The sequence below is a fragment of the Pseudomonas sp. PH1b genome, from assembly GCF_000633395.1.
Taxonomy (GTDB): Bacteria; Pseudomonadota; Gammaproteobacteria; order Pseudomonadales; family Pseudomonadaceae; genus Aquipseudomonas.
In genome coordinates, this window is sequence record NZ_AYMU01000007.1 from 168,576 (window position 1) to 377,144 (window position 208,569).

At 61.8% G+C, this 208,569-nt stretch carries 197 protein-coding genes, 1 tRNA gene, 1 other RNA gene and 1 pseudogene (1 of these 200 cut by a window edge); 114 read left to right on the forward strand and 86 right to left on the reverse strand.

Features of this window, described 5'->3' with window-relative positions; all coding sequences use genetic code 11:
* A protein-coding gene (locus U873_RS0113380; RefSeq protein ID WP_025128737.1) for a 3-hydroxyacyl-CoA dehydrogenase NAD-binding domain-containing protein crosses the window boundary here: on the forward strand, window positions 1-1,998 show its 3' portion. 147 nt of this gene lie to the left of the window's left edge; the window shows 1,998 of its 2,145 coding nt (coding positions 148-2,145); the start codon falls outside the window, past its left edge; the stop codon is at window positions 1,996-1,998.
* 104 nt (window positions 1,999-2,102) lie between these two features.
* Window positions 2,103-2,825 (forward strand): amidotransferase, encoded by a 723-nt coding sequence (locus U873_RS0113385; protein ID WP_025128738.1) that lies wholly within the window; start codon window positions 2,103-2,105, stop codon window positions 2,823-2,825.
* Between the two features lie 44 nt (window positions 2,826-2,869).
* Here the strand turns inward: U873_RS0113385 and U873_RS0113390 are convergent, their stop codons facing one another.
* The 3 genes from U873_RS0113390 to U873_RS0113400 all read right to left on the reverse strand — a co-directional run bounded on the left by U873_RS0113390 (window position 2,870) and on the right by U873_RS0113400 (window position 5,624).
* Complete coding sequence (locus U873_RS0113390; protein ID WP_025128739.1) at window positions 2,870-3,841, reverse strand: magnesium and cobalt transport protein CorA; 972 nt, start codon at window positions 3,839-3,841, stop codon at window positions 2,870-2,872.
* 156 nt (window positions 3,842-3,997) lie between these two features.
* Window positions 3,998-4,720, reverse strand: coding sequence for a 1-acyl-sn-glycerol-3-phosphate acyltransferase (locus U873_RS0113395; RefSeq protein WP_025128740.1), 723 nt, complete (start codon window positions 4,718-4,720; stop codon window positions 3,998-4,000).
* Window positions 4,721-4,934: 214 nt separating this feature from the next.
* On the reverse strand, window positions 4,935-5,624 hold the full coding sequence (locus U873_RS0113400) for a crotonase/enoyl-CoA hydratase family protein (RefSeq protein WP_025128741.1): 690 nt from the start codon (window positions 5,622-5,624) through the stop codon (window positions 4,935-4,937).
* Between the two features lie 319 nt (window positions 5,625-5,943).
* Here U873_RS0113400 and U873_RS0113405 point away from each other — a divergent pair.
* Window positions 5,944-6,033, forward strand: a tRNA-Ser gene (locus tag U873_RS0113405).
* A 386-nt stretch (window positions 6,034-6,419) separates the two neighbouring features.
* On the opposite strand, the gene U873_RS0113410 is transcribed toward U873_RS0113405, so the two are convergent.
* Complete coding sequence (locus U873_RS0113410) at window positions 6,420-6,878, reverse strand: hypothetical protein (protein ID WP_025128742.1); 459 nt, start codon at window positions 6,876-6,878, stop codon at window positions 6,420-6,422.
* 387 nt (window positions 6,879-7,265) lie between these two features.
* On the opposite strand from U873_RS0113410, the gene U873_RS0113415 reads away from it, so the two are divergent.
* The 5 genes from U873_RS0113415 (at window position 7,266) to U873_RS0113435 (ending at window position 10,237) form a co-directional block, all read left to right on the forward strand.
* Entirely contained in the window at window positions 7,266-7,457 is a 192-nt protein-coding gene (locus U873_RS0113415; protein WP_025128743.1) for a hypothetical protein, read from the forward strand.
* A 461-nt stretch (window positions 7,458-7,918) separates the two neighbouring features.
* Complete coding sequence (locus U873_RS0113420) at window positions 7,919-8,359, forward strand: hypothetical protein (protein ID WP_025128744.1); 441 nt, start codon at window positions 7,919-7,921, stop codon at window positions 8,357-8,359.
* A gap of 396 nt (window positions 8,360-8,755) precedes the next feature.
* Entirely contained in the window at window positions 8,756-9,121 is a 366-nt protein-coding gene (locus U873_RS37240) for a glycine zipper domain-containing protein (protein WP_073698924.1), read from the forward strand.
* Window positions 9,122-9,228: 107 nt separating this feature from the next.
* The gene (locus U873_RS36940; RefSeq protein ID WP_177330268.1) at window positions 9,229-9,390 is read left to right on the forward strand and encodes a hypothetical protein; all 162 of its coding nucleotides are present in this window, start codon (window positions 9,229-9,231) and stop codon (window positions 9,388-9,390) included.
* Between the two features lie 151 nt (window positions 9,391-9,541).
* Window positions 9,542-10,237, forward strand: coding sequence for an HAD-IA family hydrolase (locus U873_RS0113435; RefSeq protein ID WP_025128746.1), 696 nt, complete (start codon window positions 9,542-9,544; stop codon window positions 10,235-10,237).
* 111 nt (window positions 10,238-10,348) lie between these two features.
* Here the strand turns inward: U873_RS0113435 and U873_RS0113440 are convergent, their stop codons facing one another.
* Window positions 10,349-11,095, reverse strand: coding sequence for a 3-oxoacyl-ACP reductase family protein (locus U873_RS0113440; RefSeq protein WP_025128747.1), 747 nt, complete (start codon window positions 11,093-11,095; stop codon window positions 10,349-10,351).
* Window positions 11,096-11,221: 126 nt separating this feature from the next.
* Here U873_RS0113440 and U873_RS0113445 point away from each other — a divergent pair, with 126 nt between their 5' ends.
* Window positions 11,222-12,145 (forward strand): LysR family transcriptional regulator, encoded by a 924-nt coding sequence (locus tag U873_RS0113445; protein ID WP_025128748.1) that lies wholly within the window; start codon window positions 11,222-11,224, stop codon window positions 12,143-12,145.
* A 43-nt stretch (window positions 12,146-12,188) separates the two neighbouring features.
* On the opposite strand, the gene U873_RS0113450 is transcribed toward U873_RS0113445, so the two are convergent.
* The 3 genes from U873_RS0113450 to U873_RS0113460 all read right to left on the reverse strand — a co-directional run bounded on the left by U873_RS0113450 (window position 12,189) and on the right by U873_RS0113460 (window position 15,742).
* The gene (locus tag U873_RS0113450) at window positions 12,189-12,917 is read right to left on the reverse strand and encodes an aspartate/glutamate racemase family protein (RefSeq protein ID WP_025128749.1); all 729 of its coding nucleotides are present in this window, start codon (window positions 12,915-12,917) and stop codon (window positions 12,189-12,191) included.
* 54 nt (window positions 12,918-12,971) lie between these two features.
* Complete coding sequence (locus tag U873_RS0113455) at window positions 12,972-14,519, reverse strand: NCS1 family nucleobase:cation symporter-1 (protein WP_025128750.1); 1,548 nt, start codon at window positions 14,517-14,519, stop codon at window positions 12,972-12,974.
* A gap of 488 nt (window positions 14,520-15,007) precedes the next feature.
* Window positions 15,008-15,742 (reverse strand): phosphoadenylyl-sulfate reductase, encoded by a 735-nt coding sequence (locus U873_RS0113460; protein ID WP_025128751.1) that lies wholly within the window; start codon window positions 15,740-15,742, stop codon window positions 15,008-15,010.
* Window positions 15,743-15,917: 175 nt separating this feature from the next.
* Between U873_RS0113460 and thrH the strand changes: the two genes are divergently transcribed.
* Entirely contained in the window at window positions 15,918-16,535 is a 618-nt protein-coding gene (thrH, locus tag U873_RS0113465; RefSeq protein ID WP_025128752.1) for a bifunctional phosphoserine phosphatase/homoserine phosphotransferase ThrH, read from the forward strand.
* Between the two features lie 126 nt (window positions 16,536-16,661).
* Here the strand turns inward: thrH and pabB are convergent, their stop codons facing one another.
* From pabB to U873_RS0113490, 4 genes are all read right to left on the reverse strand, one after another.
* Window positions 16,662-18,005 carry an aminodeoxychorismate synthase component I gene (pabB, locus tag U873_RS0113475; RefSeq protein WP_025128753.1) on the reverse strand — a complete coding sequence of 448 codons (1,344 nt, stop codon included), beginning with the start codon at window positions 18,003-18,005 and terminating at the stop codon, window positions 16,662-16,664.
* Between the two features lie 157 nt (window positions 18,006-18,162).
* Window positions 18,163-19,149: an alpha-L-glutamate ligase-like protein gene (locus U873_RS0113480; RefSeq protein WP_025128754.1), complete on the reverse strand. Its 987-nt coding sequence runs from the start codon at window positions 19,147-19,149 to the stop codon at window positions 18,163-18,165.
* Entirely contained in the window at window positions 19,149-20,681 is a 1,533-nt protein-coding gene (locus U873_RS0113485) for an inactive transglutaminase family protein (RefSeq protein ID WP_025128755.1), read from the reverse strand. Before U873_RS0113485 ends, U873_RS0113480 begins: the two co-directional genes overlap by 1 nt.
* Before the next feature lie 5 nt (window positions 20,682-20,686).
* A complete protein-coding gene (locus U873_RS0113490) occupies window positions 20,687-21,223 on the reverse strand; it encodes an ATP-dependent zinc protease (protein WP_025128756.1) in 537 nt (178 codons plus the stop codon).
* Window positions 21,224-21,493: 270 nt separating this feature from the next.
* On the opposite strand from U873_RS0113490, the gene U873_RS0113495 reads away from it, so the two are divergent.
* The 6 genes from U873_RS0113495 (at window position 21,494) to prpD (ending at window position 30,130) form a co-directional block, all read left to right on the forward strand.
* Window positions 21,494-22,216 (forward strand): GntR family transcriptional regulator, encoded by a 723-nt coding sequence (locus tag U873_RS0113495; RefSeq protein WP_025128757.1) that lies wholly within the window; start codon window positions 21,494-21,496, stop codon window positions 22,214-22,216.
* On the forward strand, window positions 22,213-23,106 hold the full coding sequence (gene prpB / locus U873_RS0113500) for a methylisocitrate lyase (protein WP_025128758.1): 894 nt from the start codon (window positions 22,213-22,215) through the stop codon (window positions 23,104-23,106). Before U873_RS0113495 ends, prpB begins: the two co-directional genes overlap by 4 nt.
* A gap of 69 nt (window positions 23,107-23,175) precedes the next feature.
* Window positions 23,176-24,303, forward strand: coding sequence for a 2-methylcitrate synthase (gene prpC, locus U873_RS0113505; RefSeq protein ID WP_025128759.1), 1,128 nt, complete (start codon window positions 23,176-23,178; stop codon window positions 24,301-24,303).
* Between the two features lie 201 nt (window positions 24,304-24,504).
* Window positions 24,505-27,099 carry a Fe/S-dependent 2-methylisocitrate dehydratase AcnD gene (gene acnD, locus U873_RS0113510; RefSeq protein ID WP_025128760.1) on the forward strand — a complete coding sequence of 865 codons (2,595 nt, stop codon included), beginning with the start codon at window positions 24,505-24,507 and terminating at the stop codon, window positions 27,097-27,099.
* A 61-nt stretch (window positions 27,100-27,160) separates the two neighbouring features.
* Window positions 27,161-28,351, forward strand: a complete 1,191-nt coding sequence (prpF, locus tag U873_RS0113515; RefSeq protein WP_025128761.1) for a 2-methylaconitate cis-trans isomerase PrpF — start codon at window positions 27,161-27,163, stop codon at window positions 28,349-28,351.
* A 294-nt stretch (window positions 28,352-28,645) separates the two neighbouring features.
* On the forward strand, window positions 28,646-30,130 hold the full coding sequence (gene prpD, locus U873_RS0113520) for a 2-methylcitrate dehydratase (RefSeq protein WP_025128762.1): 1,485 nt from the start codon (window positions 28,646-28,648) through the stop codon (window positions 30,128-30,130).
* A 110-nt stretch (window positions 30,131-30,240) separates the two neighbouring features.
* Here prpD and U873_RS0113525 read toward each other — a convergent pair whose 3' ends face one another.
* Window positions 30,241-31,221, reverse strand: coding sequence for a DMT family transporter (locus U873_RS0113525; RefSeq protein WP_025128763.1), 981 nt, complete (start codon window positions 31,219-31,221; stop codon window positions 30,241-30,243).
* Window positions 31,222-31,314: 93 nt separating this feature from the next.
* Here U873_RS0113525 and U873_RS0113530 point away from each other — a divergent pair, with 93 nt between their 5' ends.
* Window positions 31,315-32,739, forward strand: a complete 1,425-nt coding sequence (locus U873_RS0113530; RefSeq protein WP_025128764.1) for a PLP-dependent aminotransferase family protein — start codon at window positions 31,315-31,317, stop codon at window positions 32,737-32,739.
* Between the two features lie 160 nt (window positions 32,740-32,899).
* Here U873_RS0113530 and U873_RS0113535 read toward each other — a convergent pair whose 3' ends face one another.
* On the reverse strand, window positions 32,900-33,718 hold the full coding sequence (locus U873_RS0113535; RefSeq protein ID WP_025128765.1) for a pyruvate, water dikinase regulatory protein: 819 nt from the start codon (window positions 33,716-33,718) through the stop codon (window positions 32,900-32,902).
* A gap of 174 nt (window positions 33,719-33,892) precedes the next feature.
* Here U873_RS0113535 and ppsA point away from each other — a divergent pair, with 174 nt between their 5' ends.
* The 8 genes from ppsA to U873_RS0113580 all read left to right on the forward strand — a co-directional run bounded on the left by ppsA (window position 33,893) and on the right by U873_RS0113580 (window position 42,029).
* Window positions 33,893-36,268, forward strand: coding sequence for a phosphoenolpyruvate synthase (ppsA, locus tag U873_RS0113545; RefSeq protein ID WP_025128766.1), 2,376 nt, complete (start codon window positions 33,893-33,895; stop codon window positions 36,266-36,268).
* A gap of 102 nt (window positions 36,269-36,370) precedes the next feature.
* On the forward strand, window positions 36,371-37,360 hold the full coding sequence (locus U873_RS0113550) for an alpha/beta fold hydrolase (RefSeq protein WP_025128767.1): 990 nt from the start codon (window positions 36,371-36,373) through the stop codon (window positions 37,358-37,360).
* A 256-nt stretch (window positions 37,361-37,616) separates the two neighbouring features.
* The gene (gene rraA, locus U873_RS0113555; protein WP_025128768.1) at window positions 37,617-38,108 is read left to right on the forward strand and encodes a ribonuclease E activity regulator RraA; all 492 of its coding nucleotides are present in this window, start codon (window positions 37,617-37,619) and stop codon (window positions 38,106-38,108) included.
* 25 nt (window positions 38,109-38,133) lie between these two features.
* Window positions 38,134-39,129, forward strand: coding sequence for a zinc transporter ZntB (locus tag U873_RS0113560; protein WP_025128769.1), 996 nt, complete (start codon window positions 38,134-38,136; stop codon window positions 39,127-39,129).
* Between the two features lie 63 nt (window positions 39,130-39,192).
* Entirely contained in the window at window positions 39,193-39,438 is a 246-nt protein-coding gene (locus U873_RS0113565) for a hypothetical protein (protein WP_025128770.1), read from the forward strand.
* A gap of 2 nt (window positions 39,439-39,440) precedes the next feature.
* Window positions 39,441-40,265: a mechanosensitive ion channel domain-containing protein gene (locus U873_RS0113570; protein ID WP_008048604.1), complete on the forward strand. Its 825-nt coding sequence runs from the start codon at window positions 39,441-39,443 to the stop codon at window positions 40,263-40,265.
* An 88-nt stretch (window positions 40,266-40,353) separates the two neighbouring features.
* On the forward strand, window positions 40,354-40,944 hold the full coding sequence (sigX, locus tag U873_RS0113575; protein ID WP_025128771.1) for an RNA polymerase sigma factor SigX: 591 nt from the start codon (window positions 40,354-40,356) through the stop codon (window positions 40,942-40,944).
* A gap of 107 nt (window positions 40,945-41,051) precedes the next feature.
* Window positions 41,052-42,029 (forward strand): OmpA family protein, encoded by a 978-nt coding sequence (locus tag U873_RS0113580; RefSeq protein ID WP_025128772.1) that lies wholly within the window; start codon window positions 41,052-41,054, stop codon window positions 42,027-42,029.
* Window positions 42,030-42,106: 77 nt separating this feature from the next.
* Here U873_RS0113580 and cobA read toward each other — a convergent pair whose 3' ends face one another.
* The 8 genes from cobA to U873_RS0113620 all read right to left on the reverse strand — a co-directional run bounded on the left by cobA (window position 42,107) and on the right by U873_RS0113620 (window position 53,822).
* Window positions 42,107-42,859, reverse strand: a complete 753-nt coding sequence (cobA, locus tag U873_RS0113585; RefSeq protein WP_025128773.1) for a uroporphyrinogen-III C-methyltransferase — start codon at window positions 42,857-42,859, stop codon at window positions 42,107-42,109.
* A 9-nt stretch (window positions 42,860-42,868) separates the two neighbouring features.
* The gene (locus U873_RS0113590) at window positions 42,869-45,586 is read right to left on the reverse strand and encodes a nitrate reductase (protein WP_025128774.1); all 2,718 of its coding nucleotides are present in this window, start codon (window positions 45,584-45,586) and stop codon (window positions 42,869-42,871) included.
* Window positions 45,586-45,903, reverse strand: a complete 318-nt coding sequence (gene nirD, locus U873_RS0113595) for a nitrite reductase small subunit NirD (protein WP_025128775.1) — start codon at window positions 45,901-45,903, stop codon at window positions 45,586-45,588. Before nirD ends, U873_RS0113590 begins: the two co-directional genes overlap by 1 nt.
* Window positions 45,900-48,353: a nitrite reductase large subunit NirB gene (nirB, locus tag U873_RS0113600; RefSeq protein WP_025128776.1), complete on the reverse strand. Its 2,454-nt coding sequence runs from the start codon at window positions 48,351-48,353 to the stop codon at window positions 45,900-45,902. Before nirB ends, nirD begins: the two co-directional genes overlap by 4 nt.
* Before the next feature lie 390 nt (window positions 48,354-48,743).
* Window positions 48,744-50,414 (reverse strand): bifunctional protein-serine/threonine kinase/phosphatase, encoded by a 1,671-nt coding sequence (locus U873_RS0113605; RefSeq protein ID WP_025128777.1) that lies wholly within the window; start codon window positions 50,412-50,414, stop codon window positions 48,744-48,746.
* Between the two features lie 7 nt (window positions 50,415-50,421).
* Complete coding sequence (locus tag U873_RS0113610) at window positions 50,422-51,633, reverse strand: NarK/NasA family nitrate transporter (protein ID WP_025128778.1); 1,212 nt, start codon at window positions 51,631-51,633, stop codon at window positions 50,422-50,424.
* A 386-nt stretch (window positions 51,634-52,019) separates the two neighbouring features.
* On the reverse strand, window positions 52,020-52,595 hold the full coding sequence (locus tag U873_RS0113615) for an ANTAR domain-containing response regulator (protein ID WP_025128779.1): 576 nt from the start codon (window positions 52,593-52,595) through the stop codon (window positions 52,020-52,022).
* Window positions 52,596-52,610: 15 nt separating this feature from the next.
* The gene (locus tag U873_RS0113620; protein ID WP_025128780.1) at window positions 52,611-53,822 is read right to left on the reverse strand and encodes a CmpA/NrtA family ABC transporter substrate-binding protein; all 1,212 of its coding nucleotides are present in this window, start codon (window positions 53,820-53,822) and stop codon (window positions 52,611-52,613) included.
* A 230-nt stretch (window positions 53,823-54,052) separates the two neighbouring features.
* On the opposite strand from U873_RS0113620, the gene U873_RS0113625 reads away from it, so the two are divergent.
* Window positions 54,053-55,072, forward strand: a complete 1,020-nt coding sequence (locus U873_RS0113625; RefSeq protein WP_025128781.1) for a quinone-dependent dihydroorotate dehydrogenase — start codon at window positions 54,053-54,055, stop codon at window positions 55,070-55,072.
* A gap of 145 nt (window positions 55,073-55,217) precedes the next feature.
* Here U873_RS0113625 and rmf read toward each other — a convergent pair whose 3' ends face one another.
* The gene (rmf, locus tag U873_RS35225) at window positions 55,218-55,433 is read right to left on the reverse strand and encodes a ribosome modulation factor (protein WP_015634760.1); all 216 of its coding nucleotides are present in this window, start codon (window positions 55,431-55,433) and stop codon (window positions 55,218-55,220) included.
* 544 nt (window positions 55,434-55,977) lie between these two features.
* On the opposite strand from rmf, the gene rlmKL reads away from it, so the two are divergent.
* Both rlmKL and U873_RS0113635 read left to right on the forward strand, forming a co-directional pair.
* Window positions 55,978-58,257 (forward strand): bifunctional 23S rRNA (guanine(2069)-N(7))-methyltransferase RlmK/23S rRNA (guanine(2445)-N(2))-methyltransferase RlmL, encoded by a 2,280-nt coding sequence (gene rlmKL / locus U873_RS0113630; protein ID WP_025128782.1) that lies wholly within the window; start codon window positions 55,978-55,980, stop codon window positions 58,255-58,257.
* Between the two features lie 141 nt (window positions 58,258-58,398).
* Window positions 58,399-60,798 (forward strand): diguanylate cyclase, encoded by a 2,400-nt coding sequence (locus U873_RS0113635; protein WP_025128783.1) that lies wholly within the window; start codon window positions 58,399-58,401, stop codon window positions 60,796-60,798.
* Window positions 60,799-60,846: 48 nt separating this feature from the next.
* Here U873_RS0113635 and dacB read toward each other — a convergent pair whose 3' ends face one another.
* Window positions 60,847-62,307, reverse strand: a complete 1,461-nt coding sequence (dacB, locus tag U873_RS0113640; RefSeq protein WP_025128784.1) for a D-alanyl-D-alanine carboxypeptidase/D-alanyl-D-alanine-endopeptidase — start codon at window positions 62,305-62,307, stop codon at window positions 60,847-60,849.
* Window positions 62,308-62,541: 234 nt separating this feature from the next.
* Between dacB and U873_RS0113645 the strand changes: the two genes are divergently transcribed.
* The gene (locus U873_RS0113645; RefSeq protein ID WP_025128785.1) at window positions 62,542-62,886 is read left to right on the forward strand and encodes a YggL family protein; all 345 of its coding nucleotides are present in this window, start codon (window positions 62,542-62,544) and stop codon (window positions 62,884-62,886) included.
* A 183-nt stretch (window positions 62,887-63,069) separates the two neighbouring features.
* On the opposite strand, the gene U873_RS0113650 is transcribed toward U873_RS0113645, so the two are convergent.
* Window positions 63,070-64,260 carry a benzoate/H(+) symporter BenE family transporter gene (locus U873_RS0113650; RefSeq protein WP_025128786.1) on the reverse strand — a complete coding sequence of 397 codons (1,191 nt, stop codon included), beginning with the start codon at window positions 64,258-64,260 and terminating at the stop codon, window positions 63,070-63,072.
* Between the two features lie 319 nt (window positions 64,261-64,579).
* Between U873_RS0113650 and U873_RS0113655 the strand changes: the two genes are divergently transcribed.
* From U873_RS0113655 to U873_RS0113665, 3 genes are all read left to right on the forward strand, one after another.
* Complete coding sequence (locus U873_RS0113655; protein ID WP_025128787.1) at window positions 64,580-65,344, forward strand: GntR family transcriptional regulator; 765 nt, start codon at window positions 64,580-64,582, stop codon at window positions 65,342-65,344.
* A gap of 216 nt (window positions 65,345-65,560) precedes the next feature.
* Window positions 65,561-66,511, forward strand: coding sequence for a LysR family transcriptional regulator (locus U873_RS0113660; RefSeq protein ID WP_025128788.1), 951 nt, complete (start codon window positions 65,561-65,563; stop codon window positions 66,509-66,511).
* A gap of 148 nt (window positions 66,512-66,659) precedes the next feature.
* Entirely contained in the window at window positions 66,660-67,493 is an 834-nt protein-coding gene (locus tag U873_RS0113665) for a hypothetical protein (protein WP_025128789.1), read from the forward strand.
* A gap of 75 nt (window positions 67,494-67,568) precedes the next feature.
* On the opposite strand, the gene guaD is transcribed toward U873_RS0113665, so the two are convergent.
* From guaD to xdhA, 4 genes are all read right to left on the reverse strand, one after another.
* On the reverse strand, window positions 67,569-68,873 hold the full coding sequence (gene guaD, locus U873_RS0113670; protein ID WP_025128790.1) for a guanine deaminase: 1,305 nt from the start codon (window positions 68,871-68,873) through the stop codon (window positions 67,569-67,571).
* A 24-nt stretch (window positions 68,874-68,897) separates the two neighbouring features.
* On the reverse strand, window positions 68,898-69,740 hold the full coding sequence (gene xdhC / locus U873_RS0113675) for a xanthine dehydrogenase accessory protein XdhC (protein WP_025128791.1): 843 nt from the start codon (window positions 69,738-69,740) through the stop codon (window positions 68,898-68,900).
* 85 nt (window positions 69,741-69,825) lie between these two features.
* Window positions 69,826-72,225, reverse strand: coding sequence for a xanthine dehydrogenase molybdopterin binding subunit (xdhB, locus tag U873_RS0113680; RefSeq protein WP_025128792.1), 2,400 nt, complete (start codon window positions 72,223-72,225; stop codon window positions 69,826-69,828).
* A complete protein-coding gene (gene xdhA / locus U873_RS0113685) occupies window positions 72,218-73,672 on the reverse strand; it encodes a xanthine dehydrogenase small subunit (RefSeq protein ID WP_025128793.1) in 1,455 nt (484 codons plus the stop codon). The genes xdhB and xdhA overlap by 8 nt, the downstream gene beginning before the upstream one ends.
* A 380-nt stretch (window positions 73,673-74,052) precedes the next feature.
* Here xdhA and U873_RS0113690 point away from each other — a divergent pair, with 380 nt between their 5' ends.
* The 7 genes from U873_RS0113690 to U873_RS0113715 all read left to right on the forward strand — a co-directional run bounded on the left by U873_RS0113690 (window position 74,053) and on the right by U873_RS0113715 (window position 84,247).
* Complete coding sequence (locus tag U873_RS0113690) at window positions 74,053-74,712, forward strand: GntR family transcriptional regulator (RefSeq protein WP_025128794.1); 660 nt, start codon at window positions 74,053-74,055, stop codon at window positions 74,710-74,712.
* Window positions 74,713-74,714: 2 nt separating this feature from the next.
* Window positions 74,715-78,203 carry a chromosome segregation protein SMC gene (gene smc, locus U873_RS0113695; protein ID WP_025128795.1) on the forward strand — a complete coding sequence of 1,163 codons (3,489 nt, stop codon included), beginning with the start codon at window positions 74,715-74,717 and terminating at the stop codon, window positions 78,201-78,203.
* A gap of 257 nt (window positions 78,204-78,460) precedes the next feature.
* Complete coding sequence (gene zipA / locus U873_RS0113700; RefSeq protein ID WP_025128796.1) at window positions 78,461-79,315, forward strand: cell division protein ZipA; 855 nt, start codon at window positions 78,461-78,463, stop codon at window positions 79,313-79,315.
* Between the two features lie 108 nt (window positions 79,316-79,423).
* On the forward strand, window positions 79,424-81,796 hold the full coding sequence (gene ligA, locus U873_RS0113705) for an NAD-dependent DNA ligase LigA (RefSeq protein WP_025128797.1): 2,373 nt from the start codon (window positions 79,424-79,426) through the stop codon (window positions 81,794-81,796).
* 115 nt (window positions 81,797-81,911) lie between these two features.
* Window positions 81,912-83,078 (forward strand): putative zinc-binding metallopeptidase, encoded by a 1,167-nt coding sequence (locus U873_RS0113710; RefSeq protein ID WP_025128798.1) that lies wholly within the window; start codon window positions 81,912-81,914, stop codon window positions 83,076-83,078.
* 311 nt (window positions 83,079-83,389) lie between these two features.
* An RNA gene (gene ffs, locus U873_RS34865) (signal recognition particle sRNA small type) lies at window positions 83,390-83,486 on the forward strand.
* Between the two features lie 257 nt (window positions 83,487-83,743).
* Window positions 83,744-84,247 (forward strand): GrpB family protein, encoded by a 504-nt coding sequence (locus U873_RS0113715; RefSeq protein WP_025128799.1) that lies wholly within the window; start codon window positions 83,744-83,746, stop codon window positions 84,245-84,247.
* Window positions 84,248-84,438: 191 nt separating this feature from the next.
* On the opposite strand, the gene U873_RS0113720 is transcribed toward U873_RS0113715, so the two are convergent.
* Window positions 84,439-85,305: a LysR family transcriptional regulator gene (locus tag U873_RS0113720; RefSeq protein WP_025128800.1), complete on the reverse strand. Its 867-nt coding sequence runs from the start codon at window positions 85,303-85,305 to the stop codon at window positions 84,439-84,441.
* A 101-nt stretch (window positions 85,306-85,406) separates the two neighbouring features.
* Here U873_RS0113720 and U873_RS0113725 point away from each other — a divergent pair, with 101 nt between their 5' ends.
* On the forward strand, window positions 85,407-86,342 hold the full coding sequence (locus U873_RS0113725; protein ID WP_025128801.1) for a DMT family transporter: 936 nt from the start codon (window positions 85,407-85,409) through the stop codon (window positions 86,340-86,342).
* 52 nt (window positions 86,343-86,394) lie between these two features.
* Here U873_RS0113725 and U873_RS0113730 read toward each other — a convergent pair whose 3' ends face one another.
* The 3 genes from U873_RS0113730 to U873_RS0113740 all read right to left on the reverse strand — a co-directional run bounded on the left by U873_RS0113730 (window position 86,395) and on the right by U873_RS0113740 (window position 88,271).
* Window positions 86,395-87,288: a DUF2167 domain-containing protein gene (locus tag U873_RS0113730; RefSeq protein WP_025128802.1), complete on the reverse strand. Its 894-nt coding sequence runs from the start codon at window positions 87,286-87,288 to the stop codon at window positions 86,395-86,397.
* A gap of 152 nt (window positions 87,289-87,440) precedes the next feature.
* The gene (locus U873_RS0113735) at window positions 87,441-87,812 is read right to left on the reverse strand and encodes a VOC family protein (protein WP_025128803.1); all 372 of its coding nucleotides are present in this window, start codon (window positions 87,810-87,812) and stop codon (window positions 87,441-87,443) included.
* Between the two features lie 144 nt (window positions 87,813-87,956).
* Window positions 87,957-88,271 carry a helix-turn-helix domain-containing protein gene (locus U873_RS0113740; protein WP_025128804.1) on the reverse strand — a complete coding sequence of 105 codons (315 nt, stop codon included), beginning with the start codon at window positions 88,269-88,271 and terminating at the stop codon, window positions 87,957-87,959.
* 298 nt (window positions 88,272-88,569) lie between these two features.
* Here U873_RS0113740 and U873_RS37570 point away from each other — a divergent pair.
* The 3 genes and pseudogenes from U873_RS37570 to U873_RS0113750 form a co-directional block, all read left to right on the forward strand.
* Window positions 88,570-88,998, forward strand: a pseudogene (locus U873_RS37570) (PAS domain-containing protein); the annotation flags it as partial.
* A 186-nt stretch (window positions 88,999-89,184) separates the two neighbouring features.
* A complete protein-coding gene (locus U873_RS0113745) occupies window positions 89,185-90,282 on the forward strand; it encodes a methyl-accepting chemotaxis protein (protein WP_371261310.1) in 1,098 nt (365 codons plus the stop codon).
* A gap of 18 nt (window positions 90,283-90,300) precedes the next feature.
* On the forward strand, window positions 90,301-92,019 hold the full coding sequence (locus U873_RS0113750) for a bifunctional diguanylate cyclase/phosphodiesterase (protein ID WP_025128806.1): 1,719 nt from the start codon (window positions 90,301-90,303) through the stop codon (window positions 92,017-92,019).
* On the opposite strand, the gene U873_RS0113755 is transcribed toward U873_RS0113750, so the two are convergent.
* Entirely contained in the window at window positions 91,992-92,756 is a 765-nt protein-coding gene (locus U873_RS0113755) for an ABC transporter substrate-binding protein (RefSeq protein WP_025128807.1), read from the reverse strand. The genes U873_RS0113750 and U873_RS0113755 overlap by 28 nt on opposite strands.
* 138 nt (window positions 92,757-92,894) lie before the next feature.
* On the opposite strand from U873_RS0113755, the gene dnaX reads away from it, so the two are divergent.
* The 6 genes from dnaX to U873_RS0113785 all read left to right on the forward strand — a co-directional run bounded on the left by dnaX (window position 92,895) and on the right by U873_RS0113785 (window position 98,813).
* Complete coding sequence (gene dnaX / locus U873_RS0113760) at window positions 92,895-95,006, forward strand: DNA polymerase III subunit gamma/tau (RefSeq protein WP_029978391.1); 2,112 nt, start codon at window positions 92,895-92,897, stop codon at window positions 95,004-95,006.
* Between the two features lie 66 nt (window positions 95,007-95,072).
* Window positions 95,073-95,411, forward strand: coding sequence for a YbaB/EbfC family nucleoid-associated protein (locus U873_RS0113765; protein ID WP_015634779.1), 339 nt, complete (start codon window positions 95,073-95,075; stop codon window positions 95,409-95,411).
* 183 nt (window positions 95,412-95,594) lie between these two features.
* Complete coding sequence (locus U873_RS0113770; RefSeq protein WP_025128808.1) at window positions 95,595-96,638, forward strand: NADP-dependent oxidoreductase; 1,044 nt, start codon at window positions 95,595-95,597, stop codon at window positions 96,636-96,638.
* A gap of 57 nt (window positions 96,639-96,695) precedes the next feature.
* Complete coding sequence (gene recR / locus U873_RS0113775) at window positions 96,696-97,298, forward strand: recombination mediator RecR (protein WP_025128809.1); 603 nt, start codon at window positions 96,696-96,698, stop codon at window positions 97,296-97,298.
* 103 nt (window positions 97,299-97,401) lie between these two features.
* Window positions 97,402-98,550, forward strand: coding sequence for an acyl-CoA dehydrogenase family protein (locus tag U873_RS0113780; protein ID WP_025128810.1), 1,149 nt, complete (start codon window positions 97,402-97,404; stop codon window positions 98,548-98,550).
* Between the two features lie 56 nt (window positions 98,551-98,606).
* The gene (locus U873_RS0113785) at window positions 98,607-98,813 is read left to right on the forward strand and encodes a hypothetical protein (RefSeq protein ID WP_025128811.1); all 207 of its coding nucleotides are present in this window, start codon (window positions 98,607-98,609) and stop codon (window positions 98,811-98,813) included.
* A 185-nt stretch (window positions 98,814-98,998) separates the two neighbouring features.
* Here the strand turns inward: U873_RS0113785 and U873_RS0113790 are convergent, their stop codons facing one another.
* Both U873_RS0113790 and fnrA read right to left on the reverse strand, forming a co-directional pair.
* On the reverse strand, window positions 98,999-99,547 hold the full coding sequence (locus tag U873_RS0113790; RefSeq protein WP_025128812.1) for an adenine phosphoribosyltransferase: 549 nt from the start codon (window positions 99,545-99,547) through the stop codon (window positions 98,999-99,001).
* Window positions 99,548-99,629: 82 nt separating this feature from the next.
* Window positions 99,630-100,364 carry a Crp/Fnr family transcriptional regulator FnrA gene (gene fnrA / locus U873_RS0113795; protein WP_025128813.1) on the reverse strand — a complete coding sequence of 245 codons (735 nt, stop codon included), beginning with the start codon at window positions 100,362-100,364 and terminating at the stop codon, window positions 99,630-99,632.
* 153 nt (window positions 100,365-100,517) lie between these two features.
* Between fnrA and U873_RS0113800 the strand changes: the two genes are divergently transcribed.
* Window positions 100,518-100,997, forward strand: a complete 480-nt coding sequence (locus U873_RS0113800) for a hypothetical protein (protein ID WP_025128814.1) — start codon at window positions 100,518-100,520, stop codon at window positions 100,995-100,997.
* Here the strand turns inward: U873_RS0113800 and hemN are convergent.
* The 16 genes from hemN to ccoN (U873_RS0113880) form a co-directional block, all read right to left on the reverse strand.
* Window positions 100,994-102,376 (reverse strand): oxygen-independent coproporphyrinogen III oxidase, encoded by a 1,383-nt coding sequence (gene hemN / locus U873_RS0113805; protein WP_025128815.1) that lies wholly within the window; start codon window positions 102,374-102,376, stop codon window positions 100,994-100,996. The two genes, U873_RS0113800 and hemN, sit on opposite strands and share 4 nt — an antisense overlap.
* 148 nt (window positions 102,377-102,524) lie before the next feature.
* Complete coding sequence (locus tag U873_RS0113810; protein WP_025128816.1) at window positions 102,525-103,208, reverse strand: sulfite exporter TauE/SafE family protein; 684 nt, start codon at window positions 103,206-103,208, stop codon at window positions 102,525-102,527.
* Window positions 103,201-103,431: a cbb3-type cytochrome oxidase assembly protein CcoS gene (ccoS, locus tag U873_RS0113815; RefSeq protein WP_025128817.1), complete on the reverse strand. Its 231-nt coding sequence runs from the start codon at window positions 103,429-103,431 to the stop codon at window positions 103,201-103,203. The genes U873_RS0113810 and ccoS overlap by 8 nt, the downstream gene beginning before the upstream one ends.
* A 21-nt stretch (window positions 103,432-103,452) precedes the next feature.
* Window positions 103,453-105,903 (reverse strand): heavy metal translocating P-type ATPase, encoded by a 2,451-nt coding sequence (locus tag U873_RS0113820; protein ID WP_025128818.1) that lies wholly within the window; start codon window positions 105,901-105,903, stop codon window positions 103,453-103,455.
* 100 nt (window positions 105,904-106,003) lie between these two features.
* Complete coding sequence (locus U873_RS0113825; protein WP_025128819.1) at window positions 106,004-106,540, reverse strand: FixH family protein; 537 nt, start codon at window positions 106,538-106,540, stop codon at window positions 106,004-106,006.
* 12 nt (window positions 106,541-106,552) lie between these two features.
* A complete protein-coding gene (ccoG, locus tag U873_RS0113830) occupies window positions 106,553-107,968 on the reverse strand; it encodes a cytochrome c oxidase accessory protein CcoG (protein ID WP_025128820.1) in 1,416 nt (471 codons plus the stop codon).
* A gap of 204 nt (window positions 107,969-108,172) precedes the next feature.
* Window positions 108,173-108,583 carry a type II toxin-antitoxin system VapC family toxin gene (locus U873_RS0113835; RefSeq protein WP_025128821.1) on the reverse strand — a complete coding sequence of 137 codons (411 nt, stop codon included), beginning with the start codon at window positions 108,581-108,583 and terminating at the stop codon, window positions 108,173-108,175.
* Entirely contained in the window at window positions 108,583-108,837 is a 255-nt protein-coding gene (locus U873_RS0113840) for a type II toxin-antitoxin system Phd/YefM family antitoxin (protein WP_025128822.1), read from the reverse strand. Before U873_RS0113840 ends, U873_RS0113835 begins: the two co-directional genes overlap by 1 nt.
* Before the next feature lie 166 nt (window positions 108,838-109,003).
* Window positions 109,004-109,981 (reverse strand): cytochrome-c oxidase, cbb3-type subunit III, encoded by a 978-nt coding sequence (ccoP, locus tag U873_RS0113845; protein WP_025128823.1) that lies wholly within the window; start codon window positions 109,979-109,981, stop codon window positions 109,004-109,006.
* Window positions 109,978-110,163, reverse strand: a complete 186-nt coding sequence (locus tag U873_RS0113850; RefSeq protein WP_025128824.1) for a CcoQ/FixQ family Cbb3-type cytochrome c oxidase assembly chaperone — start codon at window positions 110,161-110,163, stop codon at window positions 109,978-109,980. Before U873_RS0113850 ends, ccoP (U873_RS0113845) begins: the two co-directional genes overlap by 4 nt.
* A gap of 5 nt (window positions 110,164-110,168) precedes the next feature.
* Window positions 110,169-110,777 carry a cytochrome-c oxidase, cbb3-type subunit II gene (gene ccoO, locus U873_RS0113855; RefSeq protein ID WP_025128825.1) on the reverse strand — a complete coding sequence of 203 codons (609 nt, stop codon included), beginning with the start codon at window positions 110,775-110,777 and terminating at the stop codon, window positions 110,169-110,171.
* The gene (gene ccoN, locus U873_RS0113860) at window positions 110,777-112,219 is read right to left on the reverse strand and encodes a cytochrome-c oxidase, cbb3-type subunit I (protein ID WP_025128826.1); all 1,443 of its coding nucleotides are present in this window, start codon (window positions 112,217-112,219) and stop codon (window positions 110,777-110,779) included. Before ccoN (U873_RS0113860) ends, ccoO (U873_RS0113855) begins: the two co-directional genes overlap by 1 nt.
* A 497-nt stretch (window positions 112,220-112,716) precedes the next feature.
* A complete protein-coding gene (ccoP, locus tag U873_RS0113865; protein WP_025128827.1) occupies window positions 112,717-113,664 on the reverse strand; it encodes a cytochrome-c oxidase, cbb3-type subunit III in 948 nt (315 codons plus the stop codon).
* A complete protein-coding gene (locus tag U873_RS0113870; protein ID WP_025128828.1) occupies window positions 113,661-113,891 on the reverse strand; it encodes a cbb3-type cytochrome c oxidase subunit 3 in 231 nt (76 codons plus the stop codon). The genes ccoP (U873_RS0113865) and U873_RS0113870 overlap by 4 nt, the downstream gene beginning before the upstream one ends.
* Window positions 113,892-113,894: 3 nt before the next feature.
* On the reverse strand, window positions 113,895-114,503 hold the full coding sequence (ccoO, locus tag U873_RS0113875) for a cytochrome-c oxidase, cbb3-type subunit II (protein ID WP_025128829.1): 609 nt from the start codon (window positions 114,501-114,503) through the stop codon (window positions 113,895-113,897).
* Between the two features lie 10 nt (window positions 114,504-114,513).
* Window positions 114,514-115,938, reverse strand: coding sequence for a cytochrome-c oxidase, cbb3-type subunit I (ccoN, locus tag U873_RS0113880; protein WP_025128830.1), 1,425 nt, complete (start codon window positions 115,936-115,938; stop codon window positions 114,514-114,516).
* 99 nt (window positions 115,939-116,037) lie between these two features.
* On the opposite strand from ccoN (U873_RS0113880), the gene U873_RS0113885 reads away from it, so the two are divergent.
* On the forward strand, window positions 116,038-116,733 hold the full coding sequence (locus U873_RS0113885; RefSeq protein ID WP_025128831.1) for an alpha/beta family hydrolase: 696 nt from the start codon (window positions 116,038-116,040) through the stop codon (window positions 116,731-116,733).
* Between the two features lie 168 nt (window positions 116,734-116,901).
* Here U873_RS0113885 and U873_RS0113890 read toward each other — a convergent pair whose 3' ends face one another.
* From U873_RS0113890 to acnA, 4 genes are all read right to left on the reverse strand, one after another.
* Window positions 116,902-118,467: a PAS domain-containing methyl-accepting chemotaxis protein gene (locus U873_RS0113890; RefSeq protein ID WP_025128832.1), complete on the reverse strand. Its 1,566-nt coding sequence runs from the start codon at window positions 118,465-118,467 to the stop codon at window positions 116,902-116,904.
* Between the two features lie 6 nt (window positions 118,468-118,473).
* On the reverse strand, window positions 118,474-118,623 hold the full coding sequence (locus tag U873_RS37070) for a hypothetical protein (RefSeq protein WP_157838084.1): 150 nt from the start codon (window positions 118,621-118,623) through the stop codon (window positions 118,474-118,476).
* A gap of 69 nt (window positions 118,624-118,692) precedes the next feature.
* The gene (locus U873_RS34360; RefSeq protein ID WP_256244347.1) at window positions 118,693-119,433 is read right to left on the reverse strand and encodes a CPBP family intramembrane glutamic endopeptidase; all 741 of its coding nucleotides are present in this window, start codon (window positions 119,431-119,433) and stop codon (window positions 118,693-118,695) included.
* A 231-nt stretch (window positions 119,434-119,664) separates the two neighbouring features.
* A complete protein-coding gene (acnA, locus tag U873_RS0113900; RefSeq protein WP_025128833.1) occupies window positions 119,665-122,412 on the reverse strand; it encodes an aconitate hydratase AcnA in 2,748 nt (915 codons plus the stop codon).
* A 211-nt stretch (window positions 122,413-122,623) separates the two neighbouring features.
* On the opposite strand from acnA, the gene rlmM reads away from it, so the two are divergent.
* Both rlmM and tusA read left to right on the forward strand, forming a co-directional pair.
* Window positions 122,624-123,697, forward strand: a complete 1,074-nt coding sequence (rlmM, locus tag U873_RS0113905; RefSeq protein ID WP_025128834.1) for a 23S rRNA (cytidine(2498)-2'-O)-methyltransferase RlmM — start codon at window positions 122,624-122,626, stop codon at window positions 123,695-123,697.
* Between the two features lie 58 nt (window positions 123,698-123,755).
* A complete protein-coding gene (gene tusA / locus U873_RS0113910) occupies window positions 123,756-124,007 on the forward strand; it encodes a sulfurtransferase TusA (RefSeq protein ID WP_025128835.1) in 252 nt (83 codons plus the stop codon).
* Here tusA and U873_RS0113915 read toward each other — a convergent pair.
* Entirely contained in the window at window positions 124,004-125,413 is a 1,410-nt protein-coding gene (locus U873_RS0113915; RefSeq protein ID WP_025128836.1) for an MATE family efflux transporter, read from the reverse strand. The two genes, tusA and U873_RS0113915, sit on opposite strands and share 4 nt — an antisense overlap.
* Before the next feature lie 201 nt (window positions 125,414-125,614).
* Between U873_RS0113915 and pdxB the strand changes: the two genes are divergently transcribed.
* Window positions 125,615-126,757: a 4-phosphoerythronate dehydrogenase PdxB gene (gene pdxB / locus U873_RS0113920; RefSeq protein WP_025128837.1), complete on the forward strand. Its 1,143-nt coding sequence runs from the start codon at window positions 125,615-125,617 to the stop codon at window positions 126,755-126,757.
* Window positions 126,758-126,832: 75 nt separating this feature from the next.
* Here pdxB and U873_RS0113925 read toward each other — a convergent pair whose 3' ends face one another.
* Window positions 126,833-127,012 (reverse strand): PA1571 family protein, encoded by a 180-nt coding sequence (locus U873_RS0113925; RefSeq protein ID WP_011060254.1) that lies wholly within the window; start codon window positions 127,010-127,012, stop codon window positions 126,833-126,835.
* A 259-nt stretch (window positions 127,013-127,271) separates the two neighbouring features.
* Here U873_RS0113925 and U873_RS0113930 point away from each other — a divergent pair, with 259 nt between their 5' ends.
* Window positions 127,272-129,047: an ABC transporter transmembrane domain-containing protein gene (locus U873_RS0113930; protein WP_177330274.1), complete on the forward strand. Its 1,776-nt coding sequence runs from the start codon at window positions 127,272-127,274 to the stop codon at window positions 129,045-129,047.
* 227 nt (window positions 129,048-129,274) lie between these two features.
* On the opposite strand, the gene U873_RS0113940 is transcribed toward U873_RS0113930, so the two are convergent.
* Window positions 129,275-131,203, reverse strand: coding sequence for a transglycosylase SLT domain-containing protein (locus U873_RS0113940; protein WP_025128839.1), 1,929 nt, complete (start codon window positions 131,201-131,203; stop codon window positions 129,275-129,277).
* A gap of 213 nt (window positions 131,204-131,416) precedes the next feature.
* Here U873_RS0113940 and U873_RS0113950 point away from each other — a divergent pair, with 213 nt between their 5' ends.
* Entirely contained in the window at window positions 131,417-133,336 is a 1,920-nt protein-coding gene (locus U873_RS0113950; RefSeq protein ID WP_025128840.1) for an ATP-binding cassette domain-containing protein, read from the forward strand.
* 87 nt (window positions 133,337-133,423) lie between these two features.
* Here the strand turns inward: U873_RS0113950 and U873_RS0113955 are convergent, their stop codons facing one another.
* Window positions 133,424-133,861, reverse strand: coding sequence for a universal stress protein (locus tag U873_RS0113955; RefSeq protein ID WP_025128841.1), 438 nt, complete (start codon window positions 133,859-133,861; stop codon window positions 133,424-133,426).
* A gap of 101 nt (window positions 133,862-133,962) precedes the next feature.
* Here U873_RS0113955 and U873_RS0113960 point away from each other — a divergent pair, with 101 nt between their 5' ends.
* The 9 genes from U873_RS0113960 to U873_RS0114000 all read left to right on the forward strand — a co-directional run bounded on the left by U873_RS0113960 (window position 133,963) and on the right by U873_RS0114000 (window position 143,520).
* A complete protein-coding gene (locus U873_RS0113960) occupies window positions 133,963-134,400 on the forward strand; it encodes a hypothetical protein (protein ID WP_025128842.1) in 438 nt (145 codons plus the stop codon).
* Between the two features lie 4 nt (window positions 134,401-134,404).
* The gene (locus U873_RS0113965) at window positions 134,405-134,608 is read left to right on the forward strand and encodes a hypothetical protein (RefSeq protein ID WP_025128843.1); all 204 of its coding nucleotides are present in this window, start codon (window positions 134,405-134,407) and stop codon (window positions 134,606-134,608) included.
* 362 nt (window positions 134,609-134,970) lie between these two features.
* Complete coding sequence (gene fadB, locus U873_RS0113970; RefSeq protein WP_025128844.1) at window positions 134,971-137,118, forward strand: fatty acid oxidation complex subunit alpha FadB; 2,148 nt, start codon at window positions 134,971-134,973, stop codon at window positions 137,116-137,118.
* Between the two features lie 30 nt (window positions 137,119-137,148).
* On the forward strand, window positions 137,149-138,324 hold the full coding sequence (fadA, locus tag U873_RS0113975) for an acetyl-CoA C-acyltransferase FadA (RefSeq protein WP_025128845.1): 1,176 nt from the start codon (window positions 137,149-137,151) through the stop codon (window positions 138,322-138,324).
* Between the two features lie 99 nt (window positions 138,325-138,423).
* Window positions 138,424-138,660 (forward strand): DUF1653 domain-containing protein, encoded by a 237-nt coding sequence (locus U873_RS0113980; RefSeq protein WP_019093731.1) that lies wholly within the window; start codon window positions 138,424-138,426, stop codon window positions 138,658-138,660.
* 114 nt (window positions 138,661-138,774) lie between these two features.
* Entirely contained in the window at window positions 138,775-141,393 is a 2,619-nt protein-coding gene (gene topA / locus U873_RS0113985; RefSeq protein WP_025128846.1) for a type I DNA topoisomerase, read from the forward strand.
* 160 nt (window positions 141,394-141,553) lie between these two features.
* A complete protein-coding gene (locus tag U873_RS0113990) occupies window positions 141,554-142,078 on the forward strand; it encodes a DUF6586 family protein (protein WP_025128847.1) in 525 nt (174 codons plus the stop codon).
* A 49-nt stretch (window positions 142,079-142,127) separates the two neighbouring features.
* Entirely contained in the window at window positions 142,128-143,147 is a 1,020-nt protein-coding gene (locus U873_RS0113995) for a hypothetical protein (protein WP_025128848.1), read from the forward strand.
* Between the two features lie 139 nt (window positions 143,148-143,286).
* On the forward strand, window positions 143,287-143,520 hold the full coding sequence (locus U873_RS0114000) for a hypothetical protein (protein ID WP_011060267.1): 234 nt from the start codon (window positions 143,287-143,289) through the stop codon (window positions 143,518-143,520).
* A gap of 104 nt (window positions 143,521-143,624) precedes the next feature.
* Here the strand turns inward: U873_RS0114000 and sulA are convergent, their stop codons facing one another.
* Together sulA and lexA are read right to left on the reverse strand one after the other, a co-directional pair.
* Window positions 143,625-144,098 carry an SOS-induced cell division inhibitor SulA gene (sulA, locus tag U873_RS0114005; RefSeq protein WP_025128849.1) on the reverse strand — a complete coding sequence of 158 codons (474 nt, stop codon included), beginning with the start codon at window positions 144,096-144,098 and terminating at the stop codon, window positions 143,625-143,627.
* Between the two features lie 10 nt (window positions 144,099-144,108).
* Window positions 144,109-144,714, reverse strand: coding sequence for a transcriptional repressor LexA (lexA, locus tag U873_RS0114010; RefSeq protein ID WP_025128850.1), 606 nt, complete (start codon window positions 144,712-144,714; stop codon window positions 144,109-144,111).
* Window positions 144,715-144,965: 251 nt separating this feature from the next.
* Between lexA and U873_RS0114015 the strand changes: the two genes are divergently transcribed.
* Window positions 144,966-145,673, forward strand: coding sequence for a TetR/AcrR family transcriptional regulator (locus U873_RS0114015; protein WP_025128851.1), 708 nt, complete (start codon window positions 144,966-144,968; stop codon window positions 145,671-145,673).
* A gap of 201 nt (window positions 145,674-145,874) precedes the next feature.
* Complete coding sequence (gene nagZ / locus U873_RS0114020; RefSeq protein WP_177330275.1) at window positions 145,875-146,873, forward strand: beta-N-acetylhexosaminidase; 999 nt, start codon at window positions 145,875-145,877, stop codon at window positions 146,871-146,873.
* Window positions 146,874-146,939: 66 nt separating this feature from the next.
* On the opposite strand, the gene U873_RS0114025 is transcribed toward nagZ, so the two are convergent.
* From U873_RS0114025 to mfd, 3 genes are read right to left on the reverse strand one after another with little or no spacing between them, the layout of a single operon-like run.
* Window positions 146,940-149,630 (reverse strand): DEAD/DEAH box helicase, encoded by a 2,691-nt coding sequence (locus tag U873_RS0114025; RefSeq protein WP_025128853.1) that lies wholly within the window; start codon window positions 149,628-149,630, stop codon window positions 146,940-146,942.
* A gap of 11 nt (window positions 149,631-149,641) precedes the next feature.
* Window positions 149,642-150,208, reverse strand: coding sequence for a CsiV family protein (locus tag U873_RS0114030; protein ID WP_025128854.1), 567 nt, complete (start codon window positions 150,206-150,208; stop codon window positions 149,642-149,644).
* Between the two features lie 10 nt (window positions 150,209-150,218).
* Entirely contained in the window at window positions 150,219-153,668 is a 3,450-nt protein-coding gene (gene mfd / locus U873_RS0114035; protein ID WP_025128855.1) for a transcription-repair coupling factor, read from the reverse strand.
* A 351-nt stretch (window positions 153,669-154,019) separates the two neighbouring features.
* Between mfd and U873_RS0114040 the strand changes: the two genes are divergently transcribed.
* Complete coding sequence (locus U873_RS0114040; protein WP_025128856.1) at window positions 154,020-155,483, forward strand: glyceraldehyde-3-phosphate dehydrogenase; 1,464 nt, start codon at window positions 154,020-154,022, stop codon at window positions 155,481-155,483.
* 116 nt (window positions 155,484-155,599) lie between these two features.
* Here the strand turns inward: U873_RS0114040 and U873_RS0114045 are convergent, their stop codons facing one another.
* Window positions 155,600-156,898 carry an MFS transporter gene (locus U873_RS0114045; protein ID WP_025128857.1) on the reverse strand — a complete coding sequence of 433 codons (1,299 nt, stop codon included), beginning with the start codon at window positions 156,896-156,898 and terminating at the stop codon, window positions 155,600-155,602.
* A gap of 298 nt (window positions 156,899-157,196) precedes the next feature.
* Between U873_RS0114045 and U873_RS0114050 the strand changes: the two genes are divergently transcribed.
* Window positions 157,197-158,201 carry an FAD:protein FMN transferase gene (locus U873_RS0114050; protein WP_029978393.1) on the forward strand — a complete coding sequence of 335 codons (1,005 nt, stop codon included), beginning with the start codon at window positions 157,197-157,199 and terminating at the stop codon, window positions 158,199-158,201.
* Window positions 158,202-158,402: 201 nt separating this feature from the next.
* Window positions 158,403-159,797, forward strand: coding sequence for a Si-specific NAD(P)(+) transhydrogenase (gene sthA / locus U873_RS0114055; RefSeq protein WP_025128859.1), 1,395 nt, complete (start codon window positions 158,403-158,405; stop codon window positions 159,795-159,797).
* A gap of 42 nt (window positions 159,798-159,839) precedes the next feature.
* Here sthA and U873_RS0114060 read toward each other — a convergent pair whose 3' ends face one another.
* Window positions 159,840-160,562 carry a glycerophosphodiester phosphodiesterase family protein gene (locus tag U873_RS0114060; protein ID WP_016967735.1) on the reverse strand — a complete coding sequence of 241 codons (723 nt, stop codon included), beginning with the start codon at window positions 160,560-160,562 and terminating at the stop codon, window positions 159,840-159,842.
* 50 nt (window positions 160,563-160,612) lie between these two features.
* Window positions 160,613-161,200 carry a PilZ domain-containing protein gene (locus U873_RS0114065; RefSeq protein WP_025128860.1) on the reverse strand — a complete coding sequence of 196 codons (588 nt, stop codon included), beginning with the start codon at window positions 161,198-161,200 and terminating at the stop codon, window positions 160,613-160,615.
* 94 nt (window positions 161,201-161,294) lie between these two features.
* Here U873_RS0114065 and U873_RS0114070 point away from each other — a divergent pair, with 94 nt between their 5' ends.
* From U873_RS0114070 to U873_RS0114080, 3 genes are all read left to right on the forward strand, one after another.
* A complete protein-coding gene (locus U873_RS0114070) occupies window positions 161,295-162,545 on the forward strand; it encodes a lipoprotein-releasing ABC transporter permease subunit (RefSeq protein ID WP_025128861.1) in 1,251 nt (416 codons plus the stop codon).
* Between the two features lie 7 nt (window positions 162,546-162,552).
* Window positions 162,553-163,236: a lipoprotein-releasing ABC transporter ATP-binding protein LolD gene (gene lolD, locus U873_RS0114075; RefSeq protein ID WP_177330269.1), complete on the forward strand. Its 684-nt coding sequence runs from the start codon at window positions 162,553-162,555 to the stop codon at window positions 163,234-163,236.
* A 71-nt stretch (window positions 163,237-163,307) separates the two neighbouring features.
* The gene (locus tag U873_RS0114080) at window positions 163,308-164,552 is read left to right on the forward strand and encodes a lipoprotein-releasing ABC transporter permease subunit (RefSeq protein ID WP_025128863.1); all 1,245 of its coding nucleotides are present in this window, start codon (window positions 163,308-163,310) and stop codon (window positions 164,550-164,552) included.
* 42 nt (window positions 164,553-164,594) lie between these two features.
* Here the strand turns inward: U873_RS0114080 and U873_RS0114085 are convergent, their stop codons facing one another.
* Both U873_RS0114085 and U873_RS0114090 read right to left on the reverse strand, forming a co-directional pair.
* Entirely contained in the window at window positions 164,595-165,956 is a 1,362-nt protein-coding gene (locus U873_RS0114085; RefSeq protein WP_025128864.1) for a heavy metal sensor histidine kinase, read from the reverse strand.
* The gene (locus U873_RS0114090) at window positions 165,956-166,636 is read right to left on the reverse strand and encodes a heavy metal response regulator transcription factor (RefSeq protein ID WP_025128865.1); all 681 of its coding nucleotides are present in this window, start codon (window positions 166,634-166,636) and stop codon (window positions 165,956-165,958) included. The genes U873_RS0114085 and U873_RS0114090 overlap by 1 nt, the downstream gene beginning before the upstream one ends.
* Window positions 166,637-166,792: 156 nt before the next feature.
* Here U873_RS0114090 and U873_RS0114095 point away from each other — a divergent pair, with 156 nt between their 5' ends.
* Both U873_RS0114095 and queF read left to right on the forward strand, forming a co-directional pair.
* The gene (locus U873_RS0114095) at window positions 166,793-167,365 is read left to right on the forward strand and encodes a plastocyanin/azurin family copper-binding protein (RefSeq protein ID WP_043274544.1); all 573 of its coding nucleotides are present in this window, start codon (window positions 166,793-166,795) and stop codon (window positions 167,363-167,365) included.
* Between the two features lie 68 nt (window positions 167,366-167,433).
* Window positions 167,434-168,264 carry an NADPH-dependent 7-cyano-7-deazaguanine reductase QueF gene (gene queF / locus U873_RS0114100; RefSeq protein WP_025128867.1) on the forward strand — a complete coding sequence of 277 codons (831 nt, stop codon included), beginning with the start codon at window positions 167,434-167,436 and terminating at the stop codon, window positions 168,262-168,264.
* Between the two features lie 57 nt (window positions 168,265-168,321).
* On the opposite strand, the gene U873_RS0114105 is transcribed toward queF, so the two are convergent.
* The gene (locus tag U873_RS0114105; protein WP_025128868.1) at window positions 168,322-168,585 is read right to left on the reverse strand and encodes a DUF4404 family protein; all 264 of its coding nucleotides are present in this window, start codon (window positions 168,583-168,585) and stop codon (window positions 168,322-168,324) included.
* Between the two features lie 122 nt (window positions 168,586-168,707).
* Window positions 168,708-169,328 (reverse strand): phosphatase, encoded by a 621-nt coding sequence (locus U873_RS0114110; protein ID WP_025128869.1) that lies wholly within the window; start codon window positions 169,326-169,328, stop codon window positions 168,708-168,710.
* 236 nt (window positions 169,329-169,564) lie between these two features.
* Here U873_RS0114110 and U873_RS0114115 point away from each other — a divergent pair, with 236 nt between their 5' ends.
* A complete protein-coding gene (locus tag U873_RS0114115) occupies window positions 169,565-170,218 on the forward strand; it encodes a VacJ family lipoprotein (RefSeq protein ID WP_371261304.1) in 654 nt (217 codons plus the stop codon).
* 68 nt (window positions 170,219-170,286) lie between these two features.
* Here U873_RS0114115 and U873_RS0114120 read toward each other — a convergent pair whose 3' ends face one another.
* Window positions 170,287-170,586 (reverse strand): PilZ domain-containing protein, encoded by a 300-nt coding sequence (locus tag U873_RS0114120; RefSeq protein WP_025128871.1) that lies wholly within the window; start codon window positions 170,584-170,586, stop codon window positions 170,287-170,289.
* A gap of 275 nt (window positions 170,587-170,861) precedes the next feature.
* Here U873_RS0114120 and rssB point away from each other — a divergent pair, with 275 nt between their 5' ends.
* Both rssB and rssC read left to right on the forward strand, forming a co-directional pair.
* Window positions 170,862-172,046: a two-component system response regulator RssB gene (gene rssB, locus U873_RS0114125; protein WP_025128872.1), complete on the forward strand. Its 1,185-nt coding sequence runs from the start codon at window positions 170,862-170,864 to the stop codon at window positions 172,044-172,046.
* On the forward strand, window positions 172,043-172,525 hold the full coding sequence (gene rssC, locus U873_RS0114130; RefSeq protein WP_025128873.1) for an anti-sigma factor antagonist RssC: 483 nt from the start codon (window positions 172,043-172,045) through the stop codon (window positions 172,523-172,525). The genes rssB and rssC overlap by 4 nt, the downstream gene beginning before the upstream one ends.
* 72 nt (window positions 172,526-172,597) lie before the next feature.
* Here the strand turns inward: rssC and tal are convergent, their stop codons facing one another.
* Window positions 172,598-173,524: a transaldolase gene (gene tal, locus U873_RS0114135; protein WP_025128874.1), complete on the reverse strand. Its 927-nt coding sequence runs from the start codon at window positions 173,522-173,524 to the stop codon at window positions 172,598-172,600.
* 178 nt (window positions 173,525-173,702) lie between these two features.
* Window positions 173,703-174,713, reverse strand: coding sequence for a tRNA dihydrouridine(20/20a) synthase DusA (gene dusA, locus U873_RS0114140; RefSeq protein WP_025128875.1), 1,011 nt, complete (start codon window positions 174,711-174,713; stop codon window positions 173,703-173,705).
* Between the two features lie 100 nt (window positions 174,714-174,813).
* Here dusA and U873_RS0114145 point away from each other — a divergent pair, with 100 nt between their 5' ends.
* Complete coding sequence (locus tag U873_RS0114145) at window positions 174,814-175,956, forward strand: tyrosine-type recombinase/integrase (protein ID WP_025128876.1); 1,143 nt, start codon at window positions 174,814-174,816, stop codon at window positions 175,954-175,956.
* Here the strand turns inward: U873_RS0114145 and U873_RS0114150 are convergent.
* The 11 genes from U873_RS0114150 to U873_RS0114200 all read right to left on the reverse strand — a co-directional run bounded on the left by U873_RS0114150 (window position 175,925) and on the right by U873_RS0114200 (window position 182,134).
* Window positions 175,925-176,206, reverse strand: a complete 282-nt coding sequence (locus U873_RS0114150) for a pyocin activator PrtN family protein (protein ID WP_025128877.1) — start codon at window positions 176,204-176,206, stop codon at window positions 175,925-175,927. The two genes, U873_RS0114145 and U873_RS0114150, sit on opposite strands and share 32 nt — an antisense overlap.
* Window positions 176,203-176,616: a hypothetical protein gene (locus tag U873_RS0114155; protein ID WP_025128878.1), complete on the reverse strand. Its 414-nt coding sequence runs from the start codon at window positions 176,614-176,616 to the stop codon at window positions 176,203-176,205. Before U873_RS0114155 ends, U873_RS0114150 begins: the two co-directional genes overlap by 4 nt.
* Window positions 176,613-178,346 carry a DNA cytosine methyltransferase gene (locus U873_RS0114160; RefSeq protein WP_025128879.1) on the reverse strand — a complete coding sequence of 578 codons (1,734 nt, stop codon included), beginning with the start codon at window positions 178,344-178,346 and terminating at the stop codon, window positions 176,613-176,615. The genes U873_RS0114155 and U873_RS0114160 overlap by 4 nt, the downstream gene beginning before the upstream one ends.
* Window positions 178,336-178,674, reverse strand: a complete 339-nt coding sequence (locus U873_RS0114165; protein ID WP_256244339.1) for a hypothetical protein — start codon at window positions 178,672-178,674, stop codon at window positions 178,336-178,338. Before U873_RS0114165 ends, U873_RS0114160 begins: the two co-directional genes overlap by 11 nt.
* Window positions 178,674-178,895, reverse strand: a complete 222-nt coding sequence (locus tag U873_RS0114170; protein ID WP_025128881.1) for a hypothetical protein — start codon at window positions 178,893-178,895, stop codon at window positions 178,674-178,676. The genes U873_RS0114165 and U873_RS0114170 overlap by 1 nt, the downstream gene beginning before the upstream one ends.
* Window positions 178,892-179,311 carry a hypothetical protein gene (locus U873_RS0114175; RefSeq protein ID WP_025128882.1) on the reverse strand — a complete coding sequence of 140 codons (420 nt, stop codon included), beginning with the start codon at window positions 179,309-179,311 and terminating at the stop codon, window positions 178,892-178,894. The genes U873_RS0114170 and U873_RS0114175 overlap by 4 nt, the downstream gene beginning before the upstream one ends.
* Before the next feature lie 90 nt (window positions 179,312-179,401).
* On the reverse strand, window positions 179,402-179,722 hold the full coding sequence (locus tag U873_RS0114180) for a pyocin activator PrtN family protein (RefSeq protein WP_025128883.1): 321 nt from the start codon (window positions 179,720-179,722) through the stop codon (window positions 179,402-179,404).
* Window positions 179,719-180,186, reverse strand: coding sequence for a hypothetical protein (locus U873_RS0114185; RefSeq protein WP_025128884.1), 468 nt, complete (start codon window positions 180,184-180,186; stop codon window positions 179,719-179,721). The genes U873_RS0114180 and U873_RS0114185 overlap by 4 nt, the downstream gene beginning before the upstream one ends.
* 162 nt (window positions 180,187-180,348) lie before the next feature.
* Window positions 180,349-180,639 carry a phage antirepressor KilAC domain-containing protein gene (locus tag U873_RS0114190; RefSeq protein WP_025128885.1) on the reverse strand — a complete coding sequence of 97 codons (291 nt, stop codon included), beginning with the start codon at window positions 180,637-180,639 and terminating at the stop codon, window positions 180,349-180,351.
* A 9-nt stretch (window positions 180,640-180,648) separates the two neighbouring features.
* Complete coding sequence (locus tag U873_RS0114195; protein ID WP_025128886.1) at window positions 180,649-181,212, reverse strand: hypothetical protein; 564 nt, start codon at window positions 181,210-181,212, stop codon at window positions 180,649-180,651.
* A 265-nt stretch (window positions 181,213-181,477) separates the two neighbouring features.
* The gene (locus tag U873_RS0114200) at window positions 181,478-182,134 is read right to left on the reverse strand and encodes a LexA family transcriptional regulator (RefSeq protein ID WP_025128887.1); all 657 of its coding nucleotides are present in this window, start codon (window positions 182,132-182,134) and stop codon (window positions 181,478-181,480) included.
* A gap of 97 nt (window positions 182,135-182,231) precedes the next feature.
* Here U873_RS0114200 and U873_RS0114205 point away from each other — a divergent pair, with 97 nt between their 5' ends.
* The 35 genes from U873_RS0114205 (at window position 182,232) to U873_RS0114375 (ending at window position 208,374) form a co-directional block, all read left to right on the forward strand.
* Complete coding sequence (locus tag U873_RS0114205) at window positions 182,232-182,456, forward strand: Cro/CI family transcriptional regulator (protein ID WP_025128888.1); 225 nt, start codon at window positions 182,232-182,234, stop codon at window positions 182,454-182,456.
* Between the two features lie 334 nt (window positions 182,457-182,790).
* Window positions 182,791-183,300, forward strand: coding sequence for a phage regulatory CII family protein (locus U873_RS0114210; RefSeq protein ID WP_025128889.1), 510 nt, complete (start codon window positions 182,791-182,793; stop codon window positions 183,298-183,300).
* Window positions 183,301-183,343: 43 nt separating this feature from the next.
* A complete protein-coding gene (locus tag U873_RS37575; RefSeq protein ID WP_371261311.1) occupies window positions 183,344-183,514 on the forward strand; it encodes a TraR/DksA C4-type zinc finger protein in 171 nt (56 codons plus the stop codon).
* Window positions 183,515-183,525: 11 nt separating this feature from the next.
* Entirely contained in the window at window positions 183,526-185,733 is a 2,208-nt protein-coding gene (locus tag U873_RS0114220; RefSeq protein WP_025128891.1) for a VapE domain-containing protein, read from the forward strand.
* On the forward strand, window positions 185,730-186,089 hold the full coding sequence (locus U873_RS0114225) for a hypothetical protein (protein WP_025128892.1): 360 nt from the start codon (window positions 185,730-185,732) through the stop codon (window positions 186,087-186,089). The genes U873_RS0114220 and U873_RS0114225 overlap by 4 nt, the downstream gene beginning before the upstream one ends.
* A 480-nt stretch (window positions 186,090-186,569) precedes the next feature.
* Window positions 186,570-186,914: a phage holin family protein gene (locus U873_RS0114230; RefSeq protein WP_025128893.1), complete on the forward strand. Its 345-nt coding sequence runs from the start codon at window positions 186,570-186,572 to the stop codon at window positions 186,912-186,914.
* Between the two features lie 64 nt (window positions 186,915-186,978).
* Window positions 186,979-187,263 (forward strand): HNH endonuclease, encoded by a 285-nt coding sequence (locus tag U873_RS0114235; protein WP_115658604.1) that lies wholly within the window; start codon window positions 186,979-186,981, stop codon window positions 187,261-187,263.
* Window positions 187,264-187,555: 292 nt separating this feature from the next.
* Window positions 187,556-187,948: a phage terminase small subunit P27 family gene (locus tag U873_RS0114240; protein WP_177330270.1), complete on the forward strand. Its 393-nt coding sequence runs from the start codon at window positions 187,556-187,558 to the stop codon at window positions 187,946-187,948.
* Window positions 187,911-189,740 (forward strand): terminase large subunit, encoded by a 1,830-nt coding sequence (locus tag U873_RS0114245; RefSeq protein WP_025128896.1) that lies wholly within the window; start codon window positions 187,911-187,913, stop codon window positions 189,738-189,740. Before U873_RS0114240 ends, U873_RS0114245 begins: the two co-directional genes overlap by 38 nt.
* Complete coding sequence (locus U873_RS36945) at window positions 189,737-189,910, forward strand: hypothetical protein (RefSeq protein WP_177330271.1); 174 nt, start codon at window positions 189,737-189,739, stop codon at window positions 189,908-189,910. Before U873_RS0114245 ends, U873_RS36945 begins: the two co-directional genes overlap by 4 nt.
* A gap of 2 nt (window positions 189,911-189,912) precedes the next feature.
* Window positions 189,913-191,184: a phage portal protein gene (locus U873_RS0114255; protein WP_025128897.1), complete on the forward strand. Its 1,272-nt coding sequence runs from the start codon at window positions 189,913-189,915 to the stop codon at window positions 191,182-191,184.
* On the forward strand, window positions 191,181-192,008 hold the full coding sequence (locus U873_RS34365; protein WP_256244340.1) for a S49 family peptidase: 828 nt from the start codon (window positions 191,181-191,183) through the stop codon (window positions 192,006-192,008). The genes U873_RS0114255 and U873_RS34365 overlap by 4 nt, the downstream gene beginning before the upstream one ends.
* Before the next feature lie 178 nt (window positions 192,009-192,186).
* Complete coding sequence (locus tag U873_RS0114265; RefSeq protein WP_025128898.1) at window positions 192,187-193,509, forward strand: phage major capsid protein; 1,323 nt, start codon at window positions 192,187-192,189, stop codon at window positions 193,507-193,509.
* A 48-nt stretch (window positions 193,510-193,557) separates the two neighbouring features.
* Window positions 193,558-193,839, forward strand: a complete 282-nt coding sequence (locus U873_RS0114270; RefSeq protein WP_025128899.1) for a hypothetical protein — start codon at window positions 193,558-193,560, stop codon at window positions 193,837-193,839.
* A gap of 3 nt (window positions 193,840-193,842) precedes the next feature.
* The gene (locus U873_RS0114275; protein WP_025128900.1) at window positions 193,843-194,394 is read left to right on the forward strand and encodes a hypothetical protein; all 552 of its coding nucleotides are present in this window, start codon (window positions 193,843-193,845) and stop codon (window positions 194,392-194,394) included.
* A gap of 2 nt (window positions 194,395-194,396) precedes the next feature.
* Window positions 194,397-194,759 carry a head-tail adaptor protein gene (locus U873_RS0114280; RefSeq protein WP_025128901.1) on the forward strand — a complete coding sequence of 121 codons (363 nt, stop codon included), beginning with the start codon at window positions 194,397-194,399 and terminating at the stop codon, window positions 194,757-194,759.
* Window positions 194,752-195,273, forward strand: a complete 522-nt coding sequence (locus tag U873_RS0114285) for a hypothetical protein (RefSeq protein ID WP_025128902.1) — start codon at window positions 194,752-194,754, stop codon at window positions 195,271-195,273. Before U873_RS0114280 ends, U873_RS0114285 begins: the two co-directional genes overlap by 8 nt.
* 61 nt (window positions 195,274-195,334) lie before the next feature.
* A complete protein-coding gene (locus U873_RS0114290; RefSeq protein ID WP_025128903.1) occupies window positions 195,335-195,829 on the forward strand; it encodes an SHOCT domain-containing protein in 495 nt (164 codons plus the stop codon).
* 66 nt (window positions 195,830-195,895) lie between these two features.
* Window positions 195,896-196,486 carry a hypothetical protein gene (locus U873_RS0114295; RefSeq protein ID WP_025128904.1) on the forward strand — a complete coding sequence of 197 codons (591 nt, stop codon included), beginning with the start codon at window positions 195,896-195,898 and terminating at the stop codon, window positions 196,484-196,486.
* The gene (locus U873_RS0114300) at window positions 196,483-196,683 is read left to right on the forward strand and encodes a DUF2635 domain-containing protein (protein WP_025128905.1); all 201 of its coding nucleotides are present in this window, start codon (window positions 196,483-196,485) and stop codon (window positions 196,681-196,683) included. Before U873_RS0114295 ends, U873_RS0114300 begins: the two co-directional genes overlap by 4 nt.
* Entirely contained in the window at window positions 196,683-198,179 is a 1,497-nt protein-coding gene (locus U873_RS0114305; RefSeq protein WP_025128906.1) for a phage tail sheath subtilisin-like domain-containing protein, read from the forward strand. The genes U873_RS0114300 and U873_RS0114305 overlap by 1 nt, the downstream gene beginning before the upstream one ends.
* Window positions 198,180-198,236: 57 nt before the next feature.
* Entirely contained in the window at window positions 198,237-198,584 is a 348-nt protein-coding gene (locus tag U873_RS0114310; RefSeq protein ID WP_025128907.1) for a phage tail tube protein, read from the forward strand.
* Window positions 198,581-198,877 (forward strand): phage tail assembly protein, encoded by a 297-nt coding sequence (locus U873_RS0114315; RefSeq protein ID WP_025128908.1) that lies wholly within the window; start codon window positions 198,581-198,583, stop codon window positions 198,875-198,877. Before U873_RS0114310 ends, U873_RS0114315 begins: the two co-directional genes overlap by 4 nt.
* The gene (locus U873_RS37245; protein ID WP_256244341.1) at window positions 198,874-199,008 is read left to right on the forward strand and encodes a hypothetical protein; all 135 of its coding nucleotides are present in this window, start codon (window positions 198,874-198,876) and stop codon (window positions 199,006-199,008) included. The genes U873_RS0114315 and U873_RS37245 overlap by 4 nt, the downstream gene beginning before the upstream one ends.
* A complete protein-coding gene (locus tag U873_RS0114325; protein WP_025128909.1) occupies window positions 199,008-201,062 on the forward strand; it encodes a phage tail tape measure protein in 2,055 nt (684 codons plus the stop codon). Before U873_RS37245 ends, U873_RS0114325 begins: the two co-directional genes overlap by 1 nt.
* 4 nt (window positions 201,063-201,066) lie before the next feature.
* Window positions 201,067-202,317, forward strand: coding sequence for a DNA circularization protein (locus tag U873_RS0114330; protein WP_025128910.1), 1,251 nt, complete (start codon window positions 201,067-201,069; stop codon window positions 202,315-202,317).
* A gap of 3 nt (window positions 202,318-202,320) precedes the next feature.
* On the forward strand, window positions 202,321-203,436 hold the full coding sequence (locus tag U873_RS0114335; RefSeq protein WP_025128911.1) for a phage baseplate assembly protein: 1,116 nt from the start codon (window positions 202,321-202,323) through the stop codon (window positions 203,434-203,436).
* On the forward strand, window positions 203,433-203,939 hold the full coding sequence (locus U873_RS0114340) for a phage baseplate assembly protein V (protein WP_025128912.1): 507 nt from the start codon (window positions 203,433-203,435) through the stop codon (window positions 203,937-203,939). The genes U873_RS0114335 and U873_RS0114340 overlap by 4 nt, the downstream gene beginning before the upstream one ends.
* Window positions 203,940-203,941: 2 nt before the next feature.
* The gene (locus U873_RS0114345; protein WP_025128913.1) at window positions 203,942-204,340 is read left to right on the forward strand and encodes a phage GP46 family protein; all 399 of its coding nucleotides are present in this window, start codon (window positions 203,942-203,944) and stop codon (window positions 204,338-204,340) included.
* Complete coding sequence (locus tag U873_RS0114350; protein ID WP_025128914.1) at window positions 204,330-205,370, forward strand: baseplate J/gp47 family protein; 1,041 nt, start codon at window positions 204,330-204,332, stop codon at window positions 205,368-205,370. The genes U873_RS0114345 and U873_RS0114350 overlap by 11 nt, the downstream gene beginning before the upstream one ends.
* A complete protein-coding gene (locus U873_RS0114355) occupies window positions 205,358-205,966 on the forward strand; it encodes a YmfQ family protein (RefSeq protein ID WP_025128915.1) in 609 nt (202 codons plus the stop codon). Before U873_RS0114350 ends, U873_RS0114355 begins: the two co-directional genes overlap by 13 nt.
* Window positions 205,967-206,869: a hypothetical protein gene (locus U873_RS37250; protein ID WP_025128916.1), complete on the forward strand. Its 903-nt coding sequence runs from the start codon at window positions 205,967-205,969 to the stop codon at window positions 206,867-206,869. It begins immediately after the preceding gene.
* 3 nt (window positions 206,870-206,872) lie between these two features.
* On the forward strand, window positions 206,873-207,259 hold the full coding sequence (locus U873_RS0114365; protein ID WP_025128917.1) for a phage tail assembly chaperone: 387 nt from the start codon (window positions 206,873-206,875) through the stop codon (window positions 207,257-207,259).
* Window positions 207,260-207,310: 51 nt separating this feature from the next.
* Complete coding sequence (locus U873_RS0114370; RefSeq protein ID WP_025128918.1) at window positions 207,311-207,862, forward strand: glycoside hydrolase family 19 protein; 552 nt, start codon at window positions 207,311-207,313, stop codon at window positions 207,860-207,862.
* The gene (locus tag U873_RS0114375) at window positions 207,859-208,374 is read left to right on the forward strand and encodes a lysis system i-spanin subunit Rz (protein ID WP_025128919.1); all 516 of its coding nucleotides are present in this window, start codon (window positions 207,859-207,861) and stop codon (window positions 208,372-208,374) included. The genes U873_RS0114370 and U873_RS0114375 overlap by 4 nt, the downstream gene beginning before the upstream one ends.
* Window positions 208,375-208,569: the final 195 nt, after the last annotated feature.

Consider the following 208,569-nt stretch of genomic DNA (forward strand, 5'->3'; position numbering starts at 1 on the left):
GCCATCGCCGGAGTGATCATTACCTCGGCGAAGAAAACCTTCTTTGCCGGCGGCGACCTCAATGAGCTGATCAAGGTCGGCAAGCCCGAGGCCAAGGCCTTCTACGACATGGTGTTGACCCTCAAGGGCCAGTTGCGGGCCCTGGAGACCCTGGGCAAACCGGTGGTGGCCGCGATCAATGGCGCGGCCCTGGGCGGCGGCTGGGAAATCTGCCTGGCCTGCCATCACCGGATAGCACTGGAGGGTAAGTCGGTCCAGGTCGGCTTGCCGGAAGTCACCCTGGGCCTGCTGCCTGGTGGCGGCGGGGTGGTGCGCATGGTGCGCATGCTGGGCCTGGAAAAAGCCTTGCCGTACCTGCTGGAAGGCAAGAAAGTACGTCCGCAGCAGGCGTTGCAGGCTGGCCTGGTCGATGAGCTGGCGACCGATCCTGATGAGCTGCTGGCCAAGGCCCGAGCCTGGATCCTCGCCAATCCGGCGGCCAAGCAGCCCTGGGATGTCCGCGGCTACCAGATTCCCGGCGGCACACCGTCGAACCCGAAAGTCGCGCAGATGCTGGCTATCGCGCCTTCGATCCTGCGCACCAAGACCCAGGGCTGCTTCCCGGCCCCGGAAAAGATCCTCTGTGCTGCCGTCGAAGGCGCCCAGGTGGATTTCGACACTGCGCAATTGATCGAGACCCGCTACTTCACCGAGCTGACCACCGGCCAGGTGGCGAAGAACATGATCGGCACCTTCTGGTTCCAGCTCAACGAGATCAATGCCGGTGGCTCGCGTCCTCAAGGCATTGCGACTCAAGTGACGAAAAAACTCGGGGTGCTCGGCGCCGGCATGATGGGGGCGGGGATCGCCTACGTCAGCGCGGTGGCGGGTATCGAGGTGGTCCTCAAGGACATCAGCCCCGAGGCGGCCGAGAAGGGCAAGGCCCACTCGGCGGCGCTGCTGGAGAAGAAGGTCGCTCGCGGGCAGTTGAGCAGCGAGCAGCGGGACGCGACCCTGGCGCGGATCGTCACCACTGCCGAGGATGCCGACCTGGCCGGTTGCGACCTGATCATCGAGGCAGTCTTCGAGGACCGGGCGCTCAAGGCCCAGGTGTCCAAGGCCGCGCAACAGGTGGTTGGTGCGGACGCGGTGATCGCCTCCAATACCTCTACCCTGCCGATCACCGGGCTGGCCACGGCGGTGCCCAATCCGGACAAGTTCATCGGCCTGCATTTCTTCAGCCCGGTGGAAAAGATGCCCCTGGTGGAGATCATCAAAGGGGCTAAGACCAGTGATGAAACCCTGGCCCGAGGCTTTGATTTCGTCCTGCAGATCAAGAAGACGCCGATTGTGGTCAACGACAGCCGGGGCTTCTTCACCTCGCGGGTATTTGGCACCTTCACCAATGAAGGCATTGCCATGCTCGGCGAGGGCATCGGCGCACCGATGATCGAAGCCGAGGCGCGCAAGGCGGGGATGCCGGTGGGGCCGCTGGCGATCTCCGACGAGGTGTCCCTGAGCCTGATGAGCCACATTCGCCAGCAGACCGTCAAAGACCTGCAAGCCGAGGGCAAGCCGGCCATCGAGCATCCGGCGTTTGCCGTGATCGACCTGCTGCTCAACGAGTACAAGCGGGCGGGCAAGGCGAGCGGTGGCGGTTTCTACGACTACCCGGCCGCAGGCCAGAAACACCTGTGGCCGGAGTTGCGCACGCGCTTCTACAAGGCCGACGGGCAGATCTCGCCGCAGGATGTGCGCGATCGCCTGCTCTTTATCCAGGCGATTGAAACCGTGCGCTGCGTGGAGGAGGGGGTGTTGCTGTCCACTGCGGACGCCAACATCGGTTCGATCTTCGGCATAGGCTTCGCTGCCTGGAGCGGGGGTGCGTTGCAGTTCATCAACCAGTACGGGGTGCAGGATTTCGTTGCCCGTGCGCAGTACCTGGCGCAGCAGTACGGCGAGCGTTTCACGCCGCCGGCCCTGCTGGTGGAAAAGGCTCGCCAGGGCCAATTGTTCTGAGGTTGGCGGGCAGCAAATGACGCATTCCGGGGCTTGCCTTGCCGTGGTATTTCAAGGCAGGCTCTGGGTGTTCATTATTGCCATCGCCTTGTCAGGAATTTTTTATGTCGCTACGCATCTGCATTCTTGAAACCGATATCCTGCGTCCCGAACTGGTCGATCAATATCAGGGTTACGGGCAGATGTTCCAGCGCCTGTTTTCCCAGCAGCCCATCGCTGCCGAGTTCAGTGTGTACAACGTGGTCCAGGGGCAATACCCCGACGCGCAGCTGGAGTTCGATGCTTATCTGGTGACGGGCAGCAAGGCCGATTCCTTCGGCACCGATCCCTGGATCCAGACCCTCAAGACCTACCTGCTGGGCCGCTATGAGCGTGGTGACAAGCTGCTGGGCATCTGTTTCGGCCATCAGTTGCTGGCCTTGCTGCTGGGCGGCAAGAGCGAGCGGGCGAGCCAGGGCTGGGGGGTGGGCACCCACAGCTACCAGTTGGCCGCCAAGGCGCCATGGATGAGCCCGGTGGTGGAGGAGTTGACCCTGCTGATCAGCCACCAGGATCAGGTCACCGCCTTGCCGGAAAACGCCACGGTGATCGCCTCCAGCGATTTCTGTCCTTACGCGGCGTACCACATCAACGATCAGGTCCTGTGTTTCCAGGGCCATCCCGAGTTCATCCACGATTATTCCCGCGCCCTGCTGGACCTGCGCCAGGAATTCCTCGGTGAGCAGATCTACCGCAAGGGCGTGGCGAGCCTGGAGCACGACCATCACGGTGCCACCGTTGCCGAGTGGATGATGCGTTTTGTCGCCCACAAGCCCAAGGCGGCATGACGGCCGTTGCGGCCCTGTGCATCCGGCACGGGGCCAAGGTGCTGCTAGAGCCAGCCTGAGCGCTTGAAGCTGGCCCAGAGGCCAACACAGCCCACGCTGATGAACCCCAGGACCCCGAAGTAGCCGTAGTGCCAGCTCAGTTCGGGCATGTTCTGGAAGTTCATCCCGTAGATTCCCGCCACCGCCGTCGGAAATGCCAGGATCGCCGCCCAGGCCGCGAACTTGCGCTGCACGATGCTTTGTCGCGACGCCTCCAGCAGCACGCCGATCTCGATGGTCTGGCTGGCGATGTCGCGCAGGGTCGAGAGGTCCTCCATCTGCCGGGTGACATGAATCTGCACGTCACGAAAGTACGGCCGCATGTTCTTGTCGATGAACGGAAAACTGAGCTTCTGCAGCTCCTCGCTGATCTCCACCATGGGCGCTACATGGCGGCGCAGGCGCAATACGTCGCGGCGCAGGCCGTGGAGGTTCTGGATATCCCGCTCGTTCAGCGAGTTGCACAGCACGTTGCGCTCCAACTCGTCGATCTCGGCGTGGATCGCCTCGCTGACGGGCTGGTAGTTCTCGGTGACGAAATCCAGCAGCGCATAGAGCACGAAGTCTTCGCCGTGCTCCAGTAGCAACGGGCGCGCTTCGCAGCGTTGGCGCACGTAGCCATAGGAGGCCGAGTGGCCGTTGCGGGCGGTGATGATGTAGCCATTGCCGGCAAAGATGTGGGTTTCGATGAACTCCAGCTTGCCGTCGGTGCGTACCGGCGAATAGGTGACGATGAACAAGGCATCGCCGAAGGTTTCCAGTTTGGGCCGGCTGTGCTTTTCCAGGGCGTCTTCGATGGCCAGTTCATGCAGGTTGAACTGGCGCTGCAGGTTGGCCAGCTCGTGGGCGTTGGGTTCTTCCAGACCGATCCAGACGAAGTGGCCGGGTTTCGCGGCCCAGGCAGCCCCTTCGTCGAGGCTGATATCAGTGACTTTCTTTCCACCGCTGTAAACGGCGGCAGCAACAACTCTACCCATGGTTCCGGTTCACTTCTTCTTATCAATGGGGCGATGACAGACCAGCAGCTTAGCCTGCAATGCTGCATCAGAGTCACTGCCGATGCATGAGTTCGCCGACAAATAAAAGCCCGCACGAGGCGGGCTTCGGGGCGTCAGGGAATTGCCGGCAGGCATTCAGGCCGTTTGCAGCTGGCGATCCATGCTGGCGATGCATTCGCGCATCTGCTCGCGGCATTGGGCGATCAGCAGCGGCATGTCGTCCAGGGTCAGCCCGGCGGTGGGGATGGCTGGCAACGAGCGGATCAGGATCTTGCCGCTGTTCCAGCGATTCAGGCGCATGTGCTTGATGTAGCTGCTGACGCATACCGGCACGATCGGTACGCCGGCGGCGATGGCCATCTGAAATGCACCTTTCTTGAACGGCAGCAGCTCCTCGCCGAGGTTGCGTGTGCCCTCCGGGAAGACCCAGATCGAGGTGTCCTTGTGCTGCAGGGTGTGGGTGGTGGTGAGCATCGAGCGCCGCGCCTTCTGCGCATTGCCGCGGTCGATCAGCACATTGCCCGCCAGCCAGAACAGCTGGCCGAACAGCGGCACCCACTTCAGGCTCTTCTTGCCGATGCACACCGTGCGTCGAGGTACCACGTTGCCGAACACGAACAGGTCGTAGTTGGACTGGTGGTTGGCGATGATCACACAGCCATCGGGCTTGTCCATCAGCGGACCGACCTCCGCCTTGACCCGCAACCGCAGGATGCACATGGCCGGCCAGGCATAGAGGCGGGCGCACAGGCGGCTGTTGTCCGGGTTGAACGGGCGGCACAGCCCGAGTAGCAGGCCCAGGCTGCCGGCGACGATAAAGTGCAGGCCCATCAACAACATGCGAAACAGATACAGCATCTAAACGGCCCACCGGGGACAAAAGGTGGCGCAGTGTACGGATGTGCACTATTTTCGGCAATTGCCGTTCTTAGCCCGGAGATGGGCGATGTTTAAGTACATGTTTCCAATTGCGCTTGGCCGTGGCGGTCTAGAGCGCTTGCTATCAGCTGTTTGGCCACGCAATAAAAAGCCCGACATCTGGGTCGGGCTGATTCAGGGAGCGCCGGGAAGGTTAACCCAGGTGTTCCTGATCCTGGATGATGGCGTTGTCCAGGGTGTCCAGCAGAGCCTTGCGCACCTTCAGCTTGGTGTTCTTGTGGGCCTGCATGTTGATCTTCTTCAACTGGCGTGCAGCGGCCAAGGCGGTACTTTGCAGCTCTTCGGCGTTCACTACCTTGTCGAGGAAGCCAGCATCCACGGCGCTCTGCGGGTCGAACATCTCGCCGTTGATCACCGAGCGGTGGAACGCCGAGCGTCGCAGGCGATCACGGGCCAGTTCGATTCCGGCGTGGTGCATGGTCATGCCGATCTGCACTTCGTTCAGGCCGATGCTGAACGGGCCGTTGACGCCGATCCGGTAGTCCGCCGAGAGCAGCAGGAAGGCCCCCTTGGCCACCGCGTGGCCAGGGCACGCGACGATCACCGGGAAGGGGTGGGACAACAGGCGGCGGGCCAGGGTCGAGCCCTGGGTCACCAGGGCCACGGCTTCCTTGGGACCTGCGGTCATGACCTTGAGGTCGTAGCCGCCGGAGAGAATTCCTGGCTGGCCGGTGATGATCACGACTGCACGATCAGCCGTGGCCTGATCCAGCGCGGCGTTGAAGGCGGCAATCACGTCCGGGGAGATGGCATTGACCTTGCCATTGCTCAAGGTCAGGGTCGCGATACCGTCTTCGAGATGGTAGGTAATCAACTCACTCATGACGCAATTCCTTGTATTGAAGTGCAGCAGACGTTACCCATCGCAGCAGATCAGGTAAAGCGCCGTGACTGACTGGTGAGTCAGGCATTGGGCCGGGTATGGGCTTGCATGGCGCAGCAGGTCACGCAGAGTTTCTTCTATATAGCTGTGGGCGAGGCTGGAGAATGGCTGGTTTGCCTTGTCCACGACCCTGGCCGAATCCCCTTCAACGACAGAACGTCCTTAAGCGCATGAAAATTCTGAAAAAAACCTTTGCCATCTGAAAAGCTTTCGACTACATTAGCGCGCCTCGACAGACTGAATCGGTTTGACGAGATACGGTGAAGTGTCCGAGTGGCTTAAGGAGCACGCCTGGAAAGTGTGTATACAGGAAACTGTATCGAGAGTTCGAATCTCTCCTTCACCGCCACATTAAGTAAACACAAACCCCTGATTTTCCTAGAGAAAGTCGGGGGTTTGTGGTTTTTGGCGTCTGAAAAATGGCGATATGGGAACGCCGACTGCTGAAGCTCCGGCATTCGAACCGCGTTTTATGGGGCATGGGCCCTATCTCCTGCGCCGATATCGCTGGGCGCGCAGCGTCTTCAGGGGTGATACACATCCGGCGCCTGGGGCTTTTTATGCCGGGGCCTTCAGGAGGCGGGCCCGGTATCGGGCAGTCGCGGAGCAGCGCTTTCTCGGCAGGCTGTGCAAGGCAGTTCCCGCAGCTACCTAAGTCCGCTGGGGCCCATTGCTGTTGCCCGGTTCAGGCTGCCTATCCTGGCTGGCGCGAAGTCCAATGGGGTCTACAAGGCTTCAAACTGTGATCACTTGTGCCTTCGTGAGGATGAACAGGGCGATACCCAGAATCACGACAATGGCGTGGGGCAAGGCGACGTGGGGCCATCGCATGACTTGTGGAGTCCCCCGGCCCCGTAGCTCTGCCCATCGCTTGTACCAGGCTGGGCCGATCTGGAAGGGATGCTCCACTCTCTGCTCGCCTCGGAAGTGCTCCGCGATCAACTCCGCCCGCGGGTAGTAGGACATCTGAAAGAGCTTCCACTGTGTCTCCAGTAGCCAGAAAACCGCGGCACTGATGGCCGAAATTAGAAAAACCGCAGATGAATGACTGGCAAAGGCCCCGGCGATGGCGGCGAGGCTGAAGGTCATGCTCCAGGCCTTGATGGTCAGTGCGCGGGAGTCGAAGTCCTCGATGGTCTTCTGGATATGCAGGTACTCGGCTTGCAGTGCTGCATTCAGTTGATCGTCATTCATGGGGAGGCTCTCTGATCGATGGTGTCGCGGTTGTCTGTTGCCTTGTGCTGATGGACCAGGCTGGTGTCAGCCTATGTCAGAACTGCGGATTCAGCCTTTCCGCCTATCGTTAATGAACCGGATGCGCCCACCTCTGGCAGCGTGCCGGCGTCACCCCCCGTTTATCTTCATATCGCACGTGTCGTCGCGGCAGGAAAGAGGTTGAGGAGTGGCAAGAAATTGTCTTGGATCAATGGGGGATGAAGCCTCTCACCGCTCGTCGGAGGTTGGTGCTTTTGAACGGCAGGTCGATAAATGACTGTCTAGTCTGAAACGCCGTGACGAACAGTATTATTCAGGCAATCAGGAGCTTGCCGGTACTGTTCGATTGTTGGAGGGAGCGGAGCTATGAGAGGTCTTGCCTTTATTGAAGACAATGGGGATGAGTTCCCGATCAACAACTTGGTGCGTTGTGGCCAGGCCGCATTTGAAGTGCAAGAGTCGCCTCAAGCCAATGGCGTGAGCAGGAAAAAAGCGCCGGCTCGGCCGGTGGCCAGTAATACGATGTTTTTCCCCCGGGCCTTGCCCAAGAGAAAGTAAGTTTCAATTCGAACAGCCCCGCTTGATGCGGGGCTTTTTATTGCCTGCAAATTGCCGATGTCATTCTTTATGAAGGGTTGATAAGTAAAGTCTGATAGCGAAAGAAGAACAGGCCGATACGGCTCGTCCGGTTCGCTCTAGCCTGGAAGGCACAGGTAATGGCGCGCGTCGAAGAACCAGGCTGTTGATCAAGTGGTCTGCGGTGATTTCACGGGCCGACTGTTCAACCAAGGCGCATGGTTTTTTAATTATTGTTTGCGTATTAATTTTTTAGCTGTTTTCGAGTAGTCGTATTAGTTGATTTTTGCCAGGGAGCAGGGCGGAACAGGAGAGTTCTTCTGCTGTTTAAGATTGTTCTTATCTCAATCATTAATAACTGGAGATATGTTCGTTCTCCCGATTTATGCGGGGCTGCGCATCCAGCGATGATGCCTTTATATGAAACGCGATAAGGAAATAACGTGAAAGCCATTTTTAAACTCCTCGCTCTCTCTACTCTCGTAGCTGCAGCCACTGGTTGCACCAGCTACAACATCAGCCAGCCATCCGCCCCTATCGACAGTCAGGTTAAAACTGACTTGAAGGCCGATGTGGCTGTGGGCGAGGCAATCTCGGGTCAGTCGTCGGTGAACATTCTGTTCGGTTTCCTGAAGTTTGGCGGTGACAGCCAGTTTGCCGATGGCGTGGCCTATGGCGGTGATGGCGGTGGCGCTCTGGGCGGCCTGGGCTTTGACCCGGTCAGCGCAGCCAAGTCCGCTGCTGCGTTCAAGGCCGTCAAGGCGTCGGGCGCAGACCTGATCGTGGCACCGCGCTATGAAGTGAACGAAGAAAACTACTTCGTCTTCAAGAAGGTTTCGGTCACTGTCAAAGGCAACAAGGGCAGCATTCGCAGCATCCGCTGAGACCCTGTTGCCAGAGCGTCCAGGCCGCTGTCGAATCGGTTGCATGAGTGGTCAACCCAGGGCTGCTTGTGTGGATCGGGTTCGAGCATTTTCAGCAAGGTGATCTGAACATATCGTCTGGATAGGAGGTTGTGCGATCCGCGGCTGTTGCTCCCGGCCGTGGATGCTTTTCACGAAATCTTCACATCTGCCTGAGTACGCTCAAACCATCCGTTAAAAAGCAATATCCCTAGCCCGTTCCCCAGCGGGCTTTTTTTTGCGCGACGATAAAACTCTTTTAAAATCAGCTGTCCAAGCCACCTGAGAACACCCGGGTGTGGCTGTAGCCGCCGGTTTTTGGGGGCGTGGCGCTGGGCTTTTGTGTCAGTTCGACAGTCTTTTTTCGAGGTTCAATTCATGCGTTTAACTCTACCTGCCCTGGTTGTGGGACTTCTGCTGGCTCAAGGCGCAATGGCCGGTGATGGCACTGCTGCCATCGGTGGCGGCCTGGGTGGTGCGCTGGGTAATGTGGTCGGGCAGCAGCTTGGCGGCAGCACCGGTGCAGCCATTGGTGCGGGTGTGGCCGGGGCGGCAGGCAGCGCGGCAGGCGCACGTAAAGGCAGCCGGGCCAAAGCCGCGATTGGCGGTGGCCTGGGGTCGGCCGGGGGCTCGCTGATCGGTAATCGCCTGGGCGGCAGCACCGGTTCCACGGTGGGTGCCGGTATTGGCGGCGCTGCAGGTGGAGCCCTGGGGAGCAGCATGGGTCACAAGAAGCGTCATTGATCTTCGCGCCTGTTTGAAAAACCCGGCCTCGTGCCGGGTTTTTCATGCGTGCTGGTCGGGGCTTGCCATACTGGCAGCAAGCATTTCCATTGCCCCAGGAGAGGATCATGCCTAGTGCCATTCCAGGCCCAGCAGTGCCAGACCCCGCAGAGCCGTCGGTGATCAACGATCCGGGGAACGAAGACCCCGGCTCCTTGCTGGACGACGCGCGGGTGCCATTGCAAGAGGCTCCTGACGAGGACGCAAACGAACCCGATCCTCACGAGTGAATGCCCTGGCATGGCCTTCATCTGGCCACGGTTGCTCGCGACCCGGCCCCGCCGCTATGCTGCTGAATCCTTTAATTGAAGCGTTGCCGAGCACAACCGGCCGTACCTGAGCCGTTCCCTGGAATGTAACTTTGCTAACGGATCAGATGGGATGAATGCACAGTTGAATGATTTGGCGCCGATCAAGGCGGTTATTTTCGACATGGACGGCTTGCTCCTCGACACTGAGGGTATCTACACCGAGATCACTCGCTCGATCGTCGAGCGCTATGGCCGTACCTACGATTGGACCATCAAGCAGAACATCATTGGGCGCGGCGCCGCGGACCTGGCGCAGTACGTGGTGCAGGCCCTGGACCTGCCCATCAGCGCCGAGGAATTCCTGACCTTGCGTGAGCCGCTGATGCGCGAGCGTTTTCCTCACGCTGAAGCGATGCCGGGTGCCCAGCAGCTGGTGCGGCATTTGAAGGCGCACCGGATCCCCATCGCGGTGGGCACCAGTTCCTCGCAGATGTCCTTCGGAGAAAAGATCACTCGCCATGGCGACTGGTTCGCGCTGTTCGACACCATAGTCACCGCCGACGATCCTGAGGTGACGGCAGCCAAGCCGGCGCCGGACATCTTCCTGACCGCGGCCCGGCGCCTGGGCGTGGCGCCCGAGGAGTGCCTGGTGTTCGAAGACTCGCCGTTCGGCGTGACGGCGGCCAAGGCTGCCGGCATGAGCGTGATCGCTGTACCGGATCCGGCGATGGCAGACGCCAGGTTTGCCCATGCCGACGGGATTATTCGTTCGCTCAAGGGCTTTCAGCCCGCTGCCTGCGGCCTGCCGCACCTGCTCTGGTCCTGAGACAGCAATCACCTCGATAGAAGGGCGCAACGCGTCGGCGCTACTCTTTGCGCCAGCACCCTGAAAAACGGGCCAACCTGATACCGGTGGCCCGTTTTTTGTGCCGTGGCGTCAGGCGCTGAAACCGCCGTCGATGCTCAGGTTGGCACCGGTGATGTAGGCCGCTTCGGGGCCGGCCAGGTAGGCGACAAAGCTGGCAATCTCTTCCACCTTGCCGTAGCGGCCCACCGCCATCATGCCCATCAGGCTGGCGGCGAACTCGCTGTCTGCCGGGTTCATGTCGGTGTCCACCGGCCCGGGTTGGACGTTATTGATCGTGATGCCACGGGGGCCCAGGTCGCGGGACAGGCCTTTGGTCAGCCCCACCAGCGCGGCCTTGCTCATGGCGTAGGGGCCGCCACCGGCGAAGGGCATGCGATCGGCGTTGGTGCTGCCGATGTTGATGATGCGTCCACCTTCGCCCATGTGCCGTGCGGCCTCCTGGGTCGCGATGAACACACTGCGCACGTTGATTGCCAGGGTCTGGTCGAAGTCTTCCAGCTTGAACTCGTCCAGTGGCGCGACGGCCAGTACACCGGCGTTGTTCACCAGGATATCGAGGCGGCCAAAGGCCTGGACGGTGCTGCTCACGGCGTTGCGGATAGCCACCGCATCCGCGCTGTCGGCGTGAATCGCCAGGGCCTTGCCGCCTTTGGCGATGATGCTGTCACGCAGGGCGTGGGCCTTGCTCGTCGAGCTGACGTAGGTGAAGGCGACGCTGGCACCTTCGGCCGCCAGGCGCTCGACGATGGCTGCGCCAATGCCACGGGAACCGCCTTGGATCAAGGCCACTTTGCCGCTGAGGGTGTGCTTGCTCATGGGTGTCTCCAGAGATTCAAGGCCGGGTTGCCTTGTGCTTGAGGGCGAGTATCAACCGTTGATTAGGCTCTGTGTAGTCGGTAATCCCTATACTCTGTGTAAACCAAAAGTTGAGAATCGCTGTCTATGGAAGCCTTCAGCAGTATCGAGTGTTTTGTTCGCAGCGCCGAAGTCGGCAGTTTTGCCGAAGCGGCCCGTCGCCTCGGCCTGACCCCGGCGGCGGTCGGCAAAAGCGTCGCCAAGCTGGAGGCCCGGGTTGGCGTCAGGCTTTTTCAGCGCAGCACCCGGCGCCTGACCCTGACCGAGGCCGGGCAGGTGTTTCTGGCAGAGGTCAGTGACAGCCTGCAGACCATCCAGAACGCGGTAAGCACCCTGGCCAATGTCCAGGGGCGTCCGGCCGGGACGCTCAAGGTCAGCGTGGGAACGGTATTCGGTTGCCTGTACATAGTGCCGATGCTGGGGGCGTTCCTGCAGCGCTATCCGGACATTCACCCGGACTGGCATTTCGACAATCGCCAGGTGGACCTGATCGGCCAGGGATTCGATGCGGCCATCGGCGGTGGTTTCGAGTTGCCGCAAGGATTGGTGGCTCGCCGGCTGTCACCCGCCCATCGGGTGCTGGTGGCCAGTGCCGCCTATCTCCGGGATCGCACCGCGATCAGCGCGCCCGAGGACCTGCGGCATTGCCGGGGAATCCTGATCCGCTCGCCACAGACCGGACGCATCCGCACCTGGCAACTGACTGGGCGTGAAGGCGGCATGCAGCCTCTGGAGCTCAAGGCCGGCATGACCATGAGTGACTCCGAGGCCGCCTGCATCGCCGCGGCCCAAGGCTTGGGGGTGGCCCTGGTGAGCATGCCGTTTGCCGTCAATTACCTGCGCTCCGGCACCCTGCAGCGGGTGCTGCCGGATTGGTATGTGGATGACGGTTTCACCTCGATCTACTACGCCGAGCACAAGATGCTGCCGGGCAAGACCCGAGCCTTCGTCGACTTCGTCATCGAGCAGTTCGCCGAGCAGGGCCTGGCCGGCGCGTTCAGCGCCATCTGAAAGCGGTGGCCGGTGCTGCGCTCGGCGAACTGGAGCAGCAGCTTCAGCGGCCCTGGCGCATCGGCCAGCCAACCACACGCTTGGGCCGAGGCGTCGCGTAGGTCCGCACCTTGGACGTGGACAGCCCCAGGCGCACCAGGGATTCGGCGATGGTCACCGCCGCCGTCACGCCGTCCACCACCGGCACCCCGGTGCGCTGGCGGATCTGTTCATCGAGCCCGGCCATGCCGCCGCAGCCCAGGCAGATGACTTCGGCCTTGTCTTCGGTCACCGCCAGTTCGGCCTGGCGGACGATGGATTCCACCGCCCGCAGCGGGTCTTCCTCCAGCTCCAGTACTGCCAGGCCGCTGGCCCGGACCGAAGCGCAGCGTTCATACAGGCCGGAGAGTCTCAGGCGGTCCTCGATCAGCGGCACGGTGCGATCCAGGGTGGTCACCACCGAGTAGGCGTGGCCGAGGAACATCGCGGTGCTGGCGGCGGCATCAGTGATGTCCACCACCGGCACATTCAGCAGCTCCTGCAGGCCTTCGCGGCCATGTTCGCCGTAGCCGGCCTGGATCACCGCGTCATAGGGCTGGTCGTAGGCCAGCACCCGGTCCATTACGGCAATCGCCGCCAGGTAGCTTTCAAAGTTGCCTTCCACCGATTCGGCGCCGAAGTAGGGGGTCAGGCCGATGATCTCGGTTCCTGGCGCCGCCACGCTTTGCGCCTGGCGGGCGATGGCTTGGGTGATGCTGTCGGTGGTGTTGACGTTGACCACGAGAATTCGCATGGGGGTTCCTTGTCGAGGGGCAATTCAGGGCCCGGCGGACCGGGCCGTTCACATTCAATGGCTGACGTTGTCCACGGCGATCGACTCGCCGCTGACGTCCGCATACCCGGGCTGACGCCGGGCGATGATCAGGTAGAGCAGGCCGGCGATACCGGCACCGATCAGCCAGGAAAAGGGCGAGACGCTGGCAAAGCCCGGCACCAGGGCCAGGACAATGGCGATCAGGGCGGCGGGAATAAATGCCGCCACCGCCCGCAGGTTGACCCCGCGGCTGTAGAAGTACGTGCCTTGGGGGTCTTCGCTGTACAGCTGGGGCACGTTGACCTGGGCTTTGCGCAGGATCCAGTAGTCCACCATGATCACCCCGTACAGCGGGCCCAGCAGCGCGCCGAGGCCGGAGAGGAAGTACACGATCACCAGCGGGCTGTTGTACAGGTTCCACGGCAGGATCAATACCGCGAGCGCGGCGCTGATCAGCCCGGCACGACGGAAGGTCAGGTACCTGGGGGCAAGGTTGCTGAGGACGAAGGCCGGGGCGACGAAGTTGGCCATGATGTTCACCGCCACGGTAACGATCAGGAATGCCAGGCAGCCCAGGACCAGGAACAGGGTGTTGGGGATCGAGGCGATGATCTCGGTGGGGCTTTCGATGACCCGGCCATTGATCTGGAACTGCGCGCCGCACAGCAGCACGGTGATGGTGGCGAACACCAGGATGTTCACCGGCAGGCCCCAGAAGTTGCCGATCTTGATGGTCTTGCGGCAGGGCGAGGAACGGGCGAAGTCGCAGAAGTTGAGGATCAGGGTGCCGTAGATTGCCAGCCACAGGGCGCCGCCGGCGAAGATCTGCCGCCACATTTCGCCGCCGGTCAGCGGCTCGCGGATCGACCAGGCGATCTGCCCGTCGGCCTGGGTGTACATCCAGGCGGCCAGGCAGGCCACGGTCAGCAGGATGATCGGCCCGGCGAAGGCTTCGTAGCGCCGGATCATCTCCATGCCGTAGGCGAGGATCGCCAGTTGCACCAGCCAGATCACCAGGAAGCAGGCCCAGCCCAGGGTCGACAGGCCGAGGATCGAGTTGTGGTCGTAATCGGCAAAGCCCGGATGGATGGCCGTGAGCAGCACCCGGAACACCACCGAAGCCAGGTAGGTCTGGATGCCGAACCAGGCGATGGCGATCACCGCGCGGATCAGCGCCGGAATCTGCGCGCCATGGATGCCGAAGCTGATGCGACTGATCACCGGGAACGGCACCCCGGTCTTCTGCCCCATGTAGCCGGACAGGTTCATGAAGAAATACACCAGCGCCGCGCCTATCCCCAGGGACAGCAGGATCTGCCAGCCGCCCAGGCCCAGGGCATAGAGGCCGATGGCGAAGGAGTAGTTGGCGATGTTGTGCACATCGTTGGTCCACAAGGCAAAGATGCTGTAGCCACCCCAGCGCCGGCCTTCGACCTTGGTCGGTGCCAGGTCGCGGTTGTGCAGGCGTGGGCTGAGCGTAATGGGGGTCGGATGGGCATCGGCGACCGGTTGTTGGACGTTGTGCGAATGCAGCGAGGAGGGCAGATCCAGTGCGATGTTGTTGGAAGGGCTGGTACGCATTCCGGCATGCTCCTGACTCCGGCCCTGGATGACTGTGCTTGAGCGACGGGGCTCGACAATCTTCGTCACAGGGGAGGAATCACTGGGTTCGGGGCATCTGCAGCTTGAGTCGTGGGTCAGGCTTGCGGACGGTTAGTGTATGTATGTTTTGGTTTTTTTGTATACAAAACATAGATCGACTAAAGCCACTTCTGTGCCAATTTCGCGACTATGAAATTGGCTGCTGATTTCGTTTTGTTATGGGTTATTCCTAACCTTCTGAAAATACGAGATTAAAAATTGACCGTTTGAACAGGTATTTATTTTTCGCCGGGCGCGGCTTGGCGTCCCATGGATATCGGCGGAGGAAAGGCTTGTAACCTTTTGGGGCGGGGGAGGTTTTAAGTGCACACAAAAATGGCACCGACGGTGACATTCTTGTGTACAGGCTTTGCTGCAGGTTGGCTGTTCAGTGCGGGCGTCCTTCAGGCGCGCCCGCAGGGAGGGGGTCAGGCTTTGCTGATGATGTTGCCGGCGTGCAAGCCGCATTCCTTCTGGGTGGCTTCCTCCCACCACCAGCGGCCTTCGCGCTCGTGCTGGTTGGGCAGTACCGGGCGGGTGCAGGGCTCGCAACCGATGCTGATGAAGCCGCGCTCGTGCAGGCTGTTGTAGGGCAGTTCGAGCATGCGGATATAGCCCCAGATCTCTTCGCTGCTCATCTGCGCCAGCGGGTTGAACTTGTACAACGGGCGTTCCGGCGTGGAAAAGGCGCTGTCGATTTCCAGCACCGCCACCTGGCTGCGGGTGCCGGGGCTCTGGTCGCGGCGCTGGCCGGTGGCCCAGGCGCTGACCGTGGACAGCTTGCGGCGCAACGGCTCGATCTTGCGAATGCCGCAGCACTCGCCATGGCCATCCTTGTAGAAGCTGAACAGGCCCTTTTCCTTGACGAAGGGTTCAAGCTTGCTGTGGTCCGGCGAGATCAGCTCGATGTCGATCTTGTAGTGCTCGCGCACCTGATCGATGAAGCGATAGGTTTCCGGGTGCAGGCGACCGGTGTCGAGGCTGAATACCTTGACCTGCTTGTTCAGCTTCCAGGCCATGTCCACCAGCACCACATCCTCGGCACCGCTGAAGGAGATCCACAGGTCATCACCGAACTGGGCGAAGGCCAGCTTGAGGATGTCCTGGGCGGACTTGTTGGCATAGGTCGCGGCAAGTTCAGCGACGTCGAACGATGGGCTCATCAGGGCGGTTTCCTACAGGTCGGTGGCGCTGCGCGCTCTATAGGGGGGCGATCTTAACAAAATCCGCAGCCTGCTGGCGCGCTCCTCTGCGTTGCGCCTTGCGGGGCGAATCGCTAGAGTTCGGCAGCCCTTTTGCTCGCTCAATTTAAATAATCAGAACCAATGGGAGTGTCTTGTGGAAATTGCCTGTCTCGATCTGGAAGGTGTACTGGTCCCGGAAATCTGGATCGCCTTTGCCGAAAAAACCGGGATTGAATCCCTCAAGGCAACCACCCGGGATATTCCCGACTACGACGTGCTGATGAAGCAGCGCCTGCGGATTCTCGACGAACACGGCCTGAAGCTCTCGGACATCCAGGAAGTGATCGCCACCCTCAAGCCCCTGGAGGGCGCGGTGGAGTTCGTCAACTGGCTGCGCGAACGCTTCCAGGTGGTGATCCTTTCCGACACCTTCTACGAGTTCTCCCAGCCGCTGATGCGCCAGCTGGGCTTCCCGACCTTGCTCTGCCACCGCCTGATCACCGATGACAGCGGTCGGGTGAGCGGCTATCAACTGCGCCAGAAAGACCCCAAGCGCCAGTCGGTGCTGGCCTTCAAGAGCCTGTACTACCGGGTGATTGCGGCGGGGGATTCGTACAACGACACGACGATGCTGGGTGAGGCGGATGCCGGCATCCTGTTCCATGCCCCGGACAACGTGATCCGCGAATTCCCGCAGTTCCCGGCGGTGCACAGCTTTGCCGAACTGAAGCAGGAATTCATCAAGGCTTCCAACCGCCCCCTGAGCCTGTAAAGCCGTTCTCGTAGGAGGCGGCTTGCCGGCGAAGGGGCCCTTGGATTTTGCGCAAATCCTGGCGACGCCTTCGCTGGCAAGCCAGCTCCTACGGGGGGAGAGCGAGGTGCTCTTGCCGGCGAGGCCCTAAAGCCCCTGCAGCGTCTCCAGCAGCACCCGTACCTTGGTGATGGATTCCTGGTACTCCTCCTGCCAGTCCGAATCCGCCACTATCCCGCCGCCGCCCCAGCAACTGATCTGTCCGTCCTTGGCCAGCAGGCTGCGGATGGCGATCGAGCTGTCCATTTCCCCGCGCACGTCCAGGTACAGCAGCGAGCCGCAGTACAGCGCCCGCCGGGTGGGCTCCAGCTCGTCGATGATCTGCATCGAGCGGATCTTCGGCGCGCCAGTGATCGAGCCGCCGGGGAAGCTGCCGGCAATCAGGTCCAGGGCGTCCTTGCCGTCCGCCAGCTCGCCAGTGACGCTGCTCACCAGGTGGTGGACGTTGGGGTAGCTCTCCAGGCTGAACAGTTCCGGCACCCGCACCGAACCGATGCGACAGGTGCGCCCCAGATCGTTGCGCAGCAGGTCGACGATCATCAGGTTTTCCGCCCGGTCCTTGGGGCTGCCCAGCAGTTCGGCGGCATTGGCTGCGTCTTCGGCGGCGTCTTGCCCGCGGGGGCGGGTGCCCTTGATCGGCCGGGTTTCCACTCGGCCCTGGCTGAGGTGGACGAAACGCTCCGGCGACAGGCTGAGCACCGCGCCACCGTCCGGCAGGCGCTGGAAGCCGGAGAACGGGGTTGGGCAGGCGGCGCGCAGGGCGCAATAGGCCGTCCAGGGATCGCCCTGGTACCGGCCGCGAAAACGCTGGGCGAAGTTCACCTGGTAGCAGTCGCCGGCCTGGATGTAGTGCTGGATGCGCTGGAACGCCTGGCGGTAATCGTCGGGCGCCAGGTCTGGAAGCATGGCGCTGGTCAGCTTGAACGCTGGCGTCGAGGTTGCCAGGGGATGGCTGAACAGCTGGATCAGGCGTTGGCGCTCGCCGTCCTCCAGGCTCGGGTGGAACACCAGCTGGCTGGTGCCTGCCTGATGGTCGCTGATCAGGGCCCAGGCATACAGGCCCAGGCATGCATCAGGCAGTTGCAGGTCGTCCCGGGCCTGGCTCGGCAGGCGCTCCAGGTGCCGTCCGAAGTCATAGCCGAGGTAGCCGATCAGGCCGCCGGCGAAGGGCAGTTCATAAGGCGCGGGCAGTTCGGCCTGACTCAACTGCGCCAGATTGTCCCGCAGGCGTTGCAGAAAACCGCTGCCGCTTTCGTCGGCCGCCACCGCCAGTTCCGCCACAGGCCAGGCGCTGAGCAGGTCGTAGCGACCGCGCTCGGCGCTCGGCCGGCCGCTGTCGAGCAGCACGGCCCCGGGGGCGTGTTCGATGGCCGCGAAATACTCGGCGGGGTTGGCGTGATAGGGGAGCGGGTGTACGGAACAGGTCAACATGCGGGGCAAATCAGCCATCGGAGCGCGGTTGGCGATTGTAGTCCTCTGCAGGAGTTGCTCCTAGAGGGATGTCGGCGATTGCCCCATTCGCGGCGTATTTGCCGACCTGTAGCCACCGCCTGCTGCGACTTGTGGCGCAGCAGGCGGCGGGCAGGGCTCAGCCCTCGCGCGCAGGAATATGGCCGAACAGCTCCTGGGCGAAACGCACCCGCTCCTCGACGGTTTCGACGATGCCCCGGGTCTTCAGTTCTTCCAGGTGGGCCTCGACGGCGTGGGTGCGCTGGGTCAGGCCGCAGTCGTTGGCGATCTGAATGTTCAACCCGGGCCGTGCATTGAGCTCAAGGATCAGCGGGCCCTTGTCCTGGTCCAGCACCATGTCCACGCCGATGTAGCCCAGGCCGCAGAGTTCATAGCAACCGGCCGCCAGCTTCATGAAACCGTCCCAGTAGGGCAGTTGCACGCCGTCCACGGCGTTGGTGGTGTCCGGGTGCTTGGTGATGATGTTGTTCAGCCAGGTGCCGCGCAGGGTCAGGCCGGTGGCCAGGTCGACGCCGACGCCGATGGCGCCCTGGTGCAGGTTGGCCTTGCCCCCGGACTGGCGGGTCGGCAGGCGCAGCATGGCCATCACCGGGTAGCCCATGAGCACGATGATGCGAATGTCCGGCACGCCTTCGTAGCTGATGCTCTTGAAGATCTGGTCCGGGGTTACCCGGTACTCGATCAGCGCCCGGTCGCGGTGGCCGCCCAGGGAGTACAGGCCGGTGAGGATGCTGGAAATATGGTGCTCGATTTCCTCGTGGCTGATGATCTTGCCGGACACCGTGCGATAGCGGCCCTCGAAGCGGTCGGCAATCACGATGATGCCGTCACCGCCGGCGCCCTGGGCTGGCTTGATCACGAAGTCGTTGCGCCCGTCGATGATCTCGCCGAGCTTGTCGATTTCCTTCTCGGTGGAGATCACCCCATACAGTTCCGGCACATGGATGCCGGCCTTGATCGCCCGTTCCTTGGTGATGATCTTGTCATCGACGATGGGGTACAGGCTGCGCTTGTTGTACTTGAGCACGTAGTCGGCGTTACGCCGGTTGATGCCCATGATTCCCCGCGCTTCCAGGGCTTTCCAGGTCTTCCACAGGCCGAACATCAGGAGTCGGCCTTGACGAAGGCTTTGAAACGCACCAGCTCCGTCAGGCGGTAGCCGCGGTAGCGACCCATCGCCAGCATGAAGCCCACCAGGATCAGCAGCATCGCCGGGAAGGTGAAGACGAAGTAGGTAAGCTCCGGCACGCTCATGATCAGGTGCGCCAGGGAGGCGGCGAACAGGGTGCCGATGGCGACTTTCATCGCATGGCCGCCGCCGCGCTCTTCCCAGGTGATGGACAGGCGTTCGATGGTCATGGTCAGGATCACCATCGGGAACAATGCCACCGACAGGCCGCGTTCCAGGCCCAGCTTGTGGCTGAACAGGCTGATGGCGGCGATCAGCACCACGACGAAGGTCAGCACCACCGAGAGCCTCGGCAGCATCTGCAGCTTGAGGTGTTCCAGGTAGGAGCGCAGTGACAGGCCCAGGGCGGTGATCACCGTGAACAGCACGATGCCGAAGCCCAGCTGGGTCTCGCGAAAGGCCAGGGCGATCAGCACCGGGGTAAAGGTGCCCAGGGTCTGCAGGCCGATCAGGTTGCGCAGCACCAGGATCACCAGCACGCCGATCGGGATCATCACCATGATCATGAAGGTTTGCTGGGTCTGCAGTGGCAGGCCGTACAGCGAGTATTCGAGGAAGTTGGCGTCGGTGTTCTCGTCGGTCAGCTTGGCCAGGCGGATGGCGTTCATCTCGCTGTTGTTGAGGCTGAAGGTGACGTTGGCCTTCTTGCCGCCATCGACGGTGATCAGGTTGTCGTCGCCGGTCCACCACAGCAGGCGGTCGCTGGGCATGCCCTGCTCACCGGTTTCCGGGTTGAAGTACAGCCAGTCGGTGCCGTTGAAGCTGCGCAGCCACAGCTCCGGGCTTTGCGGCTGGTCGGCCACCAGGCGAATGGTATGGACCTTCTCCATTGGCACGTGGGCGATGGACAGCAGCAGCTCGACGATCTTCGCCTTGTTGGCGCTCGACGAGTCGCCGGCCAGCAGCAGCTTGGCGTTGTCGTCGTTGGCGTTGTTGACCCGCTTGATGGCTTCGCTGATGAAGGTCTCGACGTCGGCCGAATGCTGGCGGATCGGTGCCAGCAGGGCATCGGCGGCAATCTTCTCCGGGCCTTCAACGGCCATGCTGTCGCGGAAAGTCGGCCCTTTGACCTTGGATTTCTCGGCGCTGTAGCGCTTGGTCAGCACCAGGCGGTAGTACAGGGTCTGGTTGCCCTTGGCCCGGCGTGCCGACCAGGTGACCTTGCGATTGCCGTCGACGCGGTTGACCGCCACCCCGTAGTTGTTGGAAATGAAGCTCTCGTTGAGGCTCACGTAGTCGCGGCTCAGGGGCGGCACGAACATCTGGATCTTGATCGGGTCCTTGCCGTTGGCGACGAACTCGACCTTGGCATCGATGTTCCACAGATCGTCGGTGGCGTCTTCGGTCACCGGAATGCCGAGCACGAAGATCTGATAGGCCGTGATCGAAATGCCCAGCACCACCAGGATGGCGATCAGGACTTTCAGATGAAGGGTAAGAGAGCGCATTGGAATTACTCTGCGGTATGAGCGTCGGTGGCGCAGGCAGGTTTGCCAGCAGCGTATTTAAGACTGGGGTCGACCAGCGCATCGAAGCGTTTCAGGGCTTCGGAGCCGATCAGGAGCGGGAATTGGAAGGCGCTGCGGTCGGTCAAGTTCACTTCGATGCTGCGCAAGGCGCTGCCCATGCAGACATCCAGGGCGATCACCGGCCGGGCGGTGTAGTTCTTGTCCTCATCGGGGTCATAGTCGCCGGCGCGGCGCTTGATCTTGCTGACCCGGGCCAGGGGCCGTTCGATGGGGTGGGAGTGAGCGGCATCTATGGCCAGGTAGAAACGTACCCAGGATTCGCCATTGCGCTTGAAGCGCTTGATGTCGCGGGCACTCAGGGAGGCGGTCTTGGCACCGGTGTCGAGCTTGGCGGCGACTTCCAGGTCGATGCCCGACAGCCGGGCGTATTCATTCAAGCCGTAGACGGTCTTGCCGGCGGCAGCGCTGATGCCGGGCAGGGCAAGCAGGCAGAGCAGTAGGGGAAGGGCCTTGAGTCTCATAGATCCTGATGCATGACATGGGTTCTTCAGTTCAAGGCGATCGGCATTGCTGCGCAAGCTCCCTCGTATGCGTGCCATAACACTATGGCAGGCCAATGCGGGCGGCATTCTAGCATGCTGGTTTTATGGCGCCAGCGCCGGGGGCGGCCCTTTTGTCTCGTTTTGGTGCAGGAGGTTATTAGACGATTGTCGACAATCTCTATTTTTCCTTTGACTGTTAAGGGGGTGTTGGCTAATTTTTGCGGCATTGATTTTAAAGGTGTCGACAATATGCTGGATCAACTCGAACACCCGATCACCGCTCAGGATGATTCCGAAACCCTGTCTGAAAACGTCTTCCGGCGGATCCAGGCGGCCATCGTCAAGGGCGAGATCGCTCCGGGCAGCAAGATCTCCGAGCCGGAACTGGCCCGCACCTACGGCATCAGTCGCGGCCCGCTGCGCGAGGCCATCCACCGCCTGGAAGGCCAGCGGCTGCTGGTGCGGGTGCCCCATGTCGGGGCTCGGGTGGTCTCCCTCAGTCACGCCGAGCTGATCGAGCTCTACGAAATTCGCGAGTCCCTGGAGGGCATGGCCTGTCGCTTGGCGGCCGAGCGCATGACCACCGAGGAAATCGATGAGCTGCGCCGGGTGCTCGACACCCATGAGCGCGATGCGGCGTTCCAGGCCGGGGTCGGCTACTACCAGCAGGAAGGGGATTTCGACTTCCACTATCGGATCATCCAGGGCGCGGGCAACCGCACCCTTACGCAAATGCTCTGCGGCGAGCTGTATCAACTGGTGCGCATGTACCGCATCCAGTTTTCCGCGACCCCCAATCGCCCGCACCAGGCCTTTGCCGAACACCACCGGATTCTCGATGCCATTGCCGATCGCGACGGCGAACTGGCCGAGTTGTTGATGCGCCGCCATATCGGCGCCTCGAAACGCAACATCGCGCGTCACTACCAGGACAGCGCCCATCAGACAGCCACTCCACGAGGTGAGTCATGAGTTCCAACAACAGCACTCCAGGCCAGCGTTTCCGCGATGCGGTCGCCAGCGAACAGCCGTTGCAAGTGGTCGGCGCGATCAACGCCAACCATGCCCTGCTGGCCAAGCGCGCCGGTTTCAAGGCGATCTACCTGTCCGGCGGCGGGGTCGCCGCCGGCTCCCTCGGCGTGCCTGACCTAGGCATCACCGGCCTCGACGACGTCCTCACCGACGTGCGCCGGATCACCGACGTCTGCGACCTGCCGCTGCTGGTGGACGTGGACACCGGTTTCGGTTCCTCGGCGTTCAACGTGGCGCGCACCGTCAAGTCGATGATCAAGTTCGGCGCTGCGGCGATCCACATCGAAGACCAGGTCGGCGCCAAGCGCTGCGGTCACCGCCCTAACAAGGAAATCGTTTCCCAGCAGGAAATGGTCGACCGCATCAAGGCCGCGGTGGATGCCCGCACCGACGACAGCTTCGTGATCATGGCGCGCACCGACGCCCTGGCGGTGGAAGGCCTGGAATCGGCCCTGGAACGCGCCGCGGCGTGCATCGAGGCCGGCGCCGACATGGTGTTCCCGGAAGCCATCACCGAGCTTGAGATGTACAAGATCTTCGCCGACCGGGTGAAGGCACCGATCCTGGCCAACATCACCGAGTTCGGTGCCACCCCGTTGTACACCACCGAACAGTTGAAATCTGTGGATGTTTCCCTGGTGCTGTACCCGCTGTCGGCGTTCCGTGCCATGAACAAGGCAGCGGAAAACGTCTACACCGCGATCCGTCGCGACGGTACCCAGCAGAACGTGATCGACACCATGCAGACCCGCATGGAACTGTATGAACGCATCGACTACCACAGCTTCGAGCAGAAGCTCGATGCCCTGTTCGCGCAGAAGAAAGGCTGAGTCGCGAACCGCAAGCTGACCGTTGATGAAGTTGCCACATCCCTAACAAATTCAAGATTGGAGAGAGCAATGGCCGAAGCAAAAGTGTTGAGTGGAGCCGGTCTGCGTGGCCAGGTGGCCGGGCAAACCGCGTTGTCCACCGTGGGCCAGGCCGGTGCCGGGTTGACCTATCGCGGCTATGACGTACGCGAACTGGCGGCTGATGCACAGTTCGAGGAAGTCGCCTACCTGCTGCTGTACGGCGAGCTGCCGAACAAGGAGCAACTGGCGGCCTACACCAGCAAACTGAGCAAGCTGCGCGACCTGCCCCAGGCATTGAAGGAAGTGCTGGAGCGCATTCCGGCCCAGGCCCACCCGATGGACGTGATGCGCACCGGTTGCTCGTTCCTCGGCAATATCGAGCCGGAGAAGGATTTTTCCCAGCAGCACGATGTCACCGACCGCCTGCTGGCGGCGTTCCCGGCGATCATGTGCTACTGGTACCGCTTCAGCCATGAAGGCGCGCGCATCAATTGCGTCAGCGACGAAGCCTCCATCGGCGGCCACTTCCTGCACCTGCTGCACGGCAAGAAGCCCAGCGAACTGCACGTCAAGGTGATGAACGTGTCGCTGATCCTCTATGCCGAGCACGAATTCAACGCCTCGACCTTCACTGCCCGGGTCTGCGCCTCGACCCTGTCCGATCTGTACTCCTGCGTCACCGCGGCCATCGGCTCGCTGCGTGGCCCGTTGCACGGCGGCGCCAACGAAGCGGCGATGGAGATGATCGAGCGCTTTGGCTCGGCCGAAGAGGCGATCAAGGGCACCCTCGGCATGCTCGAGCGCAAGGACAAGATCATGGGCTTCGGCCACGCGATCTACAAAGACAGCGACCCGCGCAACGAGGTGATCAAGGGCTGGTCGAAAAAGCTCGCCGATGAAGTGGGCGACAAGGTCCTGTTCCCGGTTTCCGAAGCCATCGACAAGACCATGTGGGAGCAGAAGAAGCTCTTCCCCAACGCCGACTTCTACCACGCTTCGGCTTACCACTTCATGGGCATCCCGACCAAGCTGTTCACGCCGATCTTCGTCTGCTCGCGCCTGACCGGCTGGGCCGCCCACGTGTTCGAGCAGCGTGCCAACAACCGCATCATCCGTCCAAGCGCCGAGTACGTCGGCGTTGAACAGCGCAAGTTCGTGCCAATCGAGCGTCGCTGACCGGGAGGGCGCCGACACTGTTGCTGGATGCACCACACACCTTGTAGGAGCGAGCTTGCTCGCGATCGCGATGGATCAGCCGACAGCGATGTCGGATTTGCTTCCGTCATCGCGAGCAAGCTCGCTCCTACAAGGGACAGATGCCCATTCAGCCCGGTGCCAGGCGCTCCCTTTGAAACTACCGTGACCGAGCCCCAGACCATGAACACTGAATTTCGCAAACCCTTGCCCGGCAGCCAGCTGGACTACTTTGACGCCCGCGCGGCCGTCGACGGGATCCAGCCCGGTGCCTATGACAGCCTGCCGTACACCTCGCGGGTGCTGGCGGAAAACCTGGTGCGTCGCTGCGATCCGGCGACGCTCAAGGCGTCCCTGGGCCAGTTGATCGAGCGCAAGCGCGACCTCGACTTCCCGTGGTTCCCGGCCCGAGTGGTGTGCCACGACATCCTCGGCCAGACCGCCCTGGTGGACCTGGCCGGCCTGCGTGATGCGATTGCCGACCAGGGGGGCGACCCGGCCCTGGTCAACCCGGTGGTGCCGACCCAGTTGATCGTCGACCACTCCCTGGCCGTGGAATGCGGCGGCTTCGACCCGGATGCCTTCACCAAGAACCGGGCCATCGAGGATCGGCGCAACGAAGACCGTTTCCACTTCATCAACTGGACCAAGAAGGCGTTCAAGAACGTCGACGTGATCCCGCCGGGCAACGGCATCATGCACCAGATCAACCTGGAGAAGATGTCCCCGGTGATCCAGGCGCGCGATGGCGTGGCGTTCCCCGATACCTGTGTCGGCACCGACAGCCACACCCCCCACGTGGATGCCCTGGGGGTGATTGCCATTGGCGTTGGCGGCCTGGAGGCCGAGAGCGTGATGCTCGGGCGTGCCTCCTGGATGCGCCTGCCGGAAATTGTCGGCGTCGAGCTGACGGGCAAACTGCAGCCGGGCATCACCGCCACCGACATGGTGCTGGCGCTGACCGAGTTCCTGCGCCAGCAGAAAGTGGTCGGGGCGTACCTGGAGTTCTTCGGCGCAGGTGCCGCAGCGCTGACCCTGGGCGACCGCGCGACCATCTCCAACATGGCCCCGGAATACGGCGCCACCGCGGCGATGTTCTATATCGACCAGCAGACCATCGACTACCTCAAACTTACTGGTCGTGAAGACCAGCAGGTGCAACTGGTCGAGACCTATGCCAGGCAGACCGGCCTGTGGGCCGACAGCCTGCAGCACGCCGAATACGAGCGCGGGCTGCAGTTCGACCTGTCTTCGGTGGTGCGCAACATGGCCGGCCCGAGCAACCCTCACGCCCGGGTCGCCACCCGCGATCTGGCGGCCAAGGGCATCGCCGGACAATGGTCCGAAGTGCCGGGGCAGATGCCTGACGGCGCGGTGATCATCGCCGCCATTACCAGCTGCACCAACACCAGCAACCCGCGCAACGTGATTGCCGCCGGGCTGCTGGCGCGCAACGCCAACAAGCTGGGGCTGACCCGCAAGCCGTGGGTCAAATCGTCCCTGGCGCCAGGCTCCAAGACCGTGGCCATGTACCTGGACGAAGCCGGCCTGACCTCCGAGCTGGAGCAGCTTGGGTTCGGTGTGGTGGCCTTTGCCTGCACCACTTGCAACGGCATGTCCGGGGCGCTGGACCCGGTGATCCAGAAAGAGATCATCGACCGCGACCTGTACGCCACCGCCGTGCTCTCGGGCAACCGCAACTTCGACGGGCGCATCCACCCGTACGCCAAGCAGGCGTTTCTCGCGTCGCCGCCCCTGGTGGTGGCGTATGCGATTGCCGGGACCATCCGTTTCGACATCGAGAAAGACGTGCTGGGCCTGGGCGCCAATGGCGAGGAAATCCGCCTGAAGGACATCTGGCCGAGCGACGAGGAGATCGACGCAGTGGTCAAGGCCTCGGTGAAGCCGGAGCAGTTCCGCAAGGTCTATATCCCGATGTTCGCCATCCACGAAGACACCGGCCCGAAAGTCGAGCCGCTGTACGACTGGCGCGAGATGAGCACCTACATCCGCCGTCCGCCGTACTGGGAAGGTGCCCTGGCCGGTGCCCGCAGCCTTACGGGCATGCGCCCGCTGGCGGTGCTGCCGGACAACATCACCACTGACCACCTGTCGCCGTCCAACGCCATCATGCTCGACAGCGCCGCCGGCGAGTACCTGGCGAAAATGGGCCTGCCGGAGGAGGACTTCAACTCCTATGCCACCCACCGTGGCGACCATTTGACCGCCCAGCGCGCGACCTTCGCCAACCCGAAGCTGTTCAACGAAATGGTCGAGGAAAACGGCAAGGTCAAGCAGGGCTCCCTGGCGCGGGTCGAGCCGGAAGGCCAGGTTACGCGGATGTGGGAAGCCATCGATACCTACATGGAGCGCAAGCAGCCACTGATCATCATCGCGGGCCAGGACTATGGCCAGGGCTCGTCCCGGGACTGGGCAGCCAAGGGCGTGCGCCTGGCGGGTGTCGAGGCGATCGCTGCCGAAGGCTTCGAGCGTATCCACCGCACCAACCTGGTGGGCATGGGCGTGCTGCCCCTGGAGTTCCTGGCGGGCACCACCCGCAAGACCCTGGGCATCGACGGAACCGAGACCTATGACGTGATCGGCAAGCGCACGCCACGGGCGCAGTTGACCCTGGTGATCAACCGCCGCAACGGCGAGCGGCTCGAGGTGCCGGTGACCTGCCGCCTCGACACCGCTGAAGAGGTGTCGATCTACGAGGCGGGCGGCGTGCTGCAACGCTTCGCCCAGGACTTCCTGGAATCGGCAGTGGCCAGTTAAGTGACGTACCGGGGGCGGGCCGCAAGGCGCCGCCCCCGGTCTTTATCAGGACCTGAAATCCATGGCATTTGTAGCGCAAATCAAGATCCCCGCCACCTACATGCGTGGCGGCACCAGCAAGGGTGTGTTCTTCAACCTGCAGGACCTGCCGGAGGCGGCGCAACTGCCGGGTGCGGCCCGTGACGCTTTGCTGCTGCGGGTGATCGGCAGCCCCGATCCCTACGACAAGCAGATCGACGGCATGGGCGGCGCCACCTCCAGCACCAGCAAGATGGTGATCCTGTCCAAGAGCATCAAGGCCGACCACGATGTCGACTACCTGTTTGGCCAGGTCGCCATCGACAAGGCCTTTGTCGACTGGAGCGGCAACTGCGGCAACCTGTCGGCGGCGGTGGGTTCCTTCGCCATCAGCAGCGGCCTGGTGGATGCCGAGCGCATTCCGCACAACGGTGTGGCCGTGGTGCGCATCTGGCAGGCCAATATCGGCAAGAGCATCATCGCCCACGTGCCGATCACCGAGGGTGCAGTCCAGGAGACGGGTGACTTCGAACTGGACGGCGTGACCTTTCCGGCGGCGGAGGTGCAACTGGAGTTTCTTGATCCGGCGGCTGATGAAGAGGGGGCCGGGGGATCGATGTTCCCCACCGGCAACCTGGTGGACGACCTGGAGGTTCCGGGCGTCGGCACCTTCAAGGCGACCCTGATCAATGCCGGGATTCCCACCATCTTCATCAATGCGGCGGACCTCGGCTATCGGGGTACCGAGCTGCAGGGCGAGCTCAATGGCGACCCCAAGGCCCTGGCGATGTTCGAGACCATCCGTGCCCACGGCGCGCTGCGCATGGGGCTGATCGAGCACCTGGACCAGGCTGCCCAGCGCCAGCACACGCCGAAAGTGGCGTTCGTTGCCGCCCCGGCGGATTACCAGGCCTCCAGTGGCAAGGCGGTCAAGGCCGAAGATGTCGACCTGCTGGTGCGCGCCCTGTCCATGGGTAAGCTGCACCACGCGATGATGGGTACCGCAGCGGTGGCCATCGGCACCGCAGCGGCGATTCCCGGAACTCTGGTCAACCTGGCGGCCGGTGGCGGTGAGCGCAGCGCGGTGCGCTTCGGTCATCCATCGGGCACCTTGCGCGTGGGCGCCGAGGCGATCCAGGCCAACGGCGAGTGGCGGGTGGTCAAGGCGATCATGAGCCGCAGTGCGCGAGTGTTGATGGAAGGCTGGGTGCGAGTGCCCGGTGACAGTTTCTAAGGAAGAAAGGCGCTTGCCGTGGCAACCCGGCAAGCGCTGCCGAGGGTGCTTACTGCCGCTCGGCCGGCCGGCGTTCCAGCGCGTAGCGGTCGCCAACCTGCTGCACTCTTGCCGAAGAGCAGCGGGAGTTTCCCTGGGGCGGCTTGGCCACCCAGCGGGAGCGGGCGCCCTCGGCATGCGTGACATTGCTATTGAGTTGCTGAGCAGGCGCAGACCTGCGATGCCGTCATTGACCTGAACCTGTACCTGAGGAATCGACCCCACTTTCAACCCTGTGACTGGAGTGAATCACTCATGAGCGCCAACGTTGACCTGAACAACCGTCCCGATTACGACCAGGTCCTGCAGGACATCGCCGACTATGTCCTGAACTATTGCATCGACTCCCAAGAGGCCCTCGACACCGCCCGCAACTGCCTGATGGATACCCTGGGCTGCGGCCTGCTGGCCTTGCGCTTTCCCGAATGCACCAAGCACCTGGGACCCCTGGTGGAAGGCACCGTGGTGCCCTTCGGCGCCCGGGTGCCCGGCACCAGCTATCGCCTGGACCCGGTCAAGGCGGCCTGGGACATTGGCTGTATCGTGCGTTGGCTGGACTACAACGACACCTGGCTGGCGGCGGAGTGGGGGCATCCTTCGGACAACCTCGGCGGCATCCTGGCCGTGGCCGATCACCTGTCGCAAAAGCGTGTGGCCAATGGCGAGGCGCCCCTGACCATGAGTGATGTGCTCAAGGCCATGATCATGGCCCATGAGATCCAGGGGGTGATCGCCCTGGAAAACTCCTTCAATCGGGTCGGCCTCGATCATGTGCTGCTGGTGAAGGTCGCCTCCACCGCGGTGTGCGCCAAGTTGATGGGGGCCAGTCGCGAGCAACTGCTGGCGGCACTGTCCCAGGCCTTTGTCGACGGGCAGGCACTGCGTACTTATCGCCACGCGCCCAATGCCGGGTCGCGCAAGTCCTGGGCGGCGGGGGATGCGTCCAGTCGTGGAGTGCGCCTGGCGGACATCGCCCTGCGTGGCGAGATGGGCATTCCCGGGGTGCTGAGTGCGCCGCAGTGGGGCTTCTACGATGTTCTGTTCAGCCACACCAACAAAGACCTGGCGCTCAAGCCAGAGGATCAGCGCCAGTTCAGCCTGTCCCAGCCCTATGCCAGCTACGTGATGGAAAACGTGCTGTTCAAGATCAGCTTCCCGGCCGAGTTCCATGCGCAGACCGCCTGCGAGGCGGCGGTGACCCTGCATCCGCTGGTGCGCAACCGCCTGCATGAGATCGAGCGGATCGTCATCACCACCCACGAGTCGGCGATCCGCATCATTTCCAAGGTCGGCCAACTGGCCAACGCCGCCGATCGCGATCACTGCCTGCAATACATGACGGCCGTGCCCCTGGCGTTCGGCACCCTGGTGGCCGAGCACTACGAAGATGATTTCCATGGGGCGCACCCGATCATCGATCAGTTGCGCAGCAAGATGGAGATCGTCGAGGACCCGCGCTACACCCGTGAATACCTGGAGGCCGACAAGCGCTCCATTGCCAACGCGGTACAGGTGTTCTTCAAGGACGGCTCCAGTACCTCGCAGGTGGCGGTGGAATACCCCATCGGCCACCGACGCCGGCGCGCCGAAGGCATCCCGTTGCTGGAGGACAAGTTCAAGGCCAACCTGGCCACGCGCTTCACCGCCCAGCGCTCGGCGCAGATTTTCCAGCTGTGCAAGGATCAGGCGCGGCTTGAGGCAACGCCGGTGCACCGGTTCGTCGACCTGCTGGTGATCTGAGGCTGTCCCCTCCCTTGTAGGAGCGAGCTTGCTCGCGAAGAACGTCAATGATGACGCGGATTCGCTGGATGAACCCGGTGCCCTCAGAAGCATCGCGAGCAAGCTCACTCCTACAGAATCTCTTTGGCGCCGCTCGGGCTTTGCGGGCGGTGTTTTCCGGACAGCCATTTGGCCAAGGGCAACTTGCTGATGGCGAAGCCGCCGAGCAGGGTCGAGGAATACAGCAGCAGGTCCCGGGACAGGCTCTGGCCTTCGTACCAGGCGCCGATGATCACCGCGAACACCGGGAAAATGATGAACACGAAGGACAGGATCACCGGGTTCAGGCGCTTGAGCAGGAAGAAATAAACAATGAACCCTCCCACCGAAGCCGCCAGCCCCAGGTACAGCAGGGCAGCCCAGGAACGCGAACTGATGGCGGACAAGTGCGGATTTTCAATCCCGAGCCCGGCCAAGCACAGCAACAACCCGGCGATGCCGATGGGCAGGGCGTTGTAGGTGATGACGCTGATGGCGCTGCCGTGTTTCTTGGTGACCACGTAGCACAGGGCATGCAGCAGCGCCGCGCCGAGAATCGCCAGCACCCCGGAGAGTTCGTTGTGGTCGCTCAGCAAGCCCTGGCCGCGAATGATCTGGAACAGGCTGGCAAAGCCGATGGCGATGCCGAGCACTTGCGTCAGGTGAATCTTCTCCCGCAGCAGCAGGGCGGAAAAAATCAGGATGAACACCGGCATGCAGCTGAACAGCAGCGCAGTCAGCCCGGAGGAGACGTGCACTTCGCCGTAGTTGAGCAGGGTGTAGGGCAAGCTGAAGTAGCACAGGGTGACGAACACCAGGAACCCCCGGCTGCCCTTGGGAAACATCAGGGGCTCGCGGCGCAGCCAGGCAAAGCAGGCGAACAGCGGGAAGGCGATCAGAAAGCGCAGCCCGGCAGCCGTCAGCGGTGGCACGCTTTCCACGGCAATCTTGATGCCCAGCCAGGTGGTGCCCCAGCTCACGCAGACAATCAGGAACAGCACAGCGGTCACCAGGGACGCGAGCCAGGGTCGGGGGGGCGCTGCAACAAGGGGGGCGACGGTGTGGGTGCTCACGCTGGCATTCCTTTCGTGATCGGCAATTGACCCCTATATTGGGCGAGTCATTTGCAGTGATTGAACCTGTTGACCAAGCTATTGGGGGAATTGATGGCTGTCAAAGTAAGTATTGACATGGTGTCAATGTTGCGCTCGGCCTTGTTGCAAGGCGCTGGCGCCAAGTACCGGCGACTGGCCGAAGCCCTGGGGCAGGCCATCGATCGAGGCACGATTGCGGCGGGTTGCAAGCTGCCACCCCATCGTCTGCTGGCGGATCAGTTGGGGGTGACCATCGGCACCATCAGTCGCTCCTATGCCGAACTGGAACGCCTGGGGCAGGTGGTGGCACGGGTCGGTGACGGTACCTATGTGCGCCAGGACGGTCTGCAGCGTCAGCGTGACAGTGGCTTTCGCAATGTCGGCGACGAGGCGCCGGCGCTGTTCGACATGAGCCGCAACACCCATATCCCCGGGCAGGAGGTGCATTTCATCGCCCAGGCGCTGCACGCACTGGCGCAGGACCCCCGTGGCCTGCAGGCAATCAGTGGCTACAGCGCCGAGGCCGGACAGGAGCGACACCGTGTCGCGGGTGCCCGATGGCTGACCCAGGAGGGGCTGGAGGCCGATCCGGGGCAGGTGATCTGTGTCAATGGAGCCCAGCATGGGTTGCATATCGCCTTGCTGGCGCTGCTCAAGGCCGGGGACACCCTGGCCACTGAGCACCTGACGTATCCGGGCCTGATCAGTACCGCGCGAATGCTCGGGATCAAGCTGCTGGGCTTGCCCATGGATGAGCAGGGGCTGCTGCCCGAAGCGCTGGATCAAGCCTGTCGGCAGCATCCGGTAGCGGCGCTGTACTGCACGCCGACTTTGCAGAACCCCACCACGGCGGTGCAATCGCCTGCCCGGCGGGCAGCGGTCGCCGAGGTCTGTCGTCGGCACAACCTGTTGATCCTTGAGGATGAGACTCACGCCGTGCTGATGGATCGGCGCCCGGCCCCTCTGGCCCATTTCGCCGCGGAACGCACCCTGTTGATCAGCGGCCTGAGCAAGGCCGTGGCCTCGGGCTTGCGGGTTGGCTTCGTGCATGCGCCAGCGCCTTTGGTGGGGCGTTTGGCCGCAGCATTGCGGGCCACCTGCTGGATGGCCACGCCATTGCCCCTGGAACTGACGGCGATGTGGATCGAAAACGGCATTGCCGAGCGCTTGCGTCAGCAGCAGATCGCCGAGATCGGACGGCGCAAGGCGCTGGTCGCAGGCGTGCTGGAGGCGCTGGAATGGCGCAGTCCACAGGGCAGTCCACATTTCTGGATCAAGGTCCCCGAGCCTTGGCGGGCTTCGGAGATCGAGGAGCAGTTGAAGCGCCAGCACTATCTGGTGGCCACTGCCGAAGCCTTTGCCGTTGGGCAGGCGGCGGTACCGCAGTTCATTCGGGCCAGTGTCTGCAACACCACGGCCGATGATCGGAGACTGCTCGAGGGGTTTGCCGCGCTGGCGGCGGCCTTGGGTCAGGAGCGTGGAGTGCCGCGCTGGTAGGTTTTACGGGGAGGCTATGGGCGCGCTCGGAGCAGGCAGGCCGCTGCGGCCCTTGACGCTGTCATCTGTCTGGAAAGCCCGGTTGGCAAGGGCTGCCGCTGCAACCGCAACCGCCCCAGCCAGCGGCCTCGCCACAGGATGCCGTGGCGAGGGGTGGCGGTTATTTGAAACGTCGCTCCACGCCTTTTTCCACAAGGATCTTCGCCGAGATCTCTTCCACCGAGAAATGCGTGGAGTTGATGTGGGGGATGTTCTCGCGGCGGAACAGGTTTTCCACTTCGCGCACTTCGAATTCGCACTGGGCATAGCTCGAATAGCGGCTGTTGGGCTTGCGTTCGTTGCGGATCGCGGTGAGGCGGTCGGGGTCGATGGTCAGGCCGAACAGCTTGTGCTTGTGGGAGCGCAGGGCGCTGGGCAACTGCAGGCGCTCCATGTCTTCTTCGGTCAGCGGGTAGTTGGCCGCGCGGATGCCGAACTGCATGGCCATGTACAGGCAGGTCGGGGTCTTGCCGCAGCGCGAGACCCCCACCAGGATCAGGTCGGCCTTGTCGTAGTAGTGGGTGCGGGCGCCGTCGTCATTGTCCAGGGCGAAGTTCACCGCCTCGATCCGCTCCATGTAGTTGGAGTTGTGGCCAATGGAATGGGACTTGCCGACGGAGTACGAGGAGTGTTCGCTCAGCTCCTGTTCCAGGGGCGCGAGGAAAGTCGAGAAGATATCGATCATGAAACCATTGGAGGTCGCGAGGATCTCACGAATGTCCTGGTTGACGATGGTGTCGAAGATAATCGGGCGATGGCCGTCTTTTTCGGCGGCTATATTGATTTGTTGTACCATGGCCCGCGCTTTTTCCATGCTGTCGATATACGGCCGCGTGAATTTGCTGAAGGTAATGTTCTCGAACTGCGCCAACAGGCTCTGGCCGAGGGTTTCCGCTGTGATGCCGGTACCGTCGGAGATAAAGAAAGCAGATCGTTTCATTTGCGGCTTGGGCCTTAAGCTAGTGACGATTCTTGGATATGATAGGCGCGATTTGTCGGCCGGGAATGGCCTGCATTCTCACTTATTTTCCAGGTCCAGGCCATATAGCGGGCAAACGCTCCAACGAGCAGCCGGCTTCTGAGCTTTTCCAACACAGTTAGTGGAGAGATCACCTTGGTAGAGTACGTAGTTTCCCTCGATAAGCTCGGCAAACACGATGTTGAGCATGTGGGGGGCAAGAACGCATCCCTGGGCGAGATGATCAGCAACCTCGCAGGTGCGGGCGTATCGGTCCCTGGTGGCTTCGCCACGACAGCTCAGGCTTATCGTGATTTTCTTGAGTTGAGTGGTCTGAACGACCAGATCCATGCAGCGCTCGATGCGCTGGATGTCGATGACGTGAACGCCCTGGCCAAGACCGGTGCGCAGATCCGTCAGTGGATCATGGAGGCCGAGTTCCCCGAGCGCCTCAACACCGAGATCCGTACGGCCTTCGCCGCGCTGTCGGCGGGCAATCCCGATATCGCTGTGGCTGTGCGTTCTTCGGCCACCGCCGAAGATTTGCCGGACGCCTCCTTTGCCGGCCAGCAGGAAACCTTCCTCAATATCCGTGGCGTGGACAACGTGATTCGCGCGGCCAAGGAAGTGTTCGCCTCGCTGTTCAACGATCGCGCCATTTCCTACCGCGTGCACCAGGGCTTCGATCACAAGCTGGTGGCCCTGTCCGCCGGTGTGCAGCGCATGGTGCGTTCGGAAACCGGCACCGCCGGCGTGATGTTCACCCTTGATACCGAATCGGGCTTCCGTGACGTGGTCTTCATCACCGGCGCCTACGGCCTGGGTGAAACCGTGGTCCAGGGCGCGGTCAACCCGGACGAGTTCTACGTCCACAAGAACACCCTTGAAGCCGGCCGTCCTGCGATCCTGCGTCGCAACCTGGGCAGCAAGGCGATCAAGATGATCTACGGCGACGAAGCCAAGGCCGGTCGTTCGGTGAAAACCGTCGATGTGGACAAGGCCGATCGCGCGCGCTTCTGCCTGAGCGACGCTGAAGTCAGCGAGCTGGCCAAGCAGGCGATGATCATCGAGAAGCACTACCAGTGCCCGATGGACATCGAATGGGCCAAGGACGGTGACGACGGCAAGCTGTACATCGTCCAGGCTCGTCCGGAAACCGTGAAGAGCCGCACCCAGGCCAATGTCATGGAGCGCTACCTGCTCAAGGAAACTGGCACCGTGCTGGTTGAAGGCCGCGCCATCGGCCAGCGCATCGGCGCCGGCAAGGTACGGATCATCAAGGACGTGTCCGAGATGGACAAGGTCCAGGCCGGCGACGTGCTGGTCTCCGACATGACCGACCCGGACTGGGAACCGGTGATGAAGCGCGCCAGTGCCATCGTCACCAACCGTGGCGGTCGTACCTGCCACGCGGCGATCATTGCTCGTGAGCTGGGGATTCCAGCCGTGGTTGGTTGCGGCAACGCGACCCAGCTGTTGAAAGACGGCCAGGGCGTGACCGTTTCCTGCGCTGAGGGCGACACCGGTTTCATCTTCGAGGGTGAGCTGGGCTTCGACGTCAAGCAGAACTCCGTGGATGCCATGCCGGAGTTGCCGTTCAAGATCATGATGAACGTCGGCAACCCTGATCGTGCCTTCGATTTCGCCCAACTGCCGAGTGCTGGTGTGGGCCTGGCCCGCCTGGAATTCATCATCAACCGCATGATCGGCGTGCACCCCAAGGCGCTGCTGAACTACGCCGGGCTGCCACAAGAGATCAAGGACAGCGTCGACAAGCGTATCGCTGGCTACCACGATCCTGTGGATTTCTATGTCGACAAGCTGGTTGAAGGCATTAGCACCCTGGCTGCGGCGTTCACCCCGAAGAAAGTCATCGTGCGCCTGTCGGACTTCAAGTCCAACGAGTACGCCAACCTGATCGGCGGCAAGCTCTACGAGCCGGAAGAAGAAAACCCGATGCTGGGCTTCCGCGGTGCTTCGCGCTACATCAGCGAGTCGTTCCGTGACTGCTTCGAACTCGAGTGCCGCGCCCTGAAACGCGTGCGCAACGAGATGGGCCTGACTAACGTCGAGATCATGGTGCCGTTCGTGCGTACCCTTGGCGAAGCCAGCCAAGTGGTTGATCTGCTGGCTGAAAACGGCCTGAAGCGGGGCGAGAACGGCCTGCGTGTGATCATGATGTGCGAACTGCCATCCAACGCCATCCTGGCGGAGGAGTTCCTCGAGTACTTCGATGGTTTCTCCATCGGCTCCAACGACCTGACCCAGCTGACCCTGGGCCTGGACCGTGACTCGGGGATCATCGCCCATCTGTTCGACGAGCGTAATCCTGCGGTCAAGAAGCTGCTGGCCAATGCCATCGCCGCCTGCAACAAGGCCGGCAAGTACATCGGCATCTGCGGTCAGGGTCCTTCGGACCACCCGGACCTGGCCAAGTGGCTGATGGAGCAGGGCATTGAAAGCGTTTCGCTGAACCCGGACTCGGTGCTGGAGACCTGGTTCTTCCTGGCTGAAGGTCAGGGCGCGGCGTAAGCGCTGAGCGTAGAGTCGGCCGGCCGTGAGGCGGGCCGGCTCTTGAAGATTGAAGTAGGGCGTGCTTCTTCTGGATGCCGCCCTTTTTTGTGCAAGAAGAATATGCAAAGCAGCAGCAACTTATTTCCCGTCGCCTTGATCAGCGCCGAGCGTCGAGGCGACCTCAGCGAAGATGTCTATCGCTTGAAACCCGGTAACAGTCCCGATCCTTCGGTGGAGCTGGCCGTGACCCGTCTGGGACTGGCCGATGAGCCTGAAGCCCGGGGTGTCCCGGTGATTCTGCTGCATGGCAGCTTTTCCAACCGGCGTTTCTGGTATTCACCCAAGGGCATTGGCCTGGGGGCCTATCTGGCCCGTGCCGGTTTCGATGTATGGATCCCGGAAATGCGTGGGCACGGTTTGTCGCGACGCAATGCCGATTACCGCAAGAATCGGGTGGCCGACTACGCTCGCTACGATTTGCCGGCAATTGCCGCCTTTGTTCGCGAGCAAAGCGCTCAGATTCCTCACTGGATCGGTCATTCACTGGGCGGCACCACCTTGGCCGCGGCCTTGGGTGGAGAGTACCTGGGCGAGCCGGGGGTCGCCTCGGCGGCATTCTTCGGTACCCAGATCAGCCGCACCTATTGGCCCCTGAAGATTCCCCTGGTGGAGTGGGGCGGGCGCGTGCTGATCAAGCGTTTTGCCCAGCTGTCGGGTTCACGGCTCAAGCGAGGGCCGGAAGATGAGCCTGTTGGCCTGGCACTGGAAAGCATGCGTTGGCATGGTCTGTTCGGTCGCTTTGGCGATGCCGACAAGGATTGGTGGGCGGGCCTGGCGCAGGTGTCAGTGCCGGCGTTGGCGGTCAGCGCCGCAGGGGATCACCAGGATCCGAGCTGGGCTTGTCGCAAATTGTTCGATCAATTGGGCAGCGAGCAGAAGCAGTTTGTCTGCCTGGGGCGTGACCAGGGATTCAGTGGCAATTTCGGGCATGTCGAGATGCTGGTGAGCAAACAGGCGCAGACTGAAGTCTGGCCGTTGGTGGCGCGCTGGCTCCAGGATCAGCACACGCCGCTGCTGATTTCCGCCAGTGAGCAGGTCGCCACGGTTTGAGGCAAAGGCTCTGACAAGGGCATTTCGCTCAGAGGTGCTTGCGGCTAAGATATGACGCCTTGCGATGTTTTGGTCACATTCAGTTATTGAGCCGACTTTCAGTTCCGGTGCAATGGCTGCGAAAATACCGCCTGGATGAACCCGCCGCTCAGACAGCGCAGGTTAAACATCCAGGGCCCGAGCTCGTATTTTTTAAGCATGTCCCTGGAATTGCCGTCACCTTCGATCGTGTTCTTTCTGTTACAGGAGTTTCTCGATGAACCATTACCTCACTCCCGACCTGTGCGACGCCTACCCGGACCTGGTACAGGTGGTCGAGCCGATGTTCAGCAATTTCGGCGGCCGTGATTCCTTCGGCGGCGAGATCGTCACCATCAAGTGCTTCGAGGACAACTCGCTGGTCAAGGAGCAGGTCGATCTCAAGGGCCACGGCAAGGTGCTGGTGGTGGATGGCGGTGGTTCGCTGCGTCGGGCGCTACTGGGCGACATGCTGGCGGAAAAAGCGGCGAAGAACGGCTGGGAAGGCCTGGTGATCTACGGTTGCATCCGCGATGTGGACGTCATCGCGCAGACCGACCTTGGGGTCCAGGCCCTGGCCAGCCACCCGATGAAGACCGACAAGCGCGGCATCGGCGACCTCAATGTCGCGGTGACCTTTGCCGGGGTGACTTTCCGCCCGGGCGAGTACATCTATGCCGATAACAATGGCGTAATCATCTCGCCAAGCCCACTGAAGATGCCTGAATAAGCAATCGGCCTGACAAGGGATGAGGATGTTCGAGGAAGAAAACGCGCAATGGGGGCTGGTGCATGCCCTGGTGCTGGATGGTGAAGGCGGTGCGCGTTCGATTGCCCGGACCGAGCTTGACGATCTGCAGTTGCAGGCCCATGAAAGCCTGTGGCTGCATTGGGATCGCAGTCATCCGCAGACCCAGACCTGGCTGCGCCGCTCCAGCGGCCTGAGCGAGTTCAGCTGTGACCTGCTGCTGGAGGAGAACACTCGGCCGCGTCTGTTGGCTCTGCCCGAGGCGGAGCTGCTGCTGTTTCTGCGGGGCATCAACCTCAACCCGGGAGCCGAGCCAGAAGACATGGTCTCGGTGCGCATCTTCGCCTCCGCCCAGCGGGTGATTTCCCTGCGCCTGCGGCCGCTGCGCGCCACTGATGAGTTGCTGCTGCAATTGACCGAGGGCAAGGGGCCGAAAAACGCCGCCGAACTCCTCCTTTATATGGCCGAGTACCTGACTCATAAAGTGCAGGATCTGGTCAGCGATCTCTCGGAAGTGGTCGATGGCGAAGAAGAAAAACTGGATGCCGACGAACGGTATACCCCCGAGCACGGCAGCATTTTGCAGATCCGTCGTCGGGCTGCCGGACTGAAGCGTTTCCTGGCTCCTCAGCGGGATATTTTCGCGCAGTTGAGTCGGATAAAACTGCCCTGGTTTGCCGTCGATGATGGCGACTACTGGAACGAATTGCACAACAGCCTGACCCGTTACCTGGAAGAGCTGGAATTGACTCGAGAGCGCGTGGGGCTTGCCCTGGAGGCCGAAGACCGGCGCTTGAGCGTGCGCATGAATCGCACCATGTACCGTTTCGGGATCATCACCGGGATCTTCCTGCCCATGAGTTTTCTTACCGGGCTGCTGGGCATCAACGTCGGTGGTATTCCGTTCTCCGCAAGCCCTTATGGATTCATCATCGCTTGCCTGTTGTTGATATCGGTGGCGCTGGGGCAATGGTGGTTGTTTCGTCGTTTGCGGTGGGTGTGACGATGCCTCATGTGACCCGAGTAAATCTGATCGCGTCTTTTTCAGATATCACCAGAGGTGCGTATGCACGATCCGTTTGAACAGTCTTTGCGTGACATGCTCAAAGCCTCGCCATCGAGCCGCGATGACGATGCTTGCCTGGGCCGCGTACTGAAAACCGCCAACCGTCAGGTCGGGGCAGGGGATCTGTTCAGCCTGCTGGGCCGCTGGCTGCCGGCGCTGATGATCGCCTTGAATAACGGATCGGCCCATATTGCGCCGGTTTCACGTCGTAAACCTACTGCTCGCACTGCTGATAAGGCTGATTGAATATGGAATTGGATCTCTGGACTCAGAGCCTCGTCACGGCGATGACTGCCTTGTGGACCAAGGTGGCGAACTTCATTCCGAACCTGTTCGGCGCACTGGTGGTGCTGTTGCTGGGCTTCGTGGTAGCCAAGCTGCTCGATACCCTGCTGTCCAAATTGCTGGCCAAGCTGGGCCTGGACCGCTTGATGGGCGGTACCGGCTTGACCAAATTGTTGTCCCGGGCGGGCCTGCAAGTACCGATCTCGACCTTGATCGGCAAGATCGTCTATTGGTTCGTTCTGCTGATTTTTCTGGTTTCTGCTGCTGAATCCCTTGGACTTGAGCGAGTTTCGGCTACGCTCGACATGCTTGCGCTGTATTTGCCGAAGGTTTTCGGTGCTGCGCTGGTGCTGTTGGTGGGGGTTTTGTTGGCGCAGTTGGCCAATGGGCTGGTGCGCGGAGCGGCGGAGGGCGTAGGGCTGGATTACGCCAGTGGCCTGGGGCGGATTGCCCAGGGGCTGGTGATCATCATCAGTATTTCCGTGGCGATCAGCCAGTTGGAGGTCAAAACTGACCTGCTCAACCATGTGATCGTGATTGTGTTGATTACCGTTGGTCTGGCAGTTGCGCTGGCCATGGGATTGGGAAGCCGGGAAATTGCCGGACAGATTCTTGCGGGAATCTATGTGCGTGAGTTGTATCAGGTTGGGCAACAAGTACGAGTTGGAGAGGTCGAAGGCCAGATTGAAGAAATTGGCACGGTCAAGACTACATTGCTGACCGATGAGGGTGAGCTAGTCTCTCTCTCCAATCGGATCCTGCTGGAACAGCATGTAAGTAGCCGCTAACCCGGCAAACCCTGCTAATGTATGCCGCCGCAAAATGCCCCTCACCGGGCAGCGGCGGACATTGACCTGACTGTCGGCACGACTCGTTTTGAATAAAACCCAATCGCTACCCACGCGCTATGACCCCCGTGAGCTCTCTGATGAGGAGTTGGTCGCGCGCTCGCATACGGAGCTGTTCCACGTAACACGCGCCTATGAAGAGTTGATGCGGCGCTATCAGAGGACGTTATTTAATGTTTGCGCGCGTTATCTGGGGAACGATCGGGATGCGGATGATGTCTGTCAGGAAGTGATGTTGAAGGTGCTGTATGGCCTTAAGAACTTTGAGGGTAAATCGAAGTTCAAGACATGGCTATATAGCATCACGTACAACGAATGCATCACGCAGTATCGCAAGGAGCGGCGCAAGCGTCGGTTGATGGACGCTTTAAGTCTTGACCCCCTCGAGGAGGCTTCTGAAGAGAAGACGCCGAAACCTGAGGAGAAGGGCGGACTTGACCGCTGGTTGGTGCATGTGAACCCGATTGACCGGGAAATTCTGGTGCTACGATTTGTCGCAGAGCTGGAATTTCAGGAGATCGCAGACATCATGCATATGGGGTTGAGTGCTACAAAAATGCGTTACAAACGTGCTCTTGATAAATTGCGTGAGAAATTTGCAGGCATTGCTGAAACTTAGTTCGGCGCAAATATCTCTTACGTTTAGGTGAGTTCTGATAGACTTACCGCCGAGTTGTCCCCCGGTATGTGGGACTGCTTTACAATCACCAGATGGGGATTTAACGGATGAAACTGAAAAACACCTTGGGCATTGCCATTGGTTCTATTGTTGCCGTGACTTCGTTCGGCGTTCTGGCGCAAGGCCAAGGCGCGGTCGAGGGTGAACTGTTTTACAAAAAACAGTACAACGACAGCGTTAATCACGTTGAAGATGGTTTCAACCCTGGCGCATCGATCGGTTACTTCCTGACCGACGACCTGTCGTTGAACGCCACCTACGACAAGACCAACCACACCCGTTCTAACGACGGTACTGGTAACCAGAAAATCAAAGGCGACAACTTCGGCCTGAACGCTCAGTACCACTTTGGTACCGTGGGTGACGCTCTGCGTCCATACGTTTCCGGCGGTGTTGCTCACAAGAGCATGACCAACGTGATCGCTGACGGTCACAGCGGCCGCGACCAGTCGACTTTCCTGACTGCAGGTGCTGGTGTTAAGTACTACTTCACCGACAACCTGTTCGCCCGTGCCGGCGTTGAAGCTGACTACAAGCTGGACAACGGTAAGTGGGACTACGCTCCTACCATCGGTCTGGGTGTGAACTTCGGCGGCAGCGGTGGCAAAGTTGCTCCAGCTCCAGTAGCTCCAGCTCCAGCTCCTGAGCCAGCTCCAGAAGCTCCAGTTGCTGAAGTTGTTCGTGTTGAGCTGGACGTGAAGTTCGACTTCGACAAGTCGGTCGTCAAGCCTAACAGCTACGCTGACATCAAGAACCTGGCTGATTTCATGAATCAGTACCCACAGACCACCACCGTTGTTGAAGGTCACACTGACTCCGTCGGTCCTGACGCTTACAACCAGAAGCTGTCTGAGCGTCGTGCAAACGCCGTTAAGCAAGTTCTGGTCAACCAGTACGGCGTTGGCGCTAACCGCGTTCAATCCGTTGGTTACGGTGAGTCCCGCCCAGTTGCCGACAACGCAACTGAAGCTGGTCGCGCAGTTAACCGTCGCGTAGAAGCCTCGGTTGAAGCTCAAGCTAAGTAATTAGCCTTGTAGCTTGGAAAAACCCGGCCTAGGCCGGGTTTTTCTTTGCCTGCGATTGCGTGACCCTGCGCCCGTGCTCAGGCCAATTGCATGCTGGTCATGGCGGTGACCGCCGTGCTGGTGGCTGTTCCAGCTACCGCCCCGATCACCAGGATGGCTGGGCTCTTGAGCATGAAGCGCTGGGCATCCTGCTCCATGTTCAACAGGTCGCTGCGACATTCCCGCTGCTCAGGCAGCGAAGCGTTTTCGATCATCGCAACCGGCGTATCGGCTGCCATGCCGCCTTCGCGCAACTGCGCGCCGATTTCCGCGAGTTTCGCAACACCCATGTAGATCACCAGGGTCGTGCCGCCCTGGGCCAGGGCCTGCCAGTTCAGGCGGCTGTCATCTTGAGTATGGGCGGTCACCAGGGTCACCCCTCGAGCGACACCACGTAGGGTCAGGGGGATATCGCAACGCGTGGCACCGGCCAGGCCGGCAGTGATGCCGTTGACCAGTTCTACCTCGATTCCCCGTTCCTTGAGCCACTGGGCCTCTTCGCCACCGCGTCCGAAAATGTACGGGTCGCCCCCCTTGAGACGCACCACACAGCGGCCCTGACGGGCATAGCGCAGCATCAGGCGATGGATGAAGGCCTGGGGCGTGGAGCGGCAACCACCGCGTTTGCCCACCGGGATGACCCGCGCCTTGGGGCAGTGCTCCAGTACTGCGCTGTTCACCAAGTCATCCATCAGCACCACCTCGGCCTCGCCGAGGGCGCGTACCGCCTTGAGGGTCAAGAGCTCCGGGTCTCCGGGGCCTGCGCCTACCAGCCAGACTTTTGCACTCATTCGCTTTCCTCACACAGGGACGGCGACAGGTTGAACCGGAGCCGCCAGCAGGTGTTTGATCTCCGGCACGCAAGAGCCACATTGGCTACCGCAACCCAGTTGTTGTTTCAGTTGTGCCAGGTCCAGGCCCTGGGCTATTGCGGCGCACACCGCGCGATAACTGACGTTCCTGCAAGTGCACAGCGTGCGCTCTGGCAAACTGCCCAGGCGATTGCTTCCCGGAGGAGTGCTCAATGGAGCCAGCAGCCAGCGTCGCAGCTGTTCATCTGCGCGTCCGTCTAGCCAGAGTGCCTGCAGCCAGTGCCTGGCCAGGGTTTCCCCGGCCAGGCGGATGCTGGTGATCCGGCCTTGTTCGATGCGCACACGCTTGCCGATGGCTCGGCGCGGATCGTCATAGGCCAGCACTGGCCCGGTATCAAGTGACAACTGCTGATCGATAGCCTTGAGCACATGCACCGGCGGTGCCTCCGAGTGGGCGGCGCGAATCACCAGCGCCGGGCGTTCGCGACCGGCGAGGCTGAGGCTGACGTAGGAAAAGGCTTCGCACAGGGGGCGCAGGATCCGTATATGAGCCTGCACATCGCCCTCGATCAGCGCGTACAGGTGCCAGGGCAGTTGCACCGGCTCCAGGCGCACACCGCTGTGCTTGAGTTCCGGTTGCTTGGACAGAGGGTCGAATGCTGGCTGGGTGACGGCATTGACTCCACCCTTGAGGAAGCGATCCCCCCAGTGCATCGGCAGGAAGGCCTGGCCGGGGCGTACGCTGTCATCTCCGCTCACCGCGACGATTACGCTGCCGCGCCGGCTTTTCAGGTTTACCAGGTCTCCGTCCTGCAGGCGTTGGCGCCGCATATCTTCAGGATGCAGGCTCAACAGCGCTTCGCTGACATGGCCAAACAGCTGCGCCGCAGTGCCAGTGCGGCTCATGCCATGCCATTGATCCCGCAGCCGGCCGGTGATCAGGGTCAGGGGGAAGCGGGCGTCGCGCTGTTCCTTGGCGGCCACGTAGGGGGTGCTGACCAGGCGGGCGCGGCCAGTGGCGGTGGCAAAGCGGCCATCGCCATACAGGCGGGGAGTGCCTTGTGTTGCACCGCTGGGAAAGGGCCATTGCTGCGGGCCGAGGCGATCGATCAAGCCATGGCTGAGGCCGGACAGGTCCAGGTCGCGGCCCCGGGTCAGCCCCTTGTACTCATCGAACAGCTGGGCGGCGCTGTCGAAGGCAAACAGGCTGGGCTGGCCGGGACGCAGTTGGCGTTCCAGGCGCCGGGCGAAGTCCACGGTAATCGCCCAATCCGGCCGTGCCTCGCCGGGGGCGACAATGGCCTGGCGTACATGGGATACCCGTCGTTCCGAATTGGTCACCGTGCCTTCCTTCTCGCCCCAACTGGCGGCGGGCAGCAGCAGGTCGGCGAAGGTTGCGGTTTCAGTCGTGCCGAAGGCTTCCTGCAGGACCACGAAGGGGCAGCTCTGCAGGGCGGCGCGCACGCGGTTCTGGTCCGGCAGCGATTGTGCCGGGTTGGTGCAAGCGATCCACAGCGCCTTGATTCGGCCCTCGTGCAACTGCTCAAACAGTTCGATGGCCGTCAATCCGGGGGACGCCGGCAACCGTTCCACTCCCCAGTAAGCGGCGACTTCGGCGCGGTGTTCGGGGTCGGCTGCTTCCCGGTGTCCGGGGAGCAGATTGCTCAGGCTGCCGGTTTCACGGCCGCCCATGGCGTTAGGCTGGCCGGTGAGCGAGAAGGGCCCCGCGCCAGGCCTGCCGATTTGCCCGGTGACCAGGTGCAGGTTGATCAGCGCGCTGTTCTTCGCGCTGCCGGCGCTGGACTGATTCAGGCCCATGCACCACAGGGACAGGAAACTCGGTGCCGTCCCCACCCATTGTGCGCATTGTTGCAATTGTTCGACGCTGATGCCGCACAGTTGCGCCACCATCGGCGGGGTGTAATCGCGGACCAGCGCCTTGAGCTGCACCAGGCCCTCGGTGTGTTGCTGGATGAAATCCCGGTCGATCCAGTCCTCCCACAGCAGCAGGTGGAGGATGCCGTGAAACAGCGCCACATCGGTGCCGGGCAAGATCGCCAGGTGCAGATCAGCCAGGTCGCAAGTGTCGGTACGACGCGGGTCGATCACTATGACTTTCATCTGCGGGCGTTGGCTTTTGGCCTGTTCCAGGCGGCGAAACAATACCGGATGGGCGTAGGCCATGTTGCTACCGACGATCATCACGCAGTCGCTCTGCTCCAGGTCCTCATAGCTGCACGGCGGCGCATCGGCCCCCAGGCTGCGCTTGTAGCCCACCACCGCCGAAGACATGCACAGCCGGGAATTGCTGTCGATGTTGTTGGTGCCCACCAGGGCCCGGGCCAGCTTGTTGAAGGCGTAGTAGTCCTCGGTCAGCAGTTGCCCGGAAATATAGAACGCCACGCTGTCCGGGCCATGCTCGGCGATGGCCTGGGCGAACACCCCAGCGGCATGTTCCAGGGCGCTGTCCCAGTCACAGCGGCTGCGGGCCAGGGCCTTGCCCAGGCGCAGTTCCGGGTACAGCGCGCGGGCCGCGTGGTCGCCGGTCAAGTGCAGGCTGGCGCCCTTGCTGCACAGCTTGCCGAAGTTGGCCGGGTGCGTCGGGTCGCCACTGACGCCGAAAATCTCCCGGCCGTCATGCTCGATCAGCACGCCGCAGCCGACCCCGCAGTAGCAACAGGTCGAGGCGGTGCTTTGGCGCGGCATCACCCAGCATCCCGCAGAGCCAACTGCACCCGGCCACTGGCCACGCGTGCCGGGTGGTGGTGGGCACAGCCAATGTCCGGGGCCTGGGCCGCGCCGGACTCCAGGTCGATCTGCCAGTTGTGCAGGGGGCAGGCCACGCGCTTTCCATAGATCAGCCCCTGGGACAGCGGCCCACCCTTGTGCGGGCAGCGGTCGTCGAGGGCGAAGACTTCGTCGTCGCTGGTGCGAAAGATCGCGATATCGCCCCTGGGACCTTTGACGATGCGCGAGCCCAGGGTGTTGATGTCTTCCAGGGCGCAGATATCCAGCCAGTTCATGCCGGCACCTCCAGTTGTTTGACTGCGATGGGCTCGTATTCCTTCTTCAATTGCGGCTCGGCCAGGCGCGCTTGCCAGGGGTCCTGTTCGAGGGACAGGGCGAACTGCAGGCGCTCATTCAAGGCCTTGCGTCGCTCCGGGTCTTCCAGGACGGCCTTTTTCACGTGTTCCATGCCGACCCGTTGCAGGTAGTGCACGGTGCGTTCGAGGTAGAAGGCCTCTTCGCGATACAGCTGGAGAAAGGCGCCGTTGTATTCGCGCACTTGCTCGGCGGTCTTGAGCTTGACGAAGAACTCGGCCACTTCGGTCTTGATCCCGCCGTTACCGCCGATGTACATCTCCCAGCCGGAGTCGACGCCAATGATGCCCACGTCCTTGATCCCGGCTTCCGAGCAATTGCGCGGGCAGCCGGAGACTGCCAGCTTGACCTTGTGCGGCGACCACATGTTGAACAAGTCGTGTTCCAGCTCGATGCCCAGTTGGGTGGAGTTCTGGGTGCCGAAGCGGCAGAACTCGCTGCCGACGCAGGTCTTCACTGTGCGGATGGACTTGCCGTAGGCGTGGCCGGAGGGCATGTCCAGGTCTTTCCAGACCCCCGGCAGGTCTTCCTTGCGAATCCCCAGCAGGTCGATGCGCTGGCCACCGGTGACCTTGACCATGGGCACCTGGTACTTGTCGGCGACGTCGGCGATGCGCCGCAGCTCGGACGGGTTGGTCACGCCGCCCCACATCCGCGGCACCACCGAATAGGTGCCGTCCTTCTGGATATTGGCGTGGGCCCGCTCGTTGATCAGCCGTGATTGCGGATCGTCCCGGGCCTCGCCGGGCCAGGTGGAAATCAGGTAGTAGTTCAGCGCCGGGCGGCAGGTGGCGCAGCCGTTGGGGGTGCGCCAGTTGAGGTGGCCCATGGTGCCGGCAATGGTCAGCAGGTGCTGCTCGCGAATGGCCTGGCGGATCTGCCCGTGGGTCAGGTCGCTGCAGCCACAGATGGCTTTCTCGCTTTTCGGCTTGACGTCCGCCGCGCCACCCACGGTGTTGATCAGGATCTGCTCCACCAACCCGGCGCAGGAGCCGCAGGAACTGGCGGCCTTGGTGTGTTTCTTGACCTCGTCGACGCTGAACAGCCCCTGTTCCTGGATGGCCTTGACGATGCTGCCCTTGCACACGCCGTTGCAGCCGCAGACTTCGGCAGTGTCGGCCATGCTCATGGCCTTGTCCTGGCCCTGGTGGCCGACATCTCCCAGGGCATTTTCACCAAACATCAGGTGATCACGGATCTCGCCGATGGCCTGGTTTTCCCGGATTTGCCGGAAGTACCAGCCGCCGTCAGCGGTGTCGCCATACAGGCAGGCGCCCACCAGGATGTCGTCCTTGATCACCAGCTTCTTGTAGACCCCGCCGATCGGGTCGGACAGGGTGATGGTCTCGGTGCCTTCGCCGCCCATGAAGTCGCCGGCGGAAAACAGGTCGATACCGGTGACCTTCAATTTGGTGGAGGTCACCGAACCCTGGTAGCGGGCGAAGCCCAGTTGGGCCAAGTGGTTGGCGCAGACCTTGGCCTGCTCGAACAATGGCGCTACCAGGCCGTAGGCGATGCCGCGGTGGCTGGCGCATTCGCCGATGGCATAGATGCGCGGGTCAAAGGTCTGCAGGGTATCGTTGACCAGGATTCCCCGATTGCAGGGCAGGCCGGCGCGCTCAGCCAGCTCGCTGTTGGGGCGGATGCCGGCGGCCATCACCACCAGGTCGGCGGGAATGCTCTGGCCGTCCTTGAACTGCACCGAGCCGACCCGACCGTTGCCGGCATCGATCAGGGCCTGGGTCTGTGCGCCCAGGCGAAATTTCAGCCCCCGGCTTTCCAGGGCACTTTGCAGCAACTGGCCGCTGGTCTGGTCCAACTGCCGCTCCAGCAGCCATTCACCGATGTGCACCACGGTCACGTCCATGCCCCGCAGCTTGAGGCCGTTGGCGGCTTCCAGGCCCAGCAGGCCGCCGCCGATCACTACGGCATGGCGATGGGTCTTCGCGGTGTCGATCATGACCTGGGTGTCGGCGATGTCACGGTAGCCAATGACGCCCAGCAGGTCCTTGCCGGGGATCGGCAGAATAAAGGGCGTGGAGCCGGTGGCGATCAGCAGACGGTCGTACTCGGCTTCGCTGCCGTCTTCGGCGATCACCCGGCGCTTGCTGCGGTCGATGTGCACCACCTTGCGATTGAGCAGCAGCTTGATGTTGTGGTCCTGGTACCAGTCCAGGTCGTTGAGGACGATCTCCTCGAAGGTCTGCTCGCCAGCCAGGACCGGCGACAGCAGGATGCGGTTGTAGTTGGTGTGGGGTTCGGCGCCGAAGACCGTGATGTCATACAGCTCGTCGCTCAGTTTGAGCAGTTCCTCCAGGGTGCGTACCCCGGCCATGCCGTTGCCGATCATCACCAGCTTGAGTCTTTTCATGGGCTTCTCCGGGAGCACAGGCCGGTCGGTGTGAGGCCTGGCTCGACAAAATGCGCGCAAACAAAAAAGGCGTCCCGTCAGTAGCCTGACGAGGACGCCTTTGTCCGGTCCCGTTCTCTCGGGAAGCCTGCCTTCGTCGTTGAAGGGCGGGCTTTATGTCTGTTGCATAAGCTGATGCAGCGCCTGTGCCAACTTGTTGAAGTCGTGAGTCTGCAAGGCGCCGGCGCCGGTTCTGGGGCTTGCCGGTGCCATGTGTTGCACCGAATCAAGGCAGGTCGCCCTTTTTCGGCGCGATCGCCATTGCCTCTGCGAAGACCCGCTTTGAGTGTCGGGGCGTCACCGCACGTCCTGACGGTTTCGTTCCTGGCTGGACGGCCTCGCCCACGGCTTTCAGTGGCGCAGCAGCAGGAACAGCAGCACCAGGTTCAGCAGTAACGCTACCAGGGCCACGCTGCGCCAGACTTTCAGTGGCTCGCGCTCGAGCAGCGGCAGGGCGCGCGGGCTCAAGCTGCAGCGTTCCCCTTGCTCCAGTACCAGCAGCCATTGTTCGGCCGTTTCAAAGCGTTGCGCCGGGTTGCTGGCGACACTGCGGAGCAGGGTGTGCTCCAGCCATTCCGGGAGGTCCGGGCGGTAGCGGCTGGGGGGCGCCGGCAGGCTGAAGCGCGGTCGCTGGAACGCTTCGATCTCGCCATGGGGGTAATGTCCAGTCAGCAGGTAGTACAAGGTCACGCCCACGGCATAGAGGTCCTGCTGCGGGCTCGGAGCTTCGCCACTGAAGGCTTCCGGAGCAATGAAGCTCGGGGTGCCGGGCAGTAGGTGGGCCGGGTCCGCCGACAGCCCGGGGCAGTAGGCCAGGCCAAAATCCAGCACGCGCAATTCGCCATCGTCCCCCAGCAGCAGGTTCTCCGGCTTGAGGTCTCGATGCAGGATCTGCCGTCGATGCAGCAGGCCCACGGCACGCAGCAGGCGCTCGGCGAGAAACTGCCACTGGGCCAGGGGCAGCGGGCCGCTCTGCTGGAACAGCTGCGCCAGGGTCTGCCCGGGGTATTCGCGCATCAGGTAGTACAGGTGCTGGCGTGAGCCGCCGTGATGCACCTGGGGAAAGTGTCGCCCGGCAACCCGGCGCAGCAGCCATTCTTCGGACAGCAACGCCTGGCAGGCCGGCAGGTCATCGCGCAGGGCCTCGGGCAGGGTTTTCAGCAGCCAGGCTTGCTGCTGATCGTCATGCACGCGATACAGCAGCGATTGTCGGCTGCGATTGATCATGCCTTCGATGTGCCAGCCTTCGAACCGCTGTCCGGGTTTCAGTGGCGGGGGCAGGGGCCATTGCTGAAGGTGCATCAGGGCGTCGCCAATGCTGTCCTCCCCCAGTTGCTCGACCCGTACCAGCAGCGCACTGGCGTTGTCCTGGCTGCCGGCCAGGTGGGCGGCGCTGACCAGGGTGGCGACGGCGGTATCCGGGTCCGGCTGGTCCCGCAGGATCGCGGCAATCGCGGTGTCGCCCAGGGTGGCCCAGACCCCGTCGCTGAGCATCAGGAAGCTTTCCCCCAGGCGCAGTTCGCCATCGAGGAAATCCAGCACCAGGTGCTGGTCCAGCCCCAATGCGCGCTTGAGCACGTGCTGCATGCCCGGCTGGTCCCAGACGTGGTCCTCGCTGATGCGTTGCAACTGACCGTCATGCCAGCGGTAGACCCGGCAGTCGCCGACATGGGCCAGGGTGAAGCGCCGGCCCCGCAGCACCAGGGCGCTGAGGGTGGTGAGCAGGGGCTGGCCACCGCCATTGGCCTGGAGCCAGAGGTTCTGGGCGATCAGCAGGCGCTCCAGGGATTGGGCCACGGCCCAGGTTTGCGGCGTGGCGTAGTAGTCCAGGGCCAGGACCTGCAAGGTGGAGCGTGCGGCCAGGCCGCCATCGGCGCACTGGCTGACACCGTCGGCAATGGCGAACAGCAGGCCCTTGCTCGCAGCCAGGGCTGGCGCCGGTGTCACCAGGCGCACGGCATCCTGGTTTTCCCTGCGAGGGCCGGTGGCGCTGGCCTGGGCGTGACTCAGTTGCAGGGCCATGGCCGTCTCAGACTCGCGCCGCAGTCACGGCGGCCGAGCCCCAGGTGGTTCTCCAGCGACGCTTGACCCCATGCAGGCCGAACCAGGCCAGTACCCCGAGGCCGGCGAACAGCCACAGGGCCAGTTGATAGCTGCCGGTGCTCTGCTTGATGGCACCCATGCCTGCTGCCAGGGCAAAGCCGCCGATGCCGCCGGCCATGCCGATCAGCCCGGTCATGACTCCGATCTCCTGGCGAAAGCGTTGCGGCACCAATTGGAACACCGCGCCGTTGCCGGCTCCCAGGCCGAGCATGGTGCAGACGAACAGCGCCAGGGCAGCGTAAGAACTGGGCAGATTGAAGCCTACAGCAGCGATGCAGATCACCGCCACGCTGTACATCGCCAGCAAGGTGCGAATGCCGCCGAAGCGGTCCGCCAGGGCGCCGCCCAGGGGGCGCATCAGGCTGCCGCCGAACACGCAGGCGGCGGTGTAGTAGCCAGCGGTTACCGGGCTCAGGCCGTACTGGTCGTTGAAGTAGCCGGGCAGGGCGCTGGCCAGGCCGATGAAGCCGCCGAAGGTGACGCTGTAGAAGCACATGAACCACCAGCTGTCACGGTCGCCGAGGGCCTTGAAGTAGTCGCCCATGGATTTGGCCCGGGGCCGCTCGGGGGCATTCTGCGCCAGCCAGGCGAACAGGCCCAGGGTCAGCAGCAGTGGAATCAGGGCGAAGCCGAAGACGTTGTTCCAGCCGAAGGCTGCTGCCAGCACCGGGGCGATCAGTGCGGCGAACACGGTGCCGGAGTTGCCGGCTCCGGCGATGCCCATGGCCTTGCCCTGATGCTGCGGTGGGTACCATTGCGAGGCCAGGGGCAGGGCCACGGCGAAGGAGGCCCCGGCCATGCCGAGGAATACGCCCAGGAGCAAGGCTTGCTCATAACTGTGGATGCCCAGCCGCCAGGCCCCGAACAGCGCACCGATGACGATGACCTGGCCGATCAGGCCGGCGGTTTTCGGTGACAGGCGATCGGCCAGCAGGCCCATGATGAAGCGCAGTACCGCGCCGGCAAGGATCGGCGTGGCCACCATCAGCCCGCGCTGCTGGGTGCTCAGTTGCAGGTCGGCGGCGATCTGTACCGCCAGGGGGCCCAGCAGGTACCAGACCATGAAGCTCAGGTCGAAATACAGAAAGGCCGCGAACAGGGTCGGGGTGTGGCCGGATTTCCAGAAGCTTGAATTCATCGCGCACCTCAGCTGATAAGAATCGTTGGAATCGTCATGAGCCAGCAGGTGGAGCGCCGCCACGGCCGCGCCACCGACCCCGTTCAGTGGGGCCAAAACGCAAAAACGTCGGCACCCGGCTCGTTGTGGGCGAGCAGGGTGCGCGACGTCTTTGTCGTAGGTGGGGCAACCGCCGTTGGTTACCGTTGTGGATCTGATAGCAAGAGCCGCGCCAACCCCTGTCGACCCCAGCAGCAGGACCTGGCTCAGGACCTGGCTGTGGAACTGGTTGTGGGGCTGGTTGTGGGGCTGGCTGTAGGAGCTGGCTTGCCAGCGAAGGCGCCCTCAGGACCGGCACAAGGTTCAGAGGCCTATTCGCCGGCAAGCCGGCTCCTACCGGGGCTCGCTCAGCCGAGGAGTTCCTGCATGGCGATGATCTGTTCCGCCACCTGGATCAGCTTCTGCTGTTTGCCCATGGCCTGGCGGCGCATCAGGGTGTAGGCCTGTTCTTCGTCGCAGTCCTTCATCTTCATCAACAGGCCCTTGGCCAGTTCGATGCGCTTGCGTTCCGCCAGTTGCTGGTCCCGGGCCTGCAGTTGTGCACGCAGGGCCTGGTCGCTTTCGAAGCGCGCCATGGCCACATCGAGGATGGGTTGCAGGCGTTGCACCTGGATGCCCTCGACGATATAGGCGCTGACCCCGGACCTGATGGCCTGGCGCATCACCCGAGGGTCGTGCTCATCGGTGAACATCACGATGGGCCGGGGCTGGTCACGGCTGACCAGCACCACTTGCTCCATGACATCACGGCTGGGTGACTCGGTATCGATCAGGATCACATCCGGGCGCACCGTTTCGACGCGCCCAGGCAGGTCGATGGTCAGGCCGGATTCATCGATCACCTCGAAACCGGCTTCGCTGAGGGCGGCCTTGAGGCGTCCGACTTTTTTCGCCGTGTCGTTGATCAGCAGGATACGCAGCATGGTGGCGGGCTCCGATCAGCGCTGGGCGACAAGGGCAGGGCTGTCGCTCAAGGCATGCAGCTTGAAGCTGCGGGCATAGGCAGCCGGTTGCGTGCCGTCCCAGACTTTGCCGTCGATCAACTGGCTGCTGCGCAGGTCCTGGCCCCAGGCGGCGATACCCAGCGCCGTGGCCGCCTCGCGATAGCATTCAAGCTGCTGTACCTGGCGGGCGACGGCCAGGTAGTCCGGGTCTTCGCGCAGCAGGCCCCAGCGGCGGAACTGGGTCATGAACCACATGCCGTCCGACAGGTAGGGCAGGTTGACGGCGCCCTGGCCATGAAAGCGCAGGGCGTGAGGGTCTTGCCAGCGATTGCCCAGGCCGTCGGCGTAGTCGCCCAACAGGCGTGGCTCGATGCAGTCCAGTGGTGCATTCAGGTAGTCGGCAGCGCTCAACAGCTGAGCGGTGCTGCGGCGATTCTCCGGGCTTTGCTCGATAAAGCGGCTGGCTTCGAGGACCGCCATGACTAGGGCCCGAGCCGTGTTGGGGTACTGCTCGACGAAGGCGCGGGTGCAGCCGAGCACCTTTTCCGGGTGGTCGGGCCAGATCGCCTGGCTGGTGGCCAGGGTGAAGCCCAGGTCTTGCTGTACCGCGCTGGCGCTCCAGGGTTCGCCGACGCAGAAGCCATCGATGCGTCCGGCCTGCAGGTGGGCAACCATCTGCGGTGGCGGTACGACCACGCTGTCGACATCCTGCAAGGGGTGAATGCCCTGGCTGGCCAGCCAGTAGTACAGCCACATGGCGTGGGTGCCGGTGGGAAAGGTCTGGGCGAAGGTCAACCTCGCCCGGCTTTGGTGCACGTGGCGGTCCAGTGCTTCAGGGCTGGTCACCTTGAGGGCCTGCAGTTCCCGGGACAGATTGATGCTCTGGCCGTTCTGGTTCAGGCCCATGAGCACTGCCATGTCGCAGGGGTTGATGCCGCCGATGCCCAGGTGCACCGCGTAGATCAGGCCGTACAGGCTGTGGGCGGCGTCCAGTTCGCCACTGACCAGTTGGTCCCGCAGGTTGGCCCAGGAACTCTGGCGCTTGAGGTTCAGGGTCAGGCCGTAGGGCTGGGCGAAACCCTGGGTAGCCGCGACCACCACCGAGGCGCAATCGGTCAGGGCCATGAAGCCCAGGTTGATCGCGGACTTTTCCGGGGCGTCGCTGCCGTTGACCCAGGCCAGCGCAGTGTTGGGAAGATCGGTCATGGCTTGGCACCTTGCATGAAAAAGCGTCGTCCCCGCCGGCCGGGCAGGGCCGGTGCGGGTGACGACGCCATTGTCCTTCGACCTGGGCCGCCGTTGGCCGAGGTCTGCATAGTCAAGAGAGTGCAAGGCATATGCCAGCCGCCGGGGATTTCACTCTGCGCCTCGCCTGCAGGCCCCGGCGCCGGCTATAATCGGCGCCTTATTTCGCCGCCACCGAGTTCATCCCGCCCATGTATACCCTGGCCCGCCAGCTGTTGTTCAAACTCTCCCCGGAAACCTCCCACGATCTGTCCCTGGACCTGATCGGCGCGGGCGGGCGTTTGGGCCTCAACGGTCTGCTGTGCAAGGCGCCGGCGCGGATGCCGGTCAAGGTCATGGGCCTGGAGTTCGCGAACCCGGTGGGGCTGGCTGCAGGCCTGGACAAGAACGGCGCGGCCATCGATGGTTTCGCTCAGCTGGGTTTCGGTTTTGTCGAGATCGGCACCGTCACCCCGCGTCCCCAGCCAGGCAACCCCAAGCCGCGGATTTTCCGCCTGCCCGAGGCGCAAGCCATCATCAACCGCATGGGCTTCAACAACCTTGGGGTCGACAACCTGCTGGCCCGGGTCGCGGCTGCGCAATTCAAGGGCGTGCTGGGGATCAATATCGGCAAGAATTTCGACACCCCGGTGGAGCGGGCGGTGGATGATTACCTGATCTGCCTGGACAAGGTCTATGCCCATGCCAGCTATGTCACGGTCAACGTCAGCTCGCCGAACACGCCGGGCCTGCGCAGCTTGCAGTTCGGTGAGTCCCTCAAGCAGCTATTGTCGGCCTTGAGCCAGCGCCAGCAGGAGCTGACGGCGATCCATGGCAAGCGCGTGCCGCTGGCGATCAAGATTGCTCCGGACATGAGTGACGAGGAAACCATCGAGGTGGCCCGGGCCTTGCTGGAAACCGGCATGGATGCGGTGATTGCCACCAACACCACCTTGAGCCGTGAAGGGGTCGAAGGCCTGGAGCACGGCGCTGAGGCGGGCGGCCTGTCCGGCGCGCCGGTACGGGAGAAGAGTACTCATACGGTCAAGGTCCTGGCGTCCGAACTGGCCGGCCGTTTGCCGATCATCGCCGTGGGCGGCATCACCGAAGGCAAGCACGCGGCCGAGAAGATTGCCGCGGGGGCCAGCCTGGTGCAGCTGTACTCGGGCTTCATTTACAAGGGCCCGGCGCTGATTCGCGAATCGGTGGATGCCATCGCGGCCATGGGCTGAGGGGGATTGCAGCAGGCGGGTTGAAACCGCGCTGATAAAAAAGGGCTCCTCGAAGGAGCCCCTGGGCCGAAGCCCGCCGCCCGGATGGGGCGTGCGTGGTTAAGTCGTCATCTATTCAAGTTGTAGGTGTCGGAATGTGCCCTGATCAGCCGACAGCGCGAAGTTCGTTGAGTCTGTGGATGCCCGCAGTGCCTGTCATACCGTCCCAGTTGTCGCCGCGTCCTTCTCGCCAGCCGTTAATCCAGGCTTGGCGTACCGACGGTAGAGTAAATGGGCAAAGCTCACGGGACTTGCCATTAACGCCATACTGATATCCGCGTAAAAACGCTTTTTCCAACGGATCACGCTTTAGTCTTCTCATAGGGTGTTTCCCTCACTTGTTGACTGTCTTATGTCCCGTCGACCTTCATCTGAGGTCGGGCAGATTGCTTCTGCCGTTGGTGCTCGCTGCCGGCGTCGCGAGCCTTGATGTTGACGCCGTTGCGGCGCCAACCTGTGTTGAGTTCTAACCAATAGGTCACAGCAAGTGAATGATCGTTTTGTCATAAGGACGTAACGATATTGCTGTCCAGGCTATAAGCCTGAGGGGTTTTGTATCCGGTTTGTCAGGCAAAGCCCGCTATGATCAGCCTCTCACTAGATGATGAGGTTAATGCTTTAGTGAGAATGTCGAGCGGTTGCACTCAACTACTATTCGACGAAGGGTCGACTTATGTCATTTTGTTGCCCTGACTTTTTATCTGCCTCGGTCTCTAAGCTCTTTTGCCCTGCAAAAAAGCACTCCGGCCGGGGTGGGACGGCACAGTTTCGTGCCACACGAGCGCTCTTGAAGAAAAGCGCTTGATTGAAAACCGAGCGGGCGATGCGTTGCCCGTTCACTTATTGCTAAAGGCCCTGGTACTCCCATGTCGGATCGTTACGAACTCTTCCTCACCTGCCCCAAGGGCCTCGAAGGCCTGCTGATCGAGGAAGCCGTCGGGCTTGGCCTTGAGCAGGCGCGTGAGCACACCTCTGCCGTACGCGGCATGGCCGACATGGAAACGGCCTATCGCCTGTGCCTGTGGTCGCGCCTGGCCAACCGGGTGCTGCTGGTCCTCAAGCGCTTCCCGATGAAGGACGCCGAAGACCTCTACCACGGCGTGCTGGATGTGGACTGGCAGGACCACATGCTGGCCGACGGTACCCTGGCCGTGGAGTTCAGTGGCCACGGTTCCGGCATCGACAACACCCACTTCGGTGCGCTGAAGGTCAAGGACGCCATCGTCGACAAACTGCGCACGCCCACCGGTGAGCGGCCTTCGGTGGACAAGCTCAATCCGGACCTGCGCATCCACCTGCGCCTGGACCGTGGCGAAGCCATCCTGTCCCTGGACCTCTCCGGCCACAGCCTGCATCAGCGCGGCTACCGCCTGCAGCAAGGCGCCGCACCGCTGAAGGAAAACCTCGCGGCAGCGATCCTGATCCGTTCCGGCTGGCCGCGTATCGCTGCCGATGGCGGGGCCCTGGCGGACCCGATGTGCGGTGTCGGCACCTTCCTGGTGGAAGCGGCGATGATCGCCGCCGACATCGCGCCCAATCTCAAGCGTGAACAGTGGGGCTTCACCGCCTGGCTCGGCCACGTGCCGGCCCTGTGGCGCAAGCTGCACGATGAGGCCCAGGCTCGCGCCCAGGCCGGGTTGGCCAAGCCGCCCCTGTGGATTCGCGGCTACGAGGCCGACCCGCGGCTGATTCAGCCGGGGCGCAACAACGTCGAGCGCGCCGGTCTCAGCGAGTGGATCAAGATCTACCAGGGCGAAGTGGCGACTTTCGAGCCGCGCCCGGACCAGAACCAGAAAGGCCTGGTGATCTGCAACCCCCCCTATGGCGAGCGACTGGGGGACGAGGCGAGCCTTTTGTACCTCTACCAGAACCTTGGCGAGCGCCTGCGCCAGGCCTGCCTGAACTGGGAAGCGGCGGTGTTCACCGGGGCCCCGGACCTGGGCAAGCGCATGGGTATTCGCAGCCACAAGCAGTATTCGTTCTGGAACGGCGCCTTGCCCTGCAAGCTACTGCTGATCAAGGTGCTGCCAGACCAGTTCGTCACCGGCGAGCGTCGCACCCCGGAACAGCGTCAGCTCGAGCGCGAGCAGGCTCAGGCCCAGGCTGAAAGCCAGGCCGCTGCCGCCCCGCAAGAGCGCCAGTACAACAAGAATGGCAACCCGATCAAACCTGCTCCGGTACCGGCGCCTGTGGTTGAACAGGCGCGCTTGAGCGAAGGCGGGCAGATGTTCGCCAACCGCCTGCAAAAGAACCTCAAGCTGCTGGGCAAGTGGGCCAAGCGCGAGGGGATCGAGTGCTATCGGGTCTACGACGCCGACATGCCCGAGTACTCCCTGGCCATCGACCTGTACCAGGATTGGGTGCATGTCCAGGAGTACGCGGCGCCCAAGTCGGTGGACCCGGAGAAGGCCCAGGCGCGCCTGTTCGATGCCCTGGCGGCGATCCCGCAGGCGTTGAATGTCGACAAGAGCCGGGTAGTGATCAAGCGTCGCGAGCGCCAGAGCGGCACCAAGCAGTATGAGCGCCAGAGCGCCCAGGGCCAGTTCACCGAGGTGCGCGAAGGCGGGGTCAAGTTGCTGGTTAACCTGACGGACTACCTGGACACCGGGTTGTTCCTCGATCACCGGCCGATGCGCATGCGGATCCAGAAAGAGGCCGCCGGCAAGCGTTTCCTCAACCTGTTCTGCTACACCGCCACTGCCAGCGTGCATGCGGCCAAGGGCGGGGCGCGCAGCACCACCAGCGTGGACCTATCGAAGACCTACCTGGACTGGGCGCGGCGCAACTTCTCCCTCAACGGTTTCTCCGACAAGAACCGCCTGGAGCAAGGTGATGTGATGGCCTGGCTGGATACCTGCCGGGACGAGTTCGACCTGATCTTCATCGATCCGCCGACCTTCTCCAATTCCAAGCGCATGGAAGGAGTATTCGACGTGCAGCGTGACCAGGTGCAGTTGCTGGACCTGGCCATGGCTCGCCTGGCGCCGGGTGGCGTGCTGTATTTCTCCAACAACTTTCGCAAGTTCCAGCTGGATGAGAACCTGGCTGCGCGCTATCTGGTCGAGGAGATCACCGCGAAAACCATCGACCCGGATTTCGCCCGCAACAGCAAAATCCACCGCGCCTGGAAAATCACCGCTCGCTAAGGTTCAGCCAAGCTCCCCCCCGAGGCCTGCTTATTTCAGGCTTTGGGGACGGTTTAGCGCTGGTCAAATTAGTGGCTAATGGCTATAAAACACACTTGGTCCGGATGACACCCAAACTCGCTGGCGTGATGAGTTCTGCTTATGCCGTTGCACGTGGTACGCCCGAAGATCCTGGGTTTCATAAGTGAAGAGGTGTCCGCCTGGCTCGTGGCCTTGTTGGTGTTGCTCGCCGGTAGCATTCTGACCGGGCTCCTGGCCTGGTCCACCTACAGCCTGAACAAGCAGCAGTTGCGCCAGCGTTTCCAGCTGTTGGCCAGCGAACGCTACAGCCGTATCGAAGAGCGCTTTCAAGACCAGGAGCAACGCCTGGACGGTTTGCGGCGTTTCTTTGTCAATTCCGACCTGGTGACTCGCCAGGACTTCGATGGTTACGCCAAACCCCTTTTGCGGCGCACCCAGGCCTATGCCTGGGCGCCTTTGATCAGTCGTGCCCAGCGCCCTGCGTTCGAGCAGTCGGTGCGGGCGCAGGGGCTGCCGGGGTTTTCCATCTTGCAGTTGAACGGCGAAGGCCAGATGGAGGCGGCCGGTGAGCACGACGACTATGCGCCGGTGTTGTACAGCCAGACGCAAAGCCCGCTGGGCTCGCCCCTGGGGTACGACTTGCTGGCCCAACCTGTGCGCCGTGCCACGCTGGAGCGTGCCCGGGAGCTCAATGGCCTGGCGGTTTCGCCGCCGGTGCACCTGGTCGCGGTCGACCCGGCCTATGCCCGGGGAGTGCTGTTGGCCGCTCCGGTCAGGCGACCCCAGGACGGCCCTGCCGCGCAGTCCCGGCCCTATGGTTATGTGCTGGCGGTGATCAGCCTGCGGCAGCTGGTGGCGGATGGCTTGCCGGTCACGGCCAGTGACAACCTGTCGGTGCGGATTCTCGATCTGTCCACCGAGGGCCTGCATGAGGTGCTCTATGAGTCGAACAACCCGCCTACCAACAGTCAGCTGACCGCCAGCCGCTTGCTGCGTCTGGCGGACCGGGACTATCAGGTGGATTTTCGTCCCAGCGCGGCGTTCCTGCATGCCAATCATTCTTCCCTGGCGAGCCTGGTGACCCTGGGGGCATTGCTCAGTGTGCTGCTCAGCGCCTTGCTCTACGTACTGGTCAGCCAGCGCCAGCGGGCCCTGGCCCTGGTGGAGCAGCGTACCGAGGAGTTGCGCAGTCGCGAGCAGGAACTGCGGGGCACTCACAGCCAACTGCGCAGTGTGCTCAATGCCGCGACCCAAGTGGCGATCATCGCCACCGACCTGCGTGGCGTCATCAGCACCTTCAATGCCGGGGCCGAGCAGATGCTCGGCTACAGCAGCGCTGACGCAGTCGGCCACCTGACCCTGGAAAGCCTGCACCTGCCTCAGGAGCTGGAAAGTTGGGCCCATAGCCTCAGCCAGCGCTATGGCAAAGCCATTCCGGTGTCCCAGGCGATGCTGGTGGAAGAGGGCATGAGCGCCGGTCATGAGGCGCGGGAGTGGACACTGGTGCGCCGCGACGGCAGCCACCTGCCGGTGAACATGCTGGCGACTCCGGTGCTCGACGACCAGGGATTGTGGATCGGCCATCTGGCGATTTGCATCGATATCACCGAGCGCAAGCGAGTGCACGAGGCCCTGGCGGCTCGCGACCGGTTGTTGAAGCGGCTCAGCGCCCATGTCCCGGGTGGGATCTACCAGTTCAAGCTGGCGCCTGACGGTCATGCCTGTTTTACCTACGCCAGCGATGGCATTCGCGAAATCTACGAGATCGATCCGCTACAGCTGCAGGAGGATGCGGCTCCGGCGTTCGAGCGCATTCATCCCGAGGACGTGGGGCGGGTCAGGGATTCGATCGAAGTGTCGGCGCAGCAGCTCAGTCCCTGGTGCGAAGAATACCGGGTCTGCCTGCCACAGCGCGGGCTGCGCTGGATGCGTGGCGCGGCGACTCCGGAAAGGCTGCCAGGTGGCGGGGTGCTATGGCACGGCTATATCTCGGACATCTCCGACCTCAAGCGAGTGGAGGAGGAACTGCGAGCGTTGTCGATCACCGACTCCCTGACCGGCATTCACAATCGTCGCTACTTCCAGGAGCGCCTGCAGAGCGAGATGCAGCGCCTGGAGCGTGGCGGTGGCCAGATGGCGGTGATCATGCTCGACATCGACCATTTCAAGCGGATCAACGACCAGTACGGGCACGGGGTCGGCGATCAGGTCCTCAAGGGCTTGTGCGAGCGTATCGGCCGACGCCTGAGGCGCACCGATGTGTTCTGCCGCCTCGGCGGAGAGGAGTTCATGATCCTGTGCCCGGACACTCAGGGCCGGCAGGCACTGATCCTGGCCCAGGAGCTGTGGCAGGGGCTGCGCAGCTCGCCGATCGAACCGGTGGGCATCGTCACCGCCAGTTTCGGCATTGCCAGTTGGCGCGAAGGGGAAGGGGCGGACGGGCTGTTGCTGCGGGCCGACTCCGGGGTCTACGCCGCCAAGCTGGCCGGGCGCGATCGGGTTCAGGACGAATTGCCGTAATCAATCGGGGCGGCGCGTGCTGCTCGCCGCCCTTGGCACGAGCCGTTGTTACAGCGCCGAGGCGCTGGTGGCCAGCTTGGGCTGGCGATAGAGGTCTAGCAGCACCTGGTCCAGTACCGATGAGGCACCGAATGGCCGTGGGTCATTGAGGATCGCGACCACTGCCCAGGTATTGCCGTTGTCATCGCGGCTGTAGCCGGCAATGGCGCGGACAGTGTTCAGAGTGCCGGTCTTGATGTGCGCTTCACCCGACATGGCAGTGCGCTTCAGGCGCTTGCGCATGGTGCCGTCCATGCCGGCAATCGGCATCGAGCTGATGAACTCGGCGGCGTAGGGGCTCTTCCACGCGGCTTGCAGCAGGCCCGCCATCTCCCGGGCGCTGACCCGCTCGGCACGGGACAGGCCGGAGCCGTTCTCCATCACCAGGTGCGGCGAGGTGATGCCCTTCTTCGCCAGCCACTGGCGCACCACGCGCTGGGCCGCCTTGGCGTCGTCGCCATCGGCTTCGTTGCGGTACTTGGCCCCCAGGCTCAGGAACAACTGCTGGGCCATGGTGTTGTTACTGTACTTGTTGATGTCGCGGATGATCTCCGCCAGGTCCGGGGAGAAGGCTCGGGCCAGGACCTTGGCGTCCTTGGGCACGACCGCCAGGCGGTCCTTGCCCTGAATGCTGCCGCCCAGTTCGCTCCAGATCGCTCGCACCGCACCGGCGGTGTAGGTGGCGTGGTCCAGCAGCGACAGGTAGGTCTGGGAGCTGCAACCGTCGCCCAGCTGGCCACCGACGGTGACGATCACGCTGCCGTCGGCCTGGGTCACCGGGTTGTAGCGTACGTCGCCGGTGCATTGCTTGGTGTTGACCGCCTTGACCTGGTTGTCGATGCGGATCTTGGCGATTGGCGGTTCCACCGACACCAGCACCCGGCCGGAATCGTTGCGAGCGACAAAGCGCAAGGCCTTGAGGTTGACCATCAGGGAGTCGGGCTTGACCAGGAACGGCTTGTTCTCGTCGTTGCCGTCGTCATTGAATTCCGGCAGTTGCGGTTGCACGAAGAAGTTGCGGTCCAGCACCAGGTCGCCGGTGACCTGCTGCACGCCGTTGGCCCGCAGGTCGCGCATCAGCAACCAGAGCTTTTCCATGTTCAGCTTGGGGTCGCCGCCGCCCTTGAGGTACAGGTTGCCGTTGAGGATGCCGCCGCTGAGGGTGCCGTCGGTGTAGAACTCGGTCTTCCACTGATGGGTCGGGCCGAGCATTTCCAGGGCCGCGTAGGTGGTCACCAGCTTCATGGTGGAGGCCGGGTTGACCGATACGTCGGCGTTGAAGATGGTTGGGGTGCCCGGGCCATTCAGGGGAATCATCACCAGTGACAGGGCGTTGTCCGGGAGTTTGCTGGCTTTGAGGGCTTGCTGGACCTTGGGGGTCAGGGTGGTGTTGACCGGAGCCGCGGAGACGGGGAATGCCAGGGGGAGGAAAACACTGGCAAGCAGAAGAGGACGCAACGATTTGATCATATGAAATGGAACCCTGCAGTCGAGGGGAAAAAAGGCGAGGGCGTGCAGATAAAATCCCTCAGTGATCATGAAAGTGTCGGCATTATGCCCCAAGGTATAGTGGCTTGTGCCGTACCGCGGGCCGCCGGGGCGGTATTTTTTTTACCAATGGCAGGGTCGTATCCTCATAGAGTCAGGCAATCGCCTGGCTAAACTGGTAAAGTGCCGCCCGTTATTACTTATGAGGATTGTTCCATGGCCACTAACCGTTCCCGCCGTCTGCGCAAAAAACTCTGCGTAGATGAATTTCAGGAGCTGGGTTTTGAGCTGAACCTGGATTTCAAAGAAGATCTGGCTGAAGAAGCTATTGACGCTTTCCTCGACGCATTCCTCAAAGAAGCGATGGAAGCCAACGGCCTGGGCTATGTAGGCGGCGACGACTTCGGTCTGGTTTGCCTGAGCAAGCGCGGTTCCGTGAGCGAAGAGCAGCGCGCCGCTGTCGAAGCCTGGCTCAAGGCTCGCACCGAGCTGACCAGCGTTGAAGTCAGCCCGCTGCTGGACGTGTGGTACCCGGACAACGCGATCAACCCAGTCGCGTGATGTCATGCATGAGCGGCCCGTCCGGGCCGCTCATGCGTTGTTGCCCCAGGGCAACCTGTCGATTTCCCCTTTCCCCTTTCCCCTGATTGCCTCTGCCACGGACCTGTTCCGGGTTTTGCCGTGGGCGTGAGCAGGCCGGCACGCCGCGCCCTGCGCTAGGCACTGGCGTGCCAGTGAAGCCCTTCAGGCGTTGCGCCAGTTCAGAATCATCAAGGTCACCACCCCGGCCACGATTCCCCAGAACGCCGAGCCGATGGAGAACAGCGTCAGCCCCGACGCCGTGACCATGAAGGTGATCAGCGCGGCCTCGCGTTCCTTCACTTCGCTCATCGCGATGCTCAGGCCATTGATGATCGAGCCGAACAGCGCCAGAGCGGCAATGGACAGCACCAGTTCCTTGGGCAGTGCCGCGAACAGCGCGGCCAGGGTGGCACCGAAGACCCCGGCGATGCCGTAGAAGATTCCGCACCACACGGCGGCGGTGTAGCGTTTGCCGTGATCCTCATGGGCATGGGGCCCGGTACAGATTGCCGCGCTGATGGCCGCCAGGTTGATGCCATGGGAGCCGAACGGCGCCAGCAGCAGAGAGGCCAGGCCCGTGGCGGTGATCAATGGCGAAGCCGGGACGTTGTAGCCGTCGGCCCGCAGCACTGCAATCCCGGGCATGTTCTGCGAGGTCATGGCCACCACGAACAGCGGAATGCCGATGCTGATGGTGGCTGCCAGGGAAAAGTGCGGAGTGGTCCAGACAGGCGTCGCGACCTCCAGGTGGAAGCCGCTGAAGTCCAGCAGGCCCATCACTCCGGAAAGGGCGGTGCCGATCAGCAAGGCGGCCAGGACCGCATAGCGGGGCGACAGGCGCTTGACCACCAGGTAGGTGACGAACATGCCCAGGACCAGCCCGGTGCGATGTTGGGCGGCGACGAAGATTTCACTGCCGATCTTGAACAGGATCCCCGCCAGCAAGGCCGCAGCCAGGGAAGCCGGGATCTTTTTCACCAGGCGTTCGAAGCTGCCGGTGAGCCCGCAGATCGTCACCAGCACGGCGCAGGTGATATAGGCGCCGATGGCTTCGCCGTAGGTCACGCCGGACAGGCTGGTGATCAGCAGGGCTGCGCCAGGTGTCGACCAGGCGATGGTGATGGGGGTGCGATAACGCAGGGACAGGCCGATGCTGCACACGGCCATGCCGATGGAGATGGCCCAGATCCACGAGGAAATCTGTCCGCTGGTCAGGCCGGCAGCTTGTCCGGCCTGGAACATCAGCACCAGGGAACTGGTATAGCCGGTCATCATGGCGATGAAGCCGGCCACGATGGCTGAGGGCGAAGTGTCGGCCAGGGGGCGTAACTGCGCGGGAGTGGCATCGGACATTACGGCTGTTCCTTGTTCTTGAAAGACCCAAACAACCCCATCCAGCCCGCATCGCTCGAGTGCTGCTCGAGCAATGGGCCGGCAATGGGGTTCAAGGGCGAAGCCTAAACTTAAAAGTAACTTTGCATTGCAATACAGCCGTGGCTACAAATAGCCGTACAGTCGCTGAACGCGTTATGCCACGGGCAACACTTTTTACTAATGATCCCCATGGGTTGTGTACAATGTGCCCTTGATTTAACGCGATACTTGCCAGCGACCCACCGTGGCGTATTAAAGTCACGCTGACATCGCCGCAGTCCTCCCGACCCGAGTGCCCATGAACGAACAGTTGCAACCTCTCAAGAAACAACCGCGAGCAGGCAAAGCCGGTCGCAGCGGAACCCAGGACGATATTGTCTATGCGCACATCTTCGAGGCCATCCTCGAGCAGCGCCTGGCGCCCGGCACCAAGTTGAGTGAAGAGGCGCTAGGGGAAATATTCGGAGTCAGCCGGACCATCATCCGCCGCGCTCTGTCACGTCTGGCCCACGAAGGCGTGGTGCTGTTGCGCCCCAACCGCGGTGCCGTAGTGGCCAGCCCGAGCGTGGAGGAAGCCCGACAAGTGTTTCTCGCCCGCCGCCTGGTGGAGCGCGCCATCACTGAATTGGCGGTACAGCACGCCACGGCCGAGCAATTGCTGGAACTGCGGCAGATGGTCAATGAAGAGCGCGACAGCTTTTCCCGCGGTGATCGTGGCGCGGGCATCCGCCTGTCCGGCGAGTTCCACCTGAAGCTCGCGGAGGCGGCGAAGAATGCGCCGTTGATCAGCTTCCAGCGCAGCCTGGTGTCCCAGACCTCGCTGATCATCGCCCAGTACGAGAGCGGCAACCGTTCCCACTGTTCCTACGATGAGCACACCCAGTTGATCGATGCCATTGAGGCCCGGGATGGCGAGCTCGCGGTGAACCTGATGATGCATCACATGGATCACATCGACAGCAAGCTCAACCTCGACGAGGAAAGTGCCTCGGACGATCTGCATGCGGTGTTCTCGCACCTGCTGCAGACCAAGAAGCCGGGACGGCCGACCGCCAAGCTCTAAGAGGCAGGTGGCAAGCGCCGAGCTTGCAGCGTGAAACTCCCCAATCCCCCACCTCGTGTATTGCACGAGGTGGGGGATTGTTGTTTTGGCGGAGTAGCTGCTCGATAGATTGTTGCGATTTTTTGCATTGATTGTATACAGTGCTGGTTCCGAGGCGTCTGGCAAGGGCTTGGCCCGCGACGGCCCGCCTCTCGCCCTGCGAAAGGAGCCCGCGGCATGAGCGGCAGAACGCTACGTATTCATTCCTCCGCCATTCACTATTTCGACATGGTTCGGCGTTGCCATTCGATCCGTGAGGCGGCCCGGCGCTTGAATGTCGCATCCTCGGCGGTGAACCGGCAGATTCTCAAGATCGAGGACGAAATCGGTGCGCCGCTGTTCGAGCGCCTGCCCGGTGGGCTGCGCCTGACCATGGCCGGGGAAATTCTCAGTCGTCACGTCAGCCTGGTGTTGCAGGACCTGGAGCGAGTTCGCCTGGAGTTCGATGCATTGCGGGGCTTGAAGAGCGGGCATGTGGAGATCGCCACCGTCGAGGGCGCCACGGTGGACCTGCTGCCCACGGTGCTCAAGCGCATGCGTGATCACTACCCGCAGGTGACCATCGGTGTCACGGTGCAGGGTTCGCAATCGATCCCCCATGCCCTGATCAACAGCCGCGCCGACCTCGGGCTGGCCTTTGCCCTGCCCAGGGCGCCGGAGATTCGCCCTCTGAGCGTCGGGCATTTTCGCCTTGGCGCGCTGGTCAGCCCCGATCACCCCCTGGCCGAGCGGGGCAGCGTCAATTTTGCCACCTGCGCCGAACACGGGCTGATCCTGGCCAAAAGCGAGCTGTCGATCCACCACCTGCTGGCGCCATTGCACAAGCGCCTCGGGGGGCCGGACAAACCGGCGTTGCAGAGCAACTCCCTGGAGCTGGCGCGGCAGATGGCCCGGCACAACATGGGGGTGGCTTTCCAGACTCGGGTCGGGGTCGAGGCGGACCTGGACAAGGGCGAGCTGGTGCACATCCCCCTGAGTGACCAGGGCGGTATCTACAGTGACCTGGGGCTGTATGCCCGCAGCGGCCGTGACCTGCCCAGTGCGGTCGAAGCCCTGGCGCATTTGCTCGGCGAGGAGATCGCCCTGCGTGAGCGGGCCGAGCGCATCTTCGGCCAGCCGGTGCTCTGAGCCGGGCGTTGCTGGCCGGTGTTGCCATTTTGGCAGCGCACTGGTCGATATTCTGTTCTTTGGGCTCCACAGGCCTTGTGCCGATACTGCGACCGGTCGGCAGCCAGCGAAGCTGCCATAAGCCACACCGCCACAGGACATAATAAAAATGAAAAAGGCACTACAAGGCGCAACGCTGCTGATGACATTGGTCGGGGCAGGGGAAGCGGCCGCCGTGGAGTGGATGAACAACAGCGTCGGCTTTCGGTACGGCAAGGAGTTCACCAACCCGAACAACCCGCACTACATCAGCAAGCGCATTTACAGCTTCACCCACGCCAGTGGGTACCAGTACGGCAGCAACTATCTGCATCTGGACGTGCTGCTCTCCGACAACGACGACCCGCGCAAGGGCACCAACAAGGGCAGCAGCGAAGTCTACGGTGTCTACCGTCACCAACTCTTCGCTTCTCGGGTACTGGATACGCCCCTGGGCACCGGCCTGGTCAAGGACTATGCCCTGACCCTCGGCTTTGATGCCAGCCGCAACAACAACCTGGGTTCGGCCAAGAAGCGCGCCCTGGTCTTCGGCCCGACCCTGAAGTTCAACACCGTCGGCGTGCTCGACCTGAGCCTGTTGTACTACAAGGAAAACAACCATTCCGGAATACCCGGGGCGAAAGACCCGGATCACACCTTCGACGACACTTACCTGCTCAACCTGGCCTGGATGCGGCCGTTCGAGGTCGGCAGCCACGCTGCCAAGTTCCAGGGGTTCGTCAACTACACCGGGGAAAAGGGCCACGACTACAACTACCGTGACACCGCTCCGGAAACCCTGATGCGCACTTCGTTGATGGTTGCGGTGATGCCGGGCAAGAACATCAAGCCCAACCTCTACCTTGGGGTCGGCTACGAGTACTGGCACAACAAGTTCGGGGTGGATGGTGGGCGGGGTACACGTACCTCGACGCCAACCCTGAACATGGAAGTGACCTTCTAGGTTCCGCTCTCCTGGCGCAGGCATAAAAAATCCCCCGCACGGCCAACCGAGCGGGGGATTCTTCATTTTCGGCGGTTAGCGCTGGTGCACTGACTGGCCGGCGGCAAAGGTCTGCAGCACGGTGCGGTCATCGCCCAGGGTCATCAGCACGAACAGGGTTTCGGCGATGCTGTTGGCCTGCTTCAGGCGGTAGCTGAGCAGCGGTGTGGCGTTGTAGTCGAGGATCAGGAAGTCGGCATCGGTACCGGGGTGCAAGGTGCCGATCCGCTCTTCCAGGCGCAGGGCCCGGGCGCCACCGAGGGTTGCCAGGTACAGCGACTTGAACGGGCTCAGGCGCGCGCCCTGCAGTTGCATGACCTTGTAGGCCTCATTCAGGGTTTGCAGCAGCGAGAAGCTGGTACCGCCGCCGACGTCGGTGCCCAGGCCGACATTGAGCTGGTGTTTTTCCGCCATCGGCAGGTTGAACAGGCCACTGCCGAGGAACAGGTTCGAGGTTGGGCAGAAGGCCACGGCGGAACCGGTTTCTGCCAGTCGTGCGCATTCGTCGTCGCACAGGTGCACGCCGTGGGCGAACACCGAGCGCTCACCGAGCAATTGGTAATGATCGTAGACGTCCAGGTAGCCCTTGCGCTCCGGGAACAGCTCCTTGACCCACTCGATCTCCTGCAGGTTCTCGCTGATGTGAGTCTGCATGTAGAGGTCGGGGTACTCGGTCAGCAGTTTGCCGGCCAGGGTCAGTTGCTCGGGGGTGCTGGTGGGCGCGAAGCGCGGGGTCACGGCGTAGTGCAGGCGGCCCTTGCCGTGCCAGCGCTCGATCAGCGCCTTGCTTTGCTGGTAGCCGGATTCGGCGGTATCGGTCAGGTAGTCCGGAGCGTTGCGGTCCATCATCACCTTGCCGGCGATCATCCGCAGGTCGAGTTTCTCGGCGGCTTCGAAGAAGGCCTCGACCGACTGCGGGTGCACGCTGCCGAACACCAGGGCGGTGGTGGTGCCGTTGCGCAGCAGTTCCTTGATGAAGATATCGGCCACTTCGGTGGCGTGGGCCCGGTCGGCGAACTGGCTTTCGCAGGGGAAGGTGTAGGTGTTCAGCCAGTCCAGCAACTGCTCGCCATAGGCGCCGACCATGCCGGTCTGGGGCAGGTGGATGTGGGTGTCGATGAAGCCCGGGGTGATCAGGGCATCCGGGTAGTGGTGGATCTGCACATCGGCGGGCAGGCTGGCGAGCAGCTCGCTGGCGTGGCCGAGCGCGCTGATCCGGCCGTTCTCGACCACCAGCAGGCCGTCCTCGAAATACTCATAGGAGGCTTCGATCCCGACTTCGGCGGGGTCGGCGATGCTATGCAGGATGGCGGCACGGTAGGCGTTGCGAGTCTGGGGCATGAAGGTATCTCAGTGTGTGGCGTATTAGTTCGCAACCTGGCTGCGGCGCGAGGCCGGCAGCAGTTTGGCAATGGGTTCGGCGCCGACGCTGGGCTGGCCGAAATGGGCGTTATAGGTGGCGATGATCTCGCCGGCAATGGAGATGGCGATTTCCACCGGCAACTTGCCTTTGACTTCGCCAAGCCCCATCGGGCAACGCATGCGCTGCAAGGTGCCGGCATCGAAGCCGCGGTCGCGCAGGCGGTGCTCGAACTTGACCCGCTTGGTCTTCGAGCCGATCAGGCCGAAATAGGCGAAATCGTTGCGCTTGAGCAGGGCCGCAGTCAACTCCAGGTCCAGTTGGTGATTATGGGTCATGACGATGCAGTAGCTGCCAGGGGGCAGGTGGTCGATTTCGTCCACCGGTTCTTCGCTGACGATCTTGCGCACGCCCTGGGGGATCTGCTCGGGAAATTCCTGCTCCCGGGAGTCGATCCAGCGTACCCGGCAGGGCAGGCTGGCCAGCAGCGGGACCAGGGCCCGGCCGACGTGGCCGGCACCGAACACGGCAATCTGCGCCTGCACCTGGCCCATGGGTTCGAACAGCAGCACCGTGGCCCCGCCGCAGCACTGGCCGAGGCTGGCGCCGAGGCTGAAGCGCTCCAGGTGAGTGGCCTGCTTGCCGGCGGCGAGCATGTCCCGGGCGATCTGCATGGCCTTGTATTCCAGGTGGCCGCCACCAATGGTGTCGAAGGCCTGGCTGGCGCTGACCACCATTTTCGAGCCGGCATTGCGCGGCGTCGAGCCGAGCTCCTCGATGATGGTCACCAGCACGCAGGGTTCACCCTGGGTCTGCAGGTCGGCGAGGGCGCTGATCCAGTTGTACATGTTCACCTCGACATCTTGGTTGTCTGTGTGGGCCTCTTCGCCGGCGAGCCGGCTCCTACAGGAGCGGGCTTGCCGGCGCGGACCGTTACAGCGGCGCCAGCTCGGCTTGCGGGTCCGTGGTTCTGGTCACCTGCAAGCGGCGCATCTGTTCGCAGCCCCACAACACCCGTTCCGGAGTGGCCGGCGCATCGATCTGCGGCTGATGCCGGTAGTCGCCGAGGCTGGCCACCGCGTCCTTGATCGCACACCAGGCGGCGATGCCGAGCATGAACGGCGGCTCGCCCACGGCCTTGGAATGGAACACCGTGTCCTCGGGGTTCTTGCGGTTCTCCACCAGCTTGACCCGCAAATCCGGGGGCATGTCCGCCACCGCCGGGATCTTGTAGCTGGCCGGACCATTGGTCATCAGCTTGCCCTTGGCATTCCACACCAGCTCCTCGGTGGTCAGCCAGCCCATGCCCTGGATGTAGCCGCCCTCGACCTGGCCGATGTCGATGGCCGGGTTCAGCGAGGCGCCGACGTCATGCAGGATGTCGGTGCGCAGCATCTTGTACTCGCCGGTCAGGGTGTCGACTATCACCTCGGCGCAGGCCGCACCAAAGGCGAAGTAGTAGAACGGCCGGCCCCGGGCCTGGGCGCGGTCATAGTAGATTTTCGGGGTCTTGTAGAAACCGGTGCTGGACAGCGACACCTGGGCGAAATACGCCTGCTGGATCAGTTCCTCGAAGGTCAGGATATGGTCGCGCACGCGCACATGACCGTTGTGGAACTCCACATCTTCCTCGCTGACCTGGTACTTGCGCGCGGCGAACTCCACCAGGCGGGTCTTGATGGTCTGCGCGGCATTCTGCGCGGCCTTGCCGTTCAGGTCGGCACCGCTGGATGCGGCGGTGGGCGAGGTGTTGGGCACCTTGTCGGTGTTGGTGGCGGTGATCTGCACCCGGTCGATATCGACCTGGAACACTTCGGCCACCACTTGCGCCACCTTGATGTTCAGGCCCTGGCCCATCTCGGTGCCGCCATGGTTCAGGTGGATGCTGCCGTCGGTGTAGACGTGGATCAGCGCGCCGGCCTGGTTGAGGAAGCTGGCGGTGAAGGAAATGCCGAACTTCACCGGGGTCAGCGCCAGGCCTTTCTTGAGGATCGGGCTGTTGGCGTTGTACCGGCGGATGGCTTCGCGGCGCTCGGCGTACTGGCTGCTGGCTTCCAGCTCGGCGGTCATTTCCTCGAGCATGTTGTGCTCGACGGTCTGGTAGTAGTGGGTGACGTTGCGCTCGGTCTTGCCGTAGTAGTTGGCCTTGCGCACGGCCAGCGGGTCCAGGGCCAGGTGCCGGGCGATGGCGTCCATCACTTCCTCGATGGCAACCATGCCCTGGGGGCCGCCGAAGCCACGGTAGGCAGTGTTCGAGGCGGTGTTGGTCTTGCAGCGATGGCCGTTGATGGTGGCGTCGCCCAGGTAGTAGGAGTTGTCAGCGTGGAACATCGCCCGGTCGACGATGGACGCCGAGAGGTCCGGCGAGCAGCCGCAGTTGCCCGCCAGTTCCAGTTGGATGCCGTGCAGGCGGCCGCTGCCGTCGAAGCCCACGTCGTACTCGACATAGAAGGGGTGACGCTTGCCGGTCATCAGCATGTCCTCGACCCGTGGCAGGCGCATCTTGGTGGGCTGGCCAGTCAGGCGTGCCACTACCGCGCACAGGCAGGCAGGGCTGGCGGCCTGGGTTTCCTTGCCACCGAAGCCGCCCCCCATGCGGCGCATGTCGACCACGACCTTGTTCATCGACACGTCCAGCACTTCCGCCACCAGCTTCTGCACTTCGGTGGGGTTCTGGGTCGAGCAGTAGACGATCATGCCGCCGTCCTCGGTGGGCATCACCGAGGAAATCTGGGTTTCCAGGTAGAAGTGTTCCTGGCCGCCGATGTGCAGGGTGCCCTGGATCCGATGCTCGGCACTGGCCAGGGCGCTGGCCGAGTCGCCGCGCTGGTGGGTGTGGCTGTCGAGCACGAAGTGGCGCTTGCGCAGGGCCTCGACCACATCCAGTACTGGCTCCAGGTCTTCGTACTCGATGACCGCGGCCATGGCCGCCTTGCGCGCGGTTTCCAGGTCCCTGGCCGCGACCGCCATGACCGGCTGGCCGACGAACTGCACGGTATCGATGGCCAGCAACGGATCGCCGGGCAGCAGCGGGCCGATGTCCTTGAGGCCGGGAATGTCTTCGTGGGTAATGGCGATGCGCACCCCTTCGAAGGCGTAGCAGGGCGCGGTGTCGATGCTGATGATCCGGGCGTGGGCGCGATCCGACATCCGTGCATAGACGTGCAGTTGGTTGGGGAATTCCAGGCGGTCGTCGATGTACAGCGCTTCACCGGACACGTGTTTGTCGGCGCTGTCGTGCTTGACGCTGCGGCCGACGCCGGTGGTCAGCTCCTGATGAAACAGGGCCGTCAGTTCGGCTTGGGTCTTCTCGACTTTGTGATGATTAGACATAAGCGGTCACCCGGGTCTCGATGTGCGGTGCATGCAGTTCGATGAAGTATTTGCGCAGCAGGTTCTGCGCGCTCAGCAGGCGGTATTCCTTGCTCGCGCGAAAGTCCGAGAGCGGGGTGAAATCTTGCGCCAGGGCGGCGCAGGCGCGTTCGACGGTGGCCTGGTTCCAGGGCGCCCCGAGCAGCGCGGCCTCACAGCTCTTGGCCCGTTTCGGGATCGCCGCCATGCCGCCAAAGGCGATGCAGGCGTCGCTGACCATGCCGTTTTCAATGCGCAGGTTGAAGGCTGCACAGACCGCAGAGATATCGTCATCCAGGCGCTTGGACACCTTGTAGGCGCGAAACAGCCGTTCGGCGCGGGCCCGCGGCACGATGATCTTTTCGATGAACTCGCTGTCCTGGCGGGCGGTGACCCGGTAGTCGATGAAATAGTCTTCCAGGGCCAGGGTGCGCCGCACCTCGCCCTTGCGCAGGACGATCTGCGCGCCGAGGGCGATCAGCAGCGGTGGCGAGTCGCCGATGGGCGAAGCGTTGCCGATGTTGCCCCCCAGGGTGCCCTGATTGCGGATCTGCAGCGAAGCGAAGCGCTGCAGCAGTTCGCCGAAGTCCGGGTACTCGGCGCGCAGCGCGTCATAGCAATCGGTGAGGGGGGTGGCCGCGCCGATTTCCAGGCGATCGTCGAAGTGTTCGATGCGTTTCATTTCGGCAATGTTGCCGACGTAGATCATCACCGGCAGGGTGCGGTGGAACTGGGTCACCTCCAGCGCCAGGTCGGTGCCGCCGGCCAGCAGGCGGGCCTGCGGGTAGGCGTCGTAGAGGTCGGCCAGGTCGGCCACGGTCAGCGGCACCAGGCAGCGCTTGTCGCCGCTGTTGAGCTCGCCAGTGTCCTTGGGGGCGATGGCCTTGAGGCGGCTGATGGTCTCGGCCTGACGACTGTCGAACTGATCGGCCTGCTGGCCGCAGCAGGACTGCTCGGCGGCGGCCAGGATCGGCCGGTAGCCGGTGCAGCGACACAGGTTGCCGGCCAGGGCTTCATGGGCCTTGTGGCTGTCGGGTTCGGTGCTGTTCTTCTGCAGGGCGAACAGCGACATGACGAAGCCCGGGGTGCAGAAGCCGCATTGCGAGCCGTGGCAATCGACCATGGCCTGTTGCACGCTGTGCAATTGCCCCTGGTGCTTGAGGCCTTCAACGCTGATCAATTGCTTGCCGTGCAGGGACGAGACGAAGGTCAGGCACGAGTTGAGGCTGCGATAGCGCATGGTTTCGACGCCGTGCGCGTCCACCTGCAACTCGCCGACCACCACGGTGCAGGCGCCACAGTCACCGCTGGCACAGCCTTCTTTGGTACCGGATTTGCCCAGGTGCTCGCGCAGGTAGTTGAGCACGGTCAGGTTCGGGTCCAGGGCGTGCTCGCTGCGGAGTTCCTGGTTGAGTAAAAACTGGATCACGGAAGGCCTCGCAAACTCATTATTGTTGTTAAGCGACGTGAGCCGAATTTAGTCATGTCTGACTTTTCGGTCAATGATTTTCTGACTTTAAGGTCAGGAAAATTCATCGCCCAACAATTCAAGTATGACCAAGATCCTCGCAACCGCTGCCGAAGGCGCCCAGAAGCGACGCAGGGTCGTTGGCGGTCGCTGGTTTGTCCCAGCCTTCGGTTGTGATCACGCGCTTGCCCGCTGCCGCTCGATTAACCCGGGAACGGCGGCCCGGCGGCCAGTTATTTGCGTGTTTCATGGCAAAAACCGCCCTTGGGGCACTCCGCCATGACCTAGCAATTGCGCTACACTGCGCGGCTTGTGCCGATTAAAGATTTTGAAGGAAAACCATGACGTTCAAGGCGCCGGACAGCCTCGCCGAGCAGATTGCTCACCACCTCGCCGAACGTATCATTCGCGGGGATCTCAAGCCTGGGGAGCGCATTCAGGAACAGAAGGTCACCTTGGCCCTCAATGTCAGCCGTGGTTCGGTTCGCGAGGCCTTGCTGATTCTCGAGCGTCGCCATCTGATCGCCATCCTGCCGCGCCGTGGCGCCCACGTGACCGAGCTCACCGAGCACAAGGTCCGCAGCCTCTGTACCCTGATGAGCGAATTGTACATTCTGCTGGGCAACTCAGTCGCCAGCGGCTGGGCGCTGCAAAGCGACATGGCGCCATTCCTGCAGATCCAGCAGCGCCTGGAAGGGGCCTACGCACGCCAGGATATCCGGGCCTTCGTCGAAGACAGCTTCAGTGTGATGCGCGCGGCCTATCCCTTCGCCAACAACCCTTACCTGCAGGAAACCGTCGAGAACCTGCAGCCGGCCATGAGCCGCGCCTATTACTTGGCGCTGGATCAGCGCAAGGCGTCGATGAGCGAATACCTGGAGCTGTTCGAGCAGTTGCTGGCCGCTGTCCTGGCCCGTGACCTGCCGCAGATTCGCCAGGTGCTGACGGCCTACGCCCAGCGCAGCAGCGAACTGGTGGTATCTGCGTTGGCGGATGCGTAAACGTGCGACTCAAGTGCATCAAGCTGGCGGGGTTCAAGTCCTTCGTCGATCCGACCACGGTGAACTTCCCCAGTAACATGGCGGCGGTGGTCGGGCCCAATGGCTGCGGCAAGTCGAACATCATCGACGCCGTGCGCTGGGTGATGGGCGAAAGCTCGGCGAAAAACCTGCGCGGCGAGTCGATGACCGACGTCATCTTCAATGGCTCCACCAGCCGCAAGCCCGTGAGCCAGGCCAGCATCGAACTGGTGTTCGACAACTCCAACGGCACCCTGGTGGGCGAGTACGCCGCCTATGCGGAAATCTCCATCCGCCGCAAGGTGACCCGCGACAGCCAGAACAGCTATTTCCTCAACGGCGCCAAGTGCCGCCGGCGGGATATCACCGATATCTTCCTGGGTACCGGCCTGGGGCCGCGCAGCTACTCGATCATCGAGCAGGGCATGATCTCCAAGCTGATCGAGGCCAAGCCCGAGGATTTGCGCAACTTCATCGAGGAAGCGGCAGGCATCTCCAAGTACAAGGAGCGCCGGCGCGAGACGGAAAACCGCATCCGCCGCACCCACGAAAACCTGGCGCGCCTGACCGACCTGCGCGAAGAACTGGAGCGCCAGCTCGAACGCCTGCACCGCCAGGCCCAGGCCGCCGAGAAGTATCAGGAATACAAGGCCGAGGAGCGTCAGCTCAAGGCGCAACTGTCGGCCCTGCGTTGGCAGGCATTGAATGAACAGGTCGGCCAGCGCGAGTCGGTGATCGGCAGCCAGGAAGTCAGCTTCGAGGCCCTGGTGGCCGAGCAGCGCAATGCCGACGCGGCCATCGAGCGCTTTCGCGACGGCCACCACGAATTGTCCGAGCGCTTCAATCTGGTGCAGGGGCGCTTCTACTCGGTGGGCGGCGATATCGCCCGGGTCGAGCAGAGCATTCAGCACGGCCAGCAGCGCTTGCGCCAGTTGCAGGATGACCTCAAGGAAGCCGAGCGCGCGCGCCTGGAAACCGAATCGCACCTGGGCCACGACCGCACCTTGTTGGCGACCCTGGGGGAAGAGCTGGCGATGCTCGAACCCGAGCAGGAAGTCACCGCCGCCGCTGCCGAGGAAGCCGCCGCGACCCTGGAAGACGCTGAAACCACCATGCACGGCTGGCAAGAGCAGTGGGACGCCTTCAACCTGAGTTCCGCCGAACCGCGGCGCCAGGCGGAAGTGCAGCAGTCGCGGATCCAGCAACTCGAAGGCAGCATGGAGCGGCTCTCCGAGCGCCAGCGGCGTCTGGGGGAGGAGCGCGAGCTGCTCTCGGCCGATCCGGAAGATGCGGCGATTCTCGAACTCAATGAACAACTGTCCGCCAGCGAGGCGACCCTGGAAGACCTGCAGGCCAGTGAGGAGTCCCAGGTCGAGCGCCTGGAGCAACTGCGCCAGCAATTGCAGCAGGCGACCCAGGCGCAGCAGCAGGCCCAGGGTGAATTGCAGCGGCTCAACGGCCGGCTGGCCTCCCTGGAAGCCTTGCAGCAGGCCGCGCTGGATCCTGGCACCGGCACCGCCGAATGGTTGCGTGATCAGCAGTTGGCCGAGCGTCCGCGTCTGGCCGATGGCATGCACGTGGAAGCGGGGTGGGAGTTGGCGGTGGAAACCGTGCTCGGCGCCGATCTGCAGGCGGTGCTGGTGGATGATTTTGCCGGCATCGACCTGGCGGGCTTCCAGCAGGGTGACCTGCGCTTGCTGAGCCTGCAGGGGGATGCGTCGCGCATGCCCGGGAGCTTGTTGGACAAGGTGCAATCCGCAGTGGATCTGTCGCCCTGGCTGGGGCAGGTCAAACCGGTGGAAAACCTCGAGCAGGCCCTGGCCCTGCGTGGGCAACTGGCATCTGGACAGAGCCTGATCAGCCGCGATGGGTACTGGGTGGGCCGGCATTTTCTGCGGGTGCGCCGCGCCAGTGAAGCGGAAAGTGGCGTGTTGGCGCGGGGGCAGGAAATCCAGCAATTGACCCTGGAGCGCGATGAGCTCGAAGCCCGTGTCGAGGCCCTGGAAAGCCAATTGCTCAACCTGCGGGCCCAGCAGCGCCAGCAGGAGAACGGTCGCGAACATCTGCGCCGTCTGCTGCAGGACGAGGCTCGCCAGCAGGGTGAGTTGAAAGCCCGGCTGTCTGCCGGCAAGGCCAAGGCCGAACAGTTGAGCCTGCGGCGCACCCGTCTCGATGAAGAGCTGGTGGAGCTTGGCGAGCAGCGTGAGCTGGAACACGAACAGATTGGCGAGGCGCGCCTGCAGTTGCAGGACGCCCTCGACAGCATGGCGCTGGATACCGAGCAGCGTGAGCTGCTGCTGGCCCAGCGTGACAGCCTGCGCGAGCGCCTGGATCGGGTGCGCCAGGAGGCGCGCCAGCACAAGGACCATGCACATCAGTTGGCAGTGCGCATGGGCTCGCTCAAGGCCCAGCATGACTCCACCCGGCAGGCCCTGGAGCGCCTGGAACAGCAGTCCGAGCGCCTGACCGAGAAGCGCGAACAGCTCAACCTCAACCTGGAGGAGGGCGAGGCGCCGCTGGAGGAGTTGCGTCTCAAGCTTGAAGAGCTGCTGGAAAAACGCATGACCGTGGACGTCGAGCTCAAGACCGCGCAAATCGCCATGGAGGATGCCGACCGGGAGCTGCGTGATGCCGAGAAGCGCCGTAGCCAGGCCGAACAGCAGTCGCAGTTGATCCGCGGTCAGCTCGAGCAGCAGCGCATGGAGTGGCAGGCCCTGAGCGTGCGCCGCAAGACTCTGCAGGAGCAGTTGCTGGCCGATGGTTACGATCTCGACGGAGTGCTGGCAACGCTGACCGGGGAGGCCAGCGAGCAGGCCGCCGAAGAGGAGCTGGAGCGTATTGCCGCGCGGATCCAGCGCTTGGGTGCGATCAACCTGGCGGCCATCGACGAGTACCAGCAGCAGTCCGAGCGCAAGCGTTATCTGGATGCCCAGGACGCGGATCTGGTGGAGGCCCTGGAAACCCTGGAAAACGTGATTCGCAAGATCGACAAGGAAACCCGTAATCGATTCAAGGATACCTTTGATCAGATTAACGGCGGTTTGCAGGCACTCTTTCCAAAAGTTTTCGGTGGTGGCAGCGCTTATTTGGAACTGACGGGCGAAGATTTACTCGATACAGGGGTGACGATCATGGCGCGTCCTCCGGGGAAGAAGAACAGCACCATTCATTTGCTCTCCGGTGGTGAGAAAGCATTGACCGCACTGGCCTTGGTGTTTGCCATCTTCAAATTGAATCCGGCGCCGTTCTGCATGCTTGACGAAGTTGACGCACCGCTGGATGACGCTAACGTTGGACGCTATGCCCGGTTGGTTAAAGAGATGTCGCAGACGGTGCAGTTCATCTATATCACCCACAACAAGATCGCCATGGAAATGGCTGATCAGTTGATGGGCGTGACGATGCATGAGCCCGGTTGTTCGCGCCTGGTGGCAGTGGATGTCGAGGAGGCGATGGCGATGGTGGACGCCTGAGTCCAGGGCGACTGAGGCGACTGTTGGGGGCAAGTCGGGGGATTTTCCCCATTGTCAGGTGGGCCAATCGATATATTGGCCCTAGGCATTGCGACAGACGGTGTAAAGTTGCCTTTGGTCGTGCTAGTTTAATGTCAATTTTTCCTATGCGTGGGCAAAACGCCATTCAGAACATAGAGTTGGCGCCACGTTTTAAAGCGGTTTGCAGATTGTAAACCCCTTATTTTTCAGCATTTTTTATAGAGGCACGGGATTACATGGAAATCGGTCTGCGCGAGTGGCTGATCGTCATCGGCATCATTGTTATCGCCGGTATTCTTTTTGATGGCTGGCGGCGTATGCGCGGCGGCAAGGGGAAGTTGAAATTCCGTCTTGATCGAAGTCTTTCCAATCTGCCTGACGATGAAAACGGCGGTGCCGAATTGCTGGGTCCGCCACGAGTGCTGGATACCCATAAAGAGCCGCAACTGGACGAGCATGACCTGCCGTCGGTGAGCATGCCCGCGCGTGAGCCACGAGAAGGCTCTTCCAAGCGCGGCAAGCGTGGTGGCGAACCGCACCAAGGCGACCTCAACCTGGACCTGGATCTGGACAGCGGCCCGAGCTTCAGCAGCCGTGACGATGACTTCCCGGCTGACGAAGGCAAGTCCGCAGCCCATAGCGACAAGGAACAACCGCAAGCCGAAGAAGTGCTGGTGATCAGTGTGATCTGCCGCGACGCTGCGGGCTTCAAGGGCCCGGCGCTGTTGCAGAACATTCTTGAAAGCGGCCTGCGTTTTGGCGAGATGGATATTTTCCACCGCCACGAAAGCATGGCCGGCAACGGCGAAGTGCTGTTCTCCATGGCCAACGCGGTCAAGCCTGGGGTGTTCGATCTGGATGACATCGACCATTTCAGCACGCCGGCCGTGAGCTTCTTCCTCGGCCTGCCGGGCCCGCGTCATCCCAAGCAGGCCTTCGACGTGATGGTGGCCGCGGCGCGCAAGCTGTCCCAGGAGCTCAATGGTGAACTCAAGGACGACCAGCGCAGCGTGCTGACCGCCCAGACCATCGAGCATTACCGCCAGCGCATTGTCGAATTCGAGCGCCGCGCCCTGACCCAGAAGCGCTAAGCTTCAACAGCCGGCCCCTCCAGTAGGGGCCGGTTCATTAGCGAAGTCTTTGCCCCCATCTTCAGATCGAGCAGCCTAGGCTGCTCTTTTGCTTTATGAGAGAACCCCATGACCGCCGCCGAAACCCGCATTCTTGAGCTGCGCGCCGAGCTGGACCAGCACAACTACCGCTACCACGTACTCGATGAGCCGAGCATTCCTGACGTGGAGTACGACCGCTTGTACCACGAGCTCAAAGCTCTGGAAGCCGAGCATCCAGAACTGGTGACCAGCGATTCGCCGACCCAGCGGGTTGGCAGTGCGGCGCTCTCGGCCTTCACCCAGGTTCGGCATGAGATCCCCATGCTCAGCCTGGGCAACGCCTTTGAAGAAGTCGACATGCGCGAGTTCGATCGCCGGGTCAGCGAAGGCCTGGACCTGCCGGCCGGCGACCTGTTCGGTGGTGGCGCGGCGGTGGAGTACAGCTGCGAACCCAAGCTCGATGGCCTGGCGGTCAGCCTGCTGTATCAGGATGGCGTGCTGGTGCGCGGCGCCACCCGTGGGGACGGCACCACCGGTGAAGACATCAGCGTCAACGTGCGCACCGTGCGCAACATTCCCCTCAAGCTGCAAGGCAATGGCTGGCCGGCGACCCTGGAAGTGCGCGGCGAAGTGTTCATGTCCAAGGCCGGTTTCGAGCGCTTGAACGCCGCGCAGCTGGAGTCGGGTGGCAAGACCTTCGCCAACCCGCGCAACGCTGCGGCAGGCAGCCTGCGCCAGCTGGATTCGAAGATCACCGCCAGCCGGCCGCTGGAGTTCTGTTGCTACGGGCTGGGCCAGGTCAGCGCAGAGATTGCCGACACCCATGTCGGCAATCTCGAGCAGTTGAAGCAGTGGGGCATGCCCATCAGTCGCGAGTTGCGGTTGGCCAGGGGTATCGATGAATGCCTGGACTACTACCGTGAGATCGGCGAACGCCGCAATGCACTGCCGTATGAAATCGACGGGGTGGTGTTCAAGGTCAACAGCATCGCCTCCCAGCGGGAGCTGGGCTTTCGGGCCCGGGAGCCGCGCTGGGCGATTGCCCACAAGTTCCCGGCCATGGAAGAGCTCACCGAGCTGCTGGACGTGGAGTTCCAGGTGGGCCGCACGGGGGCCGTGACCCCCGTGGCGCGTCTGAAGCCGGTCAAGGTGGCCGGGGTGACGGTGTCCAACGCCACCTTGCACAACATGGATGAAGTGGCGCGCCTGGGGCTGATGATCGGTGACACGGTGATCATCCGGCGTGCCGGGGATGTGATTCCGCAAGTGGTGCAGGTGGTTGCCGAGCGCCGCCCGGAGAATGCCCGCGCGGTGCAGATTCCCGAAAACTGTCCGGTTTGTGGTTCTCACGTCGAGCGTACTCAGTTGGTCAAGCGCAGCAAGGGCCGCGAAACCCTCAGTGAAGGCGCGGTGTATCGCTGTGTGGGCCGCCTGGCCTGTGGGGCCCAGCTCAAGCAGGCGATCATCCACTTCGTTTCCCGGCGCGCCATGGACATTGAAGGCCTGGGAGACAAGACCATCGAACAACTGGTGGACGAAAAGCTCATCGCCTCCCCGGCGGATCTCTATCGGCTCAAGTACGAGCAGATCATCGATCTGGAGGGGTTTGCCGAGGTTTCCAGCAACAAGCTGCTCAAGGCCATCGAGGACAGCAAGCGTCCGGCCCTGGCGCGGTTCATCTATGCCCTGGGCATTCCCGATGTCGGCGAAGAGACTGCCAAGGTTCTGGCGCGCTCCCTGGGAACACTGGCGCGGGTTCAGCAGGCACTGCCCCAGGTGCTGACCTATCTGCCGGACGTGGGCCTTGAAGTGGCCCACGAGATCCACAGCTTTTTCGAAGACGGCCATAACCAGGAAGTGATCGGCGCCTTGCTGGCCGAGGATCAATGCGGCCTGGTGTTGCAGGACCAGGGCGAACTGGGGGCGGAGTTCTCCGCCAGCACGACCCTGGGCGGCATGCTCGACAAGCTTGGCATTCCTTCCGTAGGGCCCGGTGCAGCGCAGAAGCTGGCGGACAAGTTTGGCTCCCTGCAGGGTGTGATTGCTGCCGACTGGCTGGACATGCGCCAGGCCTTGCCGGAGAAACAGGCAAAGGCGGTGCGCGAGTTCTTCGACAATCCGGCCAATGCCCAGTTGGCTCAGGCGATCGAGCAACAGTTGCTGGACTTCGGCATGCACTGGCACAGCGCGAAGAAAGTGGTCGAGGGCTTGCCATTGGCGGGCCAGACCTGGGTGCTCACCGGCTCCCTGGAACTGATGAGTCGCGATGTGGCCAAGGAGAAACTGGAAAGCCTGGGAGCCAAGGTGGCTGGTTCCGTCTCGGCCAAGACCCATTGCGTTGTAGCCGGCCCCGGTGCGGGCTCCAAGCTGGCCAAGGCCAGTGAGCTGGGCCTGAAGGTGCTGGACGAAGAGGCATTCGTCGCCTTTCTCGACAAGCACGGTGTTTCCATTTCCGGCTGATCCGCAGGGACGCGCTTGCCGGTTCATCTACCGGCAAGCGAGTTTCGGCAAGGTCTGGGGAACGCTGGAGCGGCCAGGATGATCTAGTCTTGGCAAGCTTCAGGGGGAGTTCGACATGCACCGTTTCTTCGAGCAGCTCAGTTCGCGGATTGCCGCACCTTTCGTCGCTGATCGTTCACGCAACAGCAGAGTCTGCTCGTGCCGTTGCGGGCAGTCGCTGTTCTTTCGCAACAGCCAGTGCCTGGCCTGCTCGGCCCTGGTGGGCTATGAGCCGCAGTCGGGCTGCCTGTCTTCCCTGCAACCGGGGCCGGTCTTCGATACTTGGATACTGGATGCCGCACCGAAGGGCGGGGCCTTCAAGCGTTGCGCCAACCTCGACACTCCCGCCGCCTGTAATTGGCTGCTGCCGGCACACTTGGCCGGCACCCTGTGTGTGGCTTGTCGCCTCAATCGCACCATTCCCGACTTGTCTGTTCCCGAAAACCCGGAGCGCTGGCGCAAGGTCGAGATCGCCAAGCGCCGCCTGGTGGCGCAGCTGTTCGCCCTCGGGTTGCAGATGGTTCCCAAAAGCGAAGATGAAGAGCGGGGGCTGGCCTTTGATTTCATCGGCGCCGACCTGCAGGGCAGGGCGCCCACCACTGGGCATGCCAAGGGTTTGATCACCCTGGACATCAAGGAGGCCGATGACGCTCACCGTGAAGGGGTGCGGGCGCAGATGCACGAGCCTTACCGTACCCTGCTCGGGCACTTTCGCCATGAGGTGGGGCACTACTACTGGGATCGGCTGATTGCCCGCAGCGCCTGGCTGGAGCCCTTTCGCGGCCTGTTCGGAGACGAGCGCTACAGTTATGCCGAGGCCTTGGACCGGCATTACCAGAAAGGTGCGCCGAGCGGTTGGCAGCAGAGCCATGTCAGCGCCTACGCCACTATGCATCCCTGGGAAGATTGGGCGGAAACCTGGGCTCACTACCTGCACATGATGGACGCGGTGGACACTGCCCTGGGGTTCGGTCTGAGTGCCCGAGACGTGGATCTCGACTACCAGCCGTTCCCCTTGAGTGCCCTGTACGATCCGCAACATCCGGGCGGCTTGGCGTTCCTGGCTTTCGTCAATGCCTGGATCGAGCTGGCTGGCATGCTCAATGAGCTGTCGCGGAGCATGGGCCAAGCGGATTTCTACCCCTTCATCCTGTCGCCGCCGGTGATTGCCAAGCTGCATTTCATTCACCTGGTGATCCAGCAGGAAGGTGGCCGGGCCGACGAAGTGCTGTCTCTGGACTGACCGGGTTGGCGTTGCCCGGGGAGCTGTTGGCGCAACCTGCGCTGGGCGCGGTAGTGGCTCTTGTCCTGAGCTGCCGAATCCGGCGGCAGGTTGGTGTCGCCGCAATTGGGCGTCAATCCCGGTCGGTCATCCGCCTGCCGCCGACTCGCTACCCGCGCGAGCGAGCGAGCTCACACCGGGTTTTCCCCCAGGCAAGATCCAAGTGCTTGAAGCTCATCAGATTTTTTAATCTGCAACGAGCGGTTGTAAGTTCGATTCAGATAGGTACAATGGCGCGGCTCGCCGTCAGGTGAGCGTCGTTATGGTGACCCCATCGGTCCCCCCGCAACGATTACCCGTGAACCTGGTCAGAGCCGGAAGGCAGCAGCCACAGCGGGAACATTGTGTGCCGGGGTGTGGCTGGTGGGGTTGCCTCCATAACGCCCCTCGTTGGTCCTCGACGAGTGTGTTCAAGTTATTCGCACATTACACAGCCATGCAGCCTTTCCCGGTTGCGTGTTTTTTGTCGTTCGTGCATTTCTTTCGTGCAGCACAGTGACGAGTCCCTGTATGCCTGCCAAGGCGACGACTTCCCGGGCGAGGGAGCATTGCTGCCATCGCCCTCGGTTGTTGAATGGATTAATGCGTGATCTTTCCTGATTTGCCATGCGCAGCAAGGAGCAGTAATGGCGCTTACCAGCAAGATTTCTCCCTACGACGATCAGTGGCCCCAGGGCTTCATCAGCGAGAAAAAGCGCATAGCCAAGGGGTTCGGTGCCGAGCTCATGGCGATTCATCATGTCGGCAGCACGGCCGTGCCCGGGTTGGCGGCCAAGCCGGAAATCGACCTTCTGGCGGTGGTGTCCGAGCACAGGGATGTCACTGCCCGTATCGCCTTCATGATGGGCTTGGGTTATGTCCGGGGCTCGGATCTTTCGGCGGGTCATCACTTTTATCGGCGCGATGTCGATGGCGTACGCACCCACAAGGTGCATGTCTGTGTCCAGGGGCACGAGCAGATCGAGCGGATGCTGCGTTTTCGCGAGCTGTTGTGCCAGGACGATAGCCTTCGCCAGCAATACCAGGACTTGAAGCTGCAACTTGAGGCCAGCAACCGCCAAGGCATTGGTGAGTACCTGGCGCAAAAGGCGCCCTTTATCCAGGCGCTGCTAGATCGATATCGGCCGTGACAGGTGCCTGCTCGGGCGCCAGGTCAGCGCCTGCAAATCCTCGGGCGACAGTCGGTGATACGGCGAAAGCGCATTGCCAGGCGTGAGCCCGAGGCGTAGCCGCTCTCGCGGTAATTTCGTCGCTGGTCATTGCTGCGCTTGAGCATCGCGCTGAAGCGCCGGCTCTATGTGTGCTGCACTATGGGTTGCGCTCAGGTCGCCCATTTTTCCCGCAGCAACTGGGCAAATGCATCCCTTGCGTTGTGCCGCGTGACATCCCGATGCCAGACAAAGCGGTTGTCTACGGGCAGCAGATCGTCGAAGCGCTGCACGGTCAGTGTGGCCGACTGTGAGTAGCGCTCCAGCACGCCTTGGGGAATCAGCGAGACGCCGGCGCCAACACTGACGCAGCCGATAATCGTGCCCCAACTGGCATATCCGGTAATCGGCAGGTTCAGTTCATGCCTGGCCAGCCAGTTTTCCAGGGCGCGGCGATAGGGGCAGCCTGTGGGCCACATGAACAGGTTCTGTCCCTGCAGATCGCCGGGGGTGCGGATCGGCGCGCTGGTGGCGCTGGAAATCAGCACCAGAGGCTCGCGATAGAGCACGGTCTGTTGCAGTTTCGCCGGCAGGTGGTCGATGGCCACCAGGGCGCCGTCGATGCGTTGGTGCTGCAACTCTTCAAAGAGTTGCGACCAGGTGCCGGTTGTCAGTTCCACACTCACGTTTGGGTAGCGCCGGTGGTATTGCGCCAGCAGCGGCGGCAAGCGCCCGCCCGCACAGGATTCGATCGAGCCCAGGCGCAGCAGGCCGCTGGGTTCGGCCTGGCCGTCCACTGCGTGCTTGGCTTCGTCCACCAGGGCCAGGATGCGTTCGCTGTAGCCGAGGAAGATTTCGCCGGCGGGGCTGATCTTCAGGCCGCGTCCGATGCGGTTGAACAGGACTGTGCCCAGCTCGTTTTCCAGCTGCTTGAGGCGGTTGGTGATGTTGGAGGGAACGCAGTGCAATTGCTCGGCCGCACGGGCAATGCTGCCGGTGCGGGCCACTGCTCTCACCATCTTCAATTGGGCCAGTTCCATTGCTCAGTTCCAGTGAGTGATTGGCTCAGTATCGGTTAATTGTAGTGAGGTGTTGAGGGCGGGACACTGGTTTTCCTCTTTTCTATGGGAATGCCTGTGTCGTGAAGATCTCGCCCGTGTTCAAGTTGGTGCTGGCCAGTGCTGCGGTGATTCTGTGCTGGGCCTATTCCCCGGTGGGGATCCATATTGGTCTGGAGGGCTACAGTCCCGGGCATCTGGCGTTGCTGCGCTTTCTGATCGCCTCGCTGTTCATGGGCGCAATGGCGCTGGTGTTGAACATTGCCCTGCCGCGCTGGCGCGATCTGCCCGGGTTGCTGGTGCTGGGCTTTTTTGCCATAGCCCTGCATCACGTCAGCCTCAACTATGGTCAGCAAGGCTTGAGTGCCGGGGCGTCCAGCGTACTGGCGCAGTCGGCGCCGATCTTCAGCACCCTGATTGCGTTTTTCTGGCTCAAGGAACCGGTCAGCGGTTGGCGCTGGGGCTGCGTGCTAGTGGGGATGCTGGGAGCGGTGATCGTGGTGATGGGTGACCAGGGGCTGGGAGCGGTCGAGGTCCATGGCTTGCTGGTATTGCTGGCGGCGTTTTCCTGGGGGCTGTACTTCGTGTTGCAGCGGCGTTTTTCCGGGCGCTACGGGGTGCTGACCACGGTCTGCTACATGGTCTGGAGCGGCACCCTGTTGTTGACGGTCTATGCGCCAGGGTTGGCCCGGGCGGTAGCGCTGGCCCCGTGGCGGGTCAATCTGGCGGTGCTGTTGCTGGGATTGTTTCCCAGTGCATTGGCGTACCTGGCCTGGGCCTATGTCCTGGCACGGGTGGAAGTCAGTCGGGCGTCGATCGCCATGTACCTGATTCCGCCAGTGGCGATGCTGCTGGCCGCGACGGTGCTGGGAGAGCAGGTGCAGTCCAGCGTGGTGCTGGGGGCGGCAGTGGTACTGGGCAGCGTGATGGCGATGCAGGGCGAGGGGCGTTGGCGGCAATGCCGTACCGTTGCGAGCGCGCCAGGGGTGAAGCCACTGGAGACTCGGGGGCGCGAGTAGCCTGGTTGCGCGTGACAACGCCCCGCGGGGCGGGGCGTTGTGCCAGGGCGGATCAGCCTTTTTTCTTGAACAGCCTGCCAACCAGCGCAGCGAGGGCGAGCACACCCACGACAATGAATTTCTTGCCGGCCAGGAGCAGTACCCCAAGCTTGGCGAACAGCCCGGCCTTGCTAGCGATGCCGCCGGCCACCAGGGCGGCGAGTCCATAGGAGGCGAGCTTGTCGGTGCTCGGGTTGTAGTCGGCGTAGCGATTGCCGTCGGTGAAGTTGGTGAAGGCCAGGACCTTGGGGATCTCGCGCTTAATGGTCGGCAGGTCATCCATGGAGGCAACTGCGTTGAGTTCCAGCACGCCTTCGCGGCCCAGTACGCGGATGCTGTAGTTCAGGGTGTTGCTCTCGGCGCCTTCGGCCTTGAGCTCGCGGGCCCAGTACATCTTGTGGGATTGTGCGTCGTAGCTGGGCTGTTCGGCCCAGCCCAGCAGGTGGATGGCGCCGTAGCCTTGTTCCTTGCGCTGCTTGTTATCTTCCTTGTCCGCCTCCTGCATCTGTTCGAGCAGTTCCTTGTAGTCGATCTTCGCCGCGTCATCGTCGGAGATATGACCGTCATCCTTGTAGCTGATGATTACGCCCCAGCCTTCGGCGGACAGCGGGCTGACCGCGCTGGGCACGATCATGCCCAGGGTGGTGAAGCCGGGTGGGTTGCCCCAGCCTTCGGTCAGCAGCTTCTCGGTATCTTTGGGGGTGAGGTAGTAGAACTCGTTGCTCAGGTCGAGGCTGGCGATGTCCCCGGGCAGCTTGACCTTGCCGTGGCGTGGCGAGAGCGAAGCAAGGAACTGTTCGGCGCTCTGGGCCTCGGCGTCCTTGTTCTCGCTCGGTGCGTCGGCCAGGGCCAGGAATGAGGTGGCGCAGAGGACGGCCATGGCCATCAAGAGTCGCAGGTACTTCATCGTATTCCCTTACATTCTGTGACAAGTTGGCGGGGAGGATAACGATGAGCGCGCCTGGGCTCAATGAGACGTTTCTTTTTGTTTCCGGCGAGGATCAGGGGCGGAGCGTCGCGGGAAGGGCGCGGGGGCAGCGCCACTTCGCCGTGGGCGGGTCAGTCGAGGTTCAGGTAGAGCACGCGCAAGCGGTGCCCGTCGGGGTCGAGGGCAACCAGGGTGTAGCCGAAATCCATCAAGGTGGGGGGCAGGGCAATGGTCATGCCCAGGGCTTGCCAGTGCCGGTACAGTTCATCCACGGCTTCGCGGCTGTCCACCGCCCAGCCCAGCTCGCCGCCACCGCCGGTTGCCGCGGCGCTGGGCTCCACGGTGTGGCGGGACCACAGGCCGAGCTTGATGCCCGAATCGAGGATGAACAGGGCGAAGGTCTGCGATGATTCCACCGGCGACTTGTTCAGCAGGCGGCTGTAGAAGGCTGCACTGACGGCGGGGCTGTCCACGTAAAGCAGGAAATAGGTATGGGTGATCATGACGACTCCAGGCTCCTTGGGGCTGTGCGAAGGGCATCAGCTTATGCGCTGGGTCTGTCAGTTCCTGTCAGGAGTGGAGATTGAAAAGAGGCCCGTTTATCAGGGGGCGATAAGCGTGCCTCTTTTGTTGATGTGTTGCGGGGCTCAAGGCTTGGACAAGGCCTGGTCTACCGCTGCTATCAGCTTTCCCAGATCCTTCGGGGTGGCTTTGTGAATGACACCGAACAAATAAGCCCGCTGTTCCTCTTCGTCACCCAGATCGGCAAAGAAGGCTTTCAGCTTCACTCCCAGTGCTTCGGCTAGTAGAAATAGAGCTTCAACGCTGGGGGTGTAGGTGCCGGTTTCGAAGCGGCTGATGGTTTTTGGGTCAAAACCGGTTTTTTCACCTAGTTCAGCCTGAGTAAGCCCCGCTACCTTTCGATAGCGCTTGATGGCTGCACCCAAACTTGAAATTTGCATCGCTCAATTCCCATTTAGAATCAAGAACTTAACGATAAATATTGGCATTAGACAACACCACATCTCATCACCTTGCTTTGCAAAATGTGATGCATTTCGTAGAATCGGCGCTTCGGACAGGTATTTGGTGATCTAGTTTCAGAAGGCAGGTTTATGAAACAAGAAATCATTGCATTTCCCTTGTTCACCTAAACCGGGGGCTTGGCAGAGGCTCGAACGTCTCGTAAATCCCGCCAACGTGCCGTCCGCCGTCCCTACCTGACGCCTTATCTGATCCTAGTTGATCTCCGTCGAATCGATGGTCAACTGCCGCGCAAACCGCTGTACGGCTGCAATCAGGGCGAACTTACCGATTGAGTTGTACCGCCAGGAAAGTACATCGCGAATCAATCTATTACCGGTCTCCCGGTATCTGTTGATCGCAGGCTGTCTATGGAGTTCTAAAGTGCGTCTCAATTTGCCGGTCACCTCTGTTGAGCAGACCTTTCCCGACCAGCAGCGGCTCATATCCGCCACCGATACCAATAGTCACATCACCTATTGCAATGCCGAGTTTGCCGCCATGAGCGGATTCAGTCAGGCCGAGTTGATCGGCAGCACCCACAACCTGGTGCGTCATCCGGATATGCCCGCTGCGGTGTTCGAATCGATGTGGGGTTACCTCAAGGCCGGCCAGAGCTGGATGGGGGTCGTGAAGAACCGCTGCAAGAACGGCAACTTCTATTGGGTCAGCGCGTATGTCACGCCGATTCTCGAGAGCGGGCGGCTGGTAGGCTACGAGTCGGTCCGGGTCAAGCCGACGCGGCAGCAAGTCAGTCGTGCCGAGGCCTTGTATGCCCGGTTGCGTGCCGACAAGGCGCCGGTGTCTGCCTGGCGCCGCGTGGAAGCCGTTGCCCGCCCCTTGCTGCTGCCGGTGGCCTTGGCGCTGGGTTGTCTGGCGGCATTCACCTGGCTGCCGACGCTGGTGGCGCAGGGGGTGACGGTCGCGGCGTTCGTCGGGAGCGGTCTGCTGGCCCAGCGGCGCCTGGGGCAACAGCTCAAGCAAATCGTCAGCAGCACCCCCAACACCTTTGCCGACCCGATCTGTGCCCTGGCCTACAGTGATGCGCTGGGGCCGGCAGCGCAGTTGCAGATGATCCTGATCAGTGAGGAGGCGCGGCTGAAAACCGCCTTGACCCGCCTCAGCGACCTGGCCCGGCAGATGGCCACGGCGGCGGCCGACTCCAGCCAGTTGTCCAGCCGCACCGAGTCGGCCCTGTTGGAGCAGCGCGCGGAAACCGACATGACGGCCGCGGCCATGACCCAGATGGCGGCCTCGATCACCGAGGTTGCCGAACATGTGCAGCACACCGCCAGCGAGGCTCATACCGCCAATCTCCTGGCCCAGCAGGGCAGTCAGGTAGCGGGCACATCGCGCGATGCGATCCAGTTGCTGGCCCGCACGGTTACCCAGATCAACCAGGCGGTGGGCGACCTGGCCGGGCAGACCCAGGACATCATGGTGGCGGCAAGCATGATCCAGGCGATCGCCGACCAGACCAACTTGCTGGCCCTGAACGCAGCCATCGAGGCGGCTCGGGCCGGTGAGCAGGGACGCGGCTTTGCCGTGGTCGCCGACGAGGTGCGAGCCCTGGCCGGCAAGACCCGCGAGTCGACCCAGCAGATCCAGGGCATCATCCAGAGCCTGCGGGCCGGGGCCGACGAAGCGGTACAGATCGCCAGTCTCGGCATCGAGGAGGCGGAGCAGGGCGTGCAGCAAGTGCTGCAGGCGCAACAGGCCTTGCAGGGCATTGGCGCTGCGGTCGAGCGTATCACCGACATGAGCCAGCAGATGGCCGCAGCCTCCCAGGAGCAGTCCCACGTCGCCGAATCGGTTTCCGAACAGATCAACAGTGTCGCCGCCACGGTGCAGCGCACTGCCGAGAACGCCAGCGCCGGAGTGGTTCGTGGCGCCGAGCTGGAAAACATCTCTTCCGGGCTGCGGGCCCTGGTCGAGCGGTTCAACCGCTAGCGACAGTGAGTTCGACTCATGGATGAGAAATACCGCAGGGCCGTCGATGCTGCCGCCATTTTCTCCGAGACCGATCTCGGCGGCAGCATCACCTATGTCAATGATCTGTTCTGCCAGGTTTCCGGCTACAGCCGTGAGGAACTGATCGGCGCCAACCATCGGATGCTCAGTTCCGGCCTGCACCCGCCGGAATTCTTTGTCGAGCTGTGGCAGACCATCACCCAGGGGCGGGTGTGGAAAGGCGAGATCTGTAACCGCGCCAAGGACGGTAGCCTGTACTGGGTCGACAGCACCATGGTGCCGCTGGTCGACCAGCGTTCGGGACGGGTGGTGCGCTACGTCTCGATCCGTTTTGACGTCAGCGAGAAGCGCCAGTTGCTGCATTCGCTGCAGTGGCGGGTCGGGCATGACGTGCTGACCGGCCTGCCCAACCGGGCCTTTCTCTCCGACCTGCTGCACCAGGCCCTGGAGTTCTCTCGCCAGGAAGACATTCCCCTGGCCGTGTGCATGCTCGACCTTGACGGCTTCAAGGCGGTCAACGATGGCTACGGGCACGCCAGTGGCGACCTGCTGCTGGTGGAGGTGGCCGCGCGCCTGCGTTCGATCATTCGTGGCGAGGATGTGGTGGCACGCCTGGCCGGTGACGAGTTCGTGCTGATCCTGCGTTATGTGCGGGACATGTTCGAGTTGCGGGCGGCGCTGCAGCGAGTCCTGGGCGTCATTTCCCAGCCTTACTCGATTCAGGGCATGGACATCAGTGTATTCGCCAGCATTGGCGTGACCCTGTTTCCCACCGACAACCATGATGCCGATACGTTGTTGCGCCACGCCGACCAGGCCATGTACGTGGCCAAGCAGAGCGGTCGCAATCGTTTCCACCTGTTCGATGTGTTGCGTGATCGTGAGGTGATGGTCACCTACCAGACCGTCGAACAGGTGCGCCAGGCATTGAATGCCGGTGAGCTGCACCTGTACTTCCAGCCCAAGGTCAACATGCGCAGCGGTGCGGTGGTGGGGTTCGAGGCGATGCTGCGCTGGCAGCATCCGCAGCGCGGAATGCTCGGCTCCCAGGAGTTCCTGGCCCAGGTGGAGGAGACCGACCTGATCGTCGATATCGGCGAATGGGTCATGGACCAGGTGATGACCCAGTTGCAATGCTGGCAGGTGGCCGGGCACGGCTGGCCCGTTAGCCTGAATGTCGCGGCCCGGCATTTTCAGCGCGGGGACTTTGTCGAACGGCTCAAGGGCATGCTCGATCGTTATCCGGATGTATCGCCGTCCCTGCTGGACCTGGAGATCGTCGAGTCGGTGGCCATCGACAACATCCAGCGGGTCAGCGATTGCCTCGATGCCTGCCAGGGCTTTGGGGTGCAGTTCTCCCTGGGAAATTTCGGCACCGGCAATTCATCCCTCAGCTACCTCAAGCGCTTGCGCACCCAGACCCTGAAGATCGACCGCTTGTTTGTCCGTGACATGCTGCACGACGAGGATGATCAGGCACTGATCCAGGCCCTGGTGGGATTGGCCCAGGCCTTTGGCCGCCAGGTAGTGGCCGAAGGCCTGGAAAGCCTGGCCCATGGAGAGCGGTTGATGGCCCTGGGCTGTGAAGTGGCCCAAGGGGACTTCATTGCCCGGCCGATGCCGGCCAGCGCAGTGCTGGGCTGGGTGCAGGGGTTCGAGCCGCCGCAGTCATGGTGCGGCCTTGAGGTTCAGGGGCTGGCGCTGCCAGGATCCTGAGGGTCGGGGGTGATGTAGTGCTGGACGATGGCATCGATCTCGCCGGACATCTTCATCCGCAGCAGGGTCCGCAGAATCCGCTGGGCCGGTACCTGCGGATCGTTGCGCACGTAGCAGCCCACCGCCTGCTCCTGCACCAGCGCAACGCTGTACAGCGGCTTGCCTGAGGCCTGGGTGCGGTTGAACCAGTCCAGGGTCCATTGGCTGGCGATGGCGTAGCGGTAGCGGCCGACCTGAAGTTTTTGCAGCACCTGTTCCTCGTTGCGTGCGTCGTCGCGAATCAGCCGGGCGCTGTCGAACAGTGGTTGCAGTGCGGTGTAGGTGTAGCTGAGCACGGTGCCGATGTGCTGGCCGGTCAAGGCCTGGGGATCCATTCCCGGCGGGTGTTCGTGATTGCTTACCAGCAGGTTGCGCTGGTTGAACAGCGGTACGCTCCACAGGTAGTCGCCAGACAGGTTTGGCAACCAGGCCTGGGCGGCGTAGCAGCGCACGTCGACTTCGCCCTGGGCCATGGCGTTCTGCACTCGGGCCCGGGCCAGGACATGAAACTCAGGGGGGGCGCCCAGGTGCCTGGCCAGGCTGATCATCAGGTCGTAGAGGATGCCGTCGGTGGGCTGGTCACCCTCGATCTCGATGGTCGGCATGGCCCAGCTGTCGGCGACGACAAAGCGTAGAGGCGGCTCAGAAGCCTCCAGGCCGGTACTGAGCACAAGCAGCGCGCCCCACATCAAACGCATACGATCTCCATGGTTCAAACGGGCGATCAGTCCTTTGCAAAATGCAGCTTAGACAGATTAGACGAGCGCGCCGGATGCAATTTCGCCCTTGCTCCGCTAGCATTACCGGCTTCCGCTTTCCAGTCGCGACGGTTTTCGATGAGTTATCAGGTTCTTGCACGTAAATGGCGTCCGCGCTCGTTCCGCGAAATGGTCGGCCAGACCCATGTGCTCAAGGCTCTGATCAATGCCTTGGACAGCCAGCGGCTGCACCACGCCTATCTGTTTACCGGCACGCGCGGGGTGGGCAAGACCACCATCGCGCGGATCATTGCCAAATGTCTGAACTGTGAAACAGGCATCACTTCCACGCCCTGCGGCACCTGTTCGGTGTGCTGCGAGATCGACGAGGGGCGCTTTGTCGACCTGATCGAGATCGACGCCGCGAGCCGGACCAAGGTCGAGGACACCCGTGAACTGCTGGACAACGTGCAGTACGCACCGAGCCGCGGGCGCTTCAAGGTCTACCTGATCGACGAAGTGCACATGCTTTCCAGCCACTCGTTCAACGCCTTGCTCAAGACCCTCGAAGAGCCGCCGCCCTACGTCAAGTTCATCCTGGCGACCACCGATCCGCAGAAGCTGCCGGCGACCATTCTTTCGCGCTGCCTGCAGTTCTCCCTGAAGAACATGACGCCCGAGCGTGTGGTCGAGCACTTGAGCCATGTCCTGGGCGTGGAGAATGTGCCGTTCGAAGACGATGCACTGTGGCTGCTGGGTCGCGCCGCCGACGGCTCGATGCGCGACGCCATGAGCCTCACCGACCAGGCCATTGCCTTCGGCGAGGGCAAGGTCATGGCTGCCGACGTGCGCGCCATGCTTGGCACCCTCGACCACGGCCAGGTCTATGACGTCCTGCATGCGCTGATCAACGGTGATGCCAAGGCGCTGCTGGAGGCGGTGCGCCATCTGGCGGAGCAGGGGCCGGACTGGAATGGCGTGCTTTCCGAAATTCTCAACGTGCTGCACCGAGTGGCGATCGCCCAGGCGCTGCCGGATGGGGTCGATAACGGTCATGGCGACCGCGACCGAGTGCTGGCCCTGGCCCAGGCGCTGCCTGCCGAAGATGTGCAGTTCTATTACCAGATGGGCTTGATTGGTCGGCGTGACTTGCCGCTGGCGCCGGATCCGCGAGGCGGGTTCGAGATGGTCCTGCTGCGTATGCTGGCGTTCCGGCCAGCGGACACCGCGGATGCACCGAGACAGCCGCTAAAGCCAGTGGGGATCAGCCAGGCCACAGTTGATTCCGCCCAAGCCGTGGCGGCACCCGCACCTGCTGCGCCTGCAGCCGTTGCGGCGCCGGTGGCCAGTGTGCCGGCTCCTGCTCCAGTTTCCGTGCCCACGCCTGAACCGGCCGCCGTTGTGCCGCCAGTTGTGCCACCGGTTGTCGAGGCGACTGTCGCCGAGCCCGAGCCTGTGCCTGCGGTCACCGAAGAGGTGATCGACCTGCCGTGGAACGATCCGGCAGAAGCTGGCGTGCAAGCCTCGGTCGAACAGCAAGCAGTTGTGGAACCGGTGCTGGAAGTGGTTGCGCAACAGCCTGATTTGACCCCGATGCCCACCCCCACGCCCGACAGCGTGGTGCCGGATGCGCCGGAATGGGTCAATGCGCCGGTGCCCGAGCCCACGGTTGCCGAGGTCGACGCTGCGACTCCTGGAGCCGATCTGGACGACGAGCCGCCGCTGGATGAGGACTACATCGAGCCGGACATGGATTCGGCCTACAGCTACCTCGATGAGCTGGCCAGCGAGCACGCTGCCGATCCGGAGCCCGAGCCCGAGCCGGAACCTGCGGCGATGCCGGCCACCGGCCTGGCCCTGGAGTGGCTGGAACTGTTTCCAAAGTTGCCGATTTCCGGGATGACCGGGAGCATCGCTGCCAACTGCACGCTGATGGCCGTAGACGGCGACAATTGGCTGCTGCACCTGGATCCGGCCCATAGTGCACTGTTCAACGCCACTCAGCAGCGCCGTCTCAACGACGCCCTGAACCAGTACCACGGGCGCACCCTGGCCCTGAGCATCGAGCTGATCAAGCCCGAGCAGGAAACCCCGGCCCAGGCGGCGTCACGGCGCCGTGCCAACCGTCAGCGCGATGCCGAGGAATCGATCCACGGTGATCCGTTCATCCAGCAGATGGTCCAGGAGTTCGGCGCGGTGGTGCGCCACGATACTATTGAGCCTGTCGAGGCCCTGGCTGCCCAGGGCTGATCACTTCAAGGGCGCCGGGCCAGGGGCCGGGCGCCGTTTCCATCCCCGTACTTTGAGGTAATTCCCATGATGAAAGGTGGCATGGCCGGCCTGATGAAGCAGGCACAGCAGATGCAGGAAAAAATGGCCAAGATGCAGGAAGAACTGGCCAACGCAGAAGTCACCGGCAAGGCCGGCGGCGACATGGTCACTGTGGTCATGACCGGTCGTCATGACATCAAGCGTGTGAGCATCGACCCGAGCCTGCTCGAAGGCGTCAGCGAAGATGACCGTGAAGTGCTGGAAGACCTGTTCGCTGCCGCGGTGAACGACGCCGTGCGCAAGATCGAGTCCAACAGCCAGGAAAAGATGTCCGGCATGACCGCCGGCATGCAGCTGCCTCCGGGCATGAAGCTGCCTTTCTGATTCGCACAGGCGCATTGGATGGACTAAAAAAGCCAGGCCTAGAGCCTGGCTTTTTTTTACCTGGCAAGCGATGCGCCACGGCGGGTGGGCCACGATTGCCGTTGGAAACATAGAACGCCGGGCCGAACCCATGGTCTGCAACCTATGCAAGTCTTTTCAACCTTTGCTAAAGGAGTGTCTGTGATGCCGCAAACATTGACCCTTAATCAGCGCGTCGTGCTGGTGTCCCGTCCACAGGGCGCGCCAGTCCCGGAAAACTTCCGCCTGGAACGGGTGGCCCTGCCGGAACTGGCGGATGGCCAGGTGCTGCTCAAGACCCTCTATCTGTCCCTGGACCCTTACATGCGCGGGCGCATGAGTGATGCACCGTCTTATGCGGCCCCGGTGGAGATCGACGAGGTCATGACCGGAGGTGCCGTGAGCCGGGTGGAGCGCTCGTTGAACCCGAAGTTCCAGGAGGGCGATCTGGTGGTGGGGGCCACCGGCTGGCAGAGTCATTGCATTTGTGATGGCCGCAATCTGATCCCGGTGCCTTCGGGCCTGCCCAGCCCCTCCATGGCCCTGGGTGTACTGGGCATGCCCGGAATGACCGCCTACATGGGGTTGATGGACATCGGCCAGCCCAAGTCCGGGGAAACCCTGGTGGTGGCCGCAGCGTCCGGTGCAGTGGGCTCGGTGGTGGGGCAGGTGGCCAAGCTCAAGGGGTTGCGGGTAGTGGGTGTTGCCGGTGGTGCCGAGAAGTGCCGCTACGTGGTCGAGGAGCTGGGCTTTGATGCCTGCATCGATCACAAGAGCGCCGACTTTGCCGATGAGCTGGCCCAGGCCTGCTTCAAGGGCGTGGACATCTACTTCGAGAACGTCGGCGGCAAGGTCTTCGATGCCGTGCTGCCCCTGCTCAATCCCAAGGCGCGCATTCCCCTCTGCGGTCTGATTGCCCAGTACAACGCCCAGGAACTGCCGTCGGGTCCCGATCGCCTGCCCCTGCTGCAGCGTGCCCTGCTGACCAAGCGAGTGCGCATCCAGGGCTTTATCGTCTTTGACGACTACGGCGACCGGCATTCGGAGTTCATCAAGGCCATGGCGCCCTGGGTGCGCGAGGGCAAGGTCAAGTTCAAGGAGGATAGGGTCGAGGGTCTGGAGCAGGCGCCAGAAGCCTTCATCGGCCTGCTGGAGGGACGCAACTTCGGCAAGCTGGTGGTCAAGGTGGCCCCGGACGCGAGCATTTGACGCTGCCCCGAGGCGCGGGTATAAACCGCGTCTCGTCGTTTTGTCGGACCTTTGCCCATGAGCTTCAGCCCCCTGATTCGCCAACTGATCGATGCCCTGCGTACTTTGCCGGGTGTGGGTCAGAAAACCGCCCAGCGCATGGCCCTGCAACTGCTTGAGCGGGACCGCAGTGGTGGCTTGCGCCTGGCCCAGGCCCTGAGCCAGGCCATGGAGGGGGTAGGGCATTGCCGCCAGTGCCGAACCCTGACCGAGGACGAGCTGTGCCCGCAGTGCGCCGATCCGCGGCGTGACGACAGCCTGCTGTGCGTGGTGGAGGGGCCGATGGACGTGTATGCGGTAGAGCAGACCGGTTATCGCGGTCGCTACTTCGTGCTCAAGGGGCACCTGTCGCCCCTGGACGGCCTGGGGCCGGAAGCCATCGGCATTCCGCAACTGCTGGCGCGGATCGAAGAGCAGGGCAGCTTCAGCGAAATCATCCTGGCCACCAACCCCACGGTAGAAGGCGAAGCCACAGCTCACTACATCGCCCAACTGTTGACCAACAAGGGGCTGATCACCTCGCGGATCGCCCATGGCGTGCCGCTGGGCGGCGAGTTGGAGCTGGTGGACGGCGGCACCCTGGCCCATTCCTTTGCCGGGCGTAAACCCATAGAGCTGTAGATGGGACGGGTGTGCCGGCCTGCCGACGGGCCGGGCGCATCCTTTGGTTGAAAACCAAGCAAGCGCTTGGTAAGTTTCCTCGACCCTTCAGAGGAGCTTGCCGATGTCTGCCTGCCAGGAATACTTCGATCCCAGCCACCAGTTGGTCCGCGACAGCGTGCGACGTTTCGTCGAGCGTGAAATCCTCCCCGAGATCGATCAGTGGGAAGAGGCGGGTGGCTTCCCGCGTGAGTTGTATCTCAAGGCGGGTGCCGCCGGGATTCTCGGCATCGGCTATCCCGAATCCCTGGGCGGCAGTCATGAAGGTGATCTGTTCGCCAAGATCGCTGCCAGTGAAGAATTGATGCGTAGCGGTTCCGGTGGTTTGGTGGCGGGCTTGGGATCGCTGGATATCGGCTTGCCACCCATCGTCAAATGGGCCCGTCCCGAAGTGCGGGAGCGAGTGGCGCCCCAGGTGCTCTGCGGAGAGAAGATCTGCGCCCTGGCGGTGACTGAACCCGGTGGCGGCTCGGACGTGGCCAATCTGCAGACCTGCGCGGTGCGTGATGGCGACTATTACCGGGTCAGCGGCGCCAAGACCTTTATCACCAGTGGCGTGCGTGCCGACTTCTACACTGTTGCCGTACGTACCGGCGAGCCTGGCTACGGCGGCATCAGCCTGCTGCTGATCGAGAAGGGGACTCCGGGGTTTACCGTGGGGCGGCAATTGAAAAAGATGGGCTGGTGGGCCTCGGACACCGCCGAGTTGTTCTTCGACGATTGCCGGGTGCCAGTGGGCAACCTGATCGGCACCCAGAACATGGGCTTTGCCTGCATCATGGGCAATTTCCAGAGCGAGCGCCTGGCGCTGGCGCTGATGGCCAACATGACCGCGCAGATGGCTCTGGAAGAAAGTCTTAAATGGGCTCGTGGGCGCGAGGCGTTCGGCAAGCCCATCGCCAAGTTCCAGGTGCTCAAGCATCGTTTGGCAGAGATGGCTACGGCGCTGGAGATCTCCCGGGAGTTCACCTACCGCCAGGCGGCGCAGATGGCGGCAGGCAAGAGCGTGATCAAGGAGATCTCCATGGCCAAGAACTTCGCCACCGATACCGCCGACCGTATCACCTACGACGCGGTGCAGATCCTGGGAGGCATGGGCTACATGCGCGAAAGCCTGGTGGAGCGGCTGTACCGTGACAATCGCATTCTCTCTATTGGTGGCGGCACCCGCGAAGTGATGAACGAAATCATCAGCAAGCAGATGGGGCTCTAGCCCGGTTCGGGAATTGCCAGAGGGCCGCCGTTGGCTTCAGTGAGGAATACCGTCAGTTGCTACAGGCCGCCGGGGTGCAATGGCTGGCGATGTCGGTGGATGCCGAGGGCCTGGATGTGTCTTACGCCATTGGACAGGCGGCTCAGGCGCGTTTCGCCCTGGTGACAGCGGCTCATCAGAGTCCGCTGGGTGTGGCCATGTCCCTGCCACGGCGGCTGGCGCTGCTGGAGTGGGCTGCGCAGCGGGCCCGGGTGTCGTCCTAGCGGCGTAGGGACTGTCGAACGGCTGCACTCAGGCACGACCAGGGCCCGGGTTGCTGCCGGGATTGAGCAATGTCCTGGGTCGCTCCATGGCCACGCGGTTGGTGCGGCGACTGGCATGGGGCGTGGAAGGAGCCTAAGGGCTGAGCCGGCTCCGATCCTGTGGCGGAGGCGGCTCACCAGCGGTTTTAGCGTTCGCTCAACGAGAACTGCGTCAGGCAGAAGGTGGGGATACCCATGTCCTCCAGCTTTTGCGAGCCGCCCAGTTCCGGCAGGTCGATGATCGCGGCGGCTTCGAAAATGCTTGCCCCCATGCGTCGTACCAGATTGGCGGCGGCGACCAGAGTGCCGCCGGTGGCGATCAGGTCATCGAACATCAGCACCGAGTCGCCTTCGCAGAGGCTGTCGGCATGGACTTCGAGGAAGGCTTCGCCGTACTCGGTCTGGTAGCCTTCGGCGAGCACGTCCGCCGGAAGTTTGCCCTGCTTGCGAAACAGGATCAGCGGTTTGTTCAGTTGGTAGGCGATGATCGAGCCGATCAGGAAGCCACGGGCGTCCATGGCGCCGATATGGCTGAAGTCTTCTTCGACATAACGCTGGGCGAAACTGTCGGCCACCAGGCGCAGGGCTCGAGGAGACTGGAACAGGGGGGTGATGTCGCGAAAGATCACGCCGGGTTTCGGAAAGTCGATCACGGGGCGGATCAGGGATTTGATGTCGAAGGAATCGAAGGCCATCTTCAGGTGTCCTGGCGGGCAAAATATGCCGCGCCAGTATACCTGCGACCGAGCACCTTGGCTCAGTCGCGCACGTTGTGGATCAGCCTTCCACCGAGCCGCCGGCCAGGGCGCAGAGCTGGATGGGGTCGAGGATGTGGACTTCCTTGCCTTCGGCGGCGATCAGCTCGTTCTGCTGGAAGCGGGTGAATACCCGGGACACGGTTTCCACCGCCAGGCCCAGGTAGTTGCCGATTTCGTTGCGCGACATGCTCAGGCGGAACTGGTTGGCCGAGAAGCCGCGGGCACGGAAGCGCGCCGAGAGATTGACCAGGAAGGTGGCAATGCGCTCGTCGGCGGTCTTCTTCGACAGCAACAGCATCATTTGCTGATCGTCGCGGATCTCGCGGCTCATGACCCGCATCAACTGGCGGCGCAGCTGTGGCAATTGCAGGGCCAGTTCGTCGAGGCGCTCGAAGGGGATCTCGCACACCGACGTGGTTTCCAGCGCCTGGGCGGAAACCGGATGGGTTTCGGTGTCCATGCCGGACAGACCCACCAACTCGCTCGGGAGATGGAAGCCAGTGATCTGCTCTTCGCCGCTGTCGCTGAGGCTGAAGGTTTTCAGGGCGCCTGAACGCACGGCGTACACCGAGTCGAAGCCGTCACCCTGACGGAACAGGAATTCGCCTTTTTTCAATGGGCGGCCACGTTTGACGATTTCGTCCAGCGCGTCCATGTCTTCCAAATTCAACGAAAGTGGCAGGCAGAGGGGTGCCAGGCTGCAGTCCTTGCAATGGGCCTGGTTGTGAGCGCGCAGTTTAACTGGCTCGGACATTCTAGAATCCTTGTGGGAGAACACACATAAGCCGTAAGGGTAACTCACGGGAGGAGGTTCCGGCCAGTCCGTGCCGTATTGACGGTCAGTCGTAAAGCAATCCTTTTTGGAGTCGATAGCCTGTTATCAAAAGTAACTTGGAGAGCCGCAACTATGTCGTCCGTTGGCGGTATTACTAATGGCAGCAATAACTTGCAGCCACTTTCTGAATCATCGAAAAGCATTTATGACGCTGAACTAAATGATTCTCGTCTAGTTGCGGAGCCTGGTCTCGGTGAGGGCGTCAAAGTGTCGCTGTCGGGAGCGGGCCTGAAGAAGTCCTCCAGCGCCACCGGGCGTGACAGTGATATTGAGGAAAGCGGCCTTCCCGAAAATATTCAACAGATCCTCAAGATGATCAGGAAATTGCAACAACAGATTGCAGAAAAGCTGGCCCAGCTCCAGGCCGTCATGGCCGACAAGCGCCTGAGCCCTGAAGAAGCCAAGGCCAGGGTGGGTAGCCTGCAATCGGCCCTGGCGAGCCTCAACAGCGGTTTGCTGACCGCCAATGCCTCCCTGGCCAAGGCGATGAAACAAGCGGGCTTGAGCCCTGAACAGGTGATGAAGGCGGCATCGTTGGTCATGAAGTCCTAGATCACCCGGGAAAAGCGCTGACGGTTCTGCTGGCCCAGGTAGGCATCGAACACCATGCACACCGAGCGCACCAGCAACCGTCCGGCGGGCAAGACCGTGATCATGTCGCTGCTGAGTTCGATCAGGCCATCGTCGGCCATCTCTTCGAGTTCCGGCCAGAGTTCATTGAAGTAGCCACGAAAATCAATATTGAAGGCTTGTTCGATATCTTCGAACTTAAGACTAAAGTTGCAGATCAGTTGCTGAATAACTTCACGGCGCAGACGGTCGTCTGCATTGCACACCAAACCGCGACTAGTAGCCAGTTGTGCTCCGGCCAAGGCATTTTGATAGTGCGTCAAGTCGCTGCTGTTCTGGCAGTAAAGATCACCGATCTGACTGATGGCCGACACTCCCAATCCAATCAAGTCGCAATGACCGTGGGTGGTATAACCCTGGAAGTTGCGTTGCAGGGTTGATTCTTCCTGGGCAATGGCCAGTTCATCATCGGGCAGGGCGAAGTGGTCCATGCCGATGTACCGATACCCGGCCGCCGTCAGCTGTTCGATGGTGCGCTGCAGCATCTGCAGCTTTTCCGCCGGAGCCGGTAGCTCACTGCCATTGATCCGCCGTTGCGGCATGAAGCGCTCGGGCAGGTGGGCATAGTTGAACACCGAGAGCCGATCCGGTTGCAGGTTGATCACTTCTTCCACGGTACGGGCGAAGTTCTCCGGGGTCTGCTTGGGCAGGCCGTAGATCAAGTCGATGTTGATCGAGCGAAACTGCAGGGTACGGGCCGCCTCGATCACTGCCCGGGTTTCATCCAGGCTTTGCAGGCGGTTGACCGCCCGCTGCACGGCCGGGTCCAGGTCCTGCAAGCCAATGCTGACCCGGTTGAAGCCCAGCTCTCGCAGCAACCCCATGGTCGACCAGTCGGCCTCCCGCGGATCGATCTCGATGCCATAGTCGCCGGAGTCATCGTCGAGCAGGTTGAAGTGCTTGCGCAGCAGGGCCATCAACTGGCGCAGTTCATCATGGTTGAGAAAGGTCGGGGTGCCGCCGCCGAAGTGCAGTTGCTCGACGCGCTGGTTGGTGGCCAGATGGCAGGCGATCAGTTGCATCTCCTGTTCCAGGCGCTGCAGGTAGGGCAGGGCGCGGCTGCGGTCCTTGGTAATGACTTTGTTGCAGGCGCAGTAGTAGCAGATGTTGGCGCAGAACGGGATGTGCACGTACAGCGACAACGGGCGCTGGGCCTTGCGGCTGTCGCGCAGGGCATGCAGCAAGTCGAAGGCGCCGACCTGGCTGTTGAATTGCACCGCGGTCGGGTAGGAGGTGTAGCGTGGTCCCGCCAGGTCGTAACGGCGGATCAGATCTGTGTCCCAACGAATGGCGTCGAGCATGCGGGAATTCCCCCGGATAGGCTGGCAGTGTTCGCGAGTCTAGGAGGTTAGGGCCGCGGCCATCTTGACTTGTATCAAGGGTGTTCGGGAGCCGCTGGGGTAGTGCCGACAGGGTGTACAGGCCCTCTGGCCGGGCACTTGCCCGGTCTCAGTGGCCCATCAGCCAATGCTGGTGAGGGCCGGGCAGGGTCCAGATTCCGAACAGCATGACCAGCAGGCCGCCGGCCATGCGCACGCTACGGCGACGCAGCAGGGCGGTGACCCGCTCCGCCGCGAGGCCGGTGGCCAACAGCACCGGCCAGGTGCCCAGGCCGAAGGCCAGCATCAGCAAGGCGCTGTCCAGGGCATTACCCTGGCTCGCCGACCACAGCAGGGTGCTGTACACCAGCCCGCAAGGCAGCCAGCCCCAGAGTGCGCCCAGGAGCAGAGCGCGGGGCAGGCTGGAGACCGGCAGCAGGCGGTTGGCGACGGGCTGGATATGCCGCCACAGGCCTTTGCCAAGGCCTTCGATACGGGTCAGGCCGCTCCACCAGCCGGCCAGGTACAAGCCCATGGCAATCAGCAGCAGGCCCGCAATTACCCGCATGAACAGTGCCATCGGGCTGCTGGCCACTGCCCAGCCGGCGAGACCCAGCAGCAGTCCGGCCAGGGCGTAGCTGAGAATGCGGCCCAGGTTATAGGCCAGTAGCAGGCGAAAGCGCCGACTGCGCTGTTCCTGGGGGATTGCCAGGGTCAGGGCGCCCATCAACCCGCCGCACATGCCCAGGCAATGACCGCCGCCCAACAGACCGAGAATCACTGCGGAAACTAGCAGAGGTGCCAGCTCAAGCATGGGGCGGTTCCTGTTTCTCGGCGGGGGCGGTGTCTTGGGCAGCCTGGCCTTTGACCTCGTCTACGGCCGCGGTGTGGCTTGGGTCCTGATCGTCGAACAGGATGCTGTGGGCCGGACCGTCAAGGTCGTCGTACTGGCCGCTGTCGACGGCCCAGAAGAAGATGTAGATGGCGATGGCCACGATCAGCAGTGCGGCCGGGATCATCACATAAAGAGCAGGCATCTTGACTCCAGGCCCGGCGGCTCAGGCCGGCAGCGGGCGGGTTTCGGGGGCGGCGGCACTGTCGGCCTGCCGCGGCATGCGGGTCAGGCGCAGGGCATTGAGCACCACGGTCAGGGAACTGATGGACATGCCGACCGCCGCCCATACGGGGGTAATCCAGCCGAGGGCGGCGAACGGCAGCATCAGGCCATTGTACAGTCCCGCCCAGAGCAGGTTCTCGATGATGACCCGGCGTGTCCGGCGGGCCAGGCTGAAGGCTTGCACCAGGGCGTCCAGTCGGTTGGACAGCAGCACCGCATCGGCGCTGGTCTTCGCCAGGTCGGTGGCCGAGCCCATGGCCACGCTGATATCGGCGGCGGCCAGTACGGGCACGTCGTTGACCCCGTCGCCCAGCATCAGCACTTTGCGGCCTTGCTGGTGCAACTGTTGCAGCACTTGCAGCTTGTCGTCCGGGCGCAGGCCACCACGGGCCTCGTCGATCTGCAGTTCAGCGGCCACGCTGGCGACCATCGGCGAGCTATCCCCGGAGAGCAGCAGAGTGTGCCAGCCGCGAGCCTTGCAGGCAGCCAGCAGTGCGGGAGCGTCACTGCGCAGGCGATCGTCGAGAACCAGCCAGGCGAGGGCACCCTGGGTATCGCCGAGCAGCAGCCATTGGCCGTGTTCGTCGGGCATCTGCGGCACCTTGCAGCCACTGAGCGCGCAGACGAAAGCCGGTTGGCCGATACGCAGGCGCTGGGTTCCCACCAGGCCTTCCAGGCCGAGCCCGGGGCTGCTGGTAACCTCTTCTGCGGCGACGGGGGCGCGGCCGAAAGCCCGGGCGATGGGGTGTTCCGAGCGATTTTCCAGAGCCGCGGCCAGGCTCAGGCAGGCGTCGCTGGACAGGCTCCCCAGTGGTCGGATGGCGCGCAGCGCCAACCGGCCTTCGGTGAGGGTGCCGGTCTTGTCGAAAATCACCGTGTCGATCTGATTCAGCCCTTCCAGCACATGGCCGCGGGTCAGCAACAGGCCAAGTTTGTGCAGCGTGCCGGTGGCGGCGGTGAGGGCCGTCGGGGTTGCCAGTGACAGGGCGCAAGGGCAGGTGGCTACGAGCATTGCCAAAACGATCCAGAACGCCCGGGAGGCGTCCAGTTGCCACCACAGCAGGCCGATGGCGGCAGCCGCGATCAAGGAAAACAGCAGGAACCACTGGGCAGCACGATCGGCGACTTCCGCCAGCCGGGGCTTTTCCGCCTGGGCCCGGTCCAGCAGGCGCACGATGGCCGATAGCCGGGTGTCCTGGCCCAGGGCCTGGACCTCCACCGTCAGCGCACCTTCGACGTTCAGGGTGCCGGCGGTGACCGAGTCGCCCTGGCCGCGGGCTTGTGGCAGGTACTCACCGGTGAGCAGGGATTCGTCGATGCTGGATTGGCCGTCAAGGATCCTGCCGTCTGCCGGCAGCACCGCGCCGGGATGCACCAGCACCTTATCCCCCAGGCGCAGTTCACTGAGCAGGATGCGCTGGCTTTGGCCGTCTTCGTCCAGGCGCAGGCAGGAAGCCGGTAGCAGGTTGACCAGTTGCGCCGTGGCGGCCGCCGTGCGCTCCCGGGCCCGGCGCTCCAGGTAGCGACCGGTCAAGAGGAACAGGGCGAACATGCCCACCGCATCGAAGTACAGCTCGCCAACCCCGCTGATGGAGGTCCAGATGCCTGCCAGGTACGCCCCGCCAATGGCCAGGGAGACCGAGACATCCATGGTCAGGTGTCGGGTACGCAAATCACGCATGGCGCCCTTGAAAAAGGGCGCGCAGCTGTAGAAGACAATGGGGGTGGTGAGAAACAGCGCGACCCAGCGCAGGATGGTGTGCAGCTCAGGGCTGAGGTCGATGTTGAATTCCGGCCAGGTGGCCATGGTCGCCATCATTGCCTGGAACCACAGCAAGCCGGCGACCCCGAGTTGTCGCAGGGCCAGGCGGTTCTCGCTGGCCAGCTGTTCAGAGGCGCGGTCCGGTTGATAGGGGTGGGCGGCGTAGCCGATGTGCCGCAGCTCGCTGAGCACCTGGCTCAAAGGCAACTGGCTGTCGGCCCAGCGCACATGCAAGCGGTGGTTGGACAGGTTCAGGCGGGCCTCGGCCACCGCCGGCAAGCTGCGCAGGTGTTTTTCGATCAGCCAGCCACAGGCGGCGCAACTGATACCTTCCATGAGCAGGGTGGTTTCCGCGAGCTCGCCTTCATGGCGGACGAAGGGCTGCTGTACATCGGGGCGATCGTACAGCGCCAGTTCGTCCACCAGTTGCACGGGCAGGGCGCCGGGGTTGGCCGAGGCTTCGCTGCGATGGCTGTAGTAATGCTCCAGGCCGCCGGCGACTATCGCCTCGGCTACCGCCTGGCAGCCCGGGCAGCAGAATTCTCGGGGTTCGCCGAGCACGACGGCGGTGAACCGGCGACCGGCGGGAACCGGCAGGGCACAGTGGTAGCAAGGCAGTGGCGTGGTCATCGGCGGTCTTTGTGGTCGGGGAAAAACTCAACGCCGGCCCGTCGGCTTCCATCCCGGCAAGGGAGCAAGCGGCGGGCCGGCGATGTACGACAGGTGTTGATCAGTTCAGGTCTTCCGCGCCTTGCAGCGGCTCGTCGCCCAGTAGCAGGTCCTTGTCGTGGCTGACTTGTTCTTCTTCGAACATGCGCCAGGTCTTGTCGCCTTCGACTCCCAGCAGTTCGACGAAGCGCCGGCCCTCGACTTGATCGGTCAACTGGCCAATGTAGCGGCCTTGTTCGGTTTCGCTGCGGGCCAGGCTGATCTTGCGGTCCTTCTCCGGCTGGGTCGGCGAGATCAGGTTCAGTTCCAGGGTCTTGGGCTGGCTGTCACCGCTCAGGCGCAACTCGACTTCGCCAGTCAACTCATCGAGGTGCACGCTGGCGCGCATTTTCAGGGTCTGGGCCAGCAGCTCGCGGTCCAGGGAGCGGTTGATGCCCTTGCCGGCCTCGTAGTAGTTGTCGTTGACCAGGTTGTCCGGGTTGTTCACGGCAATGGTCACCATGGACAGCGTCAGGGTCACCGAGCAGGCGAGGATGCCGATGATGATCCAGGGCCAGAGGTGCTTGTACCAGGGGCTGGAGGAGATGGCTGTGGGCATGTTCACTTCTCTTTAACGAATTTGTGGGCCGATGAACCGGCTCTTGGCTTCAACGTGGACGCTGTCATCGTCGGCATCCTTGAGGATGAACTTCACCTCGTTGGTGGACGACGGCAGTTGTTCCGGAGCGATCGACAGTTCCACCGGCATGCTGACGATATCGCCGGCGACCACGTGGATCTCGCGCTTGCCCTGCAGCTTCAAGTCCGGCAGGCCCGCAGCATCGAGCACGTAGGTGTGATCGCGCTGGTCCTTGTTCATGATCTTCAGACTGTAGACGTTCTCGATCCGGCCCTCGGCGTTCTCGCGGTACAGCACGCGGTCCTTGCTGACGTCGAAGCCCACCAGCGAGCGCATGAAGAACGCGGTGACCAGCAGGCTGATCATGGCCAGCAGCACCAGGGCATAGCCGATCAGGCGTGGACGCAGTTTATGGGTTTTCTGTCCGGACAGGTTGTGTTCGGTGGTGTAGCTGATGAGGCCGCGAGGGTAATCCATCTTGTCCATGATGCTGTCGCAGGCGTCGATGCAGGCGGCGCAGCCAATGCACTCGATCTGCAGGCCGTCGCGGATGTCGATGCCGGTGGGGCAGACCTGGACGCACATGGTGCAGTCGATGCAGTCGCCCAGGCCCTGGGCCTTGTAGTCGGCGCCTTTCTTGCGCGGGCCGCGGATTTCCCCGCGCCGCGGATCGTAGGAGACGATCAGGGTGTCCTTGTCGAACATCACGCTCTGGAAGCGCGCATAGGGGCACATGTAGATGCACACCTGTTCGCGCAGCCAGCCGGCGTTGCCGTAGGTGGCCAGGGTGAAGAAACCCACCCAGAAGTACGACCAGCCATCGGCCTGGCCGGTGAAGAAGTCGATCACCAGCTCGCGGATCGGCGAGAAGTAGCCGACGAAGGTCATGCCGGTGACGAAGCCGATCGCCAGCCAGAGGCTGTGCTTGCTGAGTTTACGCAGGAACTTGTTGGCGCTCATGGGCGCCTTGTCCAGCTTGATGCGCTGGTTGCGGTCGCCTTCGGTGACCTTTTCGCACCACATGAAGATCCAGGTCCAGACGCTCTGCGGGCAGGTGTAGCCGCACCAGACACGACCGGCATAGACGGTGATGAAGAACAGGCCAAAGGCGGCGATGATCAGCAGGCCGGACAGCAGGATGAAATCCTGGGGCCAGAAGGTGGCGCCGAAGATGAAGAACTTGCGCTCCGGCAGGTTCCACCAGACGGCCTGGTGGCCACCCCAGTTGAGCCAGACGGTGCCGAAGTACAGGAGGAACAGGCCGGCGCCGCCGAGCATGCGCAGGTTGCGAAACAGGCCAGTGAAGGCGCGGGTGTAGATTTTTTCCCTGGGGGCGTAGAGGTCGACGCTGTTATTCGCGTTTTTGGCAGGCGGGGTAATGTTTTGTACAGGAATCTGATTGCTCATCATTGCATCCCACGGCAGTGGAAAAATGCCTCGGTCAGTACGTGCCGACCGCGGTCAAAAGGGGTGTTGCAGTGGCGCAATGATACGCCTGTAGCTCTAGCGCAAGGGTGCGACCTTTGGTCGCGTTGGGGGAAATCAACCGATGGTGTAATGACTTGAATCAATTGACTTGTGAATTATGGACCGTTTTGCACTTCCTACCGTTCAATTCTTCCACGGGTTGAGCAAGCGCACGCCGCAGGCCTCGAAGTCCGCCACGTTGCGGGTGACCACGGTCAAGTTGTGGACCAGGGCGGTTGCGGCAATCAGCGCATCACACTCATTGCTGCGGTCTGGTACATGGAGTTGAGCGCAGCGCAGTGCTACCGCGCTATCAATGGCCAGGATGCGTCCGCTGAAGGTCGGAAGCACTCGACGCTCCAGCCAGGTGCGCAGCAACGCGCCCTGGTCAGGGTCGCGTCGCTCCACCCGCAGGATTCCGGTTTCCAGCTCCAGCACCGTGATGGCCGAGAGAAACAGGCTGGTGGGCGCAATGCCATGTGCCCAGGCCTTGACTCCGCGATTGGCCTTGGGCTTGCGCAGCTCGGAGATGACGTTGGTATCGAGCAGGAACATCAGGACAAATCTGTTTCACGTGGAGTGATCACTGCGCGCTCCGTCGTCAATTCGATGTCTGCAGCCCCTGGCATTGCCAGCATCTCGACGATGCTGAGAGTGAGGCCGCTGAGTTTCTGGTACTCCTCAATGCTTAGCAGTACATGGGCCGGCTTGCCACGGTCGGTGATGATTACCGGGCCACTTTTCGCGGCTTTTTTGGCACCGCTTGTGTCCTGGTTGAACTCGCGACTGGAAAGGGTGGTGATGGTCATGATCGGGCCCCGCTTGGAAAACATAATGTAGAAACGTTACTACTCGGTGGCTGGGCGGGCAATCTCTCGGCAGGGCGAGGCGATACACGGCAGGTAGCAGACAATAAAAACGGCCCCGTCAATTTTCATTGGCGGGGCCGTCGGGTGTTGCTTTCAAGCGTTGCCGTTACTCGGCGTCGGCCTGTTTGTCACCGTGGGACAGGCTGTAGACATAAGCCGCCAGCAGGTGGACCTTGTCATTGCCTTGCAGTTGTTCCTGGGCAGGCATCACGCCCTGACGGCCGTAACGAATGGTCTGCTGCAGTTGCGCAAAGCTCGAACCGTAGATGAACGCGGCCGGGTGGGTCAGGTTGGGTGCGCCCATGGCTGGGGTGCCCTTGCCTTCCGGACCATGGCAGACCGCACAGGTGGTGGCGAAGATCTTCTGGCCATTGACCGGATCGGCCTTGATGCCTTCCGGCAGCTTGCGCCCATCGAGGTTGGTCAGTACGTAAGCTGCGACATCACTCACGCCTTGTTCTTTCAGGCTGTCCAGCCAGCCAGGCATCACGGCATGACGACCGCCCATGATGGTGGCCTTGATGGTTTCCGGCTCGCCGCCCCAGCGCCAGTCGGCGTCGGTCAGGTTGGGGAAGCCGTAAGCGCCCTTGGCGTCGGAGCCGTGGCAGACCGAGCAGTTGGAGGCGAACAGGCGACCACCCATTTTCAGGGCTTGCGGGTCCTTGGCCACTTCTTCGATAGGCATGGCAGCGTACTTGGCGAAGATCGGACCGAACTTGGCGTCCGACTTGGCCATTTCCTTTTCCCATTCGTGCACGCCGGTCCAGCCGGACTGGCCATTGGCGAACGGGGTCTGCTTCTCGTTGTCGAGGTAGTTGTAGCCCGGCAGGACGCCTTTCCAGTTGCCCAGGCCCGGGTACAGCACCAGGTAGCCCAGGGCGAAGACGATGGTGCCGACGAACAGCATGAACCACCATTTCGGCAGTGGGTTGTCGTACTCTTCGATCCCGTCGAAGGAGTGGCCAACCGTCTCGTCGGTCTGCTCGGTGCGCTGGCCCTTGCGGGTCGACAGCAGCAGCCAGGTCAGGGCGAAGATGGTACCCAGACTGAGGACTGTGACGTACAGACTCCAGAACGTAGTCATTCTTTGTTACTCCTAGAAGCTTGCTCGACGTGCTTGATGGCGTCGGGATCATCCGCGAACGGCAGCAAGGTCGCGTCTTCAAACTCGGACTTGCGCTTGGGGCTGAACACCCAGAGCGCCAAGCCGACAAAGGCCACCATCACAACAAGGGTGCCCAGGCCACGAATCATCCCGATATCCATCTAGATCACCGTTTGCTTTTGATGATGGTGCCCAGGCCTTGCAGATAGGCCACCAGCGCGTCCATTTCGGTTTTGCCCTTCACCGCATCCTTGGCACCGGCGATGTCTTCGTCGGTATAAGGGACGCCGAGCGTGCGCAAGACTTCCATTTTCTTCGCGGTGTCTTTGCCGTCGAGCTTGTTTTCTACGAGGAACGGGTAAGCCGGCATTTTCGACTCGGGAACAACGTTGCGCGGGTTGTACAAGTGCGCACGCTGCCAGTCATCAGAGTAACGACCACCCACGCGGGCCAGGTCCGGACCGGTACGCTTGGAGCCCCACAGGAACGGGTGGTCCCAGACGCTTTCACCGGCTACCGAGTAGTGGCCATAACGTTCGGTTTCCGCACGGAACGGACGAATCATCTGCGAGTGGCACTGTACGCAGCCGTTGGCGATGTAGATGTCACGACCTTCCAGTTCCAGCGCGGAGCGTGGCTTCATGCCTTCTACCGGCTTGTTGGTGACGTCCTGGAAGAACAGCGGGACGATCTGGGTCAGGCCGCCGATGCTGACGGCGATGACCATGAAGAAGGCCAGCAGGCCAATATTCTTCTCGACTACTTCGTGCTTCATCAGTGAGCTCCAACTACAGCGATCTGAGCGGCGGCTTCAGCTTCAGCCGGGTTCGAGGCGCGAACGGTACGGAACACGTTGTAGGCCATGAACAGCATGCCGGCGGCAAAGAATGCACCGCCCACGGCGCGGACGATAAAGCCCGGGTGGCTGGCTTGCAGCGCTTCGACGAAGGAGTAGGTGAGGGTGCCGTCATCGTTGATAGCACGCCACATCAGGCCCTGGGTGATGCCGTTGACCCACATCGAGGCGATGTAGAGCACGGTGCCGATAGTGGCCAGCCAGAAGTGGGTGTTGATCAGGGCGATGCTGTGCATCTGCTGACGACCGAAGACTTTCGGGATCAGGTGATACAGGGCGCCGATGGAGATCATCGCTACCCAGCCCAGAGCGCCGGCGTGTACGTGGCCGATGGTCCAGTCGGTGTAGTGGGAAAGCGAGTTGACGGTCTTGATCGCCATCATCGGACCTTCGAAGGTCGACATGCCGTAGAACGCCAGGGATACCACCAGGAACCGCAGGATCGGGTCGGTGCGCAGCTTATGCCAGGCGCCCGACAGGGTCATCATGCCGTTGATCATGCCGCCCCAGCTTGGCGCCAGCAGGATGATCGACATGGCCATGCCCAGGGACTGTGCCCAGTCCGGCAGCGCGGTGTAGTGCAGGTGGTGCGGGCCGGCCCAGATGTACAGGGTGATCAGTGCCCAGAAGTGCACGATCGACAGGCGATAGGAGTAGATCGGGCGTTCGGCCTGCTTGGGTACGAAGTAGTACATCATCCCCAGGAAGCCGGTGGTCAGGAAGAAGCCCACGGCGTTGTGGCCGTACCACCACTGGATCATCGCGTCAGTCGCCCCGGCATAGGCCGAGTAGGACTTGAAGAAGCTGACCGGCAGGGATGCGTGGTTGACGATATGCAGCATCGCGGTGACCACGATGAAGGCACCGTAGAACCAGTTGCCCACGTAGATGTGCTTGGTCTTGCGCTTGGTGATGGTGCCAAAGAACACCAGGCCATAGGTGACCCAGACGATCGCCAGCAGGATAGCCAGAGGCCATTCCAGTTCGGCGTATTCCTTGGTGGTGGTGTAACCCAGTGGCAGGGTCACGATCGCGCCGACGATCACCGCTTGCCAACCCCAGAAGGTGAAGGCCGCGAGGCTGTCGGAAATCAGTCGCGTCTGGCAGGTTCGCTGCACGACATAGTAAGAGGTGGCAAACAATGCACATCCACCGAAGGCGAAGATCACCAGGTTGGTGTGCAGCGGGCGCAGGCGTCCAAAGGTCGTCCATGGCAGACCGAAGTTCAACTCCGGCCAGACCAGTTGCGAGGCGATGAAGACACCGAGCCCCATGCCAAGGATCCCCCAGACCACCGTCATGATGGCGAACTGGCGGACTACCTTATAGTTATAAGCAGTCGGACTGATTGCTGTGCTCATTCTAAGGTTCCACGGTTTGGGTGTTTTATTAGGGATAAAAATCGGCCGCAAGTATGGAGAAAGCAGGGGGTCATTGCAACGCGCCATGACCTGGGTCAATGCGTTCCATGCCTGATTCTGCGGCCTTTCCCTATGCCGAGTAGGGACAAAAAAATGCCCTCGGACAAGCTGTCGCAGTGGACAGGAAAGTCGGGCTTTCAGGTTGCTTGCAACCGGGCAGGTGGACGCTCTTGGATCGGCTGACAGGCGGTAAGCGAGTCGACAGCCGGTATAAACCAGCCTTTGCGGCCTGTCATCGAGCTGAAGCTGTGAACCTCACGGATACCCCTGGCCTGTAGCCGGCTGTTGCCGGACCACTTCGGGGCAAGCTTAGACCTGATTCGGATCAGTGCAAAGGAAGGGGGGGAGAGGGGTGCGACACTTGGTCGCAAAGGGGCAGGGGCAAGCTTCAAGCGCCAGGCTGCAAGTTGAAGGACTTGCAGCCTGGCGTGGGTTTCTTACTTGTCGCTCTCAGCTTGCTGTCTGTCGCTGTTGTTGTGCGACAGGCTGTACACGTAAGCGGCCAGCAGTTGCACCTTGTCATTGCCGAGCAGGTCGCTCTGCGCTGGCATCTGGCCCTGGCGACCATGGCGAATGGTCTGCTGCAGTTGCGCCAGGCTGGTGCCGTAGATGAAGCCGGCCGGCTGGGTCAGGTCAGGCGCGCCCATGATCTCGGTGCCCTTGCCGTTGGCGCCGTGGCAGGCTACGCAGGTGGTGCTGAATGCTTGATGTCCGGCTTGCAGGTCAGCATCGCTGTCCGCAGGCAGGGGCAGGCCAGCCAGTTCGTGGCGAACATAAGCCGCGACGTTCTTCACCCCATCTTCCTTGAGCACTTCGCCCCAGGCGGGCATGGCAGCATGGCGACCGCCCATGATGCTGGCCTTGATGGTGTCGGCACTGCCGCCCCAGCGCCAGATGTTGTCAGCCAGGTTGGGGAAGCCATAGGCACCCTTGGCGTCGGAACCGTGACACACCGAGCAGTTGGAGGCGAACAGGCGACCGCCCATCTTCAACGCTTGTGGGTCCTTGGCCACCTCTTCCACGGGCATGGCGGCAAATTTGGCGAAGATCGGCCCAAACTTGACGTCGGCCTTGGCCATTTCCTTTTCCCATTCCTTGGTCTGGGTCCAGCCGTCTTCATAGCCCGGCAGGATGCCTTTCCAGTTACCCAGGCCCGGATAGAGGATCAGGTAGCCAACGGAAAACACCAGGGTGCCGGCGAACAGCAGGAACCACCATTGCGGCAGGGGGTTGTCGTACTCCTCGATGCCATCGAAGGCGTGGCCCATGGTCTGGTCCACGCTGCCCTTGGTTTCACCCTTGCGGGTGCCGACCAGCAGCCAGGTCAGGCCGATCAGGCTGCCGATGGTCAGTACGCAGATCCACGTACTCCAGAAGGTGGTCATGGCCGAATGCTCCTTGTTGCAGGCTCTTGAGGTTGAGCGTCATCAATTGTGTTGCCGGCCGGTGCCGTGCCCGGCATCGGGTCGTCGGCGAAGGGCAGCAGGCGTGCCTGGGCAAACTCGGGATTGCGCTTTGAGTTGAACACCCAGATCGACAGGCCGATGAAGGCGATCATCACCACCAGGGTCCCGAGCCCGCGAATCATGCCGCTATCGAGTTCAAAACCCATGGCTCACCTCTTGCTCTTGATGGCAGTGCCAAGCACTTGCAGGTAGGCCACCAGGGCATCCATCTCGGTCTTGCCCTTGAGTGAAGCGGTGGCGCCGGCAATGTCATCGTCGGTGTAAGGCACGCCGAGGGTGCGCATGACCTTGAGCTTGGTTTCGGTATGGCTGCTGTCCACCGGTGCGGTCACCAGCCACGGATAGGCCGGCATCTTCGACTCGGGCACCACGTTGCGCGGGTTGTACAAGTGCGCGCGGTGCCAGTCATCGGAGTAGCGGGCGCCGACTCGGGCCAGGTCCGGACCGGTACGCTTGGAGCCCCACAGGAACGGGTGATCCCAGACGCTTTCACCGGCCACCGAGTAGTGGCCATAGCGCTCGGTCTCGGCGCGGAACGGACGGATCATCTGCGAGTGGCACTGTACGCAGCCTTCGCGGATGTAGATGTCGCGGCCTTCCAGTTGCAGGGCGGTGTAGGGCTTCATGCCTTCCACCGGCTTGTTGGTGACGTCCTGGAAGAACAGCGGGACGATCTGGGTCAGACCGCCGATGCTCACCGCGAAGACCATCAGCAGCATCAGCAGGCCGACGTTTTTTTCAATCGTTTCGTGTTTCATGGCGGACTCCTCAGGCCATCTGCGCAGCGGCGTTGACTTCGGCTGGCACTGCGGCACGTACGGTGCGCCAGGTGTTGTAAGCCATCAGGAACATGCCGCTGAGGAAGATCGCACCACCGACCAGTCGCACGATGAAGCCTGGGTGGCTGGCCACCAGGGTTTCGACGAAGGAGTAGGTGAGGGTGCCGTCTTCGTTGATCGCACGCCACATCAGGCCCTGGGCAATGCCGTTGACCCACATCGAGGCGATGTAGAGCACGGTGCCGATGGTGGCCAGCCAGAAGTGGGTGTTGATCAGGCCGATGCTGTACATCTGCTCGCGGCCGAAGACTTTCGGGATCAGGTGATACAGGGCGCCGATGGAGATCATCGCTACCCAGCCCAGAGCGCCGGCGTGTACGTGGCCGATGGTCCAGTCGGTGTAGTGGGAGAGGGCGTTGACGGTCTTGATCGCCATCATCGGACCTTCGAAGGTCGACATGCCGTAGAACGCCAGGGACACCACCAGGAACCGCAGGATCGGGTCGCTGCGCAGCTTATGCCAGGCGCCCGAGAGGGTCATCATGCCGTTGATCATGCCGCCCCAGCTCGGAGCCAGCAGTACCAGCGACATCACCATGCCCAGGGACTGTGCCCAGTCCGGCAGCGCGGTGTAGTGCAGGTGGTGCGGACCGGCCCAGATGTACAGGGTGATCAGTGCCCAGAAGTGCACGATCGACAGGCGATAGGAATACACCGGACGCTCGGCCTGCTTGGGTACGAAGTAGTACATCATCCCCAGGAAGCCCGCGGTCAGGAAGAAGCCCACGGCGTTGTGGCCGTACCACCATTGCACCATGGCATCGGTTGCGCCGGCATACACCGAGTAGGACTTGGTCAGGCTGACCGGCAGTTCCAGGTTGTTGACGATGTGCAGGATGGCCACGGTGATGATGAAAGCACCGAAGAACCAGTTGCCCACGTAGATGTGCTTGGTCTTGCGCTTCATCAGCGTGCCGAAGAACACGATGGCGTAGGCGACCCAGACGATGGTGATCAGGATATCGATCGGCCATTCCAGCTCGGCGTATTCCTTGGAGCTGGTGTAGCCCAGTGGCAGGCTGATGGCCGCCAGCAGGATCACCAGCTGCCAGCCCCAGAAGCAGAACGCGGCGATTTTCGGCGCGAACAGTTGGGTCTGGCAGGTGCGTTGCACGGAGTAGAAGGAGCTGGCAAACAGCGCGCAGCCACCGAAGGCGAAGATCACTGCGTTGGTGTGCAGTGGACGCAGACGGCCGAAGCTGGTCCACGGCAAATCGAAGTTGAGTTCGGGCCAAACCAATTGGGCAGCGAGAAAAACCCCGAGCCCCATGCCGACGATGCCCCACACCACCGTCATAATGGCGAATTGGCGGACCACCTTGTAGTTGTAGGCGGTACTGATAGAAGTGTTCATGGTTCCCCATCCACGGTTCAGCTGAAGTGAAAGCGACTGCGCACGGCAAGGCGCGCTCACTTCTTCTGGAGTTATAGGCAGACTAAAAGCGAGGCAAGCATGAGCAATGAGCACAAGGCCAGTATTGACGGGGATCAATGGGCGCAGTGCGTGCGGGAACGGGGCTGGTTGTGGGAGGTCGCGCGGGGCGTCGAGGCGCAGTCGGCACCGACGCTGATCCTGGCTCACGGTGCCGGTGCACCGATGGACAGCGGGTTCATGAGCGACATCGCTGTACGCCTTGCCGGGCATGGGGTGAACGTCTTGCGCTTCGAGTTTCCCTACATGGCGCAGCGGCGCCTGGACGGCGGCAAACGTCCGCCAAACCCGGCCCCCAGGCTCCTGGAATGCTGGCGCGAGGTGCATGCCCTGGTGCGACCTTATGTCACTGGGGTGTTGGCGGTGGGCGGCAAGTCCATGGGCGGACGCATGGCCAGCCTTCTGGCGGATGAACTGCAGGCCGATGGCCTGGTGTGCCTGGGTTATCCCTTCTATGCGGCGGGCAAGCCGGAGAAACCCCGGGTCGCACACTTGGCCGATCTGGCCTGTCCGACCCTGATCGTGCAGGGCGAGCGCGACGCCCTGGGCAATCGCCAGGCGGTCGAAGCCTACACCTTGGCGCCGAGTATCGAGTTGTACTGGCTGACGGCTGCTGATCACGATCTCAAGCCCCTGAAGGCCTCGGGTTTCAGCCATGAGCAGCACCTGGAATCTGCGGCGGTCAAGGTTGCCGCTTTCCTGCACGCGCTGAGCTGATCCTGTAGCAGCGAGCCTGCTCGCGAAGCATTCACCCGACCCTCGAATGGGGATCGCGGTGAAGATTTATCGCGAGCCAGTTCGCTCCTTCAGTCGTTGGGCAGATGGGCGGGCATAAAAAAACCGCAAGCCAAGGCTTGCGGTTTTTTTTGTCGCCAGGCCAGGGGCTCAGCGGTTGAAACGCTCCACCAGCGAGTACTGGGTGTGGGCGGTGCGGGTCAGGGCTTCGCTGAGCTCGGCCGAATGCTGGGCCTGCTCCGAAGTCTGATCCGCCAGTTGCGCGATGGTGCTGATGTTGCGGCTGATCTCTTCGGCGACCGAGCTTTGCTCTTCGGTCGCAGCAGCGATCTGGGTGGTCATGTCGGTGATGTTGGCCACCGCTTCGCTGATCCCCACCAGCGCCTGGTCGGCTTCCAGCACCCGGGCCACGCCTTCCTCGGCCTGGCGGTGACCGGCGTCCATGGTCTGTACCGCGGTGGCAGCGGTTTGCTGCAGCTTGGCGATCAGGGTGTGGATCTGCCCGGTGGATTCGCTGGTGCGTTGCGCCAGTTGGCGTACTTCGTCGGCCACCACGGCAAAGCCGCGACCCATTTCCCCGGCACGGGCCGCTTCGATGGCTGCGTTCAGGGCCAACAGGTTGGTCTGGTCGGCGATGCCCTTGATTACATCGACCACGCCACCGATCTCGTCGCTGTCCTTGGCCAGCTGAGTCACCGTCAGGCCGGTTTCACCCACCACCACAGACAGGCGCTGGATGGCTTCACGGGTTTCCCCGGCGATGTCGCGACCGCGGCCGGTCAGGCGATTGGCTTCCTGGGTGGCGTCGGCAGTGCGCTGGACGTGGCTGGCCACTTCCTGGGTGGTGGCAGCCATCTGGTTGACTGCGGTGGCCACCTGTTCGGTCTCGACCCGCTGGCGCTCCAGCCCGCTGGAGCTGTTGTGGGCCAGGGTGTCGGACTGACGGGCCTGTTCGTTAAGGTGCTCGGCCGTGTCCTGCAGGCGGGTCAGGCAGGTCTTCAGGCGGGCTTCCTGGCTCAGGATCGACATCTCCAGGCGGGCCTGGGCTCCGCGGCTGTCGGTGTACATCTGCGCGATCAGCGGGTCAGAGGTGGTCTGTTCGGCCAGGCGCAGCAGGCGCTTGAGGCCTCGTTGCTGCCAGCTCAGGCCCAACAGGCCCAGCGGCACCGAGAGGGCGGCGGCCAGGGCGAAGCCCCAGTGGGAGTTGAGCCAGGCGCCGATCATGAAGCTCAGTTGGCTGACCAGGATGAACGGCAGCCAGTCCTGGAGAATCGGCAACCACTTGTCACGCTTGGGAATGGCCGACTTGCCCTGGTTGATGCGTTGATAGAGGGCTTCGGCGCGGCGCACCTGTTCGGCCGTGGGCTTGACCCGCACCGACTCGTAGCCCACCACCTGGTTGCCTTCGAACACGGGTGTCACGTAGGCGTTGACCCAATAGTGGTCGCCGGTCTTGCAACGGTTCTTGACGATGCCCATCCATGGCAAGCCTTGTTTCAGGGTGCTCCACATGTGCGCGAATACCGCCGCTGGTACGTCAGGGTGGCGGACCAGGTTGTGAGGTGCGCGAACCAGTTCCTCGCGGGAGAACCCACTGATCTCGACAAAGGCATCGTTGCAATAGGTGATCACGCCTTTTGCGTCGGTGGTGGAAATCAACCGCTGTTGAGCCGGGAAGGTACGTTCGCGCTGAGTGACAGGCTGGTTGTTACGCATGTTTTTTCAATCCGCAAGGCTTTGATAGGGTGTCGGCCGTGTCAGCCGATTATTGAAATTATTTTTCAATAATCGGCGCTGGGTCTCATTGGCAGAATATGTCGTTTGCAAAATCCGTTGCCCGGAGTTTTCCGCTGTCGACAAGAGGTTGATCATTGACTTTCTTCCTTGGCAGTCAATTGTTCGAAAGTACCGGTTCTGGCGGTTTGTCCGCAGCCAAGGGGGCTAGCCGGCAAGCATCGGATAGGTGAAGAGCCCGAAGTGCAGCAGGTTCAGGCCGAAGTGGGTGGCCACCGCTGCGGCGAGGCCGCCAAAACGATAGGCCAGACCGTAGCCGACACCGGCGATGGTCGCTAGTAGCACCCATTGCCATCCGGCTCCCAGGTGCGCCAGGCCAAACAGCAGGGCTGCACACAGCAGGGCCAGGTTCTGGCCTTGGGGCAGGGCCTTGAAACGTCGGCTCAAACCGCCCTGGATGTAGCCGCGAAATAGCGCTTCCTCCACCAGGGTCACCAGCAACAGATTGTTCAGCACCCACAGCCAGGCCTGGTCCGGCCATTTTGGCGCCCAGCTAATGATGCCCAACAACAGCGCGCCACCCAATGCGGCGATGGCGCACAGGGCAAGAGCCAGGAACGTCGAATACAGCGACAGGCGCCAGGAGCTGCGCCCGACGATCCAGGGGCAGGCCAGCAACAGCCAGAAGCCGATCAACGGCTTGTCCTGATTGAAGTACATGGAGAAGGGCACCGCGTCGTCGGTGAGGCGTTGCGGGTCGATGGCGCGGCCATTGAAAAAACCAGGCAGCCAGTGCATGGCCAGGCCCAGGGCAATGATCACGAACAGGCCGTGGCCCAGGTATTGGCCGATGCGGCTGCGTTGCTGGCGTACGGCGAATCCGGCGCATAGCAGCAGGAATATCGAAAGGGCGGCCAGCAGTCCCAGTTGCCCGTAGCTCAGGGCCAGTGCTTAGCCAATGGAAAGGAGTGCCAGATACATCCATGGCAAAGCGGTCATGTGGAATCCTTGTTGCAGAAGAATGGGTATTGCAGAGACGTTGCTCCGCGCCGGATCTGTAGTCTTTCTGTCGGTGTGACCGATCAGTCAGGTTCGGCGCAGGGCAGTATAACCACCTGAGCCTTTAGCGGCAGCCCAACGCAAACACCGCCCGAAGGCGGTGTCTGGTGTTGCTCGGGATCAGGATGCGATCAGTTGTCGCAGCACGTAGTGCAGGATCCCGCCGGACTTGAAGTACTCGACTTCGTTGAGGGTGTCGATGCGGCACAACACGTCGACCTTCTCCTGATGGCCGTCTTCGCGGGTGATCACCAGGGTCAGGTTCATCCGTGGGGTCAGTTCCACATCGCTCAGGCCGAGGATGTCCAGGGTTTCCCGACCGCTGAGTTTCAGGCTCTTGCGGTTCTGATCGAGCTTGAACTGCAAGGGCAGAACGCCCATGCCCACCAGGTTGGAGCGGTGGATGCGCTCGAAGCTCTCGGCGATCACCGCCTTGACCCCCAGCAGGTTGGTGCCCTTGGCGGCCCAGTCGCGGCTGGAACCGGTGCCGTATTCCTGGCCGGCGATCACCACCAGAGGGGTGCCTGCGGCCTGGTAGCGCATGGCGGCGTCATAGATCGCCAGCTTTTCACCGGTTGGGATGTAGAGGGTATTCCCGCCTTCCTCGCCGCCCAGCATCTCGTTGCGAATGCGGATGTTGGCAAAGGTGCCGCGCATCATCACTTCGTGGTTGCCGCGGCGTGAGCCATAGGAGTTGAAGTCCCGAGGTTCCACGCCTTTTTCCCGCAGGTAGCGACCGGCCGGGCTGTCGGCCTTGATGTTGCCAGCGGGGGAGATGTGGTCGGTGGTCACCGAGTCGCCCAGCAGCGCCAGGATCCGCGCGCCACTGACGTCCTTGATCTGTGGCAGTGGCCCGGCAATCTCGTCGAAGAACGGCGGGTGCTGGATGTAGGTGGAGTCGTCCTGCCAGACATAGGTGGCCGCTTGCGGCACCTCGATGGCTTGCCACTGTTCATCACCGGCAAATACCTCGGCGTATTCCTTGTGGAACATGCCCGTGCTGACCTGGGCCACCGCCTCGGCGACCTCCTTGCTGCTGGGCCAGATATCGCGCAGGTACACCGGCTTGCCATCCTTGCCGTCGCCCAATGGTTCACTGCTGATGTCGATGCGTACGGTGCCCGCCAGGGCGTAGGCGACCACCAGCGGCGGCGATGCCAGCCAGTTGGTCTTCACCAGCGGATGCACCCGGCCTTCGAAGTTGCGGTTGCCGGACAGCACCGAAGCCACGGTCAGGTCGGCTTGCTGGATGGCTTTCTCGATTGGTTCGAGCAAGGGGCCGGAGTTGCCGATGCAGGTGGTGCAGCCATAACCCACCAGGTTGAAGCCCAGTTCGTCGAGGTAGGGCGTCAGGCCGGCTGCCTTGTAGTAGTCGGTCACCACCTTGGAGCCGGGGGCCAGGGAGCTTTTCACCCAGGGTTTGCGCTTCAGGCCTTTTTCCACGGCTTTTTTCGCCAGCAGTCCGGCCGCCATCATCACGCTGGGATTGGAGGTATTGGTGCAAGAGGTGATGGCGGCGATCACCACCGCGCCGTTTTTCAGGCGTTGGGTCTGGCCGTCGTGGGCGTAGTCGGTTTCTCCCACCAGGTCGGCGTTGCCCACGGCAACCCCGCCACCGCCTTCGCTTTCCAGGCGGGCGAGCTCCTTGATCTTGCTTGCCGACTTGAACTGCAGCTCGACAAAGTCATCGAAGGCCTGGGCAATGTCTGGCAGCGATACTCGGTCCTGCGGGCGCTTGGGGCCGGCCAGGCTGGCTTCGACGCTGCCCAGGTCGAGGGCCAGGCTGTCGGTGAACAGCGGTTCTTTGCCGGGCAGGCGCCACATGCCCTGCGCCTTGCTGTAGGCCTCCACCAGTTGCACCTGTTCGGCGGAGCGGCCAGACAGGCGCAGGTAGCCCAGGGTCACGTCATCCACGGGGAAGAAACCGCAGGTTGCGCCGTACTCCGGGGCCATGTTGGCGATGGTGGCACGGTCTGCCAGGGGCAGTTCCGCCAGGCCGTCACCGTAGAACTCGACGAACTTGCCCACCACGCCTTTCTTGCGCAGCATCTGCGTCACTGTCAGCACCAGGTCGGTGGCGGTGATGCCTTCCTTGAGCTTGCCACTGAGCTTGAAGCCAATGACTTCCGGAATCAGCATCGACACCGGCTGGCCGAGCATGGCCGCTTCGGCCTCGATCCCGCCGACGCCCCAGCCCAGAACACCCAGGCCGTTGATCATGGTGGTGTGGGAGTCGGTGCCCACCAGGGTGTCGGGGAAGGCGTAGGTACGGCCATCCTCTTCCTTGGTCCAGACGGTGCGTCCCAGGTACTCCAGGTTGACCTGGTGGCAGATGCCGGTACCTGGCGGAACTACGCTGAAGTTGTCGAAGGCGTTCTGCCCCCAGCGCAGGAAGGCATAGCGTTCTCCGTTGCGCTGCATCTCGATGTCGACGTTCTGCTCGAAGGCGCTCTGGCTGGCGAACTTGTCCACCATCACCGAGTGGTCGATCACCAGGTCCACCGGAGACAGCGGATTGATCCGCTGGGGATCGCCTCCGGCCTTGGCCATCGCCGCGCGCATTGCGGCGAGGTCGACCACCGCGGGAACACCGGTGAAGTCCTGCATCAGGACCCGGGCGGGGCGGTATTGGATTTCGCGATCGGAGCGTCGCTCCTTGAGCCAGGCAGCGAGGGCCTTGAGGTCGGCGCCGGTGACAGTCTTGTCGTCTTCCCAGCGCAGCAGGTTTTCCAGCAGGACCTTCAGCGACATGGGCAGGCGATCAATATCGCCGAGACTCTTGGCGGCCTCTGGCAGGCTGAAATAGTGGTAAGTCTTGTCGTCGACTTTTAAGGCTTTAAGGGTTTTCAGGCTATCAAGGGATGGCATTGAATGACTCCTTTTGGCCCGCACGGCTACGGGCCTTACGGTACGGACAGAGCATTAACCTAGCTCTGTTTGGCGCTTGCAGCTAATCGGATTGGACTCTTAGGCCTCATCCAAGGTTCCTAACTCGGCTATCATGCGCCGGTTTTCGTGACAGGCTTTGCTACAGGGCAGGTTTGCGCATCGATTCATCGCCAGTTGCCCAGGAGATTCCATGAACACCCTGTTTATCCATTGCCGGCCCGGTTTCGAGGGCGAAGTCTGCTCGGAAATCGCCGATCACGCGGCGCGGCTGAATGTCGCCGGCTACGCCAAGGCCAAACCCAGCACCGCCTGCGCCGAGTTCATCTGCACCGAGGACGATGGTGCCCGGCGGCTGATGCAGGGCTTGCGTTTCTCCGACTTGATCTTTCCCCGGCAGTGGGCCAGAGGCGGCTTCATCGATTTGCCGGAAACCGACCGCATCAGTGTGATCCTGGCCTACCTGGCCAACTTCCCGCAGTGCGGCAGCCTGTGGCTGGAGGTGGTGGATACCAATGACGGCAAGGAGCTCTCGAACTTCTGCAAGAAATTCGAAGGCCCGTTGCGCAAGGCGCTTACGGCGGCGGGCAAGCTGGTGGAGGATGCCACCAAGCCGCGCTTGCTGCTGACCTTCAAGAGCGGGCGTGAGGTCTTTGTCGGTTTGGCTGATGCCGGTAACTCGGCAATGTGGCCGATGGGGATCCCGCGGTTGAAGTTCCCTCGGGAAGCACCGAGCCGCTCGACCTTGAAGCTGGAAGAAGCCTGGCACCACTTCATTCCCCGGGACCAGTGGGACGAACGCCTGCACAGCGACATGACCGGGGTCGACCTGGGCGCTGCGCCGGGAGGCTGGACCTGGCAACTGGTCAATCGCGGCATGCTGGTGACCGCTATCGATAATGGGCCGATGGCCGAGAGCCTGATGGACACGGGCCTGGTACAGCACCTGATGGCGGATGGCTTTACCTACAAGCCGAGGCAGCCGGTGGACTGGATGGTCTGCGACATCGTCGAAAAGCCGGCGCGCAACGCGGCGCTGCTGGAAACCTGGATTGGCGAAGGGCATTGCCGCGAGGCGGTGGTCAACCTGAAGTTGCCGATGAAGCAGCGTTACGCCGAAGTAACGCGCTTGCTGGAGCGGATCGAAGAGGGCTTCAGGTCCCGGGGCATTCGCGTCGCCATCGGCTGCAAGCAGCTGTATCACGATCGCGAGGAGGTGACCTGCCACCTGCGACGCCTGGACCTCAAGCCGGTCCGCTCGCGCTGATCCCCTCGCCACAAAACCGGCATTGCGCGACAATGCCGGCCTGTTTCAGGAGTGAGTCATGAGTCAAATCATCGATACGCCGGTTGACGGCACCCTCGACGCCACCGGCCTCAATTGCCCCGAGCCGGTGATGATGTTGCACCAGCATATCCGCGACCTGCCGCCGGGCGGGCTGTTGAAGGTGATCGCCACCGATCCCTCCACCCGCCGCGACATTCCCAAGTTCTGCGTGTTCCTCGACCATGAGCTGGTCGAGCAGCAGGAAGAGGCCGGCACCTACCTCTACTGGATTCGCAAGAAGCTCGACTAACCCGCTGCGCGGCTGATGCGGATCTGCTTGCGCGCACTGCGGGTCAGGCGGATCGACAGCATCAGCGCCGCGCAACTCAAGCCGACAATCAGGCCTTCCCACAGGCCGCTTGGCCCCCGTGCCGGGCCGAACCAGTCGGTCAGGCCCAAGCTATAGCCCACCGGCAAGCCAATTCCCCAGTATGCGAACAGGGTCAGGATCATGGTCATCCTGGTGTCCTGGTAGCCCCGTAGCGCGCCGGCAGCGGTGACCTGGATGCCATCGGAAAACTGGAACAGCGCCGCATACACGATCAGCATCGATGCCACCTGGATCACCATCGGATCGGTGGTGTAGATCGACGCGATGGGCTCGCGCAGCAGGTACATCAGGCTCGCCGAGAGGCAGGCGTACGCTAGTGCCGTGGCCATGCCGACGCCGGCACTGAAGCGTGCTTCACGGGGTTGCTGGCGGCCCAGGGCGTGGCCGACCCGCACCGTCACGGCCATGGCCAGGGAGTAGGGAATCATGAACATCAGGGCGCTGAAGTTGAGGGCGATCTGGTGCCCGGCCACGACGGTGGCGCCCAGGCTGCCAATCAGCAAGGCAATCACCGCGAAGATGCTCGACTCGGCAAACACTGCGATGCCAATGGGCAGGCCGATGCTCAGCAGGCGCTTGATCACCGCCCATTGCGGCCAGTCGAAGCGGCTGAACAGCGCGATCTGGCGATACCCCGGCGCCCAGAACGCCCAGCCGGCCATGCCCAGCATCATGGCCCACATCACGATGGCCGTGGCCCAGCCGCAGCCCACGCCGCCCATGGCAGGCACGCCGAAGTGGCCGTAGATGAAGATGTAGTTGATGGGGATGTTCAGGGCCAGGCCGCACAGGCCGATGATCATGCTTGGCACGGTGCGCCCCAGGCCGTCGCTGAAGCAGCGCAGCACGTAGTACAGCGCTACCGCCGGCAGGCCGCTGGCGATGCCCTGCAGATAGCCCATGCACGGCTTGATCAGTTCGGGATCGACGTTCATCAGGTGCAGTATCGGCTCGGCGCTGATCAGAATCAGGGTGGCCAGCAGACCGACCACCAGTGCCAGCCACAGTGCCTGTCGTACCACCGGGCCGATCTCATGCAGCTTGCCCGCGCCATAGCGCTGCGCCACTTTCGGTGTGGTGGCCAGCAGGGTGCCGGTCATCAGCAGGAACACCGGGATCCAGATCGAGTTGCCCAGGGCCACGGCGGCCAAGTCCCGCGGACTGACCCGGCCGGCCATCACCGCGTCGACAAAGCCCATGGCAGTGGTGGCCACCTGGGCAATCATGATGGGCAGGGCCAGTACCAGCAGGTCGCGCAATTCGCGACCGACCCGGGCAGGGCGGCTGGGGGAGGTGGCGGCGGTAGAGTCGATCAGGGAATTCACGGGGCAAAGCGTCCATAGGTGGTGTTGCACAGGGTGCGACAGTCTACGCGTTGACACTGTGGTCAGGAAAAACTCAGTGTTGTGGATTTGTAAAACCCGCCAAGGACTGCAGGCGGCCTGTAAAGGCGGGTTCTGGGGCAAGCCATGCTGGCCCGGCCTGTCATCTGCGCCTACACTGCGGCTCCGCAAGAGGAGCCTGCCATGTTGATTGTTGCCGACGAAAATATTCCCCTGATCGAAGAGTTCTTTGCCGGTTTCGGCGAGATCCGGCGTTTCCCCGGGCGCGCCATCGATCGGGCGACCGTGGAGCAGGCGGATGTACTGCTGGTGCGCTCGGTGACCCAGGTTGATCGCCAATTGCTTGAGGGCAGCCCGGTGCGCTTCGTCGGCACCTGCACCATCGGCACTGACCACCTGGATCTGGAGTACTTTCAGCAGGCTGGCATTTCCTGGTCCAGTGCGCCGGGTTGCAATGCCCGGGGGGTAGTGGACTACGTACTGGGCAGCCTGCTGACCCTGGCCGAGATCGAAGGGGTAGACCTGACTCGGCGTTGCTATGGCGTGGTGGGGGCTGGTGAAGTCGGTGGCCGCCTGATCACGGTGCTGCGAGCCCTGGGCTGGACAGTGTTGGTCTGCGATCCGCAGCGCCAAGCGACAGAAGGTGGTGATTACGTCAGCCTGGAGCAGTTGATCGAGCGCTGCGATGTCATCAGTCTGCACACGCCCCTGACCCGGCACGGCGACCATTCCACCTGGCACCTGCTGGACCGGCAGCGCCTGCAGCAACTCAAGCATGGCACCTGGCTGATCAACGCCGCCCGAGGCCCGGTGGTGGACAACCAGGCGCTGCGTGAAGTGCTGCTGCAGCGCGAAGACCTGCAGGCGGTGCTGGATGTCTGGGAAGAAGAGCCGACCGTGGACAGTGAACTGGCAGAGCTCTGCGTGCTGGCCACGCCGCATATCGCCGGCTACAGCCTGGATGGCAAGCAGCGTGGCACGGCGCAGATCTACCAGGCTTACTGCCGTTTCCTCGGCCAGGCCGAACAGGTCAGTCTGGCAAGCCTGCTGCCTGCACCCTGGGTGCCCCAGGTCAGCCTGAATGCCAATGCGGACCCGGCCTGGGCTCTGGCGATGCTCTGCCGAGCGGTGTACGACCCGCGCCGCGACGATGCGGATTTCCGCCGCAGCCTGTCCCAGGATGTGGCCCAGCAGCGCAGCGCCTTCGACAGCCTGCGCAAGCATTACCCGGAGCGACGCGAGGTCGATGGCCTGGAGGTGCGAATTCAGGGCGAATCAGCAGCCCTGAGCCAAATTGTCCGGGCCCTGGGCGCGCGGGAAGTCTGAAACTGTTCGTGCACTGGCGAGCGCCGATAAAAAACCCGGCCGCAAGGCCGGGTCAAGAGGACGTGAGGCTGTCTGTCAATCTTGCCGAGCAGGCTTGACCAGTCGCTTTTCCAGTTCGCGGCAGGCGTTCTGGATCATGTCTTCAGTAATCGGTACTTCGCGACCCTGGGCGTCGATGATGGCACACCCCAGAGACTGGTTCGGCTGGGTACGGATCACTTGAATCTTGTCATTGCTGCTGTGTTGCAAGGACATGGCCTGTCTCCTCATCAGGTTGTGTGCATACTTTAGAATGGCCGGGTGACCAAGCTGTTACAGACCGCCGCTGGGACTGGCCCGGTTGCTTCACTCCAACAGAAATGTCCGGGGAGTGCCAGCCACAGATTAGACCGATAATCTCTAGGCTCTAGTGTCAGCGGTCATAATCAACCTGACTCATTGTGATTTACCAAAGTTCCTGCGAATTCATCTCGTTGCCGCTGCTGAAATGGGTGAACCGCCGGTGCGTCAATGGATGAACTGCATGCTCTCTTCTCGTCATCGTCGGGCTCTGCGTCTGGCCAGCCGCTTCATCGCTCCCTACCGCTGGCAGGCGCTGGGCGCTCTGTTGGCGCTGATTGTCACGGCGGGCATTACCCTGTCCATGGGGCAGGGCATCCGCTTGCTGGTGGACCAGGGATTCATGACCCAGTCCCCCCATCTGTTGAATCAGTCCATTGGTCTGTTTCTGCTGCTGGTCCTGGCGTTGGCGGTGGGCACCTTCGTGCGTTTCTACCTGGTGTCGTGGATCGGCGAGCGCTGCGTGGCGGATATCCGGCGCCAGGTGTTCAATCACTTGATCTACCTGCATCCGGGGTTCTATGAAAACAACCGCAGTTCAGAGATCCAGTCGCGGCTGACGGCAGACACCACCTTGCTGCAGTCGGTGATCGGCTCTTCGTTGTCGCTGTTCCTGCGCAACGCGCTGATGGTGCTCGGGGGCATCATCCTGCTGTTCGTCACCAACCCCAAGCTCACCAGCATCGTGGTGGTCGCCTTGCCGCTGGTGCTGGCGCCGATCCTGATTTTTGGCCGCCGGGTGCGCAGCCTGTCGCGCCTGAGCCAGGACCGGATTGCCGATGTCGGCAGCTATGTGGCGGAGACCCTGGGCCAAATCAAGACGGTCCAGGCCTACAACCACCAGGCCCAGGACCAGCAGCGCTTTGCCGTGACGGTGGAGGAGGCCTTCGAGACCGCGCGCAAGCGGATCGTCCAGCGTGCCTGGCTGATCACCCTGGTGATCGTGTTAGTGCTGGGAGCGATGGGAGTGATGCTCTGGGTCGGGGGAATGGATGTGATCGCTGGACGGATTTCCGCTGGCGAGCTGGCGGCGTTCGTGTTCTACAGCCTGATCGTCGGCAGTGCCTTCGGCACCCTGAGTGAAGTGATCGGTGAGCTGCAACGTGCTGCCGGTGCTGCGGAGCGGATCGCCGAGTTGCTGCGGGCGGATAACATCATCCAGCCGCCCAGCAGTGGGCTGGTGAGCCTGCCGGCGCGGGTGCATGGCGATCTGGAGCTGGAGGGCCTGCGTTTCTCCTATCCGTCGCGGCCTGATCGCTACGCGGTCGACGGCTTGAGCCTGAGCATCCAGGCCGGGGAAACCCTGGCGCTGGTGGGGCCGTCCGGGGCGGGCAAGTCCACCCTCTATGATCTGCTGCTGCGTTTTTATGACCCTCAGCAAGGACGGATCTTGCTGGATGGCATTCCCCTGACCCAGCTCGATCCGCTGGACCTGCGCCGTTGTTTTGCCCTGGTGTCGCAAAGCCCGGCGCTGTTCTACGGCAGCATTGAAGAGAACATTCGCTACGGCAATCCCGATGCGACCCTGGCCCAGGTCCAGGAAGCGGCGAAGATCGCCTATGCCCATGAGTTCATCGAGCAGATGCCCGAGGGCTATCAGACTCACCTTGGAGACTCCGGCCTCGGGCTGTCCGGTGGCCAGCGGCAACGCCTGGCCATTGCCCGGGCATTGCTGGTGGACGCGCCAATCCTGCTGCTGGACGAAGCCACCAGTGCCCTGGATGCGCAAAGTGAACACCTGATCCAGCAGGCGTTGCCCAGCCTGATGAAGAACCGCACCACCCTGGTCATCGCCCATCGCCTGGCCACGGTGAAGAATGCCGACCGGATCGCCGTCATGGACCAGGGCAAGTTGGTGGCAGTGGGTACTCACCAGCAATTGATCGCCAGCAATCCTTTGTATGCACGCTTGGCCGCCCTGCAATTCAACGACGGCACTCCCACGGCGTAGACGATCGTCAGCCTGGTGCAGGTTTCGCGTGCCGCTTCGCTGGCAAGCCAGCTCCTACGGGGGATGTGCGGGGCGGGCATGTTGTAGGAGCCGGCTTGCCGGCGAAGGCGGTCGTCAGCCTGGCGCATGTTTCGCGGGCCTCTTCGCTGGCCCGCCAGTTCCCGCGCTCGGATTTTGCCCAATAAAAAGCCCGCATCGCTGCGGGCTTGCTGGGGTGGCCCCGGCTTTTATTGATCGTCGAAATAACGTTCGTGCCAGTCCACCAGCGGTTGTGGCGAGTTGAGCTTCTGGCCGTAGATCACCGAGTAGGACAGGACGTTCTGTACATACTGGCGGGTCTCGTCGAAGGGAATGCTCTCCACCCAGACATCGAAACTCAGGTGGTCGGCGCCCTTGAGCCACTGGCGTACCCGTCCCGGACCTGCGTTATACGCGGCGGAGGCGAGGACCCGGTTGCCGTTGAACTGGCCGTGGACCTGGCTCAGGTAGGCAGCACCCAGTTGAATGTTCTTGTCCGGGTCCAACACCTGCTGCGGGGAAGCCAGGGGAATGCTGAACTTGCGCGCGGTTTCCTTGGCGGTGCCGGGCATCAGTTGCATCAGGCCGCTGGCGCCGACGCCGGAGCGGGCGTCGTCCATGAAGGCGCTTTCCTGGCGGGTAATGGCGAACACCCAGCTCGAATGCAGGCCGCGTACCTTGGCTTCACGCACCAGGGTGTCGCGATGGGCCATGGGGAAGCGGATGTCCAGGTCGTCCCAGTACTGGGCCTGGCTGATGGTGCGAATCGCCGGGAAATACCATTTAAGGTCGTAGGCCAGCCTGGCTTGGGCGACCATCTCGTCACGGTTGAAATGCCGGCTGACGTGATACCACTCGCGACGCCCGTCGACGATCTGTCCGCGAGCGTGAAGCTCCAGGGCCCGTCGTACTCCGGGTGTGTTGCGGACCTTGTTGATCACGGCCTGGCTCAACATCAGCGGCTGGTTGTTCAACTGGTAGGGGGCCTTGGCGTGATCCGCGGCAAGGAAGCCGTAGAAGTCCCGCTCCTTCGCCAGGCCTTTGTACAGCACCAGGGCCTGAGGGTTTTTCGGTTCGGCCAGTTCCAGGCTGCGTGCCTGCCAGTAGCGCCAGCGGTTGGTGGTGGCCAGGTCCTGGGGCAGCTTGCGGGTCAGTTGGTAGGCGTCCTCCCAGCGAGCCAGGCGCAGCAGCAAGCGCAGGCGCCACTCGGAGACGGTGTTGTCCCGCAGCTCCGGGTCGTACTTGGTCATCACGTCCAGGGCGCGGCTGTCGAAGCGACGGGCCAGGGTCAGGCCGATCTCGCGGGCGATCGCCACCTTTTCGTCACGGGAGAAGTGCATGCTGCTGGCATAGCCGTCCAGCAATGCCATGGCCTTGTCCGGATCCTGGCGAGCCAGGCGGCGCAGGCCGAGACCGACGACATCGGACATGGCTTCGTCCGCAGGCTGGAAGCGTGAAGGCTGGCTCAGCAGCTCGGGCTTCTGCGCCACGTCCACCAGCAGGCGACCTTGCGGCGCCAGGGTGGTCATGCTTTTTACCAAGCTGTTGGCCAAGGGGTAGTTGCGGGCTTCGGCCGCCAGCTTGGCCCGTTGCCAGCGTTTTTGCTCGGTCAGTTGGCCTTCGGCGGCCCATTGGGCGAACAGTGCGTCGCAGGCGGCAGGCTGGGACTTGCCGGTCAGCCAGAGCTTCTCGGTAGCGGCATAGCCTTCGGCCTTGAGGTTGTGCCCCAGCTGGTACTGGCCATTGAGGCAGTCCAGCTCGGTGAAGTTGAGTTTCGGGTCGTAGTACCGGGAGAAGGTCGCCCAGTCGCCGCGTTCGGCCAGCCAGCGCAACCAGCGCAGTTTCATCCAGTTGGCCTGGGGCAGGTCGCCATGGGCGGCGAGGAACTTCTCGATTTCGGGGTTGCTGGCGGATTTCAGCCGGGCCGTGAGCTCGTCATAGGCCAGGTAGGGTTCCAGCGGGTAGTCGCGCAGGGCGTCGGCGTAACGGAAATATGGGCCGGAGTCGCCCTTGGCCAGGGCGCGCTTGGCCTCATCATAGTATTGGCGTTGCTGGGTCAGGTCCGCTGCCTGGACGGATTGCGCGGCAGTGGCGGAAAGAAGCAGACAGGATAACAAGCTGAAAAGGCGACTGCGCATGAGACATCCGGGCAGAAAAATCATGACAAGTGCCGACCGGGCCGACACTGATTGCTCACTAGCTTAGCCTTTTGCCAGCAACCGGTGATAGCTTTGCCGCCCCGTTGGCATCAGTTCGCAACAAATGTGCCGTCGAGGCCGCCGGGCGCGAAATAGCCGGCCTTTTGAGGGTGCAAGTCAGGTAGAATGCGCGCCCGGTTTTTGGAGAACAACATGACCCTGCTCAAATTCAGCGATGTGTCCCTTGCTTTCGGCGCCATGCCGTTGTTGGACAAGGTGTCCTGGCAGATCGCCCGTGGTGAGCGGGTGTGCATCATCGGCCGTAACGGTACTGGCAAATCCAGCATGATGAAGCTGGTCAAGGGTGATCAAAAGCCCGACGACGGCTCCGTATGGCGCGCACCCGGTCTGAAGATCGGCGAATTGCCCCAGGAATTGCCGGTGGCCGACGAGCGGACCGTGTTCGACGTGGTCGCCCAGGGCCTGGATGGCGTCGGCGAGCTGTTGGCCCAGTATCACCACCTCAGCCAGAACATCGTCACCGACGCTGATCTGGAAAAGCTGATGCACGTTCAGCACGACCTCGAAGCCCGCGACGGCTGGCGCCTGCAGCAACTGGTGGACAGCACCCTGAGCCGCCTGCAACTGCCGGCCGACAAGACCCTCGCCGAGTTGTCCGGTGGCTGGCGTCGTCGCGTGCTACTGGCTCAGGCCCTGGTGTCCGAGCCGGACCTGCTGCTCCTCGACGAACCGACCAACCACCTGGACATCGGTGCCATCGCCTGGCTGGAAGAGGCGCTGAAGGATTTCCAGGGCGCGGTCCTCTTTATTACCCACGACCGTTCCTTCCTGCAGAACCTGGCCACGCGCATCCTCGAACTGGATCGCGGCGGCCTGATCGACTGGAACGGCGACTACGCCAGCTTCCTAGTGCACAAGGAAGCCATGCTGGCGGCGGAAGAGACCGCCAACGCGCTGTTCGACAAGCGCCTGGCCCAGGAAGAAGTGTGGATCCGCCAGGGCATCAAGGCCCGGCGTACTCGTAACGAAGGTCGGGTGCGGGCCCTCAAGGCCCTGCGTGTCGAGCGCAGTGAGCGTCGCGAGCGTACCGGCAAGGCCAATATCCAGCTGGAAACCGCCGACAAGTCCGGCAAGCAGGTGATGGTGCTGGAGAATGTCAGCTTCGCGCACCCGGACGGCCCGTTCCTGGTCAAGGACTTCTCCATGGTCCTGCAGCGTGGCGATCGCATCGGCCTGCTGGGCGCCAACGGCACCGGCAAGACCACTTTGCTCAAGCTGATGCTCGGCGGCCTGGTGCCCAGCAGTGGCAAGGTGGAGGAGGGGACGCGGATCGACGTGGCCTACTTCGACCAGTTGCGTCACCAATTGGACCTGGAAAAGACCGTGATCGACAACGTGGCCGAAGGTCGCGACTTCATCGAGATCGATGGCCAGAGTCGTCACGTGCTGAGCTACCTCGGTGACTTCCTGTTCAGCCCGCAACGTGCCCGTACACCGGTCAAGGCCCTGTCCGGCGGCGAGCGCGCACGGTTGTTGCTGGCCAAGCTGTTCAGCAAGCCGGCCAACCTGCTGGTCCTCGACGAACCGACCAACGACCTCGACGTGGAAACCCTCGAGTTGCTGGAAGAAGTGTTGCTGACCTTCCAGGGCACCGTGCTGATGGTCAGCCACGACCGGGCCTTCCTCGACAACGTAGTGACCAGCACCCTGGTGTTTGAAGGTGAAGGCAAGGTTCGCGAGTACGTGGGCGGTTATCAGGACTGGCTGCGCCAGGGCGGTTCGCCGCGGCTGCTGGGGGTTACCGAGAACAAGTCCGGCAAGGCCGAACTGAATTCCGCCGTGGTTGCGCCGGTGCAGGCCGCAGCGCCGGCCGCCGTGCAGGAGGCTCCGGCGAAGAAGAAACTGAGCTACAAACTGCAGCGCGAACTTGAGGCGCTGCCGGGGCAGATCGATGCCATGGAGCAGCAGATTGCCGGGGTCGAGGCGGAAATGGCCGATGCTGCTTTCTATCAGCGTCCGGCGGCTGAAACCGCTGCGGTCATCGCCCGCTTGGAGCAGTTGAATGCCGAGCTGGAGCAGATGGTCGAGCGTTGGGCCGAGCTGGATGCCTGAGTGACTGACGAGTGATAAAAAAGCCCGACTTCAGCGTCGGGCTTTTTTTCGCAGCAGTTACCGGTTTGGCAGCGGCCGGGTGAGGGCTTAGCGTTTGGCCAGGTGCACCGCCAGCACGTCGCAAGGTGCGCCGTGCAGGACGTCATTGGCGGTGGAACCCAGCAGCAGAGCGAGGCCGTGACGGCCATGGCTGCCGACCACGATCAGGTCGCATTCCTGTTCCTTGGCCAGGTGATGGATCTCCTGGCGTGGCTGGCCATAGGTCAGGTGGCTGTAGTCCTTGGTCAGCTCCGGGTATTTGTTGATCAGCCGGTCCAGGCGCTCCTTGGCCTGGTCGAACTGTTGCTGCTGCAGTTGCGAAAGGTCCATCGGCACGTCGCCACCGAAGGCCATGGCCATGGGTTCGACAATGTGCACCAGGGACAGCTTGGCTCCATTGCTCACAGACAGCTCGCGAGCGCGGTGGATAACAGGATCGCACTCTTCGGTTAGATCTACGGCGACCAGAATATGGTGGTAGGACATGAGGCGCTCCTCCTGAGGATTGCAATAGCTTCAAGTATGGCTGGTTTCAAGCGGGTTGGTTGCACCCTGGTCCCGCTCATCAAAAAATCGAGAGTACTGATATGACGGTCTGGATAGTGGTGTCAATCCTTGCGGTGGTTCTGAGTCCCTTGGCCTGGTTGCGACCTTCGCGTCACCAGAGCGGGCTCATTGCCTTGCGCATGGAGGCCCGACGCATGGGATTGGCCATGCAACTGGCGCCTCAGCAATGGCCGCACTGGCTGGGGCAGGAGCCGCCCAACCCTTGCCCGCAGTACCATCGGCCGCGGCGCAACGGGCAATCGGCCTGCTGGAGTTACTGGCAGGTTGCGCCGGGCCAATGGGTCAACCAGTGGCGTGAGCCCTGTGTCGATGAGGTGCTGCTCAAGCATCTTGAGACGCTGCCGGCGGGGGTGTTCAAGGTCGAGGCGGACAAGCAACTGATCGCCCTGTACTGGAATGAGCGCGGTGAAGTCAGTGTTTTGCAGGATATTGCCTCAGTGCTCAAGGCATTGGCCTGAAGCAATGGCGCAGGCGTTCGCGGCAATCGCGGACGCCTGGTCTGAAAGCCCCGGCATCAGCGCCGAGCAGGGTGGCCTTGGCGGGCCACTCACCTCATTTGCGCTGCGGCGCGCCAATGGCTGCCCCTCGATCGAGGGCGATTTGCTCGGCCTTGTCCAGGCTCAGAAACGCCTCGGTTTTTCCTCGGATATTTCCCTGTCCTGTTAGCTATTGATCCGACTTGTCGGGGGATTTAGGGCGACTTTTCTAAATATTGATCCTATGAATGGCTGTAAATGCAGGGTCGTGTTGATCGTTCGAGGGGCGATGAAGTGACCGCAAAGTCGTGTTTCAAACAGCATTTTGCACGATTGACAATTGGCGGATTTTCCCTGAATGTGGCGTACCCAAATCAAACGGGCGTATGAAATGAGCGTTTGTGTCCCAGGCGACTCTATACAGAATCCCGACTATCGCGTTGGCGGGTGTGCCTGGCGGATTGGCGTTAGCATCGACGGTAACGTCAGTGCCAAGCCAGAAGCTAGCGTCCGACGTGTACTGTTCAGCTTCCATATCGTGGAGATCAGTTGATGATTTACGAAGGTAAAGCCATCACGGTTAAGGCTCTTGAAAGTGGCATCGTCGAATTGAATTTCGACCTCAAGGGTGAGTCCGTCAACAAGTTCAACCGTCTAACCCTGAACGAATTGCGTCAGGCCGTTGACACCATCAAGGCAGATGCGTCGATCAAAGGCGTGATCGTCAGCAGTGGCAAGGACGTGTTCATCGTCGGTGCCGACATCACCGAGTTTGTCGACAACTTCAAGCTGCCGGATGCCGAGCTGGTGGCAGGCAACCTCGAAGCCAACAAGATCTTCAGCGATTTCGAAGACCTCAACGTGCCGACCGTTGCTGCAATCAACGGCATCGCCCTGGGCGGCGGCCTGGAAATGTGCCTGGCCGCGGACTACCGCGTCATGGCTGCCAGCGCCAAGATCGGCCTGCCGGAAGTCAAGCTGGGCATCTACCCGGGCTTCGGCGGTACCGTGCGCCTGCCGCGCATCATCGGTGCCGATAACGCCATCGAATGGATTGCCGCCGGCAAGGAAAACCGTGCCGAAGACGCGCTGAAAGTCGGCGCTGTCGATGCTGTGGTTGCTCCCGATAAACTCAAGGATGCCGCTCTGGCCCTGGTCAAGCGCGCCATTTCCGGCGAGTTCGACTACAAGGCCAAGCGCCAGCCGAAGCTGGAAAAGCTCAAGCTCAACGCCATCGAGCAGATGATGGCGTTCGAAACCGCCAAGGGTTTCGTGGCCGGCCAGGCGGGCCCGAACTACCCGGCGCCGGTCGAAGCGATCAAGACCATCCAGAAAGCCGCCAACTTTGGTCGCGACAAGGCTCTGGAAGTGGAAGCCGCAGGCTTCGTCAAACTGGCCAAGACCTCTGCCGCGCAAAGCCTGATCGGCCTGTTCCTGAACGATCAGGAACTGAAGAAAAAGGCCAAGGCCTACGACGAAATCGCCAAGGACGTGAAGCAGGCCGCGGTACTCGGCGCCGGCATCATGGGTGGCGGCATCGCCTATCAGTCGGCGTCCAAAGGCACGCCGATCCTGATGAAGGACATCAACGAGCACGGTATCGAGCAGGGTCTGGCTGAAGCCGCGAAACTGCTGGTGGGCCGCGTTGACAAGGGCCGCATGACTGCGGCGAAGATGGCCGAGGTGCTCAACGGCATTCGTCCGACCCTGTCCTACGGTGACTTCGGCAACGTCGACCTGGTGGTCGAGGCCGTGGTCGAGAACCCCAAGGTCAAGCAGATCGTGCTGGCTGAAGTGGAAGGCCAGGTCAAGGAGGACACCATCCTGGCGTCCAACACCTCGACCATTTCCATCAGCCTGCTGGCCAAGGCCCTCAAGCGTCCGGAAAACTTCGTCGGCATGCACTTCTTCAACCCGGTGCACATGATGCCGCTGGTGGAAGTGATCCGTGGTGAGAAGTCCAGCGAGCTGGCCGTGGCCACCACCGTTGCCTACGCCAAGAAAATGGGCAAGAACCCGATCGTGGTCAATGACTGCCCGGGTTTCCTGGTCAACCGCGTACTGTTCCCGTACTTCGGCGGTTTCGCCAAGCTGGTCAGCGCCGGTGTGGACTTCGTCCGTATCGACAAGGTCATGGAAAAATTCGGCTGGCCAATGGGCCCGGCGTACCTGATGGACGTGGTCGGCATCGACACCGGCCACCACGGTCGCGACGTGATGGCTGAAGGTTTCCCGGATCGCATGAAGGATGATCGTCGTTCGGCCATCGACGTGCTTTACGAAGCCAAGCGCCTGGGCCAGAAGAACGGCAAGGGTTTCTACGCCTACGAGGCCGACAAGAAAGGCAAGCAGAAGAAGGTTGCCGATCCGTCGGTACTGGAAGTGCTCAAGCCGATCGTCTACGAGCAGCGTGAAGTCACCGACGAAGACATCATCAACTGGATGATGATCCCGCTGTGCCTGGAAACCGTTCGCTGCCTGGAAGACGGCATCGTCGAAACCGCTGCCGAAGCCGACATGGGCCTGGTCTACGGTATTGGTTTCCCTCCATTCCGTGGCGGTGCGCTGCGCTACATCGATTCCATTGGTGTTGCCGAATTCGTTGCCCTGGCCGACCAGTACGCCGATCTGGGCGCGCTGTACCACCCGACCGCGAAGCTGCGTGAAATGGCCAAGAACGGCCAGAGCTTCTTCGGTTAAGCGCCCCCACTAGAGAGCGAGAGTGAGAATATGAGCTTGAATCCTAGAGACGTCGTGATTGTCGACTTCGGTCGTACTCCGATGGGCCGCTCCAAGGGCGGCATGCACCGCAACACCCGCGCCGAAGACATGTCGGCGCACCTGATCAGCAAACTGCTGGAACGCAACGCCAAGGTCGATCCGGCGGAAGTCGAGGACGTGATCTGGGGCTGCGTCAACCAGACCCTGGAGCAGGGCTGGAACATCGCGCGCATGGCGTCGCTGATGACCCAGATCCCTCACACCTCGGCCGGCCAGACCGTCAGCCGCCTGTGTGGTTCGTCCATGAGTGCTTTGCACACTGCCGCGCAAGCGATCATGACCGGCAACGGTGACGTGTTCGTGGTCGGCGGCGTCGAGCACATGGGCCACGTGAGCATGATGCACGGCGTCGATCCGAACCCGCACATGTCCCTGTACGCGGCGAAAGCCTCGGGCATGATGGGCCTGACCGCCGAGATGCTGGGCAAGATGCACGGCATCACCCGTGAGCAGCAGGACGCCTTTGGCGTGCGTTCCCACCAGCTCGCCCACAAGGCGACTGTGGAAGGCAAGTTCAAGGACGAAATCATCCCGATGCAGGGCTATGACGAGAACGGTTTCCTGAAACTGTTCGACTACGACGAAACCATTCGTCCCGAGACCACCCTGGAGAGCCTGGCGGCCCTGAAGCCGGCGTTCAACCCTAAAGGTGGTACCGTGACGGCCGGTACTTCGTCGCAGATCACCGACGGTGCCTCGTGCATGATCGTGATGTCGGCCCAGCGTGCCCAGGACCTGGGCATCCAGCCGATGGCGGTGATTCGTTCGATGGCGGTGGCGGGTGTGGATCCGGCCATCATGGGCTATGGTCCAGTACCGGCCACGCAGAAAGCCCTGAAGCGTGCGGGCCTCGGCATCACCGATATCGACTTCTTCGAGCTCAACGAAGCTTTCGCCGCACAGGCCCTGCCAGTGCTGAAAGATCTGAAAGTGCTCGACAAGATGAACGAGAAGGTTAACCTGCACGGCGGCGCGATCGCCCTGGGTCACCCGTTCGGTTGCTCCGGTGCACGTATCTCCGGGACCTTGCTCAACGTCATGAAGCAGAATGGCGGCACCTTTGGGGTGTCCACCATGTGCATCGGCCTGGGCCAGGGCATCTCGACCGTCTTCGAACGCGTTTAAGCGTTGGGTTGATGGAAGCCGGGGCCCAGTGCCCCGGTTTTTGTTTTTCGGAAGATTTATTTGTTTTTATTTTGAAAAAAATTGCACGAGGGCCAGAGCATGCAGTTACAACCCGGGCTCTATCAGCATTACAAGGGGCCGCAGTACCGCGTTTTCAGCGTGGCGCGGCATTCCGAGACGGAAGAAGAAGTGGTGTTCTATCAAGCCCTGTATGGGGATTACGGCTTTTGGGTACGCCCCTTGAGCATGTTCCTGGAGTCGGTCGAAGTTGACGGCGAGCAGGTCCCGCGCTTTGCTTTGGTGCAGGCCGAACCCAGTCTTTTTTCACCGGCATGAGTACAGGTCGCGCAGTACCCTGCGCTTGACCTCACCCTGTTGCCACTATATATAGCGGTGCCGCGTCAGGCGCCAACCGCCTTTCACTTCTCGAATTCAGGAATTTTCTGATCCATGGGCAAATCGCTGGTCATTGTGGAATCCCCGGCTAAGGCCAAGACCATCAACAAGTACTTGGGCAACCAATACGTGGTGAAGTCGAGTATCGGCCATATCCGAGACCTGCCCACCAGCGGTTCGGCAAGTGCCGCCAAAGAGCCTGCTGCCAAGCGTGGCAAGGCCGCTGTGGGCGAAGCCCCGGCCTTGTCGCCAAAGGAAAAAGCGCGCAAGCAGCTGGTGTCGCGCATGGGCGTCGACCCCGAGCACGGCTGGAAGGCCAAGTACGAAATCCTTCCTGGCAAGGAAAAGGTCATCGAAGAGCTGCGCCGCCTTGCCAAGGATGCCGACACCATCTATCTCGCAACGGACTTGGACCGCGAAGGGGAAGCCATCGCCTGGCACCTGCGGGAAGCCATTGGCGGTGATGACAGCCGCTACAAGCGCGTGGTGTTCAACGAAATCACCAAGAAGGCGATTCAGGAAGCCTTCTCCCAGCCGGGCGAGCTGGATATTCATCGGGTCAATGCGCAGCAGGCGCGGCGCTTCCTCGACCGCGTGGTGGGCTACATGGTCTCGCCATTGCTGTGGGCGAAGATTGCCCGCGGCCTGTCTGCCGGTCGCGTGCAGTCGGTAGCGGTGAAACTGGTGGTGGAGCGCGAGCGTGAGATTCGTGCCTTCATCCCCGAAGAATACTGGGAGATCCACGCGGATCTCGGCACTGCCAAGGGCGCCAATGTGCGCTTTGAAGTGGCTCGTGAGAACGGCGAGGCCTTCAAGCCGCTCAACGAAGCCCAGGCCATGGCTGCCCTGGAGAAGCTCAAGGCGTCGGCCTATAGCGTCGCCAAGCGCGAGGACAAGCCCACCAGCAGCAAGCCTTCGGCGCCGTTCATCACGTCCACCCTGCAGCAGGCCGCGAGCAATCGCCTGGGCTTCGGGGTGAAGAAGACCATGATGATGGCCCAGCGTCTGTATGAGGCTGGCTACATCACCTATATGCGTACCGACTCCACCAACCTCTCGGCTGACGCCGTGGCGATGGCGCGGACTTATATCGAAGACGAGTTCGGCAACAAGTACCTGCCGGCCTCGCCCAACGTCTACAGCAGCAAGGAAGGGGCCCAGGAGGCGCACGAAGCGATTCGTCCGTCCGATGTGAATACCCATCCAAGCAAGCTGTCGGGCATGGAACGTGACGCTGAGCGCCTCTATGAGCTGATCTGGCGCCAGTTCGTCGCTTGCCAGATGCTGCCGGCGCAATACCTGTCCACCACCGTCAGCGTCGCGGCTGGGGGCTTCGAGCTGCGTGCCAAGGGCCGCATCCTCAAGTTCGACGGCTACACCCGGGTCATGCCGCAGATGGCCAAGCCGGGCGACGACGATGTCCTGCCGGAAATGGCTCAGGGCGAAGTGCTGAAGCTGATCAAGCTCGATCCAAGCCAGCACTTCACCAAGCCGCCGGCACGCTACTCCGAAGCCAGCCTGGTGAAGGAAATGGAAAAGCGCGGCATCGGTCGTCCTTCGACCTACGCGGCGATCATTTCGACCATTCAGGACCGCGGCTATGTGACCCTGCACAACCGGCGTTTCTATTCGGAAAAAATGGGTGACATCGTCACCGAGCGCCTCTCCGAGAGTTTCTCCAACCTCATGGACTACGGTTTCACCGCAGGCATGGAAGAGAACCTCGATGATGTGGCCCAGGGCGAGCGCGACTGGAAGAACGTGCTCGACGAGTTCTATGGCGACTTCAAGAAGAAGCTCGAAGTGGCCGAGAGCGCGGAAAGCGGCATGCGTGCCAACCAGCCGGTGATGACCGATATTCCGTGCCAGACCTGTGGTCGTCCGATGCAGATCCGTACCGCATCGACCGGTGTGTTCCTCGGCTGTTCAGGCTACAGCCTGCCACCCAAGGAGCGTTGCAAAGCTACCGTCAACCTGGTGCCGGGCGATGAAATCGCCGCCGACGATGAAGGCGAGTCCGAGTCCCTGGTACTGCGCGGCAAGCACCGTTGCCCGATCTGCAGCACGGCGATGGATGCTTACCTGCTGGATGAGAAGCGCAAGCTGCACATCTGCGGTAACAACCCGGATTGCGCCGGTTACGAGATCGAAGAAGGCAGCTACCGGATCAAGGGCTACGAAGGCCCGAGTCTGGAGTGCGACAAGTGCGGCAGTGAGATGCAGCTCAAGACCGGTCGTTTCGGCAAGTTCTTCGGTTGCACCAACCCCACGTGCAAGAACACTCGTAAACTGCTGAAAAGTGGTGATGCAGCCCCGCCGAAGATGGATCCGGTGAAGATGCCCGAGCTCAAATGCGAGAAGGTCAACGACACCTACATCCTGCGCGATGGCGCTTCTGGGCTGTTCCTGGCCGCCAGCCAGTTCCCGAAGAACCGCGAGACCCGTGCGCCGCTGGTGCTGGAGTTGATCCCGCACAAGGACGAGATCGATCCGAAGTACCACTTCCTGTGCGAAGCGCCGATCAAGGACCCGGATGGCCGTCCAGCCGTGGTTCGCTACAGCCGCAAGACCAAGGAGCAGTACGTGCAGACCGAGATCGATGGCAAGCCCACCGGTTGGCGTGCCTTCTACGACGGCGGCAGTTGGAAGGTCGAAGACAAGCGCACTAAATGATGGAGGCGCCGAGGTTTGCTGCTCGGCGCGCTGTTGGACAAGGCCGCATGAAACCTCCGGGCTTCATGCGGCCTTTCTTTTGGCTTGCGGCAAACCGAAGCGATCCCTGAAACTGTGTGCCATCCGCATTCGTTTCTCTCTCCTGCTGGAGGCTGCCCATATGGCCCACGAGCTCTATACCCGTACCAATCAGAAAATCTACTTTGCCGGCTTGTCGCTGGAAGTTCTGGCCCGTGCTGAAGAGGGGCGGGCAATGAACGCCCAGGCGCAGATTCAGGCAGGGCGCGAGTCGGTACTGTTTCATCTGTATGGGGCCTTGCTGGGGCTTTGCCATGAGATTACCGGGTTCTATCGGTTGCCTCAGGCCAACGCTTCCCGTGTCGAGCTGATTCTCAACCGTGAAGTGCTGGAGAGCATTGCCATTCCAGAGCTGGCGGAGTTGGTGGAGCTGGCCCATAGCCCGCAAACCTGGCTGGCTCAGCTGCTGTATGCCTATGGCGCGCTGTTCCAGCCGCCTCGTGCGCCGCACAAGCCCAAGGGCGACGTGACCCAGCCGTTGATTGTGGCGGTCAATCTGGGCGAGCAGGAGCCGGAAGAGGAATTGAGTCGGGAGGAGCTGGAGAGCTGGCGGCAGAACCTCAAGGCCTTGGCGATTCGTTTTCGCGATGGCTTGAACGAATGCTGATTTTGATCGCTGACTGATTCAGCGTTCGATGATTTGATCAAGGAAGAACATGTTGTTTTTTTTGCGTGATCAGGCGCTGGCTCGCCTGCTGGAGGACAGTCAGGTGCGGGTCAGTCGCGCCCGCTCCAAGGCGGATCTGCTTGAGGTGCTCGACCGGCTCGAGGCATTTCCCGGGGGGCTGGAGTTTGACCATGTGCAGTCGATAGTGCTCCTGGTGCTGGCCTTGGCCTCGTTCGCAGCCCTGCTGTTGATGGACGACATGGGCGTCTTGTTCTGGGTGGGCTTGGCCTGCTGTTTCTTCAGCTACTACGTCAGAAAAGGGCTGAAGGGTTCGTTGGCGGGGCTGGCCAAAAGTATTGCCCACAAGTGCGCGTTGATCAGCAATGACCTGAGCGAGGTCGACAGCAGTGCCGATTGGCGCCTGACAAGGCTGAACAACGAGTTCGCCGATTACCAGCGGGGTAATGAGCGACGGCATATCCTTGAGTCGGTACAGGGTGTCTACCATGGGGTGCGGCATTCGTTGGTCTTTGAATATCACCATCAGCAGTACGTGAACTCCAGAAGCGAGCGTGGTGCAGGCGGAAGCTATCGCACCGTCTACGACACCTTCAGTCGCTACAGCCTGGTGCTGGACTTTCCCTGGGTCAGGGGGATTTCGGTTTTATCCAATCCCCAGGACAGATCTTGGGAAAATCGGCGCTTCAAGATCGCTTGCGAAGATTTCAACCAGGTCTTTGTACTGCTCGGCGGCGATCAAGCCTGCTGGGACAGCTTCGCCACGCCGGAAACCCAGCTCTTGCTGATGGGCCTTGCACAGCGTCTGGACCGGGTGAACCTGGAGTTCTCCGGCGAAGGCCGGCTTTGCCTGAGCTTTGATAATGCAGAGGTCATGGCCTATGCCGATCCTGGATCGCTCAGCGATCTGCCGCTCTTTCGTGAGCGGATCAAGGCAGGCGTTGAGTTGCCGGGGTTGTATTCGCTTTTGGAGCGGATGCATCGATTGACGGACTTGCAGGCGCACGGCTCTGAATTATCCTTGGCGGCTGCTGATGGAGCGGGGCACTAGCGGCAGGGCAGGTGGCGTGGCCAGGACGGGAGTTATGCAGTGGGATGTGCCTTTTGGTCGGGCGTCCTGGTTCAAGATCCCGAGCGAGGGCTGGGCGATGACTGATATAATCCCGCCCTTTCGTGGAGAACAGACCTATATGCCAACGTCCTTTCTAGAAATTGTCGAGTTGCCAGACGGCCGTATCGAGCTGCGCAGAGCTGAGGACGAGGGTTCTCTGGTTACTTTGGATTTCTCCGAGGATGCCAAAGCCTTTCTGCAGGGACAGCATGTTGAAGTGGCCAAAGCCATGTTGAGTGTCGGCGTACAGATGGCCGGGCGCCTGGTTGAAGGCGAAATCGACAAGGAAGACGGTCCGCGGGTTCTTCACTAAGTCCGTTTATCGGCTTTTATCCGGTCATTCGTCGTATTTGTTTCGGCTTCTCAATTCTGGAGAAGCCCGTGCGATTCAAGCACCTTTTCCAGCGCTCCCGCTGTTTACCCCAGGCGAATATTCAGACTCTGTGCGTCGCCAGTACGTGCGGCGCTGATCAGTTGTTGCCGGGCGCTGGTGCTCAACGGGTTCAGCCAGCTCACTACGGTATGGCTGCGGCCCAGGCGCAGGGCTTCACAGGCCAGTTGCTGCGGGCTCTGATTGCCCCGCGGGTGCAGCAGCAGGATGCGTTCGCGATTCAGTCCGGCATCTCGCAGCCAGCTTTGAGTCAGGCTGGAGGGCGGGGAGATCAGGGTCAGCCAGCGCGCATCCTGTTCCTCGCTCAGTTCCCTGAGGATGGGGGCCAGCAGGTTCAGGCAGTTCCCGGCAGCGCCGCGTAACGACAGTTCGCTGAAGGCGTCCGGTTCTTTGTTCCAGGGCGCCTCGGCCACTTCCTTGAGCGCTGGCACCAATGGTTGGGCCAGGAATGCTTCGAACAGGGGCAACTGGGCTTGCTGTGGTGTGTGGGGGAACTGCATGGAGCCTCCTTTAGCGGCGAATAACGCCGACGCTCAAGCCTTCGATCACCAGTTCCTGATCTTTCAGGTTGACTTCGATGGGGGCGAACTCAGGGTTCTCGGCGATCAGCCAGACCTTGCTGCCTTCGCGCTTGAAGCGCTTGACCGTGACTTCATCGCCAATGCGCGCTACCACCACCTGGCCGTTACGGGCTTCGCGAGTGGTGTGCACTGCGAGCAGGTCGCCGTCGAAGATGCCGATGTCCTTCATGCTCATGCCGTGTACCCGAAGCAGATAGTCGGCACGAGGGTGGAAGAAGGCCGGGTTGATGTTGCAGGACTCTTCGATGTGTTGCTGGGCCAGGATCGGAGCGCCGGCGGCAACGCGACCGATAACGGGCAGCGAATCGTCGCTCTTGGCTTCAAAGCCCGGGATGCGAATGCCGCGCGAGGCTCCGGGCGTCATCTCGATGGCGCCTTTGCGAGCCAGGGCCTTGAGGTGTTCTTCGGCAGCGTTGGGCGATTTGAAACCCAGCTCCTGGGCAATCTCGGCGCGGGTCGGTGGGTAGCCGTTGTCTTCCAGGCAGCGCTTGATAAAAGCCAGAATCTCAGCTTGGCGTGGCGTCAGTTTTAGCATGTCGATCGCTCTGTCTTTTTATACAGTGACTGGGATTATATACAGTGGGCGTCACTTGGCAATCCTCGTTTTTCCCGGGGTCGCCGCAAGGTTGTCGTCGTGCTGAAGCAATCCACCGTCCAAGGCTGGCTACAGAGGCCGGCAGGTGTGATTAAATAGCCCGCCGGACGGCCTCTGCAGAGGCTGGCAGGCTTGACATTGCAGAGCCTGAAACGTATGTTTCAAACAAGTGTTTGTCAGGCGGAGTAGCCATGGCCCAGTCGGAAACCGTTGAACGCATTCTCGATGCTGCCGAGCAGTTGTTCGCGGAAAAAGGTTTTGCCGAAACCTCATTGCGGCTGATCACCAGCAAGGCCGGGGTCAACCTGGCTGCGGTCAACTATCACTTCGGCTCCAAGAAGGCCCTGATCCAGGCGGTGTTCTCGCGCTTCCTGGGGCCGTTCTGCATCAGCCTCGATCGCGAGCTGGAGCGTCGCCAGTCCAAGCCGGAGAGCAAGCCGAGCCTGGAAGAGCTGCTGGAAATCCTCGTCGAGCAGGCCCTGGTGGTGCAGCCGCGCAGTGGCAATGATCTGTCGATCTTCATGCGCCTGCTGGGTCTGGCTTTCAGTCAGAGCCAGGGGCATTTGCGACGTTATCTGGAAGACATGTACGGCAAGGTGTTCCGTCGCTACATGCTGCTGGTCAACGAAGCGGCGCCGCGCATTCCGCCGATCGAACTGTTCTGGCGCGTGCACTTCATGCTCGGAGCGGCCGCGTTCAGCATGTCCGGGATCAAGGCGCTGCGGGCCATCGCCGAAACCGATTTCGGGGTCAATACCTCCATCGAGCAGGTGATGCGGCTGATGGTGCCGTTCCTTGCGGCCGGCATGCGGGCTGAAACCGGCGTCACTGACGAAGCGATGGCCAGCGCCCAGCTCAAGCCCCGCAGCAAGTCAGCTCCGGCAGTCGCCAAGGCTTGATCTCACGGGTGGGCGGGTCAGCTTACATCCGCTAAGCTAGCCGCCCATGCCGACTCTCGTTTCATACCCTTTGTGCCTTCCCTTCGCCGACCCTGGCCGGTTTGGCTGCATTCATGGCGAATGCGGCCCTTTGTGCCTTCCCCGGGATCCATCGTTGATGGCGTGGGCATTCGTGTTTAAGGAATTTTTATGACTGCTGGCCTGCAAGGCTCCTTGATGGTGGACGTCGCCGGTACCTGGCTGACGGCCGAAGATCGCCAACTCCTGCGTCAGCCACAAGTGGGAGGGCTGATCATATTCGCGCGCAATATCGAGCACCCGCGCCAGGTGCGTGAGCTCTGTGCGGCGATTCGCGCCATTCGCCCGGATCTGCTGCTGGCGGTAGACCAGGAGGGCGGCCGGGTGCAGCGGCTGCGCCAGGGCTTTGTCCGCCTGCCGGCCATGCGCGCGCTGGCCGACAACCCGAATGCCGAGTACCTGGCCGAGCAGTGTGGCTGGATCATGGCCTCCGAAGTGCTGGCGGTGGGCCTGGACCTTAGCTTTGCTCCGGTCCTGGACCTGGACCATCAGCGCAGTGCGGTGGTCGGCAGCCGTGCCTTCGAGGGCGACCCCGAGCGTGCGGCGCTGCTGGCCGGGGCTTTTATCCGTGGGATGAACAGCGCCGGCATGGCGGCCACCGGCAAGCATTTTCCCGGGCACGGCTGGGCCGAGGCCGATTCCCACGTCGCCATCCCCAATGATGAGCGCAGCCTGGATGAAATTCGCGCCAGGGACTTGCTGCCGTTCGCTCGCCTGAGCAAGCAGCTGGCAGCGGTGATGCCGGCGCATGTGATCTACCCGCAGGTGGACCCTCAGCCGGCCGGTTTTTCCCGGCGCTGGCTGCAAGACATCCTGCGTGGCGAACTGCAGTTCGATGGGGTGATCTTCAGCGATGATCTGTCCATGGCCGGCGCTCATGTGGTGGGCGATGCTGCGAGTCGCATCGAGGCGGCGCTGTCTGCCGGTTGTGACATGGGCCTGGTGTGCAACGATCGTGCTGCGGCCGAGTTGGCCCTGAGTGCGGTGCAGCGCCTGAAGGTGCGGCCATCGCCGCGAATCGCGCGGATGCGCGGGCAGGCTGTTGCCAGTGTCGAATACAAGCAGGATCCGCGCTGGCTCACTGCGCTGGGTGCCCTCAAGGCCGCTCAGTTGATCGACTGAGGAGGAGGGGCGCCGGTCATTCTCCGGTGCCCTTCATGGATTGCCCCGAACTGGCCGGGGGCGGGATCAGCGGCTGGCCTTCTTGTCCGGCAGCGGCGCGAACAACGCCTCGATGTCTTCGCTCTGCAGCTTCCAGTCGCCCGCCTTGCGCCCATCCAGTACTCCCGCCGCCAGGTCCGATTTTTCCTGTTGCAGGTGCTGGATCTTCTCCTCCACCGTGCCCCGGGCAATCAGTTTGTAGACGAACACCGGTTTCTCCTGGCCGATGCGGTAGGCGCGGTCGGTGGCCTGGCTTTCGGTCGCCGGGTTCCACCAGGGGTCGTAGTGGATCACCGTATCGGCTTCGGTCAGGTTGAGGCCGACACCGCCGGCCTTGAGGCTGATGAGGAAAATCTGCAGCTTGCCACTCTGGAAGTCGCGCACTGGTGTGCGCCGGTCCCGGGTCTGGCCGGTCAGCAGGGCGTAGGCGATGTTGCGCCGTTTCAGCTCGGCCTCGATCAGGCTGAGCATCGAGGTGAACTGCGAGAACAGCAGGATACGTCGACCTTCCTCGAACAGCTCTTCGAGCATTGCCATCAGGCTGTCGAGCTTGCCCGACGAACTGCCCCGGGCCGGTGGCTGGTCGTTGACCAGGCGCAGGTCACAGCACACCTGGCGCAGCTTGAGCAGGGCTTCGAGAATGATGATCTGGCTGCGAGCCACGCCCTTGCGGGTGATCTCGTCGCGGACCTTCTTGTCCATGGCCAGGCGCATGGTTTCGTAGACATCACGCTGCGCTTCGTTGAGTTCGACCCAGTGGATGATCTCGGTCTTGGGCGGCAGCTCGGTCGCCACCTGTTCCTTGGTGCGGCGCAGCAGGAAGGGCTTGATCCGGCCATTGAGGTGCTGCAGGCGCACTTCGCTGGCGTGCTTCTCGATCGGCACCCGGTAGTCGCGGTTGAAGCTCTTGGCATCGCCGAGCCAGCCCGGCAGCAGGAAGTGAAACAGCGACCAGAGTTCCCCCAGGTGGTTTTCCAGGGGCGTGCCGGACAGGCACAGGCGCTGCCGGGCGTTGAGCTCCCGGGCGGCCTGGGCGGCCTTGCTCGACGGGTTCTTGATGTACTGCGCCTCATCCAGGATCAGCACGTGCAAGGGTTGCGCCGCCAACCGCTCGATGTCCTTGGGTAGCAGCGCATAAGTCGTCAACAGCAGGTCGTAGTCGGCCAGTTGTTCGAAATGTCTTTTGCGCCCGGCGCCATACAGTGCCAGGACCTTGAGTTGCGGAGTGAAGTGCGCGGCCTCGTCCAGCCAGTTGGGAATCAGGCTGGTGGGCATCACCACCATGCAGGGGCGGTCCAGGCGCCCGGCGTTTTTCTCGCTGAGAATGTGCGCCAGGGTCTGCAGGGTCTTCCCCAGCCCCATGTCGTCGGCGAGGATGCCGCCCACCTCCAGCTGTCGCAGGGACTGCATCCAGCTCAGTCCTTCGAGTTGGTAAGGGCGCAAGGTGGCATTCAAACCCTGCGGTACCGGCGCCGAGTAGTCCCTGATGTCCCGCAGGCGCTGGGCAAAGGTACGGATGTGCTCGCCGCCTTCCCAGAGCAGCGGCAGGTCCTGCAGCGGGTTGAGGCGCGTGGCGTCGGCGCTGCTCAGGCGCAGGGTGGTCTCTCCCGGTTCCTGCAGGTAGAACTCGCCCAGGGTCGCCAGTACCGGTTTCAGGCGGCCATAGGGCAGGGCCACTTGCAGTGGGCCATGGGGAGAGTTGGGGCGATTGGGGATGTTCACCAGGATCAACTCGTCGTCACGGCGCCTGGCCAGGCGTTCGGGGTTGAGGATCTCGGTGTGGGAGCGCATCAGGTTGAGCAGGATCGGCAGCAGGCTCAAGCGTTCGCCGTTGACGATGATCCCCAGTTCCAGGTCGAACCAGTCGCGCCCCGGCACTTCATCGACACTGGCATACCAGTCGTCCACCGCCGTTAGGTCGAAACCGAAGTCCTCGTCGATCTGCAGTTCCCAGCCCTGGCTGCGCAGCTTCGGCAACTCATTGAGGGTGAAGGTCAGCCAGGCGCTGTCGTTGACCATCTCGAACAACTCGCCGGCGCTTTCCGGGAGTGCCTTGCTCTGCCGGGTAGCGATCTTGAAACCCAGGCCGCGCAACTGTTCGCGGTAGCCTTGTTCCAACTCCGGCTGGCGCTTGATTCTCAAGCTCTGGTGTTCCTGGCGGATGATCAGATCGGCATTCTTCTGTCCGCTGGCGTATTCGCCCTGATAGTTGAACGACAGGGCTGCGCGGTGCTGGATGTAGCGCTGCATCTTGCCATTGCGCGGCTCGAAGGCGCTGAACTCGATACTTGCCAGCCACAGGCGCGGTACTGGCTGCACGTCGTCGAGCAGTTGCTGGGGGAGCGCTGGAGGGCGACGGCTGTCGAGGACGGCAGAGAGTTTCTCCAGCAACTCGGCATCCTGTGCCGCCGCTGGGTAGGCCAGGGTCTCTTGCACGTGCAGCAATACTGCGGCGATGTGCTTGCAGTTGCTGTGGACCGGGCAGGTGCAATGTCCGTCGATCAGCAGCAGGCTGCCCTTGCTCGATTCGCGCAGGTGGATGGTCTGACGATAGACGCTGTCTCCGGAACCTTGGCAACTGGCAGTGATAGCGCTGTCTCCAGCACTGACGATGCGCACGCGTTTTTCCAGGGCGTAGCGTCGGCCACGTTCCAGGACCTGCTCCTTGAAGCGGTTGATCCAGGACGGGGCCAGGGGTTTGGTCAGGGGCGGGGTCATAGGGACTTCAATCAGTCCGGAATTTCAGTTGGCGCAGGACGGGGCGCCGGTGCGGTAAGCGAGGTGATCTTGATCAGCAGCGCCAGGTGTCCGTTGTCCAGGTAGTTGAGCTGGCCGTTCTTGGTGTGGCTTTGCTGCTTCAGGCGTTCACTGCGGGTGACCAAGCCATTGCTGTCGATCTGGTTGATCCAGAAGTCGGCGTCCACGTCGGTAAAGCGCCCGAGCTTGAGGGCCAGGGTGCCTTCGATGGGGAACTGGCCGAACTGCTCCGGACCGTCGCTGAGGGCGACCTTGACCGGGGTTTCTCCCAGGGTCTGTTGCCAGGCCTTGTGCAGCAACACGCTGTAGTTGCCGCTGGCACCAAGTTTTTCCACGATCGGGCCAAGGGATGGGGTGCGCTGGCTGTCCGCAGGCAGGCGCTGGGCCCCGGCAGCCCAGTCTTCCGGTGCGGTCCGGCTGAGGAGCGGCGGTTCGGCATTCTGGCGGATCAGGATCATTTCCACCTGGTACAGGTCATCGGCAAAGGCCATGGGCGCGACCAGGATCAGCAACAGGGGCAAGCAGCGAAGCAGGCGCATGGGGCGTCCTTCAAGCAGTTTTCGGGGTGAGGCGTTCAAACAGCGCCTCCAATGTATTAAAGCGCTCTTCCGGGCGTTCCATCGGCACCATGAACTTGAACTGTGTTGCGCCTTCGAACTTGTAGCGTTTGGGCTGGCCCTGGATCAGCTTGATCAGCGCCAGCGGGTCCACCGGGGTATCGGCGGCGAACTCGATGCGCCCGCCTTGCGGGCCGCCATCGACCTTCTTGATCCCCAGTTGCTCGGCCTGGAGTTTGAGCAGGGTCAGGCGGATCAGGTTCTTGGTGGGCTCGGGCAGCAGGCCGAAGCGGTCGATCATTTCCACTTGCAGATCCTTCAGGCCGTCCTCGTCGGTGGCCGAGGCGATGCGCTTGTAGAGGATCAGTCGGGCGTGGACGTCCGGCAGGTAGTCCTCGGGAATCAAGGCCGGCAGGCGCAGGTTGATTTCCGGCCCGCCACCCAGGGGCTGGTCGAGGTTCGGCTGCTCGCCCTTGCGAATGGCTTTCACTGCGCGTTCGAGCATTTCCATATAGAGGGTGAAGCCCACGGCCTGGATCTGCCCGCTCTGACCGTCGCCCAGCAGTTCGCCGGCGCCGCGGATCTCCAGGTCGTTGGTGGCCAGGACGAAACCGGCGCCCAGGTCCTGGGTATTGGCGATGGCTTCCAGGCGCTTCTCCGCGTCCGGGGTGATCTGCTGGCGCGGCGGCGTCAGCAGGTAGGCATAGGCCTGGTGGTGGCTGCGGCCGACCCGGCCGCGCAGTTGGTGCAACTGGGCCAGGCCGAACTTGTCGGCGCGCTCGATGATGATGGTGTTGGCGCTGGGCACGTCGATCCCGGTCTCGATGATGGTCGAGGCGATCAGTACGTTGAAGCGCTTGTGGTAGAAGTCGCTCATCACCTGCTCGAGTTCGCGTTCGCGCATCTGCCCATGGCCGATGCCGATTCGAGCTTCTGGCACCAGTTCCGCGAGGTCGGCGGCGCATTTCTCGATGGTCTTCACGTCGTTGTGCAGGTAGTACACCTGGCCACCCCGTAGCAGCTCGCGCAGCAGGGCCTCCTTCACCGTGCTCTTGTTCTGCTCCATGACGAAGGTGCGCACCGACAGGCGGCGAGCCGGCGGCGTGGCGATGATCGACAGGTCGCGCATGCCCGAGACGGCCATGTTCAGGGTCCGCGGGATCGGCGTGGCGGTCAGGGTGAGGATGTCGACTTCGCTGCGCAAGGCCTTGAGCTGTTCTTTCTGGCGCACGCCGAAACGGTGTTCCTCGTCGATGATCACCAGGCCCAGGTTCTTGATCTTTACATCGTCCTGCAACAGCTTGTGGGTGCCGATGACGATATCGATCTTGCCTTCGGCGAGGTCAGCCACCGCGGCATTCACCTCCTTGGCCGACTTGAAGCGGCTCATCACCTCCACAGTCACCGGCCAGTCGGCGAAGCGGTCGCGGAAGCTGTTGTAGTGCTGTTGGGCGAGCAGGGTGGTGGGCACCAGGATTGCCACCTGGCGCCCGCCGTGTACGGCAATGAAGGCGGCGCGCATGGCCACTTCGGTCTTGCCGAAGCCGACGTCGCCACACACCAGGCGATCCATGGGCTTGGGCGAGAGCATGTCCTCGCGCACGGCTTCGATGGTGCTCTGCTGGTCCGGGGTTTCCTCGAACGGGAAGCCGGCGCTGAAGGTGGCATAGTCGGCCTTGGGGTCGGCGAAGGCATAGCCTTCACGGGCAGCGCGACGGGCATAGATGTCCAGCAGTTCGGCGGCCACGTCGCGCACTTGCTCGGCGGCCTTGCGCTTGGCTTTCTGCCAGGCTTCCGAGCCCAGGCGGTGCAGCGGTGCCAGGGCATCGTCGCTGCCGGTATAGCGGGCGATCAGGTGCAGGTTGGCCACGGGCACGTAGAGCTTGGCGCCCTCGGCGTATTCCAGGGTGAGGAATTCGGCGGCCTGATTGTCGATTTCCAGGGTCGCCAGGCCCAGGTAGCGGCCGACGCCGTGGTCGATGTGCACCACCGGCGCACCTTCACGCAGTTCGGTGAGGTTCTTGATTACCGCGTCGTTGTTGGCATCGGCGCGCTTTTCCCGGCGCCGGCGCTGCATTACCCGCTGACCGAACAGCGGGCTTTCCGCCACCAGGGCCAGGGCTGGATCGTCCAGCACCAGGCCCTCGTCCAGGGGCGCGATGGTGATTGCCAGGCGCTCCTTGCTGGCGACGAAGTCCGGCCAGTTGTCGACGGTCTTGGGCCGCAGCTTGAGGCGTTCCAGCAGTTCCAGCAGCACCTCGCGGCGCCCGGCGGATTCAGCGGTGAACAGCACCCGGCCGGGGAACTCGTCGAGGAACCCCGCGAGCGCTGCCAGCGGCTGGTTGGCCTTGGCTTCAATCGCCAGGTTGGGCAACTCCTGGGCCGGGAAGCGCTCGCGGCCAACACCGGTCTCGATGTCCTGCTGGCTGGCGACCACCCGTGGCCAGCTTTTCAGGCGGGCGAAACAGTCTTCCACCGGCAGGAACAATTCCGCAGGCGGCAGCAGTGGGCGCGCCGGGTCCACGCGGCGTTCTTCGTAGCGCCCGCGCACGTCGTTCCAGAAGTTCTCCGCCGCTTGCTCGATGCCGGGCAGGGAGAACACCTGGGTGTCCTGGGGCAGGTAATCGAACAGGGTCGAGGTTTCTTCGAAGAACAGGGGCAGGTAGTACTCGATACCGGCCGGGGTGATGCCGCTGCTCAGGTCCTGGAAGATCGGGCAGCGACGGAAGTCCACATCGAAGCGCTCGCGAAAGCGTGCCTTGAAGCGGGTCACCGCTTCTTTCTGCAGGGGGAATTCCTTGGCCGGCAGCAGGCGCACCGAGTCGACCTTGTCGATGGAGCGCTGATTCTCCGGGTCGAAGGTGCGCAGGGTCTCGATTTCGTCATCGAACAGGTCGATGCGGTAAGGCAGTTTGCTGCCCATCGGGAACAGGTCGATCAATGCACCGCGCACGGTGAACTCGCCGTGCTCGTAGACCGTGTCGACGTAGCGGTAGCCGCTGGCTTCCAGGCGCGTGCGCATCTGTTCGACGTCGAGCTTCTGGCCAACGTCCAGTACCAGGCTGCTGCCCAGCAGGAACTGGGTCGGCGCCAGGCGGTGCAGGGCGGTGGTGATCGGCACCACCAGCACACCGTGTTCCAGCTCCGGCAGCCGGTACAGGCTGGCGATGCGCTGGGAAATGATGTCCTGATGCGGCGAGAACAAGTCGTAGGGCAAGGTTTCCCAATCGGGGAAATGCAGTACTGGCAGATCCGGGGCGAAGAAGCTCAGCTCCTGCTCCAGTCGATCGGCGCTTTGGCTGTCGGCGGTCAGCAAGAGGGTGAAGCGCTTGGCAGCGCTGGCGGCTTCGGCGATGGCCAGGCTCAGCGCGGCACCGGGCAGATTGCCCCAATGCTGTTTGCCGGCGGCGGAAGGGAGTAGCGGTAGACGCAGGACGGGCACGGACGGTCTAGCTCCAAGCGTTGCGACAAAGTCGGTAATTGTAACGGGGCAGGGGGCTGACTGTCAGTTGCAGATGTGCATGATGGGCAGTTCTGGAAAATGTAGTGGCAATGACAAAATAATCGGTTTTTTGTAGTGATATGTAGTGCCAAAACCGGGCAGTGTTACGGAGGGTTACAGACAACGCCCGCGCCGCATCAAAAAATTGACGCTGCTGGAAGCCGCGTATTTGCTGGGTTCTAGCGCGGCGTTATTTTTTTGCAAGGGCTTTTGTTACGTTCCGCACGACAGGCGCGCATTGCTACGCAGGGGACTCGGCGGCATAATGTAGCCCCTTTTTTCTGCCCCTACATGTGGAAGGTTCCCGTGACTCAGAAGCCCGACCAGTGTCTTGGTGAATGGATCGACCGTGAAGCACTCGCAGAAGCGATGATTCCGCTTATCGGTCAGCTCTACCGCAATAACAATGTGGTGAGCTCGATCTATGGCCGCAGCCTGATCAACCAGTCTGTCATCGCGATTCTCAAAGCCCACCGCTTTGCTCGCCACCGTTCCTCCGACGACAGCGAACTCTCCGTCCACGAAACATTCCCACTGCTCAAGGCCATGAGCGAGCTCAAGCTCGGCGCGGCTTCGGTAGATTTGGGCAAGTTGGCATTCAAATTCCGCAACGAAGGCAACGGCCGCACCGCCGAGCAGTTCGTGCGTGAAGAAATGGCTGACGTGGTTGGCCAGCAAAATGCTTCGGCCCGCAAAGGCACTGACGTTGTACTGTACGGCTTCGGTCGTATCGGCCGTCTGCTGGCGCGCATCCTGATCGAGAAAACCGGTGGTGGCGACGGCCTGCGCCTGCGTGCCATTGTCGTGCGCAAGGGCGCCGAGAATGACCTGACCAAGCGCGCCAGCCTGCTGCGTCGCGATTCGGTACATGGTTCGTTCAACGGCACCATCACCATCGACGAAGAAAACAACACCATCACCGCCAACGGTAACCTGATCCAGGTGATCTACGCGAAGAACCCGACCGAGGTGGATTACACCCAGTACGGCATCAAAGACGCGCTGCTGGTGGACAACACCGGTGTATGGCGTGATGCCGACGGCCTGGGCCAGCACCTGGCCTGCCCGGGTATCGACCGCGTTGTTCTGACTGCGCCTGGCAAGGGCAAGCTGAAGAACATCGTTCACGGTATCAACCACGCCGAAATCACCGCTGACGACAAGATCGTGTCCGCTGCTTCCTGCACCACCAACGCCATCGTGCCGGTGCTGAAGGCTGTGAATGACAAGTTCGGCATCGTCAACGGTCACGTCGAAACCGTTCACTCGTACACCAACGACCAGAACCTGATCGACAACTTCCACAAGGGCGATCGCCGTGGCCGTAGCGCCGCGCTGAACATGGTGATCACCGAGACCGGTGCTGCCACCGCTGCCGCCAAGGCTCTGCCTGAGCTGGCCGGCAAGCTGACCGGTAACGCGATCCGTGTTCCGACGCCGAACGTGTCGATGGCGATTCTCAACCTCAACCTTGAGAAAGCGGCTACCCGTGAAGAGATGAACGAGTACCTGCGCTACATGGCGCTGCACTCCGATCTGCACAAGCAGATCGACTTCGTCAATTCCCAGGAAGTGGTTTCCACCGACTTCGTCGGTTCGCGCCACGCCGGTGTGGTCGACGCTGAAGCGACCATCACCCAGGACAACCGCGTTGTTCTGTACGTCTGGTACGACAACGAGTTTGGTTACAGCTGCCAGGTTGTGCGCGTGATGGAAGACATGGCTGGGGTCAACCCGCCAGCGTTCCCGCGCTAAGCGACTGCTGCAATGAAAACGCCCCGACTTGTCGGGGCGTTTTTGTTTGTGGCTTGCGCCGGCAAGCCAAGTCGGCGCAATCCCGTAGGAGCTGGCTTGCCAGCGAAGCTTTTGTCTCAGGCGCCGCGCGCTGTTGCCGCTTGCGCAGTACGCAGTTCGTGGCGATTACCGCGGAACAGCACCAGGGTGGCGATCAGCCCCAGCACCGCCGCGCCACTAAGCCAGATGCCCGGAGCCGCCTGATTGCCCAGCACGTGGATCAGGTAGGTACAGGCTGCCGGGGTAAAGCCGCCGAAGGTCGCGGTGGCCAGGCTGTAGGCCAGGGAGAAACCCGTGGTGCGCACTTCCACCGGCATGATTTCAGTCAGGGCCACCACCATCGCACCGTTGTACGAGCCATAAAGGAAGGACAGCCACAGCTCGACGATCAGCAGATGGCTGAAGCTGGGGTTGGCCACCAGCCAGGACAGGGCGGGGTAGGCAGTGAAGATCGCCAGGATGGTCGCCCCCAGCAGCAGCGGCTTGCGGCCGATCTTGTCCGACAGCGAACCCATGACCGGCAGCCAGAAGAAGTTCGACAGGCCGATGCACACGGTCACCAACAGGGCGTCGAAATCCGACAGGTGCAGTTCGGCCTTGCCGAAGGTCGGGGTGTAGGCAGTGATCAGGTAGAAGGACACCGTGGTCATCACCACCAGGGCCATACCGGCAATGACGATGCCGAAGTTCTGGCCGATGGAGCGAACGATTTCCGAAAGCGAGGGGCGATGCTTGCGAGCCTGGAACTCCGGGGTTTCCTCCAGGGAACGACGGATCATGAAGATCGCCGGCACGATCATGCAGCCCACCAGGAAGGGCACGCGCCAGCCCCAGTCACCCATCTGCTCGGGGCTCAGCCAGTGGTTCAGGCCTACGCCCAGCAGGCCGGCGAAGACCACGGCGGCCTGTTGGCTCGCCGACTGCCAACTGACGAAGAAGCCCTTGCGGCCCGGGGTCGAGATCTCGGCCAGGTACACCGACACGCCGCCCAGCTCCACGCCGGCCGAGAAGCCCTGCAGCAAGCGGCCCAGCAGTACCAGGAGTGGTGCGGCAACGCCGAGGGTGGCGTAACCCGGTACGCAGGCAATCAGTACCGTGCCCGCGGCCATCAGTGCCAGGGTGATGATCAGGCCCTGGCGGCGGCCGTGGCGGTCAATGTAGGCACCGAGGAAGATCGCCCCCAGGGGGCGCATCAGGAAGCCGGCGCCGAAGGTCGCCAGGGACAGCATCAGCGAGGCGAAGGCGCTGTCGGCAGGGAAGAAGGTCTTGGCAATCGCCGTGGCGTAGAAGCCGTAGACCATGAAGTCGAACATCTCGAGAAAGTTGCCGCTGACAACGCGAAAGATCGCCTTGCCTTTGCCCGTGGTCGTGGACATTTTTTTCACTCACTTTGGCTGTCTTGTTAGCAATCCCTGGTCGTTATGCGTCCCTTACTGCAAAGTCGGGGCTCGAGGCTGCACGCTGAACAGTTTTGTAACGATATGTGTATGAAAGCCATCCGGCAACAAAAACTCTTGGGGTGGCAGGGCGGCTCTAGATCAAGGTTCTGCCCGTAGCCAATGAGGTGGGACGCCGGGCAGGCGGCCTCCGCCTGTCGCATAATGGCCATTTGCACTGCCAGCTGGCCCAGCAGGGCGGTTGATCGGGAGGAACACCTTGTCGGGTAAGCAACGAATGCGATGGAGCGCTTTGTACACCGCGCTGGTGCTGTTGGCCGGTTGTGGTGGCGAGCGCCTGGAAAGCCTCTCCGGGCCGACCATGGGCAGCAGCTGGTCGGTGCAGTACGTGCGCCACGCCGATGGTCCGGCGGCGTCCCTGGTGCAGGTCGAGGTCGAGGGGATTCTGGCCGAGGTTGATCGGCAAATGTCCACCTACCGCAGTGATTCGGACATCGAGCGTTTCAATGCCTTGCCCGCCGACAGCTGCCAGCCGATGCCGGAACCGGTGCTGCAACTGGTGCGGGTCGGCGAGCAACTGTCCCGGGACAGCGATGGTGCGTTTGACCTGACGGTGGAACCGCTGCTGGATCTCTGGGGTTTTGGCCCTCAGGGGCGCGAGGAAAAGGTTCCCAGTGCCTCGGCCCTGGCCGAGGTGCGGCAGCGGGTAGGGCACGGTCACCTGCGTATCGAAGGGCAGGAACTGTGCAAGGACGCGCCGGTGGAGGTGGATTTCAACAGCATCGCCGCCGGTTATGCCGTGGATCGCATTGCCGTGCGGCTCACGCAACTGGGGATCGACAGTTTCCTCGCCGAAGCCACCGGCGAGCTCAAGGCGGTGGGCCGCAAGCCCGACGGCTCGCCCTGGCGCATTGCCCTGGAAGAACCACGGGATGACCAGCAGGTGGCCCAGCGGGTGATCGCCCTGGATGGTTATGGCGTTTCCACTTCCGGCGACTACCGTAATTACTTCGAGCAGGACGGCCAGCGCTACTCCCACACCTTCGATGCCCGGCTCGGCCAACCCATCACCCACACGCTGGCCTCGGTGACGGTGATTCATCCTTCGGCGCTGATGGCCGATGGTCTGTCGACGCTGTTGCTGATCCTCGGTCCGGAGGCGGGTTGGGACTATGCGGAAAAACACCGCATCGCCGGTTTTTTTGTGATGCGCAGCGCTACAGGTTTCGTCACACGCAGCAACCCGGCCTTCGATGCACTGCTGGCCGGGCAAAAACAATAACCTTGTGCGCTGTTGCGCAGCCTGTAGTGCAGGCAAAAGTAGCCTACGACGCGACCAAGGGTTAATGTGCGCGGCGTTGACGCTTCTATAGACTGTGCCCGGGTTCGTAACCGAGCCAAATTGATCCTTCATGCCGCCGGCCGCGGCATGATTTAGCCGGAGATGCCAGAAGGGCATCTCGGCCTGTTCTGAGGAGTACGCATGGCTGTCTACAACTACGACGTAGTGGTGCTGGGCTCAGGCCCCGCTGGAGAAGGTGCGGCGATGAACGCCGCGAAAGCAGGACGCAAAGTGGCGATGGTCGATAGCCGTCGCCAGGTCGGCGGCAACTGCACCCACCTGGGTACCATTCCGTCCAAGGCCCTGCGTCACTCGGTCCGGCAGATCATGCAGTTCAACACCAACCCGATGTTCCGGGCGATTGGCGAGCCGCGCTGGTTCTCTTTCCCGGACGTGCTCAAGAGCGCCGAGAAGGTCATCTCCAAGCAAGTGGCCTCGCGTACCGGCTACTACGCCCGCAACCGGGTCGACGTGTTCTTCGGCACGGGCAGCTTCGCCGACGAGCAGACCGTGGAAGTGGTCTGCGCCAACGGCGTGGTGGAAAAACTGGTGGCCAAGCACATCATCATCGCCACCGGCTCGCGCCCGTATCGCCCGGCGGACATCGATTTCGGTCACCCGCGTATCTACGATAGCGACACCATCCTCAGCCTCGGCCACACCCCGCGCAAACTCATCGTTTACGGCGCCGGGGTGATCGGTTGCGAATACGCCTCGATCTTCAGCGGTCTGGGGGTGCTGGTGGAACTGGTGGACAACCGCGGCCAGTTGCTCAGCTTCCTGGATTCGGAAATCTCCCAGGCCCTGAGCTACCACTTCAGCAACAACAACATCACCGTGCGCCATAACGAGGAATACGACCGCGTTGAAGGTGTGGACAACGGGGTGATCCTGCATCTGAAGTCCGGCAAGAAGATCAAGGCCGACGCCTTGCTCTGGTGCAACGGCCGTACCGGCAACACCGACAAGCTGGGCATGGAGAACATCGGGGTCAAGGTCAACAGCCGTGGCCAGATCGAGGTCGACGAGAACTATCGCACCTGCGTGCCGAACATCTACGGCGCCGGTGACGTGATCGGCTGGCCGAGCCTGGCCAGTGCCGCCCACGACCAGGGGCGCTCGGCCGCTGGCAGCATTGTCGATAACGGCAGCTGGCGTTTCGTCAACGACGTACCGACCGGGATCTACACCATTCCCGAGATCAGTTCGATCGGCAAGAACGAGCAGGAACTGACCCAGGCCAAGGTGCCTTACGAAGTGGGCAAGGCGTTCTTCAAGGGCATGGCCCGGGCGCAGATCGCCGGCGAGCCGCAAGGCATGCTGAAGATCCTGTTCCACCGGGAAACCCTGGAAGTCCTCGGCGTGCATTGCTTCGGCTACCAGGCTTCGGAGATCGTGCACATCGGCCAGGCGATCATGAGCCAGCCGGGCGAGCTCAACACCCTGAAGTACTTCGTCAACACCACCTTCAACTACCCGACCATGGCCGAAGCCTATCGGGTAGCCGCGTACGACGGCCTCAACCGGCTTTTTTGAGCGGCTCCGGCCGGTGGCCTGAGCCGGCCGGGGAGACCGATTTCAGTAATTCTCGAGGGTGGCGCTGGCCAAACCGGGAAAGTCTGTAATCAGGCTATCTACGCCGAAGTCGGCGAGTCTGCGCATCAGCGCGGGCTCGTTGACTGTCCATACCGACACATGCAAGCCCTGACGCTGCGCCCGTTGCAGCCGTTCCGGGGTGCACAGGGTCCAGTTCAACGCCAGAATCTCGCAGCCATAGCTCTGGGCGACCTTCAACGGGTCGAGCCAGGCGTACTCGGCTACCAGTCCGCGGGACAGGTCCGGCGTCAGCTCCACCGCGGCCTTCAAGACTTCCCGGGAGCTTGAGGTCACGGTGACCTTGTCCAGCAGGCCGAAACGCTGGGCCATTTCCCTGATGGCCAGCACCGTGGTCGCGGCGCGGGTGCGCGAGGCGCTCTTGACCTCCAGCTGCCAGTGCTCGAAGTCGCATTTCTCGAACAGCTCTTCCAGGCGTGGGATCGGGCAGGGGCTGACCCAGCCCGGGCCACCCTTGCGCGCGTCGTAGGTCACCAGTTCGGCGGCGCTATGTTCCACCACCTTGCCGCGCCGGTCGGTGGTGCGCTTGAGAGTCGGGTCGTGAATCACCATCAGCTCGCCGTCCATGGACAGATGCAGGTCGAGCTCGCAGCGGCGTACGCCGTGCTTGAGGCATTCCTGAAAGCTGGTCAGGGTGTTTTCCGGTGCTTCGCCTTTAGCGCCACGATGGCCATAGATCAGGGTCACAATTGCTCCTTCACGGATGTTGTTCCTTTAGAGAGGGTCGGGCGTGCTGTTCAGCCGGCGGCCGGGTCGCTCTGTTCCCGGGCCAGGCGTCGCTGCTGCGCCTGTTTTTGCAGGATATAGCGCGCCAGCAACTGGCGCTGGGCGTCGGTCAATGCTTCGAACTCGGTGCCGACTTCGAAGGTGCCGAAGCTCTGGGGTTCGCAATGGGTGACCTTGGCCCGCAGCAGCAGGCCCAGGGCCTGAGGCATCAGCAGCAATTTCACCGCCAGGTGGCTGCCGCTGGGGTAGCTCTGGTGGTGGCTGAACTCGATGCCGCCTTCGGAGAGGACCACTCGTTGCGGTTCGCCGAATTTGCCGAGCACGGTCTGCGCCACCACCTGGCCCAGCAGGTCGATGCGCTTGTTCATCGCCTTGAGGTAGCTGGCCAGGGTGCGGTCACGCTCGCTGACCTGGCGCAGCAGGTGCTGGGATTCGAATTCGCTCAGGTGCAGTTCGCTGAGCAGATTGAACAGCGGCGACTCATCCTGCAACACTTCCTTGCTCGCCGCGTCGTGGGCGGACAGGGGGCTAATTTCCAGTGCGATCGTGTCCTCGATACGGTAGTATTCGCGGCGATCTTCTTCATCTAATGTCGACATGGCGAACCCATGGTAGAGGCAGTGGTCTGAGTGTAAAGCTGCTTACCAGGCCCCGCCACAAGGACGTCTTCTTTTCCTCCGAACAAGCCCCGACATGTTCAGACCTCTGTTTGCTTTTATCGGCACGCGTTATACCCGTGCAAAGCGTCGCAATCATTTTGTGTCATTCATTTCCCTGACCTCGATGATCGGACTCGCCCTTGGCGTGATCGTGATGATCGTCGTGCTGTCGGTGATGAACGGCTTCGATCATGAAATGCGCACCCGCGTGCTGGGCATGGTGCCCCACGCCACCATCGAAGCCGGTGAACCCATCAGCGACTGGCAAAGCCTGGCCGACAAGGTCAAGCAGAACCCGAAAGTGCTGGCGGTGGCGCCCTTCACCCAGATGCAGGGCCTGCTGACCAACAAGGGGCAGGTGCAGAAGGTGCTGCTCAATGCCATCGATCCGGCCAAGGAGCGAGAGGTGTCGATCATTGACCACTTCATGCAGCAAGGTCAGCTGGATGCCCTGGCGCCCGGCAGCTTCGGCATCGTCATCGGTGACAAGGCGGCGGCCAAGCTGGGTGTAGTCCTGGGCGACAAACTGACCTTCGTCGCGCCTGAAGTCACGGTGACCCCGGCCGGCATGTTCCCGCGGATGAAGCGCTTTACCGTAGTGGGCATCTTCCACGTCGGCGCCGGAGAGATCGACGGCTACCTGGGCCTGACCAACCTTGAAGACTTGGGGCGCCTGCATCGCTGGAAGCCGGACCAGGTCCAGGGGCTGCGGTTGAAGTTCGACGACCTGTTCCAGGCACCGCGCACGGCCTGGGAAATCGCCCAGCAGTTGGGCGAGAACCACTATTACGCCCGCGACTGGACCCGTACCCACGGCAACCTGTACCAGGCCATCCGCATGGAAAAAGCCATGATCGGCCTGTTGCTGCTGCTGATCGTCGCGGTGGCCGCCTTCAACATCATCTCGACCCTGGTGATGGTGGTGAACGACAAGAAGGGCGACATCGCCATTCTTCGCACCCTGGGCGCCACGCCGGGCACCATCATGGCGATCTTCATGGTCCAGGGTACGGTGATCGGGGTGGTCGGTACCTTGATCGGTGCCGTACTGGGGATGCTTGCGGCACTGAACGTCAGTGCGGCGATCTCCGCCCTCGAAGGCCTGATCGGGCACAAATTCCTCAACGCCGACGTGTACTTCATCGACTACCTGCCCTCGCAACTGATGGCCGAGGACGTGTTGATGGTCTGCGGCGCGGCGCTGGTCCTGAGTTTCCTCGCCACCTTGTATCCAGCCTGGCGTGCGGCGCGCACCCAGCCTGCGGAGGCGCTACGTTATGAGTGAGTTGGGCATGAGTGAAAAAGCAATCCTGAGCTGCCGTGACCTGGGCAAGGCCTATGACGAAGGCCCGGAATCGGTGGTGGTCCTGTCCGGTCTGCAACTGGAGCTGCACCCGGGTGAGCGAGTAGCCATCGTCGGTACTTCCGGTTCGGGTAAAAGTACCTTGCTCAACTTGCTGGGCGGCCTGGACACCCCGTCCAAGGGCAGCGTCTGGCTGGCCGGCGAAGAGCTTTCGGCCCTGGGTGAGAAAGCCCGTGGCCAGTTGCGCAATCGCTCCCTGGGCTTCGTCTACCAGTTCCACCACCTGCTGCCGGAGTTCACCGCCCTGGAGAACGTCTGCATGCCCCTGCTGATCGGCCGCACGCCGATCCCCGAGGCCCGCCAGCGCGCCACCGCCTTGCTCGAGCGGGTGGGCCTTGGTCATCGCCTGGAGCACAAGCCGTCCGAGCTGTCCGGTGGCGAGCGCCAGCGTGTAGCCATCGCCCGGGCCCTGGTGAACAAGCCGGGCTTGGTGATGCTCGACGAACCTACCGGCAACCTCGACTCCCACACCGCCCAGGGCATCCAGGACCTGATGCTGGAACTCAGCACTTCGATGCGCACCGCCTTCCTGGTGGTGACCCACGACATGAACCTGGCCCGGCAGATGGACCGCGTACTGCACCTGCAAGAAGGTCACCTGGTCGCGATCTGATGCGGCCGCACGCGGCGCCGGGGATTTATTCGCCGGCGCCGGGTCATTAATTTTTCCAGGGTGCCTTGCCCATGTTCAGACCTTTATCGATCTTTATCGGCACGCGCTACACCCGCGCCAAGCGGCGCAATCGTTTTGTCTCGTTCATTTCCATGACCTCGATGATCGGCCTCGCCCTGGGCGTACTGGCGATGATCGTGGTGTTGTCGGTGATGAACGGTTTCCAACGGGAAATGAGCTCGCGGATCCTCGGCATGGTGCCTCACGCGACCATCGTTGGGGTCAATCCCATTGACGACTGGCAGCCGGTGGCCGCAGCGGCCTTGAAAAACCCGGAAGTCACCGCAGCGGTGCCCTTCACCGAGATGGAAGGCATGCTTTCCTACAAGGGGGCGATGCAGCCGATCCAGATCAGCGGCATCGATCCGGCCCAGGAAGGCAAGGTGTCGATCGTGGCCCAGCATATCGTTCAGGGCAGTCTGCAGGACCTGAAACCCGGCGAGTTCGGGGTGGTGCTTGGCGAGATCACCGCCCGGCGCTTTCGCCTCAACGTCGGTGACAAGCTGACCCTGATCGTGCCCGAGGTGAGCAGTGCTCCGGGCGGCATCACCCCGCGGATGCAGCGTCTGAACGTGGTCGGGGTGTTCAAGGTGGGTGCCGAGCTGGACGGCTCCATGGGCCTGATCCATGTGGCCGATGCGGCAGAGATGCAGCACTGGCAGCCGAACCAGGTGCAGAGCGTGCGCCTGGCGGTCAAGGACCTGTATGCCGCGCCAAAGGTTTCGGCGGACATTGCCAAGGGGCTGGGAGCGGGTTTCCGCGCCGATGACTGGACTCACACCCAGGGCAGCCTGTTCAGCGCCATGAAGATGGAAAAGACCATGATCGGCCTGCTGCTGCTGATGATTGTTGCGGTGGCGGCGTTCAACATCATCGCCACCCTGATCATGGTGGTGAACGACAAGGGCGCGGACATCGCGATCCTGCGCACCATCGGCGCGACACCGCGGCAGATCATGGCGATCTTCATGGTCCAGGGCACGGTGATCGGTATCGTCGGCACGCTGATTGGCGGAGTGCTGGGGGTGATCGCCGCGTTGAACGTGAGTGAACTGGTGGGCTGGCTGGAGAGGATCAGCGGGCAGCAGATCTTCAGTTCCGACGTGTACTTCGTCAGCAACCTGCCTTCCGAGCTGCAGGGCGGCGACGTGGCTTTGATCTGCGGCGCCGGGTTTGTCCTCAGCTTCCTGGCCACGGTGTATCCGGCCTGGCGCGCGTCCAAGGTCGAACCGGCGCACGCGCTGCGGTACTCGTAAGGCACAAGGCCGGCCGGCTCCTGTTGCGGGAGCCGGCCGGCCTTATTCTTTCCCTGGCAACTCGATCACGAAGCGGGTCCAGCCCGAGCCTGATTCGCAACCAATCTGCCCACCATGGGCGCGAATGATCGATTGGGTGATCGCCAGGCCCAATCCTGCATGTTCATGGCTGCCTTCATGTCGCGCCGGGTCTACGCGGTAGAAGCGGTCGAACAATCGTGGCAGCAGTTCCTGTGCAATGCCCTCGCCGGTGTTTTCAATCCTCAGGCTCAAGCCCGCGGGGCGTTGGCTGATTAGCACCTTGACCGAGCCGCCAGCAGGGGTGAAGCGCAAGGCATTGTCCAGCAGGTTGGACAGCGCCCGGCGCAGCATGCCGCGATCTCCGGCGAATCTGCCGTTGCCTTCCCGGCTCAGGCTGATGTTCGCGTCTTCCGCCAGGGGGCCATAGAACTCCAGCAGCATGTCGGTCTCCTGGGCCAGCTCCAGGGCTTCGCGCCGGGGTGTCAGCAGGCCGTGGTCGGCCTTGGCCAGGTACAGCATGTCGTTGACCAGTTGCGCCATCCATTGCAGCTCTTCGAGGTTGCTGTGCAGGGCTTCGCGGTAATCCTCGATCGGCCGCGGGCGGGTCAGGGTGACCTGGGTGTGGGTCAGTAGGTTCGACAGCGGCGTGCGCAATTCATGGGCAATGTCGGCGGAAAAGGCCGAGAGGCGCTGGAACGACTCTTCCAGGCGGCCGAGCATGGCGTTGAAGCTGCTGGCCAGTTCCGCCAGCTCCACGGGCATCTGCTCCTGGGGCAGGCGCTGGGTCAGGGAGCTGGCGGAGATGCTGGCGGCAACCGCGCTCATGCTCCGTAGCGGACGCAGGCCGCTGCGGGCGGCCCAGGCGCCGAGCAGGGCCGTGGCCAGGGCCGAGAGGCCCACGGTGAGCCAGATCAGGTGCTGCATGCGCTGCAGAAAGTGCTGGTGATGGGTGATGTCGAGTATCAGGGTCAATTGCGCCGAGTCGGTCTGGCCGGGAGTCAGTTGCGCGCTGTAGATCCGGTAGGCGGTGCCGGCCTGTTCCAGGCTGTGCAGCCCGGCGGCGGCAGGCAGCGAGGCGGGCAGGGCAGGGGCAGAATTGAACCAGACCTGGCCATCGGCACCGCTGATCCGCAGCGTCAGGTCCGGCTGGTGGCTCAACTCATCCAGTAGGCGGGCCTGGTCGCGAGGGAAGTCACTGGCCGTGGTGACATTCTGCAGGGCGCTGCGCAGGGCAATCAGTTTACCGTCCAGCAATTGCTGGTCCAGTTCGATGAAGTGAGCTTCGCTGGCCCGGCTGAACAGCACTCCGGCCAAGAGCGAAACCACCGCGGTACAGGCGGCAAACAGCAGCGCCAGGCGCCCGCTCAGGGACAGGCGAGGCATCAGGCCTGGCGCTCTTCGAGCACGTAGCCCATGCCGCGTACCGTATGGATCAACTTGTTGGGGTAATCGTCATCGATCTTCAGGCGTAGGCGGCGGATCGCCACTTCGATGACATTGGTATCACTGTCGAAGTTCATGTCCCAGACCTGGGAGGCGATCAGCGACTTGGGCAGGACTTCGCCCTGGCGGCGCAGGAGCATTTCCAGCAGGGCGAATTCCTTGGCGGTCAGGTCGATGCGCTGGCCGCTGCGTTCGACCCGGCGGCGAATCAGGTCCAGACGCAGGTCGCCCAACTGCAGACTGGTTTCCTGGGCAACCGCGCTGCCTCGGCGCAGCAGGCTGCGGACCCGGGCCAGCAGTTCGGAAAAAGCGAAGGGTTTGACCAGGTAATCGTCGGCTCCCAATTCCAGCCCATGGACCCGGTCTTCCACTGCGTCACGGGCGGTGAGAAACAGCACCGGCATGTCCAGGCCGGCGCTGCGTACCGCTTGCAGAATCTGCCAGCCGTTGCGACCCGGGAGCATCACGTCGAGAATGAGCAGCGCGTAGTCGCCGCTCAGGGCCAGGTGCTGGCCAGTGCTGCCGTCCGCTACCAGCTCGGCATTGAAGCCGGCCTCGCTCAGGCCCTGGCGCAAATATTGGCCGGTTTTCGGTTGGTCTTCGACGATCAGCAGCTTCATGACAGGACTCGTGGCATCTGGAACCCGGGCTTTATACCGTGCAGTCCCCCGGGACAGGCCAAACTGACAAAGTTGTAATCTGATTGTCAGCTGGCTGGCAGCGGCAGGTTCTAGAGTGTGCCACAGGCTGAATCCTGATCTTGTTGGAGTCTGATGATGAATGTGCAAAACCTGTTGTTGCAAAGCCGCTCGATCCTCGGCGGCTGCCTGCTGCTGTTGAGCGCGCCGCTCTGGGCTTCGCCGGCGGCCTCCTATGATTTCGGCCAGCCGGCACCAGCGGCCAAGGCCACTCGCAGTATCGAAGTGGTGATGGGCGACATGACCTTCCGCCCCGAGTCTCTGGAGGTCAAGGCCGGCGAGACTGTACGTTTCGTCCTGATCAACAAGGGGCAGTTGTTGCATGAGTTCAACCTGGGCGATGCGGCGATGCATGCCGAGCATCAGCAGGAGATGCTCAAGATGCAGCAGAGCGGCATGCTCACCCCGACTGCAGTCAAGGACATGGCGGCCGGCGGCATGGATCATTCGGCCATGGGGCATGGCTCGATGGCGGGCATGGCGCATGGCGCGGGAATGAAGCATGACGATCCCAACAGCGTGCTGGTGGAGCCGGGCAAGCAGGCCGAGCTGACCTGGACCTTCAGCAAAGGCGGCAGCCTGGAGTTTGCCTGTAACATTCCCGGGCACTATCAGGCGGGGATGGTTGGCAAGCTGACGGTCACCCCGTAGGCATCCGGGGCTCAAAGGCGGGAGCAAAGGCTGATAGAATCCGCTGATTCTTCAGTCAGGTTTCCGCCATGCATCCCGCAGCCGAACATTCGCCGCTGGGCAAGTCCAGTGAATACGTCTCCACTTACACCCCGTCCTTGCTGTTCCCGATTCCGCGGGCCGCCAAGTGGGCCGAACTGGGCTTGAGCGCCGATACCCTGCCTTATAAAGGTGTGGACTACTGGAACTGCTTCGAGCTGTCCTGGCTGCTGCCTTCGGGCAAGCCGGTGGTGGCCATCGGTGAGTTCAGCATTCCCGCCGATTCGCCGAACATCATCGAGTCCAAATCCTTCAAGCTGTACCTCAACTCCCTGAACCAGACGCCGTTCGCTGATTGGGCGACGCTTGAGGCAACCTTGCGCGACGACCTGTCGGCCGCCGCAGGCAAGCCAGTGGGCGTGCGCATTCGCAGCCTGGGTGAGGTCGAGGCGCAAGGCGTGGTGGCGTTGCCCGGCGTTTGTATCGATGAGCTGGATATCAGCGTCGACAGCTATGAGCATCCCCGTCCGGAACTGCTGCGTTGCGATGCTTCACGCACCGTGGAGGAGAGCGTGCACAGCCACCTGCTCAAGTCCAACTGCCCGGTGACCAGCCAGCCGGACTGGGGCAGCGTGGTGGTCGAGTACCGCGGCGCGGCGCTGGATCACGCCAGCCTGCTGGCCTACCTGGTGAGTTTCCGCCAGCATTCGGACTTTCACGAACAGTGCGTGGAGCGGATCTTTCTCGATCTGCAGCGCTTGCTCAAGCCGGAGAAGCTCACGGTCTATGCTCGTTACGTGCGCCGCGGCGGGCTGGATATCAACCCTTACCGCAGCACTGAAACGACGCAGTTCGCCAACCAGCGCCTGGTACGCCAGTAAGCAAAAGCCCCGCTCATTGAGCGGGGCTTTTGTTTTGTCGCGGGGAACAACACGCGGTCAGATACCGATGTTGCCCAGGGTCTGGACGATATTGCGCAAGGTGCCGGCGATGGCCGGGTGTTCCAGTTCGAAGCGCTCCACAGCCAGGTTGACGCCGTCGGCGAGGCTGCTGTCGTGGGTGCTGGTCTCCAGCTTGAGTTGCAACTCGATCTGCTGCATCAGTTCCTGAAGATTGGCGCGTTCGGCTGCCGAAAGCGGTGGGTTCTGCTCCAATTGCTCGCGCAGGGTGTCGAGTTGTTCTTGCAGTTCGCGGGCAGGCATGGCGTTCTCCCTTTATTGATAGGCACAGGGATGGACCGTGAATGTGCGTCAAAGGTCCATGCCCACGGCTTAGAGTAATCCAGTCCCGGGCGTAGTGCATGATCCTGATCAATAGGCTTATGTCAGGGTTTTTCACCCTTGAAGCGGCGCAGTTCGATGTCCGCCAGGCAGGTACCCAGATCGCCCAGGTGATCGATGACCGAATGCACCCCCAAACCGAAGAGCTGCATGGTCGCCTTGCCGCGCTTGAGCTCGCGCTCGTGCTGGCTCAGGGCCTGCCATTCGCCGGGAGTCATGCCGCACAGAGAGCCGCAGGAGGCCAGGCCGATGGTCCAGAGGCCGGCATTGAGCCCCGACTGCAGCAGTTGCGGCTCGCCACTGACCAGTACGCAACCGTCCAGGCGTGAGACTTCAAGGGCCATCAGCGCTTGCCAGCAAGCATCGGGTGCGGGCCAGGGGCTGGGCACAGCAGGCGCTGGCTGGATCCACTCCGGCAGGGTTGCGGCGAGGTGACGACTGCTGGCGGGCGGCAGTTGCTCCAGCCAGGCGCAGGGAATGCCTCGCTGTTGCAGATGGTGCAAGGTATCCAGGGCACCGGGGGTGGCGAGGGCCTGTTCCGGGCTGGGGGGCAGTGTGGCTTGCCGGCGCGTTCGTGCGCCGAAATCCACCAGGCAGCCACTGAGGCCGAAGAGCACGGCGGTCAATGGGCGTGCGGGCTGGGCTATGGCATCGGCGTGGGGCATATCAACGTCCCTGAAATAGCTCAAGAGGCTAGCGGACAAAGATGACATGGGGGTGACAGCGAGGTGAATACCCTGCCCATTGAGGTACCTGGGTCGCATCGGGCTTGTTGCAATGCTGCCTAAACCGGCATATCCGATTTATACTCCTGAGCTTACCCTCAGGGCATAGCCCCACGAGAGAACAATCCAAGGAGTTTCCTGCTATGCGCTGGAGCCGTTATCTAGTTCCGCTATGTATGAGTGCCGGTGTGACGCTGGCTCCCTTTGCCGCCCAGGCGGCGGAAGAGGATCCGTGGGAAAGCGTCAACCGTCCGATCTTCACCTTCAACGACACGCTTGATACGTATGCTCTCAAGCCATTGGCCCAAGGCTACCAGGCTGTCACGCCACAGTTTCTTGAAGACGGCATCCACAACATGTTTCGCAACATCGGTGACGTCGGCAATCTGGCCAACGATATCCTCCAGGCCAAGCCGGGTGCAGCCGGTGTCGATACCGCGCGCCTGCTGATGAACACCACCCTGGGCCTGGCCGGCTTTTTCGATGTCGGCACCAAGATGGGCCTGCAGCGCAACGATGAAGACTTCGGCCAGACTCTCGGCTACTGGGGTGTGGGCAGTGGCCCTTACGTGATGCTGCCGTTTCTCGGCCCAAGCACCCTGCGTGACGCACCGGCCAAGTATGTCGACAGCTATACCGAACCCTACCGTTACATGAACGACATTCCCGCGCGCAACATCACCATGGGCGTGGACATCGTCGATACTCGCGCCAGCTTGCTGTCGGCAGACAAGCTGATCCGCGGCGACAAATACACCTTCATTCGCAATGCCTATCTGCAAAATCGCGAATTCAAGGTTAAGGACGGCAAGGTCGAAGACGATTTTTGATCGTATTGCTCTCCAGCAGAAACTGAAAAGGCGGCCAGATGGCCGCCTTTTTTCATGGGATCCGAGTTTTACTTCATCTTAAGGATTGTAAGCCCAAGTTTCTGGCCGCCGCCCTCCAGCGGATTGACCCAGACCACTTCCGTCTCCGCTTCCAGTCCCTTCAGGGCGGCATGCTCCGAATCGATCCTGACACTCAGCAGGTCGCCGACCTGGAACGAGCGGGGTGCCTGAACCTGCATGCCGCTGCTGGAAAGATCGATGCAGACGGCTTCGACCACCTGGCCCTGGTGGATCAGCGTGACCTCGGCATCCACCCGCATCCGGATGTAATCGCGCTTTTCATCGTAGTCACGCTGGTTTTGATTCATGGGTTCCATCCTGCGATTGAGTTGCGGTTTTAGCGGTTTTTATAACTCCCGGTGATTTGCGGTGTAAAGACGTCAGGCGACCATCGGCATGAGCTTGAAACGCCCCGCGGATGGGAGTACCGTCTGCGCCTTAGAAGGGCACCTCTGATGATCGGGCGTGCAGGGCTCAAGGTCCTGGCGCCACTTGCAGAGTGGCTAGAAAGCGAATCCAGTAGCGTGCGCCAGGCCCCGGCCAAGCCACCTACCCCAACCTAATTCTGGCGCCGTTTGCCCACATGCAAAAAACCAGTGCCACGCTGCTGATAATCGATGACGACGAAGTAGTGCGCGCGAGTCTCGCGGCCTATTTGGAAGACAGTGGCTTCAGCGTACTGCAGGCTGCCAATGGCCAGCAGGGTCTTCAGGTATTCGAGCGCGACAACCCCGATCTGGTGATCTGCGATCTGCGCATGCCGCAGATGGGCGGTCTCGAGCTTATCCGTCAAGTGACCGAAATGTCCCCGCAAACCCCGGTGATCGTGGTTTCGGGCGCGGGCGTGATGAACGACGCCGTCGAGGCCCTGCGCCTGGGGGCTGCGGACTACCTGATCAAGCCGTTGGAAGACCTGGCAGTGCTCGAGCATTCGGTGCGCCGGGCCCTGGATCGTGCGCGCCTGTTGCTGGAAAACCAGCGCTATCGGGAGAAGCTGGAAGCCGCCAACCGTGAGCTCGAGGCCAGCCTCAATCTGCTTCAGGAAGACCAGAACGCCGGCCGCCAGGTGCAGATGAACATGTTGCCGACCAGCCCCTGGTCGATCGACGAATTCAACTTTGCTCACCAGATCATCCCGTCGTTGTACCTGTCGGGGGATTTTGTCGACTATTTCCGTGTCGACGAACGCCGGGTCGCCTTCTATCTGGCGGATGTTTCCGGCCATGGCGCGTCTTCGGCCTTTGTCACCGTACTGTTGAAGTTCATGACCACGCGCCTGCTGTTCGAATCCAAGCGCAACGGCACATTGCCGGAATTCAAGCCTTCGGAAGTACTGGGCCATATCAACCGTGGCCTGATCAGCTGTAAGCTGGGCAAACACGTCACGATGGTCGGTGGAGTCATCGACGAGGAGACAGGTTTGTTGACTTATAGCATTGGCGGGCACTTGCCGTTGCCGGTGTTGTACACGCCAGACAATGTAAGTTATCTGGAAGGGCGTGGTTTGCCAGTGGGCCTGTTCGGCGAGGCGACCTATGAAGACCACATCCTGGAGTTGCCGCCGGTGTTCAGCCTGACGCTGATGTCCGACGGTATTCTGGACCTTTTGCCCGAACCTACACTCAAAGAAAAAGAAGCAGCCTTGCCTGAGCGGGTGAGAGCAGCGGGCGGTAGCCTGGATGGCCTGCGGCAAGTTTTTGGATTGGCCACGCTAGGGGAGATGCCGGATGATATCGCCCTGTTAGTGTTGAGCAGGAACCTTCAATGAGTACCGGTAGAATCCAGTTCGCCGAGCAGGATGGCACTTTCGTCCTGAAGTTCGTCGGTGAAGTGCGCCTGACCTTGTGTTCGGCGCTGGATGCGACTATTGAGCGAATTTTTACAGCGCTGAATTTCTCGGCAATCGTCATCGACCTGACTGAAACCCGCAGCATCGACAGCACCACCCTGGGCCTGCTGGCCAAGTTGTCGATCCTGTCGCGGCAGAAAATCGGCCTGTTGCCAACCGTCGTCACCACCCATGAGGACATTACCCGGTTGTTGCAGTCGATGGGCTTCGATCAGGTGTTCAACATCGTCGATCGCCCGATTCCCTGCCCGGAGTGTCTGACCGACCTGCCGTCCCAGGACCAGTCGGAAGAAGTGGTACGGGTCAAGGTCCTGGAGGCCCACAAGATCCTCATGGGCCTCAACGACTCCAACCGTGAAGCCTTCCATGACCTGGTGAATGCCCTGGAACGCCCCTGACCGGCTGACCCACAGCGCATAAAAAAGGGCGAACCCTCATGGGTTCGCCCTTTTTGCATTGGCGTTTGCCCGTCAGAGCTTGGCGGCCAGCAGGGCTTCGAGTTTCTCCTGGTCGCGGGCGAACTGGCGAATGCCCTCGGCCAGTTTCTCAGTGGCCATGGCGTCTTCGTTGGAGGCCCAGCGGAACTGCGATTCATTCAGGCTCTGGCGGGGTTCACCGGTCTTGCCCGGGCTCAGCTTGCGTTCCAGCTTGCCGGTGTCGGCGGCCAGTTTCTCGATCAGGTCCGGGCTGATGGTCAGACGGTCGCAACCGGCCAGTTGCTCGATCTGGTTCAGATTGCGGAAGCTGGCACCCATGACCACGGTCTTGTAGTCATTGGCCTTGTAGTAGTTGTAGATACGGGTGACCGACTGTACGCCCGGATCATCGGCGCCGGTGTAGTCGTTGCCATTGGCCTTCTTGTACCAGTCGTAGATCCGGCCGACGAAGGGCGAGATCAGGAACACCCCGGCTTCGGCGCAGGCAACGGCCTGGGCGAAGGAGAACAGCAGGGTCAGGTTGGTCTGGATGCCTTCGCGCTCCAGTTTTTCGGCCGCGCGGATGCCTTCCCAGGTTGAGGCGATCTTGATCAGTACCCGATCACGGCCTACGCCGGCCTTTTCATACAGCTCGATCAGGCGATGAGCACGCTTGAGCATGGCATCGGTGTCGAACGACAGGCGGGCGTCCACCTCGGTGGAAATACGGCCTGGAATGACCTTGAGAATCTCCTGGCCGACGGCAACGCCAAAACGATCGCTGGCCAGGCCGACATCGCCTTTGCAGTCGCTGACGCAGGCATTTAGCAAGTCGGCATAACCTGGAATGGCCGCGGCCTTGAGCAGCAGCGAAGGGTTGGTGGTGGCATCCACCGGCTTGACCCGGGCGATGGCGTCGAAGTCGCCGGTATCGGCCACCACGGTGGTGATTTTCTTCAGTTGTTCCAGCTTGGAAGTCATGAGCGTGCTCTGTCCTATGGGTCTGATGACATTACCCGAGCGCCGCCAGGCGCTCAAGGGCGCGGAATGCTTACTACGGCCCCAAAGGCAACGACCTGAAAACAGGCGTTTGAATGCTGGGGCGCCATCCAGATAGATAGGATGTCAAAAGCCGGATCAGGTTCAACCCGGCTGACGGTTAGCGCCCTTCAAGCAACTGTCCGGCCTGATCCAGCAGGGCCAGTGGGTCCTTGGTCTTGTGAATATCCACCGACAGCAGCTGGCGGAACTTGCGCGCGCCCGGGAAGCCGGTGCCCAGCCCCAGCACATGGCGAGTAATGTGGTGCATGGCACCGCCGGAAGCCAGGTGCTCGGCGATATAGGGCCGCAGTTGGGCCAGGGCCTGGGCCCTGGAAATCACGGGCGCGGTGCTGCCAAACAGTTGCTGGTCAACGTCGGCCAGCAGATAGGGGTTGTGATAGGCCTCGCGCCCGAGCATCACCCCATCGAAGGTCTGCAGGTGCTCGTGACAGGCCTCGAGCGTCTTGATTCCACCATTGAGGATGATCTCCAGCTGCGCAAAGTCAGCCTTCAATTGCGCCGCCACGTCGTAGCGCAGCGGTGGAATATCGCGGTTTTCCTTGGGGGACAGACCTTCGAGGATGGCGATCCGTGCATGTACGGTAAAACTGGTGCAGCCCGCTTCATGGACCTGGCCGACGAAATCGCAGAGTTCGGCATAACTGTCACGCCCATTGATCCCGATCCGATGCTTGACCGTCACCGGGATAGACACCGCATCGCGCATCGCCTTCACGCAGTCGGCCACCAGCGCCGGGTGTGCCATCAGGCAGGCACCGATCATGTTGTTCTGTACCCGGTCACTGGGACAGCCGACATTGAGGTTGACCTCGTCGTAGCCGTGTTCCTGGGCCATGCGGGCGCAGGTCGCCAGGTCCGCCGGAGTACTGCCGCCCAGTTGCAGTGCCAGAGGGTGCTCGGACTGGTGATAACGCAGAAAACGTTCGTGATCGCCATTGAGCAAGGCCCCAGTGGTGACCATCTCGGTATAGAGCAGGGTGTGCTTGGACAGCAAGCGCAGGAAATAGCGGCAGTGACGGTCCGTCCAATCCATCATCGGCGCGACAGAAAACCTCCTAGATACCGAATTTGCTTGGGGTGCTAGGTTTTCTGCGGGTTTCGTCGACATTTCCTATTTTCTCTTTTACTACTGTTTCACACCGTTTTTGCTTATTTCTGAGAGGTCGTTGCTACAATGTAGCAACTCAAATCAGTCATGTAGCAAAATCATGGGCTCTATCACCGTTCGCAAGCGCAAGGATGGCTCTGCAGCGTACACCGCACAGATCCGCATCATGCAAAAGGGCGTCACAGTTTATCAGGAAAGCCAGACGTTCGACCGCAAGGCTACGGCGCAAGCGTGGATTAGAAAGCGCGAGGCCGAGCTGCACGAGCCCGGAGCTATTGAGAAGGCCAGCAGGGGCGGCGTCTCCATTAAAGAGATGATTGATCAGTACCTTAAGCAGTATGAAAAACTGCGGCCGCTTGGAAAGACCAAGCGCGCAACACTCAATGCGATTAAAGAGTCATGGCTTGGCGAAGTGACCGATGCCGAGTTGACCAGTCAGAAGCTGGTCGAATATGCGGTTTGGCGCATGGAGACTTTCGGCATCCAGGCGCAGACTGTTGGTAACGACCTTGCCCACCTTGGGGCGGTGCTTTCAGTCGCCAGGCCGGCCTGGGGCTATGACGTAGACCCTCATGCAATGTCGGATGCGCGGAAGGTGCTGCGGAAAATGGGCGCTGTCAGCAGAAGCCGCGAGCGCAACCGGCGGCCGACCCTGGACGAACTTGATCGAATCCTGACGTACTTTGAGCAGATGCGTGATCGCCGTCGGCAAGAGATCGATATGCTGAGGGTAATCGTGTTTGCGCTGTTTTCTACCCGGCGACAGGAAGAGATCACGCGCATTCGTTGGGATGCGCTTAATGATAAGGAACAGTCCGCCCTGGTTACTGACATGAAGAACCCGGGACAGAAGTATGGGAACGACGTCTGGTGCAACATGCCTATCGAGGCCTGGCGCGTTCTACAGTCAATGCCTCGGGTGGCTGATGAGGTGTTTCCCTACAATGCGCGCTCGATCTCGGCATCTTTCACTCGGGCCTGCAATTTCCTGGAGATTGATGATCTGCATTTCCATGACTTGCGTCACGATGGCGTAAGCCGGTTGTTTGAAATGGGGTGGGATATCCCGAAGGTGGCCAGCGTATCCGGCCACCGGGATTGGAACTCGATGCGGCGCTATACGCACCTTAGAGGGAATGGCGATCCATATACCGGGTGGTCATGGGTCGAAAAGGTGATAGCGGGCCCCGTGATCGAGGCCCAAATGCGGGTTAAGAGACGCGCCGTAAGCCGCGCCCCATGAGCTTGTCATGCTCGCTCTTTGCCTTGGCATGTTGCGCATCGAGGTAGGCCGCCAAGTCATTTAGGTGTACCCCTCGGGCAGCCTTCTGGCTGGATTCTATGCAAACAAGCGGTAGGTTGATCTCGCCCCTGGCTACCTTGCCCTTCATCTTCTCGGGTGTCAGGTGGCAGAAGTAATCGAGGCAGACGCGCTCAAGGGGGATAATCACCTGGCCGCCATATTGGGCCATAAGTAGGAAGGAAGTATTCATTGCTTACCTCCCAGGGCGCTGGCCAGAATTTCGTCGAACTCCTCGATGGCGAGGGGCTGTGGCGGCTTGCCAGGGTGAAACTGAGTATGTACCCACTTGATGCCCTGGTAGGTGACGGCGACATGTATGTCACCGACGATTAGCTGGCAGGGCTTGCCACTTGCAGCGGCGTCTTCCATCGCTTCCCGTAATTTTGAGTAGTAAGTCACGGGCATGATCAGGTGAGCCGTTGACTTCCTTCCTTCTGCGAAATAAGCCTGTATCGCATCACCATAATGCGTGTCTGGATTGTCTAGCACTTCTTCTAGCAGTCGTTCGGCGTAGCGAAGTCGAAGGGCGGCAGGCTCTTTGTTCCTGTTGTCGCAGGCCTGTAGGAGTTGTTTGCAGTTGCACAGAGGGTTACGGCTCATGCTGCACCTCCTACTTGTTGCCCGGGCATGCTAAAGGCAATGGCTAGCGGACGAACCCACACCGGGACGCTGCTAAGCGTAAATGTTTCGCCCATTTCGTTAAGCATCAGCGTGCTAAGCATCACGTCGGCAATGGCCTTGCCGGCCTTGCGTGGAACAGCGTTCCCGATGCGTTCGCGCCAGGCGCCGTCGTTGTTGCCGTGCAGCACGAAGGGTTTGCCGACCGGCTCCAGGGCGCCAGTTTCCTGGTTCGGTTGCCACATGTCCTCGGGGTCGAACATGGATTGCAGCGCGGCCAGTTCTAGCGTGGTGAATGGTCTGTTCCAGGTGTTCGATGGGCTACGGATGACGCACGCCAAGCGGTCGTTGGCCGCCGGCATGCGCGTGTCAGCGACGGACCAGCGGCCATTGTCGTGGCGAGCGTTCGCCGAAACTGCGCCTGCGCTGCCGCCCCATTCGACAACCCCGTAATGTCCACCGGTGAGGTAGGCGTCGCCCTTCTTGCGATTGAGGACGCGAGGATCTGCGACGGACTGCCAGCCGCCTTGCACGCCCTTGCCGCCGGCGATGATGGTGCCGGCGGTACTGTCGAACGGCACCACTCGATAGTTATTGGAATGGCGTTTCCAGTTCGGGCGTGGATCCGCCACGCTGAACGTGCCCTGACCCGGGCTACGCTGACCGGTCACGACCCCGCAATGCCTTTCCCATGGAACCACGCCGAACTGCGCGTACTCGGCCGAGCTGGTGGGGCGCGGATCTGCTACCGAGTAGTTGCCGTTGGTGGGTGTGTTGCGGCCGGCAATGACGCCGGTTGCATCTTCCCAACGATTGACGCCGAGGTATCCCGCTCGGTACTCCGGAACGATCAGGAAGTCTCGCAGGAACCCGTCCTCAACGTTCAGGCGGTTCAGTGAGCGCCAGTCTTTCCCGGGCTCCACAAGTGCAAGGCGTACCCAGGTTTTCCAGTGCAGGGCGGGCACGCGGTGCATGGGGCCTGCCAGTTCGATATCGCCCGCCAGGGGCATGCGTCCGAGGATCTCTCCGACACCGCGCAGGCGATGCTGTTGCGGTTGGTACAGGAACGCCCGGACCTTCTCGATATGACGGGCCACCAGCAAGAAGCGCTTGCGGCTTTGAGCCAGGCCGGCGATTTCCCCGCAGTCGTGGACCGTCTCGTTTACCGCGTAGCCGTAGTGTGCAAACAGCTTAACGATCTGGTCGAGGAGGTGCCGGCCGCGTGACGCAAGGCGAGGGACGTTCTCGAACACAATCAAGCTGACGGGGTTATGTTGCCAGGCTTCAAGCATGAGCCAGACGCAACGAAGGGTCAGTTCATTAAGGGCCTGGTACTTGGGTGTCAGGCTCATTGACTCCGGCAGCAAGCCACTGGCGCCTTTGCAGGGGCTGGAAATGAATACGGCGTCCGGATCTTCGTTCCCGGCGGCGCGGCGAATGTCTTCGGCGGTGGCCTCGATCCAGCCTGCAGGTGGTTCCGTCCCGTGGAAGGCGGTGTACTGCTCGCGGGTGAACAGATCCCGGAGCGTACCTTTCACGCCTGTGAGGTTTTCGAAGTCGGCCAAACCGGCGGGGTCAACGTCAACCCCGCCCAGGCAGCGCCAGTTGCCGAGCATTTGGGCGATCTGCAGTGAACTGTCGTTGAATCCCGCAGCACCTGAGCCCAGGCCGCAGCAGAACCCGAAGTGGGTATAGGTACGTTTAGCGAGCATGATTCCCTCCTTGGTCGTTCTTGTCCGCATGCTCGGCCATGTAGCCCGGCAGATGCGTATACCCCTCGACAAGCTGCGCGGGCGGGCGAATCTGAGCGATCAGCGTTGCATCAGGGTTGGCTGCCTCGCGCAGCTTTTCGTGGGGTGTAAGTGCCTCGGTGGTGCTGCTGCAAAGAGCAATAATGCCTGCTGCTGTGCAGCAGAGGCTGTTGTTTACAGGCGCGGCGATCCTGCTGGCGTTGCAGAGCAAAGCGGCCTGGTTCTGGTGGTGGATCTGTTCGGCCTGCATGCCGCTTTTCTCTGGCGTCTCGATCTTGTGGCGATCCATCACGCGACCTCCTTGGCCAGGTCGGCCAGTAATAGCGCGTTGTCGGTGTTCTTCTGCAACCGGCGGAAAGCCTCGCTGCCGATCAGGGTCTTTACCTGCCGTTCAAACTCTTTCCGGTAGCGGGTCTGGGCGCGCAGTTCAGCGTTGGCTTTCTGGTGCTGCTGGTGCAGCTCGCCGGCCGCCTGTGGTGTGAGGCGTAGCATTACAGGTGGGCGGCTCATGCGGCTTTCTCCTGCTCGGCTGGCTGGAGTAGGGCGGCCATGGCCAGTAACTGGTCCCGCTGGATGTGGGCGTTTCTCTCTAGGCCCTTGCAGGTGCGGAAAGCGCTGAACGCTCCGGCCGCTACGCGCAGTGTTTCGGCGATGCAGAGCAACTGCTGCCGGTCCTGTTCTCCGAGCTGTGAAGCGTCCCGGGCTCGCTTGTAGTGGTCATAGAGTTTTTGGTAATGCTCCTGGGCCTGCTCAAGCTGCAGTTGCTTCTCGCGCAGGGCTTCGGTGCTGTCCGCGTGTTGGATTGCCTTGCCTTCTTCAATGCCGTCGTTGCGACCATCAATGAGTCCGCCTCGATAGCCGGTCCAGTAGAGAATGGCGGCTGCAATGATGATGCCGATCAGTGCGCAGATTTGTATGTAAGTCATGTGGTTTACTCCTTGGGTGGTGTGCCGCTTGGCTGGTGGTGCAGCGGTTGCGGTGGTTCAGCAGTTATCCGGGTGTTGCCAGTTGAGGTATCAGTCCTCCTCTGGCTCGGCTTGATGGTTTGCCAGTTTTTCGGCTGCGGCATCCGCCTGTGCGTCGATAAGGATCGCCAGGTGGCGGATGTCGACGAAGCGGGTCTGCTTGACGCTGCGATCCAGAGTGGTGATCGGTAGGGATACTCGACCGGTGGCTAATGCCCGAGTGAAGTTGTCTGGGTTGAGTTTGTGAAAGTAGCGCTCTCGTACCACGTCGACGGGTACGAGCAGATCCCCGAGTGTCCGGTACAACAAATCCACGGTTTGACCTCGGGGCGCTGGCGGTAGGCGCAGTTCACGCTGTGCGGCGGACTTCATGCTGCGTTGGCCTTATCGACGTATGCCTTGAGGCTGCTGAGTTGCAGTTTTCCGGTCTTGCGTGGCGTCCCTGGTTTGGCTTGGGGTTGGTTGCTCGCTCGAATGTCGCGGTTGATTCCGGCCAGCGCCGTGCGTGCGGTGTTTCCGAAAGCCACGAACCGTGGCAAGGGAGAGTTGCTTTCAAGCGGCTCGAGCACAGCCCCCAGCTCTACTCCCTCAATGCCGTGGCCAAGGCGTAGCGTGGCGCGGGCGCGGTAGTTCGAGCCAAACTCTATTGCGAGTTGGTCGAGAGCTGCCGCCAGTTGCAGGTGCTCGGTTTGCAGTGGTGCGGCGCTGGTGGTGAGGGCCACGCCTGCAGCGGTTGCTGCCAGCGTGAGGTTGGCCAGAATCTTCTCTGGCGTACGGCGTTCTTCGGGCAGCTTCAATAGTTCAATTAGCAAGGTGTCAATCAGTTTGCGGTCCATGTGTGTTTCCTTTGGGGTGGTTCCAGGCAATCTGTACGTGGGTGCGCACCAGCTCGCGTATGTGTTCCGGTACTTCCTCCAGTGCGGCAATGCGTTCCTCGCGGGTTCGCATTGCCGTGATCTGCCTGGCGTACTGACGCGGCCATACCTCTCGGCGGTTCATCAAGCGACTTCTCGCGGATCGGCCACGGCGGGCGGGGCAGGGCGTTCAACACCGAGTTGCGTGGCTAGCCAGGAAATGCCGATTTCGGTCACGCGGGTGGTGCGCTTGTATTGCATGCCACTCTTCTCGTGAAACCAGCAGCTCTCTCGGGTGACTAAGAAGTCTTTTGTCGCAGCTGGGTTCGCTGGCAAGTTGTGTTTATCCAGCAAGCCTTTGTCGCGCATTCGCTGCATCAGCGGGCGGTGACCCAAACCCAGGCGTTCGGCTGCGTGTTTGAGGGATAGACTCATGGCTGCACCTCACGCTGCGGCTGCTGCAAGGCTATCGCGGTAGCCACGCAGGAACCTGTTGAGGTTGTCGGCCAGGATTTCATAGGCGCGCTGGCTGTCGGTGGGTAGGGTGAGCTCGCACCCTGCGTCGTCGAGTTCGAGCTTGGCTGTATAGCCTCCGTGTGGGTTGCGCTGAATCTGTAGGGAGGGTTCAAGCTCGTGGGCGATCATGTGGTAAGTACCGCGCCCCTGGCGAATTGCGTGGCGCAGGTCAGCCTCAATATCGCTGACGACCAGGTACTCATCTACGTCGGGTACTCCTGTCGGACAGCGCCCGTTAGCAATACCTTCGATGAAGCTGGCAACGCGCTGGGCGTTGTTTTTGCGGTGCTTATCAAGTGTGACGGAGGTATTGCGTGTCCCGCAGATACGCACCATTACCGCGATTCCGGCCGAACACTGCTCAATCTCGACTTGGGCTGAAACGGAATGGCAGCCGTCGCGTGAATGCAAGGTGTGATGGAAGGTTCCGCTAAGGCCGACCTGAGCCTGCAGGCGGATATAGGCGCATGCGTTCAGTGTTAGGCGGCTCATGCTGCACGCCCGCCATCGTTGGGATCAAACGGTGTCGGTGTGGTGCTGGTGGTGATTTTGTGTTTAGTGGTGGCGAAGGCGCAGCCGTGGATTATGGCTAGGCGGCGTACTTCGAAGATGCGGCTAGGTGGGCACGTTGGGAGTACGTGCAAGGTTGCGGTTTGCATGGGTATTGCCTCGCTCTGTGGTAAGGGAGTGAGGCAATTAAAGTTCTCTTAACTTTTTAAGTCAAGACTGCTTTTGTTTTTTGTTTAGAGACCTGTAATCAGAGTGCTCCGGCGTGCCATACCGCTCGGCCGATGATTAGGAGGTGGCCAATGTCGGTGTCGGTAGCATTTTCGTCGGGGTAGGCGCGCTTATCCTCGTTGTCACTGCGGATGATCCAGCCGTTAGTTAGAGTATGGACAAAACGCTTGATACTGATGTCTCCGTCCGGGCGTTGGATTGCATAGATCCTACCGTTCAAAGGCTCTCGCTGACCTTCGTCAATCAGCAACACATCTTCGTCGGTAATGGTTGGGAACATGCTCATTCCTGTGCAGTAAATGACCTTGAGGTTTTTTTCCCTCAAGCCCATGCGGGCAAGCCAGTCTCGCTTGAACATCAGGCCACCACGGATCTCGACGTGGTGATTTGTATGCCCTGAGCCTGCACTTCCCTTGACGGTAAATTGAGGGATCAGCACATGACTTTCTGTAAGGGCGTCAGCCTCATACATGTCCCCTATGCCTTCGGCAAGCCACTGAGCGGAAAACCCGGTGGCGCGTGCGAAAAGGAATAAATTCTCAGCCTTGAGGCTTCCATCCCCTTGGGCTAACTGGCTGATTCTGGCAGCGCTAAGACCTGACTCGGCCGCCAGAACGCTTGCCTTTTTTCCGCATTTAGAGATGGCGTATGTGATTCGTTCGGTTGGAGTATTCATTAAGCTAGCTTAATGCTTGCATTGATTAGTGTCCTTTATTTGCTTGCCATATTTGTTAAGTAGCCTTATTGTTCGTGACGGCAGACAGGAGGGCATCATGCTCACAACCGAAGTTATCGCCTTCTTCGGAGGGAAATCCAAAGTGGCCGCGGCTCTAAAAGTCTCGCCCGCTGCAATATCGCAGTGGGGCACTGAGCCGCCACGGTCTCGGCAGTATCAGATTCAGGTGCTTTCAGATGGAAAACTCATAGCGGCAGATGTGGCACCGATTCAGCCAACCGCTTTTTTTGTTCCGGATCTGGATCTACTCAGAGCCGCTTAGAAAAAAGGCGACCGAAAGGCCGCCCAGTTCCTCCCGGCACACACCACCACAGTGCTGTCGGGTCGCGATAAAGGTAGGCGGAGCAAACCACATGCAAAACCGCCTCTCTTTACCGCGCTACCAAGGCACGGATGCCTTGGGTTGCCTGCTAACCCACCACGGTCTGCAGGCTTTGACGGCAAGGTGCATGCGGAGCATGTGCCTTGCCGCTGGGGTACAGCCGGATTTTCTACCACAGAGCAACCGGCTGCATATGACCACTTGCAAGTGACCACTGCCCAACTGTATCAAACAGGCGTGCGGCGGTCACTGGCAGACTTTTGGGTGTAATGCCATGAACCGTAAACATTTCAGTTCTATTGAGCGCGCACAGCGTTCTCTTTTGACCCTACCGCAAGCGCTACTCCACGCCGCACGCGATTACCCGGGCGGTGCCACTGCCATTGCTGCTATCGACGGCGGCAACGCCACCACACTCAACCATAAGCTGAGCCTGACCAATAACAGCCACACACCAAACATTGGCGACCTTGAGTTAGTGCTGGATGCAACGCGTGACCCGCGCATTGTGGATGCGTTGCTGCATCCGATTGGCTGGGTGGGTATCGACGTTTCCGAGTTGAGCGATACCGACACGGCGCAGTCGCTAATGGCGGGCATTGGCGGGCTGCTTTCCCGTGAAGGCGAGCTGGCAACGCATGTATCGGCCATGCTGGTGGATGACAAGGTGGACGATGACGAGCTTGCCGAGTTTGAGTTGCTTGCCGAGCGCATGGTGCAGGCGGTGTTCAAGTTGCGTGCGGTACTGCGCAAGAAGCACGCGGAGGATCTGACCTGTGGCTGACAATGCAGATGTTGCCGATGATGTTATCGCTCATAACCTTGCAATGGCCTTGGCCGCGCGACCCATTGCGAAACCAGGTCAATGCCTTCTTAAGTGCGTGGATTGTGGAGATGACATCCTTGATGCACGGCGGCTGGCGATGCTTGATCGAGGCTGCACGCGCTGCACTGGGTGTGAAGAGTTGGCTGACCGGCGGTTGGGGGTACGGGTATGACTAATCACGAATTGCTCGACGATGTATTGGCTCAGTTGCATGACTATGGCTTGAAACCCGAAACGCCGCTACTGATTGGTAAGCGAACACGTTGTGAGTGCGACGGCGATAAGGCCCCTGAGAAAACCGGCTGGTATGTGCTTTATGAACATCTGACCGGCGATGGAAGAACACTATATTGCGGCGCGTTTGGTGACTGGCGCCAGGGTGAAAAGGGTAGCTGGCAGAAGATCAAGACCAAAGGTGGCCGACTGAGCGCTGAGGATCGGGCGGTGATGCGGGCAAGGGCTGAGGAAGGCCAGCGCAAGGCTGCATTGGCCGAGGAGCGAAAGCACCGTACAGCTGCCAGGCGCGCTGCAGGCATGTGGAAGCACCTATCTGAGAAAGGCAGCTCGCGTTACTTGGATACCAAGCGGGTGGTTGGCTTTGGTTTGCGTTACAAGGCAAAGAGCGCTACGGCCTTTGTGCCGATGCGCAATGTGAAAGGCGATATCGTCGGTCTACAGGTGTTGTACCCGGAAAAACAGGCGAGTACGGGGAGGAACAAAACCTATTGGCCGTATGGCTTGGCGAAGGAAGGAGCGTTTCATTTGATCGGTCCGGAGCCTGAGCCGGGCGATGTGATTTTGATCGCAGAGGGATACGCGACCGGCGCTAGCCTGCACATGGCGACCTCGCTGACGGTTTGCATCTGCTTCGATGCCGGCAACCTGTTACCGGTGGCACAGTCAATGCGCACAAAGTACCCAGGCCGGCAGTTGGTGTTTTGCGCTGATGACGATTGGAAGACGGTGGTGAATGGGCAGCTATGTAACACAGGCGTACTCAAAGCCGGCAATGCGTCGGTGGTGGTCGGGGGCCAGGTAGTTATGCCGGTGTTCGACAACGACCGTGAGGATAATTGGACGGACTTTAACGATCTGCACTGCGCCGAGGGCCTGGACGCAGTGCGGCGCCAGGTGCTGGCTGTGGTGCGACCGCCTACCGATGAGGGATGGCGCGAAAAGCTGCAGTATTCCGAAAAGGGCGGATTGATCGTACATCCGTTCAACGTGGCCTTAATTCTGGGTAACGATAAGCGCTGGACTGGGGTGGTCGCCTGGGATTTGTTCAGTTCGAAGACGCGTAAGTTGCGCACGCCACCGTATGGCGGTGGCACGGGTGACTGGAGCGATTTGGACGATATCAGGGTGGCACTATGGCTTGCTGATGTGTACGGGCTGCGGGTGAAGACTGCCCATGTTGTTGAGGCAGTCAGTGCGGTGGCAAACGACAACTCCTACCATCCTGTGCGCGAGTATCTGGAGGGCCTGGAGTGGGATGATGTGCCACGTCTTGAACGTTGGTTGCAGGATCGGCTTGGTGTTGTGGACAGTGAGTACACCCGAAAGGTCGGCAAGCGCTGGATGTTATCGGCGGTGGCGCGTGTGTTCCGGCCGGGTTGCAAGGCTGACTCGATGTTGATTCTGGAAGGCTTGCAGGGCGAGGGTAAATCGACTGCTGCACGGGTTTTAGGCGGCGAGTGGTTTATGGACACGTCGTTTGACCTAAGCAGCAAGGACGCCTATCAGGCGATCCGGGGCAAGTGGATTGTGGAGATGGCGGAGTTGGACTCTCTGAACAAGGCGGAGTCGACCAAGGCCAAGCAGTTTGTTTCATCCGCTATCGACACCTACCGCGAGAGCTATGGCCGCCGGATGCTTGATGTGCCGCGACAAAGCGTTTTTATTGGCACTACCAACCAGGATGAGTACCTGAAGGACGACACAGGCAATCGCCGTTACTGGCCGGTGATGTGTACCAAGGTTGATGTGGAGGGCCTGCGGGCCGACCGTGACCAACTCTGGGCCGAAGCGGTAGCCTGTTTTCGCGCAGGCGACCCATGGTGGGTTGAGCGCGAGGAGGCTGATCTTTTTGCTGCCGAGCAGGATCAGCGCTATCAGGCGGATATGTGGGAAGACCTGGTAGTCAGCTACCTGGCCGACAAGCATATTGGCGAGACTGTGACAGGCGCTCACTTACTTGAGCATGCGCTTAATATCGATCCGAGCCACTGGGGCAAGCCCGAGCAGATGCGTGTTGGTAAGATTATGCATCGAATGAAATGGCCCCGGCGTCGCAAAGGCAGTGGCCCAGGTGGTATGCGTAGCTATGAATATGTGAAGCCGGCGGAGTGGAAGCGTGGATCGGCAGCATCTAGGCAGGAGAGCGCATTTTGATCTCTGAAGTGGATGAGATGTTGAAGTTATGGGCGCTCGATATGCATGGCGGGGGTGGTGCTGAAGGATCTGCCAGCAGCATGTTGGGGCAGTTAATAGATTGCCAGGGAGAGCTGATTCGTGGTTCACGCGGTGGTTCGAAGATGCTGCTGCCGTGGAGTGCTGACCTTGAGGTAATCGTAAACAAGCATCTGTCTTGGCCTTTGGCCCAGGTGGTGCGTGAGCATTACCTGAACCATGAGAGCGTGGACCGACAGAAGTGGGCGCACTGCGGGTGTGGTCGGACGCAGTTTTATGCGCGCTTACACTCGGCACATCTAGAAATTGCTGGCATGCTTTTGGATCGTGTAGCGTGACTTTGCAGTCTGTCCCGGCGCGGCCCTCCAGTATCTTGGATGGTGGAACGTCTGTATGCCGCGTGGTAACTGGTGGCGGCCCACCGGCCCACCTTTATTTTCACTCTCTCGCATGGCGTAGGCACACACAATCACGCACGCGCATACGCGCAGCGTTTAATGCTTTCTCTCTTTACATGGAAAACTTAATAAATAGTAGGACGGAAGGACAGCGCCTTTGTTTTTCGGCGTTTCATACGTCGCGCCTCTCTTGTGATTGGTGGGGCTGGTAGGGGAATGGCCTGCGGCGCTGGAGCCAGTAACGTTATATGGCCGTTGATTGCCAGTGCGTTACCGTTGATTGCAGGGGTGGCAGTGCTGCGCCCTTGCTGCCACCGGATTGGAGGGGTATAAATCAGTCATGTTCAAAGAGGTACGCAACTAGCGACCTCACCACAAACCCGGCCCTTGCGCCGGGTTTTTGCGTTTAAGGGGTAGGCGATGACAAACGAGCAACAAGCGCTGGCAGAGATGCCGATCTGGTTAGTGATCGTCCTCGCCCTGGTCGGTGGCGTGTCCGGTGAAATGTGGCGAGCAGACAAGGATGGCGCCCGTGGTTGGGCGTTGCTGCGGCGCCTGGCCTTGCGGTCCGGTGCCTGCATCGTCTGCGGGTTGTCGGCGATGATGTTGTTGATCGCGGCTGGTGTTTCGATCTGGACGGCGGGCGCCTTCGGCTGCCTAACCGCGATGGCGGGTGCTGATGTTGCTATCGGCTTGTACGAGCGGTGGGCGGCAAAGCGACTTGGCGTTTGTGAGGTGCCAGACAATGGCCAGCCAGGACAGTGACCGTCGCGGTAGCAGCTCCGAACGTGGGTACGGCTACAAGTGGCAGCGGTCGCGGGATAGTTTCTTGCGCGAGCATCCGTTCTGTTCCATGTGTTCTACGGATCAGCGGCCAGTGGCGGCGACGGTCGTAGACCACAAGGTCGCGCCGAAGCTGAAAGAGGCCAAGGACAGCGGCGACCCTGCGGCGATCAATCTGGCCTGGAAACTGTTCTGGCGTCGGTCGAACTGGCAGAGCCTGTGCAAGTTCTGCCATGACTCGACAAAGCAGCGAGCCGAAAAGAGCGGGCGCCTGCCCGGGTGCGCCGCCGATGGCAGGCCACTGGACCCCGGTCACCACTGGAACCGGTGACGTTCCGGCAGCTGGGTTGTTGTGAAAAATTCTCATTTATAGGGGTGGGGGGGTAAAAAATTCCCTTCCGCCTCTCTTCTAGACCGCTCGCCCCCCTCTCTGCGCAACGTCGGGAAAAATGGGGAGGGGGGGGTATCAATAGGTAGGGGGTTTTATGGCCGGAAACGGAAACTCGGGTCGCCCACGGTTGCCAGCGTCTGTTCACATTCTGAGGGGCAATCCAAGCGGGAAAAGCTTTTCTGATCTTATCGGTGAGGTGAAGGACCAGGCAGTCCCTGTCGGGGCGCCGCCCATGCCCGCTGTGCTTTCAGATGATGCTGTCGCCGAGTGGGAGCGCCTTGTTCCAGCGCTGATTTCGCTGGGCATTGTTTCTGAGCTGGATCAGATGGCGTTGGCAACCTACTGCCAGGCGTTTGCCGACTGGACGCGATTCCAGCGGTTGATCCTCGCCCGAAACAGCAAGTCTGACGATGAACTGGGCGGTGAGGTCCAGACCTACAAAACTGGCGCACAGCAAATTCATGTTCTTCGCCAACTCGCGAACGATGCCGAGAAGCGGGCCAATGCAGCGGGCGCCCAGTTCGGCTTATCACCGATGTCCCGGCGCAACCTGAAAACGGCGCGACCTCAAGGCGAACTTTTCCCCAATGAACAGCAAGCAGCCGCAGACCGGTACTTCAGTTGATGATCGCGTTACCGCCTATGCCGAAGACGTCCTGGCCGGGCGAATCCTCGCGGGCCCCAACGTCCGCAACGCATGCCAAAGACATCTGAGAGATCTGGCAAGCGGCTCGGCCCGTGGCTTGATATGGGATCTGGCCCTGGCAAAGCGGGCAATTGGCTTCTTCGAAGATGTTCTGCTTCTCAACGGTGGTGACTTCGAAGGGCTCCCGTTCCTGCTCGCGCCCTGGCAAGCCTTTGTAGTAGGTAGCCTGTTCGGCTGGATGACGGAAGATGGCTTCCGCCGTTTTCGTCTGGGCTACATCGAGACGGCGAAGGGCTCGGGCAAAAGCCCCTTGGTCGCCGGGATCGGGCTTTACGGCCTGGTTGCTGATGGCGAAAAGCGAGCGGAGATCTACGCTGCGGCCACCAACCGCGACCAGGCTATGGTTCTGTTTCGCGATGCTGTGTCGATGGTGGACATGTCGCCCAGCCTTAGCTCCCGCCTTGTTCAGTCGGGCCGTGACGAAAAGGTCTGGAACCTGTTCTACCCGAACAGCAACTCATTTTTCCGTCCGATCAGTTCGGACAAGAACAAGTCGGGCCCGCGGCCCCACATCGGCCTGCTCGATGAGGTCCACGAACACAAGACCGCCGCAACAGTGAACATGATGCGGGCCGGTACCAAGAACCGCCGCAAGGCCCTGGTGGTCATGATCACAAACAGCGGCTCCGACAAAAAAACGGTTTGTGGTCAGTACCATGACCTGGGTGTTCGGATCTGTGCGGACATTGAGCAGGACGACAGCTTCTTCGCTTACATCTGCTCACTGGATGAAGGGGAAGACCCGTTCACGGATGAAGCCTGTTGGCCCAAGGTAAACCCCTCGCTTGATCACATTGTTGATGGGCAGACCGACGGCATCCCAGGACGCAAGTACCTGCGGGAGCAGGTCCAGTCAGCCCGGGGGCTGCCGGCTCAAGAAGCGGTGATTCGTCGCCTCAACTTCTGTGAGTGGACGCAGGCGGATGCACCGTGGATTTCCTGGGGAGTGTGGAAGCAGGCCGAAGAGCGGGTGCCCATGCGGATGTTGAAGCATCGTCGCTGTGTTGCCGGTTTGGACCTGTCCAGTACCACGGACCTTACGGCGTTCGTGCTGCTCTTCTGGCCGACTGCCGATGATCCGCATTGGCGGCTGCTTCCTTACTTCTGGATACCGGATGATGACATCCAAGGCCGCGAAGAGCGCGACAAGGTGCCGTATCAGCTCTGGATCAAAGAGGGGCATCTAGAAACCACTGCAGGCCGGGCGATCAGCAAGCTGCATGTGTTGCGCCGCCTGGTGAAGATCTGCGGGTTCTTCGATGTCGAGCGAATTGCCTATGACCGTTGGCGGATCGAAGACCTGCAGCAGCTGATGGCTGAGTACGACATTACGCTGCCGGAGATGATCGGCTTCGGCCAGGGCTATAAGGACATGGGCCCAGCGGTCGATGAGTTCGAGCGGCGGCTGCTTGGCTTGCCCCTGGAGAGTGAGCAGGCAGCCGATGGGGTCATTGACCTGGACCCCGACGACTGGGAAGTCATGGATACCGAGACAGTCGAAACCATGCGCCACGACGGCAACCCGGTGTTGACCTGGAACGCGGGTGGGGTGGTGATCGTTTCCGATCCGGCCAACAACCGAAAGGCCGACAAGGCGAAGGCGATTGGCCGGATCGACGGCATTGTCGCCGCCATCATGGCCACTGGCATAAGCGGTAAGGCCGCGGGGCCGAGTGGCAAATCTGTCTACGACGAAGGGGTCGGAATATGAAACTGGTCTACCTATCATGGCTGGCCGGGCTGCTTGGTTTCGGGCTGCTGGTGGCGGGCGTCGCGATGATCAACAAGCCGGCGGCCTTCATCATCGCGGGTGTTTGCTTGCTCGGCTGGGCTCGCCTCGCTGATCGGGCGGCGGCAGCCGTCAACGCCAAGGAGGGCTGAGCATGTTCTTTTCCAACGTGCTAGGCCGAGGGCAGGGCAACCTGATAGAGACAGGCAATGGTTTTTGGAGGGGCTTTCTCGGCGGTGGCCGGAACAGCTCAGGCGTTGCAGTGACGCCTGAGTCGGCCCTGGGCATTCCGATCCTGCAGAACTGCGTCACTCTGCTAGCTGAAAGCATCGCCCAGTTGCCCCTGGAACTGTACATCCGGAAAGACGGTGGTCAGCGGGAATCAGCTATCAACCATCCGCTTTACGATGTCCTGCGGTACCAGCCCAACGGGTTCCAAACCCCGTATGAGTACCGAGAATGTTCGCAAGGCTTCCTTGGGCTCAGGGGCAACAGCATCAGCTTCATCGACCGCCGGGAAGACGGAAACGTTGCCGCGCTCTGGAACCTGCAGCCTGAAAAGGTTGTGATCATGAAGGGCAGCGACATGCTTCCTTACTACCGTATATCCGGTGGTGAGGCGTTGCCGATGCGGATGATTCATCACGTTCGTTGGTTCAGTACCAATCAGTATGTGGGGCTGTCGCCGATCGAAGTTCATGCGGAGTCCTTAGGGCTGGCCCAGGCCGTTAGGCAGTACACCGGCAAGAGCTTTGCCAATGGTGTCACGGTGTCGGGCGTGATCGAGCGCCCTCGTGAAGCCCCGGCGATCAAGGATCAGGGAAGTATCGACAAGATCGTCGATCAGTGGGGGCAGAAGTTTGGCGGCATGGACAACGCCAAGAAGGTGGCACTGCTTCAAGAGGGGATGACTTTCAAACCCGTCTCCATGAACAACGTTGATGCCGAGGTGTTGGGCATCCTCAAGGCCACTGGCACCGATATCGCCAGGATCTACAAGATTCCCTTGCCCATGGTGAACGACCTGGAGAAGTCCAATTACAACACCCTGGAACAGCTCATGATCCAGTTTGTGGTGTTTGGCTTGCTGCCCTGGGTGAAGCGTCACGAACAGGCAATGATGCGCGACTTTCTGCTGCTCAAGGATCGGCGGGAGTACTTCATCGAGTTCAACCTCTCCGGCCTGCTGCGCGGCGACCAGAAGAGCCGCTACGAGGCATATGCCATTGGCCGGCAATGGGGCTGGTTGAGTGTGAATGACATCCGCCGCCTGGAAAACATGCCGCCGGTACCTGGTGGTGATATCTATCTGCAGCCGTTGAACATGGCGAGCGCAGGCAATAAAACCCCTGACCTGAAAGCCCCCAGTGTGCGGGCGCAGCTGGAGCTGCAGCAGGCCGAAATCGAGAGGATGCTTGCTCAATGAAAAACTATCTGCGCGCCTCAAGCCTGCTGTTCAATCAGCCGCTGCTGGTTACGCCTGACATGTTGGACCTGGGGGTTCGTTGGGCAAACCAGGCGATGAGCTTAAACATCGTCAACATCGGCGCCCGGGATGGTGTCGCGCTCTGGAAAGATGATGAAGTTGATCACATATCGCAGCGAGAAGAGCAGCGGCGTACGGCCATTGCCTCAACGGGTATCGAGGTGATCCCGGTCAGTGGGGTGCTGGTCAGCCGTGGTAGTCACATCGGCCTGTGCGAGACGATGACCAGTTATGAAAGCCTACGGGTGCAACTGCGCAACGCGGTAGCCGATCCGATGGTCGAGCGCATTGTGCTCGATATCGACAGCCCTGGCGGGGCTGCGGTTGGGGCGTTTGAGTTGGCTGCCGACATTCGAGCCATGGCCCAGCAGAAACCGATCACTGGGATCGTCAACTTTATGGCCTACAGCGGCGGCTATTTGCTCGGGTCGGCCTGCAGTGAGCTGGTTGTGAGCCAGACCAGCGGGGTCGGATCTATTGGTGTGATAGCCAGCCACATGGACCGATCCAAGATGGAAGAGGGCATGGGCGTAAAGGTGACCACAGTTTTTGCTGGCGCCCATAAAAACGATCTGAGCCCGCATGAGCCGTTGAGCGATCAGTCTCTGAAGTACCTGAATGATGTTGTGCAGGAAAGCTACCAGCTCTTCGTCAACGCCGTCGCCGAGTATCGCGGCCTGTCCGTGCAGCAGGTGATTGCCACTGAAGCCGGCTTGTTCCGAGGTCAGGCCGGTATCGCTGCTGGTCTTGCAGATCGCCTGTAAAGCCCGCAACAGGCTGTTGACGACTTGTCGCAATCGGTGGCGCTGAGTCGAGCGTCCAGGCAGACAGGCCGGATTGGCCTGCGGGCCCGCGCTGTGAATTCTCAAACCCTTATCTGACCGCGTTCGCGGCAGTGTTCAAGCCCGCCATGTGCGGGTTTTTTTATGCCCAGGAGGCACCATGTCCCTTGTACTTCAATTGCGTAGCGAACGCGCGCAGCTCAACGAGTCGATCCAGGCCCTGGCGAAGCTCGAAGCCGCTGGAGAAACCCTCTCGGCGGATCAGCTGTCGCAGTTCACCAGCCTGGAAGCCCAGTTCAACGCGCTCACGGACAAGATCAGCCGGGCCGAGCAAGCCGAGCGTATGGCCGCAGCGAGTGCAGTACCGCTCAACGAATCGGCACAAGGCCAGAATGGCCCACCTGCTAGTGGTATTTCTGGGCCATTTACTCAGGCCGCGCCACCAGGTGTTCGTATGGCTCAGATGGTGCGCCTGCTTGCCGCAGCCCAGGGCAACCAGCAGCAGGCGGCCCTGATGGCGCAGCAAGGTGGGTTTTCCCCTGATGTCGCCATGGCGCTGAGCACCGTAACCCCTGGTGCTGGTGGGGTTCTGGTACCGCAAAACTTTGCGACCGAGATCATTGAAGCGCTGCGGCCCATGTCGGTCGTGCGAAAGATGGGCACCCGAAGCCTGCCGTTGAACAACGGCAATCTGACCATGCCACGCATTACCGGTAACACGGTCGTCACTTACATCGGTACTGAAACGGATATTCCAATCACTGGTATGACGTTTGCCGATACCAAGCTGTCTGCGAAGAAAGCGGCGGCAATTGTTCCGATCTCTAATGACCTGATTGCAAACGCCGGGGTCAACCCACGAATCGACGGCATCGTGGTCAGTGATCTGGCGGTTTCGATGGGGCTTTCGGAAGACCTGCACTTCATCCGTGCCGACGGTACCGGCTCGTTACCCAAGGGTATGCGTTACTGGGCGCAGGCGTTCAACGTGTTGTCTGCGCCCGATGTTGCGAACCTCACCCTGGAAAAGATCGACCTGTTCTGCGGCGGCATGATGCTTCGCATCGAAACCGCCAACGTGATGATGAAGGACTGCGGTTGGTTGATGCATCCGCGTGTACTTCGCTGGTTGCAGGCATTGCGTGATGGCAATGGCAACAAGGCGTATCCGGAAATTGAACAGGGCTTGTTCAAGGGCTATCCGGTTGGCCTGAGCAATCAGATCCCGGTGAACCTCGGCGCTGGTGGCAACGAGACTGAGTTTTACTTCGTCAACTTCGCCGACATGATGATCGGTGAAGACATGGACCTCACTATCTCGTTCAGCAGCGAGGCTTCCTACAAGGACGCTGAAGGCAACATGGTGAGCGCGTTCCAGCGTGATCAGACCCTGGTCAAGGTAATCGCAAAACACGACTTTGGCCCGCGTCACGTTGAATGCATCGTCGTTGCAATCGGCGTCAAGTGGGGCGCCGGCATGTAATCCGCCGGCCCCGCTTTCGCGGGGCTGTGCATATCTGAGGTAAGAGTGATGAGCAATCTGATTGTTGTGCGGTTTCTCAAGGCGTGGCGCGGTTATTCCGCTGAAGAGTTGGCCGGCTTCGATGAGGCTGTAGTGGCCGGGCTGGAGGCGAAAGGATTCGCGGAGAGGTATGAGGAGGGCGGTGACGGTCGGCCTAGCAGAAAGGGCAGGTCTTCGACCTCGAAAGCGGCCAGCGAGCCCGCCGAACCGGGTTCGGCTGATACCAGTGATTCAGGGGCAGGAAACGCCAGTGCATCAGGTGCTGCTGGTGCTGACGACGAGAAGCCATAAGCCATGGCCCGTCGAATCGAGTATATCGGTGAGCCGGTGCTTACCCTGGCCCAGGTTGCCCAGCAGTGCCGAATCGAGCTGGAAGACTTGGACGCGGATCTGGTGGGCGAGATCATCATCCCGGGCGTGACTACGCAGTGTGAGTCAAAGACCGGCGCTTCGATTCGGGCGGCGCTGTTTGAAGAGGATTGGCCGGGCCACTTCCCGGGCGGCCACCATCTTGATTGGGGGCAGGCATCCGAGGTTGTGTCGGTGTCTGTCATGTCTCAGGGAGGGGCCTGGAGCAGCGTTCCCGGGCCATTTGATCTTCGCCAGGGTCAGCGAGAGAGCTTTCTCTTCTTTCCGCAGGGGCGGCCTTCGGGTGAGCTTCGTATCCGGTACAACGCCGGCCTTGACCTGGCGCTGTGGCCTGGGGTGCGCAACTGGATGCTGATGGCGGCGGCTACCGCGCTCAAACATCCGGAAATGTTCATCGTTGGTCAGGCGCTGGCCGAACTGCCGTCGAGCTTTCTTGACCACTTGCTGGCCGATATCACCGTGCCACCGAGGTTCTGACTATGGCTATGCGCGAGCCAAGCGCCGGGGAGTTCGACCGGCGGATACTGATTCGCTTGCGGAGCGATAAGCCCGCAGATGACCTGGGGGTGGTTCCGGTCTTTTCGACTGAGAAGTGGCGCTGGGCGAAGATCGAGCCTGTCGGCACTGCCGTTTACAACGCGGGGGTTCAGGTTGATAACAGGGTGACCCATAGGGTCACTCTCTATTTGCTTGCTGGGATGAGCGAGGCGCATGAAGTGGTGTATGCGGGGACTATTTACCGAGTTCGTCGGGTGGCTGAAATGAACGGGGGCCGGCGGTACACCTTGCTTGAAGTGGAAGAGTTGGGGCCGCAAAAGGCAGGTGGGGGGGTCTATGTCTAACTCTGCCTCGGTCGAGGGCTATCTGCACTTCGAAGGCTTCGACAACTTCCAGCGTGATGCTTTCGACAAGAAGGCGATCCGCGCCGGGATGCGCAAAGCTGGCCGCTTGGTTACCCAGCGGGCCCAGATGAACCTCGCACTAGGCAAGGGCCAGGAAGGCTACCCGGTCAATCGCACCGGGGCGACATTGGAGTCGATTGCCTTCAAGGTGTCCCGCTCGGGCTTCCTGGTGAAGATCGCCCCCCGGAAAACTGCGGCCATGGCTGAGTTTTACCCGGCCTACCTGCACTACGGGGTGAAGCGCGGCAGGCGCCTGGGCAAGCTGTCGCCAGGAAAGGGCAAAGGAAAGTCCAACCGGCGAGCCGCTGGTGCGCGTGCGGCGGCTATAGCCGAGCGTGCAGCGGGGGAGTGGCGTATTAAGCCACGTGACAACTACATGGCGGATGCGCTGCAGGATTCAAGTTCTGATGTGAGGGGGATCCTCTCGGCAGCCTTCGCTGATGCCTTGCGATAGCAGGGCTGCAAGCTGCAGTTTTTTTGCGTTAGGATCTCGGCTTTAACATGGAGTGTCTGTTATGAGTGGCTTGCCGTTTACTGCGAAGGGATCAACAGGGGAAATTACGTTCACTGGTTCGGAAGTTTTAATCCGTCGAACTGGTGTGTTTGGGGCGCTCAGTCAGCTCTCTGGGCAGGGGCGAGGAAATAAGGACATCCCTCTTTCAGCGGTTACGGGCATTCGCTTAGAGCCTGGTTCGTTAATGAACAAGCCTTTCATCCAGATTATCCACTCGGGAAGTTTGGAGACACAGGGAGGTGCTAGTGCTGCAGCACAAGATGACAACAGTGTCTTTTTCTCCAAAGGTGTGACCGGGGACTTTGAACGCCTGAAGAGCCTTATTCTTGAGGCGATCAGGGCGGCCAAAGTTCAGCCCCAAGCCAGTCAGCCGGCTGCGCCTGCTGCTGAGGACTTGACTGAAACACTCAAGAAACTTTCAGGTTTGAAAGATGCGGGTGTTATCAGTGAAGAAGAGTTCGCAGCAAAGAAGGCAGAGATATTGGCCCGCCTCTAAGTTCGGCTAAATGAACATCTGAAAACCTCGCAGCTGCGGGGTTTTTTTATGCCTGGAATATCCCACATGAAATTAAACCCTGTTGTTGCTCAGTTGCGGGCGACCTGTCCGACCTTTGCCCATAGGGTCACGGGCGGCATTGATTGGGATGCTGTGGCGGAAAGCGCCAAGTTGGATTTGCCGGCCGCCTACGTGATCGCATCCGCCGATGCGGCAGACGATAACCAGGCACAGAACACAGTACTTCAGCGGATCACGGACCAGTTCGCCGTTGTCGTCGTTCTTGAGGCCACGGACGAACGAGGGCAGGAAGCCAACGACCTATTGCACGACATCAGGGCCGAGTTGTGGCGTTCGCTGATTGGCTGGAAGCCGGCGCCCGAGTACACGCCTCTGGAGTACGGCAAGGGCGCCTTGCTCCACCTCAGCCGCGCTCGGGTCGTGTATCAGATGACCTTCGTCGCGTCCTTCCAGCTTGGCCGCAACCTTCCCCAAGAGCCTGGCGAAACCTGGGCCGAGCTGGCAGCGGATGGCCTCGTGCCGTTTGAGGGGGCGACTTTCAACATGGACTGCATCGATCCGGCGGATCCCAACCTGCGGCAGCCCGGCCCGGATGGGCGCATCGAAGTCAAATTTTCAGGAGACGCAACACCATGACCCAGCGCATCACAGTGGTACCGTCCTCGGGCCGCGCAGTGCCTGACCCAGAAGCCGGCGATCTGTTGCCGGCTGAGGGGCGGGAAGTTCCGGATAACGCTTGGTGGCGCCGTCGTCTGTTGGATGACGACGTGACGCTCAAGCCAACCAAACCCGCCAAGGCCGTCGCCGCGGCGACTCAAGAGGGGCCGAAGTAATGGCTATCGGATTCAGCAACATCCCCGCGGATATCCGCGTTCCGCTGTTCTATGCGGAAATGGACAACTCCGCAGCAAACACCGCCGCTTCGGCCATGCGCCGCTTGATCGTCGCCCAGGTGAACGACAACGCACCCAGCGAAGGTGCCGGCAAGTTGGTGCTGGTGCCCAGCGTGGCATTGGCGAAAAGCATCGGCGGCCAAGGGTCGATGCTCGCCGCGATGTACGACACCTGGCGCAAGGCAGATCCCATTGGCGAGATCTGGTGTTTGCCGCTGCTGAGCACTGAGGGGGTCAAGGCAGCGGCCAAGGTCACTCTGTCCGGCACTGCCACCGAGGCCGGTCTGTTGAGCCTGTATGTAGGCGGTGTTCGTGTTCAGGCCACCGTCACAGCGGCAGCAACTGCCGCGGTGGCCGCCTCGGCACTCGCGGTAAAAATCAATGCCGCCGCCGATCTGCCAGTGACTGCCAGCGCTGCTGCCGGCGTCGTGACGCTGACCTGTAAATGGTCGGGCGAGAGCGGCAACGATATCGGCATCGTCCTGAACCGCCTGGGCAAGACCAATGGCGAGTTTACCCCGGCGGGGTTGACCGTTGAGCTGACCCAGATGCTGGGCGGCGCGGGCGTTCCGGATCAGGTAGACGCCATTGCCGCGTTGGGTGATGAACCCTTCGAATTCATCTGTGTGCCCTGGTCCGACACCACCACGCTGAACCAGTGGCAGGCGGTCATGGATGACAACGTGGGGCGCTGGAGCTGGGCCAAGCAGTTGTTCGGTCATGTGTACAGCGCGAAGCGGGGCACCGTCGGTACCCTGGTGGCAGCCGGTCAGGCGCGCAACGATCAGCACATCACCATCCAGGCCCTTGAAAACGGTGTGCCGCAGCCGGTGTGGGTCCAGGCCGCGGCCCTGGCGGCACGGACGTCAGTCTTCATTTCCGCCGATGCCAGCCGCCCCACGCAAAGCGGGTCGCTGCCGGGCCTGGATCCGGCCCCGGCCAGTGAGCGTTTCACCCTCACTGAGCGTCAGTCGCTGCTGAGCTATGGGATCGCTACGGCGTACTACGAGGGGGGCTATGTGCGCATTCAGCGCTCAATCACCACCTACCAGAAGAACGCCTACGGCCAGGCAGATAACTCCTACCTGGACAGCGAAACCATGCACCAGTCGGCGTTCATCATCCGCCGGATGCAAAGCGTGATCACCAGTAAGTATGGGCGCCACAAGCTGGCGAACGACGGTACCCGGTTTGGCGCCGGCCAGCCGATTGTCACGCCGAGCACTATCCGCGGTGAGCTGATTGCCCAGTACGCCAAGCTGGAGCTGGAAGGGCACGTGGAGAACGCCGAGCTGTTTGCCGAGCACCTGGTGGTCGAGCGTGATTCGCGTGACCCGAGCCGTGTAAACGTCCTGTTCCCGCCGGACTACATCAACGGCCTGCGCATCTTCGCGCTGCTCAATCAGTTCCGCCTGCAGTACGACGCGGCGGCGTAACGCAGCCATTGCACCTACAGCCCGCCATGAGCGGGCTTTTTCATTCGGGAGAAGACCATGGGTCAATTAGTAGCGGGTACCACCTACGTCAAGGTCGACGGGGCGCAATTCACTGTCACGGGAGGGGCCGAGGCTCCGTTGATGACGGTGAAGCGAGAGACGGTCGCGCCGGGGTTCTACAAGGAAGAAGACTTGCCGGCATACCTGAAGATGACCGCCATCCTGGCCCCGGATCTGGACTTCAAGAAGATCGTCAACGGGCGTGACATGACGGTCACCTGCGAGTTCAAGAACGGCAAGGTGTATGTACTGGCAGGGGCCTATCTGGTCGGTGAGCCCTCCTACAAGGGCGACGACGGTACCGCCGAATTCGAATTCAACGGCATCAAGGGGACCTGGCAATGAGTCAAGCAATCAAGCTGCAGGTGCCGATTGAGGCCCACGGTGAAACGCTGGTCGAGCTGACCCTGCGCCGCCCGACGGTGCAGGAGGTGCGGGCTATCAAGGCGCTGCCCTACAAGATCGACAAGAGCGAAGAGGTCGGCCTCGACATGGATGTCGCCGCCAAATACATCGCGGTGTGTGCGGGCATCCCGCCTTCGTCGGTTAACCAATTGGATCTGGTCGATCTGAACGCTTTGAGCTGGGCGGTGGCCAGTTTTTTCATGACTGCGGCGTCCACGCCATCGACGACTTGATCGCGCTGGCCTACGACCTGGCCTGGTTCTGGAAGATCGACCCCGAACAGATGATGGCCAGGCCCCTGGACCTCATTCTTGAATCGCTGAGCCACGCCCAGCGGATAAACCAATCCCAGCAGGTGCAGTGATGGCGGACAAGTTCCAGCTCAAGGCGTTGATCACGGGCGTTGACAAGCTGTCGCCAACGCTCACCGGGATCCGCAAGAACGTTGCGGGCTTTCGCAAGCAGATGGAAAGCTCCGGCCTGGGCAAGATTGGTTTCCGGGATCTGCTGCAGGGTGGTGCATTCGCCGCGCCCTTTGTGGCTGGGGCGAAGGCGGCCATCGACTTTGAATCGTCCATGGCGGACGTGCGCAAGGTGGTGGATTTCGACACCCCGGAACAGTTCAAACAGATGGGCCAGGATGTGCTCGGGATGTCTGAGCGGATGCCGATGGCAGCGAGCGGCATTGCCGCGATTGTTGCTGCAGGCGGTCAGGCCGGCTTTGCTCGGGAAGAGCTGAAGCAGTTTGCTGAAGACGCGGTAAAGATGGGTGTTGCCTTTGACCAGACCGCCGACCAGTCCGGCGACATGATGGCCAAGTGGCGAACCTCTTTCAAAATGACCCAGCCGGAAGTGGTGGCTCTGGCGGACAAGATCAACTATCTGAGTAACACCGGGCCTTCATCAGCGCAGCAGGTCGCGGACATCGTGACCCGCATTGGCGCGCTGGGGGGCATCGCGGGGCTTTCCTCGGGCCAGATCGCTGCCATGGGTGCCACCTTGGCGGGGGTGGGCGTGCCGAGCGAAGTAGCTGCAACAGGCATGAAGAACTTTATGCTGGCCCTCACCAAGGGAGGCGCGGCAACGAAGCAGCAATCACAGGCGTTCAAGTCGTTGCGCCTCGACGTGAAGCAGGTTGCCAAGGGCATGCAGCAAGACGCTCAGGGCACGATTCAGGACGTTCTTGATCGCATTGCGAAGGTTGACCCAGCGAAGCAGGCCGGCTTGCTCACGCAGCTTTTCGGCACTGAGTCGGTGTCGGCGATTGCCCCCATGCTGACCAACTTGGACCTGCTGAAAACCAGCTTTGCCGCGGTAGGCAAAGAGGGCAAGTTCGCCGGCTCGATGCAGCTTGAGTATGAGACGCGATCCAAGACGACGGCCAACGCCTTGCAGCTCATGCAAAACAAGGTGACCCGGTTGGGCATTGAGATCGGCAGTGTACTGTTGCCGCCGCTCAATGATGTCCTGACCACCATCGGCCCGCTGATTTCTGAAGTGTCCGCCCTGGCGGCGGAGCATCCCGAGGTGATCAAGGGCGTTCTCGGGGCGGGTATTGCCTTTGGCGTCCTTCGCTTGGCGGTGTTGGCCAGTACGGTCGCCATGAAGGTGTTCGGCGCCGTGACGTCCATTTCTCCCGTGGGGCTGATTGTGCGGGGTATCGCGTTGGCAGCAGGGTTGTTGATCGCCAACTGGTCCACCGTCGGGCCGTACTTTCAGGCGCTGTGGGAGAAGATCAAGGGGCCGGCCATGGTGTTGTGGGGCTGGTTTAAACAAGCCTTCGCTTTCACTCCGCTGGGCTTGGTGATCGAAAACTGGGGGCCGCTGACCGAGTTCTTCAAGGCCATCTGGGGGGTGTTGGTTGCGATCTCGGGCCCGGCCTGGGATCTCATAAAGCACATGTTCGACTGGTCCCCGTTGGGAATCATCATCCAGAACTGGGAGCCGATCACCGCTTGGTTCAAGGGGTTGTGGGAAAAGATCAAACCCATCATTGAGCCGATCCTGCGCTTTATGGGCGCCGGGGAGGGTGGTGACGGAATCATCAAGACCGCGACCGATAAGGCAAACGCCTTCGCTGAGGAACAGCGCAAGCGCAATGCCGGGGAGGGCGGCGGTACCGGTGACTTCCTGCGCTCGGACGCTGCGAAGGTCATGCAAGAGCGGCAATCGTTCTTGAACAAGACCCAGGGCGGGGCCAGTGCCGGCGATCTGTTGCGGGCGCCGGGCCAGGTTCCGCCACCGGGCAGCCTGCTGCAGCAGACTGCCGCAGCAAACGCCCAAAGCCTGAAGGGCCAGATCGATATCAACCTCAACGGCGCGCCGCCCGGGTCCACGGTCGAAGAGTCGAAAACCAACCAGCGCGGCCTGAACATCAAGCCGAACGTTGGGCGGCGCACTGTCGGTGCAGAGAGGTAGCAGAATGGAAAGGACATGGCGCGACGAACTGCTGCCGGCGTCATTCAGAGGCATCAGCTTTCTGATTGACCGGGCCGCGGTGCCGGTGGGCATGAAAGGCCAGTTGCACGAATTCCCCCAGCGGGATGAACCGTACTTTGAGCAGTTGGGCCGGCAGTCGCAGGTTCACGCCCTGACGGTGTGGATCATCGGTGACGACTGTTTCGAGCGGCGTGACAAATTTCTTGAGGCAGTCCAAACCCGGGGAGCAGGGGAACTGGTGCACCCCTGGCTCGGGCGAATGCAGGTCAAGGCCGGCGAATGTGAGATGAACCACAGCCGACGCGAGGGCGGCCTGGTCGCCTTCGACGTGGTGTTTTATCCGGATAAGCCGCTGCAATTCCCGGTGGCCCGCGTCAACACCCAGCAGCAGGTGGTCAAGTCGTCGGAAGGTCTGCTGGACTCCGCGCTGGCCCGGTACAAAGCGGCGATGGCGAAAGTTGACCAGGCTCGCCTGGGCATCATCGGTTTGCGCAATAGCTTGTCGAGCGTTTATAGCGTGATTCAGCAGCAGTTCGCGCCGCTGGTGGGCCTGTTCACGAACCTCAGTGGTTTTGTGCAGTCGCTGATCAACTCGCCCGGAGCGCTGGGGGCGTTGTTCTCCAGCTACTTCAGCGACTTCACCGGCCTGGACTTCTCAAGCCCTGGATCCAGCTATCGCGGTTCCATTGCGTCAGCGACACAGCACAGCGAGGCGGTGACGGGCATCAACACGGTGAGCCAGGCCGCAGGGGCTGACACGAACGCAGCCGCACAGGCTACGGCTGACCTGGTGCAGGACGCGCTACTGGTACAGGTGGCGCTGATCGTCAGCGAGATGCCGGTGGCGAGTCAGCCAGTATCGAACGACTCCACCCCATCGGTTGATCAGCAGGCTGTGCAGCCGGTTGAACGGCCCGAGGTGCCCGTGGCGGATGATGTCATTGAGCTGCGGGACAGCCTGAGCGAGGCGATCTATGAGGCCTCCCTCAAAGCGGACCCGCGGCACTATCAGGCCCTGACCAACCTTCGCCAGACGCTGGTGAAGCACCTGACCGCCGTCGCCCAGTCTGGCGTGCGGCTGGTGGAGATCACCCCCGACGAAGTGCTGCCGGCCCTGGTGCTGGCTTACCGACGCTTCGGCGACGCCACGCGGGCGGGGGAGGTGGTGCAGCGCAACCGCATTCAGCACCCCGGCTTTGTGCCGCCGGTCCCGCTCAAGATCGCTCGGGAGTAACCCATGCTCGATACACAGAACGTCGTCAGCCTCACGGTTGACGGTGTGGATTACAGCGGCTGGAAATCAGTGGAAATCTCGGCAGGGCTGGAGCGCCAGGCCCGGGACTTCAACCTCGGTATTACCTGGAAGTGGGGCGATCAGAAGATCGAGGTGCCGATCAAACAGGGTGCAAAGTGTCAGGTGAGCATCGGTGATGACCTGGTGCTAACCGGCTGGGTGTTCGGTACGCCGATCAGCTATGACGACAAGCAGATCACTCAGTCGGTCACCGGGCGGTCGCTGCCGGCGGATCTGGTGGACTGCGCCGCGGTGAACAAGCCGGGGCAGTGGAACAGCCAGGGTGTGCTGTCGATTGTCAAGGCGCTGGCTGCGCCCTACAAGATCGCCGTGCGCAGCGAGATCCCTGAAAGCTCAAAGCTATCCGACCACACCATCGAGCCCGGCGAGTCGGCATTTGAGTCCATTGACCGGCTGCTGACGCTGTTCCGGGTGTTCTCCACTGATGACGCCCGCGGTATGGCAGTGCTCGCCAAACCGGGCAGCGAGGGGCGGGCCTTCGATGCCCTGGCCGTGGGGCGGAACATCAAAGCCGGCGATGCTCCGCTCGACTTCTCGGGGGTGTATTCGGAGTACCAGGTGCTGGGGCAAAAGACCGGTACCGATGAAGAATTTGGTGAAGCCGCGGCGGAGGTGTCGGCCAAGGTCACGGATGAACGAACGACCCGACGGCGCGTGAAGATCATTCAGGAGTCGGGGCAGGTCACCCAGGAGCTGGCCCAGGCCCGGGCCAACTGGGAGCGCAGTACGCGGATGGGCAAAGCGCTTTCCGCGACCTACACGGTGCAGGGCTGGCGGCAATCGAACGGTCAGCTGTGGAAGCACAACATGATCGTCCGTGTTGTGGATCCGATCATTGGCTTCGACCGCGACATGCTGATCGCCGAGATCACCTACAGCCTGAGCGACCAGGGTATGACCACGAAAATGTTGGTCGGCCCGCCGGATGGATTTGAGCCCGAGCCGGACGATTCCCACAAGAACCGCAAGCTGAAGAAGGGCGGCAAGGGCGACAACTTCGAATACCTGATTCCCGCTGACTATGAGCCTAAAAAATGAGCCTGATGAAGATGCTTGCCCGCGGCACGGTGGTACTGGCTGACGCGGCGAAGAAGCTGCAAACCCTGCAGGTGCGGCTGACGGCTGGAGAAGTGAAGGACAAGGTTGAACACTTCGAACCCTATGGCCTCACCAGTAACCCACTGGCGGGGGCTGAAGTGTTGACCGCGTTCCTCGGTGGGGATCGGTCCCATGGGGTGGTACTGGTGGCTTCAGATCGCCGGTACCGCGTGCAGGAGTTGAAGCCCGGCGAGGTCGCGATCTACAGCGACGAAGGCGACAAGGTGCACCTCAAGCGCGGGCGTGTGATCGAGGTCGTCACCGAGACGCTGAACATCACCGCCAGTACCGCCGTGAACATCGATACGCCGCTGCTCACCCAGACAGGAAAGATCGTTTCACAGGGTGACCAGATTGCCGGTGGGATCAGCCAGATCAATCACATTCACGGCGGCGTCATGCCAGGCCCAGGCCAGACCACTAAGCCAGTTCCAGGGGGCTGACGATGATCATATCGGGAACCCTTGAAACCTCGCTTGTTCGGGCGGTGGTGATCAGCCTGTTTACCTGGCGCCGTGCCGCGACCGATGACCCGATTGACGATGAAGAGCGCTTCGGCTGGTGGGGCGACAGCTTCCCGGCGGTGGTCGATGACCGGATCGGCTCTCGCCTCTGGCTGTTACGCCGGGTAAAGCTCACCCGAGAAACCCAGCTCGATGCCGAGTTCTATGCTCGGGAGGCTCTGCAATGGCTGCTCGACGACGGCGAGGTCATTCGCATCGAGATACGCAGCGAGCGGGCCACGGACAGCCGCCTGAACCTCGGTGTGATCCTGACTATCTCCACGGGCGAACGCCTGGAGATCCACCCAACAGAGCTATGGCAGGTGATTTATGCCGTTTGAAACCCCCACGCTTCCCGTGCTGGTCAATCGCACGCAAAGCGACCTGGCCGGCGATGCGTTGCGGCGCTCCGATGCTCAGGTGTTGGCCCGAACGCTGAGCGGTGCTGCCTTCGGCCTGTATGGTTACCTGGGCTGGATCGCCGAGCAGATTCTGCCGGACACGGCTGAAGTCGAAACGCTGGAGCGGATCGCCTCCCTTCGCCTTAATCAACCACGGAAGGCTGCGCAGCCGGCCCAAGGTACGGCCAGCTTTACCGCGGTCGCCGGCGCAGTGCTGGACGCGGACACCGTATTGCAGGCCAGTGATGGCCGGGCCTACCGCGTCACTGCAGGAGTAACCACGGTTGCGGGTACCAACACCGCGACGCTTGAAGCGGTGGACGCTGGAACGCTGGGCAATGCGGACGCCGGCCTGGTGCTAAACCTCGTTCAGCCGGTCCAGGGGGTGGCGGACTCGTTCACTGTCCTGGCTCCCGGCCTGCAGGGCGGTGTGGCCCAGGAAAGCGTTGAGTCATTGCGGGCCCGGGTGATTCAGTCCTATCGCGTGATACCTCATGGCGGCTCGGCGGATGACTATGAAACCTGGGCATTGGAATGCCCCGGCATAACCCGGGCCTGGACCCGGCGGCTGTATCTGGGGCCGGGCACCGTGGCGGTGTTTGTGATGCGCGATGACGATGCCGACCCGGTGCCAACGGTTGAACAGCTGGCCGAGGTGAAGCAGTACATCGAACCCCGGCGCCCGGTAACGGCTGAGGTGTATGTCCTGGCCCCCACGCGCAAATCGGTGGTGTACAGCATCCGGCTGAACCCGGACACCTCTGCGGTTCGGGCTGCAGTCGAGGCGCAATTGCGTGATCTGCATGCGCGAGAGGCGGCCCTGGGTGAGCCCCTTTTGCTGACTCACATCGCCGAAGCCATCAGCGGATCCGCTGGTGAGTGGGACCACCAACTGGTGGCGCCGGTTGCTGATGTAACAGCGAAGCCTAACGAGTTGCTGACGTATGGGGGCTGCCTATGGCTGGCTTAAGAACAGCGGATCAATACCGGGCTCAGTTGAGGGCGCTGCTCCCGGCGGGGCCGGCCTGGGAGCCTGAGCGCGTCCCTGAGTTGGCGTCAGTGCTGACTGGCTTGTCGCAGGAGCTGGCGCGCATCGAAGCCCGGGCCTTCGCCTTGCTGAATGAGATGGATGCCGGTGGCGTGAATGAGCTGGTGCCGGACTGGGAGCGCGTCATGGGGCTGCCAGATCCTTGCATTGGGCTTGAACCGGTATTTGAGGACCGCCGTCTGGCGGTGCGTCAACGGCTGACGGCGGTCGGCGGGCAATCCTGTGGCTACTTCATCGAGATCGCGGTGCGCCTCGGCTATCCCGAAGCCACCGTCACGGAGCACCGGGCACCTAGGTTTGGCCGCTCCCGTTTTGGCGCAGTCCACTTCGGCACCTGGGCTGCACAGTTCATGTGGACGCTGAACACGGGGCCGCGTCGGCGCCTGGGGCGGCGCTTTGGGGCCAGCTATTGGGGTGAGCGTTTCGGGGTCAACCCGAGCGGCGCCCTTGAATGCGTTATCCGTCGCAGCGCTCCGGCGCATGCGCTGGAATTCATCAATTACGGTGTAGGTGTGTAAATGGATTATCCAAAGAGTGTGCCCAACGTGGGGTTGGTCAATGGCAAGTTTGTTGACGAGAACACTACTACCGGGCAAGTCGGCTCGTTGATTCCGGCGAGCTGGGGGAATGGTGTTACTACTGAAATTCTGAATGTTCTAAAGGCGGCATCAATAGTGCCCGATGAATTAAATAATGATCAACTATACAAAGCAATTAATAAAATTGTTGCTGAGAGCGGTATTACAAAAGAAGACCTCAATAAAAAGGCAGATAAGGCGACAACCCTCGCAGGCTATGGCATTAACAACGCTTACACAAAGGACGAAGCGAATAATAAATTCATGGCCCCGCTTGGCTTCCCCCCTGTACAGCAAGGCACGGGCATAGGCCAAACGAGCAGCGCGATTAAGATTGGTTGGTCAGCAGGTGGGCAGCTCAAGGCGACTGCTGATACAACCGACCTCGGGCATTTCTGGATGTCGCACAACTTTAACCCTTCTAGCAAAGCAGACGCCTCCGCCGTCGCTCAGGCTACCGAAGCGGCACGCGGTACTGTGATGCTTGCGGGCTTTGCTGACGTCAATGCCGGTGATGGTTTTAAGGCTATGACGGCCAGCATGTTCATGAACTTCAGCCTCGGCTTCAGGCAAGTATGGAGGGACATGCTTGGGTCTAGGGCTGCAGGTGTCGGGTACTTAAACAGCACTGGAAAACCGATCATGGTCAGCGTCATTTCTAGTACAGCGGATCGCGGCCTGTATATTCATGTAGACGGCGTTGTGGTCTCAAAGCAGGGGCAGGAAGGCGGCACGGGAAGCGACTTCAACTGTGTTCAAGCCATCATTCCACCTGGTTCCACGTATGCCGTCGGCCTTTTAGGCGGCGCAACAATCTCGCACTGGGCAGAGTTGAGGGCTTAAAAGTTGGAATACTATCTTGACGAAAATAGCGGGGCACTCTTCGCGTATGACGATGCGGATGCGGCGGAAAAGTTTGCACCAAAGCACTTGAAGCCAATCTCTGAGAAAAGGGCCAGAGCCATAATCGAAGAGCTTAACAAGCCATCGCCTATTTCGATGACCGTTGAAGAACGCAAATGGCGCGACGGCGAGCTGTCATCGGTGATGTGGTTGCGCGAGCGGCACCGGGATCAACTGGAGATTGAAGCCCCTGCAACGCTGACAGGTGAGCAGTTCAAGGAGCTGCTTGTGTACATGCAGGCGCTGCGTGACTGGCCGCAATCGGCGGACTTTCCCGATGCACTACGCCGGCCTGCAGCACCGCCTTGGATAGCAGAGCAAGTCGAGTAAACGCCCCGCGCTGACGGGGCGTTTTCATTTCTGACCACTGAGGTTTTCCTTATGCCAATCACAACGCAGCAGCTGCTGCAGATCCTCCCCAACGCCGGCGCTAAAGCCGGCGTTTTTGTTCCTGCTCTCAACGCGGCCATGAGCAAGTACGCAATCATCACCCGCCTGCGCATGGCGGCGTTCATCGCGCAGATCGGCCACGAGTCCGGCCAGCTTCTGTACGTGCGCGAGCTGGGCAGCGATCAGTACCTGAGCAAGTACGACACCGGCACCCTGGCCAAGCGCCTGGGTAACACCCCCGAAGCGGACGGCGACGGCCAGAAGTACCGGGGCAGGGGGCTGATTCAAGTCACCGGCCGCGCCAACTACGAAGCCTGCAGCGAAGCTCTGTTCAGCGATGCTCGGCTGCTCAACACCCCGGAGCTGCTGGAAAGCCCGGTCTACGCTGCTCTGTCGGCTGGGTGGTTCTGGCAGAAGGCCGGCCTGAACACCCTGGCCGACAAGGGCGACTTTCTCACCATCACCAAGCGCATCAACGGCGGTACCAACGGCCTGGCGGATCGCGAGGCGCTGTATGAGCGTGCGTTGAAGGTGCTGCCTTGAAGGCCCCGGGTTGTTTGTTGCCAGCCCTGGCCCTGGTGCTGGGGTTCGCCCTAGGTGGTTGGCTGGCATGGACGTGGCAGGCCAACGCCTACGGCAAGGATCTGGCTGACCAGGCCGAGGCGTACAGCAGTGATCGCGAACAGGCCGCCACGGCGGTGATCAACTGGCAGGAAACTCAGCAGGACGCCCGCCGTGCCCTGGAGGATCGCCTGCAGGCGAATGACGAAACCCACTACAAGGAATTGCGCGATGCTCAAACGAACCAGGCTCGCTTGCGTGATCGGCTTGCTACTGCTGATTTGCGGCTGTCAGTCCTACTCAACACCGCCGCCCAGGGTGGTGGCGGTGGGTTGCCAACCACCCCCGGCGCCTGCGACCTGGTTCATGGAGGTACGCGAGCCGAACTTGACCCAGCGGCTGCTCAACGAATTGTCGCCATCACAGGAGACGGCGACCAAGGACTGATAGCCCTAGCTGCTTGCCAAGATTACATTCGAGCGGTCAGCCAGTAGTTGGTTGCCATTGCTCTGCCATCACGGGTAGGTATTATGACGAAAGGTTATCAAGCAAAAGGAGTTCACATGAAACCAGTCTTTGCTCTAGTCGGCGCTCTCGCCGTTGCTGCATCTTTTTCAGCGTTTGCTCAGGACTATCCAGTCAAGACACTTAAGGCAAATTCAATCATTTTGAATCGCCCCGGGTTTCCT

Coding starts and splice junctions, on each gene's coding strand:
- U873_RS0113620 (WP_025128780.1), bottom strand. CDS start 53,822: ATGACCGATCTTCCCAACACTGCGCTGGCCTGGGTCAACGGCAGCGAC.
- cobA (WP_025128773.1), bottom strand. CDS start 42,859: ATGAGTGCAAAAGTCTGGCTGGTAGGCGCAGGCCCCGGAGACCCGGAG.
- U873_RS0114300 (WP_025128905.1), top strand. CDS start 196,483: ATGACCCAGCGCATCACAGTGGTACCGTCCTCGGGCCGCGCAGTGCCT.
- acnA (WP_025128833.1), bottom strand. CDS start 122,412: ATGCCATCCCTTGATAGCCTGAAAACCCTTAAAGCCTTAAAAGTCGAC.
- U873_RS0114065 (WP_025128860.1), bottom strand. CDS start 161,200: ATGTCGACATTAGATGAAGAAGATCGCCGCGAATACTACCGTATCGAG.
- U873_RS0113645 (WP_025128785.1), top strand. CDS start 62,542: ATGGCCACTAACCGTTCCCGCCGTCTGCGCAAAAAACTCTGCGTAGAT.
- U873_RS0114330 (WP_025128910.1), top strand. CDS start 201,067: ATGGAAAGGACATGGCGCGACGAACTGCTGCCGGCGTCATTCAGAGGC.
- queF (WP_025128867.1), top strand. CDS start 167,434: ATGCATCCCGCAGCCGAACATTCGCCGCTGGGCAAGTCCAGTGAATAC.
- U873_RS0114030 (WP_025128854.1), bottom strand. CDS start 150,208: ATGCGCCTGCTTCGCTGCTTGCCCCTGTTGCTGATCCTGGTCGCGCCC.
- U873_RS0113820 (WP_025128818.1), bottom strand. CDS start 105,903: ATGACCACGCCACTGCCTTGCTACCACTGTGCCCTGCCGGTTCCCGCC.
- U873_RS0113385 (WP_025128738.1), top strand. CDS start 2,103: ATGTCGCTACGCATCTGCATTCTTGAAACCGATATCCTGCGTCCCGAA.
- U873_RS0114230 (WP_025128893.1), top strand. CDS start 186,570: ATGACAAACGAGCAACAAGCGCTGGCAGAGATGCCGATCTGGTTAGTG.
- U873_RS0113810 (WP_025128816.1), bottom strand. CDS start 103,208: ATGCTTGAGCTGGCACCTCTGCTAGTTTCCGCAGTGATTCTCGGTCTG.
- U873_RS0114000 (WP_011060267.1), top strand. CDS start 143,287: ATGCCAACGTCCTTTCTAGAAATTGTCGAGTTGCCAGACGGCCGTATC.
- U873_RS0113960 (WP_025128842.1), top strand. CDS start 133,963: ATGACGGTCTGGATAGTGGTGTCAATCCTTGCGGTGGTTCTGAGTCCC.
- U873_RS0113800 (WP_025128814.1), top strand. CDS start 100,518: ATGTCGTCCGTTGGCGGTATTACTAATGGCAGCAATAACTTGCAGCCA.
- U873_RS0113455 (WP_025128750.1), bottom strand. CDS start 14,519: ATGCGTACCAGCCCTTCCAACAACATCGCACTGGATCTGCCCTCCTCG.
- U873_RS0113415 (WP_025128743.1), top strand. CDS start 7,266: ATGAGAGGTCTTGCCTTTATTGAAGACAATGGGGATGAGTTCCCGATC.
- ccoN (WP_025128830.1), bottom strand. CDS start 115,938: ATGAACACTTCTATCAGTACCGCCTACAACTACAAGGTGGTCCGCCAA.
- U873_RS0113665 (WP_025128789.1), top strand. CDS start 66,660: ATGAAAAAGGCACTACAAGGCGCAACGCTGCTGATGACATTGGTCGGG.
- U873_RS0113495 (WP_025128757.1), top strand. CDS start 21,494: ATGCTGGATCAACTCGAACACCCGATCACCGCTCAGGATGATTCCGAA.
- U873_RS0113780 (WP_025128810.1), top strand. CDS start 97,402: ATGTCTGCCTGCCAGGAATACTTCGATCCCAGCCACCAGTTGGTCCGC.
- U873_RS37575 (WP_371261311.1), top strand. CDS start 183,344: ATGGCCTTGGCCGCGCGACCCATTGCGAAACCAGGTCAATGCCTTCTT.
- U873_RS0114180 (WP_025128883.1), bottom strand. CDS start 179,722: ATGAAGTCCGCCGCACAGCGTGAACTGCGCCTACCGCCAGCGCCCCGA.
- U873_RS0114095 (WP_043274544.1), top strand. CDS start 166,793: ATGAATGTGCAAAACCTGTTGTTGCAAAGCCGCTCGATCCTCGGCGGC.
- U873_RS36945 (WP_177330271.1), top strand. CDS start 189,737: ATGAAACTGGTCTACCTATCATGGCTGGCCGGGCTGCTTGGTTTCGGG.
- U873_RS0114210 (WP_025128889.1), top strand. CDS start 182,791: ATGAACCGTAAACATTTCAGTTCTATTGAGCGCGCACAGCGTTCTCTT.
- U873_RS0113925 (WP_011060254.1), bottom strand. CDS start 127,012: ATGTCCTTGCAACACAGCAGCAATGACAAGATTCAAGTGATCCGTACC.
- nirD (WP_025128775.1), bottom strand. CDS start 45,903: ATGAACTGGCTGGATATCTGCGCCCTGGAAGACATCAACACCCTGGGC.
- U873_RS0114310 (WP_025128907.1), top strand. CDS start 198,237: ATGGGTCAATTAGTAGCGGGTACCACCTACGTCAAGGTCGACGGGGCG.
- ccoP (WP_025128823.1), bottom strand. CDS start 109,981: ATGACTACGTTCTGGAGTCTGTACGTCACAGTCCTCAGTCTGGGTACC.
- dacB (WP_025128784.1), bottom strand. CDS start 62,307: ATGATCAAATCGTTGCGTCCTCTTCTGCTTGCCAGTGTTTTCCTCCCC.
- U873_RS0114200 (WP_025128887.1), bottom strand. CDS start 182,134: ATGAATACTCCAACCGAACGAATCACATACGCCATCTCTAAATGCGGA.
- U873_RS0113990 (WP_025128847.1), top strand. CDS start 141,554: ATGGCCCACGAGCTCTATACCCGTACCAATCAGAAAATCTACTTTGCC.
- U873_RS0113770 (WP_025128808.1), top strand. CDS start 95,595: ATGCCGCAAACATTGACCCTTAATCAGCGCGTCGTGCTGGTGTCCCGT.
- U873_RS0114315 (WP_025128908.1), top strand. CDS start 198,581: ATGAGTCAAGCAATCAAGCTGCAGGTGCCGATTGAGGCCCACGGTGAA.
- ccoS (WP_025128817.1), bottom strand. CDS start 103,431: ATGCCTGCTCTTTATGTGATGATCCCGGCCGCACTGCTGATCGTGGCC.
- U873_RS0113825 (WP_025128819.1), bottom strand. CDS start 106,540: ATGCCCACAGCCATCTCCTCCAGCCCCTGGTACAAGCACCTCTGGCCC.
- U873_RS0113835 (WP_025128821.1), bottom strand. CDS start 108,583: ATGTTCCTGCTCGATACCAACGTCATCTCCGAGCTGCGCAAGCCCAAG.
- U873_RS0113710 (WP_025128798.1), top strand. CDS start 81,912: ATGCACCGTTTCTTCGAGCAGCTCAGTTCGCGGATTGCCGCACCTTTC.
- U873_RS0113930 (WP_177330274.1), top strand. CDS start 127,272: ATGAACTGCATGCTCTCTTCTCGTCATCGTCGGGCTCTGCGTCTGGCC.
- U873_RS0113590 (WP_025128774.1), bottom strand. CDS start 45,586: ATGCCGCGCCAAAGCACCGCCTCGACCTGTTGCTACTGCGGGGTCGGC.
- acnD (WP_025128760.1), top strand. CDS start 24,505: ATGAACACTGAATTTCGCAAACCCTTGCCCGGCAGCCAGCTGGACTAC.
- U873_RS0113755 (WP_025128807.1), bottom strand. CDS start 92,756: ATGCGTTTGATGTGGGGCGCGCTGCTTGTGCTCAGTACCGGCCTGGAG.
- U873_RS0113850 (WP_025128824.1), bottom strand. CDS start 110,163: ATGGATATCGGGATGATTCGTGGCCTGGGCACCCTTGTTGTGATGGTG.
- U873_RS0114275 (WP_025128900.1), top strand. CDS start 193,843: ATGGCCCGTCGAATCGAGTATATCGGTGAGCCGGTGCTTACCCTGGCC.
- U873_RS36940 (WP_177330268.1), top strand. CDS start 9,229: ATGCCTAGTGCCATTCCAGGCCCAGCAGTGCCAGACCCCGCAGAGCCG.
- U873_RS0113690 (WP_025128794.1), top strand. CDS start 74,053: ATGACGTTCAAGGCGCCGGACAGCCTCGCCGAGCAGATTGCTCACCAC.
- U873_RS0114050 (WP_029978393.1), top strand. CDS start 157,197: ATGCGATGGAGCGCTTTGTACACCGCGCTGGTGCTGTTGGCCGGTTGT.
- rmf (WP_015634760.1), bottom strand. CDS start 55,433: ATGAGAAGACTAAAGCGTGATCCGTTGGAAAAAGCGTTTTTACGCGGA.
- U873_RS0114155 (WP_025128878.1), bottom strand. CDS start 176,616: ATGAGCCGTAACCCTCTGTGCAACTGCAAACAACTCCTACAGGCCTGC.
- rssB (WP_025128872.1), top strand. CDS start 170,862: ATGCAAAAAACCAGTGCCACGCTGCTGATAATCGATGACGACGAAGTA.
- U873_RS0113400 (WP_025128741.1), bottom strand. CDS start 5,624: ATGAGTGAGTTGATTACCTACCATCTCGAAGACGGTATCGCGACCCTG.
- topA (WP_025128846.1), top strand. CDS start 138,775: ATGGGCAAATCGCTGGTCATTGTGGAATCCCCGGCTAAGGCCAAGACC.
- U873_RS0113450 (WP_025128749.1), bottom strand. CDS start 12,917: ATGCGAATTCTCGTGGTCAACGTCAACACCACCGACAGCATCACCCAA.
- U873_RS0113635 (WP_025128783.1), top strand. CDS start 58,399: ATGCCGTTGCACGTGGTACGCCCGAAGATCCTGGGTTTCATAAGTGAA.
- U873_RS0113530 (WP_025128764.1), top strand. CDS start 31,315: ATGGCTGTCAAAGTAAGTATTGACATGGTGTCAATGTTGCGCTCGGCC.
- U873_RS0113435 (WP_025128746.1), top strand. CDS start 9,542: ATGAATGCACAGTTGAATGATTTGGCGCCGATCAAGGCGGTTATTTTC.
- U873_RS0113735 (WP_025128803.1), bottom strand. CDS start 87,812: ATGATCACCCATACCTATTTCCTGCTTTACGTGGACAGCCCCGCCGTC.
- U873_RS0113730 (WP_025128802.1), bottom strand. CDS start 87,288: ATGAAGTACCTGCGACTCTTGATGGCCATGGCCGTCCTCTGCGCCACC.
- U873_RS0114340 (WP_025128912.1), top strand. CDS start 203,433: ATGAGCCTGATGAAGATGCTTGCCCGCGGCACGGTGGTACTGGCTGAC.
- U873_RS0113950 (WP_025128840.1), top strand. CDS start 131,417: ATGACCCTGCTCAAATTCAGCGATGTGTCCCTTGCTTTCGGCGCCATG.
- U873_RS0113390 (WP_025128739.1), bottom strand. CDS start 3,841: ATGGGTAGAGTTGTTGCTGCCGCCGTTTACAGCGGTGGAAAGAAAGTC.
- ccoO (WP_025128825.1), bottom strand. CDS start 110,777: ATGAAGCACGAAGTAGTCGAGAAGAATATTGGCCTGCTGGCCTTCTTC.
- rlmM (WP_025128834.1), top strand. CDS start 122,624: ATGAACACCCTGTTTATCCATTGCCGGCCCGGTTTCGAGGGCGAAGTC.
- dusA (WP_025128875.1), bottom strand. CDS start 174,713: ATGTCGACGAAACCCGCAGAAAACCTAGCACCCCAAGCAAATTCGGTA.
- U873_RS0113410 (WP_025128742.1), bottom strand. CDS start 6,878: ATGAATGACGATCAACTGAATGCAGCACTGCAAGCCGAGTACCTGCAT.
- U873_RS0114070 (WP_025128861.1), top strand. CDS start 161,295: ATGTTCAGACCTCTGTTTGCTTTTATCGGCACGCGTTATACCCGTGCA.
- U873_RS0114165 (WP_256244339.1), bottom strand. CDS start 178,674: ATGGATCGCCACAAGATCGAGACGCCAGAGAAAAGCGGCATGCAGGCC.
- U873_RS0113535 (WP_025128765.1), bottom strand. CDS start 33,718: ATGAAACGATCTGCTTTCTTTATCTCCGACGGTACCGGCATCACAGCG.
- prpC (WP_025128759.1), top strand. CDS start 23,176: ATGGCCGAAGCAAAAGTGTTGAGTGGAGCCGGTCTGCGTGGCCAGGTG.
- U873_RS0113955 (WP_025128841.1), bottom strand. CDS start 133,861: ATGTCCTACCACCATATTCTGGTCGCCGTAGATCTAACCGAAGAGTGC.
- sulA (WP_025128849.1), bottom strand. CDS start 144,098: ATGCAGTTCCCCCACACACCACAGCAAGCCCAGTTGCCCCTGTTCGAA.
- tal (WP_025128874.1), bottom strand. CDS start 173,524: ATGACTTCCAAGCTGGAACAACTGAAGAAAATCACCACCGTGGTGGCC.
- U873_RS0114110 (WP_025128869.1), bottom strand. CDS start 169,328: ATGCCCCACGCCGATGCCATAGCCCAGCCCGCACGCCCATTGACCGCC.
- U873_RS0113885 (WP_025128831.1), top strand. CDS start 116,038: ATGAGCAATGAGCACAAGGCCAGTATTGACGGGGATCAATGGGCGCAG.
- tusA (WP_025128835.1), top strand. CDS start 123,756: ATGAGTCAAATCATCGATACGCCGGTTGACGGCACCCTCGACGCCACC.
- U873_RS0113550 (WP_025128767.1), top strand. CDS start 36,371: ATGCAAAGCAGCAGCAACTTATTTCCCGTCGCCTTGATCAGCGCCGAG.
- U873_RS0113790 (WP_025128812.1), bottom strand. CDS start 99,547: ATGGCCTTCGATTCCTTCGACATCAAATCCCTGATCCGCCCCGTGATC.
- U873_RS0113460 (WP_025128751.1), bottom strand. CDS start 15,742: ATGAGCCCATCGTTCGACGTCGCTGAACTTGCCGCGACCTATGCCAAC.
- U873_RS0114085 (WP_025128864.1), bottom strand. CDS start 165,956: ATGCCTCGCCTGTCCCTGAGCGGGCGCCTGGCGCTGCTGTTTGCCGCC.
- U873_RS0114305 (WP_025128906.1), top strand. CDS start 196,683: ATGGCTATCGGATTCAGCAACATCCCCGCGGATATCCGCGTTCCGCTG.
- guaD (WP_025128790.1), bottom strand. CDS start 68,873: ATGCCCCAGACTCGCAACGCCTACCGTGCCGCCATCCTGCATAGCATC.
- fadB (WP_025128844.1), top strand. CDS start 134,971: ATGATTTACGAAGGTAAAGCCATCACGGTTAAGGCTCTTGAAAGTGGC.
- U873_RS0114290 (WP_025128903.1), top strand. CDS start 195,335: ATGAGTGGCTTGCCGTTTACTGCGAAGGGATCAACAGGGGAAATTACG.
- U873_RS0114080 (WP_025128863.1), top strand. CDS start 163,308: ATGTTCAGACCTTTATCGATCTTTATCGGCACGCGCTACACCCGCGCC.
- U873_RS0114205 (WP_025128888.1), top strand. CDS start 182,232: ATGCTCACAACCGAAGTTATCGCCTTCTTCGGAGGGAAATCCAAAGTG.
- U873_RS0113560 (WP_025128769.1), top strand. CDS start 38,134: ATGTTCGAGGAAGAAAACGCGCAATGGGGGCTGGTGCATGCCCTGGTG.
- U873_RS0114355 (WP_025128915.1), top strand. CDS start 205,358: ATGGCTGGCTTAAGAACAGCGGATCAATACCGGGCTCAGTTGAGGGCG.
- U873_RS0113660 (WP_025128788.1), top strand. CDS start 65,561: ATGAGCGGCAGAACGCTACGTATTCATTCCTCCGCCATTCACTATTTC.
- ccoP (WP_025128827.1), bottom strand. CDS start 113,664: ATGACCACCTTCTGGAGTACGTGGATCTGCGTACTGACCATCGGCAGC.
- ccoO (WP_025128829.1), bottom strand. CDS start 114,503: ATGAAACACGAAACGATTGAAAAAAACGTCGGCCTGCTGATGCTGCTG.
- zipA (WP_025128796.1), top strand. CDS start 78,461: ATGGAAATCGGTCTGCGCGAGTGGCTGATCGTCATCGGCATCATTGTT.
- U873_RS0114325 (WP_025128909.1), top strand. CDS start 199,008: ATGGCGGACAAGTTCCAGCTCAAGGCGTTGATCACGGGCGTTGACAAG.
- U873_RS0113485 (WP_025128755.1), bottom strand. CDS start 20,681: ATGCGCTCTCTTACCCTTCATCTGAAAGTCCTGATCGCCATCCTGGTG.
- xdhC (WP_025128791.1), bottom strand. CDS start 69,740: ATGTACAACTGGATCAGCGCCCTCGCCGACCTGCAGACCCAGGGTGAA.
- U873_RS0113565 (WP_025128770.1), top strand. CDS start 39,193: ATGCACGATCCGTTTGAACAGTCTTTGCGTGACATGCTCAAAGCCTCG.
- U873_RS0114265 (WP_025128898.1), top strand. CDS start 192,187: ATGTCCCTTGTACTTCAATTGCGTAGCGAACGCGCGCAGCTCAACGAG.
- U873_RS0114240 (WP_177330270.1), top strand. CDS start 187,556: ATGCCCGCTGTGCTTTCAGATGATGCTGTCGCCGAGTGGGAGCGCCTT.
- lolD (WP_177330269.1), top strand. CDS start 162,553: ATGAGTGAAAAAGCAATCCTGAGCTGCCGTGACCTGGGCAAGGCCTAT.
- U873_RS0113995 (WP_025128848.1), top strand. CDS start 142,128: ATGTTGTTTTTTTTGCGTGATCAGGCGCTGGCTCGCCTGCTGGAGGAC.
- prpF (WP_025128761.1), top strand. CDS start 27,161: ATGGCATTTGTAGCGCAAATCAAGATCCCCGCCACCTACATGCGTGGC.
- U873_RS0114185 (WP_025128884.1), bottom strand. CDS start 180,186: ATGGACCGCAAACTGATTGACACCTTGCTAATTGAACTATTGAAGCTG.
- U873_RS0114350 (WP_025128914.1), top strand. CDS start 204,330: ATGCCGTTTGAAACCCCCACGCTTCCCGTGCTGGTCAATCGCACGCAA.
- U873_RS0113750 (WP_025128806.1), top strand. CDS start 90,301: ATGGATGAGAAATACCGCAGGGCCGTCGATGCTGCCGCCATTTTCTCC.
- U873_RS0113615 (WP_025128779.1), bottom strand. CDS start 52,595: ATGCTGCGTATCCTGCTGATCAACGACACGGCGAAAAAAGTCGGACGC.
- prpD (WP_025128762.1), top strand. CDS start 28,646: ATGAGCGCCAACGTTGACCTGAACAACCGTCCCGATTACGACCAGGTC.
- U873_RS0114015 (WP_025128851.1), top strand. CDS start 144,966: ATGGCCCAGTCGGAAACCGTTGAACGCATTCTCGATGCTGCCGAGCAG.
- U873_RS0114345 (WP_025128913.1), top strand. CDS start 203,942: ATGATCATATCGGGAACCCTTGAAACCTCGCTTGTTCGGGCGGTGGTG.
- U873_RS0113740 (WP_025128804.1), bottom strand. CDS start 88,271: ATGCAAATTTCAAGTTTGGGTGCAGCCATCAAGCGCTATCGAAAGGTA.
- U873_RS0114045 (WP_025128857.1), bottom strand. CDS start 156,898: ATGTCCACGACCACGGGCAAAGGCAAGGCGATCTTTCGCGTTGTCAGC.
- U873_RS0113490 (WP_025128756.1), bottom strand. CDS start 21,223: ATGAGACTCAAGGCCCTTCCCCTACTGCTCTGCCTGCTTGCCCTGCCC.
- U873_RS0114335 (WP_025128911.1), top strand. CDS start 202,321: ATGCTCGATACACAGAACGTCGTCAGCCTCACGGTTGACGGTGTGGAT.
- U873_RS0114090 (WP_025128865.1), bottom strand. CDS start 166,636: ATGAAGCTGCTGATCGTCGAAGACCAACCGAAAACCGGCCAATATTTG.
- nirB (WP_025128776.1), bottom strand. CDS start 48,353: ATGAAAAGACTCAAGCTGGTGATGATCGGCAACGGCATGGCCGGGGTA.
- U873_RS0114170 (WP_025128881.1), bottom strand. CDS start 178,895: ATGAGCCGCCCACCTGTAATGCTACGCCTCACACCACAGGCGGCCGGC.
- ligA (WP_025128797.1), top strand. CDS start 79,424: ATGACCGCCGCCGAAACCCGCATTCTTGAGCTGCGCGCCGAGCTGGAC.
- recR (WP_025128809.1), top strand. CDS start 96,696: ATGAGCTTCAGCCCCCTGATTCGCCAACTGATCGATGCCCTGCGTACT.
- U873_RS0114370 (WP_025128918.1), top strand. CDS start 207,311: ATGCCAATCACAACGCAGCAGCTGCTGCAGATCCTCCCCAACGCCGGC.
- U873_RS0114115 (WP_371261304.1), top strand. CDS start 169,565: ATGAGTGCCGGTGTGACGCTGGCTCCCTTTGCCGCCCAGGCGGCGGAA.
- U873_RS0114025 (WP_025128853.1), bottom strand. CDS start 149,630: ATGACCCCGCCCCTGACCAAACCCCTGGCCCCGTCCTGGATCAACCGC.
- U873_RS0114285 (WP_025128902.1), top strand. CDS start 194,752: ATGTCTAACTCTGCCTCGGTCGAGGGCTATCTGCACTTCGAAGGCTTC.
- ccoG (WP_025128820.1), bottom strand. CDS start 107,968: ATGAGCAATCAGATTCCTGTACAAAACATTACCCCGCCTGCCAAAAAC.
- U873_RS0114195 (WP_025128886.1), bottom strand. CDS start 181,212: ATGAGCCGCCTAACACTGAACGCATGCGCCTATATCCGCCTGCAGGCT.
- U873_RS0113570 (WP_008048604.1), top strand. CDS start 39,441: ATGGAATTGGATCTCTGGACTCAGAGCCTCGTCACGGCGATGACTGCC.
- U873_RS0113605 (WP_025128777.1), bottom strand. CDS start 50,414: ATGGCCCTGCAACTGAGTCACGCCCAGGCCAGCGCCACCGGCCCTCGC.
- rraA (WP_025128768.1), top strand. CDS start 37,617: ATGAACCATTACCTCACTCCCGACCTGTGCGACGCCTACCCGGACCTG.
- U873_RS0113625 (WP_025128781.1), top strand. CDS start 54,053: ATGTATACCCTGGCCCGCCAGCTGTTGTTCAAACTCTCCCCGGAAACC.
- U873_RS0113965 (WP_025128843.1), top strand. CDS start 134,405: ATGGCGCAGGCGTTCGCGGCAATCGCGGACGCCTGGTCTGAAAGCCCC.
- U873_RS0114120 (WP_025128871.1), bottom strand. CDS start 170,586: ATGAATCAAAACCAGCGTGACTACGATGAAAAGCGCGATTACATCCGG.
- fnrA (WP_025128813.1), bottom strand. CDS start 100,364: ATGTCCGAGCCAGTTAAACTGCGCGCTCACAACCAGGCCCATTGCAAG.
- rlmKL (WP_025128782.1), top strand. CDS start 55,978: ATGTCGGATCGTTACGAACTCTTCCTCACCTGCCCCAAGGGCCTCGAA.
- U873_RS0114295 (WP_025128904.1), top strand. CDS start 195,896: ATGAAATTAAACCCTGTTGTTGCTCAGTTGCGGGCGACCTGTCCGACC.
- U873_RS37070 (WP_157838084.1), bottom strand. CDS start 118,623: ATGATCAACCTCTTGTCGACAGCGGAAAACTCCGGGCAACGGATTTTG.
- U873_RS37250 (WP_025128916.1), top strand. CDS start 205,967: ATGGATTATCCAAAGAGTGTGCCCAACGTGGGGTTGGTCAATGGCAAG.
- U873_RS0113765 (WP_015634779.1), top strand. CDS start 95,073: ATGATGAAAGGTGGCATGGCCGGCCTGATGAAGCAGGCACAGCAGATG.
- U873_RS0114245 (WP_025128896.1), top strand. CDS start 187,911: ATGAACAGCAAGCAGCCGCAGACCGGTACTTCAGTTGATGATCGCGTT.
- pabB (WP_025128753.1), bottom strand. CDS start 18,005: ATGTTGACCTGTTCCGTACACCCGCTCCCCTATCACGCCAACCCCGCC.
- xdhB (WP_025128792.1), bottom strand. CDS start 72,225: ATGTCTAATCATCACAAAGTCGAGAAGACCCAAGCCGAACTGACGGCC.
- U873_RS0113715 (WP_025128799.1), top strand. CDS start 83,744: ATGGCGCTTACCAGCAAGATTTCTCCCTACGACGATCAGTGGCCCCAG.
- U873_RS0113395 (WP_025128740.1), bottom strand. CDS start 4,720: ATGCTGTATCTGTTTCGCATGTTGTTGATGGGCCTGCACTTTATCGTC.
- U873_RS0114280 (WP_025128901.1), top strand. CDS start 194,397: ATGGCTATGCGCGAGCCAAGCGCCGGGGAGTTCGACCGGCGGATACTG.
- U873_RS0113610 (WP_025128778.1), bottom strand. CDS start 51,633: ATGAATTCAAGCTTCTGGAAATCCGGCCACACCCCGACCCTGTTCGCG.
- U873_RS0113655 (WP_025128787.1), top strand. CDS start 64,580: ATGAACGAACAGTTGCAACCTCTCAAGAAACAACCGCGAGCAGGCAAA.
- prpB (WP_025128758.1), top strand. CDS start 22,213: ATGAGTTCCAACAACAGCACTCCAGGCCAGCGTTTCCGCGATGCGGTC.
- U873_RS0113940 (WP_025128839.1), bottom strand. CDS start 131,203: ATGCGCAGTCGCCTTTTCAGCTTGTTATCCTGTCTGCTTCTTTCCGCC.
- dnaX (WP_029978391.1), top strand. CDS start 92,895: ATGAGTTATCAGGTTCTTGCACGTAAATGGCGTCCGCGCTCGTTCCGC.
- U873_RS0113890 (WP_025128832.1), bottom strand. CDS start 118,467: ATGCGTAACAACCAGCCTGTCACTCAGCGCGAACGTACCTTCCCGGCT.
- U873_RS37240 (WP_073698924.1), top strand. CDS start 8,756: ATGCGTTTAACTCTACCTGCCCTGGTTGTGGGACTTCTGCTGGCTCAA.
- rssC (WP_025128873.1), top strand. CDS start 172,043: ATGAGTACCGGTAGAATCCAGTTCGCCGAGCAGGATGGCACTTTCGTC.
- U873_RS0113720 (WP_025128800.1), bottom strand. CDS start 85,305: ATGGAACTGGCCCAATTGAAGATGGTGAGAGCAGTGGCCCGCACCGGC.
- U873_RS0114160 (WP_025128879.1), bottom strand. CDS start 178,346: ATGCTCGCTAAACGTACCTATACCCACTTCGGGTTCTGCTGCGGCCTG.
- U873_RS0113650 (WP_025128786.1), bottom strand. CDS start 64,260: ATGTCCGATGCCACTCCCGCGCAGTTACGCCCCCTGGCCGACACTTCG.
- U873_RS0113445 (WP_025128748.1), top strand. CDS start 11,222: ATGGAAGCCTTCAGCAGTATCGAGTGTTTTGTTCGCAGCGCCGAAGTC.
- lexA (WP_025128850.1), bottom strand. CDS start 144,714: ATGCTAAAACTGACGCCACGCCAAGCTGAGATTCTGGCTTTTATCAAG.
- U873_RS0113440 (WP_025128747.1), bottom strand. CDS start 11,095: ATGAGCAAGCACACCCTCAGCGGCAAAGTGGCCTTGATCCAAGGCGGT.
- U873_RS34365 (WP_256244340.1), top strand. CDS start 191,181: ATGAAAAACTATCTGCGCGCCTCAAGCCTGCTGTTCAATCAGCCGCTG.
- hemN (WP_025128815.1), bottom strand. CDS start 102,376: ATGCTCGACGCCATTCGTTGGGACACAGATCTGATCCGCCGTTACGAC.
- U873_RS0114105 (WP_025128868.1), bottom strand. CDS start 168,585: ATGCCTGCCCGCGAACTGCAAGAACAACTCGACACCCTGCGCGAGCAA.
- U873_RS0113840 (WP_025128822.1), bottom strand. CDS start 108,837: ATGACCATCACCACCCTTTCCAGTCGCGAGTTCAACCAGGACACAAGC.
- U873_RS0114255 (WP_025128897.1), top strand. CDS start 189,913: ATGTTCTTTTCCAACGTGCTAGGCCGAGGGCAGGGCAACCTGATAGAG.
- ccoN (WP_025128826.1), bottom strand. CDS start 112,219: ATGAGCACAGCAATCAGTCCGACTGCTTATAACTATAAGGTAGTCCGC.
- U873_RS0113580 (WP_025128772.1), top strand. CDS start 41,052: ATGAAACTGAAAAACACCTTGGGCATTGCCATTGGTTCTATTGTTGCC.
- U873_RS0114040 (WP_025128856.1), top strand. CDS start 154,020: ATGTGGAAGGTTCCCGTGACTCAGAAGCCCGACCAGTGTCTTGGTGAA.
- U873_RS0113870 (WP_025128828.1), bottom strand. CDS start 113,891: ATGGGTTTTGAACTCGATAGCGGCATGATTCGCGGGCTCGGGACCCTG.
- U873_RS0114175 (WP_025128882.1), bottom strand. CDS start 179,311: ATGACTTACATACAAATCTGCGCACTGATCGGCATCATCATTGCAGCC.
- U873_RS0114145 (WP_025128876.1), top strand. CDS start 174,814: ATGGGCTCTATCACCGTTCGCAAGCGCAAGGATGGCTCTGCAGCGTAC.
- pdxB (WP_025128837.1), top strand. CDS start 125,615: ATGTTGATTGTTGCCGACGAAAATATTCCCCTGATCGAAGAGTTCTTT.
- U873_RS0113480 (WP_025128754.1), bottom strand. CDS start 19,149: ATGTTCGGCCTGTGGAAGACCTGGAAAGCCCTGGAAGCGCGGGGAATC.
- U873_RS0114150 (WP_025128877.1), bottom strand. CDS start 176,206: ATGAATACTTCCTTCCTACTTATGGCCCAATATGGCGGCCAGGTGATT.
- sthA (WP_025128859.1), top strand. CDS start 158,403: ATGGCTGTCTACAACTACGACGTAGTGGTGCTGGGCTCAGGCCCCGCT.
- fadA (WP_025128845.1), top strand. CDS start 137,149: ATGAGCTTGAATCCTAGAGACGTCGTGATTGTCGACTTCGGTCGTACT.
- U873_RS0113980 (WP_019093731.1), top strand. CDS start 138,424: ATGCAGTTACAACCCGGGCTCTATCAGCATTACAAGGGGCCGCAGTAC.
- U873_RS0114270 (WP_025128899.1), top strand. CDS start 193,558: ATGAGCAATCTGATTGTTGTGCGGTTTCTCAAGGCGTGGCGCGGTTAT.
- U873_RS0114190 (WP_025128885.1), bottom strand. CDS start 180,639: ATGAGTCTATCCCTCAAACACGCAGCCGAACGCCTGGGTTTGGGTCAC.